Source organism: Rhodococcus sp. 11-3, assembly GCF_023704055.1.
Taxonomy (GTDB): domain Bacteria; phylum Actinomycetota; class Actinomycetes; order Mycobacteriales; family Mycobacteriaceae; genus Rhodococcus; species Rhodococcus aetherivorans.
The window spans coordinates 1,427,236-1,647,006 of record NZ_CP080406.1; the positions used below are offsets into that span (position 1 = coordinate 1,427,236).

At 71.5% G+C, this 219,771-nt stretch carries 224 protein-coding genes, 2 tRNA genes, 1 pseudogene and 1 riboswitch (2 of these 228 cut by a window edge); of the genes and pseudogenes, 126 read left to right on the plus strand and 101 right to left on the minus strand.

Annotated elements, in window-relative coordinates:
• Window positions 1-95 carry the 5' end (the start) of a helicase-associated domain-containing protein gene (locus tag KZJ41_RS06660; protein WP_251550387.1) on the minus strand. 2,194 nt of this gene lie to the left of the window's left edge, so the window shows 95 of its 2,289 coding nt (coding positions 1-95); its start codon is at window positions 93-95; its stop codon lies beyond the left edge, outside the window.
• Window positions 96-154: 59 nt separating this feature from the next.
• On the opposite strand from KZJ41_RS06660, the gene KZJ41_RS06665 reads away from it, so the two are divergent.
• Window positions 155-343 (plus strand): hypothetical protein, encoded by a 189-nt coding sequence (locus KZJ41_RS06665; RefSeq protein ID WP_006936172.1) that lies wholly within the window; start codon window positions 155-157, stop codon window positions 341-343.
• A gap of 64 nt (window positions 344-407) precedes the next feature.
• Here the strand turns inward: KZJ41_RS06665 and KZJ41_RS06670 are convergent, their stop codons facing one another.
• From KZJ41_RS06670 to KZJ41_RS06680, 3 genes are all read right to left on the minus strand, one after another.
• Window positions 408-992, minus strand: a complete 585-nt coding sequence (locus tag KZJ41_RS06670; protein WP_006936171.1) for a resuscitation-promoting factor Rpf1 domain-containing protein — start codon at window positions 990-992, stop codon at window positions 408-410.
• A 9-nt stretch (window positions 993-1,001) separates the two neighbouring features.
• Window positions 1,002-1,227: riboswitch (cyclic di-AMP (ydaO/yuaA leader) on the minus strand.
• Window positions 1,228-1,438: 211 nt separating this feature from the next.
• Window positions 1,439-1,831, minus strand: coding sequence for a YccF domain-containing protein (locus KZJ41_RS06675; protein ID WP_006936165.1), 393 nt, complete (start codon window positions 1,829-1,831; stop codon window positions 1,439-1,441).
• Window positions 1,828-2,070 carry a hypothetical protein gene (locus KZJ41_RS06680; protein ID WP_065922942.1) on the minus strand — a complete coding sequence of 81 codons (243 nt, stop codon included), beginning with the start codon at window positions 2,068-2,070 and terminating at the stop codon, window positions 1,828-1,830. The genes KZJ41_RS06675 and KZJ41_RS06680 overlap by 4 nt, the downstream gene beginning before the upstream one ends.
• Before the next feature lie 167 nt (window positions 2,071-2,237).
• On the opposite strand from KZJ41_RS06680, the gene KZJ41_RS06685 reads away from it, so the two are divergent.
• Window positions 2,238-2,648 carry a cold-shock protein gene (locus KZJ41_RS06685; protein WP_029541805.1) on the plus strand — a complete coding sequence of 137 codons (411 nt, stop codon included), beginning with the start codon at window positions 2,238-2,240 and terminating at the stop codon, window positions 2,646-2,648.
• 82 nt (window positions 2,649-2,730) lie between these two features.
• Here the strand turns inward: KZJ41_RS06685 and KZJ41_RS06690 are convergent, their stop codons facing one another.
• The 3 genes from KZJ41_RS06690 to KZJ41_RS06700 all read right to left on the minus strand — a co-directional run bounded on the left by KZJ41_RS06690 (window position 2,731) and on the right by KZJ41_RS06700 (window position 5,751).
• The gene (locus KZJ41_RS06690; protein ID WP_006936161.1) at window positions 2,731-3,198 is read right to left on the minus strand and encodes a DUF2771 family protein; all 468 of its coding nucleotides are present in this window, start codon (window positions 3,196-3,198) and stop codon (window positions 2,731-2,733) included.
• Window positions 3,198-4,895: an MFS transporter gene (locus KZJ41_RS06695; protein ID WP_029541807.1), complete on the minus strand. Its 1,698-nt coding sequence runs from the start codon at window positions 4,893-4,895 to the stop codon at window positions 3,198-3,200. The genes KZJ41_RS06690 and KZJ41_RS06695 overlap by 1 nt, the downstream gene beginning before the upstream one ends.
• A 61-nt stretch (window positions 4,896-4,956) precedes the next feature.
• Window positions 4,957-5,751, minus strand: a complete 795-nt coding sequence (locus KZJ41_RS06700) for a glutaminyl-peptide cyclotransferase (protein WP_065923527.1) — start codon at window positions 5,749-5,751, stop codon at window positions 4,957-4,959.
• 49 nt (window positions 5,752-5,800) lie between these two features.
• On the opposite strand from KZJ41_RS06700, the gene KZJ41_RS06705 reads away from it, so the two are divergent.
• The 3 genes from KZJ41_RS06705 to KZJ41_RS06715 are packed head-to-tail and all read left to right on the plus strand — an operon-like array spanning window position 5,801 to window position 10,082.
• Window positions 5,801-6,775 (plus strand): DUF3027 domain-containing protein, encoded by a 975-nt coding sequence (locus tag KZJ41_RS06705; protein ID WP_251550389.1) that lies wholly within the window; start codon window positions 5,801-5,803, stop codon window positions 6,773-6,775.
• A 2-nt stretch (window positions 6,776-6,777) separates the two neighbouring features.
• On the plus strand, window positions 6,778-9,546 hold the full coding sequence (locus tag KZJ41_RS06710) for a sacsin N-terminal ATP-binding-like domain-containing protein (protein WP_065922940.1): 2,769 nt from the start codon (window positions 6,778-6,780) through the stop codon (window positions 9,544-9,546).
• Window positions 9,543-10,082 carry a phosphatase PAP2 family protein gene (locus KZJ41_RS06715; RefSeq protein WP_006936149.1) on the plus strand — a complete coding sequence of 180 codons (540 nt, stop codon included), beginning with the start codon at window positions 9,543-9,545 and terminating at the stop codon, window positions 10,080-10,082. Before KZJ41_RS06710 ends, KZJ41_RS06715 begins: the two co-directional genes overlap by 4 nt.
• A gap of 37 nt (window positions 10,083-10,119) precedes the next feature.
• Here KZJ41_RS06715 and KZJ41_RS06720 read toward each other — a convergent pair whose 3' ends face one another.
• Window positions 10,120-10,368 (minus strand): DUF2530 domain-containing protein, encoded by a 249-nt coding sequence (locus KZJ41_RS06720; protein WP_065922939.1) that lies wholly within the window; start codon window positions 10,366-10,368, stop codon window positions 10,120-10,122.
• A 75-nt stretch (window positions 10,369-10,443) separates the two neighbouring features.
• Between KZJ41_RS06720 and KZJ41_RS06725 the strand changes: the two genes are divergently transcribed.
• The 4 genes from KZJ41_RS06725 (at window position 10,444) to KZJ41_RS06740 (ending at window position 13,593) form a co-directional block, all read left to right on the plus strand.
• A complete protein-coding gene (locus KZJ41_RS06725; protein ID WP_006936143.1) occupies window positions 10,444-11,928 on the plus strand; it encodes an NCS2 family permease in 1,485 nt (494 codons plus the stop codon).
• Window positions 11,929-11,971: 43 nt separating this feature from the next.
• Complete coding sequence (locus tag KZJ41_RS06730) at window positions 11,972-12,403, plus strand: MarR family winged helix-turn-helix transcriptional regulator (RefSeq protein WP_029541818.1); 432 nt, start codon at window positions 11,972-11,974, stop codon at window positions 12,401-12,403.
• Window positions 12,404-12,508: 105 nt separating this feature from the next.
• Entirely contained in the window at window positions 12,509-13,315 is an 807-nt protein-coding gene (locus KZJ41_RS06735) for an RNA methyltransferase (protein ID WP_065922938.1), read from the plus strand.
• Window positions 13,312-13,593, plus strand: coding sequence for a DUF2537 domain-containing protein (locus KZJ41_RS06740; protein ID WP_065922937.1), 282 nt, complete (start codon window positions 13,312-13,314; stop codon window positions 13,591-13,593). Before KZJ41_RS06735 ends, KZJ41_RS06740 begins: the two co-directional genes overlap by 4 nt.
• Window positions 13,594-13,634: 41 nt before the next feature.
• On the opposite strand, the gene KZJ41_RS06745 is transcribed toward KZJ41_RS06740, so the two are convergent.
• From KZJ41_RS06745 to KZJ41_RS06760, 4 genes are all read right to left on the minus strand, one after another.
• Window positions 13,635-14,384, minus strand: a complete 750-nt coding sequence (locus KZJ41_RS06745; RefSeq protein ID WP_006936130.1) for a hypothetical protein — start codon at window positions 14,382-14,384, stop codon at window positions 13,635-13,637.
• A 15-nt stretch (window positions 14,385-14,399) separates the two neighbouring features.
• Complete coding sequence (gene sepH, locus KZJ41_RS06750) at window positions 14,400-15,287, minus strand: septation protein SepH (RefSeq protein WP_006936128.1); 888 nt, start codon at window positions 15,285-15,287, stop codon at window positions 14,400-14,402.
• A 245-nt stretch (window positions 15,288-15,532) separates the two neighbouring features.
• The gene (gene serC / locus KZJ41_RS06755; RefSeq protein ID WP_006936126.1) at window positions 15,533-16,654 is read right to left on the minus strand and encodes a phosphoserine transaminase; all 1,122 of its coding nucleotides are present in this window, start codon (window positions 16,652-16,654) and stop codon (window positions 15,533-15,535) included.
• 114 nt (window positions 16,655-16,768) lie between these two features.
• Window positions 16,769-17,896, minus strand: a complete 1,128-nt coding sequence (locus KZJ41_RS06760) for a citrate synthase 2 (RefSeq protein WP_006936122.1) — start codon at window positions 17,894-17,896, stop codon at window positions 16,769-16,771.
• Between the two features lie 245 nt (window positions 17,897-18,141).
• On the opposite strand from KZJ41_RS06760, the gene pdxH reads away from it, so the two are divergent.
• Entirely contained in the window at window positions 18,142-18,795 is a 654-nt protein-coding gene (pdxH, locus tag KZJ41_RS06765; RefSeq protein WP_029541828.1) for a pyridoxamine 5'-phosphate oxidase, read from the plus strand.
• Window positions 18,792-20,060 (plus strand): MFS transporter, encoded by a 1,269-nt coding sequence (locus KZJ41_RS06770; RefSeq protein ID WP_006936119.1) that lies wholly within the window; start codon window positions 18,792-18,794, stop codon window positions 20,058-20,060. The genes pdxH and KZJ41_RS06770 overlap by 4 nt, the downstream gene beginning before the upstream one ends.
• Before the next feature lie 4 nt (window positions 20,061-20,064).
• Here the strand turns inward: KZJ41_RS06770 and KZJ41_RS06775 are convergent, their stop codons facing one another.
• Together KZJ41_RS06775 and KZJ41_RS06780 are read right to left on the minus strand one after the other, a co-directional pair.
• A complete protein-coding gene (locus KZJ41_RS06775; protein WP_006936116.1) occupies window positions 20,065-20,982 on the minus strand; it encodes an MBL fold metallo-hydrolase in 918 nt (305 codons plus the stop codon).
• Between the two features lie 22 nt (window positions 20,983-21,004).
• Window positions 21,005-21,205 (minus strand): serine hydrolase, encoded by a 201-nt coding sequence (locus KZJ41_RS06780; RefSeq protein ID WP_373566463.1) that lies wholly within the window; start codon window positions 21,203-21,205, stop codon window positions 21,005-21,007.
• On the opposite strand from KZJ41_RS06780, the gene bla reads away from it, so the two are divergent.
• The 5 genes and pseudogenes from bla to KZJ41_RS06805 all read left to right on the plus strand — a co-directional run bounded on the left by bla (window position 21,186) and on the right by KZJ41_RS06805 (window position 25,363).
• A complete protein-coding gene (gene bla / locus KZJ41_RS06785) occupies window positions 21,186-22,076 on the plus strand; it encodes a class A beta-lactamase (RefSeq protein WP_373566464.1) in 891 nt (296 codons plus the stop codon). The genes KZJ41_RS06780 and bla overlap by 20 nt on opposite strands.
• A gap of 24 nt (window positions 22,077-22,100) precedes the next feature.
• Complete coding sequence (locus KZJ41_RS06790) at window positions 22,101-23,039, plus strand: aldose 1-epimerase family protein (RefSeq protein WP_065922934.1); 939 nt, start codon at window positions 22,101-22,103, stop codon at window positions 23,037-23,039.
• Between the two features lie 273 nt (window positions 23,040-23,312).
• Window positions 23,313-24,611, plus strand: coding sequence for a citrate synthase (locus KZJ41_RS06795; RefSeq protein ID WP_084648665.1), 1,299 nt, complete (start codon window positions 23,313-23,315; stop codon window positions 24,609-24,611).
• A 26-nt stretch (window positions 24,612-24,637) separates the two neighbouring features.
• Window positions 24,638-24,988, plus strand: a pseudogene (locus KZJ41_RS06800) (FKBP-type peptidyl-prolyl cis-trans isomerase); the annotation flags it as partial.
• A 21-nt stretch (window positions 24,989-25,009) separates the two neighbouring features.
• Window positions 25,010-25,363, plus strand: coding sequence for an FKBP-type peptidyl-prolyl cis-trans isomerase (locus KZJ41_RS06805; protein ID WP_373566478.1), 354 nt, complete (start codon window positions 25,010-25,012; stop codon window positions 25,361-25,363).
• Window positions 25,364-25,440: 77 nt separating this feature from the next.
• On the opposite strand, the gene KZJ41_RS06810 is transcribed toward KZJ41_RS06805, so the two are convergent.
• The 4 genes from KZJ41_RS06810 to KZJ41_RS06825 form a co-directional block, all read right to left on the minus strand.
• Window positions 25,441-25,728, minus strand: a complete 288-nt coding sequence (locus KZJ41_RS06810; protein WP_065922932.1) for a hypothetical protein — start codon at window positions 25,726-25,728, stop codon at window positions 25,441-25,443.
• Between the two features lie 88 nt (window positions 25,729-25,816).
• The gene (locus KZJ41_RS06815) at window positions 25,817-27,145 is read right to left on the minus strand and encodes a sensor histidine kinase KdpD (protein ID WP_065922931.1); all 1,329 of its coding nucleotides are present in this window, start codon (window positions 27,143-27,145) and stop codon (window positions 25,817-25,819) included.
• Complete coding sequence (locus KZJ41_RS06820; RefSeq protein WP_006936087.1) at window positions 27,142-27,837, minus strand: response regulator transcription factor; 696 nt, start codon at window positions 27,835-27,837, stop codon at window positions 27,142-27,144. The genes KZJ41_RS06815 and KZJ41_RS06820 overlap by 4 nt, the downstream gene beginning before the upstream one ends.
• Window positions 27,834-28,469: a TetR/AcrR family transcriptional regulator gene (locus tag KZJ41_RS06825; RefSeq protein WP_006936086.1), complete on the minus strand. Its 636-nt coding sequence runs from the start codon at window positions 28,467-28,469 to the stop codon at window positions 27,834-27,836. The genes KZJ41_RS06820 and KZJ41_RS06825 overlap by 4 nt, the downstream gene beginning before the upstream one ends.
• 123 nt (window positions 28,470-28,592) lie before the next feature.
• On the opposite strand from KZJ41_RS06825, the gene KZJ41_RS06830 reads away from it, so the two are divergent.
• Window positions 28,593-30,392: an acyl-CoA dehydrogenase gene (locus KZJ41_RS06830; RefSeq protein WP_065922930.1), complete on the plus strand. Its 1,800-nt coding sequence runs from the start codon at window positions 28,593-28,595 to the stop codon at window positions 30,390-30,392.
• A gap of 32 nt (window positions 30,393-30,424) precedes the next feature.
• Here the strand turns inward: KZJ41_RS06830 and KZJ41_RS06835 are convergent, their stop codons facing one another.
• A complete protein-coding gene (locus KZJ41_RS06835) occupies window positions 30,425-31,012 on the minus strand; it encodes a dihydrofolate reductase family protein (protein ID WP_065922929.1) in 588 nt (195 codons plus the stop codon).
• Between the two features lie 82 nt (window positions 31,013-31,094).
• Between KZJ41_RS06835 and KZJ41_RS06840 the strand changes: the two genes are divergently transcribed.
• Complete coding sequence (locus KZJ41_RS06840) at window positions 31,095-31,709, plus strand: TetR/AcrR family transcriptional regulator (protein WP_029541848.1); 615 nt, start codon at window positions 31,095-31,097, stop codon at window positions 31,707-31,709.
• Here the strand turns inward: KZJ41_RS06840 and KZJ41_RS06845 are convergent.
• Window positions 31,678-32,166 (minus strand): CinA family protein, encoded by a 489-nt coding sequence (locus tag KZJ41_RS06845; protein WP_006936080.1) that lies wholly within the window; start codon window positions 32,164-32,166, stop codon window positions 31,678-31,680. The two genes, KZJ41_RS06840 and KZJ41_RS06845, sit on opposite strands and share 32 nt — an antisense overlap.
• Before the next feature lie 80 nt (window positions 32,167-32,246).
• Here KZJ41_RS06845 and KZJ41_RS06850 point away from each other — a divergent pair, with 80 nt between their 5' ends.
• Window positions 32,247-33,302 carry a YbdK family carboxylate-amine ligase gene (locus KZJ41_RS06850; RefSeq protein WP_065922928.1) on the plus strand — a complete coding sequence of 352 codons (1,056 nt, stop codon included), beginning with the start codon at window positions 32,247-32,249 and terminating at the stop codon, window positions 33,300-33,302.
• On the opposite strand, the gene KZJ41_RS06855 is transcribed toward KZJ41_RS06850, so the two are convergent.
• Complete coding sequence (locus KZJ41_RS06855) at window positions 33,274-34,029, minus strand: pyrimidine reductase family protein (RefSeq protein WP_006936076.1); 756 nt, start codon at window positions 34,027-34,029, stop codon at window positions 33,274-33,276. The two genes, KZJ41_RS06850 and KZJ41_RS06855, sit on opposite strands and share 29 nt — an antisense overlap.
• A gap of 37 nt (window positions 34,030-34,066) precedes the next feature.
• Window positions 34,067-34,561: a flavin reductase family protein gene (locus KZJ41_RS06860; RefSeq protein ID WP_006936074.1), complete on the minus strand. Its 495-nt coding sequence runs from the start codon at window positions 34,559-34,561 to the stop codon at window positions 34,067-34,069.
• A gap of 83 nt (window positions 34,562-34,644) precedes the next feature.
• Here KZJ41_RS06860 and KZJ41_RS06865 point away from each other — a divergent pair, with 83 nt between their 5' ends.
• Together KZJ41_RS06865 and KZJ41_RS06870 are read left to right on the plus strand one after the other, a co-directional pair.
• Entirely contained in the window at window positions 34,645-36,198 is a 1,554-nt protein-coding gene (locus tag KZJ41_RS06865; protein WP_006936072.1) for a YhjD/YihY/BrkB family envelope integrity protein, read from the plus strand.
• A complete protein-coding gene (locus KZJ41_RS06870; protein ID WP_006936071.1) occupies window positions 36,195-36,500 on the plus strand; it encodes a DUF3618 domain-containing protein in 306 nt (101 codons plus the stop codon). Before KZJ41_RS06865 ends, KZJ41_RS06870 begins: the two co-directional genes overlap by 4 nt.
• Window positions 36,501-36,591: 91 nt before the next feature.
• Here KZJ41_RS06870 and KZJ41_RS06875 read toward each other — a convergent pair whose 3' ends face one another.
• The 8 genes from KZJ41_RS06875 to KZJ41_RS06910 form a co-directional block, all read right to left on the minus strand.
• Window positions 36,592-38,484, minus strand: coding sequence for a propionyl-CoA synthetase (locus tag KZJ41_RS06875; RefSeq protein ID WP_006936070.1), 1,893 nt, complete (start codon window positions 38,482-38,484; stop codon window positions 36,592-36,594).
• Between the two features lie 127 nt (window positions 38,485-38,611).
• Window positions 38,612-40,114, minus strand: coding sequence for a carboxyl transferase domain-containing protein (locus KZJ41_RS06880; protein WP_029541857.1), 1,503 nt, complete (start codon window positions 40,112-40,114; stop codon window positions 38,612-38,614).
• Window positions 40,115-40,175: 61 nt separating this feature from the next.
• Window positions 40,176-41,366 carry an ABC transporter permease gene (locus tag KZJ41_RS06885; RefSeq protein WP_029541861.1) on the minus strand — a complete coding sequence of 397 codons (1,191 nt, stop codon included), beginning with the start codon at window positions 41,364-41,366 and terminating at the stop codon, window positions 40,176-40,178.
• Window positions 41,363-42,253: an ABC transporter ATP-binding protein gene (locus KZJ41_RS06890; RefSeq protein WP_029541864.1), complete on the minus strand. Its 891-nt coding sequence runs from the start codon at window positions 42,251-42,253 to the stop codon at window positions 41,363-41,365. Before KZJ41_RS06890 ends, KZJ41_RS06885 begins: the two co-directional genes overlap by 4 nt.
• Window positions 42,254-42,285: 32 nt before the next feature.
• Complete coding sequence (locus KZJ41_RS06895; RefSeq protein ID WP_084648664.1) at window positions 42,286-42,831, minus strand: hypothetical protein; 546 nt, start codon at window positions 42,829-42,831, stop codon at window positions 42,286-42,288.
• On the minus strand, window positions 42,828-43,118 hold the full coding sequence (locus KZJ41_RS06900) for a helix-turn-helix transcriptional regulator (RefSeq protein ID WP_029541869.1): 291 nt from the start codon (window positions 43,116-43,118) through the stop codon (window positions 42,828-42,830). Before KZJ41_RS06900 ends, KZJ41_RS06895 begins: the two co-directional genes overlap by 4 nt.
• A 101-nt stretch (window positions 43,119-43,219) precedes the next feature.
• Window positions 43,220-43,594 carry an RNA-binding S4 domain-containing protein gene (locus tag KZJ41_RS06905; RefSeq protein ID WP_006936062.1) on the minus strand — a complete coding sequence of 125 codons (375 nt, stop codon included), beginning with the start codon at window positions 43,592-43,594 and terminating at the stop codon, window positions 43,220-43,222.
• Entirely contained in the window at window positions 43,591-45,228 is a 1,638-nt protein-coding gene (locus KZJ41_RS06910; protein WP_065922927.1) for an ABC-F family ATP-binding cassette domain-containing protein, read from the minus strand. The genes KZJ41_RS06905 and KZJ41_RS06910 overlap by 4 nt, the downstream gene beginning before the upstream one ends.
• 86 nt (window positions 45,229-45,314) lie before the next feature.
• Here KZJ41_RS06910 and KZJ41_RS06915 point away from each other — a divergent pair, with 86 nt between their 5' ends.
• On the plus strand, window positions 45,315-46,139 hold the full coding sequence (locus KZJ41_RS06915; protein ID WP_006936057.1) for an aldo/keto reductase: 825 nt from the start codon (window positions 45,315-45,317) through the stop codon (window positions 46,137-46,139).
• Between the two features lie 148 nt (window positions 46,140-46,287).
• Window positions 46,288-46,794, plus strand: coding sequence for a pyridoxamine 5'-phosphate oxidase family protein (locus KZJ41_RS06920; protein WP_006936055.1), 507 nt, complete (start codon window positions 46,288-46,290; stop codon window positions 46,792-46,794).
• Between the two features lie 109 nt (window positions 46,795-46,903).
• Here KZJ41_RS06920 and KZJ41_RS06925 read toward each other — a convergent pair whose 3' ends face one another.
• A complete protein-coding gene (locus tag KZJ41_RS06925) occupies window positions 46,904-47,965 on the minus strand; it encodes a S1C family serine protease (RefSeq protein WP_029541879.1) in 1,062 nt (353 codons plus the stop codon).
• Window positions 47,962-49,062, minus strand: coding sequence for an NAD(P)-binding domain-containing protein (locus KZJ41_RS06930; RefSeq protein ID WP_065922926.1), 1,101 nt, complete (start codon window positions 49,060-49,062; stop codon window positions 47,962-47,964). Before KZJ41_RS06930 ends, KZJ41_RS06925 begins: the two co-directional genes overlap by 4 nt.
• 229 nt (window positions 49,063-49,291) lie before the next feature.
• On the opposite strand from KZJ41_RS06930, the gene KZJ41_RS06935 reads away from it, so the two are divergent.
• The 5 genes from KZJ41_RS06935 (at window position 49,292) to KZJ41_RS06955 (ending at window position 53,218) form a co-directional block, all read left to right on the plus strand.
• A complete protein-coding gene (locus KZJ41_RS06935; RefSeq protein ID WP_029541883.1) occupies window positions 49,292-50,179 on the plus strand; it encodes an SPFH domain-containing protein in 888 nt (295 codons plus the stop codon).
• Between the two features lie 15 nt (window positions 50,180-50,194).
• Window positions 50,195-50,395 carry a hypothetical protein gene (locus tag KZJ41_RS06940; protein WP_050034723.1) on the plus strand — a complete coding sequence of 67 codons (201 nt, stop codon included), beginning with the start codon at window positions 50,195-50,197 and terminating at the stop codon, window positions 50,393-50,395.
• Between the two features lie 70 nt (window positions 50,396-50,465).
• Entirely contained in the window at window positions 50,466-51,197 is a 732-nt protein-coding gene (locus tag KZJ41_RS06945; RefSeq protein WP_029541887.1) for an enoyl-CoA hydratase, read from the plus strand.
• A 29-nt stretch (window positions 51,198-51,226) separates the two neighbouring features.
• On the plus strand, window positions 51,227-52,342 hold the full coding sequence (locus KZJ41_RS06950; RefSeq protein WP_006941094.1) for an MBL fold metallo-hydrolase: 1,116 nt from the start codon (window positions 51,227-51,229) through the stop codon (window positions 52,340-52,342).
• A 111-nt stretch (window positions 52,343-52,453) separates the two neighbouring features.
• On the plus strand, window positions 52,454-53,218 hold the full coding sequence (locus KZJ41_RS06955; RefSeq protein ID WP_006941093.1) for a ZIP family metal transporter: 765 nt from the start codon (window positions 52,454-52,456) through the stop codon (window positions 53,216-53,218).
• Between the two features lie 6 nt (window positions 53,219-53,224).
• On the opposite strand, the gene KZJ41_RS06960 is transcribed toward KZJ41_RS06955, so the two are convergent.
• Complete coding sequence (locus KZJ41_RS06960; RefSeq protein ID WP_006941091.1) at window positions 53,225-53,569, minus strand: hypothetical protein; 345 nt, start codon at window positions 53,567-53,569, stop codon at window positions 53,225-53,227.
• 88 nt (window positions 53,570-53,657) lie between these two features.
• Complete coding sequence (locus KZJ41_RS06965; protein ID WP_043797769.1) at window positions 53,658-54,545, minus strand: LysR family transcriptional regulator; 888 nt, start codon at window positions 54,543-54,545, stop codon at window positions 53,658-53,660.
• A 100-nt stretch (window positions 54,546-54,645) separates the two neighbouring features.
• Here KZJ41_RS06965 and KZJ41_RS06970 point away from each other — a divergent pair, with 100 nt between their 5' ends.
• The 6 genes from KZJ41_RS06970 to KZJ41_RS06995 all read left to right on the plus strand — a co-directional run bounded on the left by KZJ41_RS06970 (window position 54,646) and on the right by KZJ41_RS06995 (window position 59,506).
• Window positions 54,646-55,011 (plus strand): nuclear transport factor 2 family protein, encoded by a 366-nt coding sequence (locus KZJ41_RS06970; protein ID WP_006941088.1) that lies wholly within the window; start codon window positions 54,646-54,648, stop codon window positions 55,009-55,011.
• Between the two features lie 61 nt (window positions 55,012-55,072).
• Window positions 55,073-57,550: an HAD-IC family P-type ATPase gene (locus KZJ41_RS06975; RefSeq protein ID WP_231771914.1), complete on the plus strand. Its 2,478-nt coding sequence runs from the start codon at window positions 55,073-55,075 to the stop codon at window positions 57,548-57,550.
• Between the two features lie 123 nt (window positions 57,551-57,673).
• Window positions 57,674-57,958 (plus strand): antitoxin, encoded by a 285-nt coding sequence (locus tag KZJ41_RS06980; RefSeq protein ID WP_029541908.1) that lies wholly within the window; start codon window positions 57,674-57,676, stop codon window positions 57,956-57,958.
• 106 nt (window positions 57,959-58,064) lie between these two features.
• Entirely contained in the window at window positions 58,065-58,310 is a 246-nt protein-coding gene (locus tag KZJ41_RS06985) for an antitoxin (protein WP_006941082.1), read from the plus strand.
• A gap of 86 nt (window positions 58,311-58,396) precedes the next feature.
• On the plus strand, window positions 58,397-58,585 hold the full coding sequence (locus tag KZJ41_RS06990; protein WP_006941081.1) for an antitoxin: 189 nt from the start codon (window positions 58,397-58,399) through the stop codon (window positions 58,583-58,585).
• Between the two features lie 252 nt (window positions 58,586-58,837).
• Window positions 58,838-59,506, plus strand: a complete 669-nt coding sequence (locus KZJ41_RS06995; RefSeq protein ID WP_006941080.1) for a ScbR family autoregulator-binding transcription factor — start codon at window positions 58,838-58,840, stop codon at window positions 59,504-59,506.
• Here KZJ41_RS06995 and KZJ41_RS07000 read toward each other — a convergent pair.
• The 8 genes from KZJ41_RS07000 to KZJ41_RS07035 all read right to left on the minus strand — a co-directional run bounded on the left by KZJ41_RS07000 (window position 59,499) and on the right by KZJ41_RS07035 (window position 67,332).
• Window positions 59,499-60,161 carry a TetR/AcrR family transcriptional regulator gene (locus KZJ41_RS07000; protein ID WP_029541912.1) on the minus strand — a complete coding sequence of 221 codons (663 nt, stop codon included), beginning with the start codon at window positions 60,159-60,161 and terminating at the stop codon, window positions 59,499-59,501. The two genes, KZJ41_RS06995 and KZJ41_RS07000, sit on opposite strands and share 8 nt — an antisense overlap.
• A 110-nt stretch (window positions 60,162-60,271) precedes the next feature.
• Complete coding sequence (locus tag KZJ41_RS07005) at window positions 60,272-61,024, minus strand: enoyl-CoA hydratase/isomerase family protein (RefSeq protein ID WP_251550391.1); 753 nt, start codon at window positions 61,022-61,024, stop codon at window positions 60,272-60,274.
• A gap of 2 nt (window positions 61,025-61,026) precedes the next feature.
• The gene (locus tag KZJ41_RS07010; RefSeq protein WP_050034726.1) at window positions 61,027-61,689 is read right to left on the minus strand and encodes a TetR/AcrR family transcriptional regulator; all 663 of its coding nucleotides are present in this window, start codon (window positions 61,687-61,689) and stop codon (window positions 61,027-61,029) included.
• Window positions 61,690-61,720: 31 nt separating this feature from the next.
• A complete protein-coding gene (locus tag KZJ41_RS07015; protein WP_006941064.1) occupies window positions 61,721-62,869 on the minus strand; it encodes an acyl-CoA dehydrogenase family protein in 1,149 nt (382 codons plus the stop codon).
• A gap of 13 nt (window positions 62,870-62,882) precedes the next feature.
• Entirely contained in the window at window positions 62,883-64,073 is a 1,191-nt protein-coding gene (locus KZJ41_RS07020) for an acyl-CoA dehydrogenase family protein (protein WP_043797761.1), read from the minus strand.
• Window positions 64,070-65,740: a class I adenylate-forming enzyme family protein gene (locus KZJ41_RS07025; RefSeq protein ID WP_043797759.1), complete on the minus strand. Its 1,671-nt coding sequence runs from the start codon at window positions 65,738-65,740 to the stop codon at window positions 64,070-64,072. The genes KZJ41_RS07020 and KZJ41_RS07025 overlap by 4 nt, the downstream gene beginning before the upstream one ends.
• Before the next feature lie 29 nt (window positions 65,741-65,769).
• Entirely contained in the window at window positions 65,770-66,501 is a 732-nt protein-coding gene (locus tag KZJ41_RS07030; RefSeq protein ID WP_006941061.1) for an SDR family NAD(P)-dependent oxidoreductase, read from the minus strand.
• Between the two features lie 36 nt (window positions 66,502-66,537).
• Window positions 66,538-67,332 (minus strand): enoyl-CoA hydratase-related protein, encoded by a 795-nt coding sequence (locus KZJ41_RS07035; protein ID WP_006941059.1) that lies wholly within the window; start codon window positions 67,330-67,332, stop codon window positions 66,538-66,540.
• Window positions 67,333-67,479: 147 nt separating this feature from the next.
• Between KZJ41_RS07035 and KZJ41_RS07040 the strand changes: the two genes are divergently transcribed.
• Window positions 67,480-68,658: a thiolase family protein gene (locus KZJ41_RS07040; RefSeq protein WP_043797757.1), complete on the plus strand. Its 1,179-nt coding sequence runs from the start codon at window positions 67,480-67,482 to the stop codon at window positions 68,656-68,658.
• Window positions 68,659-68,757: 99 nt separating this feature from the next.
• Window positions 68,758-69,606: a 3-hydroxyacyl-CoA dehydrogenase family protein gene (locus tag KZJ41_RS07045; protein WP_029541920.1), complete on the plus strand. Its 849-nt coding sequence runs from the start codon at window positions 68,758-68,760 to the stop codon at window positions 69,604-69,606.
• Between the two features lie 76 nt (window positions 69,607-69,682).
• Here the strand turns inward: KZJ41_RS07045 and KZJ41_RS07050 are convergent, their stop codons facing one another.
• Together KZJ41_RS07050 and KZJ41_RS07055 are read right to left on the minus strand one after the other, a co-directional pair.
• The gene (locus tag KZJ41_RS07050) at window positions 69,683-71,047 is read right to left on the minus strand and encodes an aromatic acid/H+ symport family MFS transporter (protein WP_029541921.1); all 1,365 of its coding nucleotides are present in this window, start codon (window positions 71,045-71,047) and stop codon (window positions 69,683-69,685) included.
• 339 nt (window positions 71,048-71,386) lie between these two features.
• The gene (locus KZJ41_RS07055) at window positions 71,387-72,538 is read right to left on the minus strand and encodes an acyl-CoA dehydrogenase family protein (protein ID WP_006946371.1); all 1,152 of its coding nucleotides are present in this window, start codon (window positions 72,536-72,538) and stop codon (window positions 71,387-71,389) included.
• 232 nt (window positions 72,539-72,770) lie between these two features.
• On the opposite strand from KZJ41_RS07055, the gene KZJ41_RS07060 reads away from it, so the two are divergent.
• From KZJ41_RS07060 to KZJ41_RS07125, 14 genes are all read left to right on the plus strand, one after another.
• Window positions 72,771-74,408 (plus strand): Na+/H+ antiporter, encoded by a 1,638-nt coding sequence (locus KZJ41_RS07060; protein ID WP_029541922.1) that lies wholly within the window; start codon window positions 72,771-72,773, stop codon window positions 74,406-74,408.
• A gap of 68 nt (window positions 74,409-74,476) precedes the next feature.
• On the plus strand, window positions 74,477-76,804 hold the full coding sequence (locus KZJ41_RS07065) for a carbon starvation CstA family protein (protein ID WP_006946367.1): 2,328 nt from the start codon (window positions 74,477-74,479) through the stop codon (window positions 76,802-76,804).
• Window positions 76,797-77,000 carry a YbdD/YjiX family protein gene (locus KZJ41_RS07070; protein WP_044476511.1) on the plus strand — a complete coding sequence of 68 codons (204 nt, stop codon included), beginning with the start codon at window positions 76,797-76,799 and terminating at the stop codon, window positions 76,998-77,000. The genes KZJ41_RS07065 and KZJ41_RS07070 overlap by 8 nt, the downstream gene beginning before the upstream one ends.
• A gap of 97 nt (window positions 77,001-77,097) precedes the next feature.
• Entirely contained in the window at window positions 77,098-77,490 is a 393-nt protein-coding gene (locus KZJ41_RS07075; protein WP_006946363.1) for an MmcQ/YjbR family DNA-binding protein, read from the plus strand.
• Window positions 77,487-78,704, plus strand: coding sequence for a sensor histidine kinase (locus KZJ41_RS07080; protein ID WP_065922924.1), 1,218 nt, complete (start codon window positions 77,487-77,489; stop codon window positions 78,702-78,704). Before KZJ41_RS07075 ends, KZJ41_RS07080 begins: the two co-directional genes overlap by 4 nt.
• Window positions 78,705-78,792: 88 nt before the next feature.
• The gene (locus KZJ41_RS07085; RefSeq protein ID WP_006946359.1) at window positions 78,793-79,581 is read left to right on the plus strand and encodes a LytTR family DNA-binding domain-containing protein; all 789 of its coding nucleotides are present in this window, start codon (window positions 78,793-78,795) and stop codon (window positions 79,579-79,581) included.
• A 110-nt stretch (window positions 79,582-79,691) separates the two neighbouring features.
• Window positions 79,692-79,997 (plus strand): hypothetical protein, encoded by a 306-nt coding sequence (locus tag KZJ41_RS07090; protein ID WP_202917667.1) that lies wholly within the window; start codon window positions 79,692-79,694, stop codon window positions 79,995-79,997.
• Window positions 79,998-80,004: 7 nt separating this feature from the next.
• The gene (locus KZJ41_RS07095; RefSeq protein ID WP_006930241.1) at window positions 80,005-81,816 is read left to right on the plus strand and encodes a cation acetate symporter; all 1,812 of its coding nucleotides are present in this window, start codon (window positions 80,005-80,007) and stop codon (window positions 81,814-81,816) included.
• Between the two features lie 160 nt (window positions 81,817-81,976).
• A complete protein-coding gene (locus tag KZJ41_RS07100) occupies window positions 81,977-82,339 on the plus strand; it encodes a DUF485 domain-containing protein (RefSeq protein ID WP_006930250.1) in 363 nt (120 codons plus the stop codon).
• Complete coding sequence (locus KZJ41_RS07105; RefSeq protein ID WP_006930252.1) at window positions 82,336-83,970, plus strand: cation acetate symporter; 1,635 nt, start codon at window positions 82,336-82,338, stop codon at window positions 83,968-83,970. Before KZJ41_RS07100 ends, KZJ41_RS07105 begins: the two co-directional genes overlap by 4 nt.
• A gap of 70 nt (window positions 83,971-84,040) precedes the next feature.
• Window positions 84,041-84,472 carry an SRPBCC family protein gene (locus tag KZJ41_RS07110; RefSeq protein WP_006930253.1) on the plus strand — a complete coding sequence of 144 codons (432 nt, stop codon included), beginning with the start codon at window positions 84,041-84,043 and terminating at the stop codon, window positions 84,470-84,472.
• 217 nt (window positions 84,473-84,689) lie between these two features.
• A complete protein-coding gene (locus KZJ41_RS07115) occupies window positions 84,690-86,951 on the plus strand; it encodes an ATP-dependent DNA ligase (protein ID WP_065922923.1) in 2,262 nt (753 codons plus the stop codon).
• A 134-nt stretch (window positions 86,952-87,085) separates the two neighbouring features.
• Window positions 87,086-87,853: a methanethiol S-methyltransferase gene (mddA, locus tag KZJ41_RS07120; protein ID WP_006930258.1), complete on the plus strand. Its 768-nt coding sequence runs from the start codon at window positions 87,086-87,088 to the stop codon at window positions 87,851-87,853.
• Between the two features lie 67 nt (window positions 87,854-87,920).
• Complete coding sequence (locus KZJ41_RS07125; protein ID WP_029541928.1) at window positions 87,921-88,250, plus strand: YnfA family protein; 330 nt, start codon at window positions 87,921-87,923, stop codon at window positions 88,248-88,250.
• Window positions 88,251-88,262: 12 nt separating this feature from the next.
• On the opposite strand, the gene KZJ41_RS07130 is transcribed toward KZJ41_RS07125, so the two are convergent.
• The 3 genes from KZJ41_RS07130 to KZJ41_RS07140 all read right to left on the minus strand — a co-directional run bounded on the left by KZJ41_RS07130 (window position 88,263) and on the right by KZJ41_RS07140 (window position 90,930).
• Complete coding sequence (locus tag KZJ41_RS07130) at window positions 88,263-88,721, minus strand: hypothetical protein (protein WP_043797747.1); 459 nt, start codon at window positions 88,719-88,721, stop codon at window positions 88,263-88,265.
• Between the two features lie 149 nt (window positions 88,722-88,870).
• Window positions 88,871-89,617 carry an amidohydrolase family protein gene (locus KZJ41_RS07135; RefSeq protein WP_065923524.1) on the minus strand — a complete coding sequence of 249 codons (747 nt, stop codon included), beginning with the start codon at window positions 89,615-89,617 and terminating at the stop codon, window positions 88,871-88,873.
• A gap of 17 nt (window positions 89,618-89,634) precedes the next feature.
• On the minus strand, window positions 89,635-90,930 hold the full coding sequence (locus tag KZJ41_RS07140) for a lactate 2-monooxygenase (protein WP_006930265.1): 1,296 nt from the start codon (window positions 90,928-90,930) through the stop codon (window positions 89,635-89,637).
• A gap of 199 nt (window positions 90,931-91,129) precedes the next feature.
• On the opposite strand from KZJ41_RS07140, the gene KZJ41_RS07145 reads away from it, so the two are divergent.
• The 4 genes from KZJ41_RS07145 to KZJ41_RS07160 all read left to right on the plus strand — a co-directional run bounded on the left by KZJ41_RS07145 (window position 91,130) and on the right by KZJ41_RS07160 (window position 92,624).
• Window positions 91,130-91,444, plus strand: a complete 315-nt coding sequence (locus tag KZJ41_RS07145) for a rhodanese-like domain-containing protein (RefSeq protein WP_006930266.1) — start codon at window positions 91,130-91,132, stop codon at window positions 91,442-91,444.
• Entirely contained in the window at window positions 91,441-91,800 is a 360-nt protein-coding gene (locus tag KZJ41_RS07150; protein ID WP_006930269.1) for a rhodanese-like domain-containing protein, read from the plus strand. The genes KZJ41_RS07145 and KZJ41_RS07150 overlap by 4 nt, the downstream gene beginning before the upstream one ends.
• 115 nt (window positions 91,801-91,915) lie before the next feature.
• Window positions 91,916-92,200, plus strand: a complete 285-nt coding sequence (locus KZJ41_RS07155) for a metal-sensitive transcriptional regulator (RefSeq protein WP_037201469.1) — start codon at window positions 91,916-91,918, stop codon at window positions 92,198-92,200.
• Between the two features lie 25 nt (window positions 92,201-92,225).
• Window positions 92,226-92,624, plus strand: a complete 399-nt coding sequence (locus KZJ41_RS07160) for a DUF302 domain-containing protein (protein ID WP_050034734.1) — start codon at window positions 92,226-92,228, stop codon at window positions 92,622-92,624.
• A gap of 105 nt (window positions 92,625-92,729) precedes the next feature.
• Here KZJ41_RS07160 and rpe read toward each other — a convergent pair whose 3' ends face one another.
• On the minus strand, window positions 92,730-93,461 hold the full coding sequence (rpe, locus tag KZJ41_RS07165; RefSeq protein ID WP_198163313.1) for a ribulose-phosphate 3-epimerase: 732 nt from the start codon (window positions 93,459-93,461) through the stop codon (window positions 92,730-92,732).
• A gap of 98 nt (window positions 93,462-93,559) precedes the next feature.
• Between rpe and KZJ41_RS07170 the strand changes: the two genes are divergently transcribed.
• The 3 genes from KZJ41_RS07170 to KZJ41_RS07180 all read left to right on the plus strand — a co-directional run bounded on the left by KZJ41_RS07170 (window position 93,560) and on the right by KZJ41_RS07180 (window position 95,704).
• Window positions 93,560-94,303: a Clp protease N-terminal domain-containing protein gene (locus KZJ41_RS07170; protein ID WP_082120198.1), complete on the plus strand. Its 744-nt coding sequence runs from the start codon at window positions 93,560-93,562 to the stop codon at window positions 94,301-94,303.
• Between the two features lie 422 nt (window positions 94,304-94,725).
• Entirely contained in the window at window positions 94,726-95,181 is a 456-nt protein-coding gene (locus KZJ41_RS07175; RefSeq protein ID WP_231385869.1) for a hypothetical protein, read from the plus strand.
• 16 nt (window positions 95,182-95,197) lie between these two features.
• A complete protein-coding gene (locus KZJ41_RS07180) occupies window positions 95,198-95,704 on the plus strand; it encodes a hypothetical protein (protein WP_037200600.1) in 507 nt (168 codons plus the stop codon).
• 100 nt (window positions 95,705-95,804) lie between these two features.
• Here the strand turns inward: KZJ41_RS07180 and KZJ41_RS07185 are convergent.
• Together KZJ41_RS07185 and KZJ41_RS07190 are read right to left on the minus strand one after the other, a co-directional pair.
• Window positions 95,805-95,877: transfer RNA gene (locus KZJ41_RS07185), tRNA-Arg, on the minus strand.
• Window positions 95,868-96,161, minus strand: a complete 294-nt coding sequence (locus tag KZJ41_RS07190; protein WP_144415002.1) for a hypothetical protein — start codon at window positions 96,159-96,161, stop codon at window positions 95,868-95,870. Before KZJ41_RS07190 ends, KZJ41_RS07185 begins: the two co-directional genes overlap by 10 nt.
• A gap of 204 nt (window positions 96,162-96,365) precedes the next feature.
• Here KZJ41_RS07190 and KZJ41_RS07195 point away from each other — a divergent pair, with 204 nt between their 5' ends.
• From KZJ41_RS07195 to KZJ41_RS07205, 3 genes are all read left to right on the plus strand, one after another.
• Window positions 96,366-97,139, plus strand: coding sequence for a neutral zinc metallopeptidase (locus KZJ41_RS07195; protein ID WP_065922921.1), 774 nt, complete (start codon window positions 96,366-96,368; stop codon window positions 97,137-97,139).
• A 326-nt stretch (window positions 97,140-97,465) separates the two neighbouring features.
• Entirely contained in the window at window positions 97,466-98,290 is an 825-nt protein-coding gene (locus KZJ41_RS07200) for a M23 family metallopeptidase (RefSeq protein WP_029541940.1), read from the plus strand.
• Window positions 98,291-98,366: 76 nt separating this feature from the next.
• Complete coding sequence (locus KZJ41_RS07205) at window positions 98,367-99,887, plus strand: glutamate-cysteine ligase family protein (protein ID WP_065922920.1); 1,521 nt, start codon at window positions 98,367-98,369, stop codon at window positions 99,885-99,887.
• Here KZJ41_RS07205 and KZJ41_RS07210 read toward each other — a convergent pair whose 3' ends face one another.
• The 4 genes from KZJ41_RS07210 to KZJ41_RS07225 all read right to left on the minus strand — a co-directional run bounded on the left by KZJ41_RS07210 (window position 99,888) and on the right by KZJ41_RS07225 (window position 104,480).
• Complete coding sequence (locus tag KZJ41_RS07210; protein ID WP_251550394.1) at window positions 99,888-102,173, minus strand: M28 family peptidase; 2,286 nt, start codon at window positions 102,171-102,173, stop codon at window positions 99,888-99,890. It lies immediately after the preceding gene.
• 75 nt (window positions 102,174-102,248) lie between these two features.
• Complete coding sequence (locus tag KZJ41_RS07215; protein WP_065922918.1) at window positions 102,249-103,472, minus strand: globin domain-containing protein; 1,224 nt, start codon at window positions 103,470-103,472, stop codon at window positions 102,249-102,251.
• A gap of 55 nt (window positions 103,473-103,527) precedes the next feature.
• Entirely contained in the window at window positions 103,528-103,968 is a 441-nt protein-coding gene (locus KZJ41_RS07220; RefSeq protein ID WP_006933279.1) for an Rrf2 family transcriptional regulator, read from the minus strand.
• 65 nt (window positions 103,969-104,033) lie between these two features.
• A complete protein-coding gene (locus KZJ41_RS07225; protein ID WP_006933276.1) occupies window positions 104,034-104,480 on the minus strand; it encodes an HPP family protein in 447 nt (148 codons plus the stop codon).
• Between the two features lie 147 nt (window positions 104,481-104,627).
• On the opposite strand from KZJ41_RS07225, the gene KZJ41_RS07230 reads away from it, so the two are divergent.
• The 3 genes from KZJ41_RS07230 (at window position 104,628) to KZJ41_RS07240 (ending at window position 107,669) form a co-directional block, all read left to right on the plus strand.
• Window positions 104,628-105,578: a universal stress protein gene (locus tag KZJ41_RS07230; protein ID WP_084648662.1), complete on the plus strand. Its 951-nt coding sequence runs from the start codon at window positions 104,628-104,630 to the stop codon at window positions 105,576-105,578.
• A gap of 92 nt (window positions 105,579-105,670) precedes the next feature.
• Window positions 105,671-106,711, plus strand: a complete 1,041-nt coding sequence (locus tag KZJ41_RS07235; RefSeq protein ID WP_029541944.1) for an LLM class F420-dependent oxidoreductase — start codon at window positions 105,671-105,673, stop codon at window positions 106,709-106,711.
• Between the two features lie 55 nt (window positions 106,712-106,766).
• Window positions 106,767-107,669, plus strand: coding sequence for a universal stress protein (locus tag KZJ41_RS07240; protein ID WP_006933272.1), 903 nt, complete (start codon window positions 106,767-106,769; stop codon window positions 107,667-107,669).
• A 180-nt stretch (window positions 107,670-107,849) separates the two neighbouring features.
• On the opposite strand, the gene KZJ41_RS07245 is transcribed toward KZJ41_RS07240, so the two are convergent.
• The 3 genes from KZJ41_RS07245 to KZJ41_RS07255 form a co-directional block, all read right to left on the minus strand.
• Window positions 107,850-108,125: a hypothetical protein gene (locus KZJ41_RS07245; protein ID WP_006933270.1), complete on the minus strand. Its 276-nt coding sequence runs from the start codon at window positions 108,123-108,125 to the stop codon at window positions 107,850-107,852.
• Window positions 108,122-109,075 carry an acyl-ACP desaturase gene (locus KZJ41_RS07250; RefSeq protein ID WP_065922917.1) on the minus strand — a complete coding sequence of 318 codons (954 nt, stop codon included), beginning with the start codon at window positions 109,073-109,075 and terminating at the stop codon, window positions 108,122-108,124. The genes KZJ41_RS07245 and KZJ41_RS07250 overlap by 4 nt, the downstream gene beginning before the upstream one ends.
• A gap of 70 nt (window positions 109,076-109,145) precedes the next feature.
• Complete coding sequence (locus tag KZJ41_RS07255; protein WP_029541945.1) at window positions 109,146-110,066, minus strand: nitroreductase family protein; 921 nt, start codon at window positions 110,064-110,066, stop codon at window positions 109,146-109,148.
• Window positions 110,067-110,259: 193 nt separating this feature from the next.
• Between KZJ41_RS07255 and KZJ41_RS07260 the strand changes: the two genes are divergently transcribed.
• Window positions 110,260-110,898, plus strand: a complete 639-nt coding sequence (locus tag KZJ41_RS07260) for a response regulator transcription factor (protein WP_029541947.1) — start codon at window positions 110,260-110,262, stop codon at window positions 110,896-110,898.
• Window positions 110,899-110,911: 13 nt separating this feature from the next.
• Here the strand turns inward: KZJ41_RS07260 and KZJ41_RS07265 are convergent, their stop codons facing one another.
• Window positions 110,912-112,594, minus strand: coding sequence for a GAF domain-containing sensor histidine kinase (locus KZJ41_RS07265; RefSeq protein ID WP_065922916.1), 1,683 nt, complete (start codon window positions 112,592-112,594; stop codon window positions 110,912-110,914).
• Between the two features lie 151 nt (window positions 112,595-112,745).
• Between KZJ41_RS07265 and KZJ41_RS07270 the strand changes: the two genes are divergently transcribed.
• Together KZJ41_RS07270 and KZJ41_RS07275 are read left to right on the plus strand one after the other, a co-directional pair.
• Window positions 112,746-114,092, plus strand: coding sequence for a nicotinate phosphoribosyltransferase (locus KZJ41_RS07270; protein ID WP_065922915.1), 1,347 nt, complete (start codon window positions 112,746-112,748; stop codon window positions 114,090-114,092).
• 181 nt (window positions 114,093-114,273) lie between these two features.
• Window positions 114,274-115,020 (plus strand): 2OG-Fe dioxygenase family protein, encoded by a 747-nt coding sequence (locus KZJ41_RS07275; protein ID WP_251550950.1) that lies wholly within the window; start codon window positions 114,274-114,276, stop codon window positions 115,018-115,020.
• Here the strand turns inward: KZJ41_RS07275 and KZJ41_RS07280 are convergent.
• From KZJ41_RS07280 to KZJ41_RS07295, 4 genes are all read right to left on the minus strand, one after another.
• The gene (locus KZJ41_RS07280; RefSeq protein WP_065923522.1) at window positions 115,001-116,533 is read right to left on the minus strand and encodes an MFS transporter; all 1,533 of its coding nucleotides are present in this window, start codon (window positions 116,531-116,533) and stop codon (window positions 115,001-115,003) included. The two genes, KZJ41_RS07275 and KZJ41_RS07280, sit on opposite strands and share 20 nt — an antisense overlap.
• Window positions 116,534-116,802: 269 nt before the next feature.
• A complete protein-coding gene (locus KZJ41_RS07285; RefSeq protein ID WP_373566465.1) occupies window positions 116,803-117,498 on the minus strand; it encodes an alpha/beta family hydrolase in 696 nt (231 codons plus the stop codon).
• Window positions 117,453-118,508 carry a tellurite resistance/C4-dicarboxylate transporter family protein gene (locus KZJ41_RS07290; RefSeq protein WP_251550398.1) on the minus strand — a complete coding sequence of 352 codons (1,056 nt, stop codon included), beginning with the start codon at window positions 118,506-118,508 and terminating at the stop codon, window positions 117,453-117,455. Before KZJ41_RS07290 ends, KZJ41_RS07285 begins: the two co-directional genes overlap by 46 nt.
• Before the next feature lie 59 nt (window positions 118,509-118,567).
• Window positions 118,568-119,434, minus strand: coding sequence for an Fpg/Nei family DNA glycosylase (locus KZJ41_RS07295; protein WP_251550400.1), 867 nt, complete (start codon window positions 119,432-119,434; stop codon window positions 118,568-118,570).
• Window positions 119,435-119,519: 85 nt separating this feature from the next.
• Here KZJ41_RS07295 and KZJ41_RS07300 point away from each other — a divergent pair, with 85 nt between their 5' ends.
• From KZJ41_RS07300 to KZJ41_RS07310, 3 genes are read left to right on the plus strand one after another with little or no spacing between them, the layout of a single operon-like run.
• Window positions 119,520-120,314, plus strand: a complete 795-nt coding sequence (locus KZJ41_RS07300; protein WP_006933254.1) for a thymidylate synthase — start codon at window positions 119,520-119,522, stop codon at window positions 120,312-120,314.
• Window positions 120,311-120,808: a dihydrofolate reductase gene (locus KZJ41_RS07305; protein WP_050034744.1), complete on the plus strand. Its 498-nt coding sequence runs from the start codon at window positions 120,311-120,313 to the stop codon at window positions 120,806-120,808. The genes KZJ41_RS07300 and KZJ41_RS07305 overlap by 4 nt, the downstream gene beginning before the upstream one ends.
• A gap of 59 nt (window positions 120,809-120,867) precedes the next feature.
• Window positions 120,868-121,194: a cupin domain-containing protein gene (locus tag KZJ41_RS07310; RefSeq protein WP_006933250.1), complete on the plus strand. Its 327-nt coding sequence runs from the start codon at window positions 120,868-120,870 to the stop codon at window positions 121,192-121,194.
• Here KZJ41_RS07310 and KZJ41_RS07315 read toward each other — a convergent pair.
• Window positions 121,187-122,725, minus strand: a complete 1,539-nt coding sequence (locus tag KZJ41_RS07315) for a carboxylesterase/lipase family protein (protein ID WP_065922910.1) — start codon at window positions 122,723-122,725, stop codon at window positions 121,187-121,189. The genes KZJ41_RS07310 and KZJ41_RS07315 overlap by 8 nt on opposite strands.
• 39 nt (window positions 122,726-122,764) lie before the next feature.
• Window positions 122,765-124,006: a hypothetical protein gene (locus KZJ41_RS07320; RefSeq protein ID WP_050034745.1), complete on the minus strand. Its 1,242-nt coding sequence runs from the start codon at window positions 124,004-124,006 to the stop codon at window positions 122,765-122,767.
• Window positions 124,007-124,064: 58 nt separating this feature from the next.
• On the opposite strand from KZJ41_RS07320, the gene KZJ41_RS07325 reads away from it, so the two are divergent.
• The 3 genes from KZJ41_RS07325 (at window position 124,065) to KZJ41_RS07335 (ending at window position 127,232) form a co-directional block, all read left to right on the plus strand.
• Window positions 124,065-124,670: a TetR/AcrR family transcriptional regulator gene (locus KZJ41_RS07325; RefSeq protein WP_029541968.1), complete on the plus strand. Its 606-nt coding sequence runs from the start codon at window positions 124,065-124,067 to the stop codon at window positions 124,668-124,670.
• Window positions 124,671-124,690: 20 nt separating this feature from the next.
• On the plus strand, window positions 124,691-126,313 hold the full coding sequence (locus tag KZJ41_RS07330) for an acyl-CoA dehydrogenase family protein (RefSeq protein ID WP_044475732.1): 1,623 nt from the start codon (window positions 124,691-124,693) through the stop codon (window positions 126,311-126,313).
• A gap of 94 nt (window positions 126,314-126,407) precedes the next feature.
• Window positions 126,408-127,232, plus strand: coding sequence for an FAD:protein FMN transferase (locus KZJ41_RS07335; RefSeq protein WP_065922909.1), 825 nt, complete (start codon window positions 126,408-126,410; stop codon window positions 127,230-127,232).
• Window positions 127,233-127,319: 87 nt separating this feature from the next.
• Here KZJ41_RS07335 and pgi read toward each other — a convergent pair whose 3' ends face one another.
• Window positions 127,320-128,954, minus strand: a complete 1,635-nt coding sequence (pgi, locus tag KZJ41_RS07340; RefSeq protein WP_251550402.1) for a glucose-6-phosphate isomerase — start codon at window positions 128,952-128,954, stop codon at window positions 127,320-127,322.
• Window positions 128,955-129,033: 79 nt separating this feature from the next.
• On the opposite strand from pgi, the gene KZJ41_RS07345 reads away from it, so the two are divergent.
• Window positions 129,034-130,485 (plus strand): NAD-dependent succinate-semialdehyde dehydrogenase, encoded by a 1,452-nt coding sequence (locus tag KZJ41_RS07345; protein WP_029541981.1) that lies wholly within the window; start codon window positions 129,034-129,036, stop codon window positions 130,483-130,485.
• A 135-nt stretch (window positions 130,486-130,620) separates the two neighbouring features.
• Here the strand turns inward: KZJ41_RS07345 and KZJ41_RS07350 are convergent, their stop codons facing one another.
• Window positions 130,621-130,929 (minus strand): chorismate mutase, encoded by a 309-nt coding sequence (locus tag KZJ41_RS07350; protein WP_029541984.1) that lies wholly within the window; start codon window positions 130,927-130,929, stop codon window positions 130,621-130,623.
• A 289-nt stretch (window positions 130,930-131,218) separates the two neighbouring features.
• Here KZJ41_RS07350 and pcrA point away from each other — a divergent pair, with 289 nt between their 5' ends.
• Window positions 131,219-133,663 (plus strand): DNA helicase PcrA, encoded by a 2,445-nt coding sequence (gene pcrA, locus KZJ41_RS07355; RefSeq protein ID WP_373566466.1) that lies wholly within the window; start codon window positions 131,219-131,221, stop codon window positions 133,661-133,663.
• A 77-nt stretch (window positions 133,664-133,740) separates the two neighbouring features.
• Here the strand turns inward: pcrA and KZJ41_RS07360 are convergent, their stop codons facing one another.
• On the minus strand, window positions 133,741-134,784 hold the full coding sequence (locus KZJ41_RS07360; protein WP_065922906.1) for a M23 family metallopeptidase: 1,044 nt from the start codon (window positions 134,782-134,784) through the stop codon (window positions 133,741-133,743).
• 226 nt (window positions 134,785-135,010) lie between these two features.
• Here KZJ41_RS07360 and KZJ41_RS07365 point away from each other — a divergent pair, with 226 nt between their 5' ends.
• The 3 genes from KZJ41_RS07365 (at window position 135,011) to sucD (ending at window position 138,958) form a co-directional block, all read left to right on the plus strand.
• Entirely contained in the window at window positions 135,011-136,726 is a 1,716-nt protein-coding gene (locus KZJ41_RS07365) for a hypothetical protein (RefSeq protein WP_065922905.1), read from the plus strand.
• 144 nt (window positions 136,727-136,870) lie between these two features.
• Complete coding sequence (gene sucC, locus KZJ41_RS07370; protein WP_006945023.1) at window positions 136,871-138,040, plus strand: ADP-forming succinate--CoA ligase subunit beta; 1,170 nt, start codon at window positions 136,871-136,873, stop codon at window positions 138,038-138,040.
• Window positions 138,041-138,055: 15 nt separating this feature from the next.
• Window positions 138,056-138,958, plus strand: a complete 903-nt coding sequence (gene sucD / locus KZJ41_RS07375; RefSeq protein WP_003937757.1) for a succinate--CoA ligase subunit alpha — start codon at window positions 138,056-138,058, stop codon at window positions 138,956-138,958.
• Between the two features lie 70 nt (window positions 138,959-139,028).
• Here sucD and KZJ41_RS07380 read toward each other — a convergent pair whose 3' ends face one another.
• Entirely contained in the window at window positions 139,029-139,652 is a 624-nt protein-coding gene (locus KZJ41_RS07380; RefSeq protein WP_029541994.1) for a YigZ family protein, read from the minus strand.
• Window positions 139,653-139,759: 107 nt separating this feature from the next.
• Here KZJ41_RS07380 and KZJ41_RS07385 point away from each other — a divergent pair, with 107 nt between their 5' ends.
• The 4 genes from KZJ41_RS07385 (at window position 139,760) to purH (ending at window position 144,968) form a co-directional block, all read left to right on the plus strand.
• Window positions 139,760-140,989 (plus strand): DUF5336 domain-containing protein, encoded by a 1,230-nt coding sequence (locus KZJ41_RS07385; RefSeq protein ID WP_168579298.1) that lies wholly within the window; start codon window positions 139,760-139,762, stop codon window positions 140,987-140,989.
• A 66-nt stretch (window positions 140,990-141,055) separates the two neighbouring features.
• Complete coding sequence (locus KZJ41_RS07390; RefSeq protein WP_065922903.1) at window positions 141,056-142,714, plus strand: DUF6350 family protein; 1,659 nt, start codon at window positions 141,056-141,058, stop codon at window positions 142,712-142,714.
• A gap of 54 nt (window positions 142,715-142,768) precedes the next feature.
• Complete coding sequence (purN, locus tag KZJ41_RS07395; RefSeq protein ID WP_081637056.1) at window positions 142,769-143,416, plus strand: phosphoribosylglycinamide formyltransferase; 648 nt, start codon at window positions 142,769-142,771, stop codon at window positions 143,414-143,416.
• Window positions 143,403-144,968: a bifunctional phosphoribosylaminoimidazolecarboxamide formyltransferase/IMP cyclohydrolase gene (gene purH / locus KZJ41_RS07400; RefSeq protein ID WP_251550404.1), complete on the plus strand. Its 1,566-nt coding sequence runs from the start codon at window positions 143,403-143,405 to the stop codon at window positions 144,966-144,968. The genes purN and purH overlap by 14 nt, the downstream gene beginning before the upstream one ends.
• Before the next feature lie 66 nt (window positions 144,969-145,034).
• Here purH and KZJ41_RS07405 read toward each other — a convergent pair whose 3' ends face one another.
• From KZJ41_RS07405 to KZJ41_RS07415, 3 genes are all read right to left on the minus strand, one after another.
• Entirely contained in the window at window positions 145,035-145,271 is a 237-nt protein-coding gene (locus KZJ41_RS07405) for a hypothetical protein (protein WP_006945013.1), read from the minus strand.
• 312 nt (window positions 145,272-145,583) lie between these two features.
• The gene (locus KZJ41_RS07410) at window positions 145,584-146,543 is read right to left on the minus strand and encodes a S9 family peptidase (RefSeq protein ID WP_006945011.1); all 960 of its coding nucleotides are present in this window, start codon (window positions 146,541-146,543) and stop codon (window positions 145,584-145,586) included.
• Window positions 146,544-146,566: 23 nt separating this feature from the next.
• Window positions 146,567-147,139, minus strand: coding sequence for a DUF4126 domain-containing protein (locus KZJ41_RS07415; protein ID WP_029542006.1), 573 nt, complete (start codon window positions 147,137-147,139; stop codon window positions 146,567-146,569).
• A 136-nt stretch (window positions 147,140-147,275) separates the two neighbouring features.
• Here KZJ41_RS07415 and KZJ41_RS07420 point away from each other — a divergent pair, with 136 nt between their 5' ends.
• Both KZJ41_RS07420 and KZJ41_RS07425 read left to right on the plus strand, forming a co-directional pair.
• The gene (locus tag KZJ41_RS07420; protein ID WP_029542008.1) at window positions 147,276-148,661 is read left to right on the plus strand and encodes a sigma 54-interacting transcriptional regulator; all 1,386 of its coding nucleotides are present in this window, start codon (window positions 147,276-147,278) and stop codon (window positions 148,659-148,661) included.
• Entirely contained in the window at window positions 148,661-150,598 is a 1,938-nt protein-coding gene (locus KZJ41_RS07425) for a VWA domain-containing protein (RefSeq protein WP_251550406.1), read from the plus strand. The genes KZJ41_RS07420 and KZJ41_RS07425 overlap by 1 nt, the downstream gene beginning before the upstream one ends.
• 106 nt (window positions 150,599-150,704) lie before the next feature.
• Here the strand turns inward: KZJ41_RS07425 and KZJ41_RS07430 are convergent, their stop codons facing one another.
• From KZJ41_RS07430 to KZJ41_RS07440, 3 genes are read right to left on the minus strand one after another with little or no spacing between them, the layout of a single operon-like run.
• A complete protein-coding gene (locus KZJ41_RS07430; protein ID WP_029542013.1) occupies window positions 150,705-151,871 on the minus strand; it encodes an MFS transporter in 1,167 nt (388 codons plus the stop codon).
• Between the two features lie 3 nt (window positions 151,872-151,874).
• Entirely contained in the window at window positions 151,875-152,267 is a 393-nt protein-coding gene (locus tag KZJ41_RS07435; protein ID WP_203329504.1) for a hypothetical protein, read from the minus strand.
• 23 nt (window positions 152,268-152,290) lie between these two features.
• Window positions 152,291-153,217: an AEC family transporter gene (locus KZJ41_RS07440; RefSeq protein ID WP_006945002.1), complete on the minus strand. Its 927-nt coding sequence runs from the start codon at window positions 153,215-153,217 to the stop codon at window positions 152,291-152,293.
• Here KZJ41_RS07440 and KZJ41_RS07445 point away from each other — a divergent pair.
• Complete coding sequence (locus KZJ41_RS07445) at window positions 153,186-153,545, plus strand: hypothetical protein (RefSeq protein WP_144415003.1); 360 nt, start codon at window positions 153,186-153,188, stop codon at window positions 153,543-153,545. The two genes, KZJ41_RS07440 and KZJ41_RS07445, sit on opposite strands and share 32 nt — an antisense overlap.
• A 52-nt stretch (window positions 153,546-153,597) precedes the next feature.
• Here KZJ41_RS07445 and KZJ41_RS07450 read toward each other — a convergent pair whose 3' ends face one another.
• Window positions 153,598-154,314 carry a GntR family transcriptional regulator gene (locus tag KZJ41_RS07450; protein ID WP_006945000.1) on the minus strand — a complete coding sequence of 239 codons (717 nt, stop codon included), beginning with the start codon at window positions 154,312-154,314 and terminating at the stop codon, window positions 153,598-153,600.
• 97 nt (window positions 154,315-154,411) lie between these two features.
• Between KZJ41_RS07450 and KZJ41_RS07455 the strand changes: the two genes are divergently transcribed.
• The 6 genes from KZJ41_RS07455 (at window position 154,412) to KZJ41_RS07480 (ending at window position 160,694) form a co-directional block, all read left to right on the plus strand.
• On the plus strand, window positions 154,412-155,542 hold the full coding sequence (locus KZJ41_RS07455) for a TIGR03364 family FAD-dependent oxidoreductase (RefSeq protein WP_006944999.1): 1,131 nt from the start codon (window positions 154,412-154,414) through the stop codon (window positions 155,540-155,542).
• Between the two features lie 32 nt (window positions 155,543-155,574).
• Window positions 155,575-156,252, plus strand: a complete 678-nt coding sequence (locus KZJ41_RS07460; protein WP_231771901.1) for a phosphonatase-like hydrolase — start codon at window positions 155,575-155,577, stop codon at window positions 156,250-156,252.
• A 30-nt stretch (window positions 156,253-156,282) separates the two neighbouring features.
• The gene (locus KZJ41_RS07465) at window positions 156,283-157,245 is read left to right on the plus strand and encodes a phosphate/phosphite/phosphonate ABC transporter substrate-binding protein (RefSeq protein WP_065922896.1); all 963 of its coding nucleotides are present in this window, start codon (window positions 156,283-156,285) and stop codon (window positions 157,243-157,245) included.
• A 67-nt stretch (window positions 157,246-157,312) separates the two neighbouring features.
• Complete coding sequence (gene phnC, locus KZJ41_RS07470; RefSeq protein ID WP_231772931.1) at window positions 157,313-158,107, plus strand: phosphonate ABC transporter ATP-binding protein; 795 nt, start codon at window positions 157,313-157,315, stop codon at window positions 158,105-158,107.
• A complete protein-coding gene (gene phnE, locus KZJ41_RS07475; protein WP_231771900.1) occupies window positions 158,104-159,705 on the plus strand; it encodes a phosphonate ABC transporter, permease protein PhnE in 1,602 nt (533 codons plus the stop codon). Before phnC ends, phnE begins: the two co-directional genes overlap by 4 nt.
• Entirely contained in the window at window positions 159,681-160,694 is a 1,014-nt protein-coding gene (locus tag KZJ41_RS07480; protein WP_006944987.1) for an alcohol dehydrogenase catalytic domain-containing protein, read from the plus strand. Before phnE ends, KZJ41_RS07480 begins: the two co-directional genes overlap by 25 nt.
• A 31-nt stretch (window positions 160,695-160,725) precedes the next feature.
• Here KZJ41_RS07480 and KZJ41_RS07485 read toward each other — a convergent pair whose 3' ends face one another.
• The 5 genes from KZJ41_RS07485 to rpmB form a co-directional block, all read right to left on the minus strand.
• Window positions 160,726-161,619 carry a DUF559 domain-containing protein gene (locus tag KZJ41_RS07485; protein WP_006944986.1) on the minus strand — a complete coding sequence of 298 codons (894 nt, stop codon included), beginning with the start codon at window positions 161,617-161,619 and terminating at the stop codon, window positions 160,726-160,728.
• A 193-nt stretch (window positions 161,620-161,812) separates the two neighbouring features.
• Window positions 161,813-162,073 carry a 30S ribosomal protein S18 gene (gene rpsR, locus KZJ41_RS07490; protein WP_006944985.1) on the minus strand — a complete coding sequence of 87 codons (261 nt, stop codon included), beginning with the start codon at window positions 162,071-162,073 and terminating at the stop codon, window positions 161,813-161,815.
• Window positions 162,074-162,083: 10 nt separating this feature from the next.
• A complete protein-coding gene (gene rpsN / locus KZJ41_RS07495) occupies window positions 162,084-162,389 on the minus strand; it encodes a 30S ribosomal protein S14 (protein WP_006944984.1) in 306 nt (101 codons plus the stop codon).
• Between the two features lie 3 nt (window positions 162,390-162,392).
• The gene (rpmG, locus tag KZJ41_RS07500) at window positions 162,393-162,557 is read right to left on the minus strand and encodes a 50S ribosomal protein L33 (RefSeq protein ID WP_003937781.1); all 165 of its coding nucleotides are present in this window, start codon (window positions 162,555-162,557) and stop codon (window positions 162,393-162,395) included.
• A complete protein-coding gene (gene rpmB, locus KZJ41_RS07505; protein WP_006944981.1) occupies window positions 162,557-162,793 on the minus strand; it encodes a 50S ribosomal protein L28 in 237 nt (78 codons plus the stop codon). Before rpmB ends, rpmG begins: the two co-directional genes overlap by 1 nt.
• 117 nt (window positions 162,794-162,910) lie before the next feature.
• Here rpmB and mrf point away from each other — a divergent pair, with 117 nt between their 5' ends.
• The 9 genes from mrf (at window position 162,911) to KZJ41_RS07555 (ending at window position 170,967) form a co-directional block, all read left to right on the plus strand.
• A complete protein-coding gene (gene mrf / locus KZJ41_RS07510; RefSeq protein ID WP_231771899.1) occupies window positions 162,911-164,125 on the plus strand; it encodes a ribosome hibernation factor-recruiting GTPase MRF in 1,215 nt (404 codons plus the stop codon).
• On the plus strand, window positions 164,122-164,376 hold the full coding sequence (locus tag KZJ41_RS07515; RefSeq protein WP_006944978.1) for a type B 50S ribosomal protein L31: 255 nt from the start codon (window positions 164,122-164,124) through the stop codon (window positions 164,374-164,376). Before mrf ends, KZJ41_RS07515 begins: the two co-directional genes overlap by 4 nt.
• A gap of 30 nt (window positions 164,377-164,406) precedes the next feature.
• Window positions 164,407-164,580: a 50S ribosomal protein L32 gene (rpmF, locus tag KZJ41_RS07520; protein ID WP_006944977.1), complete on the plus strand. Its 174-nt coding sequence runs from the start codon at window positions 164,407-164,409 to the stop codon at window positions 164,578-164,580.
• 101 nt (window positions 164,581-164,681) lie between these two features.
• On the plus strand, window positions 164,682-165,371 hold the full coding sequence (locus KZJ41_RS07525; RefSeq protein WP_006944976.1) for a response regulator transcription factor: 690 nt from the start codon (window positions 164,682-164,684) through the stop codon (window positions 165,369-165,371).
• Window positions 165,372-165,409: 38 nt separating this feature from the next.
• Window positions 165,410-166,798 (plus strand): HAMP domain-containing sensor histidine kinase, encoded by a 1,389-nt coding sequence (locus tag KZJ41_RS07530; RefSeq protein ID WP_202916546.1) that lies wholly within the window; start codon window positions 165,410-165,412, stop codon window positions 166,796-166,798.
• A gap of 107 nt (window positions 166,799-166,905) precedes the next feature.
• Window positions 166,906-168,174, plus strand: a complete 1,269-nt coding sequence (locus tag KZJ41_RS07535) for a S1C family serine protease (RefSeq protein WP_006944973.1) — start codon at window positions 166,906-166,908, stop codon at window positions 168,172-168,174.
• Between the two features lie 71 nt (window positions 168,175-168,245).
• Window positions 168,246-168,743: a molybdenum cofactor biosynthesis protein B gene (locus KZJ41_RS07540; RefSeq protein WP_029542037.1), complete on the plus strand. Its 498-nt coding sequence runs from the start codon at window positions 168,246-168,248 to the stop codon at window positions 168,741-168,743.
• A gap of 784 nt (window positions 168,744-169,527) precedes the next feature.
• On the plus strand, window positions 169,528-170,289 hold the full coding sequence (locus KZJ41_RS07550; protein ID WP_065922894.1) for an MspA family porin: 762 nt from the start codon (window positions 169,528-169,530) through the stop codon (window positions 170,287-170,289).
• A 51-nt stretch (window positions 170,290-170,340) separates the two neighbouring features.
• A complete protein-coding gene (locus tag KZJ41_RS07555) occupies window positions 170,341-170,967 on the plus strand; it encodes an MspA family porin (protein WP_065922893.1) in 627 nt (208 codons plus the stop codon).
• A 90-nt stretch (window positions 170,968-171,057) separates the two neighbouring features.
• Here the strand turns inward: KZJ41_RS07555 and mscL (KZJ41_RS07560) are convergent, their stop codons facing one another.
• The 4 genes from mscL (KZJ41_RS07560) to KZJ41_RS07575 form a co-directional block, all read right to left on the minus strand.
• The gene (gene mscL / locus KZJ41_RS07560) at window positions 171,058-171,489 is read right to left on the minus strand and encodes a large conductance mechanosensitive channel protein MscL (protein ID WP_050034763.1); all 432 of its coding nucleotides are present in this window, start codon (window positions 171,487-171,489) and stop codon (window positions 171,058-171,060) included.
• A gap of 96 nt (window positions 171,490-171,585) precedes the next feature.
• Entirely contained in the window at window positions 171,586-172,284 is a 699-nt protein-coding gene (locus KZJ41_RS07565) for a Flp pilus assembly protein CpaB (protein ID WP_065922892.1), read from the minus strand.
• 98 nt (window positions 172,285-172,382) lie between these two features.
• Window positions 172,383-172,682, minus strand: coding sequence for an FmdB family zinc ribbon protein (locus KZJ41_RS07570; protein ID WP_006944967.1), 300 nt, complete (start codon window positions 172,680-172,682; stop codon window positions 172,383-172,385).
• Window positions 172,683-172,751: 69 nt separating this feature from the next.
• Window positions 172,752-173,357: a 5-formyltetrahydrofolate cyclo-ligase gene (locus KZJ41_RS07575; protein ID WP_065922891.1), complete on the minus strand. Its 606-nt coding sequence runs from the start codon at window positions 173,355-173,357 to the stop codon at window positions 172,752-172,754.
• A 62-nt stretch (window positions 173,358-173,419) separates the two neighbouring features.
• Here KZJ41_RS07575 and KZJ41_RS07580 point away from each other — a divergent pair, with 62 nt between their 5' ends.
• From KZJ41_RS07580 to glpR, 4 genes are all read left to right on the plus strand, one after another.
• Complete coding sequence (locus KZJ41_RS07580) at window positions 173,420-174,331, plus strand: UTP--glucose-1-phosphate uridylyltransferase (protein ID WP_065922890.1); 912 nt, start codon at window positions 173,420-173,422, stop codon at window positions 174,329-174,331.
• A 32-nt stretch (window positions 174,332-174,363) separates the two neighbouring features.
• A complete protein-coding gene (glp, locus tag KZJ41_RS07585) occupies window positions 174,364-175,623 on the plus strand; it encodes a gephyrin-like molybdotransferase Glp (protein WP_006944964.1) in 1,260 nt (419 codons plus the stop codon).
• Entirely contained in the window at window positions 175,623-176,258 is a 636-nt protein-coding gene (locus tag KZJ41_RS07590) for a GNAT family N-acetyltransferase (protein WP_029542046.1), read from the plus strand. Before glp ends, KZJ41_RS07590 begins: the two co-directional genes overlap by 1 nt.
• 225 nt (window positions 176,259-176,483) lie before the next feature.
• Window positions 176,484-177,344, plus strand: coding sequence for a gephyrin-like molybdotransferase receptor GlpR (gene glpR, locus KZJ41_RS07595; protein WP_065922889.1), 861 nt, complete (start codon window positions 176,484-176,486; stop codon window positions 177,342-177,344).
• Window positions 177,345-177,428: 84 nt separating this feature from the next.
• Here the strand turns inward: glpR and KZJ41_RS07600 are convergent, their stop codons facing one another.
• Entirely contained in the window at window positions 177,429-178,220 is a 792-nt protein-coding gene (locus tag KZJ41_RS07600) for a methyltransferase domain-containing protein (RefSeq protein WP_006944958.1), read from the minus strand.
• Entirely contained in the window at window positions 178,217-179,866 is a 1,650-nt protein-coding gene (locus KZJ41_RS28485) for a LuxR family transcriptional regulator (protein WP_276207666.1), read from the minus strand. Before KZJ41_RS28485 ends, KZJ41_RS07600 begins: the two co-directional genes overlap by 4 nt.
• Before the next feature lie 99 nt (window positions 179,867-179,965).
• Between KZJ41_RS28485 and KZJ41_RS07615 the strand changes: the two genes are divergently transcribed.
• The 3 genes from KZJ41_RS07615 (at window position 179,966) to KZJ41_RS07625 (ending at window position 181,332) form a co-directional block, all read left to right on the plus strand.
• Window positions 179,966-180,041, plus strand: a tRNA-Ala gene (locus KZJ41_RS07615).
• 110 nt (window positions 180,042-180,151) lie between these two features.
• On the plus strand, window positions 180,152-180,295 hold the full coding sequence (locus KZJ41_RS07620) for a hypothetical protein (protein ID WP_006944955.1): 144 nt from the start codon (window positions 180,152-180,154) through the stop codon (window positions 180,293-180,295).
• Window positions 180,296-180,471: 176 nt separating this feature from the next.
• Complete coding sequence (locus KZJ41_RS07625) at window positions 180,472-181,332, plus strand: SDR family oxidoreductase (protein ID WP_006944952.1); 861 nt, start codon at window positions 180,472-180,474, stop codon at window positions 181,330-181,332.
• 3 nt (window positions 181,333-181,335) lie between these two features.
• Here the strand turns inward: KZJ41_RS07625 and KZJ41_RS07630 are convergent, their stop codons facing one another.
• Both KZJ41_RS07630 and KZJ41_RS07635 read right to left on the minus strand, forming a co-directional pair.
• Entirely contained in the window at window positions 181,336-181,998 is a 663-nt protein-coding gene (locus tag KZJ41_RS07630; protein WP_006944950.1) for an ABC transporter ATP-binding protein, read from the minus strand.
• A gap of 113 nt (window positions 181,999-182,111) precedes the next feature.
• Window positions 182,112-183,182 (minus strand): FtsX-like permease family protein, encoded by a 1,071-nt coding sequence (locus tag KZJ41_RS07635; RefSeq protein ID WP_006944949.1) that lies wholly within the window; start codon window positions 183,180-183,182, stop codon window positions 182,112-182,114.
• A gap of 112 nt (window positions 183,183-183,294) precedes the next feature.
• On the opposite strand from KZJ41_RS07635, the gene KZJ41_RS07640 reads away from it, so the two are divergent.
• The gene (locus KZJ41_RS07640; protein WP_065922887.1) at window positions 183,295-184,476 is read left to right on the plus strand and encodes a sensor histidine kinase; all 1,182 of its coding nucleotides are present in this window, start codon (window positions 183,295-183,297) and stop codon (window positions 184,474-184,476) included.
• The gene (locus KZJ41_RS07645) at window positions 184,473-185,090 is read left to right on the plus strand and encodes a response regulator transcription factor (protein WP_006944945.1); all 618 of its coding nucleotides are present in this window, start codon (window positions 184,473-184,475) and stop codon (window positions 185,088-185,090) included. Before KZJ41_RS07640 ends, KZJ41_RS07645 begins: the two co-directional genes overlap by 4 nt.
• A gap of 4 nt (window positions 185,091-185,094) precedes the next feature.
• Here KZJ41_RS07645 and KZJ41_RS07650 read toward each other — a convergent pair whose 3' ends face one another.
• Window positions 185,095-185,562: an FABP family protein gene (locus tag KZJ41_RS07650; protein WP_006944943.1), complete on the minus strand. Its 468-nt coding sequence runs from the start codon at window positions 185,560-185,562 to the stop codon at window positions 185,095-185,097.
• A gap of 116 nt (window positions 185,563-185,678) precedes the next feature.
• Here KZJ41_RS07650 and arcA point away from each other — a divergent pair, with 116 nt between their 5' ends.
• Entirely contained in the window at window positions 185,679-186,884 is a 1,206-nt protein-coding gene (arcA, locus tag KZJ41_RS07655; protein WP_006944942.1) for an arginine deiminase, read from the plus strand.
• Between the two features lie 33 nt (window positions 186,885-186,917).
• On the opposite strand, the gene arsC is transcribed toward arcA, so the two are convergent.
• The gene (gene arsC, locus KZJ41_RS07660; RefSeq protein WP_065922886.1) at window positions 186,918-187,265 is read right to left on the minus strand and encodes an arsenate reductase (glutaredoxin); all 348 of its coding nucleotides are present in this window, start codon (window positions 187,263-187,265) and stop codon (window positions 186,918-186,920) included.
• Window positions 187,266-187,359: 94 nt separating this feature from the next.
• Here arsC and mscL (KZJ41_RS07665) point away from each other — a divergent pair, with 94 nt between their 5' ends.
• The 4 genes from mscL (KZJ41_RS07665) (at window position 187,360) to KZJ41_RS07680 (ending at window position 190,501) form a co-directional block, all read left to right on the plus strand.
• Window positions 187,360-187,785, plus strand: coding sequence for a large conductance mechanosensitive channel protein MscL (gene mscL / locus KZJ41_RS07665; protein ID WP_029542060.1), 426 nt, complete (start codon window positions 187,360-187,362; stop codon window positions 187,783-187,785).
• Between the two features lie 82 nt (window positions 187,786-187,867).
• Window positions 187,868-188,230 carry a GntR family transcriptional regulator gene (locus KZJ41_RS07670; RefSeq protein ID WP_006944937.1) on the plus strand — a complete coding sequence of 121 codons (363 nt, stop codon included), beginning with the start codon at window positions 187,868-187,870 and terminating at the stop codon, window positions 188,228-188,230.
• Window positions 188,231-188,295: 65 nt separating this feature from the next.
• Window positions 188,296-189,948 carry a BCCT family transporter gene (locus KZJ41_RS07675; protein ID WP_251550408.1) on the plus strand — a complete coding sequence of 551 codons (1,653 nt, stop codon included), beginning with the start codon at window positions 188,296-188,298 and terminating at the stop codon, window positions 189,946-189,948.
• Window positions 189,941-190,501 (plus strand): cyclopropane-fatty-acyl-phospholipid synthase family protein, encoded by a 561-nt coding sequence (locus KZJ41_RS07680; protein WP_231771894.1) that lies wholly within the window; start codon window positions 189,941-189,943, stop codon window positions 190,499-190,501. The genes KZJ41_RS07675 and KZJ41_RS07680 overlap by 8 nt, the downstream gene beginning before the upstream one ends.
• On the opposite strand, the gene KZJ41_RS07685 is transcribed toward KZJ41_RS07680, so the two are convergent.
• Entirely contained in the window at window positions 190,452-191,960 is a 1,509-nt protein-coding gene (locus KZJ41_RS07685; RefSeq protein ID WP_180987105.1) for a dolichyl-phosphate-mannose--protein mannosyltransferase, read from the minus strand. The genes KZJ41_RS07680 and KZJ41_RS07685 overlap by 50 nt on opposite strands.
• Window positions 191,961-192,031: 71 nt before the next feature.
• On the opposite strand from KZJ41_RS07685, the gene rsmI reads away from it, so the two are divergent.
• From rsmI to KZJ41_RS07700, 3 genes are all read left to right on the plus strand, one after another.
• On the plus strand, window positions 192,032-192,892 hold the full coding sequence (rsmI, locus tag KZJ41_RS07690) for a 16S rRNA (cytidine(1402)-2'-O)-methyltransferase (protein WP_102800654.1): 861 nt from the start codon (window positions 192,032-192,034) through the stop codon (window positions 192,890-192,892).
• 33 nt (window positions 192,893-192,925) lie between these two features.
• Entirely contained in the window at window positions 192,926-194,320 is a 1,395-nt protein-coding gene (locus KZJ41_RS07695) for a sodium:alanine symporter family protein (RefSeq protein ID WP_006944928.1), read from the plus strand.
• Window positions 194,321-194,706: 386 nt separating this feature from the next.
• Window positions 194,707-198,687 (plus strand): AAA family ATPase, encoded by a 3,981-nt coding sequence (locus KZJ41_RS07700; protein ID WP_102800655.1) that lies wholly within the window; start codon window positions 194,707-194,709, stop codon window positions 198,685-198,687.
• On the opposite strand, the gene KZJ41_RS07705 is transcribed toward KZJ41_RS07700, so the two are convergent.
• The 5 genes from KZJ41_RS07705 to metG all read right to left on the minus strand — a co-directional run bounded on the left by KZJ41_RS07705 (window position 198,626) and on the right by metG (window position 204,874).
• Window positions 198,626-199,930 carry an aminodeoxychorismate synthase component I gene (locus KZJ41_RS07705; protein WP_065922885.1) on the minus strand — a complete coding sequence of 435 codons (1,305 nt, stop codon included), beginning with the start codon at window positions 199,928-199,930 and terminating at the stop codon, window positions 198,626-198,628. The genes KZJ41_RS07700 and KZJ41_RS07705 overlap by 62 nt on opposite strands.
• A 50-nt stretch (window positions 199,931-199,980) precedes the next feature.
• Window positions 199,981-200,856 carry an RNA polymerase sigma-70 factor gene (locus tag KZJ41_RS07710; protein WP_006944922.1) on the minus strand — a complete coding sequence of 292 codons (876 nt, stop codon included), beginning with the start codon at window positions 200,854-200,856 and terminating at the stop codon, window positions 199,981-199,983.
• Complete coding sequence (locus KZJ41_RS07715; RefSeq protein ID WP_174824796.1) at window positions 200,853-201,998, minus strand: FAD-dependent oxidoreductase; 1,146 nt, start codon at window positions 201,996-201,998, stop codon at window positions 200,853-200,855. Before KZJ41_RS07715 ends, KZJ41_RS07710 begins: the two co-directional genes overlap by 4 nt.
• A gap of 107 nt (window positions 201,999-202,105) precedes the next feature.
• Entirely contained in the window at window positions 202,106-203,284 is a 1,179-nt protein-coding gene (locus KZJ41_RS07720) for a DUF2786 domain-containing protein (protein ID WP_006944919.1), read from the minus strand.
• Between the two features lie 42 nt (window positions 203,285-203,326).
• Window positions 203,327-204,874 (minus strand): methionine--tRNA ligase, encoded by a 1,548-nt coding sequence (metG, locus tag KZJ41_RS07725; protein WP_050034773.1) that lies wholly within the window; start codon window positions 204,872-204,874, stop codon window positions 203,327-203,329.
• Between the two features lie 36 nt (window positions 204,875-204,910).
• On the opposite strand from metG, the gene KZJ41_RS07730 reads away from it, so the two are divergent.
• A complete protein-coding gene (locus tag KZJ41_RS07730) occupies window positions 204,911-205,741 on the plus strand; it encodes a TatD family hydrolase (RefSeq protein WP_006944914.1) in 831 nt (276 codons plus the stop codon).
• Window positions 205,742-205,784: 43 nt separating this feature from the next.
• Window positions 205,785-206,852, plus strand: coding sequence for a maleylacetate reductase (locus tag KZJ41_RS07735; protein WP_050034774.1), 1,068 nt, complete (start codon window positions 205,785-205,787; stop codon window positions 206,850-206,852).
• 68 nt (window positions 206,853-206,920) lie between these two features.
• On the opposite strand, the gene KZJ41_RS07740 is transcribed toward KZJ41_RS07735, so the two are convergent.
• Both KZJ41_RS07740 and KZJ41_RS07745 read right to left on the minus strand, forming a co-directional pair.
• Window positions 206,921-207,901, minus strand: a complete 981-nt coding sequence (locus tag KZJ41_RS07740) for a pirin family protein (protein WP_065922884.1) — start codon at window positions 207,899-207,901, stop codon at window positions 206,921-206,923.
• On the minus strand, window positions 207,902-208,411 hold the full coding sequence (locus KZJ41_RS07745) for a VOC family protein (RefSeq protein ID WP_006944908.1): 510 nt from the start codon (window positions 208,409-208,411) through the stop codon (window positions 207,902-207,904). It abuts the gene before it with no gap.
• Between the two features lie 208 nt (window positions 208,412-208,619).
• On the opposite strand from KZJ41_RS07745, the gene KZJ41_RS07750 reads away from it, so the two are divergent.
• Window positions 208,620-209,045, plus strand: coding sequence for a DoxX family protein (locus KZJ41_RS07750; protein ID WP_006944906.1), 426 nt, complete (start codon window positions 208,620-208,622; stop codon window positions 209,043-209,045).
• 40 nt (window positions 209,046-209,085) lie between these two features.
• Here the strand turns inward: KZJ41_RS07750 and KZJ41_RS07755 are convergent, their stop codons facing one another.
• Window positions 209,086-209,856: an amino acid ABC transporter ATP-binding protein gene (locus tag KZJ41_RS07755; RefSeq protein ID WP_006944900.1), complete on the minus strand. Its 771-nt coding sequence runs from the start codon at window positions 209,854-209,856 to the stop codon at window positions 209,086-209,088.
• Complete coding sequence (locus KZJ41_RS07760; protein WP_231386008.1) at window positions 209,853-211,253, minus strand: amino acid ABC transporter substrate-binding protein/permease; 1,401 nt, start codon at window positions 211,251-211,253, stop codon at window positions 209,853-209,855. The genes KZJ41_RS07755 and KZJ41_RS07760 overlap by 4 nt, the downstream gene beginning before the upstream one ends.
• Before the next feature lie 286 nt (window positions 211,254-211,539).
• Between KZJ41_RS07760 and KZJ41_RS07765 the strand changes: the two genes are divergently transcribed.
• The 5 genes from KZJ41_RS07765 (at window position 211,540) to KZJ41_RS07785 (ending at window position 215,908) form a co-directional block, all read left to right on the plus strand.
• A complete protein-coding gene (locus tag KZJ41_RS07765; protein WP_029542085.1) occupies window positions 211,540-212,667 on the plus strand; it encodes a resuscitation-promoting factor in 1,128 nt (375 codons plus the stop codon).
• A gap of 12 nt (window positions 212,668-212,679) precedes the next feature.
• Window positions 212,680-213,807 carry a resuscitation-promoting factor gene (locus tag KZJ41_RS07770; protein WP_065922883.1) on the plus strand — a complete coding sequence of 376 codons (1,128 nt, stop codon included), beginning with the start codon at window positions 212,680-212,682 and terminating at the stop codon, window positions 213,805-213,807.
• An 87-nt stretch (window positions 213,808-213,894) separates the two neighbouring features.
• Window positions 213,895-214,785, plus strand: a complete 891-nt coding sequence (gene rsmA, locus KZJ41_RS07775) for a 16S rRNA (adenine(1518)-N(6)/adenine(1519)-N(6))-dimethyltransferase RsmA (protein WP_037201475.1) — start codon at window positions 213,895-213,897, stop codon at window positions 214,783-214,785.
• 267 nt (window positions 214,786-215,052) lie between these two features.
• A complete protein-coding gene (locus KZJ41_RS07780) occupies window positions 215,053-215,259 on the plus strand; it encodes a cold-shock protein (protein ID WP_003937832.1) in 207 nt (68 codons plus the stop codon).
• Between the two features lie 442 nt (window positions 215,260-215,701).
• The gene (locus tag KZJ41_RS07785) at window positions 215,702-215,908 is read left to right on the plus strand and encodes a cold-shock protein (protein WP_003937833.1); all 207 of its coding nucleotides are present in this window, start codon (window positions 215,702-215,704) and stop codon (window positions 215,906-215,908) included.
• 81 nt (window positions 215,909-215,989) lie between these two features.
• Here the strand turns inward: KZJ41_RS07785 and KZJ41_RS07790 are convergent, their stop codons facing one another.
• Window positions 215,990-216,979, minus strand: a complete 990-nt coding sequence (locus KZJ41_RS07790) for a YafY family protein (RefSeq protein WP_251550410.1) — start codon at window positions 216,977-216,979, stop codon at window positions 215,990-215,992.
• A gap of 75 nt (window positions 216,980-217,054) precedes the next feature.
• Between KZJ41_RS07790 and KZJ41_RS07795 the strand changes: the two genes are divergently transcribed.
• On the plus strand, window positions 217,055-217,981 hold the full coding sequence (locus KZJ41_RS07795; RefSeq protein ID WP_006938943.1) for a 4-(cytidine 5'-diphospho)-2-C-methyl-D-erythritol kinase: 927 nt from the start codon (window positions 217,055-217,057) through the stop codon (window positions 217,979-217,981).
• 23 nt (window positions 217,982-218,004) lie between these two features.
• Window positions 218,005-219,771, plus strand: partial view of an ABC-F family ATP-binding cassette domain-containing protein gene (locus KZJ41_RS07800; protein WP_043800361.1) — the 5' portion only. 33 nt of this gene lie beyond the right edge of the window; only the first 1,767 of its 1,800 coding nucleotides appear in the window; it begins with the start codon at window positions 218,005-218,007; its stop codon lies beyond the right edge, outside the window.

A 219,771-nucleotide genomic window follows, 5' to 3' on the forward strand; every position in this document is an offset into this window, starting at 1 on the left:
AGCAGCTCGGCGAGGTCGGCGTCGCGGCGGTCGCTCAGCCAGCGCGCGAGCGACTCCGGCCCGGTCTCCGGCGCGGCGGGGTCGGTGGCGGTCATCGAGACCAGATTAGAGACCTGAAGTAGCTGTCCGTGAACCTGCCTGCCAAAATGAGCGCATGGCTGACAATTCGAAGAAGCAGTATGTCGATCCGGGGTGGCCCAAGGTGGCGGACGGGGACCACGCCGTCACCGAGTTGTCCTCGACTCGTTCCGGCCCGTTGTCCCCGTACGGCGAGGAGATGGAGTTCCCGTTGCCGGTCGACTCCCTGCCGTACACCCACCCCCGCACCGTCATCAACCGCTGATCGAAGCACGAAAGAGCCCCGCACCGGAACGGTGCGGGGCTCTTTCGTGCGTCTGTGCCGGGTATCAGTTCGGCAGGGCGGCGTTGACCGCGTCGACGAGGTTCTGGTCGACGGCGATGCCGGCCTGGCGCAGGGCGTCGAGGCCCTGTTCGAAGCCGGCCCGCAGGCCCTGGGCCTCCGCGGGCAGAGCGGGAAGCTCGGGCACCTCGGGGGCGGCCTCGACGACCGGGGTGTTCTGGACGGTGCCGGCGCTCGTGGACGGGGCGCTGCGCTGCGTCGGAGCGCTGCTCAGGCCGAGGCTCGAGGAGCAGGACGGCCACGCGCCCCAGCCCTGGCCGGCGAGCACGCGCTCGGCGACGGTGATCTGCTGCTCGCGGGTGGCCTGGTTGGCGGTCGCCGCGTACTCGCCGCCGCCGTAGGCGTTCCACGTGCTGGGGGAGAACTGCAGGCCACCCTGGTAGCCGTTGCCGGTGTTGATGCCCCAGTTGCCGCCGGACTCGCACTGCGCGAGGCGGTCCCAGTCGGAGTCGGGAGCGGCGTTGGCGGTGCCGCTGAAGGCGACGCCCGTGACGCCGAGAACCGCGCTGGTCAGCGCGAACTTGGCGACGGTGCGGCCGGTGTTGGTGGGTTTGCGATGGCGTCCGCTCATGTCGGTTCCGGTTCCTCTCCGTACGCGCCTACGAGGTCAGCTGTCGGGTTCGGGCTGAAGAGGTAGCCCGGCCTCCTCGCCGGTGGGCGATTCGGCTTCACCCCAAGGACCGTCGCCGTGGGCGGCGATCCGGGTGCCTCCTGGGAATCGGTGTTCCCTGGGAGACCGTTGGGTCCCCCGCTTCCTGCTCCCGTGGATCGTTCGTCGGGACACCCGGAATCCGCGGAGCAGGATTTGGCGCGACGGACCCGGGGTGGCCGAACCAACCGGCCGGAGACGACGGTAACGGCTCGAGGCGGGGATTGTCACCAATTGATAACGCCGAGCGCAGCGAGGGCGGCGCGTGAGTGGCGCGTGTGGCGGGATGAAGTCGCAGGTAGGGACCAAAGTCCATCGCCGGTGCCGGTTCGCGACCTCGCCGTTATGCCCGTGTTATGTGAGGAACGTCACATGTAACTCGGGCGGTTGTCCACCGGGACGATGTCCTTCCCGAGCGGCAGCAGCGAGATCGGCACCATCTTCAGGTTCGCGAGCGCCAGGGGGATGCCGATGATCGTGATCGCCATCGCGATCGCCGTCACGACGTGACCGAGGGCCAGCCAGATGCCGGCGACGACGACCCAGATCACGTTGCCGATCAGCGACCCGGCCCCCGCCGTGGGCTTGTCCACCACCGTCTTGCCGAACGGCCACAGCGCGTACATGCCGATGCGGAACGAGGCGATGCCGAACGGGATGGTGATGATCAGCACGAAGCAGATCAGGCCTGCCAGGAAGTACCCCAGCGCCAGCCACAGGCCGCCGAAGACCAGCCAGATGATGTTGAGCAGAATCCTCACGTGTGATCCCTTCCGCGGGAGCGCCGGCCGGAGCGCAGCGCGAAGGTCAATGCCAGCACGAAGCCGAGCGGCCAGGCGAGAGTCAGCAGATACAGCACCAGGCCCGGCCGGCCGTCGGTGACGGCGGGGGTCAGGAAGATCGCCACCACGGCGACGATCCCGACCAGGAAACATGCCAGCGCGGCCTTGAGCAGGCCGTTGCCCGGTGCGGAAGAACTGGAGGTGCCCACGGGTTCCACCGTAGTGCTTCCCCACCCGCCCGCGCCGCCGCCGGACTTTCGAAGGTGGACTCCGCCGCGGGTACACTGACGCATGTCTGCGCGTCCCGCACTCGAAGCGGGGCGCGTTGTTTTGCATATCCACTCGTGCCCACCGGGGCACGGCTGTCGAGGAGCGGGTGAACGCAGTGCCTACCGGCAAGGTGAAGTGGTACGACATGGAGAAGGGCTTCGGCTTCCTGTCCCAGGAGGAGGGCGAGGACGTCTATGTGCGTGCCTCCGCGCTCCCGGCCGGGGTCGAGGGCCTCAAGCCGGGTCAGCGGGTGGAGTTCGGCATGGCCGCGGGCCGTCGCGGACCGCAGGCGCTCAGCCTGAAACTGCTCGATCCGCTGCCGTCGGTGCGCCAGGGCGGGCGGCGTGAGGCGGCCCCCCAGAAGCGGCACACGCCCGACGAGCTGCACGGCATGGTCGAGGACATGATCAAGCTGCTCGAGGCCACCGTGCAGCCGGAGCTGCGCAAGGGCCGCCATCCCGAGCGCAAGACCGCCCAGCGGATCTCCGAGGTGATGCGGGCCGTCGCCCGCGAGCTCGACTCCTGACGCCCGGCGTCGGGCCGACCCGACGCGAGAGGGGCCTTCCGGGACAGCACCCGGAGGGCCCCTCTCGCATGCCGGACGGGGGTCAGAACGTCTGGATCGCCCACACCGGCGCCTGCTCCCCGGTGGCGGGAAGCTGCAGCACCACATTCAGCAACTGCGCGCCGGGGTCGGACGGCACCGTCACGGCCCGGGCCTGACCGGGCGTGTAGTCGCGGAACCCCTCGAAGATCTCGCCGGTGCGGGGATCACCGTAGGTGACGTTCAGCCGCCAGTCCGAGTCGGTGATCTCCGACGGCAACGACAGCTGCAGCGGCCGGCCCGCCGGCACCTCGAGCATCACGGCCTCGAGGCCGGCGCACGTGCCGTCGGCGCTGCACAGGCCGGGCTCGACCGTGACCGTACGGCCCTGCGCGTACGCCGTCACCGTGGGCACGCTCGGCGGTGCGGAACGGACGAGGGAGACCACGACCGCGGTGAGCCCGCCGATCGCGACCAGCGCCACGATCACCAGGATCGCGATCGTCTTCTTCGTCCGGGGCTGCAGTCTCATCACGTTCCGTTTCTCGTCGTACGTCCGCCTGGCCGCGGGATGCGACCGGTGGTCTCCTGGGTGGCGTGTTCCGGGCGTTTGCCACCGAAGCCCGGAACGACGGTGCCTCCACGGTAGGTGAGGATCGTCTGCGTCAGACCGAGGGCCAGCACGACGGTGACCACGGTGAACCCGAGCCAGTACTCGGTCGGCAGCAGGACCCCCAGGGCCCCGCCGAACACCCAGCTCAGCTGCAGCACCGTCTCCGAGCGACCGAACCCGGACGCGATGGACTCCTCCGGCAGGTCCTGCTGCAGCGACGCGTCCAGCGACACCTTCGCCAGCGCGCTCGCGCAGGATCCCACCAGCGCCACGAGGGCCGCCGTGATCAGGTTGCCGGTCGCGGCGGCCAGCGCCGCCATCACCGTCACGGCCGCGGTGCACCGCACCACGATCAGCGCGGGACGGCCCAGCGTGAGCCGCGCGCCGGTCGCGTTGCCGGTGAAGTTGCCGATGGCGGCGGCCGCGCCGACCAGACCCAGCATCCCCGCCTGGACCAGGGGCTCGTGCTCGGTCTTCGACTTGGCGACGAACGCGATGAACAAGGTCAGGAAGCCGGTCAGCACCCGGATCGTGCCGTTGCCCCACAAACCGGTGAGCACGGCCCGCCCCAGCGGCTGCCGACGGCTCTTCGCGCCGCCGGCGCGCGCGGGCGTCGCAATCACTTCGGTGCGGGTCCCGGTGACCTCGGTGCGGGCCTCGGCGCCGTGATACGACAGCGTGGCCGGCACCTCGCCCTCGGTGACCTCGACCCACGACGGGATCCGCATGCTCAGGTACGCGCCGAACGCCGTGATGACGGCGCACAGCCACAGTGCGCCGGACGATCCGAACAGCCAGGCCGCGGCGGCGGCGACGGCCCCGGCGCCCATCGTGCCGCCCACCAGGCCGAACACCGTGAGCCGGGAGTTCACCCGGACCAGATCGATCTCGGGCGGCAGCACCCGCGGCGTCACCGCCGATTTGAGCACCGCGAACGATTTGGACAGCACCATCATCGCCAGCGCGGCGGGGTACAGCCCCCAGCTGTCGAAGTTGAACACCAGCACCACGGCGAGCACGGTGCGCGCGGCGAACGACGTGGCCAGCGCCAGCCGGCGACCGTGCTGCAACCGGTCGAGCAACGGACCGATCAGCGGGGCGATCACCGCGAACGGGGCGATCGTGATGAGCAGATACAGGGCGACCTTGGTCTTGTCCTCGCCCGTGGCCGCCGAGAAGAACAGGGTGTTGGCCAGGGCCACGGCGACCGCCGCGTCGCTCGCGAAGTTCGCCATCGTCGCGTAGGTCAGGGCCGTGAGGCCCGAGCGGTCCGCACCGTCCGCGGTGGCGGCCCGGCGGAACGTCGCGATGCCCTTGCTCGTGAGCTCACGGCTGCGCAGCGCCGCGACGCGGGTGACCGTCAGTTTCCGCGGCATCCGTGGGGCCCGCGGGGCGCCGGCGCGCTCCTCGCGGGAGAAGTCGTCGCCCCGGTACCTGCGGGCGTCCTCGACCGGGTGCAGCGGCGGCAGGGGGGTACGTCGCGCAGACGTGCGCCGCGGCGGCGGATAGTTGCCGTTGCCGGGGTGCGGGGCCCGGGCCGACCGGCGGGGACGACCGCCGACGTCGGCGCCACGGCCCGCGTCGTCGTGTGCGCGTTCCTCGTCCGAATCGGTCACGGCACAATTCTGTCGCACCGGGCGGATCGGTGTTCGGTGGCGTGCCCCACCTGCGGCGCGATCACGGCACGAACCGCACCTCGAACACCGACGGCCAGTACTTGCCGGTGACGAGGAAGCGATCGGTACCGGGCAGGTGCGCGATTCCGTTGAGCACGTCGATACGCTCGCGCTGCCCGTCGGTGAGCTGCTCGCGCAGCGCCCCGGCGTCCACCACGGCGGTCACCCGGCCCTCGTCCGGGTCGATGCGCAGGATCTCGTCGGTCTTCCACACGTTGGCGTACACGGCACCGTCGTCGGTGCATTCGAGTTCGTTGAGGCGGGTGACGGCGCGGCCCTCGCGCAGGACCGTCACCCGGCCCGTCTCCGCGAAGGTCCCGGGGTGCCGGAACGTCAGCTCCGCGGTGCCGTCGCTCATCACCAGCCGGTCGTCCTGGGCGCACAACCCCCAGCCCTCCCCGTCGTAGCCGGCGCGGCCGCGTTCGGCCAGGGTGTCCCGGTCGCGGGCGACCGCGACCCCGTCACGCCACGTCAGCTGCCACACCGTGGTGCCGGCGACGGTGATGCCCTCGCCGAACATGCCGTCCGGCACCGGCACCCGGACCCGTTCGGCGCCGGTGGCCAGCGACCGCGCCGCGATCCACGACCGGCCGGACAGGCCGGTGCCCTCGAGCAACTCGTCGCCGGACACCTCGAGGCCCTGCGTGAACGCGGCGGGATCGTGCGGATGCACGGCCACGACCTCGGCCCGCAGGCGCTCGGGCGGCGGACCCGGATCCGCCGGGGCGGAATCGCACGCGGCTGCCGCGACGCAGGCGGCGACCGCGGCCGCGACGGAGAGCGGACGGCGGCGCATGCCCACATGATGGCAGCCGAGGGTCGCGGTGGCGGTTCCGTGCGGCAGAATGGGGTCCGTGAGTGGTGTGCCTTCCTCAGTTGCGTCCGGCTCCGCGTCCGCCTCTACCGAACAGCTCGTGCAGCCTCTGCTGGCCGACGCCGTCGACGTCGCGCGGGCCGCGCTGCTGGACGCGGGCGAGACCGGCGTCGGCGCGTACCTCGGCGTCGCGGCCGAGGACGACTGCGCTGCCACCCACCGGTTCGCCGCGGAACTGCCCGGGTACCGGGGCTGGCAGTGGGCCGTCGTCGTCGCCGCCGCACCCGGCTCGGACCGGGTGACGGTGAGCGAGCTGGCGCTGCTGCCCGGACCGGACGCGCTCGTCGCGCCGCGGTGGGTGCCGTGGAACGAGCGGATCCGGCCCGGCGACCTCGGTCCCGGCGACCTGCTCGCGCCCCCGGCGGGGGATCCGCGCCTCGTGCCCGGCTACGTCGCCACCGGCGACCCCGAGATCGACGAGACGGCCCTCGAGATCGGCCTCGGCCGCACGCAGGTCATGAGCCTCGAGGGCCGCCTCGAGGCAGCCCAGCGCTGGTACGACGGCGACTACGGCCCCGACTCGGAGATGGCCAAGGCCGCGCCCTCGACGTGTCGGCTGTGCGGGTTCTACCTTCCCCTCGCGGGTTCCCTGCGGGCAGCGTTCGGGGTGTGCGGCAACGAGTTCGCCGCCGACGGCCACGTGGTGCACTCGGCGTACGGGTGCGGCGCCCACTCGGACACCACCCTGCCGACCGGCGCGGGCTCCCCGGTCCACGAGGCGTACGACGACTCCGCTGTGGAGGTCGTCGCCCTGCCGCCGGCCGAGGCGGGTGCGGAGGCGCACGCCCCGGCGGACGCGGAAGGCACGGTCCCGGAGGCCTCGGAGGAGACCGGGTCCGGGAGCGCCGGGGACACGGAGAGCACCGAGAGCACCGAGAGCACCGAGAGCACCGAGGACACGACTGCCGAGCCGGCCGCGGTCGCGCCGCCGGAACAGACCGACTGAGGATGCCGCGCCCCGACCCCGCCGACCCCTTCGGGACCGCGGCGCTGCGCGAGGGCACCCTGCTGGCCTGGGCGTCGTCCCCGACGCGGCTGCGGGAGGATGCCGCCACCGAGGCCGATCTCGTCCGGGCCGGCTACCGGGACCGGGTGCTCACCGAACTCGCGCAGAACGCCGCCGACGCGGCCGCGCGCGCGGGCGTGCCGGGCGCGCTGTGCCTGTGGCGCGACGGCGACGACCTGCACGTCGCGAACACCGGCGCGCCGCTCGACGAAGCCGGCGTGCAGGCGCTGACGGCGCTGCGGGCGTCGAGCAAGACCGGCGGGGTCGGCCGGTTCGGGGTCGGCTTCACCGCCGCGGCCGCGGTGAGCGAGGACATCGAGATCCGTTCGCGGTCCGGCTCGATCCGCTTCTCCGCCGCGCACACCCGGGACGCGCTGGCCGACCGCGGCGTGCCCGCCCCGGAGTCCGGCATCCCGGTGCTGCGTCTCGCGTGGCCCGCGTCCATGCCGCCGGCGCCCGGCTGGGACACCGAGGTGGTGCTGCGGCTGCGTCCCGGGATCGACGCGGAGACGCTGCTCGACGGGTTCGCCGCGGAGGCCGTCGACCTGCTCCTCGAGCTGCCCGCACTGGCCGCCGTCACGGTGGGCGGCCGCGAGCTCACCCGCACCTGCACCGAAGCCGAGTCCGGACTGCGCGTCGTCGCCGTCGGCGAGCGGACCTGGTGGGAGTACGCCGGGCCCCACGCCCGCTGGCTCGTTCCCGTCGTGGACGGGGTGGCGGTGCCGGTGCCGCAGGACGTGCTGCGGGCTCCCACCCGCTCCGACGAGGAACTCTCGTTGCCCGCGCTGGTGATCGCCGACGTGCCGATGCAGCCCGACCGGCGCCGCCTGCTCCCCGGCGCCCCGGTGGCCGGCCTCGCGCGCGGCTACGCCGGCTTCGTCGCGGCGCTGCCGCCGCGGCAGCGGCCGGCGATGGTTCCGGTTCCCGGCTTCGCGCGCAGCGAGGTCGACGCGCTGCTGCGTGAGGCCGTGCTGCAGGAGTTGCGCGCGCATCCGTGGCTGCCCCCGGCCGGCGGTGGCGACGATCTGGTCCCGGACCGGGCCACCGCGCTGACCGGTCTCACCGACGAGCTCGCCGCCGTCCTCGCCGACGTCGTGCCCGGCCTGATCCGGCCCGATCTGTGCGGGCCGCGGTACGCTGCGGCGCTCGGCGCCGTCGACGTGCACCGCCTCGGGCCGGCGCGGATCGCCGAGCTGCTCGCCGGGGTCGAGCGCGAGCCTGCGTGGTGGTACCGGCTGTACGAGGCGCTCACCCCGCTGGTCGTCGACTCGGTGGTGGCCGAGGAACTCGCCGCGATCCCGGTGCCGCTGTCGGACGGCCGCACCGTCACCGGGCCGCGGACCGCCGTGCTGGGCACGGACGTCGGGCATCTGCGCATGCCGTGGGTGCGCCTCGTGCACCCCGACGCCGCGCATCCCCTGCTCACCCGGCTCGGCGCCGGCACGGTCACGGCGGTGGATCTGCTCGCGGACCCGGCGCTGCTCGCGGCGGTCGAGGACGTCGACGTCGACGACCACGAGGCGACGGCCGAGCTCGCCGAGGTCGTGCTCCGGCTGGCGGCGCAGGTACCGGCCGAAGCGGTGCCCCGGGAGCTGGGGGCGCTGCTCCTGCCCGATGCCGACGGCGAACTCGTGCCCGCCGACGAGCTGTTGCTGCCGGGGGCGCCCCTCGCGGATGTGCTGGTCGAGGACGCGCCCTTCGCCATCCTCGATCCGCAGGTGGCGGAGCAGTACGACGCCGAGGCGCTGCGGGCCGTCGGCGTCGGATGGGGTTTCACGGTGCTGCGTGCCGAGCTGCCCACCGGTCCCGATCACGACCTGCCCGACGAGGAGCAGTGGTGGGGAACCCTCGACGAGGATCCCGAGTCGCTCGTGGCGGTGCGCGACCTCGACCTCGTCGACGACGCCCGCTGGGATCGGGCCCTGTCGCTCCTCGTCGCCGAACCCGGCACGGCTGCGGCCCTCGGCGACCGGCGCGGCTACACCGCCTGGTGGCTGCGCACCTACGCGTCGCTGGGCGGCCGGACCCTCGGGCACCTGCGCGCCCCCGACGACGAGGCATTCGCCGGTCTGCTCGACCCCTGCCCGCACCCGGACGCGGACCGTCTGCGGCCGTGCCTGGCCGCGACGGGCGTCGAGAGCACGGAGACGGCCGCGCTGCTTCTCGACCGCCTCGCCGACCCCGACCGCACCCCCGCCCCGGCCGTCACCGCCCGCGCCCACGCCGCCCTGGCCGCGGCGAGTGCCGCCGGCATGCTCGACCTCGACGCCCTGCACCTGCCCGACGCCGTCCGCAGCCTCGCCGGGTCGATCGTCGACGCGGCGGACGCGCTGGTGCTGGACCGGCCGTGGCTCGCCGCCGTGGTGCCCGCCGACCGGCTCGTGCTCGGCGCCCTGCCGACCGCAGCGGTCCTCGCCGACCTCCTCGACGTCGCCCTCGCCTCGGCCGAGGTGTCCGGACACGTCACCGGCCCGGGCCGCGCGACCGGGTGGCGGAACGAGCCCGCCGCGGTGCTCGCGGCGGCCGTCGCGCAGCGGCCGTTGCCGCGCGGACCCCTCGTCGTGCACGAGCGACTGACCGTGCGCTGCTCCGGCGCGGTCACCGGCGAGCGCGACGTCTCGTGGTGGGTCGACGAGAGCGGTACGACGCACTGCACCGGCCCGGGACTGGCCGCCGCCGTCGCGGCGCTCTCGCCGCCGGAGCCACGATGAGCATCGACACGACGACCCTCGACGGCGTGGTGGAGCTCCGCGAACCCGCGCTGACCGCCGTCGTCACCGCCGTCACCCACACCGGCGGTACCGTCGCCGTCGCCGTGGTCACGACGGCGCTGACGATGCTCATGCTGCGCGCGGGCCGTCGCGACGATGCGCTGCTCCTGTCCGCGACGATCCTGACGGGCTGGCCGTTGATGAGCCTGCTCAAGCTGCAGTTCGGGCGGGAGCGCCCGCCGCAGCCCGCGCGCCTCGTCGAGCTGACCACCCACTCGTTCCCCTCCGGGCACGCCATGATGACCGCGATGCTGGCGACGGTGCTCGCCGTCGTGATCGCCCGGCAGTCGCCGCCCGGCAGCCGCCGGGCGCTCGTGGCGTACTGCGCCCTGGGCGCCTACACGCTCGCGGTCGGGCTCTCGCGGGTCTATCTCGCGGCCCACTGGCTGACCGACGTCGTCGCCGGGTGGCTGCTGGGGTCGTTGTGGGCGCTGCTGTGGGTGGGGTTGATCACGCGGGTGCGGGCCCGGCTGTGACCGCGGCCGTGGGGCCGGGCGGCGTGGGACCCGCTCGTCAGTCCAGTCCGACCTGCGCGCCGCGCCGACCCAGCCGGGCGGCCCGGCGCTGCACGAGGTAGACGGCGAATCCCAAGAGCCCCACGATGATTCCCGCTACGCACACGGGCAGGGCGGCCGGCCACCGGTCGCCCGTGGCAAGTACGACGATCGTCGCCACCGTCCACAGTGCCGTGCCGATCGCCAGCGCGGGACGGGGATCGGCGAGGCGCCGTATCCGCTCGGCAACCGTTTGCGCGTCGTTCACGATTTCAGGCTAGTCCAGCCCGATTGCAATAATCTCCCGTTGCGACGCAGCCCCCATCCCAGAGCGGAAGTCGATATGGCCCAATCCTCAGAGCGGAAGTCCGGCACGGCGGTCGGCACCTCGTTCCTCGACACCTACTTCAAGATCACCGAACGGGGATCGACGGTCTCGCGGGAGGTGCGCGGCGGCGTCGTCACGTTCGTCGCGATGGCCTACATCGTGGTGCTCAATCCGCTGATCCTGGGCAGCTTCTCCCCGGACGACGCCTCGGCCAAGGTCGACGTGCTCGGCAACATTCTGCCCATCAACCAGGTCGCCGCCGTCACCGCGCTGGTGGCCGGACTGATGAGCATCGTCTTCGGCGTCGTCGCCAACTATCCGTTCGCCATCGCGGCCGGCCTGGGTATCAACACCCTGCTGGCGGTCACCATCGCACCCCAGGTCACCTGGCCCGAAGCGATGGGCCTCGTGGTGATCGACGGCATCATCATCGTGGTCCTCGCCCTCACCGGCTTCCGCACCGCCGTGTTCAACGCGATCCCGCCCGAGCTGAAGGCGGCCATCGCGGCCGGCATCGGTGCGTTCATCGCCCTGATCGGCATGGTCGACGCCGGATTCGTGCGCCGCCTGCCGGACGCGGCCGGCACCACCGTCCCCGTCGGGCTGGGCATCGACGGCTCGATCGCGTCGTGGCCGACCGCCGTGTTCGTGTTCGGTGTGCTGCTCATGGGTGTGCTCATCGTGCGCCGGGTGCCCGGCGGGCTGCTGATCGGCATCGTCGTGACCACGGTGGTCGCCGCGATCGTCGAGGCGGTCGCCGGGGTCGGGCCGTCGCAGGGCACCAACCCGAAGGGCTGGAATCTGAGCACGCCGGAGGTGCCGGACACGGTGGCCGGCGTGCCGGATCTGAGCCTGGTGGGCAACGTCGACCTCTTCGGCGCGTTCACCCGGATCGGCGTGATCGCCGCGACGCTGCTCGTGTTCACCCTCGTCCTCGCCAACTTCTTCGACGCGATGGGCACGATGACCGGCCTCGGTAAGGAGGCCGGTCTCGCCGACAAGGACGGCAACCTGCCCGGTATCGGCCGTGCCCTCGTCGTCGAGGGCACCGGGGCCATCGCCGGCGGCGTGGGATCCGCGTCGTCGAACACGGTGTTCGTCGAGTCCGCCTCCGGCATCGCCGAGGGTGCGCGCACCGGCCTGGCGAACGTGGTGACCGGCGTGCTGTTCCTCGCCGCGATGTTCCTCACCCCGCTCTACGAGATGGTGCCCGTCGAGGCCGCCGCCCCGGCCCTCGTGGTGGTGGGTGCCCTGATGATCGGGCAGGTCCGCGACATCGACTTCACGCAGTTCGCCGTCGCGTTGCCGGCGTTCCTCACGATCGTCGTCATGCCGTTCACGTACTCGATCGCCAACGGGATCGGCGTCGGCTTCATCACGTGGGTGGTCCTGCACGCGGCGGCCGGGAAGGCGCGGGCGGTGCACCCGCTGCTGTGGGTGGTGGCGGGCTTGTTCGTCGCCTACTTCGCGGTGGACCCGATCACCGAACTGCTCACCTGACACACGGCGCGATGTGTCCGGTCGGTCCCGTATTGTGCACGCCATGACATCGGAACATCGCACGCTCGCCGGCGACCTCTCGTTGGCAGTTGTGCGCCTGACGCGCCATTTGCGGGGGCGGCGCTCCGATTCCCGGGTTTCCCTGACTCAGCTGTCGGCAATGACCACGCTGAGGCAGGAGGGAGCGATGACCCCCGGCGCGCTGGCCGCGCGCGAGAAGGTTCAGCCGCCGTCCATGACGCGGGTGATCGCATCGCTCGACGAGCTCGGGCTCGTCGAGCGGACTCCGCATCCCACGGACGGCCGGCAGGTCATCGTCTCGCTCTCGGATGCGGGCCTGGCACTGCTGGTCGACGAGCAGCAGGCCCGCGAGGCGTGGCTGACCGAACGGCTGGCCACGCTGGACGAGGACCACCTCGCCACGTTGCAGGACGCCGTGGGCATCATCAACAAGCTGGTCAGCGAAGCGGAGTGAGCCGGTCCGGGCCCGTAGGGACGAGTCTGCGCCCGGACGGCACGGGGTAGCGCGGAGCGAGAACCCGCCGACGAGACTCCGGTGCGACCTGGGAGAATCGACGGCGTGGTTCACGTCATCGACATCTTGGATCCCGCCGACCCCCGGCTGGACGACTTCCGAGACCTCAACTCGTCGGATCGCCGGCCGGACCTGCCCGCGGGCAAGGGCCTGGTGATCGCGGAGGGCGTGCTCGTCGTGCAGCGGATGCTCGATTCGCGGTTCGCGCCGGGCGGCCTGCTCGGGGTGGATCGCCGTCTCGGTGAACTCGCCGACGACCTGCGCGACGTCGACGTGCCGTTCTACCGCACCTCGGCCGAGGTGATGGCCGAGGTCGTCGGCTTCCATCTCAACCGCGGGGTACTCGCCGCGGCGCACCGGCCGCCGGCGCTCGACCTCGACGACGTCCTCGAGAAGGCCACCACCGTCGCGGTGCTCGAGGGCGTGAACGACCACGAGAACCTCGGCTCGATGTTCCGCAACGCCGCCGGCCTGGGCGTCGATGCCGTCCTGTTCGGCAAGGGCTGCGCCGACCCGCTGTACCGGCGGGCGGTGCGGGTGTCGATGGGGCACGTGCTGCGGGTTCCGTTCGCCCACGTCGAGCGGTGGCCGTACGACCTGGACCGGTTGCGGGCGCGGGACTTCCAGCTCATCTCGCTCACGCCGAATCCCGAGGCCGTGCCGCTGGCCGAGGCCATGACGGGGGAGAAGGTCGCCCTGCTCCTCGGCGCCGAGGGCCCGGGGCTGACCGAGCACGCGATGCGCGCGACGGACGTGCGGGCACGCATTCCGATGGCGCCGGGCACCGACTCGCTCAACGTCGCCACGGCCGCGGCGATGGCGTTCTACGAGCGGGTACGGCTCCCGCGGTGATCGCACCCCTGCGCGCCCCGTCGACGCCGTGGTCGACGGGGCTGACGCTGACGGGCTTCGCCCTCGTCGTCACCGTCGTCACGATCGTCGCGTTCGGGCTCGAGCTCGGGCGCGTGCACCCCCTGCTCGCGGTGATCGTCAACCTCGTCGCCGCGGCCGGGATCGCCCCGACCCTGTGGTGGTGGCGGCGGGTGCCGCTGTGGCGGTGGATCGTCGCAGGTGTCGCGGCCGGAGTTCCGGTCGGCTGGATCGTGCTGCTCGGCGTGACGACGTTCTGAGCGGCTCCGCAGCCGCGCGCGACACCGGACGGACCGGCTGGCTATTCGGCGTGCGGGTGACCGGACAGCGCGCGACCGCGTGCGGAGGTCCGTCGCGGCCACCACCACCGTCGCGCGGGCGGGCGGGCCGGCTCGTCGCGTGCGGTGGGCGGTCGCTCGCCCTCGCGGTACAACTCGAAGCCCCACACCTCGATCTCGTGGGGGTCGAGCTCGCCGCCGGCGCGGCCCGTGTAGCGGAACCCGAGCCACGCGGAGTTGGCGGCCTCGGCGAACCGGCGGGGGTGGAACGGCAGCGCCTGCGGATCGGGCAGCACGTCCAGCGGCCAGCGGATGGGGAACTCCCCACCCCAGAACGGCCGCTCCCACACGAACGGCAGGCCGTCGTCCTCGGCGATGTCGACGGGCGTGGCGTCGAACGCCCGTCGCAGCATGCCGCGCCGCCAGGCCCCGACGGCGCCGCGGGCCCCGGTGGGGTCCGACACGACGAGGTAGGTGTTCTCGGAAGCGACGGTGCGCCTCCAGCTTTCGGGTAGCTGCGACGGACGCGTGGCCGCGAGGTCCGGGCTGCACACCACCGTCACCCCGGGGAAGCTGCCCACGTAGACCCGGCCGGGGTCACCGGCCGCGGCCTGCGCGAGCGGCACCCGGTCCAGCGGCTCGGACGACATCCCGGGGTGCAGCCGCCCGACGAGTGCGTGGGCCGTCTTCCGGTCGGCCCGCGCGGCGCGCAGCACCGCACCGGGGTCGGGGGCGTCGACGTACCAGATGGTCGACACGGCCGCCGCCACCATCGGTGGGCCCGAACCTCAGACGCGCCCGTTGCTGCGCACGCCGAGCAGCACGTCGTCCCACGAGGGGAGGGCGGGCTTGCCCCGCTTGTCCTTGCCCGGGCTCTGCTGCGGCGCCAGCTTCGGCCGGTCCTCCTCCGCGTCGGGCTCGGGCAGGCTCGACGCCATGGGCCGGACCTCCTCGACCTCCGCGTCGATCACCGCGGGCGGCGGATCGAGGGTGATCGCCTCGGCGACGACGTCCTCCCGGTCGGGCCCGTCGTTGTCTCCGCTGTCGTCGACGTCGCGCGCCGTGTACACCGGCGTGAGGCAGCGCAGCGGCCGCCCGCAGTCCGGGTCGATCAGCTCGGTGGCGGTGTCGTCGAGCGGGAGGATCGTGCCGCCGTGCGCATCGGGCTGGTAGCGCCAGTGCGCGGTGTTGGTGGACCGGCCGGCGGCCCACTGCAGCTGAGCCACCCAGTGGCCCTCGTCGTCGCGCCACGCGTCCCACGTGGCGGCGTCGATGCTGTGCCCTCGCGCCCGGAACGCCTGGGCGACGATCTCGGCGAGGGTGTGCACGGCCGGGCCGTCCGGGCGCACCGGATGTCCCTGCTGGGCCATCTCGGCCGCGCGGGAGCGTTCGAGCAGCACCGGGTAGGCGAACCGCTCCACCTTCGCGAGCGGGATCCCGGCCTCCTCGGCGACCTGCTCGACGGACGCGCCGGAGCGGATGCGGGCCTGGATCTCGCGGGGGCGCAGCTGGCTGGTGGTCTCGATCTGGATCTGCCCGAGGCGGGCGAGGTCACCGCGGGAGGCGGCGCGGAGCGTGTCGTCGATCGGGATGCGGAATCTGTCGCCGTTTTCGGGATCGGCAAGCACGACGTGCGTTCCGTCGGGCTCGAGGCCGACCACTCGAAGCTCTCGCACCATGACCTCCTCGCGGGGAATCGCGATTGACCCGCCCGACTGTAACGGACTCGTGACCCCTGCGGAGCAGGACACGCCGACACGCCGGGGGACCCTGTGGCACGAATCCGTCGACGTGGCGCTATTGTCCAAGGTTTCCCCGAAAGTCTCTACTACTCGTCGAGAGTTTGGGAGGTGTGCGAGACGGCGAGCGGGGCCGGACCCGACCCGGATCCGACCCCGCCCCGAACGGTTGCGCTACCGCCCTACATCTGCGAGACCACCCAGTCGACGCACTTGGTCAGCTGGGTGACGTCCTCGGGGTCGATGGCCGGGAACATGCCGATGCGCAGCTGGTTGCGGCCCAGCTTGCGGTACGGCTCGGTGTCGACGATCCCGTTGGCGCGCAGGATCTTTGCGACCTTCGCGGCATCCACCGAGTCGGCGAAGTCGACGGTGCCGACCACCTGCGAGCGCAGCGCCGGATCGGCGACGAACGGGGTGGCGTACTCGGAGGCCTCGGCCCACTCGTACAGCCGCGACGACGAGTCCTTGGTGCGGGCGGTGGTCCACTCCAGGCCGCCGTTGCCGTTCATCCATTCGATCTGGTCGGCCAGCAGCAGCAGCGTGCCCACCGCCGGGGTGTTGTACGTCTGATCCTTGGCGCTGTTGTCGACGGCGATGGGCAGCGACAGGAACTCGGGGGTGAAGCGGCCCGAGGCCTTGATCTCGTCCACCCGCTCGAGCGCGGCCGGGCTCATCAGCGCGATCCACAGGCCGCCGTCGGCGGCGAAGCACTTCTGCGGCGCGAAGTAGTAGACGTCGAAGTCCTCCGCGGCGACGGGCAGACCGCCGGCACCGGACGTCGCGTCGATGGCGATGAGGGCGTTCCCGGAGCCGGCCGGGCGGGTGACGGGCACCGCGACACCGGTCGAGGTCTCGTTGTGGGCCCAGCCGATGAGGTCGGCCGAGCCGTCGGCGACGATCTCCGGTGCGGTGCCCGGCGCGCTGTCCACGACGATCGGGTCACCGATCAACGGGTTCTTCTTGGCGACCGTGGCGAACTTCGACGAGAACTCGCCGTAGGTGAAGTGCTGCGACTTCTCGCGGATCAGGCCGAACGCGGCCGCGTCCCAGAACGCGGTGGTGCCGCCGTTGCCCAGCACCACCTCGTAACCGTCGGGCAGGGAGAACAGCTCGCGCAGACCCGAGCGGATGCGGGCGACGACGTCCTTGACGGGCTTCTGCCGGTGGCTGGTACCGAACACCGAGGCACCGACCTCGACCAGGGACTGCAGCTGCTCGGGGCGAACCTTGGAGGGGCCGCAGCCGAAGCGGCCGTCTGCGGGCTTGAGGTCGGCGGGAATGATCGGTGTAGCGTCAGCCATCGGTATGCGTGTCCTAAACGTCGAGGAACGAGTGCACCGGTAGTCTAGACGGCCCCCGTCGGGCGGCCGGACGGACGGGCGCCCGGCGCAGGGGCCGTCCGCCCGGCTCGCGGGTCAGTTGTGGGTGATGGAGTCCCAGCCCTCGACGCTCTCGGGGCTGCGCGGGTCCGGGCCGGTGTAGATCGCGGCCGGGCGCACCAGCTTGCCCAGGCGCTTCTGCTCGAGGATGTGCGCGCACCAGCCGGCGGTGCGGCCGCAGGTGAACATCGCCGGCATCATTGCGGCCGGGACCTCGGCGAAGTCGAGGATCACCGCGGCCCAGAACTCGACGTTGGTCTCGATGGCGCGATCGGGGCGACGCTCGCGCAGCTCGGCGAGGGCGGCCTGTTCGAGCGCCGCGGCGACCTCGTAGCGCGGGGCGTTCAGCCGCTTGGCGGTGTCGCGCAGCACCCGCGCCCGCGGGTCCTCGGCGCGGTAGACGCGGTGGCCGAAGCCCATCAGCTTGTCCTTGCGGTCGAGGATGCCCTTGACCAGCGCGCGGGCATCGCCGGTGCGCTCGGTCTCCTCGATCATCGGCAGCACGCGGGCGGGGGCGCCGCCGTGCAGCGGGCCGGACATCGCGCCGACCGCACCGGACAGCGCGGCGGCGACGTCGGCGCCGGTGGAGGCGATGACGCGGGCGGTGAAGGTGGAGGCGTTCATGCCGTGCTCGGCCGCCGAGACCCAGTACGCGTCGATCGCGGCGACGTGCGCCGGGTCGGGCTCACCCTTCCACCGCACCATGAACCGCTCGGTGACGGTCGCGGCCTCGTCGATGCGCTTCTGCGGCACGGCGGGCTGGTAGATGCCGCGCGCGGACTGCGCGACGTAGGACAGTGCCATCACGGCGGCGCGGGCGAGATTCTCGCGGGCGGTGGCGTCGTCGATGTCGAGGAGCGGCTCGAAGCCCCAGATCGGGGCGAGCATCGCCAGGCCGGCCTGGACGTCGACGCGGACGTCGCCGGTGTGGATCGGCAGCGGGAACGGCTCGGCCGGGGGCAGGCCCTGGCCGAACTTCCCGTCGACCAGCAGCGCCCACACGTCCCCGAACGTCACCCCGCGCGTGACGAGGTCCTCGATGTCGACGCCGCGGTAGCGCAGCGAACCGCCGTCCTTGTCGGGTTCGGCGATATCACTGGTGAAGGCGACCACGCCTTCGAGGCCGGCGACGAAATCCTCGGGTACAGACGCGCGCGATGCCATGACGGTTGGGCTCTCCTCGTTCGGTGCAACCCGGTCCGGGCAGCACTGCCGGTGAAGCGGGACTCGGCGGATGTGATCGGCGCCCCACTCCGTTCGTCGGTGCGACTGTAGTCCCCCGGACTGGACGCTCAGCGATGGGATACCCAGGAGTAGCGTCGAGCATCGTGTCCACCGATCCACAGCCCGGCGCCGAGAGCGCCGAGGGACTGCCTCCGGGTGCGGCCGAGCACGCCGACCTGGCCTCGATGCGTGTCGACTACACCCCCGCCGGCCCGCAGGGCGCCTCTGCCGCCGACGAGGATCTCGAGCCCGAGTGGCTCGCCGACGGGTGGCTGCCGCTGCTGCGCCGCTGGCTCGTCGACGCCGCCGCGGCCGGGCTGCCCGAGCCGAACGCGATGGTGCTCGGCACCGTCGACGAGCACGGGCGGCCCGTCACCCGCACCGTGCTGTGCAAGGGCGTCGACGCGGACGGGGTCACCTTCTTCACCAACTACGACTCCGACAAGGGCCGGCAGCTCGCCGCGACGCCCTACGCGTCGGCCACGTTCACCTGGATCCCGATCTTCCGCCAGGTCACCGTGCGCGGACCCGTCGAGCGGGTCGGCGAGCACGAGACCACCGAGTACTGGCACTCCCGGCCCCGCGGCTCCCGACTCGGCGCGTGGGCGTCGCAGCAGTCCCGGCCGATCGAGTCGCGGGCCGCGCTCGAGCACGCCCTCATCGAGGTCGCGGAGCGCTACGGCATGGACGCCGAGATCCCGGTGCCGCCGCACTGGGGTGGGCTGCGGATCCGTCCCGAGTCGGCCGAGTTCTGGCAGGGCCGCCCCAACCGCCTGCACAACCGGGTCCGGACCCGGCTGGTCGACGGGCGGTGGATCACCGAGCGTCTGCAGCCGTGAGGCGACTGCTCGCCGACACCACACCGCTCGAGAATCGCGACTACCGCCGGTTGTGGACCGCCGGCATCGTCACGGTCATCGGTGCCCAGCTCAGCGTGGTCGCCGTGCCGCAACAGATCTACGAGATCACCCGCAACTCCGCGTACGTGGGCCTGACCGGCGTGTTCGCCCTCGTGCCGCTCGTGGTGTTCGGGCTGTGGGGCGGGGCCCTGGCCGACGTGATGGACCGGCGCCGGTTGCTCACGCTCACCACCGTGGGCATGGGGGTGACGTCGCTGCTGCTGTGGGCGCAGGCCGCCGCGGGCCTCGGGAACGTGTGGCTGGTGCTGGTGCTGCTGTCGCTGCAGCAGGCCTGCTTCGCGGTCAACCAGCCGACGCGCGGCGCCGTGATCCCGCGACTCATCCCGAAGGGCCAACTGGCGGCGGCCAATTCGTTGAACATGACGGTGATGCAGTTCGGCGCCATCGCCGGGCCGCTGCTCGCGGGCGCCCTGATCCCCGTGCTCGGCCTGCCCACCCTGTACCTGATCGACACCGTCGCGCTGCTCGCGACGCTGTGGGCGGTGCTCGCGCTGCCGCCGATCCCGCCGACCGGGCAGGCCCGGCGGGCGGGCCTGCGCGAGGTGCTCGACGGGTTCCGCTACCTGTCCACACAGAAGATCCTGCTCGCCTCGTTCGTCGTCGACATCGTCGCGATGGTGTTCGGCATGCCGCGGGCACTGTTCCCGCAGATCGCCCACGATTCGTTCGGGGATCCCGCGCAGGGCGGGCTCGCGCTCGGCCTGCTGTTCGCGGCGATGTCGGTCGGCGCGGTGCTCGGCGGCGTGTTCTCGGGGTGGTTGCCGCGGGTGCGCCGGCAGGGCCTGGCAGTGATCGTGTGCATCGTCGCCTGGGGCCTGGCGATGATCGGCTTCGGCGTCGCGGTGGGCGCGGCCGAACCGGGCGGCACCGCGGTGTGGCTGTGGATCGCGCTGGCGTTCCTGGCGTTCGGCGGCGCGGTCGACATGGTCTCGGCGGCGTTCCGCTCGACGATGCTGCAGTCCGTCGCCACCGACGAGATGCGCGGCCGGCTACAGGGCGTGTTCATCGTCGTTGTCGCCGGCGGACCCCGCATCGGCGACGTCCTGCACGGCGGCGCGGCCGCGCTGGTGGGCACCGCGATCGCCGCGGCGGGCGGGGGAGTGCTCGTCGTGGTCGGTGTGCTGGTGTGCGTGCTCGCCTTCCCCGCGTTCGTGCGGTACCGGGTCGACCGCACGATCCGCTGATCGGTTACCTCCAGGGATCCTCGCGCCGCCACACCTGCGGCAGGTGCAGGCGTACGCCGTCGCGTTCGGCGAGCCCGCCGAGGACCCGCATGGTGACGTCGAGATCGTCGCCGGCGTAGGGCAGCGCGCGCAGCGGCCGGTCGAGCGGGCGGAAGAAGTCGTCCCAGTGCACGAGCACCGCCCGCCGCGCGCCGACCGTGCCGACGGTCTCCGCCCAGTAGGTGCGGATGTACTCCTCGCTCTGCACGCCGAGTTGGCCGACGCCGAGATAGACGACGTCGGCGCGCCGGCCGGCCAGCGCCCGGGGCCGGAATCCGGCGCTGCCCTGGATCAGCAGGGTACGGCCGTCGGCGTGCGCGACGAACGTCGACCACGCCTCGCCGCACCGATACGCCGCAGCCCGTGCGGGCGGGACCACGGGCGCGTCGATCGTGCCCGGGTATCGGTCGGGCGGACAGTGCTCCGACGCGACGAGCGTGACGGTGAACCCGCCGAACCGCAGCGGCTCACCGGGGGTGGCGACGACGATCCGCTCCGGTGGAAGGCCGTGCCCGCGCCCGACGTTCGCGGTGGACTCGCCGCCGACGAGTACCGCACCCGTCCGCTCGGCGACGACCGCGGAATCGAGCACGTGATCGAAGTGGCTGTGGACGGGCAGCACGGCCGCGAGCCGGGACGCGCCGGCGCGGGCCAGGCACGCGTCGATCCGGGCCGGGTCGGGTGCGAGCCGGCCCAGCGCGACGGCGCCGAGGCCCGGCCGGGTGAAGAAGCCGTCGGTGAGCAGCGCGTCGGTGCCGTCGTCGACGAGCAGGGTGGAAACGCCGAGGAACGTCACGGCCGGGCGGGACGCCGCCGTCGCTGCGGGGACGTCGAACCGGTCGGCGTAGGCGGCGAGGTCCGGGCGGCCGAGGCGCAGTCGCATCCGGTCATCGTAGGCGCGGGAATCACTCGTGCGGCGCCGGACGACGCAGCTCGGTGACCGCGATGCGGGCGGCCTCGGCGATCGCGGCGTCGACGACCGGCAGTACCGGGTCCACGCGCGCGGCCCGGGTGAAGACCGCCACCGCGACGGGCTGTTCGTGCGGGAACTCGACGACGGCGACCTCGTTGCGGATCACGCCGACGGTGCCGGTCTTGCCCGCCACCGACACGCCGCGGTGCGGCGCGCGCACCGAGGCGACGGTGCCGCCGCCGGGGCCGGAGGCCGGCGCTCGGTTCGCCCGGCTCGACGCGGTGCTCGCCGACCTCGAGGAGCGTCGCCGGGTCCGGCTCGGCGTGCTCGCCCACGATCCGGGGCGCGGGCTGACGTACGCCCGCCGGGCCGACGACCGGTTCGCAATGTGCTCGACGTTCAAGGTGTACGCGGCCGCCGCGATCCTGCGGCTCGAATCGCAGGGCAGTCTGCGGCTCGACGACACGGTTCCGGTCGATCCTGCGGACATCGTCGAGAATTCGCCCGTCACCTCCGAGGCGCAGGGCCGGACCCTGACGCTGGCGCAACTGTGCGACGCCGCCCTGACCCGCAGCGACAACACCGCCGGCAACCTCCTGCTGCGGCGGCCGGGCGGGCCCACCGCCGTGACCGCCTTCGCCCGGTCGCTCGGCGACACCGCCACGACCCTCGACCGCTGGGAGCCCGAGCTCAACAGCGCCGAGCCCGGCGACGTGCGCGACACCTCCACCGCGTCCGGTCTCGCGCGCGGCTACCGGGAGCTGCTGCTCGGGTCCGGCCTGCCCGCGGCGGGACAGCAGACCCTGACGGACTGGATGCGGGCGAGTGTCACCTCCGGGCAGCGCATCCGGGCGGGGCTGCCGGCCGGCTGGACCGCGGCCGACAAATCCGGGGCCGGCCGGTACGGCACCGTGAACGACGCCGGGGTGCTGTGGTCCCCGGACGGTTCGCCGCTCGTGCTCGTGCTCCTCAGCGACTCGGTCACCGGGTTGCCGGACGCCACGCACGACAACGCCGCGATCGCCGAGGCCACAGCCGTGATCGTCGAATCCCTGACCCGCTGAGTCCGTCCGCGGGACACTGGGCCCATGTCCGATCCGAAGAACTACCGGATCCGAGGGGGCGGGTACCGCGCGGAGGTCTCCAGCTCGGGGGCGGCCCTGCGGGTGCTCGAGCACGAATCGGCGACCGGGCCGTACCGGCTGACGGAGAGCTGGCCGGAGAACGAGCGGCCCCCGCTGCGCTCCGGCACGGTGCTCGCCCCGTGGCCGAACCGCATCCGGGACGGGCACTTCTACTTCGACGGCATCGAGCATCAGCTCGCGCTCACCGAACCCGAACGCGGCAACGCGGTGCACGGGTTCGCCTGGCATCGAGACTGGGTTCTGGTTTCCCACAACGATTCTCGCATCGAGCAGGCGCTGGATGTGGGGCTGCACAAGGGGTGGCCGTACCAGCTGCGGCTCACCGCGACCCACGAGGTGGGCGACGACGGGCTCACCGTCACGCACACCGCCACCAACGTGGGCGGCTACCACTCGCCGTTCGGGCTCGGGGTGCATCCCTACGTGCGTGCGGGCGACGCCCCGCTCGACGAGTGCACGCTGCGCCTGGCCGCCGGCACCCGGCTGCCGCTCGACCCCGGGCGCGGACTGCCGAACGCGTACTCCCAGCCGGTCGAGGGCACCGAGTTCGACTTCACCGCGCCGCGGCCGCTGCGCGGGATCGAGCTCGAGGCCCCCTACAGCGCGCTGGACGTGGACGTGGACGGCCGGGCCCGGCACGACCTGCGGGGCCCGGACGGCAGGGGCGTGCAACTGTGGGCCGGGCGCGAGTTCGCCTGGCTGCAGGTGTTCACCGCCGGTGCCGTCCCCGAGCTCGAATATCCGGGGCGGGGGCGGGCCCTGGCGCTCGAGCCGATGACGTGTCCGCCGGACGCCTTCAATCTCGGCATCGATCTCGTCGTGCTGCAGCCCGGGGAGACGTGGACGGGCCGGTGGGGCCTGACCGCCCTGCCGGCCGCCTGACCGGTTCCCGCACCGCCGGTGCACCGGCGGTGCGGACACGCCGACGGGCGCTCACCGCGACGGCGCAGGGAACGTGATATGCAATATCGACGCAGGTGAGCGCCGTTGCGGGGGGCACGACCGACGGTTTCGGTGCCCTCGTGGCACACCGCCGATCCGGCGCGATCCGGGACCTTCGACGGACCCTCCCTGGGCACATGGCCTGCGCAAGGGCTAGGTTCTACGTGAATGTTCGGAAGAATCGCGTTGATCTGAGCTTGAGAGGGATCCTTCGTGCCCGCTGAGAATGACACCCGACCCACCCTCAGCTACCCCGGTGGCGAGCACACAATGTCTATCGCCAAGGCGACGGAAGGCAACGACGGCATCGAGCTGGGCAAGCTCCTTGCGGAGACCGGGTACACCACCCTTGACCCCGGTTTCGTCAACACCGCCTCCACCACGTCGGCCATCACCTTCATCGACGGGGAGAAGGGCATCCTGCGGTACCGCGGATACCCCATCGAGCAGCTGGCGGAAAAGTCCACGTTCATCGAGGTCAGCTACCTGCTGATCTACGGTGAGCTGCCCACCGCGGAGCAGCTCGAGGTCTTCACCGACAAGATCCGCCGGCACACGCTGCTGCACGAGGATCTCAAGCGCTTCTTCGACGGCTTCCCGCGCAACGCGCACCCGATGCCCGTCGTCTCCAGCGCCGTCAACGCCCTGTCGGCGTACTACCAGGACGCGCTCGATCCCGACGACCCGGAGCAGGTGGAGCTGTCCACCATCCGGCTGATGGCCAAGCTGCCGACCATCGCGGCCTACGCCTACAAGAAGTCCGTCGGTCAGCCGTTCCTGTACCCGGACAACTCGCTGAACCTGGTCGAGAACTTCCTGCGCATGACCTTCGGCTTCCCGGCGGAGCCGTACCAGGTCGATCCCGAGATCGCCCAGGCCCTCGACATGCTGCTGATCCTGCATGCCGACCACGAGCAGAACTGCTCGACCTCCACGGTGCGGCTCGTCGGTTCCTCCGACGCCAACCTGTTCACCTCGATCTCCGGCGGCATCAACGCGCTGTGGGGCCCGCTGCACGGTGGCGCCAACCAGGCCGTGCTCGAGATGCTCAACGAGATCAAGACCAGCGGGGGCGACGTCAAGGAGTTCGTCCGCAAGGTCAAGAACAAGGAAGACGGCGTCAAGCTCATGGGCTTCGGACACCGCGTCTACCGCAACTACGATCCGCGTGCGGCGATCGTGAAGAAGACCGCCGACAGCCTGCTCGCCAAGCTGGGCGGCGACGACGACCTGCTGCACATCGCGCAGGCCCTCGAGGAGGCTGCGCTCACCGACGACTACTTCATCGAGCGCAAGCTGTACCCGAACGTCGACTTCTACACCGGTCTGATCTACCGGGCGATGGGCTTCCCGACCCGCATGTTCACGGTGCTGTTCGCACTCGGCCGCCTGCCGGGCTGGATCGCGCACTGGCGCGAGATGCACTCCGACCCGACGCTGAAGATCGGCCGCCCGCGGCAGATCTACACCGGTTACACCGAGCGCGACTACAACAGCATCGACGCACGCTGACCCGTCCCCTACCGGAAGACCGATACATGAGCAGCAAGCCCGAGATCGAGTTCCAGGAGGGTCCCGCCCCGACCGGCCTGGTCGTCAAGGACCTCACCGTCGGCGAGGGCGCCGAGGCGACGCCCGGAGCCAAGGTCGAGGTCCACTACGTCGGCGTCGAGTTCGACTCCGGCGAGGAGTTCGATTCGTCGTGGAGCCGCGGCGAATCCATCACCTTCCCGCTCAGCGGCCTGATCGCCGGCTGGCAGGAGGGCATCCCCGGCATGCGCGTCGGTGGCCGCCGGCAGCTGACGATCCCGCCGGAGATGGCGTACGGCCCGGCCGGCTCGGGTCACCGTCTCGCCGGCAAGACCCTGGTCTTCGTCATCGATCTGCTCGGGGTGGAGGCCAAGCCCGAGGTGCCGGAGATCGAGCCGGCGACCGGCCCGGCTCCCGCCGAGCTCGTGATCGAGGACATCACCGTCGGGGACGGGCCCGAGGCGCAGCCCGGGTCGGTCGTCGACGTGCACTACCACGGCGTCGAGTACGACACGAACGAGGTGTTCGACTCCTCGTTCGCCCGCGGCGAGTCCGTCAAGTTCCCGCTCGGCCGGCTCATCCCCGGCTGGCAGGAGGGCATCCCCGGCATGAAGATCGGCGGTCGCCGCAAGCTGACGGTGCCCCCGCAGCTCGCCTACGGCCCGGCCGGGTCCGGGCACCCGCTCGGCGGCAAGACCCTGGTCTTCGTCATCGACCTCCTCGGCACCGAGTAGGTCCCGCCCACGGCCGGAGCCCCGCATCGCCTGTCGCGATGCGGGGCTCCGTCGCATGCGGGGGATTCCCGCGGGAGTCAGTGCCGGACGAAGGGGGTGGGGGCGATGTCGCCGCTGTCGAGGAAGTGCCACTGGTCGTCGCTGCGGCAGATCCGCCCGTCGAACCGGGAGCCGTGGTTGCGGAACTCGGTGCGCTGGAAGTTGCCGTTCCTGTCGAAATGCGTGATGGCGCAACCGCGGTCGTGACGGTCGCGGCGGTCGTGGTCGTCGCGGTGGTCCGAGGACGCGGCTGCGGTCCCGGCACCGCCGAGGACCGGCAGGACGATCAGGGCGGCGGTGACGATCAGCTTGCGGCTCTTCGACATTCGGATCTCCTGGGATCGGTGGAGGGGCTGCCTACGATCCTGCGCCCGCCCCGTCCCGCGTCGTAGTGACCCGAGGGGTGGAAAACGTTCACCCCGCCGATCCGGCGAGCCGCACCGTCAGCCGTGCCCCGCCGAGCGGGCTCGCCTCCAGCCGCGCCGCGCCGCCGTGCAGCGCCGCCTGCTGCGCCACCAGCGCCAGCCCCAGCCCGGAGCCGCCCCTGGCGGCGCCGCTGCCCCGGCGGAACCGCTCGAACACCACGCCGCGCTCGTCGGCGGGCACCCCGCGGCCGTCGTCGTCGACGGTGAGCACGGTGTCGGTGCCGTCGGCGGTGACCGCCAGCCGGATCCGGCGGGCGTGGCCGTGCCGCACCGAGTTGGCCACGGCGTTGTCGACGACGAGCCGCAGTCCGCTCGGCAGCGCCCGGATCTCGCGTCCCGTCTCGCCGACCACCTCGATCTGCACGCCGGGATGCCGGCTCATCGCATCGGCGGCCGCGGCGTCACAGATCTCCACCGGGTCGGTGGGCACGAAGTCCCGGGAGGTGGACAGGTCGCCGCGGGCGAGCCGCTCGAGGTCGTCGAGAGTGGACTCGACGCGGCTCTGCGTCCGGGTGAGGTCGGCGAGGATCTGGGTGCGCTCCTCGACGCTCAGGACGTCGCCGGTCGCGTCCAGGGTGGAGAGCACCTCGAGGTCGGTGCGCATGGCGGTCAGCGGGGTCCGCAGCTCGTGGGCGGCGGCAGCCGCGAAGTCCCGCGCCGTGGCGAGGGCGGCGTCGGTGGCGGCCTGGGCGCGGGCGACGTCGCTGAGCATGTCGCCGGCCGCGGCGGCGAGCTCGTCGGCCTCGCGGATGCCGGAGCGCCGCGGCGCGAGCGTCGGTTCGCGGGCCGCGATCCGGCGCGTGAGATCCACCAGGGGACGCACGGCCCGCCCGCCGAACACCCAGCCGAGGGCCGTGGCGACCGCGACGGCGATCGCACCGGCGACGGCGAGCTGACGGTGCTGCTCGGTCGTGATGTCCTGCGCCTCGGCGTAGGGCACGGCGACGGACAGGAGCGAGGGCACCCGGTCGGTCGGCGCGGTGTACGTCCGGTAGGCGGTGCCGCCGAGGTCGACGGTGTGGGCGCCGGGGGAGAGGACCGGCAGTTCGGTCGGGGTGCTGCTGAGCAACCGCCCGGACTCGGTGCGGATGGTGACGGCGAAGGCGCCGGCGTCGCCCAGGGCGGGCAGGAACAGACCGGCGGTGCCGGCGTTGGCGACCAGCACCTGTGTCGCCGTCTCGAGGCGGCGGTCGAGCTGCGCGAGGTTGTTCCGGGTGATCGCCAGCGCGACGAGCACGCCCAGGACCGCGACGACGAGCGTGGTGCCGAGCGCCGTGGCCGCGGCGACCCGTGCACGCAGCGAGAAACGGTGTGTCACGCCTGATCCCGCAACACGAAGCCCACCCCGCGCACGGTGTGCACCAGCCGTGGCCGCCCGCCGGCCTCGAGCTTGCGGCGCAGGTAGCCGACGAACACGTCGACGACGTTGGTGTCTGCGTCGAAGTCGTAGCCCCACACCAGGGTCAGCAGGCGGTCGCGGCTCAGGACGATGCCCGCGTTGCGGGCGAGCACCTCGAGCAGTTCGAACTCGCGCTTGGTCAGCTCCACGTCGCTGCCGTCGATGCGCACCCGGCGGCCCGCGGTGTCGAGTTCGAGCCCGCCGACCCGGACGACGGAGCCGGCGCCGGGAGCGCCCGGCACGCTGCGCCGCAGCATCGCCCGGATCCGCGCGACGAGCTCGGCGAGCACGAACGGCTTCGTCAGGTAGTCGTCGGCGCCGCACTCGAGCCCGGCGATGCGGTCGTCGACGGTGCTGCGCGCGCTGAGCACGCAGATCGGGATGTCGTGACCGCCGGCGCGCAGGGCGGTGACCACGCCGGTGCCGTCGAGGACCGGCATGTTCATGTCGAGCACCATCGCATCGGGGCGGTGCCGGGCGACGACGTCGAGCGCCTGGGTGCCGCTCGCGGCGGTGAGCACGTCGAACCCCGACAGGCGCAGCCCGCGCTGCAGGGAGGCGAGGACGTCCTCGTCGTCGTCGACGACGAGGACGGTGGCTGGCTCGGTCACCCCTGCATTGTGCCCGCGCCGAGCATGCCGAGGACGAGCTCGACGTAGTTGCCCGCGAGCGTGTCGACGTCGATACGGCCCGGCTGGTACCAGCGAGCGACGTCGATGCCGAGGGACAGGATCGCGAGGGCGGTGGTCGGCACGTCGCGGACGGTGAACACCCCGGCCGCGATGCCGTTCTCGATCTCGGCACGGATCACGGCGTCGGTGTCGCGGCGGATCGCGGCGATCGTCCGGTAGTGCTCCGGGGTGAGGGCGTGCAGTTCGTACTGCGCCACCCGGCAGACGGTGTGGTGCACGGCGTGGGTGCGCACGAAGCCGTCCACGATCGCGCGCATCCGGTCGGCCGGCTCGGTGGCGGAGGCGGCCGCGGCGACGACGGCGTCGAGGACGTGCTGGTGCCCGATGCGGCTGGCCTCGAACAGCACCTCCTCCTTGGACTTGAAGTGCACGTACAGTGCGGCCGGGCTCAGGCCTGCGCCGACGGAGATGTCACGGGTGGTGGTGGCGTGGTAGCCGCGACGGGCGAAGGACTCCACGGCCGAGCCGATGAGACGACGCGCGACGTCGGATTCGACCTCGGTGAAGATGCCGGTGAGGTCGTCCCGGTCGGTGATGGGCGTGTCGATCATGCTGGGGTCTCTCCGTCGCCGTGCTGGTCCGTTGACATCATGCACCGTCGTTGCTGTACTAAGTGAGCGCTTAGTGAATCTGTGGCCGCTGAGTGAATCCGTGGCACTGTGAAAGGAACCTCCATGCCCGCTCCCGTCCTGTCCCGGCGTGACCTCGACTTCCTGCTCTACGAGTGGCTGAACGTCGAGTCCCTCACCGCGCGGACGCGGTTCGCCGAGCACTCACGGGAGACGTTCGACGCCGTCCTCGACCTCAGTGCGGACATGGCCACCAAGCACTTCGCGCCGCACAACAAGAAGGCGGATGCCCAGGAGCCGCGGATCGGCGACGACGGCAAGGTCGAGATCATCCCCGAGGTCAAGGCGGCGCTGGAGCTGTTCGCCAAGGCCGGGCTCATCGGGTCCTCGTTCGACGAGGAACTCGGCGGCATGCAGCTGCCGGTCACCGTGCTGCGTGCGGCGATGGCCTGGTTCCAGGCCGCGAACGCCGGCACCTCGTCCTACCCGTTCCTCACCGTCGGCAACGCCAACCTCATCGCCACCCACGGCAGCGAGGAGCAGATCGCCACGTACGTGCCGTCCCTGCTCGAGGGCCGGTTCTTCGGCACCATGTGCCTGTCCGAGCCGCAGGCCGGATCGTCGCTGGCGGACATCACCACCAAGGCCGTGCCGCAGGACGACGGCAGCTACCGGCTCACCGGCACCAAGATGTGGATCTCCGGCGGCGACCACGAGCTGTCCGAGAACATCGTCCATCTCGTGCTGGCGAAGATTCCCGGTGGTCCGGCGGGGGTCAAGGGCATCTCGCTGTTCATCGTCCCGAAGATCCTCGTCGGCGGGGACGGGCAGCTCGGCGAGCGCAACGACGTCGCCCTCGTCGGTCTCAACCACAAGATGGGCAACCGCGGCACCACCAACACGCTGCTGAACTTCGGCGACGGCACCTTCACCCCCGGCGGTCGCGCCGGCGCCGTCGGCTACCTGCTCGGCGAGCCGCACAAGGGCCTGGCGTACATGTTCCACATGATGAACGAGGCCCGCATCGGCGTCGGGTTCCTCGCCACGTCGCTCGGCTACGCCGGCTACCTGCAGTCCCTCGAGTACGCCCGCACCCGCACCCAGGGCCGCCCCCTCGGGGACAAGGACCCGTCGTCGCCGCCCGTGCCGCTGATCGAGCATGCCGACGTGCGCCGGATGCTGCTCGCGCAGAAGGCCTACGTCGAGGGCGCGCTGGCGCTGGGGCTGTACTGCTCGACGCTCGTCGACGAGCAGCAGACCGCCGAGGACGAGGAGGCCCGCACCCGCGCCGGGCTGCTGCTCGACATGCTCACCCCCGTCGCGAAGTCCTGGCCGTCGCAGTGGTGCCTCGAGGCGAACAGCCTGGCGATCCAGGTGCACGGGGGCTACGGCTACACCCGCGAATTCGACGTCGAGCAGTTCTACCGGGACAACCGCCTCAACCCCATTCACGAGGGTACGCACGGCATCCAGGGGCTGGACCTGCTCGGGCGCAAGGTGGTCATGCAGGGCGGGGCGGGGCTGGCGCTGCTCGGCGAGACGATCGGGCGGACCGTCGCGCGGGCCGTCGACGCCGGGGGCGACGCGGCCCGCTACGCCGGGCAGCTGCAGGCGGCGGTGACGCGTGTCGCGGCGACCACCGCACGGCTGTGGTCGACCGGCGATCCCGAGGTGGCGCTGGCGAATTCGTCGGTGTATCTCGAGGCCGTCGGGCATGTGATCGTCTCGTGGATGTGGCTCGAACAGCTCCTCGCGGCCGGGACCCGGGAGGGCGGCTTCTACGACGGCAAGCGTGCCGCCGCCCGATACTTCTTCGCGTTCGAACTGCCGAAGACGGGTCCGCAGTTCGACCTGCTCGACAGCCTGGACCGGACCACGCTCGACACCGATCCCGCCTGGCTCTAGGCGGCTGCGCCGCCGGTGTGTCCTTTGGGCGGTCAGGGCCGCCCAAAGGACACACCGGACGCGAAGCGGCACACCGTGACGCCGCTGTCGAAGGTCTTCGTCTCGAGCCGGGTGAAGCGGTGCGGCTCGAACCCGCGGCGGAACAACGGGATTCCGTCGCCGACGACGATCGGGTTCACCTTCAGCACCAGTTCGTCGATCTCGGGCAACAGCGCCCCGGCGAGCGAGCCCCCGCCGCACAGCCAGATTCCCAGTCCCTCCTGGCGTTTGAGGTCGCGCACGTACTCGAGCGGATCGGTGGCCACGAGCGTGACCGTCTCGTCCGGCGCCTGGGTCATCGTCGTGGTGAACACGTACTGTCGCAGGTGCGGGTACGCGCTCGTCAGCCCGGCGGCGCGGGCGGGCTCCCACGTGCGCCGGCCCATCACGACGGCGTCGAAGTGCTTCGGTGGTCCCTCGATTCCGAGGGGTCCGCGGGCGTGGACCGGAAACGTCTCCGGAAACTCCCGCAGGAGGTATCCCATGTGGTCGCCCTCGACCGGGAAGAAGTCGAATCCGCCGGCCGGGTCGGCGACGAAGCCGTCGAGCGTGGTCGCGACGTAGTAGGTCAGTTTTCGCACGAAGGGCTCCTCGGATCGTCGACTACAACACCTGTGGTGGTCAAACTACAACAGGTGTTGTAGTCGATGCTAGAGTTTTTTCATGGCAGCGAATCCGGAGCGCCGAGCACAGCTCGCGGATGCCGGCCTGCGCGTGCTCGGCGCGGACGGCGCCCGCAAGCTGACCCACCGCGCCGTCGACCGGGAGGCAGGAGTGCCCCTGGGCACCTGCGCGAACTACTTTCCGACGCGGGACGAACTGCTCGGCGCCCTCGGTGCGCGCATCTTCGAGCGGCTCGCCCCCGACCCGGACCGGCTCGAGGCGCTCGCCGGCCGGACCCCGAGCGTCGACCTCTACATCGACTACATGCGATACCTCGTCGAGCGCACCACCGCCCAGCCGGACCTGACCGTCGCCCTGATGGAACTGCGCCTCGAGTCCCGCAGAAGCCCGGGACTCGCCGAGGTGCTCGGCGCGACGCTCTCCCGCAACTATCGGCTCGACGTCGAATTCAACGACGCCGCACAGTTACCCGCCACCGCGCTCGAGGTCGCCCTGCTGCACTACGCGGTCGACGGGCTGCTGCTGGACCTGCTCACCACCTCGATCGGTGCCGACGCCACACCCGACGAACTCGTCACCGAACTCGTCACCCGCCTGCTCGGCCGGGCGGGCACCGGCCCGCTCAGCTCGCCGCGCGGTCCGCGAGCAGAGTGAGCGCGTGAAAGACCGTTTCGGCCAGCACGTCCTCGGGCTCCCCCGGGAAGAACTTCTCCTCGGCGTGCGTCGGCCCGCGCCCGGCCACGGCGAACCACACCGTGCCCGGCTCCTGCCCGTCCTGGCTGTCCGGGCCGCCCGCCCCGGTCACCGCCACCGCGAGGTCGGCGCCGAGCAGTTCGACCGTCGACTCGGCCATGGCGCGCGCCGCCGCCTCGCAGACCACCGGGCCCTCCGGCACCCGCAGCAGCGAGTGCTTCACGGCCCGGGAATAGGCGACGATGCCGCCCCGGAACCACCCTGCGCTGCCCGGCGCGGCGCCCAGCCGGGCGGCCAGGGCGCCGGAGGTGAGCGACTCCGCGCACGCGACGGTCAGATCGCGGTCGGCGGCGAGCTCGCCGATCCGCTCGGCCGTCGCGCTGGACCGTGCGGATCCTTCGGGAACGTCGTCGGGCATGGGGAACTCCTTCCGCCGGATGCTGTCCGGACTCTACCGGCCGGCGTGTCGCCGCCGGCGGCAACGGGTAGCCCGCAACCATGAACCCCGAAACCTCCGGCGCGGCGCCGGGCGACGGCGTCACCATGGGCGTGGAGGAGGAATTCCTCCTCGTCGACCCGGCGACGGGTCACCCCGCGCCGGGGTTCGACGCGGTGTGCGGCCGGCTTCCGGGGGTACCCGGGGTGACGTTCGTCGGCGAACTGCACCCGACCCAGATCGAGGCCGTGGGCGGGGTGTGCCGGACCCTCGCGGAGCTGCGGACCCGGCTGACCTCGTCCCGCTCCGCGCTCGACGCCGCAGCCCGCCGATGCGGGCTGCGGTTCGCCGCCGTCGGGGTCCCCGAGTCCGACGCCGGACCCGGCACCCTCGTCGCGGCGGGTCGGCGGGCCGCCATCGCCGAGCGGTACCGCGCGCTGGTCGACGACTACCACGCCTGCGGCTGCCACGTGCACGTCGGCGTCGCCGACCGCGACACCGCGGCAGCCGTGGTGAACCATCTGACCCCGTGGCTGCCCACGCTCGTCGCGCTCGGCGCCAACTCCCCGCGGCACGGCGGCCGCGACACGGGCTACGCGAGCTGGCGCATCGTGCAGCAGAGCCGGTTTCCCGGCTTCGGTCTGCCCCCGTACCTGCGTTCGGCGCAGCACGCCGCCGCTCTCGTCGCCCGCCTGGTCGACGCCGGGGTGCTGCTCGACTCCCGGATGACGTTCTGGCTCGCCCGGCCGTCGGTCCACGTGCCGACGGTGGAGATCCGCGCGGCCGACACCGCCCCAACGGTCGACGGCACGGTCCTGCAGGCGGCCCTGGGCCGGGGCCTGGTCGGCGCCGCTCTCGGCGATCTGCGCCGTGGCGTCGAGGTGCGGCCGGTCGAGCCGGACCTCGGTGCGGCGGCGGTGTGGAGCGCCGCCCGGTACGGTCTCGACGGCCCGGCGGTGGACGTGCACACCGGCACCCGGATCCCGGCCCGGGACATGCTCGCCCGCCTGCTGGACCGCGTCGCGCCGACGCTGCGGGCGCACGGCGATCTCGACGTGGTGCAGAAGCTCCTGGCGGGGCCCCACCCCGTCACCGCTCCCCGCGTATCCACCGGGTGAGGACCGTGCCGTCGTCGTCGGCGAGGACGTGGGCGGGCCGCATCGACGTCACCGCCGTCTGCGGGGCGGTGGCGATGCGTCCCTCCGGACCTGCGGCGAGCAGCGGCGCCAGCGTGAGGCACAGGTCGTCGACCACGCCGTCGGCGATCAGCTGACCGAACAGCCGCGGCCCGCCCTCGCACAGCGCGCGGGTCCAGCCCGCCGCGGCCAGCGCGTCGCGCACCGCGTGCCCGTCGATCGAATGCTCGGCGATCACCCGCACGTCCGCGCCGGCGGCGGCGAGAGAGCGACGACGGGTCCCGGGCGCGGTCTCGCACGTGAGGACGACCGGCGCGACGGTGGTGTCGGTGAACAACCGGCACCCGGGGTCCAGGTGGCATGTGGCGGTGACGACCGCGACGGGCGGCACCTCGCTCAGGCCCGCCTCGAGGCGCCGCTCCCGCAGCGCCGCGCTGGTGCGGGCACCGCCGTAGTTCTCGCCGCGTGCCGTGCCCGCGCCCACGACGATCACGTCGGCCAGGCCCCGCAGCAGCCCGAACACCTTCTTGTCCGACGGTGTGCCGAGCCCACCCGAGCGGCCCTCCACGGCGACGGCCCCGTCGAGGGAGGAGACGAAGTTGACCCGGATCCACGGCGACCGCAGATCGGCCGGATACGCGTAGAGGGCCCGCAGTTCGTCGTCGTCGAGCGGACGGGCCGGGCAGGTCGGATCGTCGAGGCGCCGCATCGCTCGATCACACCACGCGTCGCGGCGCCGTGGGGAATCAGGGCGCGTGCCCGGCGTCGAGGTCACGGACGTCGCCGTGCCGGATCACGTCGTTCAGTTCGCCGTGGCACTCCCCGCCGTCCGGGTCGAGCAGGAATCCGACGTGGTCGCCCAGCGCGGCCCGGCCGACGACGCGTCCGATGAACCACGCCGGGACGCCGTCGAGGACGGGCAGGCCGTGCGGGCCGTCGTGCCACGCGCATCGCGAGAACTTGTCCACCTCGTCGCCCGTCTCGCCGCCGAACAGGCGCGCCAGGGGGAGCTGGTCCCGTCCCAGTACGTGGACGACGAGATGCTCGGCGGCGGTGGCCACCCGGAAGGTGCGGTTCGAGGTGGACAACCCCACCAGGAACCGGGGCGGGTCGATGCTGGCCTGGGTGGCGAACCCCACCAGGCACCCGGTGCGCTCCTCGAGGACCCGGGTGGTGACGACGAACACCGGTTGATCCAGGCGGCCGACGATCGAATGGAACACCTTGTGTGCACTCGTCATGCCTTCATTCCTACGCCGCCCGGCCTCCTGTTCCGGCCGGTTGCGGCGTTTGGTCCCCACCGTGTACGGGTAATCGCGGCAACATGACGGCCAAACACGGCGACCCCGACGTGGCGGAGGACTTCCCGCGACCGGACGATTCTCGCAAACCCGACTCGCCGACCGACCTGACGAAACCGTCGTGGAAGTTCGTGCTGCGCAAGACCGCTCGCGAGTTCAGCCATGATCAGTGCACCGACCTCGCCGCCGCGCTGACGTACTACGCCGTGCTGTCCCTGTTTCCGGCGCTGCTCGTCGTCGTGTCCCTGCTCGGCGTGTTCGGCCAGGGCCAGAGCACCGTGGACGCGGTGATGCAGATCGTCGAGGATCTCGGCCCGGCCACCGCCGTGGACACGCTCCGCGGCCCGGTCGAACAACTCGTGCAGGCGCCGGCGGCCGGGTTCGCGCTCGTCGTCGGTATCGCCGGTGCGCTGTGGTCGGCGTCGGGTTACGTCGGCGCGTTCGGCCGCGCCATGAACCGCATCTACGAGGTCGACGAGGGACGCCCCATCTGGAAGCTGCGGCCGTGGATGCTGCTCATCACCGCCCTCGCGCTGATCGCGATGGGCGCGACGGCCCTCATGCTCGTCGTGAGCGGTCCCGTGGCCCGGGCGATGGGGGACGTGATCGGGCTCGGCGAGACTGCGGTGACGGTCTGGAACATCGCGAAGTGGCCCGTGATCCTGATCCTGGTGATCATGATCGTCGCCGTGCTGTACTACGCGACGCCGAACGTGACGCAGCCGAAGTTCCGCTGGATCAGTGCGGGTGCCGCCATCGCGATCCTCGCGTGGATCGTGGCGTCGGTCGCGTTCGCGTTCTACGTCTCCAACTTCGGCAGTTACAACGAGACCTACGGCTCCCTCGCCGGCGCGATCGTGTTTCTCCTGTGGTTGTGGATCACCAACCTCGCGCTGCTGTTCGGCGCGGAGTTCGACGCCGAGCTCGAGCGTGGACGTCAGCTGCAGGCCGGCATCGAGGCGGAGGAGACGCTGCAGCTGCCGCCGCGGGACACCCGCAACATCGAGAAGAACGAGGAGAAGCGGCAAGAGGACATCGACCGCGGCCGTGAACTCCGCCTTGCGCACACCGCGTCGGCCCGCGAGGGCGCCGACGACGATGCGGAGGGCGACAGATCGGACCGAGACGTCGCACCACACCGAAAGGACTCGACGATGACCGCGTCCCCCGGCGGCACGCACAGTGCCACGGACCCCAGCGAACTGTCCACCGCGCAACTGATCGAGCGGCTCACCACCCAGGTGCCGACCCTGGTGCGCACCGAGGTCACCCACGCCCTCGACGAGGTGAAGGCCAAGGGCACCCGGATGGGCGTCGGCGTCGGCATCGCCGGTGCCGGGCTGATGCTGATCTACCTCGGCGTCGGCGCCCTCATCGCGACCGCGATCCTGGGGCTCGCCACCGTGCTCTCCCCGTGGCTGGCCGCGCTGATCGTCTCGTTGATCGTCCTGGCTGTCGGCGGCACCCTGGCCGCCGTCGGCAGGTCGCGGGCCAAGAACTCGGCCCCACCGGTACCCAGCGAGACGGCGGAGAGTATCCGCAAGGACGTGAACACCGTGAAGGAGCATGTGCGATGACCGGTCCCGACCCCGCACGCAACACCGAGGCCGCCGACGCGGTGCCCAGCGTCGAGCAGCAACGCGCCGAGCTCGCCGAGACGGTGGAGGCCCTCGCCCACAAGGTCGACGTCCCGGCCCGCGCGAAGTCGGCCGCCCAGGAGAAGGTGCACGAAGTCCAGGTGAAAGCGCAGGAACGTCCCCAGATCGTCGCGGCCGTCGTCGGCGGCATCGTCGCGGCCCTCGTCGTGGGCCGGGTGGCGCGCCGCCGCGGCAAGCGCAACGGCAAGCGCAAGGTGGTGCGCCGCCGCCGCAAGCACTGAGCGGGAGGTCTCCTTATCGAGAGGGAGGTTGTTGCGGCATCGCCCGAAAGGGCTCCGCAACAACCTCCCTCTCGACGTTGCGAGCGGCGAGCTATCCGCGCAGTTGCTGCTCGAGCGCCTCGAGCACCGACGGGTCCTCGATCGTCGACGGCACGGTGTACTGCTCGTGGTCGGCGATCTGCCGCATCGTCTTGCGGAGGATCTTGCCGGAGCGGGTCTTCGGCAGCGCCTGCACCACGGTCACGTCACGGAATGTGGCGACCGCGCCGATCTGCTCGCGCACCATCGCCACGAGTTCCTGCCGCAGCGTCTCCGGGTCGATCTCGACGCCGGACTTGAGCACCACGTAACCGGACGGCCGCTGGCCCTTGAGCTCGTCGCGGATGCCGACGACCGCGCACTCGGCGACGGCCGGGTGCGACGCCACCACGGCCTCCATGCTTCCGGTCGAAAGCCGATGGCCGGCAACGTTGATGACGTCGTCGGACCGGCCGAGGACGAACACGTAGCCGTCCTCGTCGACGTAGCCGGAATCGCCGGTGAGGTAGTAGCCCGGGAAGGTCTCCAGGTACGACCGCCGGTAGCGGTCCTCGTCCTGCCACAGCCCGGTCAGGGTGCCCGGGGGCAGCGGCAGAGCGATCACGATGTTGCCCTCGGTGCCGGCTTCGACGGGCTTGCCCTCGGCATCGACGATGTCGACGCGGTAGCCCGGTACCGGCACGGTGGGCGAGCCCGCCTTGATCGGCATGGGGTCCAGGCCGCGCAGGTTCGCGGCGATCGCCCAGCCGGTCTCGGTCTGCCACCAGTGGTCGACGACGGGCCGGTCGAGTACCTTCGTCGCCCACTCGTAGGTGTCCGGGTCGAGCCGCTCGCCCGCGGCGAAGAGCGTACGGAGGGAGGAGATGTCGTAGTTCTCCAGCTCCTTCGCCTCGGGGTCGGCCTTGCGGACGGCGCGGATCGCGGTGGGCGCGGTGAACAACGCGACGACGCTGTTCTCGTTGATGATCCGCCAGAACGCGCCGGCATCCGGTGTGCCCACCGGCTTGCCCTCGTACATGACGGTGGTCGCGCCGATCAGCAGCGGGCCGTAGACGATGTAGGAGTGGCCGACGACCCAGCCCACGTCGGACGCGGTCCACCACACGTCGCCGGGGGAGATGTCGTAGATGTTGCGCATCGACCAGGTCAGCGCCACCGCGTGCCCGCCGTTGTCGCGCACCACGCCCTTCGGCTTCCCCGTGGTGCCGGAGGTGTAGAGGATGTACAGCGGGTCGGTGGCCGCGACGGTGACCGGCCCGGCCGGGTCCGCGTCGGCGGTGAGCTCGTCCCAGTCGAACCACGTGGCGACGGAGGCCTTGTAGTCGGCGGCCGAGCCCGGGATCATCTCCCGGTTCTTGACGATCACGGTGTGCGGCGGGGTCTGCGACAGTGACAGTGCCTGCTCGACCATGGGCAGGTACTCGACGGTGCGGCCCGGCTCGAGGCCGCCGGAGGCGGTGACGAGCAGCACCGGCCGGGCGTCGTCGATGCGGGTGGCGAGTTCCTTGGCGGCGAAACCGCCGAACACCACCGAGTGCACGGCGCCGATGCGGGCGCACGCGAGCATCGCGATCGCGGCCTCCGGGATCATCGGCATGTAGATCACGACGCGGTCGCCGGCGACGACGCCCTGATCGCGCAGCACCCCGGCGAAGGCCGCGACCTCGTCCAGCAGCTCGGCGTAGGTGTAGGTGCGCTTGGCGGGGACCATCGCCGAATCCCAGATCAGGGCGGGCCGGTCGCCGTGTCCGGCCTGCACGTGCCGGTCGAGGGCGTTGAAGCTGGTGTTGAGCGTGCCGTCGGGGAACCAGCGGAACGACGGGGCCTGCGAGCCGTCGAGGGCGCGCGTCGGCGTGTTCACCCAGTCCACGGCGCGGGCCGCCTCGAGCCAGAACCCCTCGGGGTCCTCCACGCTCTGCCGGAAGGCCTCCGCGTACGAGCTCATCGATTCGCATCCTCTCTGACCACAGCCTGTGACGCTGACCACCCTATTCGAGAGCCCCCGGGGTGAGGCACTGCCCGTTCGGCCGGTGCGCCGGGCGGCGCCTCGGCGTCGGTGAGCGGGCACGCGGCTACCGGGGCAGCCCCAGCTTCCGGTAGCGCTCGAGCCGCCGCCGGTATCGCAGCGTCGGGTCCTGGCCGACGAGCACGCCGAGTTCGCGGGCGACGGCGGCACCGACACGCTTGGCGAACTCGGTGGGCTCCTCCGCGGCATCGGGGAACTCGGGGATCACACCGTCGACGACACCGTCGCGCAGCAGGTCGCGGGAGCGGATGCCCTGAGCCGCCGCCATCTGCGGGGCGTGGGTGGTGTCGCGGTGCACGATCGCGCTGGCGCCCTCGGGCGGCAGCGGGGCGAGCCAGCCGTTCTGCGCGCACAGCACCCGGTCGGCGGGCAGCAGCGCCAGCGCGCCACCGCCGGTGCCCTGCCCGAGGAGCACCGACACCGTGGGCGTCGGCAGGGTCACCAGGTCGGCCAGGCAGCGGGCGATCTCCGGTGCGAGTCCGCGTTCCTCGGCCTCCTTGGACAGCGAGGCGCCGAGCGTGTCGATCACCAGCACGAGGGGAAGGCGGAGTTCGTCGGCCAGCCGCATCGCGCGCCGCGCCTCGCGCAGCGCGCCCGGACCCATCGTCCGCGCTGCGGACTGCCCGCTGCGGTCCTGGCCGAACAGCACGCACGACGCGCCGCGGAACCGGGCGAGCGAGACCAGCACGGTGCGGTCGGACTCGCCCTGCCCGGTGCCGGACAGCGGGACCTGCGCGGCCGCGGCATGCCGCAGCAACTGCCGGATGCCGGGACGCTCCGTCCGGCGGGAGAGCATTACCGACTGCCACGCCGGCACGTCGGGCACGTCGTCGGCGGAGGTGACCGCGGGACCTGCGGACGCATCGATGACCGTCGGCTCGGTGAGCACGCGGAGCATCCGGTGCACGAGCTGGCGGACCCCGGCGAGCGGCACCACCCCGTCGATCACGCCCTTCTGGGACAGGTTCTCGGCGGTCTGCACGCCCTCCGGGAAGGCCTCGTGGTAGAGCGCCTGGTAGACGCGGGGGCCGAGAAAGCCGACGAGCGCGCCGGGTTCGGCGGCGGTGACGTGCCCGAGCGAACCCCACGACGCGAACACCCCGCCGGTGGTGGGGTTGCGCAGGTACACCAGATAGCCGAGGTGCGCGGCCTTGTGAGCGGTGACGGCCGCCGCGATCTTGACCATCTGCACGAACGCGAGGGTGCCCTCCTGCATCCGGGTGCCGCCGGACGTGGGGGAGGCCAGCAGCGGCAGCTTCTCGCGGGTGGCGCGTTCCACGGCGAGGACGATGCGCTCGGCCGCGGCCACCCCGATCGACCCGGCGAGAAAAGCGAACTCGCAGGCGATCACCGCGACGTGCCGGCCGTGCACGGTTCCGACGCCGGTGATCACGGACTCGTCGACGCCGGACTTCGCCGCCGCGGCCTCGAGCTCGGCGCGGTACTGCTCGTCGGGGTGCACGTCGACGGGGGCGGTGTCCCAGGAGTGGAAGCTGCCCGCGTCGAGCACGCTGTCGATGAACTCCTGCGCCGAGATCCTGAGGGCCATGGCACGACCCTAGCCGTGCGTCCTTCGGGCGCCTCCAGGCTCCCGAAGGACGCACCGGCGCCTACCGGCCGATCGCCTCCTTCCAGGTGACCACGCGGCCGATGCGCAGGATGGACCGGCGGTAGATCCGCGCCCCGACCACGCTCAGGGCGCCGGTCACGAGCAGCATCAGCACGATCGTGCCGACGATCTGCAGCGGGGTCGCCACGCCGGAGGCGATGCGCAGCGGCATCAGGATCGCCGAGAACGGCGGGATCCAGCTCAGCACGGTGCTCCACGTCGACTCGGGGTCGTCCACGGACGAGAAGGCCGCGAAGAACATCGCGACGATGAGCACCATCAGCGGGGACGCGGTGGCGTTCACGTCCTCCTGGCGCGACACCATCGAGCCGGCCGCGGCGTAGAGGACCGCGAAGAACGCGAACCCGAGGACGAACCAGCCCAGTGTGCCGGCGAGCGTGCCCAGGGCCGCGCCGGTGACGGTGAGTGTGCCGGTGGCGAGACCGGCCCCCACCCCGGCCACCCCGTATGCGGTGAGCTGCAGCAGACCCACCGCACCGATGCCGAGGATCTTGCCCCACAGCAACTGCAGCGGGCGCAGCGTCGACAGCAGCAGCTCCACCACGCGCGACGACTTCTCCTCGACCACGCCCATCGCCACGTACATCCCGAACATCATGATCTGCATGTAGAGCAACACGACCGCCGCGATCGCCAGGGTGGTGCGCTGCGCCTGCTCCGGGTCCGGCGGGTCGAGGGCCTCGACGGTCACGGTGGCGCGGGCGGTGTCCGCCGCCAGCGCGGACGGGTCGACGCCGCGCGCGGTGAGGGCGTCGACCTGCGCCTGCTGCGCGACGGCCGTGTCGATCGTCGCGCGCACGGCCGGGTCGATCTCCGATTCGGCGACGGCGGTGACGGAACCCGCCGGGCCCGGGACCAGCGCGACGTCGAGCTCGCCGTCGCGTACCCGGTCGCGGCCGGTGCCGGCGTCCGGGATCTCCGTGACGTCGACCGGGCTGCCCGTGGCTTCTCCGACGGCGGTGACGGCGGCGCCGAGGGCCGGGTCGCCGACGACGCCGACGGTGGCGGGTTCGTCGTCGCCGGAGAACAGCGACACGGCGACGATGCCGCCGACGATCGCGAGCAGGATGATCGCGTTGCTGATCAGGAAGCTCTTCTTGCGGATCTGGGTGAGGAACTCACGGCGGGCCACCAGCGCGACGGCGCGGGCGGGACTCAACGGGGCGCTCACGCTGCGACCACCTCTCGGAACAGGTCGGTCAATGTCGGCCGACGAACGGAGAACTCGTGCACCGGGCCGGTGGCGAGCGCGGCCCGGAGGATCTGCTGGTCGTCGGCGCCGTTGCCGAGGACGAGGACGGTGCGCCCGCCGCCGTGCGCGACGGTGGTGACGCCGGGCAGCCCGGCGGCCCAGCCCTCGGGGGCCTGTGGGGCGTGCACCTCGAGCCGAGCCTCACCGTGGCCGCGCAGTTCGTCGACGGTGCCGACGGCGCGCATCGTTCCCTTGGAAATGATCCCGACACGGTGGCAGAGCCGTTGCACGAGATCGAGCTGGTGGCTCGAGAAGATCACCGGGACACCGGTTTCGGCCTTCTCCATCAGCACGTCGCTCATGACGTCGACGGCGACGGGGTCCAGGCCCGAGAACGGCTCGTCGAGGACCAGCACCCTCGGGTCGTGCACCAGGGCGGCCGCGAGCTGGACCCGCTGCTGGTTACCGAGGGAGAGCGCGTCGACGGCGTCGTCCACCCGCTCGGCGATGCCCAGCCGGCTCGTCCAGCGCGTCACGGCGGCATCGGCCTCGGAACGGGAGAGTCCGTGCAGCCGAGCGAGGTACGACAGTTGCGCGCCGACCTGCATCTTGGGGTACAGCCCCCGTTCCTCCGGCATGTACCCGATGGTGCGGCGCACCTGGAGGTCGACGGGCCGGCCGTCGAGCCGGACCTCACCGGAGTCGGCGGCGAGCACCCCGAGGACGATCCGCATGGTGGTGGTCTTCCCGGCGCCGTTGCTGCCGACGAAGCCGAACAGCTCACCGGGCCGCACGTCGAAGGTGACGTCGTCGAGCGCGACGACGTCACCGTATCGTTTCGAGACACCGTTGATCGTGAGCGTCACGTTTCCTCCGTCTTCTCGGGTTGTTCTCTGCGTCAGTCGGTTTCGTCGTGATCGGGGTTGTTCCAGGCGAGGATCATCGCGGGCAGGCAACCGCCGATCAGCGTCGCGGTCAGCGTCATGAGCCCGCCCGCATAGGCCATCCTGGGATGCATGCCGTCGGTCAGCACGCTGCCGACGACGAGGTAGAGCACCGGAATCATCACCAGGGACTGGGTCACGGTCAGGGCGATCGAGCGAGCGCTGTTGCGTTCCTGGATCTCCCGCTCGTCGAGGGCCGCGCGCGGTGCGTCGCCCTGCCGGCCCGAGACGATCTGCAGCGAGATCCAGAGGGGGAAGAACGCCAGGCACGCCGGCAGCCACAGCAGTGGTCCCCGTTCGAAGAAGTGGCACAGCACGCCCACGGTGAACATGAGAACGAACGTCGCGGCGAGAGCTACGACCAGGATTCGGCGGCGTCGACGAGTGCGCCAGCGCGGCAACATGTTCCGGAACTTTTCTTCGTTCCTCAGGAAGCGCCGGGTGCGGAAGGCCTCGTACCGTTCGAGGAGGGTGGCGTCGTGCACGGGCATCTCGGTCACTGTGCGTCACGTCCTTCGGTTGCGGTGCGGATCCGGTACACCTCGGTGGACAGCGGCCCGAACTCGGTGCGGGAGAACACGGCCTCGACCGGGAGGCCGAAGACGTCGCAGATGCGGAAGGCGAGGTCGAGGCTCGGGTAGTGGTCGCCACGCTCGAGGGCGCCGACGGTCTGGGGATTGACCTCGACGAGCTGCGCGAGCTGCGCGCGGCTCATCCCGCGTTCCGCGCGCAGGACGCGGATGCGGTTGTGGATCGGCAGGGTTTCCCCCCGACGTACCGGACTCATACAACGAAGTATTGTAAAAACCCAACGAACGGTCAAGCGGTGTCGACGCGTCCGCGCGGCAGGCAGCACCCCGGCGCGCCGCCGAAAGACCCGCGGGAGTCCTACTCGAGCAGCCCGCGGAGCCGGTCGAGCTCGCGCCGGTCCCGCTTGGTGGGCCGGCCCGTGCCGCGGTCGCGGCGGGGAATCGAGGCGAGGATCTCCTTCGGTGGGGGAGGGGGACTGTGGTCCTCGTACGCCTGGGCGGCGACCGGCGCCCCCACCCGCTTGGCCAGCAGCTGCGTCACCCGCACGATCCGTTCCGCCCCGGCCACGCGCACCCGCACCTCGTCGCCGACCTTCACGGGCTGCGACGGCTTCGCGGGGGCGTCGTTGACCCGCACGTGCCCGCCGCGGCACGCGGCCGCGGCGGCGGACCGCGTCTTGAACAGGCGCACCGCCCAGGTCCAGCTGTCCACCCGGACGCTGCCCGCCGTCATGCCGGCTCCTCCGTCAGCCGCCCCCCGTCGAGGTGCCACCGGCGGGTCGAACGGGTGTTGGCGAGCATCCGGCGATCGTGGGTGACCAGCAGCAGCGTGCCCTCGAAGCTGTCGACGGCCTGCTCGAGCTGCTCGATCGCGGGCAGGTCCAGGTGGTTCGTCGGTTCGTCGAGCACCAGCAGGTTCACCCCGCGGGCCTGCAGCAGGGCCAGTCCGGCCCGGGTGCGTTCGCCCGGTGACAGCGACGACGCGGACCGCAGCACGTGGTGGCCCCTGAGCCCGAACTTGGCGAGCAGCGTCCGCACCTCCGCGTCCGGCCAATCCGGCACCTGCGCGGCGAAGGCGTCCACGAGCGGCTCGTCGCCCTCGAACAGCGCACGTGCCTGGTCGATCTCGCCGATCCTCACGCCCGACCCGAGGGCCGCGGTGCCGGTGTCGGGCCGGATCCGGCCCAGCAGCAGGCGCAGCAGCGTCGTCTTCCCGGCGCCGTTCGGGCCGGTGACGACGATCCGGTCGCCCCACTGCACCTGCGTCGTGACGGGGCCGAGCACGAAGTCGCCGCGGTCGACGCGTGCGCCGTTCAGGGTGGCCACCACCGCACCGCTGCGCGGCGCCGCCGCGATCGACATGCGCAGCTCCCACTCCTTGCGCGGCTCCTCGACGACGTCGAGCCGCTCGATGCGGCGCTGCGTCTGCCGCGCCTTCGCCGCCTGCTTCTCGGTGGCCTCGGCGCGGAACTTCTTGCCGAGCTTGTCGTTGTCCTTGGACTTGCGGCGGGCGTTGCGGACCCCGTGCTCGAGCCAGTTGCGCTGCATCCGGGCGCGATCCTCGAGCTCCTGCTTGGTGTCCGCGTACTCCTCGTAGGTCTCGCGGGCGTGCCGCCGAGCCACCTCGCGTTCGACGAGGTAGGCCTCGTAACCGCCGTCGTACACCGCGATCTGTTGCTGCGTCAGATCCAGTTCGACGATCCCGGTGACCGTGCGGGCCAGGAACTCGCGGTCGTGGCTGATCACCATCAGCGCGGTGCGGGTCTCGGCGACGAATCGCTCGAGCTGATCGAGGCCGGCCAGATCGAGGTCGTTCGTGGGTTCGTCGAGCAGCAGCACGTCGTACCGGGACAGCAGCAGGGCCGCCAGCCCGGCCCGCGCCGCCTGTCCCCCGGAGAGCCCCGTCATGGGCGCGTCCAGCCCGACCTCGAGGCCCAGGTCGGCGACGACCTTCTCGGCGCGTTCGGCGAGATCCGCGCCGCCGAGCGCGAGCCACCGTTCCAGGGCGGGGGTGTAGTCGTCGACATCGGTGGTCCCCAGCGCCTCGGCCGCGGCGTTCATCGCGTGCTCGGCGTCGGTGACACCGGTCCGTCGGCCGAGGAAGCCGAGGATCGTCTCGCCCGGGACGCGCTCGGGTTCCTGGGCGAGATACCCGACGGTGGCGTCGGGCGGGCTGAGGACGACCGTGCCGGTGACGTCGGCGGTGCCGACCCCGGCGAGCGTCGTGAGCAGGGTGGACTTGCCTGCGCCGTTGGCGCCGACCAGGCCGATCACGTCGCCGGGCGCGACGGTCAGGCTCAGGTCGGTGAACAGGGTGCGTTCGCCCCGGGAGGCGGACAGGCCGCTGATGCGCAGTGTTGCAGTCACCTCTCGATTATCCCCACGCGCGTCGCGGGGTTTCCGGATGGTGGGATGCGGGGAACACCGGGCGGCCGGAACGGGTTGGGCCGATCATGACCGTTCCCACGATCACCCTCAACGACGGCAACACCATTCCGCAGCTCGGCTTCGGCCTGTGGCAGGTCGAGGACGAGCAGAGCTACGACGCGGTGACCGAGGCGCTGCGGGTGGGCTACCGCAGCATCGACACCGCGGCCCTCTACGGCAACGAGGCCGGCACCGGCCGCGCGCTGCGCGACTCGGGCGTCCCCCGCGACGAGCTGTTCGTCACCACCAAGCTGTGGAACAGCGACCAGGGCTACGACTCGGCGCTGCGCGCCTTCGACACGAGCCTGGGCAGGCTCGGCCTCGACTACGTCGACCTGTACCTGATCCACTGGCCGGCGCCGGCCCAGGACCGCTACATCGACACCTTCCGCGCCTTCCAGAAGATCAAGGCGGAGGGCCGCGCCCGCTCGATCGGCGTCTCCAACTTCCGGGTCGAGGATCTCGACCGGCTGATCGACGCCGTCGGCGAGGTCCCGGCCGTCAACCAGATCGAGCTGCATCCGCGGTTCAACCAGGCCGAGCTGCGGGCGTATCACACCGGCAAGGGCATCGCCACCGAGGCCTGGAGCCCCCTCGGCCAGGGCACCGTGCTCGAGGACCCGACGCTGAGGTCGATCGCGCAGGCGCACGGCCGCACCGTCGCGCAGGTGATCCTGCGCTGGCACATCCAGCTCGGCACCATCGTCATCCCGAAGTCCGTCACGCCCGAGCGCATCGCGAGCAACTTCGACGTCTTCGGTTTCGAGCTGACCGCGGACGACCTCGACCGCATCCGCGGGCTGCACGACGACGGCGGCCGCATCGGCGGCGATCCCGCCACGTTCTCCTGATCCGCGGGGCCGGGGCGGTGGCCGAATGTGACACGCGTTCGATCTGATCGACGCAGTGTGACATTCGGCCCGGGCGGGCGATGAGTTCTCCCGGTCCGACCGGTCCGTATCGATACGGGCTCCGGCCGGAGCCGGGAGAGGAGTCGTCGTGAGCACACCTGTCACCACCACCGTCGATGCCCGCTTCGGGGACGAAGGGGAGCCGCCCCTGCCGTGGACCGACACGGAGGAGCTTCTCGAGTCCGCGCAGCTGTACTGGCTCAGCACGGTCCGGCGCGACGGCGTACCGCATGTGACACCGCTGATCGGACTGTGGCACGCGGGCGGATTCGTCTTCTGCACGGGCCCGGGCGAGCAGAAGACGCACAACCTCCGGCACAACGATGCGGTGGCTGTCACCACGGGCGTCGCGACGTGGGCGGCCGGCACGGACGTCGTGGTCGAGGGGCGGGCCCGGCGCGTCACCGACGGCGACGCGCTGCGCGACGTCGCCGAGGCGTACTACGTCAAGTACGGCCAGCAGTGGCGGTTCGAGGTCCACGGCGACGCCGTCGGGCCGGTGGACGACCCGGGCTGGGTCTTCCGCGTCGAGCCGAGCAAGGTGCTCGTCTTCGCCAAGGGGCCGTTCGGGCAGACCACGCACCGGTTCGCCTGACCGCCCGTGCCGACGGCCCGTTCCCGGCCGGATGTCACATTGCTTCGATCCGATCGAATGCATGTCACATTCGGCCACACAACCGCGCGAGCACCGCGCCGGTCGCCTGTCAGCGGGGCGGGCCGGCGTCCAGCGTGAGCGTGGCGGTGCGTCGCTGCCCGGCGGCGTCGAGCCAGCCGATCTCCACGCTGTCGCCCGGCCGTCGCGCCATCAGCATTTCCTCGAGGTCCGCCGTGGACGAGACCGGGCGCCGGTCGAACGCGACGATGACGTCGCCGATCTCGAGGTCGGTGCCGGCGGCCGGGGTGCCGTAGCCGACCCACAGCACTTCGGCGCCGGTCTCCTGGCCGCCGGTCCGGCCGGTGGTGACGCTCACGCCGAGCAGCGGGGTCGGGCCGACGTGCACCGTCCCGGCGCTCGTGCCGGTACGGACCTGGTCCACCACGTCGAGGGCGATCCCGATGGGCACCGCGTACGCCTCGGGTGGGTCGGGGACGACGGCCGGATCCGGTTCCAAGGCCCCGGCGGTGTTCACCCCCACGACGGTGCCGAACGCGTCGACGAGCGGACCCCCGGAGTCCCCGGGCCGGATCGCCGCGTCGACCTGCAGCATTCCGCTGAGCCGGCGCAGGGATCCGTCCATCGAATCGCGCACCGACACCGTCTTGTCGACGGCGACGACCGTGCCGGGCGCAGGCACGACGACCCCGCCGCCGTCCGCGTTGCCGAAGGCGGTCACCGGCGCTCCCGGTTGCGGAAGGGGGCTCTCGGTGACGGCCGCGACCGGCAGGCCGGCGGCGGAGCCGAGTTGCAGTACGGCGATGTCGAGGGTGGTGTCGTAGCCGAGCACCGCGACGTCGTAACTCGCACCCGTGTGGGGGCTGACCGCGCTGATGTCGGTGGCGCCGGTGACGACGTGGTGGTTCGTGAGCACCGTGCCGTCGGCGGTGAGGACGATGCCGGTGCCCGAGATGCCGCGCCAGCCGCGGTTGGCGGAGAGGGTGACGACGGCCGGCGTGATCCGTGCCGCCACCTCCTCGGTGGTAGGCACGACGGGCGGGGCGGGTGCCGGGGGTGGCGGCGGCAGCACGACGATCTCGACCGTCGCCGGCGCGGTGAGCACCAGTCCGGCGGACACCATCGCCAGGACGGCGCCGATGCGGCGGATCACGGCCCCGGCGCGGTGGCCGCGAGATGGTCGACGAGTTCGCGGGCGGCGGCGCGACCGGCGCGGTTCGCGCCGATGGTCGACGCCGACGGCCCGTACCCGACGAGGTGGACCCGCGGGTCCGCGGCGACCTGCGTCGCCAGCTTCCCCGTCATGGTGATGCCGCCGCCGGGATTGCGCAGGCCGAGGGGCGCGAGATGGTCGAGGGAACTGCGGAAACCGGTGCACCACAGGATGACATCGACATCGAGCGTGGTGCCGTCGGGCCACCGGACGCCGGTCTCGGTGATCTCGTCGAACATCGGGAGGCGGTCGAGTGCGCCGCGTTCGCGGGCCGCACGGATAGCGGGCGTGACCGGCAGTCCGGTCACCGACACCACCGACCCGGGCGGCAGGCCCCGCCGTACCCGGTCCTCGACCAGCGCGACGGCGGCCCGGCCGAGTTCCGGGGTGAAATCCTCGTCGCGCCAGGCGGGTTCGCGGCGGGTCACCCAGGTGGTTTCGGTGACGCGGGAGATCTCGTCGAGCAGCTGCACCGCCGAGATGCCGCCGCCGACGACGAGGACGTGGCGGCCGGTGAACTCGTCGGCGCTGCGGTAGTCCCGGGTGTGCAGCTGGCGTCCGCGGAAGCGGGTGGCGCCCGGGTACCAGGGCACGAAGGGGTGTTCCCACGTGCCGGTGGCGTTGACCAGTCCGCGGGCGGAATACACGCCGCGGTCGGTCTCCACGCGCAGTCGCTCGCCGCGGGCGCACACCACGCCGACCTGGACGGGGCGGTGCACCGGCAGGTGGAAGCGGGCCTCGTAGGCGCGGTAGTACTCGGGAACCGCGGCGGCCGCCGGCACCTGCCCGGCGGTGGTGTCGACCGCTTCGGAGAACGGCCACCCCGGCAGGTCGTGTACTCCGTTGACGGTGCTCAGCGTCAACGACGGCCACCGCTCCTGCCAGGCGCCGCCGGGGCCGAACGACCGGTCCAGCACGACGAACCCGGACTCCGGTTCGACGCCGAACCGCTGCAGGAAGTAGGCGGTGGACAGCCCGGCCTGTCCCGCGCCGATCACCACGACGTCGACGGGGGTCGCCGGTGCGTCCGTCGTCATCACCGCCCTCCCTTCCGTGGGTCCGCACCCATGATGCACCGGCGTCCCCGTCGCCGCCGTGCCGTCGGCACGATCGGGGCCGTGCCGTCGGCACGATCGGGTCCGTGCCGTCGGCACGATCGGGGCCGGCGCGACCACCGTCGGAGGGACTCACGGGCTTGTCCGCACGGCCAAAAATGTGATATCACTTTAATATCGCATTGCAATGACCGGGAAGGGAGTCACCGCCATGTCCGCCACCCCCTCCGTAACCATCGAGCGGCCCGGACGATCCGCGAGCGGCTGGTCCGTCCTCGCGATCGCGCTCGCCGTGGACGTCGTGGCAGCGGCGCTCGCCGTGTTCGGCGCGGTGAACCACAACGTCGCGCTCGTCGTGGCCGGCGCGGTGCTGTTCGTCCCCGCCACCGTGGCGCTCGCCGGCCTGGTCCTCGTCGAACCCAACGAGGCCCGCGTGCTGCAGTTGCTCGGCAGCTCGTACTCGGGCACCCTCCGGCAGGACGGGCTGCGCTGGATGAACCCGCTCAACACCCGGCGCAAGATCTCCACCCGCATCCGCAACCACGAGACCGGGATCGCCAAGGTCAACGACGCCGACGGCAACCCCATCGAGATCTCCGCCGTCATCGTGTGGCAGGTCGAGGACACCGCCCGGGCCGTGTTCGACGTCGACGACTTCGAGGAGTTCGTCGCCGTGCAGACCGAGGCGGCCGTCCGCCACATCGCCGGCAGCTACCCGTACGACGCGGGCCCGGAGACGTTGTCGCTGCGGCAGAACGCCGACGAGATCACCTCGAGGCTCTCCGCGGAAGTCGACGAGCGGGTCGGATCCGCCGGCGTGCGGGTCGTCGAATCCCGGATCAACCGGCTCGCGTACGCGCCCGAGATCGCGCAGGCCATGCTGCGCCGCCAGCAGGCGGGTGCCGTCATCGCCGCGCGCGAGCAGATCGTCAGGGGCGCGGTCGGCATGGTCGGAACCGCCCTCGAACAGCTCGAGAAGGAGCACACCATCGAGCTCGACGAGGAGCGCAGGGCCGCGATGGTGAGCAATCTGCTCGTGGTCCTGTGTGGTGACCAGAGCGCGCAACCGGTGCTCAACACCGGATCGCTCTACGCCTGAGGGCTCGTCGACGCCATGGCGGAACGCAAGAAGCTCCTGCTCCGGCTCGACCCGGCGGTCCACGACGCGCTCGCGCGGTGGGCCGCCGACGAGTTGCGCAGCACCAACGCGCAGATCGAGTTCCTGCTCCGGCGCGCGCTGAGCGAGGCGGGACGCATGCCGCGCGACGCCGGGCGCATCCGCAAGCCCGGCCGGCCGCGCGCGGACGAGGGCTGACGCGGAGCGACGTCGCGCCCGTGCGCGGCGGGTGCGATGATGCGTGCCGGCGACGAAAGGTGAAGCACACATGATGGGGATCAGCCGCGACGGCGACGTGGTCACGCTCGAACTGCGGCGCGAGGAGCGCCGCAACGCGCTCAACACCGAGCTGTGCGTCCAGGTCCGGGAGGGACTCGAGGAGGCGCTCGACGGGGGTGCGCGTGCGGTCGTGATCACCGGCCGGGGCTCGAGCTTCTGCGCCGGCGCCGACCTGTCGGGGGACGTCTACGCGGAGGGATTCCTCGACAGCCTGGGCGAGATGCTGCGTGCCATCCAGGAGGCGCCCGTGCCGGTGATCGCCGCGATCAACGGCCCCGCCATCGGCGCGGGCACCCAGCTCGCTCTCGCCGCGGACCTGCGGGTCGTCGCGCCGGGTGCTCGCTTTGCGATTCCCGCGGCGCGCCTTGGTATCTCGGTGGACCGGTGGACGGTACGACGGCTGGCCTCCCTGCTCGGCGGCGGCCCCTCGCGGGCCGTGCTGCTCGCCGCCGAGCCGGTCGACGCCCACGAGGCCGTGGACCGCGGCCTGGCCAACCGGATCGGCGACCTCGTCGCCGCGCAGTCCTGGGCACACGAGATCGCCAAGCTCGCACCGCTGTCGCTGCACGCGATGAAGCTGTTCCTCAACGACGACGGCACCCGCGACGAGCCGTCGCCCGAGCAGACGGCCGCGCTGGCCGCGGCGTGGCTCAGCGAGGACGTCCAGGAGGCCCGGCTCGCCCGCGCGGAACGCCGGGAGCCGGTCTTCCGCGGCCGCTGAGCGCGCCCGCGCCCCTCTACAGTGGTGGGGTGAGCGTCAAGCAGACCGCCTCGTCCGCCCTCGCCGGCGCCGGCTTGCTGTGGGTGGCGCGCGCCGCCCGCGGCGTCCCCGGCTCGATCGGCGCGACTCCGGCGGACATCCGCCCGTACGCCGCCGGCTCACCCCGGTATCGGAACGGCCGGTTCCACAACTCGGAGCCGAGCAGCACGGTGCTGCCCGAGGCCGGCGGCAGCCTCGTCAAGGACATGCTCACCCGACGGTCTTCCGGCACGCCGCGCGACGCGGTGCCGCTCGCGCCGCAGCTCGCGCCGGTGCAGGCCGCGGAACTGGCGGTCACCTGGTACGGGCACTCGAGCGTCCTCCTCGAGATCGACGGCCACCGGATCCTCGCCGACCCGGTGTGGAGCGAGCGGGTCTCGCCGTCGCCGGCCGTGGGCCCGGCCCGGTTGCACCCGTCGCCGGTCGAACTGGCGGAACTGCCGCCGATCGACGCCGTCGTGATTTCCCACGACCACTACGACCACCTGGACCGCGAGACCGTGGAGGCGCTCGCGGCCACGCAGCGCGAGGCCCGGTTCCTGGTGCCGCTCGGCGTGGGCGCGCACCTGCGCCGGTGGCGGATCCCGGCCGACCGGATCGTCGAGCTGGACTGGGACCAGCACACCGAGGTGGGCGCGCTCACCGTCACGTGCACCGAGGCGCGGCACTTCTCCGGACGCGGCCTGATCCGCAACATCACGCTGTGGTCGTCGTGGGTGATCGCGGGGCCGACGCGAACCGCGTTCTTCGGCGGCGACAGCGGCTACACGCCCCGGTTCGCCGGCATCGGGGACCGCTACGGCCCGTTCGATCTGACGTTGCTGCCGGTGGGGGCGTACGACCCGCGGTGGCCCGACGTGCACATGAACCCGGAGGAGGCGGTGCGCACCCACCTCGATCTCGGGGGCGGCGACCACCCCGGCCTGCTCGTCCCCGTGCACTGGGGCACCTTCAACCTGGCGTTCCACGCGTGGTCGGAGCCGATCGCGCGGCTCCTGCCGGCCGCTCGGGAGGAGGGGGTGCCCACGGCCGTGCCGATGCCGGGGCAGCGGGTCGACGCACTGCGGCCGGGCTCGCAGGATCCGTGGTGGGTTCCGCTCGGCTGACCCCGGGCCGGTAGGGGTTTCCAGGCCGGTAGGGGTTTCCGGGCCGCCGCAGCGGGTATCCCGCCGTCCGTCGGGGAGCGTCGGAGGGAGGGCGGGGCCATCGTCGAATCGTTGCTCTTCGGGATCATCGCCTCGAGTGCGCTGGTGCTCGGTGCCCTGGTGGGCGGATGGGTGGAGATCCCCAAACGCGTTCTCGCGGCGATGCTGGCGTTCGCCGCCGGCGCGCTCATCACCGCCCTGTCGTTCGAGTTGTTCGAGGATTCGTACGAGAAGGGCGGCATCTGGCGCGCGGCGATCGGACTCGTCGTCGGCGCGCTCGTGTTCACCGTGCTCAGCGCGTGGCTGGACCGGGTGGCCGAGGGCCGGCGGGAGAAGGACCACGGCAGCGAGAAACTCGACGTCGACGCGGCCGCCGAGGAAACCGCGCCGTCGTCGTCCTCGGTGAGCGGGGCGGCCGGGCTGGCGCTGCTGGCGGCGGTCACGCTCGATGGGGTGCCCGAGAACGTGGCGCTCGGTGTGTCCCTGGGGGAGGGCACCGGCGGCCTCGCCCTGCTGGTCGCGATCTTCGTGTCCAACTTCCCGGAGTCGCTCGTCGGCAGCGCCTCCATGCGCGCTCAGGGCCGGTCCCGGGGGTACATCCTCGGGATGTGGGTCGCGTGCGCCACGCTGCTGACCGTCGCCGTCGTCGTCGGGGCCGGGCCGCTCGCGGTGACCCCGCCGGAGACGATCTCCCTGCCGTTGGCGTTCGCGGCGGGCGCGGTGCTGGCGTCGCTGGCCGACACGCTCATGCCGGAGGCCTACGAGAAGGGCGGTCCCACGGTCGCGCTGAGCACCGCCGCGGGATTCGTGCTGTCGTTCGTCCTCGCGACGCTGTGAGCGGTGTCAGCGCGTCGTAGCGGCACGCTTGCGTTCGACGAGCGCCCGCGTGACGAGGAAGGCGATCGCCACACTCGCGACGGTACGCACCAGGCGGTTGACGTCCACCGCCGGCTGCCACGACAGCTTGCCGCCGCTGATGACGTACGCGCCCACCGGGCGAGCCCCGACGCCGAAGCCGCCGCCCTCGCCGTTCTCCCCGTCGGGCGAGTACCCCCCGCCTCCGCCGGCACCGCCGGAGACCACGGCCGCGGTGATGACCGTCAGGCCGTCCTTCTCGACCGGCTCCGAGTACACGCGCTTGACCGTGACCGTGTCGCGTGCCTTGGCCATCAGGTCCTCGAGATTCATGTCCGCCCCCTGTCGTCGTGGATTCGACTCCGGCCGGTTCGCCGGCCCGTGCCCATTCTCGGCCGCGGGCCGCCGCCGGGGAAGTGTCCTAGGTCCCTGCGACGGCGAAGGCGCGACGGCTGTGCCGGACGAGTTCGCGCAGGGCCGGAGCGTCCGTATCGGACCAGATCAGCGACAGCACCGCGGGCCCGGTGGCGTCGTCCAGGGTGAGCCCGCACAACCGGCCCTCGAAGTGCGCGGTCATCGAGCGGCTGAGGATCGCCACGCCCAGCCCGCGGAGGGCGAGGTCGGCGACGGTGTCCGGGGAACTGGCCTGCAGGGCGATGTCGGGGCGCAGGCCGGCGGCGGCACACGCCCGGTCGAACACGGTCCGGATCCCGGTGCCCTCGGGCATGGACACGACGGGGTGCGCGCACACGTCCGCGAGCGTGAGGCGGGCGCGGCCGGTCAGCGGGTGACCGGGCGGCACGGCCGCGACGATCGGTTCGCTGACGAGGGTGAGCGCCTCGAGGCCCGGGGGCGGGCTGCCGGCGGAGCCGACGAGGGCGAGGTCCACGGTGGCGCAGCGGACCCGCTCGACGAGCCGGTCGGAGGCGTCCTCGACGAGGGTGATCTCGACCCCCGGGTGCGCGCGGTGGAACGCGGCGAGCGCGTCGAACAGCCCGGTGACGGTGCAGGCGGTGACCATGCCGACCACCAGCCGTCCGCGGATCAGTGCCGTCACCTCCTCGACCGCCTGCCGGGCGGCCGCGGCGGACGCCAGCGCGGCCCGGGCGTGCGGCAGGGCCGCCTCCCCGGCCGTGGTCAGGGTGGCGGTGCGGGTGGAGCGGTCGAACAGGGCGGCGCCGAGGTCGTGCTCGAGCCGGCGGACCTGGGCGCTGATCCCGGACTGGCTGATGTGGACGCGGTGGGCCGCCCGGGTGAAGTTCGCCTCCTCGGCCACCGCGACGAAGTACTCGAGCTGCCGCAGTTCCATAACCCCGGATTCTAGTTCCGATCAGAACAATCTGTTGGACTTCTGACTCTGCGGGTCGGAGGCTGGAGGTGTCCCGCTTCCGTTCCTGGAGAGGATGACCGTGTCCGACGCAGAGAAGGCTTGGCAGCCAGAGGATCTCACCCGCCTGTTCGTCGAGCGCTCCAACGCCGGCGACGCGGCGGGTGTCGCCGCACTGTACGAGGAGGACGCCGTGATGGCCTACCCGCCGGGCGGTCGCACGGTGGGCCGCGAGGCCATCCGCCGCTTGTGGGAGCAGGTGCTGGAACACGCGCCCCACTTCGAACCCGAGCCGCCGCTGCCGACACTGATCAGCGGCGACCTCGCGCTGACCGCCACCCCGCCGAAGGACGGCGCCGGCGCCCGGGCCCAGGTGGCCCGCCGCCAGCCCGACGGCAGCTGGCTGCGCGTGCTCGACCAGCCCGAGTTCGTCCGCCCGGACAGCTGAGCCCGGCGCGAGGCGTCACGGCACGGCGGCGGAGCGCAGCGGGTGGCTTAGCCTGATTCCCATGGCAGCAGAGGAGCCCACCGCCGTCGCCGACCAGGCGGCCGCGCCCCCGACCGACGCGCGGCACATCGAGCTGGGCCTGACCACCGAGCAGGTCGCCGAACGCGTGGCCCGGGGCGCCACCAACGACGTGCCGGACCGGGCGTCGCGGTCGGTCGGCGAGATCGTCCGCGCCAACGTCTTCACCCGCATCAACGCGATCCTGGCCGTCCTGCTGGCCATCGTCCTGGCCACCGGCTCGATCATCGACGGCATGTTCGGCCTGCTGATCATCCTCAACAGCGCCGTCGGAATCGTGCAGGAGATCCGCGCGAAGTGGACCCTCGACAGGCTCGCGATCGTCAGCCAGGCCAAGCCTCTCGTGCGCCGGGACGGAGTGGTGGCCGAGCTCCCGCCGCGCGAGGTGGTGCTCGACGACATCATCGAACTCGGCCCCGGCGACCAGGCGGTGGTGGACGGGTTCGTCGTCGAGGCCGAGGGGCTCGAACTCGACGAGTCGCTGCTCACCGGTGAGGCCGATCCTGTGCACAAGGAGCTCGGCGCACACGTCCTCTCGGGCAGCTTCGTCGCGGCGGGCAGCGGCGCCTACCGGGCCACGAAGGTCGGCCGTGACGCGTACGCAGCCCGGCTCGCCGAGGAAGCCAGCAAGTTCACGCTCGTGCACTCGGAACTGCGCGCCGGCATCGACAAGATCCTGAAATTCATCACCTACCTGATGATCCCGGCGGGCCTGCTCATCATCTACAACCAGCTGTTCTCGAGCGGCGAGGCGCTCGGCCCGGCACTCAGCGGCATGGTCGCCGCGCTCGTTCCGATGGTCCCCGAGGGCCTGGTGCTGATGACGTCGATCGCGTTCGCGGTGGGCGTGATCCGTCTCGGTCGCCGGCAGTGCCTCGTGCAGGAACTGCCGGCCATCGAGGGCCTCGCCCGCGTCGACGTGGTCTGCGCCGACAAGACCGGCACGCTCACCGAGAACGGCATGCGCCTGGCGAACGTCGTGTGCGTCGACGGCAGCGACGAGACGGCCGCCCGTGCCGCGCTCGCGGCGATGGCCGCCGACGACCCGCGTCCCAACGCCAGCGTCCTCGCCGTCCGCGAGGCGATGCCGGACGACCCCGGCTGGGGAGAGGCCACCGCCGTCGCCCCGTTCTCGTCGGCGAAGAAGTGGAGCGGCCAGTCGTACGGCGACCACGGCGACTGGGTGCTCGGCGCACCGGACGTGCTGCTCGATCCCGGCTCGGAGGCGGCCCGGCGCGCCGAGGCGCTCGGGGCGCAGGGGCTGCGGGTGCTGCTGCTCGGCCGGTGCGACCGTCCCGTCGACGACCCGCACGCCCCCGGCACGGTCACCGCGCAGGCCCTCGTCGTGCTCGAGCAGCGGGTCCGGCCCGACGCCAAGCCGACCCTCGAGTACTTCGCGAGCCAGCAGGTCGAGGTCAAGGTCATCTCCGGCGACAACGCCGTGTCGGTCGGCGCGGTCGCGACGTCGCTCGGCCTGCCGCACGCCGATCACCCCGTCGATGCCCGCACCCTGCCGGAGGACCGCGACCGGCTCGCCGACACCCTCGACTCGGCCACCACCTTCGGTCGCGTGCGGCCCGACCAGAAACGGGCGATGGTCGGAGCCCTCCAGTCGCGCGGGCACACCGTCGCCATGACCGGCGACGGGGTCAACGACGTGCTGGCGCTCAAGGACGCCGACATCGGGGTCGCGATGGGCTCCGGCAGCCCGGCTACCCGTGCGGTCGCGCAGATCGTGTTGCTGGACAACAAGTTCGCCACCCTGCCCTACGTCGTCGCCGAGGGCCGGCGGGTGATCGGCAACATCGAGCGGGTCTCGAACCTGTTCCTCACCAAGACCGTGTACTCCGTACTGCTGGCGTTCCTCGTGGGGCTCTCGGGCGCGTTGTCCCAGGTGTTCGGCTACGAGCCGATGCCGTATCCGTTCCTGCCGCGGCACGTGACGATCGCGGCGTGGTTCACCATCGGAGTCCCCGCGTTCATCCTGTCGCTCGCCCCCAACAACGAGCGGGCCCGCTCCGGCTTCGTGTCGCGGGTGATGCGCCTGGCGATCCCGTCGGGTGTGATCATCGGGATCAGCACGTACGTCTGCTACATCCTGGTGTACGCCGGGCCCGAGCAGACCGAGGCGCAGAAGATGCAGGCCGGCACCGCGGCGCTGATCACCTTGATCATGATCGCGCTGTGGGTGCTCGCCGTGGTGGCGCGGCCGTACGTGATGTGGAAACTGGTGCTGCTGGCCGGTTCGGTGCTCGGGTACCTGGTCCTGTTCGCCTTCCCCTTCGCCCGCGAGTTCTTCGCCCTCGACATCTCCAACGTCGGCGCAATGGTCACGGCGTTCACGTGCGGGGCGATCGGCGTGGTCCTCGTGGAGGTCTCGTGGTGGGTGACCGGGCGGGTCCACGGTGAGCACCGCCGGCTGTTCGCCGCCAGTGAGGACCTGTTGCCGGGCGTGCACTGACGGGGACGAGGGCACTGCCCCGGCCCGGCCGGGGACGGGGACACTGCGCCGCCGCGGCAGGTTTGGGAACCGGCCCGCGGTGGCACGCTGAGGCATCGATCCCTCGAACGGAAGGAGCGGCAGATGGGTTTGAAGGATTCGATCAAGGGCCTGGTCGACAAGGGCAGGGCGTACGCGGAGAAGAACCCCGACAAGGCCGGCGGGTTCGTCGACAAGGCAGGCGACGCCGCCGATGCCCGGACGGGCGGCAAGTACGCCCAGCACGTGGACAAGGTGCAGGACGCCGCGAAGAAGCACCTCGGTACCGCGGACCATCCCGTTCCCGGTGCGACTCCGGGTCCCGCGGGACGGCCCGGCCCGGAGTCCGATCCCGGCCCGCAGGCGCAGCCGGGCCCGCGCAGCCCGTAGCAGTGCAGGTCTTCGGCGGGTGGTCCCGACAGGGATCTCCCGCTCTGCGTCCACCGGTGGCACGCTGGTGACGATCCGACCATTGCACAGAGAAGGGATGGACCCGATGCGATTCATGGATTCGCTCAAGGGCCTGGTCGACAAGGGCAAGGACTATGCCCGGAAGAACCCGGACACGGTGAACAACGCCATCGACAAGGCCGGCGATCTCGCCCGGACGAAGGGGCCCCGAAAGTACTCCCGGCACGTCGGCAAGGCGCAGGAAGCGGTGAAGAAGACCCTCGGCACCGAAGGTCGCGGACCGGGTCCGGCTGCCGGACCCGGCCCGGCTCCCGGACCCGACCCCCGATAGCGCGGCGTCGGACCCGGCCCCACGTCCGGTCGCGACCTGCTGTGGCAGGCTTGGCCCGCTCGATCATTCGGACGAAAGGACGCGACGTGGGTTTCATGGATTCGGTCAAGGGGCTGGTCGACAAGGGCAAGGAGTTCGCGGCGCAGAACCCCGACAAGGTCGACGAGGCGATCGAGAAGGCCGGTGATCTCGCGGACCGCAAGACCGGCGGAAAGTACGCCGAGCAGGTCGACAAGGCGCAGGACGCGGCGAAGAAGGCCCTCGGCGCCGGATAGGCCGGGGCCGCCGATCGGCCCGTGCTGCCGAGGGGGAGCGGGGCGGGCACGCCGGTGCCGTCCACCCTCCGTTGAACGGTCGATCGGTCTTGTTAAGGTGGCTGGTGCCTTCCGCCGGGATCGACGCAGATCCCGGCGGGCCGCCCAGGGGGAGTCGGCGGTGTGTCGGTCGGGGGTTGTCGAGGGGATGTACGTCGGATGCCTCGGGCCGAGGTGTCTCGTCGGAATCCGCCTCGCGAGAAAGGTGAGTGAGTGGCCAAGCAAGCCCGCGCCGCAGTGACCCGGCAGCAGATCGTGCGCGCCGCCGCCGCGATGTTCGACGAACGAGGGTTCCACGGCGCCAGCTTCGCCGACATTCTCCGCGACACGGGACTGTCCAAGGGGGCGGTGTACTTCCATTTCGCGTCGAAGATCGACCTCGCCGGCGCCATCGTCGCCGAGCAGCACCGCCGCTCGATCGCGCTCGTCGATGCGATCGCCGGCACCGAGGCGTCGACCCTCGAACAGATCGTGATGCTGTGCCACGGCATCGGCCGGCAGATGATCGAGGACCCCGTCGTGCGCGCCGGGATCCGGCTCACCCTCGAACTCGGCAGTCTCGACAAGCCCGCCGGGCCGTACCTGGACTGGATCACGGCCTGCGAGGCGTTCGGCCGTCGTGCCGTCGAGGAAGGCGACCTGGATGCCCACCTCGATCCGTCGATGCTGGCGCACTTCGTGATCTCCGCGTTCACGGGCGTGCAGCTCCTGTCCGACGTCCTCGCCGGGCGCGTCGACCTCGAGGAGCGGATCGACCAGATGTGGACGCTGCTGCTGCCCGGCATCATGCCGACCTCCCGCCACGACGCGATCGAGACGGTGCGCGGGGCGCGCTGGTCGCTACCTCTCGGCGGCGACCTGCTTCCCGTGTCGGCTACGTGAGCAACTGCGCGTAGTCGTCGCGGCGCTCGGCCGGGAGGAGCGTGTTCAGCACGAAGCGGGTCTGGAGCCGGATGTACTCGTCGAGCGTGTAGATCGCCCCGAAGTGCCAGTGCTTGAGCGCCCAGCCGTGCGCCAGCAGCATGATGTCGAAGACCATCAGGTCGACATCGACCGGGTTCATCACGCCCGCATCGATCCCCGCGTCGAGCGCGGCGCGCAGCGGCGCCGAGGACTCCACCTCGAGTTCCTTGATCCGGGCGCGTCCGGCGTCGTCGAGGGTGCGGCTCTCCCGGTAGGTGAGCACCGTGGCGTGGAGGTTCTCGTCCACGATCTCGATGTAGCGGCGCATCCCGGCGGCGAGCCGCTCGACGGGGTCGTCGCCGACGGCGTCCATGGCCGGTTCGAGCTGGTCGCGGAAGGCGTCGAGGATCGCGAGGATGGTCGCGAGGAGGACGTCCTCCTTGCCACCGAAGTACTTGTAGATCAGCCCCACGCTCACCCCGGCCTCGTCGGCCAGCGCCTGCATGGACATCTGGTGGAACCCGGTCCGCTGCATGACCGTCACCGCGGCGTCGAGCACCTGTTTGCGGCGGGAGCTGGTGCGCACGGCTCGCACGGCCTCGTCCACGGGTAGCGCGTCGTGGTCGGTGGTCATGGTGGTGCTCCTCGTCGCCGCTGGGTCGGATCCACAGTACCGAGTGATCCGGGCGGGTCGTCCGGCGCAGCCCCGGGCGGCGGACATCCCGCGACGGCCCGCACGCCGGGCTACCGGGCGCGCGCGACGAATCCTTCCAGCAAGCGGACGGTGTCCGGCGTCTCGATCAACCGGCTGATCTCGTCGAGCTCTCGGGCGAACCCCTCATCGCCCCGAGCTGCGACGATGCAGCGTTTGGCGGACGCGTAGGCGGCCGGCGGCAGCTGCGCGAGTCGATCGGCCAAGGCTCGGGCCTCGGTCTCGACGTCGGCGTCGGTGGCCCACTGCACGATTCCGAGCCGTTCGGCCGCACGGCCGGTGACCAGTTCGGCGCCGAGAACGAGCCGGTGCGCCACCGACGGACCGGCCAGCCGGGTGAGCCGTTGCGTGCCCCCCGCACCGGGGAGGAGCCCGATTCCCACCTCGGGAAGCCCGAGCTTCACCGAGGCGCCCGCGACGCGGAAGTCGCACGCGAGGGCCAACTCGAGGCCGCCTCCCGTGGCGGCACCGGCGAGGGCGGCCACCGAGGGCTTCGGCAGCGCCTCGATGCGGGCGAACACGTCCTGGAGCCGTGCGGTGAAGCGGCGCAGGCGTGCACCCCGATCGGGCTGCGTGCTCCAGGACTCCATCATCGCGATGTCCGCGCCTCCGCAGAAGATCCGCCGGGCACTGCGGATCAGGACGGCCCGTACGGCGGGGTCCTCGCCCAGCGTCGTGACCGCCTCGGCCAGGGCCTCCGCCTGCGCCTCGTCGAAGGCGTTGGCGGGGGGACGGTCGAGGGTGATGATCCCGACGCGGTCTTCGCGTGTGGTGACGACGCTCACGGTTACTCCAGCAGGTGTCGGTAGCGGGTTCGGTGTTCTTGTGGCAGAACGGTGTTGAGCACGAACCGGGTCTGCAGCCGGATGTAGTCGTCGAGGCTGTAGAGCCGGCCGAAATGCCAGTGCTTGAGCGCCCAGCCGTGGGCGAGCAGCACCAGGTCGAAGACCATCAGGTCGACGTCGACCGGGTTCATGATGCCGGCGTCGATGCCGTCGGTCAGCACCGCACGCAGCGGGGCGGAGGTGGCGATCTCGAGCCGCTTGAGCATCTCCCGCCCGGCCGGGTCGAGCGTGCGGCTCTCGCGGTAGGTCAGGGCCACGGCGTCGAGGTTCTCGTCGACGATCTCCACGAACCGGCCGATCCCCGCGGCCAGGCGCTCCACGGGGTCCGTGCCGGCCGCCGCCATCGCGGGCTCGAGCTGATCCCGGAACGCGTCCAGGATGGCGGTGATGGTGGCGAGGAGGATCTCCTCCTTGTTGCCGAAGTACTTGTAGAGCAGGCCCACGCTGACGTTCGCCTCGTCGGCCAGCGCCTGCATGGACATCTGATGGAACCCTGTGCGCTGCATCACCTTCGCGGCAGCGATCAGGATCTGCCTGCGCCGGGAGTTCGCACGGACCGCGCGCACGGCCTCGTCGATCGGCAGCTCGCTCGGATCGGCCGACATGGGCGTCCTCCTCGTCGCTCGGGACGGCCGCTCAGATCCCGAGATCCTTGGCGACGATCGTCTTCATGATCTCGGTGGTGCCACCGTAGATGGTCTGGATGCGGGCGTCGACGAACGCGCGTGCCACCGCGTACTCGCGCATGTACCCGTAGCCGCCGTGCAACTGCAGGCACCGGTCCGCGACCCGCACCTGCAGTTCGGTGGCCCACCACTTCAGCCGCGCCGCGCGGGCGGCGGTGAGCTCGCCGGCAACGTGCTCGGCGATGCAGTCGTCGAGGAACGTGCGGGCCAGATCCAGCTCGGTGGCCAGTTCGGCCAGCACGAACTGGGTGTTCTGGAAGCTCGAGACCGGCTTGCCGAAGGCCTTGCGCTCCCTGACGTAGGTGAGGGTCTCGGCGAACACGCCCTCCGCCGCGGCGACCGCGCCGATCGCGAGCGACAACCGTTCCTGCGGCAGGTTGTGCACGAGCTGGTAGAAGCCCTGTCCCTCCTCGCCGAGCCGGTTCGCGACCGGGACCCGCATGTCCGTGAAGGCCAGCTCGCTGGTGTCCTGCGCGTGCAGGCCGATCTTCTCCAGATTGCGCCCGCGGGAGAAGCCGGCGGTGTCGGCCTCGACGACGAGCAGGGTCAGGCCCTTGTGCGGGTCGTCGGAGGTGCGGGTGGCGACGACGAACAGGTCGCCGTTCTGCCCGTTGGAGATGAACGTCTTGGCGCCGTTGACCACGTAGTGGTCGCCGTCGCGCACCGCCGAGGTGCGGATGCCGGTCAGGTCGCTGCCGGTGCCGGGTTCGGTCATCGCGATGCCGAGGACGGTCTCGCCGGTGACGGCGCCGGGCAGCCAGCGCGCCTTCTGCTCGTCGGTGGTCATGTCGGTCAGGTACGGCAGCACGACGTCGTTCTGCAGCGAGAACGCGATCCCGGCGGCCGCGTTGCCCGCCCGGTTGACCTCCTCGATCAGGATGGCGTTGTAGCGGAAGTCGTCGACGCCGGGACCGCCGTACTCCTCCGGGACCGGGAAGCCGAGCAGGCCCAGCTTGCCGGCCTCGGTGAACAGGGACCGGTCGAGGCAGCTCGCCCGTTCCCAGTCCTCGTGCACCGGGGTGATCTTGTCCCGGACGAAGTCACGGACGACCTCGCGGAACTGCAGGTGCTCGGAGTCGTGGATCAATCGTGCGTTCATGGTGGGATTCCTGTCAGCGGAAGGCGTTTTCGCCGGTGAAGGCCTGGCCGAGCACCAGCTGGTGCATCTCGGGGGTGCCCTCGTAGGTGAGCACGGACTCGAGGTTGACCATGTGCCGGATGACGGGGTACTCGAGGGAGATGCCGTTGCCGCCGAGAATGGTTCGCGCGGTGCGGCAGATCTCGATGGCCTCGCGGGTGTTGTTGAGCTTGCCGAAGCTCACCTGCTCGGGCCGCAGCCCGACGCTGTCCTTGAGCCGGCCGAGGTGCAGCGACAGCAACTGGCCCTTGTGCAGTTCGACGGCCATGTCGGCGAGCTTGGCCTGGGTGAGCTGGAATCCGCCGATGGGGCGGCCGAACTGGGTGCGCTGCATCGAGTAGTCGCGGGCGGCCTCCCACGCCGAGCGCGCGGCGCCCATCGCGCCCCAGATGATGCCGTACCGCGCCTCGGACAGGCTCTGCAGCGGCGCCTTGACGCCCTTGGCCTCGGGCAGCAGCGCGTCGGCGGGCAGGCGCACGTTGTCCAGGACGAGTTCGCCGGTGACCGAGGCGCGCAGCGACAGCTTGTGCTTGATGGTGTGGGCGCTGAAACCGGGTGTGTCGGTGGGCACGACGAAGCCACGGACGCCCTCGTCGGTGTTCGCCCAGACCACGGCGACGTCGGCGATGGAGCCGTTGGTGATCCACATCTTGCGACCGTCGAGAACCCAGTCGGATCCGTCCCGGCGGGCGCGGGTCTTCATCGCCCCCGGGTCGGAGCCGACGTCGGGTTCGGTCAGGCCGAAGCAGCCGATGATCTCGCCCGCCGCCATGCCCGGCAGCCAGCGCTGCTTCTGCTCCTCGGAACCGTTGTTCCAGATCGAGAACATCGCGAGCGAGCCCTGCACCGAGACCAGGGAGCGGATGCCGGAGTCGGCGGCTTCCAACTCGAGGCAGGCGAGGCCGTAGTGCACGGCGGACGAGCCACCGCACCCGTAGCCCTCGAGGTGCATACCGAGGAGGCCGAGCTTGCCGAATTCGCGGGCGAGGTCGCGCACGCCGGGCAGGTCGCCGGCCTCGAACCACTCCGCGATGTGCGGAGTGACGTGCTCGGCGCAGAACTTGCGAACGGTGTCGCGGACGGCGAGCTCGTCGTCGGAGTAGAGCGAGTCGATGGCGAGCGGGTCGAGGGCGTCGAACTTGGGGAGGGTGGTGGCGGTGCTCATCGGGTCATCCTCGAGTCGGAGGGAGCGGAGAAGAGGCCGGCGGCGAACTCGGCCGCGGCGGCTTCGGTGGCCTTGTAATGCAGCTTCTTGCCGGTGGGGGAGACGGGCAGGGTCTCGACGAACCGGTAGGCGCGCGGCCGCTTGAACGACGAGAGCATCGGGTGGGAGCGGCAGTGGGCGTCGAGGTGATCGACCGTCAGCGAGGGATCCTCGGCGACGATGTAGGCGACGACGATGCGTCCCCACTTCTCGTCCGGGACGCCGACGACGAGCGAGTCCTGCACCTGCGCATGGGCGTTGAGTGCCTCTTCCACCTGCACCGGGTGGACGTTCTCGCCGCCGGAGATGAGCATGTCGTCCTTGCGTCCGACGATGGTGACGAACTCGTCGGCGTCCCAGGTGGCGAGGTCGCCGATGTGCAGCCAACCCTGGTGGAACTTGGCCCTCTCCTGGTCGGGGGTGTCGAAGTAGGCGTTGGCGCACTTGGGGGAGCGGACGATGACCTCACCGACGTCGTGGCCGTCGTGGGCGACGACGTCGTCGGGGTCGGCGAGCCGGTCGGGGTAGACGTGGACGACGCGGACCTCGTCGTCGGTGCAGGCGCGGCCGGCGCTGCCGGCGCGGTCGGGCAGGTCGGCCGGCCGCAGGAAGGTGTTCCAGAAGGCCTCGGTGGTGCCGTAGCCGTTGAAGATCCGGGGGTTGAGCACCTTCTGGTAGCGCAGCGCCGCCTCCTTCTCGAGCGGCGCGCCCATCGTGACGATGCCGCGCAGGCTGGACAGGTCGCGCGGGCGCGCCTCCTGGGCGGCGGCGAGCATGGCGAGATTGGTCGGTGCGCCGATGAGGAAGGTCAGTCCGTACGCGGCGACGAGGTCGAGGACCCGGTCGGCGTCGAACGACCGCAGCGGCACCACTTCACCGCCGACGTAGAACGTCGGGTTGGGCCCGCCCGCGTGCAGGCCGCCGCGGTGGAACCACGGGGTCATGTTGAGCGTCTTGTCGTCGGGGCCGAGCGGGAAGTGCATGATCACGTCGTGGGCGCTGAAGATCTCGATCATGCTGTTGAGCGGCACGCCCTTCGGCATGCCCGTCGTGCCGGAGGTGTAGAGACGGGTGGTCTCGTCCCACACCGTGCGATGCAGCGGCGGTAGCGCGATGCGGTCGGCGGCCAGGTACCGGTACCGCATCACCGTGACGCCGTCGACTTCGACGGTGTCGCCGTCGCCGACGGCCACGATCACCCTCGGGGTGTGCGCTGCGAGCCGCAACGCCTCCTGCACCATATCGGTGAGTTCGGTGTCGTAGACGAATACCGCAGGGGTGCACTTGTCGAGGACGAACGCCGTCTCGCCGGCCGCCAGGCGGAAGTTCACCGGCGAGCCGACCGCCCCGACGGCCTGCGTGGCGAGGTAGAGCTCGGCGAATTCGACGCCGTTGAACAGCTGGTAGGCGACGACGTCCCCGGTCTGCACCCCCGCGTCCGCCAGGCCCGTCGCGATCCGGTCGACGCGCTCCCCGAGCTGCGCGTAGGTCCACTGCCGCCCGGTGCCGGGGTCGCTCAGGGCGACCTGGTGTGCGTAACGCTTGGTGTTGCGCCGGAATCCGTTGAGGTACGTGAAGTCGTTCTCGAAGTACTCCCGGTAGGCCCGGGCGTTGTACGACGCGGTCATGGTGTCCGTCCTCCCTCGCGTGTCCGCGGTCAGCCGGCCATCGTGAGGCCGCCGCTGACGCTGATCACCTGACCGGTGACGAACGACGCGGCCTCCGACGCGAAGAACAGCACGGGGGCGGCGACTTCGTCGGGCCGGGCGAGCCGGCGGAACGGGATGGCCTTGATCAGTGCGGCCTTGAGCTTCTCGTCCTGCGCCTGGAACAGCGGGGTGTCGGTGGGGCCGGGGCACACGCAGTTGACGTTGATGCCGTGCCGCGCCATCTCGCGGGCGAGGGACTTGGTCAGCGCGATGACGCCGCCCTTCGCCCCGGCGTAGATCGACTCGCCGGAGCTGCCGACGCGGCCGGCGTCGGAGGCGAGGTTGATCACGCGGCCGCCGTTGCCGGCTTCGATGATGCCGGGCAGGAAGGCGCTGCACACGTGCACCGGGCCGAGGTAATTGATCGCCACGACCTTCTGCGCGAATTCGGGTGTGGCGTTGAGGAACTGATCGGTGCGGTCCCAGCCGGCGGCGTTGACGAGCACGTTCGGCACGCCGACCTCGGCGTGGGTGCGCTCGCGCAGCTCGTCGACCTGGGCCCGGTCGGCGATGTCCACCGGCAGGGCGGTGATCAGCTCGGGGTACTCCTTGGCGGTGGCCTCGGCGGCGGCGAGGTCGAGGTCGGCGGCGACCACGCGGTCGCCCTGTGCGGCGAAGGCCAGTGCGATGGCCTTGCCGATGCCGGAGCCGGCGCCGGTGACCAGTGCGATGTTGCTCATGAGGGGTCCTCTCGGGGAATCCGAAATGGGGAGGGATCAGGCCTTGACGAACTTGGCGAAGTCGGCGGGCCGCTTCTCGGCGAACGCGTTGGCGCCCTCGAGGCCCTCGTCGGACTTGCCGAACAGGTCGAGCGCCGACATCGCGAGGTTGCTCAGGCCGGCCTGGTGGTCGGTGTCCGCGTTGAACGACTGCTTGAGGAACTTGATGGCGGTGGGGCTCTTCTCGGCGATCTCGGCGGCGATCGCCTTGGCCTCGTCGAGCAGCTTGTCCTGCGGCACGACCCAGTTGACCAGGCCCCAGCGCTCGGCGGTGGCGGCGTCGTACTGGCGGCACAGGTACCAGATCTCGCGGGCGCGCTTCTCGCCGACCACGCGGGCGAGGAAGGCCGAGCCGAAACCGGCGTCGAACGATCCGACCTTCGGGCCGGCCTGGCCGAACTTGGCGTTCTCCGAGGCGATCGTGAGGTCGCACAGCACGTGCAGCACGTGTCCGCCGCCGACGGCGACTCCGTTGACCGCGGCGATGACCGGCTTCGGGATGTCGCGAATCAGCTTGTGCAGGTAGCCGATCTCGAACATGCCGCTCTCGGTGGGGCCGTAGTCGCCGGTCTCGGCGCGCTGCTTGACGTCGCCGCCGGTGCAGAACGCCTTCTCGCCGGCGCCGGTGAGGATGATCGCCGAGACCCGGCTGTCGGCCCACGCGGCGCGGAACGCCTTGATGAGCTCCTCGACGGTCTTGCCGCGGAACGCGTTGTAGCGGTGCGGGCGGTCGATCGTGATGATCGCCGCGGGGCCGTCGATCTCGTAGGTGATGTCCTCGAACACGGTCATGATGACTCCTCGTCAGCGCAGGTCGGGTCAGGAATTGAAGTTCTGTTCATGAGTGATGAATTGTGCTTCACTAACTATGAACGTACATTCACTACCGGAGGGTGTCAAGGGTCACACGGCCCCCGGTTTCGGAAGGGAGATCTACGGATGATCGACGTCTACGTCGTCGACGGAGTCCGCACACCGCAGGGCCGCTACGGCGGCGCGCTCGCCCCGGTGCGGCCCGACGACCTGGCCGCACTCGTCGTCGGCGAGGCCGTCGCGCGCAGCGGCGTCCCGGCCGACGCGATCGACGAGGTGATCCTCGGCGCCACCAACCAGGCCGGCGAGGACAACCGCAACGTCGCCCGCATGGCGGTGCTGCTCGCCGGCCTGCCGCAGACCGTCCCCGGGTACACCGTCAACCGCCTGTGCGCGAGCGGGCTCACCGCTGTCGCCTCCGGGGCCCAGGCCATCCGGTCCGGGGAGGCCGACATCGTCGTCGCCGGCGGGGTCGAGTCGATGACCCGGGCGCCGTGGGTGATGAGCAAGCCCGGCACACCCTGGGCCAAGCCCGGCGCCGTCTTCGACACCGCCATCGGCTGGCGGTTCACCAACCCGCGCTTCGACGACACGACCACCCTGTCGATGGGCGAGACGGCCGAGGAGGTCGCGGCCCTGCACGGCATCACCCGAGAGGCGAGCGACGCGTTCGCGGTCCGCAGCCACCGGCGCGCTCTCGCCGCCATCGACGCCGGCCGGTTCGAGAAGGAGATCGTCCCGGTGCCGGTGCGCGACGGCGTCGTCGACGTGGACGAGGGCCCGCGGCGCGGGACCGACGAGGAGAAACTCGCCCGCCTGAAGCCGGTGTTCCGGGCCGGCGGCATCGTCACCGCCGGCTCGTCGTCGTCGCTGTCCGACGGCGCGTCCGCGCTGGTGCTCGCCGGCGCCGACGCGGTGCGCCGGCACGGGCTGACGCCGCGCGCCCGGATCGTCGGCAGCGCCTCGGCGGCGCTCGCCCCGCACATCATGGGCCTCGGCCCGGTCCCCGCCACCCGCAAGCTGCTCGACCGCACCGGCTGGACCCTCGACGGCATCGGCGCGATCGAGCTCAACGAGGCCTTCGCCGCCCAGTCGCTCGGCGTCATCCGCGAACTCGGCCTGGACGAGGACCTCGTCAACGCGGACGGCGGCGCCATCGCGCTCGGTCACCCGCTCGGCTCGTCCGGGGCGCGCATCCTCGTCACCCTGCTCGGCCGCATGGAACGCGAGGGCGCGGCGCGGGGCCTGGCCACCCTGTGCGTCGGTGTCGGCCAGGGCGTGTCGCTGGCGGTGGAGGCGCTGTGAGCGACCACATCATCTCGACGATCCCGCCCGGGCGGTGCGGTACGGGGCCGTGGACAGGTAGAAACGCATGACCCGATTCCTGGAGAAGAGGACCAGCAGATGACAGGACTTCCCGACCGTGTTGCCGTGATCGGCGGAGGCCGCATGGGCGTCGGCATCGCCCATGCCTTCGCCGCGCTCGGCGCGACCGTGACCGTGTCCGAGACCGGCGACCTGGATGCCGCGCGAAAGCGGCTGACGGACAGCCTCTCCCGCGCGGCCGAGCGCGGCAAGCTCGTCGATCCGCTCGACGTGGTGGCCGGCCGGGTCGCGTTCGTCGCGTCGGTGGCCGAGCTGCCCGGCGACACCCGGCTGCTCGTCGAGGCGGTGCCCGAGGAGCCCGGCCTGAAGAGGCGCGTGCTCGCCGACGCCGAGCGCGTCGTGCCCGACGACGCGGTGATCGCCACCAACACCAGCTCGCTGTCGCCGACGGAGCTGGGCGCCGCCCTGAGGAACCCGTCCCGGTTCCTGGGCATGCACTTCTTCAACCCGGTGCCCGCGTCGGAGCTGGTGGAGATCGTGCGCGCCGAGACGACCTCCGACGCGCTGGTGCGCGACGTCGCGGGCTGGGTGGAGCTGCTCGGCAAGACGCCCGTGGTGGTGCGCGATTCGCCGGGCTTCGCCACCAGCCGCCTCGGCGTGCTGCTCGGCCTGGAGGCGATCCGGATGCTCGAGGAGGGCGTGGCCGACGCCGAGTCGATCGACCGGGCAATGGAATTGGGGTACAAGCATCCGATGGGCCCGCTGCGCTCGACGGATCTCGTGGGCCTGGACATCCGGCTGGCCGTCGCGGAGTACCTGCACGGCACCCTGGGGGAGCGGTTCGCGCCGCCGCAGTTGCTGCGCGACAAGGTGGCCCGCGGCGAGCTCGGCCGCAAGTCCGGCCGCGGCTTCTACGACTGGAGCTGAGCGGGCAAGGATCCGACGTCCACGCACGAACGGGGGCGGGTCCGTAACCACGGACCCGCCCCCGTTCCGGGTGCGGTCAGTCGACGGTCACCATGGCGGGCTCGGCCGCCCGGTGCGTCCCGCTCGGGCTTGTCGCGACGCTCTCGTGGCGGGTGGGCACCAGCACGGTGAGGCCCGCGCCGAGCAGCGCAATGCCCGCGAAGATGTAGAAGGCGATGTTGCTGCTCAGTCCGGCGCCGAGGATCAGCCCACCGACGAGCGGCCCGAAGATCCCGCCGAGACGGCCGAATCCGGCGCACCACGCGACGCCGGCGGCGCGTGCCGTGGTCGAGTAGTAGTTGGCGACGAAGCCGTAGATGAGGATCTGGGTGCCGATCCCGCCGATACCGGCCGCCGCGACCGCGCCGAGCAGCACCGCCAGCGGCAGGTCGAGGGTGAGCACGATGAGCGACAGCACCGCGAGCAGGAACGTGCCGACGATGACCCGCTGCGGGCCGGTGCGATCCGCCGTCCGGGAGGCGAGCACAACGCCGGCGATCGCGCCGCCGTTGAGCACCAACAGGAATGCCAGCGAGTTCTTCGCGTCGAATCCGGCGTTCTCCATGATCTTCGGCAACCAGGTGTTGAGCCCGTACGTGAGCATGATGCCGCCGAAGCTCATCAGGCCGAGCAGTGCGGTGCCGAGCGCGTACCGGCGGGTGGCCAGCGCGGCGAATCCGACCTTCTGGGCACCCGCCCGCTCGACGACGAGTTCTTCGGCTGTCGGAGAAGGGATGCCGGTACGTGCGGTGATCGCGTGGGCCTCGTCGATCCGGCCACGGGCGACGAGCCAGCGGGGCGACTCGGGAAGCCTCAGCAGCACGAGCGGCAGCAGGACCACGAGGGGCAGCGCTCCGATCCAGAACAGGCCGCGCCAGCCGATGGCGTCACGCAGCAGCAGGGCGAGCAGCGACGCCATGACACCGCCGAGGGGGACACCGCAGTAGACGATCGCGTTGTACATGTTCTTCTTGCTGGGCGGCGCGAACTCGGCGACCACCGCGCCGGTGGTGGCGATGAGTCCACCCACGCCGATGCCGGTGAGCAGTCGCATGGCGCCGAACATCGTCACGGAGTGGGTCATCGCCGCGGCAGCCATGCCCACCGAGAACCACGTGATGCTGATCAGTGTCAGCTTTCGGCGGCCGACCCGGTCGCCGAAGGCGCCGGCGAGCAGGGCGCCGATCAGGACCCCGACCAGGGCGTACGAGCCGAGCACCCCGGCCTGTTCGGCAGAGACGGCACCGAGCTGGGTCGGATCCTTCATGAGGATCGGGAGGATGGTTCCGTACACGACCAGGTCGTATCCGTCGAAGACGAGCGCTGCCGTCGCGAGGGCGACGATCCACGTCACCGAGCGTCGATGCTGCGTACTGGTCCAGTCGGCCGAGACAGGGGGCATGAGAACTCCGTGTGTGTCAGGGGGCGAGTTTTCGCCGGGGCGGGTCGGCCCCGTCGGAGCGACAACGATGAGTGAACAAAAATTCGTAGTGGATGAATGCTCATTCATTGTGTTCGACCAGAACGGTAGTGTGGCGCGCGTCACTCTGTCAAGGGTGCGCGTCGAGGCCCTGCCCGGGGTTCCCGGCCGGGGCCTCTACGGCCGATCACGCACAACGCTCGACTGGGAGACCCCAGCCGAGCGTTGTGCGTGATCTACTACCGCCTGACTACCCGCCGGTGTGGCGACGACCCCCCCTCCGGCTCCGCCGGCGATCCCGGGCCCGCCGTCCTGGACGGTCTACAGGAAGGCGCTGATGCCGGTCTCGGCGCGGCCGATGAGCAGCTTCTGGATCTGGCTGGTGCCCTCGTACAGGGTCATCACGCGGGCGTCGCGCATGTACTTGGCGACGGGGTACTCGTCGACGTAGCCGTACCCGCCGAAGAGCTGGATCGCGTTGTTGGCGGCTCGCACCGCAGCCTCGCTGCAGAAGTACTTCGCCTTGGATGCGGCGGTGCCGAACGGTTCTCCGCGCTCGATGAGGTCGGCTGCCCGCCAGGTCAGCAGGCGGCCGGCGTCGGCGTCGACGGACATGTCCGCGATCAGGTCCTGGATCAGCTGGTACGAGGCGATGGGCCGGTCGAACTGCTTGCGGTTCGTCGCGTAGTCGACGGCGGCCTCGAGGCAGCCCTGGATGATGCCGACGCAGCCGGCGCCGACCGAGACCCGGCCCTTGTCCAGCGAGTGCATGGCGATCGAGAAGCCTTGGCCCTCCTCGCCGAGCAGCGCGCTCGCGGGCACCTTCATGTCGGTGAAGTACAGCTCGGCGGTGGCCTGGCCGCGCAGGCCGAGCTTGCCGTGGATCTCCCGGGCTTCGAAGCCCGGGGTGTCGGTGGGAACGAGGAAGGCGGACACGCCCTTCGGGCCGGGACCGCCGGTGCGGGCGAAGACCAGGCACAGGTTCGCCCAGGTTCCGTTGGTGATGAAGATCTTCGACCCGTTGATGATGTAGTGGTCGCCGTCGCGCACCGCGCGGGTCTTCAGGTGTCCGGGGTCGGAGCCGTTGTCGGGTTCGGTGAGACCGAAGCATGCGAGCGCCTCACCCGAAGCGATGCGTGGCAGCCACTCGTGCTTCTGCTCCTCGGTGCCGTGGGACAGAATCACCTTGCCCACCAAGCCCATCGAGACGGACACGATGCCGCGCACAGCGGAGTCGGCGCGGCCGAGTTCCTCCATGCCGAGGCAGTAGGTGATGTAGTCGCCGCCGAGGCCGCCGTACTCCTCGGGGATGGTCAGCCCGAAGAACCCGATCTCGGCGAGCTTGGGCACGATCGAGATGTCCACCGATTCGGCGCGGTCCCATGCGGCCCGGTGCGGGACCACCTCCTTGTCGAGGAACTCGCGTGCGAGTTGCCGGAAACTCTGCTGCTCCTCCGTCAACGCCAGATCCATGTCGACTCCTTGCTGGGGCACCACCGGGGCCTTCGGGGCGGGGTGCGTCGGATTTCGAAAAGCACACGAGCAAAATGAATGCTCATTCACTTGAGGTGAATATACGTTCGTTTCTCGGGGGGTGTCAAGGGTGCGGTGCAGGGCACGCGAGTATCGGTGCCCGGTGGGCTCGGACACCGGGCACTCGGATCGTGCGGCGGCGCCCACCGCCCGTCCGGGTCACAATCGACGGGTGAACGGGACCTGGATCCTCCTCGTCGTCATCGCGGCCGTCGCCGTCACCGGACTCGCGAACCGCGGAAACCTCCAGGCCCCGCTGGTCCTCGTCACCATCGGCTCGATCGCCTCGTTCCTGCCCGGCATGCCGCGGCTCGAGCTGCATCCGGACATCATCCTCGGGGTGGTGCTGCCGCCGCTGCTGTACTCGGCGGCGCTGCGCTTCTCCGTGGCGACCTTCCGCCGGCACCTCGCGCCGATCCTGCGGCTGGGCATCTTCACCGTCCTGGTCACGGCCTTCGCCGTCGCGTTCTCCGCCTCGGCGCTGGTGCCGGATCTGACCCTCGGCGCCGCACTCGTGCTCGGGGCCGTGGTCGCGCCGACCGACGCGGTCAGCGCCGTCGCCGTCGGACAGCGACTCGGACTGCCCAAACGCGTCATCGCGGTCCTCACCGGTGAGGGTCTGGTCAACGACGCGACCGCGCTGACCCTGTTCACCGTCGCGGTCTCCGCCGTCGCCGGCACCCGGGTGCTGGTGGACTCGCCCGTGGTGTTCTTCGGGTACGAGGTGGCCGGCGGCGTGGCGATCGGATTGCTGCTCGCCGTCGTGGTGCACCGGGTGCGCGGCCGCATGTACGACTCGCCGCTGGAAACGGTGCTGGGACTGGTGCTCCCGTTCACCGCCTACCTGGCCGCCGAGGAGATCGAGGCGTCCGGTGTGCTGGCCGTGGTCGCAGCCGGCCTGTACATGGGGCACCGGGCCACCGACGCGTCCGTGGCGACGCGCATCCAGGAACGGGCGGTGTGGGAGAGCCTCGACGTGCTGCTCGAGATGTTCGTCTTCGCCTACATGGGACTGCAGCTGAAGTTCGTGATCGACGAGGTCCGCGAGAGCGGTCTCGACGTGCACCGCGCGTTCCTCTACGCGTTCGCGGTGCTCGGTGTGGTGATCGCGGTGCGGCCGCTGTGGGTGCTGCTGCACTGGGCGCGTCGCCGCCTCACGCGGGAGGTCGGGCTCGACCGGCTGGGGCGCGACCAGTTCACCGGCCGTGAGTACCTGGTGATCTCGTGGGCCGGGATGCGCGGTGTGGTGACCCTCGCGGCCGCCGGGGGCGTGCCGCTCGTCCTGGCCTCCGGCGAGCCGTTCCCCGGTCGCGAGACGATCCAGGTGATCGCCTTCGTGGTCGCGGTCGGCACCCTGCTGATCCAGGGGGCGACGATGCCGGCCCTCATCCGGGTGCTGAACGTCGCCGATCCCTACGAACGGCTGTATGCCCAGGAGCAGATGGAACGTGCGCGGACCATCTCCGGCACTGCCGCCGAACAGCACCTCGCGCTGCTCGCGAAGAATCCGCCCGACGGCGTCGACGCCGAGGCGCTGCAACGCATCCTCGCCCGGGTGAACCGGTCCATGAAGGCCCGCCTCGAAGCGCAGCAGGCCGAGGAGGCCGGTGAGCACGAACCGGCCGTGCCCGACTCGGGCACCCTGTTCGAGAAGCTCCGGCGCTCCGTGCTGCGCGCCCAGCGGCAGGCCCTGATCGCGGCACGCGACAACGGCGACCTCGACGACGAGACGCTCCGCACGGTGCTCGAGGGACTCGACGTCGAGGAGGCGGCCGCGGAGGAACGGCTCAACCGGCGCACCCGGTACTGACCGGGCCCCGGACTGCCGACATCCGCGTTTTCCCGCCGGGGCGGGAGCAGACGATTCTAGGATTCCTTATGGCCGTCGAATCGGTTCCCGAGTCCCCGCCCCGGATCGAATACCTGCGCACGGATCCCGACCTCCCGCCGGTCGGCATCGTCGACCGTTCCCCGATGCCTTCGTCGGCCCGCGTCGTGTTCGTCGTGCTGGCGCTGCTCGGTGGTGTCGCCTGGACGATGATCGCGGTGGTCCGCGGGGAGAACGTCAACGCGGTCTGGTTCGTGATCGCCGCGGTGTGCACGTATCTGATCGCCTACCGCTTCTACGCCAGGCTGGTCGAGAGCAAGATCGTCCAACCGCGCGACGACCGGGCCACCACGGCGGAGATCCTCGAGAACGGAAAGGACTACATCCCGACGGACCGGCGGGTGCTGTTCGGACACCACTTCGCCGCGATCGCCGGCGCCGGTCCTCTCGTCGGTCCGGTGCTCGCCGCGCAGATGGGGTACCTGCCGGGCACCCTGTGGATCATCCTCGGCGTCGTGTTCGCCGGTGCGGTGCAGGATTTCCTGGTGCTGTCGATCTCGTCGCGGCGCCGCGGGCGCAGCCTCGGTCAGATGGCGCGGGAGGAACTGGGCGTCGTCGGCGGAATCGCCGCCATGGTCGCGGTCTTCGTCATCATGATCATCCTCATCGCGGTTCTCGCTCTGGTCGTGGTCAATGCGCTCGCCGAGAGCCCGTGGGGTCTGTTCTCCATCGCGATGACCATCCCCATCGCCCTCTTCATGGGGGTGTACCTGCGTTACCTGCGGCCGGGCCGGGTCTCGGAGGTCTCGCTCATCGGCGTCGCACTGCTCCTGCTGGCCATCGTCGCCGGCGGCTGGGTGGCCGAAACGGACTGGGGAGCCGAGTGGTTCACCCTGTCCAAGGTCACCATCACGTGGCTGATGATCGCGTACGGATTCGCCGCCTCGGTGCTACCGGTGTGGCTGCTGCTGGCGCCGCGAGACTACCTGTCCACGTTCATGAAGGTCGGGACGATCGCGCTGCTCGCCGTGGGTATTCTCATCGTCCGCCCGACCCTGCAGATGCCGGACGTCACCTCCTTCGCTCTCGAGGGCAACGGCCCGGCCTTCGCCGGATCGCTGTTCCCGTTCCTGTTCATCACCATCGCCTGCGGCGCACTGTCCGGCTTCCACGCGCTCATCTCCTCAGGCACGACCCCGAAGCTGCTCGAGAAGGAGAAGCAGACCCGGCTGATCGGGTACGGGGGCATGCTCACCGAATCCTTCGTGGCGATCATGGCGCTGATCACCGCCTGCGTGATCGATCAGCATCTGTACTTCGTGCTCAACGCCCCGGCCGGCGTGACCGGAGGCACTCCCGCCACTGCGGCGGACTACGTCAACGGCCTCGGACTGGGTGCCCCGGATATCACCCCGGAGGCCATCTCCCAGGCCGCCGCCGACGTCGGGGAGGACTCGATCATCTCGCGCACCGGCGGCGCCCCGACCCTCGCGTTCGGGATGTCCAGCGTGCTGAGCGACCTGTTCGGTGGCGACGCGCTGAAGTCGTTCTGGTACCACTTCGCGATCATGTTCGAGGCCCTGTTCATCCTCACGACCGTCGACGCCGGCACCCGCGTCGCCCGCTTCATGCTCTCGGATTCGCTCGGCAACTTCGGGGGACCGGCCCGCCGGTTCAAGGACCCGTCGTGGCGTCCGGGCGCGTGGCTGTGCTCGCTGCTGGTCGTGGCCGCGTGGGGTGCGATCCTGCTGATGGGCGTCACCGATCCACTCGGGGGTATCAACACCCTCTTCCCGCTGTTCGGCATCGCCAACCAGCTGCTCGCCGCGATCGCCCTGACGGTCGTGCTCACCGTGGTGATGAAGAAGGGCCTGTTCAAATGGGCATGGATCCCGGGCGTTCCGCTCGTGTGGGACCTGATCGTGACGATGACCGCCTCGTGGCAGAAGATCTTCTCGGGGGATCCCGCGATCGGGTACTGGACCCAGCACTTCGACTTCCAGGCCGCCAAGGACGCCGGGGAGACCAGTTTCCGGTCCGCGACGAGCCCCGCCGCGATCGACGCGGTGATCCGCAACACCTTCATCCAGGGCACACTGTCGATCGTGTTCGCGAGTCTCGTGCTGATCGTCGCCGTCGCGGGAGCCATCGTGTGCGTCAAGGCGTTCCGGGCCGGAGGGCTGCCCACCACCGAGGCTCCCGACGTTCCGTCGAAGATCTTCGCCCCGGCCGGGTTCGTACCCACGGCCGCCGAGAAACGAATACAGCACCAGTGGGACGTGCTCATCGCGTCCGGACGCGTGCGCGCCCCGGGCGCCGCGCACATCCGTCCCGCTCGCGGCCCCCGCTCGGAGCCGACCGGAGCGCACCATGAGTAGGGTGCTCGCCGCGCTCGCCGCGCGGGGACGAACGGTGCGCTGGTGGATCGGAGCGCTGATGGGCGACCACGACTACGCGCGTTACGTCGCCCACCTGGAACGGCTGCACCCCGGAGCCGAGATCCCCACCGAACGCGAGTACTGGCGCACCCGTTACGCCGCCGCGGACGCGAACCCGGGGGCACGTTGCTGCTGAGGCCTGTGCGGGCACCGGCCGGCGCCGCGCCGATCCGCGTGCACCCGGCCACCGTGTACCCCGCAACGGCGTCGCTGCGGTGGCCTAGCGTGAACTCATGATGAGTCCGCTCGACCGCCTGCGTGCCCTGTGCACCGCGCTTCCGGACGTCACCGAGCGCGTCAGCCACGGCGAACCGGCCTGGTTCGTCCGCCGCTCCCCGCAGTTCGCCACCTTCGCCGACCACCACCACGACGACCGTGTCGCGTTCTGGGCGGCCGCACCCGCGGGCGCACAACAGGATTGGATCGAGCGGGACCCGGATCGCTTCTTCCGGCCGCCGTACGTCGGCACCCGTGGCTGGATCGGGGTCCGCCTCGACGGCCCCGGCGCCACCGGCGACGCCTTCTGGGACGACGTCGCGGACATCGTCGAGGACGCGTACCGCACCGTCGCGCCGAAGACCCTCGTGGCGCGGCTCGACGCCGAGCCGGGACCGGACCCGCGGTGAGCGCAACCCTCGCCGCGCTCCTGGCCGTCGCGTTGCTCGTCGTCGCCGGCGTCACCGTGCTGTGGCTGCGCACCCGGCGCGGCCTGACCACACCGGCCGAACGTGCCGTGCACGCCACCCTGCACACCGCGTCGCTGGCCGCGCGGCCGCTGCGCCGGGGCCTCGACGCGACGTCCGCGCAGGAGGCCGCCCCGCACCTGCGCTCGCTCACCGGCACGTCGTCCGTTGCGCTCGTCGACGCGGACGGCACCCGCTTGGCGTGGAGCGGCCCCTTCGAAGGGCTGTCCGCCCAGTTGCTCGCCGCCGCGAAGCGCGCGATCGCCGACGACCGGCGCGTCCTCGTCGGGCACGGTGACCTCCAGCGCGGTCCGGACGAGCAGGCCGCGCGCGCCGTGATCGTGCAGCCGCTCGTCATCGACAACGTCGGGGTCGTCGGTGCGCTCGGCGTCGTGACCACCACCGAACCCGGCCCGGCTCTGCTCGGCGTGCTCACCGAGGTCGCCCGCTACGCCTGCAGCCAGATCGAACTCGCCGAACTCGACGCCTCCCGCGCCCGCCTCGACCGCGCCGAGGTGCTGGCGCTGCGCGCTCAGATCAGCCCGCACTTCATCTACAACGCCCTGGGCACCGTCGCGTCGTTCGTGCGCACCGACCCCGAACGCGCCCGCGAACTGCTCCTCGAATTCGCCGACTTCACCCGGTACTCGTTCCGCGCGGCCGGGGAGTACACGCTGCTCGCCGACGAACTGCGCAACATCGACCGGTATCTCACGCTCGAGCGGGCCCGGTTCGGCAACGCCCTCGAGGTGCGGCTGCAGGTCGCGCCGGAGGTGCTCAACGTGGTGCTGCCGTTCCTCGCCCTGCAGCCCCTCGTCGAGAACGCCGTGCGGCACGGCATCGCGGGCAAGAGCACCCGCACCGGCACCATCAGCATCGTCGCCGCGGACGAGGGCACCGACTGCGTCATCAGCGTCGAGGACGACGGCGTCGGCATGGACCCCGAACTCCTGCGCTCCGGCGATCTCGACGCCGTCGCCGAGGGACAGGGGCGCACCAGCGCCAAGGAGGCGGCGCACGTGGGACTGGCCAACGTCGACGATCGCCTGCGCGCAGCGTTCGGCAACGACTACGGCCTCGTCGTCGAGACGGCGCCGGGGGCCGGAACGAAGGTCAGCATGCGGGTGCCGAAGTTCCGGCCCGGGATACGGGCATGACGCGACCCTTCCGCCACCCGGCCCCGCTCCGCGCGAGTGGACCGGTCCGCTCCGCGCGGACGGTCCGGCATGGCACGATGGACCGGCTGTGAACGACACCACCGACACCCTCACCGTGCTGGCCGTCGACGACGAACCGCCGGCCCTCGACGAGCTCGCGTACCTGCTGCGGCGACGCGAGGAAATCGGCCATGTCCACACCGCGGGCGAGGCGACCACCGCCCTGCGGCTGCTGCGCGACGGCGGGATCGATGCGGTGTTCCTCGACATCAACATGCCCGGCCTCGACGGCCTGGAGCTCGCCGGCATCCTGCGCAACTTCGCGAACCCGCCCGCCGTTGTGTTCGTGACCGCGCACGACGACCGTGCGGTGGCGGCCTTCGACCTCGGCGCGGTCGACTACCTGCTCAAACCCCTGCGCGAGGAACGTCTCGCCGAGGCGGTGCGCCGCATCGCCGAGCGCCGCCGCACCCGCGAAACCGAATCCGCCGCCGCGGGCGCGGCCGCGGCGGACGAGGTGATCCCCGTCGAACTCGGCGGCGTGACCACACTGGTGCCGCGGTCGTCGGTGCAGTGGGTCGAGGCCGACGGCGACTACGCACGCCTGCACACCGGCACCGGCTCCCACCTGGTGCGCATCCCCATCTCCACCCTCGAGAGCCGCTGGGCAGACGCCGGGTTCCTGCGGGTGCACCGCTCCTACCTCGTGTCGCTGCCCCTGGTGACCGGCATTCGCAGCGTCGGCTCCGGCCTCGTCGTGTGCCTGCGGGCCGAGGAGGGCAAGCCGCCCGTCGAACTGCCGGTGAGCCGTCGCCACACCCGCGAGCTCAAGGACCGCCTGATCCGCGGACCGATGCAGACCTGGACGACCAGATGAGTCCGTCCGGCAACCCGCCGCCGCATGGTTCGGGCGGCCCGCCGCCGCGTGGTTCGGGCGGCCCGCCGCCGCGCGAACGGGTGGTGCTCGCCCAGCGCCGCGGCGCCCGCATGGTGCGCACCCGCGTGGAGGTCCAGGAACAGACCGAGGTCGGGGAGGCCATGGTGCGCGGCCTGGTCCGAGCCCAGCTCGGCCTCGCCGCGCGGCTCTCGCTCGTGGCGGTGTGCCTGCTGTGTGCCCTGCCGCTGCTGTTCCACTTCGTGCCGCGCCTGACGGACCTGACGGTGCTCGGCATCCGGTTGCCGTGGCTGCTGCTCGGATTCGTCGGATACCCGCTGCTGCTCGGCATCGGCGGGCTCTACGTCCGCCTGGCCGAACGCAACGAGCAGGACTTCACCGACCTGGTCGACGACTGAGCGGCTCATGGATACCGGTTCGATCCCCGTCGTCACCGTCATCGGGCTCGTCGCCGCAGCCGCCGCCACCGTCGCGATCGGCATCTACGGAGTCCGGCTGGCCCGCACCACCTCCGACTTCCTCATCGCCTCCCGCAGCGTCGGCCCCCGCTGGAACGCCGCCGCCATATCCGGTGAATACCTCTCCGCCGCCTCGTTTCTCGGAGTGGCCGGGCTGATCGCCAAGTACGGTGCCGACGCCCTGTGGTATCCGGTGGGCTTCACGGCGGGCTACCTGGGCCTGCTGCTGTTCGTCGCCGCGCCGCTGCGCCGGTCCGGCGCCTATACGGTGCCCGACTTCGCGGAGTTCCGGCTCGGCGCGCGATGGCTGCGCACCCTGGCGATGGTGATCGTCGCCGTCGTCTGCGTGCTCTACCTCGTCCCCCAGTTCCAGGGCGCGGGACTGACCCTGAACATCCTGCTCGGCGTCCCCGACTGGGTCGGCGTCGTCGCGGTCGGCTTGATCGTCGTCGGCAACGTCGTCGGTGGCGGCATGCGCTCGATCACCTTCGTCCAGGCGTTCCAGTACTGGCTCAAGCTCACCGCCGTCGCGGTGCCGGCCCTCGTGCTCGCCGTCCACTTCCTCGACGACGACCGCGCCGTCGGGCAGCCGGCGCCGCCGACGGTCACCGAGCGCACCACCGTCGACGTCACCACCGACGTCGTCGTCCAGGTCGGCGAGCCTCTCGAGGTCGCCGCCACCGGACGGGTCGACGGACGGACCGTGGACGGCACCGTGCTGCTCGCGCCCGGCGAGCACGAGGTGGCCGCCGGCACAGCGCTGGTGCTCGAGCCCGGCGCAGCCGTGCCGGTGGTGGCCGGGGCACCCGCCACCAACGACGACTGGGCCGCGCCCGGCGGCGGGATCGGCGGCGCGCACCCGATGTTCCAGGTGTATTCGCTGATCCTCGCCACCTTCCTCGGCACCATGGGGCTGCCGCACGTGCTGGTGCGCTTCTACACCAACCCCGACGGGCGTGCGGCCCGCATGACGTCGCTCGCGGTGATCGCCCTGCTCGGCGTGTTCTATCTGTTCCCGACGCTGCTCGGGGTGTTCGCGCGCCTGTACGTGCCGCAACTGCTCATCACCGGCCGCTCGGACGCGGCCGTGCTGCTGCTGCCGGGGTCGGTCCTGTCCGGCTGGGGCGGCCAGCTGCTCGCCGCGCTCGTCGCCGCCGGCGCGATCGCGGCGTTCCTGTCCACGTCCTCGGGGTTGCTGGTCAGCGTCGCCGGCGTGCTGTCCACCGACGTGCTGCGGGGGCGGGTGCGGGACTTCCGGATCGCGGCCGTCCTCGCCGGCCTGGTGCCGCTCGGCCTGTCGCTGGCGGTGACGTCGCTGGACCTGTCGCGGGCGGTGGGTCTGGTGTTCGCGGTGGCCGCCTCCACGCTGTGTCCGCTGCTGATGCTCGGCATCTGGTGGCGCGGGCTCACCGCGGCCGGGGCGGCCGCGGGCATGGTGGTCGGCGCGGTGGTGGCCGGCGGCGCGGCCCTGGTGGTCGTGCTGGTGCGCATCGACCCCGGGACGGGCGGAGGCTGGCTCGCCGCCGTCATCGGCTACCCGGCCGCCGTGAGCGTGCCACTCGCGTTCGTCACCATGGTCGTCGTCAGCCTCGCCACCCGATCCCGCGTCCCGGCGGACATCGGTCGCGTCTTCTCCCGCATGCACGTGCCCGAGCGGCTGGGGATGGGCCGGGACCGGGAGCTCGGGGCGTTCGAGGACACCGGCGACCCCGCGGACCGGCGCGGACCCGGAAAGTCGCCCCGGCCGCGAGGCCACTGAGCCGCCACTCGTCGCGCCCGGGGGACCGTTCGCCGCACCGGTCGACAGCTCGGCGTGTGACCGGTGCCACCATCTTCTCGTGTGACTCTCGTCTCATTACGGTCTACTGGTAGTACGTCTCACAGGGGCGATCCCTGAAGCCACGACCAAGGAGTCGGCAGTGACCACAGCTCACCTCGGCAAGGGCGGGGCGCTCGAGCGCCGCACGCCCGATGCGCAGGACTTCGTCGACATGCAGGCGAGTCCGGAGTTCCAGGACTTGCGCCGCCGGCTCCGGCGGTTCGTCTTCCCGATGACGGGACTCTTCCTCACCTGGTACTTCGTGTACGTCCTGCTGGCCACCTACGCCGCCGACTTCATGGCGACCAAGGTGCTCGGCAACATCAACCTCGGCCTGATCCTCGGACTCGCGCAGTTCGTATCGACCTTCGTCATCACCGCGCTCTACGTGCGGTTCGCCAACCGTGACCTGGATCCGCGGTCCGCCGCGATCCGTGAAGAGCTGGAAGGACCGGCCCAGTGACAGTTCTGGCCCAGGGTGCCACCGACGTCGGCAACCCCCTGTTCAACATCGCGATTTTCGTCGCATTCGTCGTCGTGACGATGAGCCTGGTCATCCGGGCCAGCCGCTCCACCAAGAAGGCCTCGGACTTCTACACCGGCGGCGGGCAGTTCTCCGGCCCGCAGAACGGCTTCGCGATCGCCGGCGACTACCTGTCGGCCGCGTCGTTCCTCGGCATCGCCGGCGCCATCGCCGTCTACGGCTACGACGGATTCCTGTACTCCATCGGCTTCCTCGTCGCCTGGCTCGTCGCCCTGCTGCTCGTCGCCGAACTGCTGCGCAACACCGGCCGGTTCACCATGGCCGATGTCCTGAGCTTCCGGCTCAAGCAGCGTCCGGTGCGCATGGCCGCCGCGCTGTCCACCCTCGCGGTGTCGCTGTTCTACCTGCTCGCCCAGATGGCCGGTGCGGGCGGCCTCGTCGCGCTGCTGCTCAACATCGACGGCAAGCTCGGCCAGGGCATCGTCGTCGCCGTGGTCGGCGTCCTGATGATCGTGTACGTGCTCATCGGCGGCATGAAGGGCACCACCTACGTGCAGATGGTCAAGGCCGTGCTGCTCGTCGCCGGTGCCGGCATCATGTTCGTGCTCGTGCTGCTCGCGGTCCGCGGCAACTTCTCGCAGCTGCTGGCCGACGCGCAGGCCATGGTGAACAGCTCCACCAACGAGGCCGTCGCCGGCCGCGACGTGCTCGCCCCCGGCGCCAAGTACGGCATCAGCGACATGACCCGGCTCGACTTCGTCTCGCTCGGCATCGCCCTGGTGCTCGGCACCGCCGGCCTGCCGCACGTGCTGATGCGCTTCTACACCGTGCCCACCGCCAAGGAGGCCCGGCGCTCGGTGACCTGGGCCATCGCCCTGATCGGCGGGTTCTACCTGTTCACCCTGGTGCTCGGCTACGGTGCCGCCAAGATGGTCGGACCGGACGTCATCCTTGGCGCCCCCGGCAAGGAGAACTCGGCCGCGCCGCTGCTCGCCTTCGAACTCGGCGGCACCATCTTCCTCGGCATCATCTCCGCCGTCGCGTTCGCCACGATCCTCGCGGTCGTCGCCGGCCTCGCGATCACCGCGTCCGCGTCCTTCGCCCACGACATCTACGCCAGCGTGATCAAGCGCGGCAACGCCTCCGAGGAGGATCAGGTGCGGGTCTCCCGCATCACCGTCGTGGTGATCGGCGTGGTCTCGATCGTGCTGGGCATCCTCGCGATGGGCCAGAACATCGCCTTCCTGGTGGCCCTGGCCTTCGCAGTCGCCGCGTCCGCCAACCTGCCGACGCTGCTGTACTCGCTGTTCTGGAAGAAGTTCAACACCACCGGCGCCCTGTTCAGCATCTACGGCGGCCTGGTCAGCTGCCTGCTGCTCATCGCCTTCTCCCCGGCGGTGTCCGGCAAGCCGTCCTCGATGTTCCCGAACGCGGACTTCGCCCTCTTCCCGCTCGCCAACCCCGGCATCGTGTCGATCCCGCTGGCCTTCGTCCTCGGCATCGTCGGTACCTACATCGGCCGGCGCAAGCTGGAGGACCCGGCCAAGCAGGCCGAGATGGAGGTCCGCTCCCTCACCGGTGTCGGTGTCGAAAAGGCTGTCGCCCACTAGGCAACACCCACGAAGCGGGACGCAGGGTCGATCACCCTGCGTCCGCGCTTCGGCGTCTACGCTGCGGGGCATGGCCAAACTCGAGGTATCGACCGACCTTCCGCTCGAACCGCACGTGACCTGGGTGCGGGCGTCGGACCTGCACGGATTCGACGAATGGCTGACCATCCACGACGGGTGGCGCAGCGACCTGCCGAGCGAACTCGTCGTCGGCACCACCGCCGAGTCCGTCGTCTCGGTCAAGGGCATGCGCAACCGGGTCGCGTGGACCGTCCGGGAGATCGACTCGCCGCACCACCTCGTGCTCCACGGTTCCGGCAAGGGCGGCACCCGGTTCAAGCTGCGGATGACCGTCCGGGCCGCCGGGATCGGCTCCGTGCTCAGCCTGAACATCGACCTCGGCGGGGCGCCGCTGTTCGGGCCGATCGGCTCCGGCGTCGCGCGGGCCCTGCACGGCGACATCGAGGCCTCGCTGCGCCGGTTCGCCGAACTCTACAGCTGAGCCGCAGCGCCGAAGGCGCTCATGGGTCCCAGCACCGAAGGTGCCCATGAGCGCAGCGCCGAAGGCGCTCATGGGTCCCAGCACCGAAGGCGCTCATGGGTCCCAGCGCCGAAGGTGCTCGTGAGCGCAGCACCGAAAGCGCCCTCCGCGCGGGCGACACGCCGGGGACCGGCGCGAGAAGTGCGCGCCCGCGGGCCGCGCTCGGCAGAATGAGGCGATGACGACCCGCACGTTCGAAGGCCGTCGTCTGAACCTGACGAACCTCGACAAGGTGCTGTACCCGAGCACGGGCACGACGAAGGCCGACGTGGTCGACTACTACGTCGCCGTCGCCCCGGTGCTGCTACCTCACGTCGCGGGCCGGCCCGGCACCCGCAAACGCTGGCCCGAGGGTGTCGGCGGCGAGTCGTTCTTCGAGAAGAACCTCGCCTCCCACGCGCCGAAGTGGCTCACCCGCAAGACTGTTCACCACAAGCAGCGGTCGGTGACGTATCCGGTCTTCGACTCCGTGGCGTCGCTGGCCTGGCTGGGGCAGCAGGCGGCACTCGAGCTGCACGTGCCGCAGTGGCGGTTCTCGGGTTCCGTTCCGGGTCCCGCGACGCGGATCGTGTTCGACCTCGACCCGGGGGAGGGGGTCACGCTGGCGCAGTGCGCCGAGGTTGCCCGCCTGGTGCGCGACATGGTCGGCGGGCTGGGCTGGCCGGCCTACCCGGTCACCAGCGGCAGCAAGGGGATACACCTGTATGTGCCGCTCGACCGCGAGCTTGCACCGGGCGGGGCGTCGACCGTGGCGAAGCAGGTGGCGATCAACCTCGAGACGCTGCATCCCGACCTGGTCACCGCCACCATGGCGAAGGCCGTGCGCGGTGGCCGGGTGTTCCTCGACTGGAGCCAGAACAACCAGGCCAAGACGACCATCGCGCCGTATTCCCTGCGCGGTCGGGAGCAGCCGTGGGTCGCCGCGCCCCGCACCTGGGACGAACTCGACGACCCCGGGTTGCACCAATTGCGGTTCGACGAGGTGCTCGCGCGCCTCGAGGCCGGACCCGACCCGCTCGCCGCGCTCGACCCGCCGCTGCCCGAGTCCGACGCCCTGACCGAGTACCGGCACAAGCGCGACCCGTCCCGCACCCCCGAACCCGTCCCCGCCACCGTGGGATCCGGACCGGGCAATTCCTTCGTCATCCAGGAGCACCACGCCCGCCGCCTGCACTACGACCTGAGGCTCGAGCGCGACGGGGTGCTCGCGTCGTGGGCGGTGCCGAAGAATCTGCCGGACGATCCCGGCCGCAACAACCTCGCGGTGCGCACCGAGGACCATCCGCTCGAGTACCTCACCTTCCACGGCGTGATTCCCAAGGGGGAGTACGGCGCCGGCGGCATGACGATCTGGGACACCGGCACCTACGACACCGAGAAATGGCGCGACGACGAGGTGATCGTGCGCCTGCACGGCGCGCGGGTGCAGGGCCGGTACGCGCTGATCCGCACGGCCGGCAACCAGTGGCTCGCGCACCGCATGAAGGACCAGAGCGCGCCGCCGGGCCCGCCGACGAGCTTCCCGCGCGACCTCGAGCCCATGCTCGCGACACCGGGTGAGGTGACCGGTCTCGACGCCGGCGAATGGGCGTTCGAGGGCAAGTGGGACGGCTACCGCGCCGTCGCCGAGATCGAGAACGGGCAGCTGCGGCTGCATTCGCGTTCCGGCCGCGACATCACCGGCGACTACCCCGCTCTCGCCGATCTCACCCGCATCCTCGACGGGCACGAGGTGGTCCTCGACGGCGAGGTGGTCGCGTGCGACACCCTCGGCGTCACAAGCTTCCGGCGGCTGCGGACCGGGGGCACCCCGCAGTACTTCGTGTTCGACGTCCTCTTCCTCGACGGGGTGACCCTGTACCGGAAGCCGTATTCCGACCGGCGGCGCGTGCTCGACGCGCTCGCCGCCGCGGCCGACGGGCTGGTCGTTCCGGACCTGTTGCACGGCAACGGATCCGAAGCGCTGGAGGAGAGCACCCGGCGGGGCTGGGAGGGGGTGGTGGCCAAGCGGCGGAACTCGGTGTACGTGCCGGGTCGGCGCAGCCCCGACTGGGTGAAGTCGAAGAACTGGCTCACCCAGGACGTCGTCATCGGGGGCTGGCGCCTCGGCAAGGGGGCCCGCGCCGGCACCTTCGGCTCGCTGCTGGTCGGCGTGCAGGGCGAGGCCGGGCTGGAGTACGTCGGCCGCGTCGGCACCGGCTTCGACGAACCCCAGCTCGCCGAACTGTCGGCCGCCATGGCGGGTCTGCGGCGCCGCACCACCCCCTTCGCCGGCGACGTCCCGCGCGAGGACGCGCGGGACGCGGTGTGGGTGAGCCCGAAGCTGGTGGGGGAGGTGCGGTTCCGGGAGTGGACCGACGCCGGCAAGCTCTGGCATCCGAGCTGGCGCGGGTTGCGCGACGACATCGACCCGCAGGACGTGGCCCGCGGCAGCGGATGACCGCCCGCCCCGGGTGCCGAAAACCTCACCCCGGGGTGCCTGTCGTCCTCCGGCGCGTTGGCGCACCGTGGTCACACGGCACATCCGCCGACTGTGGCACGGGCCGGCGCGCCCGGAGGAGGGAAGGTTCGACGATGTTGCAGACGACCGACAGGGGCCGCCTCGGCCGCACCCTGATGACCGCGTACGGCGCGGCCGCCTACGCCGTGTTCTTCGCGGTGTTCCTGTACTCGATCGGGTGGGTCGAAGGTCTCGTGGTGCCCCGCACCATCGACGAGGGGCCGCAGACGCCGATCGTCGTCGCCGTGATGGTGAACCTGGCCCTGTTGTCCGTGTTCGCCGTTCAGCATTCGGTCATGGCCCGGCCCTGGTTCAAGGACCGATGGACCCGCATCGTCCCACAGCCGATCGAACGCTCCACGTTCGTCCTGTTCGCCACCGCCGCCCTGGCGCTGGTGATGTGGCAGTGGCATCCACTGCCACAGGAGATCTGGGACGTGGACGCGACACCGGTGCGCGTGGTGCTCTATGCGGTGTCCTTCGCAGGATGGGGCCTCGTGCTCGCATCGACGTTCGCGATCGACCACTTCGACCTGTTCGGCCTGCGGCAGGTGCTGCGGAACTTCGCCGGAAAACCCCCGGCCGAAGTCGTATTCCGCACCCCGATGCTGTACCGCGTGGTGCGTCACCCGTTGTATCTCGGCTTCCTGATCGCGTTCTGGGTGGCGCCGACGATGAGCGTGGGCCACCTGCTGTTCGCCGCGGTCACCACCGGATACATCCTCGTCGCGCTGCGGTTCGAGGAACACGATCTGACCGACACGTTCGGCGACCGGTACCGCGACTACAGTGCCCGCGTGCCCCGGCTGGTGCCCCGCCCGCGCGCGGCGAGCCGAACCTGACCATGTTCCGGCCGGCTCCGGTGCGGGCACCCGCACCGGAGCCGTGCAGCGCCGTAGGGTACTTCGCGTGAGCATCGCGAAGTCCCTCGTCCTGTTCGTCGTCGCGGCCCTGTTCGAGATCGGCGGTGCCTGGCTCGTGTGGCAGGGAATCCGGGAACAGCGCGGCTGGATCTGGGTGGGCGCCGGTGTGATTGCGCTCGGCGGGTACGGAATGGTGGCAACGCTGCAGCCGGATGCGAATTTCGGTCGCATCCTCGCCGCCTACGGCGGAGTGTTCGTCGCCGGATCGCTCGTGTGGGCGATGATCGTCGACGGCTTCCGCCCCGACCGGTGGGATGTGGCCGGCGCCCTGGTGTGCCTGCTCGGCGTGGCGCTGATCATGTACAGCCCGCGCTGAACTCCGGCACCGTCAGCCGACGGTCACCGTCCCCGCGGCCGGTGTCGAATTGCAGATCGGGCCGCTGCTCAGGTTCACCGAACCGAATACGGTGGTGAGCACGGTGCCCGGGCCGGTGTTCACCACCTTCGCCAGGTTCGGGTACGTCCCCTCGAGGTCGACGATCCCCGCCTGGCCGGTGCTCTGATTGAGCCATGCGACCGACACCTGCCCCGCAGCGGGCATGGGGCCCATTCCCGGTGCGGTGGAGAACAGTACGTGACCGGGGGCGATCGCGGGGTTCGCCTCCGGGCCGGCCTGCGCGGTGACCGCCGTGATCGAGGCCAGGCTGCCCTGGTTGAGGCACCCGAAGGTCAGTGCCGTGCCGAGGGATTGGGGCGGTGCGGCGCCGGCGCTGCCGGCGAACAGGACGGCGGCCGCGATCGGTGCGGCGGTGGCGAGGATTGCTCGGGTGGTTCGGGCGGCGCTCATGCTGATGCTCCTGTGATCGGAATGTCACGTCCGGGTGCCGACCGCCGCGCCCCGCCGGCGGCGCGCCCCGCGCACCGAATGACGCCCCCGAGTCTAGATCGCGAACGGCGGAGCATACGACGTTTCGGAGATCTTGCTTGCCGGGGATGTCAACGCACGCGGTAGAACTGCGCGGCATTGTCGTGCAGCGCCCGCGCGGCGAGGTCCGGGCCCAGTGCATCGGTGACCACTGCGACGTCCGTGTCGGTGAACGGCCGCGGCGCCCGGGTGGACGGCAGGTCGGTGCCGAACATCAGGGCGTGCGGGTTCCGGTCGGCGACGGCGCGCAGAACGGCGGCGACGTCGAAGTCGGCGCGGCCGAACCCGGTCGCCTTGACCCGGACCCCGCGGTCGACCAGGTCCAGCAGGTGCGGCAGTCCGGCCGCGGACAGGCCCAGATGGTCGATGCTCACCGCGGGCAGGGCGGCGACGGTCTCGGTGAGCGCGGGCAGTTCGCGGGCGTCGACGTACAACTCGGTGTGCCAGCCGGCGACGTCGTGGACCCGCCGCGCGAGCGAGTCGAGGTGGGCGGCGGATTCCGAACCGCCGCGGCGCAGGTTGAACCGGATCCCGCGCACGCCGGCCTCGTCGAGCCGGGCGATCTCGGTGTCGGTCACGGTCGCCGGCAGTTGGGTGACGCCCACGAAGCGGGGGCCGAGGAGGGCCAGCGCGTCCAGCAGGTAGCCCTGATCGAAGCCGTGGAAGGAGCCGGACACGACGGCGCCACCCGTGACGCCGAGCCCGCGGACCCGCTCGAGATAGTCGGCGACCGTGAAGGCCGGCGGCACGTATCCCTCGTTCGGGGTCACGGGGAAGCGGGGGTCGACGATATGGAAGTGGGCGTCGAAGATCGGCATCACGCGTCGCCCGTCGGTCACGTGCGCGTAAGCGCGTCCGCGGTGATCTCCTTCACCGACGTCAGCCCGCTGAGCCCGAGCGTCAGATCGAACTCGGCGATGATGTTCGCGACGGCGTCGCGGGCCCCCTCGCGGCCGCCCACCGCCAGCCCGTACAGGTGCGGGCGGCCGACGGTGACCGCGTCGGCGCCGAGGGCGAGCGCCTTGAACACGTCCGATCCGGTGCGGATTCCGCTGTCGAGCAGCACCGGTACCCGGCCGTCGACGGCGGGTGCGATGCCGACCAGGGCGTCGAGCGAGGCGATCGCGCCGTCCACCTGGCGGCCACCGTGGTTGGAGACGATGATGCCGTCGGCCCCGGCGTCGAGGGCGCGCCGGGCGTCGTCCGGATGGAGGATGCCCTTGAGCAGCACGGGAAGATCGGTGCGCTCGCGCAGCGACTCGATCTCCGTCCACGTCAGGGAGGGCCGGGAGTAGATGTCGAGGAAGGTCTCGACGGCGGCCCGGGGCTCGGGGGAGCGGAGGTTGTCGAGGAGGCGGCCGGGGTAGCGCCGGCTCATCGAGAGCAGTGTCCTGATCGCGCCTAGGGTCACCTCCACCTCGGGTCGTGCGCCGGCGGCGGCCGCGATGCGCTCGCGGACGATGCGCACGAACGTCGGGTCCGAGGTGTACTGGGCGATGCCCTCGCCGCGAGCGAACGGCAAGGATCCGAGGTTGAGGTCCTGGGGCCGCCAGCCCAGCAGGGTGGTGTCCAGGGTGACGACCACGGCGTCCGCGCCGATCGTCTTCGCGCGGGCGAGCAGGCTGTCGACGAGGTCGTCGTCGCTGCTCCAGTACAACTGGAACCAGCGCGGGGAGTCTCCCATCGCCGCGGCGCTCTCCTCCATCGGGGCGCAGCCCTGGTTGGAGAAGATGTAGGGCACGCCGAGTTCGGCCGCCGCGCCGGCGATCGCGACGTCGGCGTCGGGGTGCGCGAGCTCGGCGGCGCCGACCGGCGCCAGCAGGACCGGGGCGGGCAGGGTGCGGCCGAACAGCTCGACGCTCAGGTCCCGGCGGGAGACGTCGCGCAGCACGCGGGGGACGATCTTCCAGCGGTCGAAGGCCTCGCGGTTGGCGCGCATCGTCGCGCCCTCGCCGGCGCCCCCGGCGATGTAGGCCCAGCCGCGCCGGCTCGTCTTCCGTCGCGCCAGGCGTTCCAGGCCGGCGAAGTCGGTCGGCACCGCGGGGGTGCGCCCGAGCACTCCTGCCCGGTAGATGACGTTCTGGCGGGCACGGCCCGCGCCGGGCTGCGGCGCCACGGGTCCGTCGCTCATCGGCGATTCCTCACTGGTGCGTCGGGCGGGATCGTCTCGGACGCTACACGGAAGCGCCCACGCGCCGGGCCGAAGCGCCGGTCGTCCGGCGGAGACGGTGGACAGATTCCGATATACCCCCTAGGGTATGCAGTACCCCATGGGGTATGAACCTCGAACGACGGCACGATGCCCACCGGTGTGGGCCGAGGAGTGGACAATGAGGGAAATCGACATCGCTGCATTCGCCGACGAGTGGAAGTCCGGCGCGACCGTCGTGGACGTGCGCGAGGACTACGAATACGAGCAGGCGCACGTGCCCGGTGCCCAGTGGATCCCGCTCGGCGAACTCGCTTCCCGTCTCGCCGAGATCCCGGGGACCGACCTCGTCTACGTCATCTGCGCCTCCGGCAATCGCAGCCTGCGCGGCGCGGACATCGTGTCCGCGTCGGGGCGGTCCGCGGTCTCGGTCGCCGGCGGCACCAAGGGCTGGCTGCGCGCCGGTCACCCGGCCGAACAGGGCGGAACCCGATGAGCCTGCTCGAGAAGATCAAGGCGCGCTTCGCCAAGCCCTACGAGTCCGTCGGCGTCGGCCGGGCGCGCGAGTTGCTGGACGGCGGGGCGGTCCTCGTCGACGTACGTTCCGCCGCCGAGTACCGGTCCGGGCACGCGCCCGTCGCGCAGCACTGCGAACTCTCCCAGGTTCCGACGAAGGCGGCGCGGATCGTGCGCAACCGGCCGGTGGTGTTCGTGTGCCACTCGGGCATGCGCTCCGCGAGCGCCGCGCGGATGTTCGCCCCGGCGGCGCAGGCGCCCGTCGCCTCGCTGCGCGGCGGCATGATCGCCTGGGAGCGGGCCGGCGAGCGGGTGGTCAAGGGCGGTCGCCGCTGAAGGAATCGCCGGGTCGACCGGCCCGAGGTCCGGGAATCGGCGCCGAGCCGGAATGTGGGCACGGGAATACCCCACCGGGTATGATGGGTTCATCTTCAGTATGAAGGGGCCGACCATGACAGTTAACACCGTGAATGCCGCAGAATCCACCACCCAGGTGCTCAACCGGCTGCGCCGCGCACAGGGCCAGCTCGCCGGCGTGATCTCCATGATCGAGAACGGGCGCGAATGCCGCGAGGTGGTCACCCAGCTCGCCGCGGTCTCGCGCGCCCTCGACCGGGCCGGATTCAAGATCGTCGCCACCCGGTTGCGGCAGTGTGTCCTCGACGAGCAGGACGACACCTGCGTCGACAAGCTGACCGAGGAGGAACTCGAGAAGCTCTTCCTCGCGCTCGCCTGACAACAGCGAACCACGAAGGAGCAGCATGACACTCGCTCTCGCCACCACGCTGCGCGCCCCGCTCGGCGACACCGTCGAGCGCACCCGCGAGGCGCTGAAGGAACAGGGCTTCGGGGTGCTCACCGAGATCGACATGCAGGCCACCCTGAAGACCAAGATCGACGTCGACATGGAGCCGTACGTCATCCTCGGGGCGTGCAACCCGCCGCTCGCACACCAGGCCGTCTCGGTCAATCGGCAGATCGGGCTGCTGCTGCCGTGCAACGTCGTCGTCCGGCGCGATCCGGAGGACGCCGGCCTGGTGCACGTCGAGGCGATGAACCCGCAACTGATGGTGCAGGTGGCCGAGGATCCCGGGCTGCAGCCCGTCGCCGACGAGGCCGCCCGGCGGTTGCAGGCAGCGATCGACGCGCTGGGGAGCTGAGCCGTCACCCGAAAACGGGCGCCGAGATGTCTCTCGGCGCCCGTTCTCGTGTTCGTCCTGTCGCCCGTTCGTCCCTGTCTCCGATTCGTCCCTGTCTCCCGCTTGTCACGGTCTCCCGTACGCCGCCCGGGCCTTCTCGCGCAGCAGGCGCACGGCGCGGGCCGGGTCGTCCGTGCCGTAGACGGCCGTGCCGGCCACGAAGCAGTCGGCGCCGGCCGCCGCGGCAGCCCCGATGGTGTCGAGGTTCACCCCGCCGTCGACCTCGATGAGCACGTCGAGTTCCCCCGCGTCGACCAGGCGTCGCGCCGCGCGCACCTTGTCGAGCATCTCGGGGATGAACCGTTGGCCGTTGAATCCCGGAGGCACGCTCATCACCAGGAGCGTGTCGAAGTGCGCGAGCGTGCCGATGTGCGGCTCGAGCGGGATCTGCGGCGCGAGCGCGAGACCGGCGTGGGCGCCGGCGTCGCGCAGGCGGCCGGCGAGAGCGACCGGGTCGCGGACGGCCTCGACGTGCACTGAGACGTTGTGCGCGCCCGCCTCCGCGTAGTCGAGCGCCCACCGGTCGGGATCCTCGATCATCAGGTGGCAGTCGAGCGGCAGCGGGGTGTGCCGGGCGAGGGACCGCACGACCGGCACCCCGAAGGTGATGTTGGGGACGAAGTGTCCGTCCATCACGTCGACGTGCAGCCAGTCCGCGCCCCGATCGGATCCACCGGCCACGGCCCGCGCCTCGTCGGCCAGGCGCGCCAGGTCGCCCGAGGCCAGGCTGGGCGCGATCATCGGCTCGCGCCGCGAGTGGCGATCGGCCCGGTGACCAGCGCGGACGTCGGGGTCCATGCGACGACAGTACCCGCCTCGCGGTGCCGGCGAGGCGCACCGGATTGATCGTCAACCGGGCATTGACGACCATGAGCGCGTCAACCTATGGTTGACGAATGACGAACCCGGTACCCATGAGCAATCCCGTCCGGCTCGACGACCTCATCGATGCCATCAAGAAGGTGCATACCGACGCCCTGGAACAACTGACCGACGCGGTCCTCGCCGCCGAGCATCTCGGGGAGGTCGCCGACCATCTGATCGGCCACTTCGTCGACCAGGCCCGCCGCTCCGGCGCGTCCTGGACGGACATCGGGCGCAGCATGGGCGTCTCCAAGCAGGCGGCACAGAAGCGCTTCGTGCCCAAGGGTTCTGCCGATCTCGATCCCGAACAAGGATTCAGCCGATTCACCGAACGCGCCCGTAACGTCGTCATGGCATCACAGAACGAGGCCCGGGCGGCCGGCAACGCCGAGATCACCTGCGAACATCTCGTCCTCGGTCTGCTGAGCGAGCCCGACGCCCTCGCGGTCCGCGCGCTCGTCGCGCAGGACGTCTCGCCGGACGCGGTCCGTCGCGCCGTGGTGGAGAAGCTCCCGCCGGCGTCCGGGGACGTGCCCGACCTGATCCCCTACGACGCGCGTGCGCGCAAGGCCCTGGAGCTGACGTTCCGGCAGGCACTTCGTCTCGGGCACAACTACATCGGCACCGAGCACATCCTCCTCGCCCTCCTCGAATACGAGGACGGAAACGGCGTCCTCACCGGTCTCGGCGTGGACAAGACGGCCGCCGAAGCGCACGTCGCCGCGGCCGTGGCGGCGGAGCAGGCCGCACACGCGGAGCGCGGAGACGCGGAATGAGCAGGCAGCGATCCGCTGTCCAGCCGACCCGTCGCTGAGAGGGCCTCATCCGCAGGGCGAAACCGCCTCCCCGGTCCGCTCCTCGATCTACCGTTGAGTCGAGGCAGCCGAGAGGGGGAACGATGACCTACCCGCTCGTCGAGAAGTCCCGGGAACGTTCGGAAGCCGGGCGGCATTTCGTGATCGAGGACTACACGAAGACGCCGTCGCTCTGTCGTCGCGGTGTCTGGGTGGGGCGTCGGGTCGATTTTTCCGAAACCGTGCTGATGTCCTTCGAGCACGGCCAGGACGACCTGTCCGTCGGCTGGATCGTGAACGGCGCGGCGATATCGCCGGCAGGCTACTATGCGCCGTGCCAAGGAGTGCCGACGATCCGATACCGGTGTCCCGGAGACGGTAGGAACCTGCACACCATTTCGCTGATGAGCACGCCCGGCAGCGATCAGGACTGTGTGGACCTGCAGGTCGTGTTCACGCGTCCGCCGCAGTGGAATCCGCTCGAGTACGGTCCCTCGAAGAAGGTGTGCCTCCAGGGCCGGATCGTCGAATGGCCGTGGTTCCTTCTGCAGCAGGAACAGCAATGCTGGGAGCGGTTCCGGAACGTATTCGAGAAGTACGTGGTGGTACCCCGTCCGGTTCCCGCACCGCCCGGCCCGGTGGAACGGTGGATCGCGAGCCTTCGGGGCGACGAGGCCGCGACGGTACGGGCTGAACTGGACACTGTCGAGCAGTTGGATCACGCCCGGGACGGCGATTTTCTCGCAGAGATCCGTGCCGACCTCGCGGCGAGGTTCCTCCGGTGGGCGAACTCCGAGGACGGGCCGGGTGCCGTGGACCGCTCGCCGCCACGCAGCGATCCGGGTCGAGATTCCTCCTGAGCGAGAGGGCGGACCCGTGACCGAAAAGGCAACGCTCCGGCGACTGGCGGAGTGGGTGTTCGGCGGCGTCGTGCTCGTCGTCGACACGGTCTTCACGGTGATCCGTGTCGTCGTGTGGCGCTCGCGCTGGAAGCCGGCATTGACTGCCCTGCGCCGGTACAACAAGGTCGTCCTCAACCCGGTGATCTTGAAGAGGGGAGGGAAGACGGTCACAGCGGTGCATCACGTGGGTCGCACATCCGGATGGCCATACGTGACCCCGGTGTGGGCGGAACGATCCGGACAGTCGTTTTTCATCCATCTGCCCTACGGCACCGACGTCGACTGGTGCCGCAACGTTCTGGCGGGCGGGGGCTGCGTCCTCGAGCGCGAGGGCGTGCGCTACGACGCCGTCGCTCCCGTGATCGTGCCGGCGGCGGAGGCGGAACCGCATCTGTCGTCGGCATCGAGGAGGATGCACCGACTGTTCGGCGTCGAGTCGTATCTACGGCTGGACATCGCCCCTGGCGTGCAGGCGGACTGATCGAGCGGCTGGAGCAGGGGCATCGCGCTGGTTCGCCCGCTCCCCGCGAGCGGCGGTCCGTAGAGAGCGGCTGCGGGTGAGCTCGACCAGCGGTCTCTTGTGCCCCCGGCAGGATTCGAACCTGCGACACCGGCTTTAGGAGAGCCGTGCTCTATCCCCTGAGCTACGAGGGCGGCGCGCGGTGGACCGGCGGTGCCGATTCGATGCGCGGTGTGAGTGTAGCCGGGATCGCGGCGCCGGTGTGAAACGGTCGCGGAACCAGCGGCACGGCGAGCGCCGCCGCCGCGCCGACGGCGATCCACGTGACGGTCCAGGCCTGGTCGGAGGCGTGTGAGGCGGACAGCAGGGCCGGGGTACGGAAGCTCGACCCGTAGATCGCGGCGCCCGTGAGGGCGATCGCCGTTCCCGCCCGGTCGTGCACCCGAATGTCACACGCCGTCAATCCAACCGAACGCATGTGACATTCGGCCGGAGGTGCGGCAGGTGACCTGCGGCAGGTGACCTGCGGCCGGTGACCTTCGGTCGGAGGTGCGGCCAGTGACCCCGGGGGTGGGAACCGTCCCCCTCGGGGTGCGGTGTGCAGCCCGAAGAGCCCTGGAGTGCGGCCGTGGCGTGCCGGAGGGTGGATCCGCACGCCGAATCCTCGTCCCCGGGAGTACTCATGCCTCGCTCGATCTCGCGCACGATCCGCTTCGCCGCCGTGGCCGTCGCCGCCGTGGTGCCCGCCCTGGGTGCCGTCGCTCCGGCCGCCGCGGAGGACGAGTCTGCCCTGCAACAGCTTTCGCCCACAGCGGAGTGTCCGTTCGCCGCCGGGAGCACCGGGCAGTACGCGACGGACGCGATGGGACCGTATGTGCAGTGCTTCCTTCCGTCGATCGAGTCGTGGATCGATGCCACGTACCAGGACATGCCGCATCCCACCGCCTACTACTCGGTGGCGGCGGGGAAGTCGGGGGAGGCGGCGCCCGGCTGCGCCTACGACGAGAACTCGCTGATGTACTGCGCGGCCGACCGCAGCCTCTACATCGGCGAGAAGGCGGCGATGGACCTCGTGAACGGCTACGGGGAGATCGCCATTGCCGCGGTGCTGAGCCACGAGGTGACGCATCACTTCCAGACGATGCTGGCACTGCCGGAGCCCGACCCGGCCGAACCCAACAGTGCCATCCCCTACGAGAACCAGGCCGATTGTGGATCGGGCGCCTTCGTCGCGTACTCCGAACGCGACCTCGGCGTCACGGTCGAGCAGACCGACCTGGCGTCGCTGGGCCGGGCGTTCGCCGCGGTGGGGGAGGACAAGGGGCCGGAGCGCACCCACGGCACCGCCGAGCAGCGCATCCAGGCATTCGACACCGGCTACCTCAGCCCGTCGCCCACCCCGTTGCTCTCGTGCGTCGACTACATCCCCGAGGCGCCCATCGCGTACATCGGCTGACGCGCCGGGCGCTCCGCTGTGATCACAATCACATAACTGCCGTCGTCTCCTCGCGGTTCTGTATGCGCGCGAGGCGGCGCCGGGAGCCGCCGGCCCCGGCGGACGTCCCAACCCCGCCCGCGCGCACCAGGAGGGTGTTTCCGCAGTTCACGCAGGTGGGGCAGGGCTGCATCCGGCCGGGCTGCCGCCGGGTCGCCGTCGGTACCCACCGCAGAAGTGTCCGAAACGTAACGCTGGCGCTGCCCTATATCGTTTTGTTACTTTGAGTCGCCAGAAACGGCCGGGGCACACCCGGCGCGCAACGGACGACGGATGAGGTAGCAACTGTGGGACGGCACCAGCGGGCAGGCGACGAGGCGACCACCTTCGAGATGGATCTGTCCGGTGCGTCCTCCGGCCGCGGCCGGCACCGCGTCGAGCCCACCGGTCCGTCGGCACCCGTGAAGGCCGCCACCGTGGCCGCCGCCACCGGCGCCTTCTTCGCCGTGGGTGCCCAGCTCGCCGCCGGCACGGCCAGTGCCGCGCCCGCCCCCGCCCAGACCGGCACCCTGCCGTTCGAGGTGCCGCAGGGCCTGCTGCCCGAGGGCTTCGAGCTCCCGCAGCTGCCCGGTGCGCCCGCCCCGGCCGACGAGCACGGCCACGAGCACGCCGCCGCTCCCGCCCTGCCGCCGGAGCTCGACACCCTGGTCGACCAGTTCGCCGCGGGCCAGGGCTGGCTGAACAACCTCAACCCCGCCAAGCCTGCCACCGTGCAGCCCGTCTCGGGCACGCTCACCTCGGACTTCGGCCCCCGCTGGGGCAGCCACCACGGCGGCATCGACATCGCCGCCCCGATCGGCACGCCGATCAAGTCCGCCGCCGACGGCACCGTCCTCGACGCGGGCGCCGCCTCCGGCTACGGCCAGTGGGTGCGCGTCCTCAACGACGACGGCACCACCGCCGTCTACGGCCACGTCGACACCTACCAGGTCAGTGCCGGTCAGCGGGTGACCGCCGGTCAGCAGATCGCCACCGTCGGCAACCGCGGCTGGTCCACCGGCCCGCACCTGCACTTCGAGGTGTGGGACCAGGCCGGCGGCAAGACCGACCCCAACGCCTGGCTCAGCACCCGCGGCGTCGTCGCCGACTGGGGCAGCTACCGCGCCGTCTGACGCTCGCCCCCAACTGCGGTCGCTCGGCCGCTAGGCTGACGAATCATCACCTAGCGGGGGAGAGGGACACGGCTCCATGGGCACGCAGATCAAGGCTCGCTCCTTCACCCGCGCCGACCGGCGCGAGTTCCGCACCAAGGTGCAGGCCTGCCTCGCCGCCCTGGACCGGATGCTGCGCGACGGCGCCTTCACCGACGCGCGCGAACGGCCGGAGCCGCTGCTCGGCATGGAGATCGAGTTCAACCTCGTCCAGGACGACATGGAACCGGCCATGTGCAACCTCGAGGTCCTGCAGGCGATCGACGATCACGCCGTGTTCCAGACCGAGCTGGGCCAGTTCAACGTCGAGATGAACGTCGACCCCGGGCCGTTCGCCGGTGACGCCACCCTCGACATCGAGAACACCCTGCGCGAGTCGCTGCGCCGCGCCGACACGCGGATGCACCGGCAGGACGCCCAGCTCGTCATGATCGGCATGCTGCCCACGCTCGAGCTCGCCCACCTCGACCGGGAGCGCATCACCGCCAACCCGCGCTACGAGGCCCTCAACGAGCAGATCTTCGCCGCACGCGGGGAGGACATCGAGCTCGATCTCGACGGCGTGCCCCTCCCCGGCCGCGACGACGCCGAACAGCTGCGGGCCGACGCCAACTCGGTCGTGCCGGAGGCGGCCTGCACGTCGCTGCAACTGCACCTGCGGGTGGCCCCGGAGGACTTCGCCGACCACTGGAACGCCGCTCAATGCCTGGCCGGAGTGCAGGTGGCGCTCGCCGCGAACTCCCCGTTCCTCGCCGGCAAGGCGCTGTGGCACGAGAGCCGGATCCCGCTGTTCGCGCAGGCCACCGACACCCGCACCCAGGAGCTGAAGAATCAGGGGGTGCGGCCGCGGGTGTGGTTCGGCGAGCGCTGGATCGACTCGGTGACGGACCTGTTCGAGGAGAACTCGCGGTACTTCCCGGCGCTGCTGCCCGAGGTGTCCGACGTCGATCCGATCGCCGAGTTCGATGCCGGCCGGACTCCGCGGCTGCGCGAGCTGCAGATGCACAACGGCACCATCTACCGCTGGAACCGGCCCGTCTACGACGTCGCCGACGAGCACCCGCACCTGCGGCTCGAGAACCGGGTGCTGCCGGCGGGCCCGACGGTGCTCGACATCATGGCCAACGCCGCGTTCTACTACGGGGCGCTGCGCGCCCTCGTCGACGCCGACGTGCCGCTGTGCCGGTTCATGAGCTTCGACGCGGCCCGCGAGAACCTCGGGATCGGGGCCAAGTACGGCCTCGACGCGCGGCTGTACTGGCCCGGCCTGGGCTGGGTGGGCGCCGACGAACTCGTGCTGCGCCGGCTGCTGCCCATGGCGGACGCGGGCCTGACCGCCTTCGGGCTGTCGCAGCAGGCGCGGGACCGGTACCTGGGCATCATCGAAGGCCGGTGCCTGAACCGGCAGACCGGGGCGGCGTGGCAGCGGGCGCAGGTCGTCGAACGGGAGGACGCCGGCGCCGACCGGCGCACCGCCCTGCACGGAATGATGCGTGACTACATCCGGAACATGCTGGGCGGCAAGCCCGTTCACGAGTGGCCGCTCGGCACGGCATGATCACAACCGGACGGTGCGGGTCACCGCGACCGCGGGGGTGACCACGGCCCGGTCGTCCGGAGCGGTGTATCCCGGGACGACGGTGAGGTCGTCGGTGACGTCGGCGACGTGCAGTACCACCGCGCCGTCGCGCGGGGCGACGGTCAGCCGCACCTCGATGCCCTCGGCCGGGGTCCCGGAGAACAGGAACCCGAACGGCGCGGCCGGCGCGGCGCTCCGCCCGGCCACCACCGCCTCCCGCACCGCCGCGGACGTCCCGTCCACCCACAGCCCGATCGTCGGCGCCCCGCGCGGCGACGTCAGCCGCAGGGTCAGCGTCCGTTCGTCGCCGTCGGTGACGTCCGCGACGACGGCGAGCCCGGGCGCGGGCAGCGGCGCGACCGGCGCGGGCCCGTGGGCGAACCTGGTCTCGCTGCGCCACGGGAACGCGTCCGGCAGCGTGGCCGGCTCCTCGGGCAGCAGGGCGCGGCTCCAGGCCGAGGCGGGGGCGCGCGGCGACGCCCACACGGCGGCACCGGTGTCCGCGTTCAGCGCGTAGAGCAGTTGTTCCTGCCGCGGCGGGGTGGCGCCGTCGCGGTTGACCCAGCCGCCGACCGGCGCGGCCACGAGCACGACCCCCGCGGCGGCGATCGCGGCGAGCCGCAGCTGCGACGGCGCGCCGGCGGCGTCGAGGAGCGGCAGCGCCAGCGCGAACAGCACCGCGACGAACACCCCCGCGAGCGGCGCTCCGGTGAGCAGACCGGCGTCGAACGACGCCACCGCGGCGGGCACGAGCACCACGACCGCCGGAACTGTCCCGGCCAGCGTCACCGGCGTCCGCCACCCGCGCCGATCGGTGGGCAGCAGGTCCACGACGAGCGCGGCGATCGCCGCGGGCAGCGCCGGCAGCACCAGGACGGTCGCGACGCCGAGGAAGGGCAGCGCGGCCAGGGCGGTGACCGTCACGGCGAGCAGCGCGCCCGTCGCGAACGCGGCAGGGCCGACACGGCGGCGCACCGGCGGATACGCCGCGAGCAGGACGGCGACGGCCGCGGCCGCCGCGGCGACCTGATAGGGCACCGGCAGGTACGGCTCGCGCAGGACCGCCGAGGCCTGACCGGGAGCGATCCGCAGCGCGAGCCACCACGGCACGAACGCCGCACCCGCCGCCGCGGCCGCCACGGCGATCGAGATCCCGCCCGACGCCGCGAGACGGCCCGCCGAGGCGGCACCGTCCCGGATCCGCCGGGCCGCGAGGGCGCCGGTGACGGCGGCGAGCAGCGCGGTCAGGGCGATCTCGAGCGGGCGCGGGTAGTGCACCGGCCCCCAGGGCAGCGTGACGACGACGTCGTCGCCCCCCGAGCCGAGCTCTGCCAGGTCGGCGGACGAGAACCGCTGTGCCGCAGCAAGGGTGGTTTCTCCCATGCGCTGCAGCGACGCGGTGTCGAGCCGGTCCGGGGTGTCGAGGGGACTGTGATAGTAGGCGCCGCCGCCGGCGATCGCGGTGTCCGCGGCGTGCATGCCGGCCTCGGTGAGGCGGCGGAAGTCGGTGTCGTTGGGCAGCAACTCGAACGCCGTCTGGGTGAACGAGTCCGCGGTCGTGCCGGGCACGCCGGACAGCACACCCACGAGACCCGCGTTGGGGGAGGAGATCCGGAAGGTGACGGGGATCCCGCCGTTGCCGCGGGCCTCGTGGTTGAGCACCACCGTCGGCCTCGCGTCGGCCGGTTGCCGCCGCGTGTACTCCTCGGCGCCGAGCAGGCCGCGTTCCTCGCCGTCGGTCACGAGCACCGTGACGTCGTTCCGGGGGCGGGGGCCGGCGGTCAGGGCGCGGGCCGCCTCGAGCACCGTGGCGATCCCGATCCCGTCGTCGCCCGCGCCGGGGGAGCCGGCGACGGTGTCGTAGTGCGCGGCGAGCACGACGGTGCCGGTGGGGTCGGTGCCGGGCAGGGTGGCGACGACGTTCGCGACCCGGCCGCCCCGCTGGGTGCCCTGCACGGCGGTGGCCGACCAGCCGACGCCGTCGTCGACGCGGACGGACCAGCCGAGGTCGTCGAGGATACGGACCAGGTACTCCCGGGCCGCGGCATGGCCGGCCGAACCCGGGGTGCGCGGCCGCGCGGCCACCGCCTCGACGTGGGTCGTCGCGCGGACGGCGCTGAACGCGGTGGGGGGAGCGTCGGCCGGTGCGGGTGCCGCCGGGGTCCGCAGCGTGGCCGCGAGCCCGACGAGGAGCAGCACGAGCAGTCCGATCCGGCCGGCCCGGCGGGTGCGGCCCGCGCCGGCGGGGGCCGGAGCATCGTCCATGCGAGCGAGCCTAGCGCCGGATCGTGGAGACGACCGTGCCCCGGCCGCGGGGGCCGGGGCACGGTCGGAGGCGACTCAGGCGTTCGGGGCCCAGCTGTCGGGACCGAACACCTCGTAGTGGATGTTCTCGGCGGGCACGTTGCGCTCGATGAGGGCCTCGCGCAGCGAGAGCATGAACGGCAGCGGACCGCACAGGTACGCCTTGGTGTTCGGGTCGAGCGGCAGGTCCGACACGTCGGCCCGGCCCACGCGCACGGTCTCGAGCGGCTCGCGGGCGCCGAGGTCCTCGTACCACCGGTGCACCTCGGCGGACGGGATGCGCTCGACGAGGGTGGCCAGCTCGTGCCGGTGCGCGTGGTTGGCGACGGAGCGGTCGGCGTGCAGCACCGAAACCTTGCGCTCGTCACCGGTTTCCGCGAGGTGCGCGAGCATGCCGATCATCGGGGTGCAGCCGATGCCGGCGGAGGCCAGCAGCAGCGGGGCGCCGTCGTCGGGCAGCACCAGGTCGCCGAACGGGGTGGTGACCTGCAGCTCGTCACCCTCGAAGACGTTGTCGTACAGGAAGTTCGACACTTCACCGGCCGGCGCGACGGTGCCGTCGGGGGTGGTGGTCGCCACGATCCGCTTGACGGTGATGCGCCAGTCGCCCTGGGCCGGCGCGTTGGTCAGGCTGTACTGGCGGATCTGGCGGGCCCCGTCGGGCAGCCTCACGCCCACCGAAAGGTACTGTCCCGGACGGAAAGCGGGCAGCGGAGCGCCGTCGAGCGAGGTCAGGACGAACGAGACGGTGTCGGCGGACTGGTGCCGGCGCTCGGCGACCCGGACGGTGCGCCACACGTCGCCCGGCGCGACGCCCGCGGCCTTGTACAGGTCGTCCTCGAGCTTGATGAGCGTGTTGGCCATCAGCCAGTACAGCTCGTCCCAGGCCGCGGCGACCTCGGGGGTGACGGCCTCGCCGAGGACCTCCACGATCGCCTCGAACAGGTGCTTGTGGACGATCCAGTACTCGTCGGGCTTGATGCCGAGGGAGGCGTGCTTGTGCGCGATGCGGGACAGGATCGCCTCGACCCGGGCCGGGTCGGGATCGAGCTGCAGGGTCGCGAAGGCGGCGATGGAGCCGGCCAGGGCCTTCTGCTGTTCGCCCTGCTTCTGGTTGCCGCGGTTGAACAGGTCGCGCTCGAGTTCGGGGTGCGCGGCGAACATCTTCTTGTAGAACAGCGGGGTGATGTCGCCGATGGCGGCACCCACGGCGGGGAGGGTGGCGCGGACAACTTCCTTGGACTCGGCTGAGAGCGGCATCGTGAACTCCGTTTCGGGTAGGGCTGGGCCGGTTCCGGGCTGTGGAACCGTGCGGTCAGACGGCGGGGCGGGTGAGATCGAGCAGGACGGTGCGGGTGGGGGCCCGGGTGAGATCGGCGACGGTGACGGAGTCGAGCGCCGCGTAGAAGGACTCCTGGGCTCGGCGCAGTGCGCCGCGGAGGCTGCATCCTTCCCGCAGCGGGCACGGTTTGTCGCCCTCGCAGGCGACGACCTCGCCGTCGCCTTCGAGTTGCCGGGTGAGCCATCCGACGGACGCGCCCCGGCCGAGCTCGGTGATGGTCAGTCCGCCGCCGCGGCCGCGGCGGGTCGTGACGACGCCGAGTTCGCTCAATCGTGCGACCACCTTGGTGGTGTGTGCGTACGACAGCTGCAGCTGCTCGGCGACGCGCTTGGTGCTGGGGGAGCTGTCGGGCGCGGCGGCCGCCAGGTACATGACAACTCTCAGTCCGAGATCGGTGAACTGGGTGAGTTGCATGACCTGAGACTAGATAATTGGTATCTGAAATGACAATTTAATGTGACGTAGATCGCTTCGGTGCGTCAGCGTTCGAGCACGGGAAGGATATTGCGCCAGCTGACGATTCCGATCGGCCTGCCGTCGCGCACCACCGGCACGGACCGCAGCCGCATCTGCAGCATCGCCCGCGCGATGTCGAACAGCTCGGCGTCCGCATCGAGGGCCACCGGCGGCAACGCCACCGCCCGCACCGTCAGCGGCCGGCGGATCGCGGTGACGAGCGGCAGGTCGGCGTACATCGACAGGCGCGCCAGATGCGCCCCCGCCAGCGCCTCCTCGGTGATCAGGCCGCAGAGCCGGCCGTGCTCGTCGACCACCGGGAGGGTGGTGAAGCCGTTGCGGGCCAGCACCTCCCCGGCCCGCTCCAGGGTGGCGTCGACCGTCACGGCCAGCACCGGCGTGCTCATCACGTCCGCCGCGCGGACCTTGTGGGCCGCGGGCCCCGCCATGCGGATCGGTCCACCGGACATGATGCGCCTCCTCTGCCTACGATTGTGGCCGCATCCCCGCTACCGGGCCAGTGGCTCCGGACTTCCCGGAGAGGGACCAAAGACCATTCCTGCCCCCAGGGGAGCGGATTAACCTCGACCCCGAGGACGATCCCTGCGACGAGAGCGGTGACCGACGTGAAGTTCCCAGGCAGCAAGGCGCACCACGAGCCCACGCACGACGAGGCGGTGCGCTCGAACACCGTGGTGGTCGGGATCGACGGATCCCCGGCCTCCGACGACGCCGTCCGGTGGGCCGCCGCGACGGCCGCCGACCGCGGGCTGCCGCTGCACATCGTGCACGCTCTCGACTTCGCCCCCAGCGGCTACAGCGGGGCGCCGTTCATCCAGACCGCACAGGTCTTCGAATGGGTCGAGGACGAGGGCAAGACGCTGCTGCAGCGCGCCGAGGAGGTCGCCCGCACCGTCGCGCCGGCACTCGAGATCACCACCCGGCTCGCCGCCACCGGCAGCGCCCGCTGGCTCATCGACCTGTCCGCCCGCGCGCGGATGCTCGTGCTCGGCTCCTCCGGCACCGGCCGGGTGGGCGAGGCACTGCTCGGCTCCACCCCGGTGTCCGTCGCCAGCCACGGTCGCTGCCCGGTCGTCGTCGTCCGCGGCAAGGCTCCGGAGTCCCTGCCCGACACCCGGCCCGTCGTCGTCGGGGTCGACGGCAGCCCCCTCAGCGAGAAGGCCGTCCGCGCGGCGTTCGAGGAGGCCGGCCTGCGCGGCGTCGACCTCGTCGCGGTGCACGTGTGGAGCGACATGCGGCGGGGCACCTTCGACGAGGCCGTGGAGGTTTCGATCGACCCGAACGCGTTCGCGGAATCCGAGCAGGCCCTGCTCGCCGAGCGCCTCGCCGGGTTCCACGACCGCTACCCCGACGTGAACGTGCGTCGCGAGGTGTACGTCGACGGGCCGCGCGCCCACCTGCTGGCCTGGTCGGAGAAGGCGCAGCTGCTGGTGCTCGGCAGCCGCGGCCGCGGCGGCTTCACCGGCATGCTGCTCGGCTCCACCAGCAACTCGCTGATCCGCGACGCGCAGTGCCCCGTCATGGTGGTGCGCCCCGACGAGTCCTGAAGGTCGCGCCACACCCCGGCGGTAGGGTACCTGGCACACGGGTACGAGCGTGCCCGGCAGGACCACGCACCAACGAATCACGGGGTATGCGGATGCGCATCGGGATGGGATTGAACTACAGCGGCGGATTCGCCGAGACGGCGGCGGAGGTGGCCGATCTCGAACGGGCCGGCCTCGACATCGTCTTCGTACCGGAGGCGTACTCGTTCGACGCGGTCAGCCAGCTCGGCTACCTCGCGGCCAAGACCGAACGACTCGAGCTGGCCTCGGGCATCTTCCAGATCTACACCCGCACGCCGAGCCTGACGGCGATGACCGCCGCAGGTCTCGACTACGTCTCCGACGGCCGCTTCGTCCTGGGCATCGGTGCGTCCGGCCCGCAGGTCATCGAGGGATTCCACGGCGTCAAATACGACGCGCCGCTCGGCCGGACCCGTGAACTCGTCGACATCTGCCGCCAGGTGTGGCGCCGGGAGAAGGTCGAGTACCAGGGCAAGTACTACCAGATCCCGCTGCCGCCGGAGAAGGGCACCGGACTCGGCAAGCCGCTCAAGCTGATCAATCACCCGGTGCGCGAACGCATCCCCGTCCTGATCGCCGCGATCGGCCCCAAGAACGTCGAGATGACCGCCGAGATCGCCGAGGGCTGGGAACCGATCTTCTTCTATCCCGAGAAGGCCGCCGACGTGTGGGGCGAGTCCCTCGCGCGCGGCAAGGCCAAGCGCGATCCCGCGCTCGGGGACCTGCAGGTCTACGTCGGCGCGGCGCTCGCGATCGGCGACGACGTCGACTTCCTGCTCGACTTCGTACGCCCGCACCTCGCGCTGTACATCGGCGGCATGGGGGCGAAGGGCAAGAACTTCTACAACGACCTCGCCGTCCGCTACGGGTACGCGAAGGAGGCGGAGACCATCCAGGACCTGTACCTCGCAGGCCGGAAGGAGGAGGCCGCCGCCGCGGTGCCCGACGACCTGGTGCGGGCGGTCTCGCTCATCGGGCCCGAGAGTTACGTCCGGGAACGCGTCGCCGCGTTCGCCGAAGCCGGCGTCACCACCCTCAACGTCAACCCGATCGCGGAGAACACCGCCGGCCGGGTCCGACTGATCGAACAGCTGCGGGAGATCTGCAACTGACACCCGCGCCGATGTGAGAACCCGGGCCCACCGGCCCGCCGACAGAGGGGAATTCATGACCGAAACCCAACCGATCGTCGTCGCGGTCGACGGATCCGACGCGGCGGCGACCGCGGTGATCTGGGCGGCCCGCGCTGCCGCGGCCCGCGCGCTGCCGCTGCACATCGTCACCGTCGTGCACATCCCCGCGTTCTACTACTCCGAGCCCTACCTCGCGGAGAGCTTCCACGAGGAGATGAAGGAGACGGCGCGGGCGCGGCTCGACAGTGCCAAGGTGCTCGCCAAGCGCATCGCCGACGAGCAGGGCCCGGTCGAGATCACCACGGAGCAGATCGAGGGCAAGGTCGTCCCCACCCTCGTCGACCTCTCGAACCGGGCCGACACCATCGTGCTCGGCTCGCGCGGGCTCGGGGAGGTGAAGGGGCTGCTCGTCGGCTCCGTCACCCTCGGTCTCGCCTCGCACGCCCACTGCCCGGTCGCGATCGTGCGCGGCCGCACCCTCGACGGGGCACCGCCCTCCGACGGCCCGGTCGTGGTCGGCGTCGACGGTTCCGAGGCCTCTGTGCGCGCCGTCGAGGTGGCGTTCGCCGAGGCGGCCGCCCGCAAGGCGACGCTCGTCGCGGTGAACGTGTGGAGCGACGTGAGCGTGCAGCCGTCCCTGGGCGCGGTGCCCGAGGATCCGCAGTGGAGCAGGATCCAGACGGGGGAGGAGGTCGTGCTCGCCGAGAACCTCGCCGGGTTCCAGGAGCGTTACCCGGACGTCGTCGTCGAGCGCGTCGTCGCGCGGGACCGGCCGGTGCGGGTGCTGAGCGAGTACGCCGAACGCGCCCAGCTGATCGTCGTGGGCTCCCGCGGCCGCGGCGGCTTCAAGGGCCTGCTGCTCGGATCGACCAGCAACGCGCTGATGCAGACGGCCGACTGCCCCGTGCTGATCGTCCGGCCGGACGGCGAGAAGTAGCCGTCCCGTCGCGGCCTGCGCCGCATGTGGTGGCGCGGCAGGGTGCTTCCCGCGCGCGTCCCTACGCGCGCGGGAAGCGCCGCAGCGCGCGACCGCCGGGAACGTACCCGGACGCTCGATGCCCGGCACCCTGAGCGGGTGCCGGGCATCGTCGCCGGGTGGTTCCGGGTCGCCGCGTGGTCAGCCGAAGTCGTCGAGGCCGCGCCGGCGCAGCTCGCTCCACACGTCGGCGGGATGCACCCCGCGACGGACGGCGTCGTTCTCGATCAGCACGCCGAGCATCTGCGAACTGAGGAAGGCGACGTCCTCCGGGCGGTGCGTGCCGCTCTTGACGGTGAGCCATCCGGACACGTCGCCGCGTTTCGCGGCGCGGGCCATGTCGAGCACCGAGCCGAACAGCTCTGCCGACCCGGTGTCGCGGTCCTCCCGGGATCCGGGCTCGCGCACGCTGGTCATGCGCTCGCCCCTGCGTGTTCGTCGCGCCGGGACTGACGGGCCAGCGCCCGGTCCCGGGCCTCCTCGAACCGCTCGGCCTTCGTCTGCAGGTCGGTGAGGAAGGCGTCGAGGTCCTCGCGCAGCTGTTCGCCGCGGCTGCCGAAGTCGGTGCGGTCGAACACGCGCCACTTGCGGAGCACCGGCAGCACCACGTCGTCGAGATGCTGCCGCAGGTCGTAGATGCCGCCCTTGGCGATCAGCACGGCGTTGCGCCGGAAGTTCGCCATCGACGCGCCCGGCATCCGAAAGCGGGTCAGCACGCTCATGATCGCGGCGAGCGCCTGGTCGGGGGCGATGTCGAGGGCGCCCTCGACGATGTTGCGATAGAACATCATGTGCAGGTTCTCGTCCGCGGCGACGCGGGCGAGCATGCGGTCCGCGATCGGATCCCCGCAGGCCTTACCGGTGTTGCGGTGCGAGACCCGGGTCGCCAGTTCCTGGAAGGTCACGTACGACACGGACTCGAGCATCGACGTCGAGCCCGGGTCGAATCCGGTGGTCATGTGCGCCATGCGTGCGTTCTCGAGCGCGACGGGGTCCACACCGCGGGTGACCACCAGGTAGTCCCGCATGACGACGGAGTGCTTGTTCTCCTCGGCCGTCCAGCGGCCCACCCACGTGCCCCAGGCGCCGTCGAGGCTGAAGTGTTCGGCGATCTCGCGGTGGTAGGAGGGCAGGTTGTCCTCGGTGAGCAGATTGGTGATCATCGCTGCCTGCGCGGTTTCGGACAGCGCGGACTGGTCGGGGTCCCAGTCGATGCCGCCGAGGGCGGCGAAGTTGCGGCCCGCGTCCCACGGAACGTAGTCGTGCGGATGCCAGTCCTTCGCCATCGCCAGGTGGCGGTGGACGTTGTCCTCGGCGATCGGCTCGAGCTCTCGGAGCAGTTCGAGATCCGTGAGTTCCCTGGTCACAGTGATGTATTCCCTCTCTGGTGGGACCCCGGGCGCCCCCCTGCGGCGCCCGGCGGTCGGTTCGGTCGGGTCAGAACCCGATGCGCATGATCAGTTGCGGCAGGCCGTCGATGTCCATCCGCTCGGCGAGCCGGTCAGCCGAATCCTCCACGCGCAGTGGATAGGTGAGTACGGACGCCGACAACCGGGCGTCGACCGCCGCCAGCCACGCCCGCTCGGACGCGATGCCCACCCGGACCAGGTCGATCGGATCGCCGGAGTGCACCGAGAACACCAGCACGGTCTCCCGGTCGATGGCCGCCGCGAGTTCGGCGGTGTCCGGCACACCGGTGGTGATCAGCGCGCGCCCGGCGGGTCCGCCGGCGTCGAGATCGGCGCCCCAGTCGGTCACCACCTCGGCGTTGCCCTCGGGGTGCCAGTGCGACGTCCACCGGAACATCTCGCGCTGGTAGTACGGATTGCGGCGCATCGCGTCGGCCGAGTAGGTGAGCATGTCGGCGAGCGCCGGGGCCTCGTCCGACGCCAGCAGGCGAACCTCGACCCCGGGGAGGTCGGCGGCGGCCATCACGTCGGCGATGGTGGTCGCCGGCACCGGGATCCGGGCGAACGACTCGCGGTGGCTGCGCCGGTGCGAGATGGCGGCGAAGAACCCCAGGTCGGTGCTCGAAGGAGTGGCCGGCGCCGCTGCCTCGATCCGTGCGATCAGCTCGGGCCGCTCCGGCTCGGGCAGCAGCAGGGTCCGGGTGCTCCAGCCGAGCACCCGGATGCCGAGTTCGAGGTTGGCGACGGCGGCTCCGCACGAGATCAGCCGATCCGGGCGCAGGGGGTCCTGGCCGGGGGCGGCGAACTCGACCCGCTCCTCGAGTTCGGCCGTGCGGGCCGGGAGGCGCAGGTTCCACGGCTGAGTGTCGTGGATCGAGGGGGCCTCGATCACGGCACGCGCGATCACCTCGGTGTCGCTCGTGGACCAGGTGTCGGGCACCGTGGACATCGCAGCCTCCTCGTCCTGGTCGGTCACCTCGCACGGCTCATCGAGGATGACTGTCCGAGCATCGCCCGCGGGCTGCACCGGGCGCATGTGCCGAAGGTCCCGAAACTGCCGTCGAACGGCCCGGGGTCGGCGGCGCGCGAGCGAGCTGAGACGATGGTCACCGCAATGCCGGTGTCAGGAAAGGTGAGGGACGATGCCTCGGGTATTTCTCGTCGACGACCATGAGATCGTGCGGCGCGGGTTGGTCGACCTGCTCGACAGCGTGCCCGACTTCACGGTTGTCGGGGAGGCCGCGTCGGTCGGTGAGGCGCTGGCCCGCATCCCGGGCAGCGGAGCCGAAGTGGCGGTGCTCGACGTGCGCCTGCCCGACGGCAACGGCGTCGAACTGTGCCGCGAGCTGCGGGCCCGCATGCCGGAGCTGCGGGCGCTCATGCTCACCTCCTATGCCGACGACGAGGCCCTGTTCGACGCGATCATGGCGGGCGCGTCCGGATTCGTCCTCAAGCAGATCCTCGGCACCGACCTGGTCTCGGCGATCCGGACCGTCGCGGCCGGCGGCTCGCTGCTCGACAGCCGGGCGACGGCCGCGCTCATGGAACGCATCCGCGCGTCCCGCACGGCGGACCCGCTCGCCGAGCTGTCGGAGCAGGAGCGGGCCGTGTTCGAGCTGATCGGGGAGGGCCTGACCAACCGCGAGATCGCCGAGCGGCTGTTCCTGGCGGAGAAGACGATCAAGAACTACGTCTCGCGGCTGCTGGCCAAGCTCGGGATGCAGCGCCGCACGCAGGCCGCGGTGCTCGCCACCGAGCTGCGCAAGCAGCGCGAGGTCTGACGGGGACCCCGGGTCACAGGGGGACCTGCCACAGCACGCGCGTCCCGCCCCTCTCGCCGGGTCCGGTGCTGCAGCGTCCGCCGCACTGCTGGGCGCGCCGCTCGAGGTTCGCGAGGCCGCTGCGGCGCGGGGTGTCCGGCAGTCCGATGCCGTCGTCGACGATCTCGATCGTGAACTCGTCGCCCGCGGTGACGGATACGGAGATCTTCTCCGACTGCGAGTGGCGCAGCGCGTTGCTCAGTCCCTCCCGCAGCACCGCCTCGGCATGCGGATGGATGCGTGCGGGTACGAGAGTGTCGATGGCGCCGGCGAATTGGACGTTCGGCGCCACGGGGGACTGAGTGGTCAGGTCGCCGACCACATCCAGCAGCCGCCGCCGCAGGCTGGTCGACGCCGCGGCGCCGGTGGTGTGCAGATCGAAGATGGTGGTGCGGATCTCGCGGACCGTACGGTCGAGCTGCTCGACGGCGTGCTGGACGATGTCCGCGACCCGGTCCGGATCGGTGCCGGGCACCAGGGTGCTCTGCAGGCTCATCCCGGTGGCGAAGAGGCGCTGGATCACGTTGTCGTGCAGATCCTGTGCGATCCGGTCCCGGTCGGCGAGCACGTCGAGCAGCCGCTTCTTGCGTTGTTGCGCCGCGAATTCGAGTGCCACCGTGACCAGGTCGGCCATGGACTTAAGGCGCGTCACCTCCGCGTCGTCCCACGCATCGGAACGGGCCGACCGGGTGGCGATCAGTACGCCGGTGACCCCCGACGTGGCGGACAGCGGCAGGATCGCGGCGCGGCCCGCGCCGGCTGCCGGAAGCCCCTCGAGGTTGTCGGTGATCAGTGTGCGCCTGGTGCGGATCGCCTGCAGCACAGGAGAATCGGTGAGGTCGAGACGCGAGCCCGTCGCCGGCGGGCCGGGCGCGGCGGCGGCCCGGACGGTCCCCTCGGTGCCGTCGACCAGCAGGACGTAGGTGCCCACGGTGTGGGCGAGGTCCCGGACCCGGTCGACCAGGAGCGCCAGGGTCTCGTCGACGGAACCGCCCACCAGCAACCGTGAGTTGATCGCGGCCACCGCCTCGAGCCAGCGTTCGCGGGTGAGGGACCCCTCGAACAGGCGGGCGTTGTCGATCGCGACGCCCGCGGAGGTGGCGAGGACCTTCAGGATCACCTCGTCCTCTTCGGTGAAGGCGGGACCGTCGATCTTCTCGGTGAGATAGATGCTCCCGAAAACCCTGCCGCGCACCATGATCGGCGTGCCGAGGAAGCTCTTCATCGGTGGGTGGCCGGGTGGGAAGCCGATCGAGGCGGGATGCTCCGACAGGTCCGCGATCCGCACCGGCCGCGGGTCGTTGATGAGCAGGCCGAGCAGGCCCCGGCCCTCGGGCAGGTGCCCCATGCGGCTGCGCTCGGCCGGGTCGATGCCGACGTACACGAACTCCGACAGCCCGCCGTCGGGCGCCCGCACGCCGAGCGCACCGTAGCGGGCGCCGAGCAGCGCGACGGCCGCGGAGACGATGCGCTGCAGCATGGAGTCGAGTTCGAGGCCCGACCCGACGACGAGCACCGCCTCGAGCAGGCTCTGCATGCTCGCCGGGGTGGTAACGGTGTCGGTGAGCCGTTCACGGATCTCGGCGAGCAGTCCGTCGATGTCGGCGGTGTCGTCGATCGTGCCGTTGTCACCGGGAGCGCTCACACCCGTCAGCATAGGTGCACTCCTCGCGCGGCCCTGCGTGCCGGTCCGTGCACCGCGGCAAAAGGGGGCAACACGGCCGCAGCCCGTCGCCGGCGTGTGAGAATCCGCATATGGAGAACGGGCCCGGACGGGCCGGGTTCGACGGAGACGGGTGACGGCTGCCATGGGAGTTCCGCCGCGCGGTGCCGCGCTGTTCACCGACCTGTACGAGGTCACGATGGCGCAGGCCTATCTGGCTCTGGGAATGTCGGACACGGCCGTGTTCGAGACGTTCTTCCGCAAGCTTCCGCCGGGGCGGTCCTATGTGCTGGCCGCCGGCCTGCCCGACGTGCTCGATTTCCTCGAGGCGTTCCGGTTCGAGGAGGACGACCTGCAGTACCTGCGCGGCCTCGGCCTGTTCTCCGACGAGTTCCTCGAGCGGCTCGCCGGGGTGCGTTTCACCGGCGACGTGTGGGCCGTGCCGGAGGGCACCGTCGTCTTTCCGAACGAGCCGATCGTCCAGGTCGTCGCGCCGATCCTGGAGGCGCAGCTCGTCGAGACCTTCGTTCTGAACCGGATCCACCTGCAGTGTGTCCTCGCGAGCAAGGCCGCGCGGGTGGTCGAGGCCGCCCGCGGGCGGCTGGTGGTGGATTTCGGGGCGCGCCGGGCCCACGGCACCGACGCCGCCCTCGAGGTCGCCCGGACCAGCTACCTCGCGGGTGCGGCGGGAACCTCCAACCTGCGCGCGGCCAAGGAATACGGAATACCCGCGTTCGGCACGATGGCCCACAGCTTCGTCCAGGCGTTCGACGACGAGTTCGACGCCTTCGAGGCGTTCGCCCGGCTCAACCCCGGCACGACGTTGCTCGTCGACACCTACGACACACTCCGCGGCGTCGACCTGGTCGTCGAACTGGCGGAGCGACTGGGCGACCGGTTCGACGTGCGGGCGGTCCGGCTGGATTCCGGGGATCTCGGGGCGCTGTCGAAGGCGGCGCGCGCCCGGCTCGACGCGGCGGGTCTGCACGACGTCCGGATCTTCGCCTCGTCGGGCCTCGACGAGTACAGCGTGGCGGCACTGCTGGCCGACGGCTGTCCCATCGACGGCTTCGGGGTGGGCACCCAGCTCTCCGTCGCCCAGGACGCGCCCACGCTCGACATGGCGTACAAGCTCGTCGAGTACGCCGGCGTCGGGCGGACGAAGCTGTCGAGCGGCAAGGTCCTCCCTCCCGGGCGCAAGCAGGTGTACCGCCGGGTCGACGACGGCGTCTTCGCAGGCGACATCATCGGCCGGCCCGACGAGAACCTCCCGGGTGAGCCGCTGCTGGTGCCCGTGATGCGGGGCGGGCGGCGGCTGTCGCAGTACGACGCCGGACTCGACGCGGCGCGACGGCGTGCACGGCAGCAGATCGACGCTCTTCCGCAGGCGCTTCGTTCCCTCGACGAGGCGGGAGCGCCGTATCCGGTGGCCGTGAGCGCACGGGTGCAGGACGATCTCGACCGGTTACGCCGGGCGCGGCAGACTCCCTGACCGGGGCCTGCCGCGTCGGGCGGGCGGAGGCCGCTTCGGGGCAACTCGCCGTGCCGACGGTGGCGTTCGCGCTCTTCGACCCAATGGATTTCGTTCGGCGCCTTTTCGGTGGGCAGCTGCGTTCATCCGTCTGCACCGGCGATGGTTGCGCGTCGGGACCGTCCTTGCTACCTCTGAGCAGATGAGGGAAGAAGCCGCGGGAGGTACGGAGGCCGGCACGGATCCGGTCGAAGCCGCCCGGCGAGCACTCGCCTCCGTGGGCACGTTCTTGATGTCGGCGGCAGACCTGTGGCGATCCATCGGTGCCGACGCCGATGCGTGGGTTCGGTTCTCCGCGCATTGGGAGGAGCTTGCGCCCGACCCGTACGCGGCAGAACAGGGCGTTCACCGGCTGCGGCGCTACGGCCGGTTCCGGTACCGGGCGGCCGACGGCGCGCTGGCGCCGACGGCGCACCGTGAATTCGTACAGCCTGACGACTCCAACGCCCTCTACCTCGCACGAGACCGCCATTTCGAACCGCTGACAGCCGCGTTCCTCGAAGATCCGCTGTTCGAGCGCACGGTGAAGCTGGTGGGCCGGATCGCGCCGGTCCTCGACGAAGCTCCCGAATGGACGGTCTGGGTGCATCCGTTCCGCGTGGTCGCAACGGCGGATGACGAGGGCCGGCCCACGCCCGAGGGCGTGCACCGCGACGGTGTCACGCTGGTCAGTTCCCTGTTGATCGGCGTCGACAATGCCCTCGGCGGCGAAAGTTCGGTGTTCGGCCCGGAGGGCGATCGCCTTCTGACGACGACCCTGCGCGAACCCGGCACCTTCCTTCTGGGCGACGACCGTTGCACCCGGCACGGTGTTTCGCCGATCCGAGCGATCGACCGCGGCAAGCCGGCACGTAGGGACGTGCTGGTGGTCACCTGCGTACCGTCCTGATCGGCCTCTTGCGGCGGGACATGAGCACAAAGGCCGCCACCGCCACAGCGATCGGCAGGGCGCTGACAGTCAGCATGGTGAGTCGCACCGCGTCGGCCAAGTCCGCTCCGAGATCGAGACCGCCCACCTGCCGAAGCAAGTTCGGGTCGTACCCGGCGCCGCCGGGGCTCTGCGCCACCGCGCTACGCGCGGCATCCACGGCCTGCTCGCCCTGAGTCGCCGTCAGCCCGCGTGCCTCGGTGTCGGCCAGCCATTCTCGCTGGAAGAATACGTTGAGAAGCAGCAGGTACACGGTGGGCCCGAACGCATAGCCGGTCATCCCGAAGGCCAACTGCACGGAAGCCACCGTTCCGGACTGCCCGCTCGGCGCCTGGGAGAGCACCGTCTCGGATACCGATGTGGAGGTCACCATCGAGCCCAGGTTGTACAGCCATACGGCCGCCACGAGCAACCACAGCGCCATTGCCGGGTTGACCGTGCCCGCCATCAGCAGTCCGCCGGCTGCCATGAGCAGGAGGCCGACGACCATCACCGGTCTCGGCGAGAACTTCCCCACCAGGCTCCCGGACAAGACCACGAAACCGGCGATCAGCAGTGTGCCGGGGAGGAACAACAGGCCGATGGTCTCCGGTGACAGCGCGAGCACCACACTGCCGAACTGCCCCAGGACGATGCCGAGCCCTGCCATGAGAAAATTCAGCGTAAAGGCCGCCGCCAGAGCCACGCTGAAGGGCCGGTTTCCGAACAGAGCCAGGTCCAGTGCCGGTTGGGGAGTGCGGTGTTCGTGGCGAACGAAAAGCACGGCGGCGACCACGCTCACGGCCAGCGGCAGCCATGTCTCGGGCCGGAAGACGCCGTTCTGCGCGGCTGCCAGTCCGATGACGAGTGCCAGGAGGGCCATACCGACCAGGATGACGCCGGCCACGTCCAGCCGAGCGCGATGCTGAACGGGCGTCTCCGGGACGTACCTCGCCGTCAGCAGAAGCGAGATCATGGCAAGCAGCGGTGCGACCAGGAACACAACTCGCCAGCCGACGGCCGCCACCGCCCAGCCCGTCAACGCCGGGAGTACCCCGCAGAGAACCATCTCGATGGCCACGAAAACGCCGATGGCCGTCGGCCGCTGCTTGTCCGTCACGGACGTCTTGAGCAGGGCCAGCGGCACTCCGAGCAGCGCCGTCATTCCCAATCCGTCCAAGACGCGCATCGCAAGCAGAAAAGCGTAGTTGGGCGAGAGCATGGAGAGCAGATTGGCGACCGTGACGACGACCAGTCCCGACCTCAGCAAGCGTCGAAGCCCGAACGCGTCGCCAAGGTTGCCCGCGGCGAGGACGGCTGCGGCCATCACCAGCGTCGCCATACCGCCCAGCAATCCGACGACCTGCGGTGGCACGTCGAGGGCCCGGCTCACCTGCGGCAGATTCAGGCTCAGCACCAGCGGGTCGACGACCGTGATCGTGAAGGCGAGGGACAGGGCCAGGATGATCGGCAGGGTCCTCGCGTTGGTCCGCAACCGAGACGTAGGCACCGCCCACCTCCCCTGCTCCCACGTCCGACTTGATCGACTCTAGCCCCGGCTTCCGCGTCCCGTCGGAGGTTGGAGGGGCGAACTGGCGGCCTGACACCGGCCACAACGGCGGGTCGGCTCGTGGAGGATGCGACAGACCGCCCCGGCCGCCGCCGTCGAGGATCTACACGAGGCCAGGCCCGGCCCGAGGGCAGCGGTCACCGCCCTCCGGCCGGGCCCACGCCACCGACGCGTGACACCCGCGGCCCCGGGTGTCACGGCCGGGACGCCGTGTCCGAGAGCAGTCCGGACACGGCGTGCACGATCGGCAGTGCCGGATCGGTCTTCGCCTTGCCGAGGTCGTGCGCCGCGCCGGTCACCGGGACCAGCACGACGGGCGCCGGAATCAAGGTCAGCGCGGCGCGCAGTTCGTCCAGGGTGCCGAACGGGTCCCGGTCGCCGTGCGCGAAGACCGTCGGCACCGTCAGGGACGGCAGGTGCTCGGTGCGGGCCTTCCCGGGCTTGCCCGGCGGGTGCAGCGGGTAGGACAGCAGTACGAGCGCGTCCGCGACGTCGGGCTGCTCGGCGGCAAGTATCGACGTCTGCCGGCCGCCGTACGAGACGCCGCCGAGCACGAGTGGGCCGACTGTGCGGACCCGCATCGCCTCGGCCGCCGCCGCGATCCCGGCCCGGTCCTCCGCCGCTCGCGACGGCTGCGGCGGCCCCTTCGGCCGCCGGCGCCGGAACGGCAGGTCGAACCGCAACGCGAGGAACCCGGCGTCGGCGAACGCGCTGCACACCTGCCGCAGGATCGCCGCGTCGCAGTTGCCGCCGGCCCCGTGGGTCAGCGCCACCGCGCCGCGCGGGACACCGGCCGGGTGGTGCAGCACGCCGTGCACGGAATCGTCGTCGAGGTCCTCGGTCGTCACCGGCCCACGGTAGCCGGACGCGGACGCAGCACCGTGCGCCACAGGTGCACGAGCATCGCCGCGAACACCGCCGCCCACACCGTCACGGCCGCCCACAGTTCCGTCCTGCCGACCACCCCGACCCACGGCAACTCGTCGGCCTCGGCGAGGTAGACCCCGGCGACGCCGTACATCCCGAGCGGGAAGACCACCGACCACAGGCCCGGCTCGTAGCGCAGCCGGATGCGGTGGGTGCGGTGCCGCCACCACCCGGCGGCGACGAGGGCGGGCAGCAGCCACGTCGCGAACGCCCAGAACACCACCACCAGCCCGGCGACGAGTCCACGGGTGGCGTCGACCATCGGGGCCGACTCCATCGCCACGATGCGTGAGCCGGCCACCACGGTGATCGCCGCGGCGCCCATCGACACCCAGTACGACGGCGTGAGGTCCACCGGCCGGAGCGGATACTGCATCATCCGGGCCGCGACGAACACGCCCGCCGCGGCGTAGAGGAACAGGCCGACCGACCACGCGAACACGGCCACCAGCGACAGCGGCCGCCGCAGGTCGTCGTAGATCGGCTCGAGGGTGGCTGCGGCGAGCGCGACCGACTGGGCCGCGACCACCCACACGAACCAGCTGCCGTTGGCCTTGGCGATCACCGGGCGTCTGCGAGTGCCGAGCACCGCCGTCCAGGGAATCACATAGCCGAGCACGAGCCACGTCGCGGCCGCGCCGACGAGCAGGACCGCCGCCGTCGAGTGCCACCCGTGCATGGTCAGGCGGATCCCCAGCACGTTGCTGCCCGCGACGAACGTGAAGAACCCGAACGCGCGGCTCGCGTCGGTGAGGTCGGTGCGGACCTCGCCGCGGAACCGCACGAGCCGCCACCCGGTCAACACCAGCAGGACGGCGTAGGCGGCGACGGACACCAGCAGTAACGCGGCCGACACCGTGACCAGGCCCTGCAGGTGCATGCCGATCGACACGATGCCGGTCGCCATCACGAGCGCGAAGTAGCCGGGGTCGAGCGTGCGGGCACCCCCGCGGAGACCGTCGAGAACCGTCACAGCCGCACGCTACCGCCGTGGTGTCCTTCCGGATCTGCGCGGGTCCCGAACGACACCACTCACTTGACCAGCCGCGACAGCCGCCGGTCCGCGAGGATCTTCCCGCCGGTCTGGCACGTGGGGCAGTACTGGAAGGAACGTTCGGCGTAGGCGACCCCGCGGACGGTGTCGCCGCACTCCGGGCACGGCAGGCCCGTGCGGGCGTGTACCCGCATCCCGGACCGCTTCTCACCCTTGAGCCGCGCGGCATCCTGGCCCACGGAACGGCTCACGGCGTCGAGGAGCACCGTGCGCAGCGCGTCGTACAGCGCCTGCCGCTGCTCGTCGGTGAGCCGGCCCGCCGGCGCGAACGGCGACAGCCGGGCGACGTGCAGGATCTCGTCGGAGTAGGCGTTGCCGATCCCGGCGAGCACCTGCTGGTCGGTGAGGGCGGTCTTCAGGCGTGCGGTGCTGCCCGCCAGCCGCGCGGCCAGCTCGTCGGCGGTGACGGCTAGGGCGTCGGGACCGAGCCGGGCGATGCCGGGCACCTGCTGCGGACGGTCGGCGATCCACACGGCGAGGCGCTTGCGGGTGCTGGCCTCGGTGAGGTCGAAGGCGGGGGTGGCGGCGTCGGGGGTGAACAGGTGTACCCGCAGCGCGAGCGGCCCCCGGCCCAGCTTCGGCGGTGCCGGCGACGGGTTGTCCTGCCAGCGCAGCCACCCCGCCCGCGACAGGTGCGTGACGAGCCACAGACCGGCGCAGTCGACGGCCAGGAACTTCCCGAAGCGGGACACGCCGGTGACGTCGCGGCCCTGCAGCACGGTGATCGGCGGGTCGGCGGTCTGCAGGACACTGAGCGCCGCCACGTCGATCCGGCCGACGACGGCACCGACGGCGTGCTCGCGCAGGAACACCGCCAGGGCCTCCACCTCGGGCAGCTCGGGCATGGAGTCAGGCTATCGCCCGTGCGTGCTTCGGGCTGCCCCAACGACCACAACCACGCACGGGCGATAGCCTGTCGTGGTGACTGCCGTGCCGACCCCGTACGAAGACCTCCTCCGCCTGGTGCTCGACACCGGCACGCCCAAGGCCGACCGCACGGGCACCGGGACGCGCAGCCTGTTCGGGCACCAGATGCGCTTCGACCTCTCGCAGGGCTTTCCGCTGATCACCACCAAGAAGGTGCACCTGAAGTCCATCGTGTACGAGCTGCTGTGGTTCCTGCGCGGCGACTCGAACGTCAAGTGGCTGCAGGAGCACGGCGTCACGATCTGGGACGAGTGGGCCGACGCCGACGGCGAGCTCGGTCCCGTCTACGGGGTGCAGTGGCGCTCCTGGCCCGCCCCCGACGGCGGGCACATCGATCAGATCACCAAGGCGATCGACACGATCCGAACCGACCCCGACTCGCGGCGCATCGTGGTCTCCGCGTGGAACGTCGGCGAGATCGACCGGATGGCGCTCGCGCCGTGCCACGCGTTCTTCCAGTTCCACGTCGCCGACGGCAAGCTCAGCTGCCAGCTGTACCAGCGCAGCGCCGACCTGTTCCTCGGCGTGCCGTTCAACATCGCCAGCTATGCGCTGCTGACCCACATGGTGGCCCAGCAGACCGACCTCGAGCCGGGCGAGTTCGTGTGGACGGGCGGGGACTGCCACATCTACGACAACCACGTCGAGCAGGTCACCGAGCAGCTCTCCCGCGCGCCCTACCCGTATCCCACCCTGGAGCTGAACCGGCGCGGGTCGATCTTCGACTACGAGTACGAGGACGTGCAGATCACCGGGTACCGGCACCACCCGCCGATCAAGGCGCCGGTCGCGGTATGACGGAGACGGGCGACATCGTCCTGATCTGGGCGCAGGACCGCGACGGCGGCATCGGCCGTAACGGCGCGATCCCGTGGCGCATCCCCGAGGACATGGCGCACTTCCGGGCCGCGACGACGGGTAAACCGGTGATCATGGGCCGGTTGACGTGGGAGTCGCTGCCGCCGCGGTTCCGGCCGCTGCCCGGCCGGCGCAACATCGTCGTCACCCGCGACCCGGCCTGGTCGGACGCGGGCGCCGAGGTGGCCCACGGCGTGCCGGAGGCCCTGGCGCTCGCCGGCGGCGGTGACGTCTGCGTCATCGGCGGCGGCCAGATCTACGCGCAGGCCATGCCGCACGCGACGCGGCTGCTCGTCACGGAGGTGGACCTCGAGGTCGGCGCGGACGCCTTCGCCCCGCGGATCGGTCCCGGGTGGACGGCCGTGGACGTCGGCGCGCGGCAGGAATCCGGCGACGGAATCGGGTTCCGCTTCGTCCGGTACGCGCGAACCTGACCGGTGGCGCGCCCGGTGGGCCATACTGCGAGGGCGTACCCCGACCAGGAAGGGCTGCCATGGACAAGCTTTCCCTCACGGCTCTGGCGCGACAGCAACTGAAGCTGGCGGCGGCATCGAGCAGCGGCCGCAGCTCGCAGACGATCTTGGGCGGGCACGCCAAGCATCTGCGGCAGACGATGGTGGCACTGCTGGCCGGCCACGAACTCGCCGAGCACGACGGCCCCGGCGAGGGGTCGCTGCAGGTGCTCGGCGGGCGGCTGTCCCTGATCGCCGGCGACGACTCCTGGAAGGGCTCAACCGGCGACTACCTGGTGCTGCCCACCGTCCGGCACAGCGTCACCGCGCTCGAGGACGTCGTGTTCCTGCTGACCGTGGTCAAGTGACCGCTCCCGCCTGCGGCAGCGCGAGACCGCGGTAGCCGCGGTACCCGGCCCAGGCCAGCCGCCGCTCCCGCCACGGGTCGTACTCCACGCGCGTCGGGTCGTCGAAGATGACGGTGGCGCGGTCACGCTCGTCGTAGCGCGGCCACGACGGCAGCGGCTCGCCCTCCTGCGCGAAGTGCAGCCACTGACGCTGCACCGTGTCGCTCACCGTGCGCAGCGCGCGCCGGCCCCCGGCGACCGTGACCACCCGGCCGAGCGCGGTGTCGGCCTGGCCGAACACGGCGAGCAGCTCGAACGCGTGGGTGGCGTGGAAGCCGGTCCAGCGCAGCAGCGGCGGCGCGTAGTCGAACCGGTAGCTGTAGGTGGGGGCGTGGCGGGCGTGGGCCTGGGCGATCTCGATCGAGGGATGCCAGAACGTGAGATCGCCGCCGAGATCGACGGCCGCGCGGGCCTCCGGGTAGCCGGGATAGGCCGCGACGACACGCTCCTGGGCCGTGGGATCGGTGAGCCCGAACATCTGCTCGATGCGGAGCTGATTGGTGGGCAGCGCGTCGAGGACCCGCGGGAACAGCGTGCCCTCCCGCGCGTTGGTGCCGATGATCAGCGGAACCCGATGTGCGGCACCGGTTTCGTAGGCTTCGATCGGGGCGGTGGGTAGGTAGTCGCCGTCGATGACGGGACCGAACGCGTGCAGGCCGGGCGTCTGGTGCAGGATGCGCCCGCTGAGCCGCTGGGCGGCGCGGCCGAGCTCCGCCGGGGTCGCGGACTCGAGCGCCGCGACCGCGGAATCTCGTTCTGCGCCGAGCAGTTCGACGAAACGTCGCGCCCACTCGGCCGCGTGGTCGGCGTCGACGACGAGGTTCGGTGCCGAGCTCTGGGCGACGGCGCGGGCGAACAGTCCCGCGGCGGCGGGTGTGGCGAGCAGGGTGGTGACGGCGTTGCCGCCGGCGGATTCGCCGAAGATCGTGATGTTGTCGGGGTCCCCGCCGAAGGCGGCGATGTTGCGGCGCACCCATGCCAGCGCGGCGACCTGGTCGCGCAGCCCCAGGTTCGAGTCGAAAGGCCTTTCCGCCGTGGAGAACTGGGTGAAGTCGAGATAGCCGAGGCTGCCGAGCCGGTAGTTGATCGACACGTAGATGACGTCACCGCGGCGCACCAGCGATTCCCCGCCGTAGAGCGGCATCGCCGTGGTGCCCAGCGTGTAGGCGCCGCCGTGGATGAACACCAGCACCGGCCGCGGCGTCGCGGCGGGCGCCGCGGGCGCCAGCACATTGAGCGTCAGGCAGTCCTCGCTCGCGGGCTGCTGCTTCCGGAAACCGATCGTCAGGCCGCGCGGATGCTGGCTCGCCGCGGCGCCGAAGCGGGTGGCATCGCGTTCACCGGTCCACGGTTGCACCGGCTGCGGGGCGCGCAGCCGCAGCGGTCCCACCGGGGGTGCCGCGTAGGGGACGCCGCGCCAGGCGAGGAGGTCGCCGATGCGGGTGCCGCGCAGGGCGCCGTCGGGAACAGTGACAAGGGTCTCAGCCGCCATGCTCGAACTGTACGTGACGCCGAGTCATAGGTGCCGCGGTTACCAGTGCCGGCCGTGCAGCCCGTGGGCGGCGAGCTCGGCGTCGGTGTCCGCGCGCAGGGCGGCCCGGGTGGGGAAGTGCTCGTCGTCGAGCGCGACGAGGGCGAGGGTGTAGCGGTCGCCCTGCCGGCACAGGTACGCGGCGAGCCGGGTGGACGTCGAGGCCCGGGCGGTCGCGAGGCCCGGGTGGACGGCGCGGGTGGCGACGCCGGTGGTGCGGTGCGGGCCGAATCCGTCGAGCACCGGGGGCAGCGGCCCGATGTTGGAGCACAGCAGGTCCCGCTCGCCGGCCCCCGCGGCGAGGCGCGCGGCGAGCCGGTCGGGCAGCAGTTGCAGCACCTCGTCCGGCAGGCCGTGCGGCGCCCCCTCCCGGCGGCGGGTGTACGCCGCACGGGCGCGGTGGCGGATCGAGGCCGGGGTGTCGGACGCGTCGACCACCACCTCGGTCATCGTCACTCCGTTGCCGGCGCCGTCGTCGGGGAGGCCGGGGGCGGCGGTGCGGCCGTCGACGGGCACCGCGATCCGCAGCGGCCAGTCGAGCCCGGCGCGGTGGGCGATGCCCGCGGCGAGCGCGAGGAAGAGGGAGTTGGGGGTGCCGCCGGCCGCGTTCGCCGCGGTGTCCCACGCGGTCGCATCGACGTCGAGCAGTGCCGTGCGCGCCGGGGAGCGGATCGGGCGGGGCCGCGGAGGCTTCTCGGTGGCGGGGGACCAGCGGGCCCGGCGCATGCCCCGGGCGACGCGCCGGACCAGGCGCGCGGCGTCGCGCACGTCGGAGACGCGCGCCGGGTCGGACGGGCGGATCCGCTCGGCCAGCGCGTCGGCGACGGCGTCGATCAGGCCGCGCGCGTCGGCGAGCACGTGCGAGCACACCAGCGAGACGACGGTCCCGCCGCCCTCGACCCGGGTGGCGGTCAGCGCCCATCCCGGTCCGAGTTCGGGGTTGACGTCCACCTCCGCCTGCTGGTCCGCCCAGGCGAGGACGTCGGCGGCGGGGATCGGCTCGGGCGGGTAGCGCAGCGGGTAGCTGTGGTGACCCGGTTCGAGCCGGGGGCGCGCGCCGGGGACGTGCGGGCGCACGACGCGCCGGCCGAGGGGGCTGCGGCCGAGCGCGTCGTGCAGCGAGATCAGCAGGGGGGCGCCGACGGTGTCGCCGGTGCGCCACAGTCCCTGCAGGGCGACGGGCATGCCGAGGCCACGGTGTCTGTGCAGGAAGATCTCGTCCACCACGCTGAGCCGGTTCACCTCCCCGACGGTAGCCGCGATCCTTGACCCAAGCTATGAATCGAGGTTCAATTCTTTCGTGGCCTACCGCCGGACCCCCGCCGTGCAGCAACGGCTCGACGCGCAACGCGACGCGATCGCCGACGCCGCGGTGAGCCTGCTGTCCGAACGGGGCTACCAGGGCCTGTCCATCGCGGCCGTCGCCGAGCGGGCCGGCGTCGCCACCGGCAGCGTCTACCGGCACTACGTGGACAAGTCCGAGCTGATGGTGCGCATCTTCCGCAGCCTGTGCGGGCGGGAGGTCGACGCCGTGGTCGCCGCCGCCGAGACGGCACGGCCGGACGGCGCCGCCGCGCAGGTCGCCGCCGTCGTCGAGACCTTCGCCCGTCGCGCCATGCGCAACCCCACCCTGGCCTACGCCCTGCTCGCCGAACCCGTCGACGCGGCCGTCGACGCCGAGCGCCTGGTGCTGCGCCGCGCCTTCGCGGCCGCGTTCGAAGGGGCCGTCCGCCGGGGCATCGACTCGGGCGATCTCGCCCCCCGGAACGCGGCCCTCGCCGCCGCCGCCCTCGTCGGCGCCGTCGGCGAGGTCCTCACCGGTCCGCTGCAGTCCGGTGCGGCCGCCGCCGACACCGTTCCCGAACTCGTCGCATTCGCCCTACGCGCAATAGGAGCCCGACAGTGAATTCGCCCGCCCCCCACCCGGTGAACTTTCCCGCCACTCACGAGGTGTTCAACCAGGTCCCGGATCTGGTGCCCTACCAGGCGGCGGCGGACCCGGCGCTGCTCGAGGGCCTGCGCCGCGAGGGCGCGGCCTGGGCCGAGGACGAGGTCCGGGAGATCGGCGCGCTCGCCGGCGGTGTGCGCGCGCAGGACTGGGGCAGGCTCGTCAACGAGTACCCGCCCGTGCTGCGCACCCACGACCGCTACGGGCACCGCATCGACGAGGTCGAGTTCCATCCGCACTGGCACGACCTCATGACGGTGGCCGTCGAGCACGGCATGCACGCGGCGCCGTGGCGCGACCCCCGGGCCGGTGCGCACGTCGCCCGGGCCGCCAAGTTCTACGTGTGGGGCCAGGCGGAGGCGGGACACATGTGCCCGATCTCCATGACGTACGCCGTGATCCCGGCGCTGCGGCACAACCCGGAACTCGCCGCGACGTACGAGCCGCTGCTCGCCGCCCCGCACTACGACTTCGGGCTACGCGAACCGTCCACCAAGCGCGGCCTGATCGCCGGCATGTCCATGACCGAGAAGCAGGGCGGATCGGACGTGCGGGCCAACACGACGACGGCGACCCCCCAGGCGGACGGCAGCTATCGCATCGTCGGGCACAAGTGGTTCACCTCCGCCCCGATGTCGGACCTGTTCCTCACCCTGGCGCAGACCGGGAGCGGCGTCTCGTGCTTCCTGCTGCCGCGGGTGCTTCCCGACGGCAGCCGCAACCGCATCCACATCCAGCGGCTCAAGGACAAGCTCGGGAACAAGTCCAACGCCTCCTCCGAGATCGAATACGAGGGCGCAACCGGCTGGCTCGTCGGTGCGGAGGGCCGCGGCGTCAACACCATCATCGAGATGGTGAACATGACGCGCCTCGACTGCGTCATCGGCTCGGCGACCGGGATGCGCGCGGCGACATTGCGCGCGGTGCATCATGCCCGGCACCGGAAGGCGTTCGGCGCCCTGCTCGTCGACCAGCCGCTCATGCGGAACGTGCTCGCCGACCTGATCGTCGAGTCGGAGGCCGCGACGACCATGATGATGCGGCTCGCCGGCGCGACGGACCGCGCGTCGACCGATCCGCAGGAGGCGGCGCTGCGCCGCATCGCCCTCGCGGTCACCAAGTACTGGGTGTGCAAGCGCGCCCCCGCGCATGCCGCGGAGGCTCTCGAATGCCTCGGCGGCAACGGCTACGCCGAGGAATCCGGGATGCCGCGGCTGTACCGCGAGGCACCGCTCATGTCGATCTGGGAGGGCTCCGGCAACGTCGCCGCCCTCGACGCGTTGCGGGCGATGGTCAAGCAGCCCGAGACCGTGGACGCGTTCTTCGCCGAGCTGCGCCTCGCCGAGGGCGCCGACCCCCGGCTCGACGACGCCGTGGCCCGGGTCGGCAAGGAACTCGCCGACCTCGAGAACGTCGAATACCGGGCCCGCCGGATCGTGGAGCTGATGGCGCTGGTGCTGCAGGGGGCACAGCTTGTGCGCCACGGGCATCCCGCAGTCGCGGACGCCTTCTGCGCCACGCGGCTGGGCGACGACTGGGGCATCGCCCTGGGGACCATGCCGACCGGCGTGGACACCGCGGCGATTCTCGCGCGCATCTGAACAGTGGCGATTCTCGCGCGCATCCGACCGGCGACGATCCGCAGGGGCATACTGGGGTAACGACAACGATCGTCGAGCGAGGCCGGAGCCCCTCATGATCAGCAGCAGCGAATGGCGGGAGTGGGGGGTCCCGGTCGAGGTGGCCGTCACCGAGTGCGCCGCACTGGTGGAGGCCGAAACGCTGGTGCGCGCCGCGATCGCAGAATCCGAGGCGGCCTGCAACCCCCTGCGCGGTGACGCGGAGATCCACGAGGTCAATCTCGCCCAGGGCATTCCCGTGCAGGTCAGTCCGCGGCTGTCGGCGCTGCTGCGCTCGGCGCTCTGGGTCGCCCGGATGACCGACGGGGCGGTGAGCCCCCTGTCGGCCGACGACGCGGGAATCGACGAGGAGGCCACCCCGCCCATCCATCCGCTTCCGGACTACAGCGACATCCACCTCGACGGCGAGACCGTGCTGGCCCCGTTCGGCGTCAACCTCGACATCACCGAAACGGCCAGGGCCGACACGGCCGATCGGGCCGCCGCGACCGTCGCACGCAGTCTCGAATGCGGTGTCCTGGTGCGCATGGGCGACGTGACGGCCACCGCCGGTCACAGCCCCGCCGGGGGCTGGCAGGTGGCCATCCCCGGAGCCGGCACGGTCGAACTTCCGGCGGGCAGCGCGATGGCGACGCGCGTGCGCGCCGCCGAACCCGACGAGGTGGAAGAGAACGGCGGAAACGACGTCGCCGGGCGGTGGGCGCAGGTGACCGTCATCGCCGGGGACGCGCTGTGGGCCGACGCCGCGGCCGCGGCGGCGCTGCGCCGCGGGGCGCCGGCGGTGCGGTGGCTCGAGCAGTACGATCTCGCCGCCCGGCTCGTGGACAGCGGCGGCCGGGTGCACACGACGCGCCGCTGGTCCCGCCCGCACGCCGCCTGAGCGGCGGAGCTTGCGCCCGAATCGGTGAGCTTGCCCCCGTTTCCGCAGTCGGAAACCGGTGCAAGCCCGCCGTGACGGGTGCCTGCTCTACTTCTGACGCCACCGCCGGATGGTGCGGACGAGGGTGTCGGTGGAGGTGTCGCCGGTGTCGGGGTCCGCCGCGCCGGTCAGGGCCGGTGCCAGGGCCAGGGCCTGGGTCTTGCCGAGTTCGACGCCCCACTGGTCGAACGAGTCGATGCCCCAGATCACGCCCTGGACGAAGGTCTGATGCTCGTACAACGCGATCAACTGGCCCAGCGTCGCCGGGGTCAACGCCGGGGCGAGCAGGGTGGTCGAGGGCCGGTTGCCGGGCATCACCTTGTGCGCCACCAACCCCGGGTCGGTGCCGTCGGCGGCGACCTCGGCCGCGGTGCGCCCGAACGCGAGCACCTTGGCCTGGGCGAGCATGTTCGCCAGCAGGATCTGGTGCATGCTGCCGGTCCCGTCCCGGGTGGGCAGGTCCTCGCACGCGGCGGCGAACCCGACGAAATCGGCCGGGATAAGCCGGGTGCCCTGGTGCAGCAACTGGTAGAACGCGTGCTGCCCGTTGGTGCCCGGCTCGCCCCAGAAGATCTCCCCGGTGTCGTGGTCCACCGCCGTCCCGTCCCGCCGCACGCTCTTGCCGTTCGACTCCATGGTCAGCTGCTGCAGATACGCCGGCAGCCGGGCCAGGTCCTGACTGTAGGGCAGCACCGCCCGCGACTGCGCCCCCAGCACCGACGCGTACCACACCCCCAGCAGCCCGAGCAGCACCGGCGCGTTCGCCTCCAGCGGGGCGGTGGCGAAGTGCTCGTCCACGGTGTGCATCCCGGCGAGGAACTCGGCGAAGCGCACCGGCCCGATCGCGCACATCACCGCCAGCCCGATCGCCGAGCCCACCGAGTACCGCCCGCCCACCCAGTCCCAGAACCCGAACATGTTCGCCGGGTCGATGCCGAACTCGGCGACCTTGCTCGCGTTGGTGGACACCGCCACGAAATGCGCCGCGACGGCGTCCTCGCCGAGCGCGGCGACCAGCCAGCGCCGCGCGGCGGTGGCGTTGGTGAGGGTTTCGACGGTGGTGAACGTCTTCGACGCCACCACGAACAGCGTGGTGGCCGGGTCCAGGCCGGTCAGCTGCGCGGTCAGATCCGCCGGGTCGATGTTGGCGACGAACCGCACCGCCGGGCCGTCGGCGCAGTGCCGCAACGCCCGCGCCACCATCGCCGGGCCCAGATCCGAGCCGCCGATCCCGATGTTCACCACCGTGGCGATCGGCTCGCCGGTGGCGCCGCGCCAGGTGCCCGAGCGGACCTTCTCGGCGAAGCCGGCCATCGCGTCGAGCACCGTGTGCACCTCGGCGACCACGTCGGTGCCGTCCACGGTCAGCGTCGCCGACCGCGGCAGCCGCAGCGCGGTGTGCAGCACCGCCCGGTCCTCGGTGGTGTTGATCCGGTCCCCGGCGAACATCGCATCGCGGCGGGCCTCGAGCCCACACGCCCGGGCCAGCTCGAGCAGCAACCCCACCGTGGTGTCGGTGATCCGATGCTTGCTGTAGTCGATGTACCACTCCCCGACGGTCAGCGAGAACCGCTGCGCCCGCCCCGGATCCGCCGCGAACAACCCCCGTAGATCCACCGCCTCGAGCTCCGAACGGTGCTGGGACAGCTGCTGCCACGGTGCGGTTCGAGTCACGTCGCTCATGAATTCAGAGCCTAGTGCGGGGCCGCAGTTACCGGCGGGTTCGGAATCCGCTCGGGTCGTGGAGCGCATGATGTGGGTCATGGACACCGAAGAACTGATCCGGACCGTACCGACAGAACTGTTCCTCGGCGGGGAGTGGGTGGCCGCAGAGAACGGCGCCACCTTCCCCGTCCACGATCCCGCCACCGGCGACACGCTCACCGACGTCGCCGACGCGAGTCCGGCGGACGCCGTCCGCGCCCTCGACGCCGCGGTGGCCGTCCAGCACGAGTGGGCCGCGACCCCGCCGCGCGAACGTGGCGAACTGTTGCGTTCGGTGTTCGCGCGGATCACCGAACGTGCCGAGGACTTCGCGCTCCTGATGACCCTGGAGATGGGCAAGGCCCTGCCGGAGAGCCGGGCCGAGGCCAAGTACGGTGCCGAGTTCTTCCGCTGGTTCGCCGAGGAGGCGGTGCGGATCGCGGGCCGCTACACCCACGCGCCCGCGGGCAACGGACGGATCCTGGTGACGAAGCAGCCGGTGGGACCGTGCCTGGCGATCACGCCGTGGAACTTCCCGCTCGCGATGGGCACCCGCAAGATCGGTCCCGCCCTCGCTGCGGGCTGCACGATCCTGATGAAGCCCGCGTCGGAGACCCCGCTGACGATGCTGCTGCTCGCCCAGCTGTTCGCCGAGGCCGGCCTGCCGAAGGGGGTGCTGTCCGTGCTGCCGACGTCGCGCGCCGGGGCGGTCACCGGTCCGCTGATCGACGATCCCCGCCTGCGCAAGCTGACCTTCACCGGTTCCACCGGGGTCGGCCGGGCCCTGTCCGAGCGGGCCGGGAAGGCGATGCTGCGCACGTCGATGGAGCTGGGCGGCAACGCGCCGTTCCTGGTGTTCGACGACGCCGACCTCGACGCCGCGGTCGAGGGCGCGCTGGCCGCGAAGCTACGCAACGGCGGCGAGGCGTGCACGGCCGCGAACCGCTTCCACGTCGCCAACTCGGTGCGAGAGGAGTTCGTGAAGAAGCTGACCGAGCGGATGGCGCAGTACCGGCTCGGGCGCGGCACCGACCCCGGCACCACACTCGGGCCGTTGATCAACGCCGGCCAGCGGGAGACCGTCGGCGCGCTGGTGCAGGACGCGGTGGGGGCCGGGGCGAGCCTCCGGCTCGGCGGATCCGTCCCCGACGGCCCGGGGTGGTACTACCCGGCGACCGTGCTCGACGGGGTGACGGCCGAGGCCCGGATCCTGCGGGAGGAGGTGTTCGGCCCCGTCGCCGCCGTGGCCGGGTTCGACACCGAGCAGGAGGCGATCGATGCGGCCAACGCCACCGAATACGGACTGGCCGCGTACATCTACACGCAGAGCCTGGACCGGGCGCTGCGGGTGGCCGAGGCCGTCGAGTCCGGCATGGTGGGCGTCAACCGGGGCGTGATCTCCGACGTGGCGGCGCCGTTCGGCGGTGTCAAGGCCTCCGGGCTGGGCCGCGAGGGCGGCAGTGAAGGCATCGAGGAGTACCTCGAGACGAAGTACATCGCGCTGCAGTGACCTGCGCGACGGTGACGCCCCCGAGCGTCGGGACCGACGGGCTCGGGGGCGTACCGGCGGGACTCGGTGACCGAATCGGCCGTGGCCTCGGTGACCCGGACGGCCGTGGCCTCGGTGACCGAGACGGCCGTGGCCTCAGTGACCGAGACGGCCGCGGCCGAGCCGCAGCAGCAACATGGCCAGGGTGTGACCCTCCTGGCCCAGCTCGCTGAAGCGCTCGAGAACCTTCATCTCGCGGCTGTGCACCAGGCGGGTACCGCCGGAGGCCATGCGGGTCTGGCCGATGATGCGCGAGACCTCGGTGCGGCGTTTGACCGCCGCCAGGATCTCGGAGTCGAGCCGGTCGATCTCTTTGCGGAGCTCGTCGATCTCCGCCTCGGTGGTGGGCAGGGCAGCGTCGGATGCGCTGGCTCCGGAACCGGCGGCCTCGGTGTTGGTGCTCATGTCGTCTCCTCGCGTCAGCTCTGGGATCGCTTCGGATACTGCGGGCGTTACCGGTCCGGCCGTCGGCTCGGGACTTCGGTGGCGCAGCAGCCGAAGCCTCGGGTGTGGTCAGGCCTCGGTCATCGGCTCTCACACCGATGGAAGTGTCGCCGATAGTGGCGACGTGGAGCGCATGACATGACGTTCAGTTTGCCACCCGTCCCCGAACCGGCCAAGTAAGGCATACCTGCCGAATCGCCCCGGCCCGGCCGGCACGGCTGTCGGCGATCGCCGGTAGTTTGGTACCACGATGAACACACCCGTTGCCTCCGGCCGTCCCGTCCCCGCGTCGAATTCGGGGGTGCGGGCGATGACCCCCGACGCGCTGCTCGAGGGACTCAATCCCCAGCAACGGGAGGCCGTGACCCACACGGGGTCTCCGCTGCTCATCGTCGCGGGGGCCGGTTCCGGCAAGACGGCGGTGCTGACCCGGCGCATCGCGTACCTGCTGGGTGAGCGTGGGGTGGCGCCGGGCCAGATCCTGGCGATCACGTTCACCAACAAGGCCGCCGCCGAGATGCGCGAGCGCGTCGCCCACCTCGTCGGTCCGCGCGCGAACAGCATGTGGGTGTCGACGTTCCATTCGAGCTGCGTGCGGATCCTGCGGGCGCAGTCGGCGCTGCTGTCGGGGATGAACTCGAACTTCACCATCTACGACGCGGACGACTCCCGGCGGCTGCTCACCATGATCGCCAAGGATCTCGACCTCGACGTCAAGCGGTATTCCGCGCGGCTGCTGGCGACGCACATCTCCAATCTCAAGAACGAGCTGATCGGCCCCGAGGAGGCCGCGGCCGACGCGGACCGCGAGGCGGCGGAACTGCCGCGGATCGTCGCGCGGGTCTACGCGCACTACCAGCAGCGGCTGCGCGCGGCCAACGCCTTCGACTTCGACGACCTGATCGGCGAGACGGTGGCACTGTTGCAGGCGCATCCGCAGGTGGCGGAGTACTACCGCCGACGGTTCCGCCACGTTCTCGTCGACGAATACCAGGACACCAACCACGCGCAGTACGTGCTCGTGCGCACGCTCGTGGGCGGTGCGGACGACACCGTGACGGACGATGCGGTCGCGCCGGGGGAGCTGTGTGTCGTCGGCGATGCCGACCAGTCCATCTACGCGTTCCGCGGCGCGACGATCCGCAACATCGAGGAGTTCGAACGCGACTATCCCGACGCTCGCACGATCCTGCTCGAGCAGAACTACCGTTCCACCCAGAACATCCTCTCGGCGGCCAACGCGGTGATCGCGCGCAACACCGGACGACGGGAGAAGCGGTTGTGGACGGACTCCGGCGCGGGGGAACCGATCACCGGGTACGTCGCCGACAACGAGCACGACGAGGCGCAGTTCGTGGCCGCGGAGATCGACCGGCTCGTCGACGCCGGTGAGGCCAGGTTCGCCGACGTCGCGGTGTTCTACCGCACCAACAACTCCTCCCGTGCCCTCGAGGACGTGTTCATCCGGCACGGCGTGCCCTACCGGGTGGTGGGCGGCGTGCGCTTCTACGAGCGCAAGGAGGTTCGCGACCTCGTCGCGTACCTGCGGGTGCTCGCCAACCCGGACGACACGGTCAGCCTGCGCCGTATCCTCAACACCCCCCGTCGCGGCATCGGCGACCGCGCGGAGGCCTGCGTGGCGGTGCACGCCGAACGCACGGCGGTCGGGTTCGGCCGGGCCCTGCGCGACGCGGCCGAGGGCACCGTGCCCCTGCTGAACACCCGCTCGCAGAAGGCCATCGCCGCGTTCGTCGACCTCATGGACGAGCTGCGGGGGATGCTCACCGAGACCGACGCCGACGGCAACGACCTCGTCGACATCGGCGACGTCGTCGAGGCGGTCCTCGACCGCACCGGTTACCGCGCCGAGCTCGAGGCCAGCGACGACCCGCAGGACGGCACGCGGCTCGACAATCTCAACGAGTTGGTCAGCGTGGCAAGGGAATTCAGTTCGGATGCCCGCAATGCCGCGGGCCTCGAGGAGGAACGGGAGGGCGCGGAGGGGGAGCCCGAGCCCGGCTCGCTCGCCGCGTTCCTCGAACGGGTGTCGCTGGTGGCCGACGCCGACCAGATCCCCGAGGAGGGCGACGGGGTCGTCACCCTGATGACGCTGCACACCGCCAAGGGTCTCGAGTTCCCGGTGGTGTTCGTGACCGGGTGGGAGGACGGGCAGTTCCCGCACATGCGAGCGCTCGGCGACCCGGCCGAGCTGTCGGAGGAACGGCGCCTGGCCTACGTCGGGCTCACCCGCGCGCGGCAGCGCCTCTACCTGAGCCGGGCGGTGCTGCGCTCGGCCTGGGGGCAGCCGGTGACCAATCCGGAATCGCGCTTCCTGCAAGAGATTCCGCAGGAACTCGTGGAGTGGCGCCGGGAGGATCCGGGGGTGGCCGGTGGTCACGCCATCGGAGCCGGCCGGGGCCGGGGCGGCTACGGCGGAGTCGGCTCCGGCTTCGGGGGCGGAGCGTCCCGGTTCGGCGACGACCGGCAGTCGACACCGAGTTTCGTGGCCGCGCGCTCGCGTAACAACCATCTCGTGCTCGCCGTCGGCGACCGGGTCAGCCACGACAAGTACGGCCTCGGCACGGTCCTCGAGACCCGCGGCTCCGGGCCGACGGCGACGGTGGTCATCGACTTCGGCAGCGCCGGGAAGGTGCGGCTGATGCTCGTCGGCGGCGTGCCGATGGTCAAGCTCTGACCCCGGGTTCCCGGCCGGACGCGAAACGGGCCCCGCACCAGCCGGTGCGGGGCCCGTTTCGCGAGAAGCGCCGGAGGTCAGTCGTTCCGGATGCCGAGGGAGATGCCGCGGGTCGCGAGCCAGGGCAGCGGGTCGATCTTGTCGATGCCGTTGAGGTGCACCTCGAAGTGCAGGTGCGGGCCGGTCGACTGGCCGCGGTTGCCCATGGTGGCGATCTGGTCGCCGGCCATGACCTGCTGACCGACCGTCACCATGGACTGGTCGATGTGGCCGTAGACGGTGACGGTGCCGTCCGCGTGGCGCAGGCGCACCCACATGCCGAAGCCGGACGCCGGACCGGAGTCGATGACGGTGCCGTCGGCGACCGCGAGGATCGGGGTCCCGATCGGACCGGCGATGTCCACCCCGGCGTGGAGGGTGCCCCAGCGGGCACCGTAGCTGGAGGTGAAGACGCCGGCGGCCGGAAGGACGAACAGCGGGCGGCGGGCGGCGGCCTCGCGGGCGGCGCGCTCCTCGCTGAACCGTTGGCCCTTGGCGAGCAAGTTCGAGAACTGGGAGAGGTCGTTCGGGTCCGCGATGTTGAGGACCTGCGGGGCCTGGGACGGGGCGGCGCCCTCGGACTCGGTCTCCGGGGCGAACTGCGCGGCCTGCGGCACCGCGGTGGCGGTGATGACGTGCGAGTCGGTGGCGTCCGCGGCGAGGGCGACCTCGGAGTGCTCGGACTCCTGGGCGGGGCCGCTGGCGGCGGCCTGGCCCGCGGCGACGACGGCGCCGGCGGCGACCGCGAGGACCGCGGCGCGGCCCTTGAGGGCGGCGGGGGGAGTGGGAACCCGGTGGGCGCCGCCGCGACGAGTGGGGGCGGCCAGATCGCCGTCGGGTGATCCGGGGGCGGTGAGCGGCTCGGCCGGCTCGGTGCCATAGAATTCGTACTGCTCGGTGGTGCTGGTGTTGCGGAAGTTCACAATGCTCGAGACGTCTAGATCGTCCGCCGGGCCCTCGTCGAGGTAACGCTCGTGCGGCTGCCAGTGGCCCGGATAGAGATGGTCGGTGGCCTCCGTGGACTCGAAGTCACCGAACCCGCTGCCGGGACGGCTGTCGGCGCGTGGAGTGCAAGTGTGCATCGACTGCCGTCCTCCGTTCGTGACCTGACCGTTATTCGGACCGAAGCGACGGTAACGAAACGATCGCAAGCGTGGCAACCCAAACGGGCTGGAAATCGGGCCTTGTGACTGGCATCACAGTTTGAGCTGGGCGTATATGGAAACGTTCCTTCGGTTACGGCGCGATACCGAATATTCACGGTGTGTCACGCCGCGATGAATCGGAACGTCGCCGTAGCGTCGGGGCGTGCCGAGCCGCCCGCCCGTCCTCGTCGCCGCGTTCGTCCTGTCCGTGCTCGGCGCCATCGCCGTGGCGGTCGCGCCGTTCCTGCCGGCGGTCCGCGCCGACGCCGGTCCCGTCGGCGCCGCCCTCGGCGCCGCGACGCTCGTCGCCGTCGCCGCCGCGCTCGCGGTGCCCGTCGGCGCGGTGAGTCTCGCCCGTCGGCCCGGGCCCCTCGCCGGAATCCGGGCCGGCGCGCTGCTTGCGGGGGCCGGGTTCGTCGCACTCGGCGCGGCCCTGCTCGACGTCGCGCTGTTCACCGACGCCCTCGACGCCGACCGGCTCGAGCTCTTCCGGCCCCTCACCGCCGCCGGCCTCACGGCGGGCCCGGGCGCGGGCGTCGTCCTCGCCGGCCATCTCGCCGCGGTCGGCGCCGGAGTCCTCGGGGCCGTCGCGGTCCGGCGGCTCGTGGCCGACCCCGCACACGTGCCCGGCGAGGACGGCCCGGTGGGTGTGCGCGTCGGGGCCCCGGCGGCGACCGCGGTGGCGGTGGCGGCCCTGGTCGCGGCCGGTGCGCTCCTCGCCCCGCCCTTCGTCTCGGACGACCCGGTGCTGCTCGGCCCCGGCGTCCTCGACGCCACCACGGCCACCGCGATCGGTTCCCTGGCCGCCGCGGTCGCGGTGGTGCTGACGGCGACGTGGGCGCTGGTGACCGGTTCGCCGGCTGCCGCGACGGGCCTGGTGGCGGGTGCGGGGCTCGGTGCGCTCGGCATCCTGGGCCCGCGCCTGGCGGCGGGCCTCACCGGTGAGCGGCTCGCGCCGTCGCCCGGTGCCGCCGTCGGGGTGGTCGCCGCCGTCGCCCTCGTCGCGGCCGCGGTCGCACTGCCCCGGCTCGTCGCCCGGTCCGCCCGCGCCGCAGGGCCGGTGCCCAGGGCGGTCATGTCCGTCCCGGCGATGCTGCGCCGGCACGTCACCGCGGGCGTCGCGGGGATTGCCACCGGCGTCGTCGCGACGGCGGGTGCGCTGCTGCCCACCCTGTCGGTTCCGGCCGGGGCGCCGGCGCCCGACCTGCCGGCCACTCGTCTGCTGCTCGCCGCGGGCCTGCTCGTACTGGCGCTGAGCGTATGGCTGCTGCTCTCCGAATTCGCCGCCCCGCTGCGGCCCGCCGTCGCGGTGCCGGTCGTCGCGGTGGTCACCGCCGCCGGGGCGGTGCTGCAGTCCTGGGTGCTCGCCGCGGACCTGCCGGGCGTCGGCGCCGGGCCGGGCGCGTGGCTGGCCGGCGCCGCGATCCTGGGGGCGGCGGTGACGGGGGTGCTCGTCGTGCTGGCCGGGGGTGCGGAACGCGACGGCATCGACACCTCCGTCGAACGGATCGCCGGGCCGGTCGTGCGCGCGGTGGGCGCGGCTGCGGCTCTCGTCGCCGGTGCCGGTGTGCTGTTGCCGGTGCAGCCCGGGGCCGGTTCGGTCCTGGGCTATCCGTGGGGCTACGACGTGTGGGGGCGGGTGCTGCTCGCCGTCGCGGTGGTCGCAGCGGTGCTGGTCGCAGCGCGGTCGCGGCCGGCCCGGGGCGGTGTGCTGCTGCTCGGCACGGCGGCGTCGGTGGCCCTGTATGCGGCGTCGTGGTTGCTCGTGCGGAGCCCGGAGCAGGAGCCGGTGAACGGCGTCCTCACTCTGCCTGCAATCCTTGGGGTGGTGTTCCTCCTGGCTGCGGCGTGGCTCACAATCCGGGAGGAAAATCCGTGAGGTACCCCTCGGGCCCTTCGCTCCGGTGACATGCGACACATACCAGGAGTGCGGGCGTTTGGTGGGACTTCCGACTAGTTACAGTCCGAACGGACCCGCTCATACCCCTCGAGCGGGCGTCAACGCAGACGAGACGGTGAGCAGATGGATCTCTTCGAATACCAGGCGAAGGAACTCTTCGCCAAGCATGGTGTGCCGACGTCGCTGGGTCGTGTGACCGACACGGCCGACGATGCCAAGGCGATCGCCGAGGAAATCGGTAAGCCTGTGATGGTCAAGGCCCAGGTCAAGACCGGTGGTCGTGGCAAGGCCGGTGGCGTGAAGTACGCCGCCACCCCCGAGGATGCGAAGACCCACGCCGAGAACATCCTCGGCCTCGACATCAAGGGTCACATCGTCAAGAAGCTGCTGGTCGCCGAGGCCAGCGACATCGCCGAGGAGTACTACATCTCCTTCCTGCTCGACCGGGCCAACCGCACCTACCTGGCCATGTGCTCGGTCGAGGGCGGCATGGAGATCGAGGAGGTCGCGGCCACCAAGCCCGAGCGTCTCGCCAAGGTTCCCGTGGACGCCGTCAAGGGCGTCGACCTCGCGTTCGCGCGCAGCATCGCCGAGCAGGGCCACCTGCCCGCCGACGTGCTCGACGCCGCGGCCGTGACCATCCAGAAGCTGTGGGAGGTCTTCGTCGCCGAGGACGCCACCCTGGTCGAGGTCAACCCGCTCGTGCGCACCCCCGACGATCAGATCCTCGCCCTCGACGGCAAGGTCACCATCGACGAGAACGCGGGCTTCCGCCACCCCGAGCACGCCGAGCTCGAGGACAAGGACTCCACCGATCCGCTCGAGGCCAAGGCCAAGGAGCACGACCTGAACTACGTCAAGCTCGACGGCCAGGTCGGCATCATCGGCAACGGCGCGGGCCTGGTCATGTCGACCCTCGACGTCGTCGCGTACGCCGGTGAGAAGCACGGCGGCGTCAAGCCCGCCAACTTCCTCGACATCGGTGGCGGCGCGTCCGCCGAGGTCATGGCCGCCGGCCTGGACGTCATCCTGAACGACGGCCAGGTCGAGAGCGTGTTCGTCAACGTCTTCGGTGGCATCACCGCGTGCGACGCGGTCGCCAACGGCATCGTCAAGGCGCTGGAGATCCTCGGTGACGAGGCCAACAAGCCGCTGGTCGTCCGCCTGGACGGCAACAACGTCGAGGCGGGCCGCAAGATCCTGGCCGACGCCAACCACCCGCTGGTCACGCTGGTCGGAACCATGGACGAGGCCGCTGACAAGGCCGCCGAGCTGGCGCACGCCGCGAAGTAAGGACACACGGAGAACATGTCTATCTTCCTCAACAAGGACTCGAAGGTCATCGTCCAGGGCATCACCGGCGGCGAGGGCACCAAGCACACCGCCCTGATGCTCAAGGCCGGTACCCAGGTCGTCGGCGGCGTCAACGCCCGCAAGGCCGGCACCACTGTGTCCCACACCGCCGCCGACGGCTCTGCCGTCGAGCTGCCCGTCTTCGGTACCGTCGCCGAGGCGATGAAGGAGACCGGCGCGGACGTCTCGATCGCGTTCGTCCCCCCGAAGTTCGCCAAGGACGCCATCATCGAGGCCATCGACGCGGAGATCCCGCTGCTCGTGGTCATCACCGAGGGCATCCCGGTGCAGGACACCGCGTACGCGTGGGCCTACAACGTCGAGAAGGGCAACAAGACCCGGATCATCGGCCCCAACTGCCCCGGCATCATCACCCCGGGCGAGTCGCTGGTCGGCATCACCCCGGCCAACATCTCCGGCAAGGGCCCGGTGGGCCTGGTGTCCAAGTCCGGCACCCTGACCTACCAGATGATGTTCGAGCTGCGTGACTTCGGCTTCTCGACCGCCATCGGCATCGGCGGCGACCCGGTCATCGGCACCACCCACATCGACGCCATCGAGGCGTTCGAGAAGGACCCCGAGACCAAGCTCATCGTCATGATCGGCGAGATCGGCGGCGACGCCGAGGAGCGCGCCGCCGACTACATCAAGGCCAACGTGACCAAGCCGGTCGTCGGCTACGTCGCCGGGTTCACCGCTCCGGAGGGCAAGACCATGGGCCACGCCGGCGCCATCGTCTCCGGCTCCTCGGGCACCGCGCAGGCCAAGAAGGACGCCCTCGAGGCGGCCGGCGTGAAGGTCGGCAAGACGCCGTCCGAGACCGCCGCTCTCGCGCGCGAGATCCTGCAGTCGCTGTAGGCGGCTCCGCCGCCGGTGCGTCCTTTGGGCGGTCCTGACCGCCCGAAGGACGCACCGGCAGCTCCGCTGCCTACCCGTCCACCCATTCGGTGCCGACGGGCTCGAGCTCGCCGGCGCCGGCCGTCGCCGACGCCACCACGCTCCGCAACCCGGCCGCATCCCGGGCCGCGACCGTGAAGACGACACGCTCCGTGTAGGACACGTCGAGCACGCTCACCCCGCGGCCCCGTAGTTCCGACTCCAGCCGGCCGGCGTCACCGTGCCCCACCGCCAGGGTGAACACCGCCCGTCGCTCCCGCGGCACCAGCGTCGCCGCGTCGACCGCGACGGCCACCGCACCCGAATACGCCCGGACCAGTCCCCCCGCGCCGAGCTTGATGCCGCCGAACCAGCGGGTGACCACCACCGCGACGTTCACCAGATCGCGATGGTGCAGCACCTGCAGCATCGGCACCCCGGCCGTGCCACCCGGTTCCCCGTCGTCGCTCGACCGTTCCGCCCGGTGCGCCGGCTCGTCGCCCACCACGAAGGCCCAGCAATGGTGCCGCGCATCGGGATACAGCCTCCGCTGTTCCTCGACGAAGGCGAGCGCGGCGGTATCCGAGTCGACGCGACGCAGCGCGGCGAGAAAGCGGGAATGCTTGATCTCCGTCTCGGCGACGACGTCCGCTCCGGGCTCGAGGGTGCTGGGCATGCGTACATTCTCGCCGGTGGGGATTCGCCGGATTCGCGGGACTCCTGCCGCCCACGGTGATCGTGCCTAGGCTGGTCACAGAGCAGCCGACGACATCAGGAGGAGCGATGACCTACCCAGCAGGCTCGGGAACGGGCCGGTCCGACACCCCGTCAGGTCCCACGGGGTCGTCGACCGGGGGCGGATCCAGCCTCGCCTCCCGTGGCTCCGACAAGGTGGTGCCGCTGCTCCTGCCGATCGCCGTCGCGGTGCTGGCGGTGCTGAACTTCCTGCTCGGCCTGGCCCCGTACGTGCGGATCTCCTTCGGCACCCAGGTTGCGCTGTCGTCGTTCGACTTCGGGTTCGCGGTCGTGCCGCTGGCCTTCCTGCTCTTCGGTGGCGCGGCTGCGGCACTGTCGCTGCTACCGGGTCAGGACCTGCGCTCCGTTGCGGTGGCGGCCTCCGCGGTCGGCTTCGTGGTGTCGCTGTTCCAGCTCTTCCACCTGCCCGACGACACCGGCATCTCGTGGGGTGGGGTGTCGATCCTCGTCCTCGGCTTCCTGCAGACTGCGCTCGCGCTGATGGCGCTGCTCTTCGGGATCGGCATCCTGGTGCCCGGCCAGCGCCGCGCGCCCGCGCAGTCGTTCGGCGGCCAGGGAGGCGGCGGGCAGGGCGTGGGCCAGGGGTACAGCGGCGGCCAGGGCTACAGCGGTCAGGGGTACGGCGGCCAGGGCTACGGAGCGCAGGGTGCCGGCGCGGGGCAGGGCTATCCGTCCGGTCAGGGCTACGCTCCCGGCGCGGCGTCGAGCGGATACGGAACGCAGGGCTCCGGCTACCCCTCGGGGTCCTCGGCCTACCCCTCGGGGTCCTCGGCGCAGTACCCCGGCTACCAGCAGCCGCAGTACTCCACCGGGCAGTACCCGTCGGGGCAGTACTCCACCGGCCAGTATCCGTCCGGGCAGCACCCGTCCGGACAGTACCCGGGATCCCAGTACCCGGGCACCCAGTACTCGGGCGCGCAGCCGCGCGAGCACTACCCCAGCCCGGACTACGGCGCCCAGACCGAGCACCTGAGCCAGCCGCTGCGCGTCGACCGGCCGCAATCCGAGGGGCAGCACCCCGGCCAGCAGGCCTACACCCCGACGGGAGCCCAGGCCCCGTACGGCGCCGGGTCGCCCGGTCCTTCGGGCCGGCCGGGGGAGCCCGCCGGTGGCGGCGCGGACGAGCCGACCGTGCTCGCCCCCCGGCACGCCGATTCCGAGCAGGATGCCGCGGGGCGTCCGTCGGAGGACGACGCCGAGCGGACGTCGGACCCGGCGCCGACGCAGGCGTTCCGCCCCGGTGACGAGCCGCGGTGACGGCTCCCGCACGTGCTGCGGCGCGCCTGACCGTCACGACCGTCGCCGGGTGACACTCTCGACACGATGACCTCGACGCTAGGCCGGTCCGACCGGCGCACCACCCCGGAAGGCAACCCGGTCGAACCGGAGCAGCTGCGGATCCTGCTCGGCACGGCGGCCAGGGTGCCGGCAGTGACCCTCGCGTTGATCGCCACGCTGGTGGTGACCACGATGGTGGCCGCGAGCAGCGACCTGACCGGCATCTACGCGGCGATCGCGGGAAGCTGGCTGGCCCTGCATCAGGTGACGCTGACGATCGACGGGGTAGCGCTCGGCGTGCTGCCGTTGCTGCCGACTGCGGTGCTGGTGTGGCTGACCGCCCGGGCCGCGCGTTCGGCCACCGACGCCTTCGTCGCGCTCGGCGGCCGTCCGCTCGATCGTCGGAACGCCTCACGCATCGCCGTGGCCACCCTCGCCGGTCCGACGGTGATCACGATCGTGGCACTGATCGTGATCCAGGATGCGGCGAGTGTCCTGCCCGTCGTCACCCCCAATCCGGCGGCCGCGCTGGCCTGGGTGACGGCCCTCTACCTGCTCGGGGCCGGGCTCGGCATCGGTGCCCGGACGTGGCGGCCGCTGTCCGTCCGCTACGGCGTGCCGAACTGGCTGGTCGCCGCCGTGCGCCCCGCGGCCCGCGCGGTGCTGGGGATGTTCGCCGCGGCCGGGGTGGTGACCGTACTCGGGCTGCTGTGGTCGTGGACCGTGGTCGGTGACCTGATCGGCCGCGGCGGGGGAGTAACCGGGGCGCTCGGGTTGACGGTGCTGTCGGTGCTGTACCTGCCCAACGTGCTGATCGGGGCCGCCGCCGTGGTGGCCGGGAGCACGGTGCAGTTCGGCGACGTGACCCTGAGCCTGTTCGAGGCGACCGGCGGTGACCTGCCCGCGCTGCCGGTGCTCGCCGTGATCCCACCGGGACCGGCCGCGCCGTTCTGGCCGGTGCTGCTGGCCGTTCCCGCGACGGTGGGTGCGCTGCTCGGACGGTACGTCGCCCAGCGCCACCTCGAGGCGCGGGCCCGGGGGGAGTACGTGTCGTCCACCGACGCCGCGCTCACGGTGGTCGCTGCGGCGGCGCTCGCGGGCGCGACGAGCGCGCTGGCCACGTGGGTCGCCGGTGGCCCCCTGGGGATCTTCGGCGTGGTCGGCGGAAACTGGTGGCTTGCCGGGGTTCTGGTATTCGCGTGGTCGGGGCTGCTGGGCCTCGTCACGTCGCAGCTGCTGCTGTGGCGCGAGCACCGCCTGGCCGCGGCGGAGGCCGCCCGAGCGTCGGCCGCCGCGGAGGAGTCCGCCACGGAGACCGCCGCCGCCGAGAATCCCGACGGCGACGAGCCGGTCGAGGAGGCCGACGCCACCCCGCTCGACGAGGCGAAGGCGCTCGAGGCGGGCCCGGCGACGCCGGCCGCCGACGTGCTCGAGGCCGAGATCGTCGAGGACGGCCCCGAGGGGCAGCAGGACGCCGCCGACGCCGGGGGCGACGCAGACGCCGCAGGCGACGCCGGGGCGCCCGCCGTCGCCGGCACCGAGCGCGAGGACCCCGCCGACGACGAGCGTGTGCACGTCGCCGACGCGGAACTCGAGGACGCCGCCGACGAGCCGGGCGGGTCCGGCGTAACCGAGCAGGATGCCGGCGCGCCGCCGGAGCGCAACGGTGACCTGCCGGAGGGGGCCGCACCCCCCAAGGGCTAGGCTCTACCCGGCCGAGCATCCGGCCGACCCCTCTCGAGTTCCAGGAGTAGAGCGCTGACTGCCTCGCGTGACCAGCTGCCGCCGACTGCGCCGGCACGGGTCGTCGTCCTCGCCTCGGGCACCGGAAGCCTGCTGCGGTCGCTGATCGACGCGACGCACACGGACGGGTACCCCGCCCGGATCGTCGCCGTCGGAGTGGACCGCGAGTGCGCCGCCGAGGGGCATGCCGAGGCCGCCGGCATCCCGCATCTCCGCGTCGTGCTGCGTGAGCACCCGGACCGCGCCGCGTGGGACCGCGCCCTCACCGACGCCGTCGCCGCGCACGAGCCGGACCTGGTGGTCTCCGCCGGTTTCATGAAGATCCTGGGGCCGACCTTCCTGCACCGGTTCGGCGGCCGCATCGTCAACACCCACCCTGCGCTGCTGCCGGCGTTCCCCGGCGCGCACGCAGTCCCCGACGCCCTCGCCTACGGGGTGAAGGTCACCGGGTCGACCGTGCACCTGGTCGATGCCGGTGTCGACACCGGCCCCATCCTGGCGCAGGAACCCGTGCCGGTCCTCGACGACGACGACGAGGCCACCCTGCACGAACGCATCAAGGTTGTGGAGCGACGGTTGCTGGCCGACGTGGTCGCCGCCGTCGCCACCCGTGGAGTTGTATCCGATGGACGAAAGGCCGTGATCCCCAGTGACCGAACGTAAGGCTGTGCGACGTGCACTCGTCAGCGTCTACGACAAGACCGGTTTGGTCGAACTGGCGACGGGTCTGCACGAGGCGGGTGTCGCGCTGGTCTCCACCGGCTCCACGGCCGCGACCATCGCCGGCGCCGGCATCCCCGTCACCAAGGTGGAGGACCTGACCGGCTTCCCCGAGTGCCTCGAGGGCCGGGTCAAGACGCTGCACCCGCGAGTGCACGCCGGCATCCTCGCCGACACGCGCAAGCAGGACCACCTCGACCAGCTCGCCGAGCTCGGTGTCGAGGCGTTCGAGTTGGTCGTGGTGAACCTGTACCCGTTCACGCAGACCGTCGCCTCGGGGGCCACCCCCGACGAGTGCGTCGAGCAGATCGACATCGGCGGCCCGTCCATGGTGCGTGCCGCCGCGAAGAACCATCCGTCGGTCGCCGTCGTCGTCGACCCGGCCCGGTACGACGACGTGCTCGACGCCGTCAAGGCGGGCGGCTTCACCCTGCTGCAGCGCAAAGCCCTTGCCGCCCAGGCGTTCCAGCACACCGCCGCCTACGACGTGGCGGTGGCGAGCTGGATGAACGCCGGTTATGCCGTCCCGGAGGCGGACGCCGCCGAGCAGTTCCCGGCCTGGGCCGGTGCGACGTGGCAGCGTGCGGCCGTGCTGCGGTACGGCGAGAACCCGCACCAGGCGGCGGCGCTGTACGTGAACGAGGCCGGCGAGCCGGGCCTGGCCCGCGCCGAGCAGTTCCACGGCAAGGAGATGTCCTACAACAACTACCAGGACGCCGACGCGGCCTGGCGCGCCGCGCACGACCACGACCGGCCGTGCGTCGCGATCATCAAGCACGCCAACCCGTGCGGCATCGCGGTGGCCGACACCGTCGCCGAGGCGCACCGTAAGGCGCACGAGTGCGATCCGGTGAGCGCGTTCGGCGGCGTGATCGCCGTCAACCGCGAGGTGAGCGTGGCGATGGCCGAACAGGTCGCCGAGATCTTCACCGAGGTGATCATCGCCCCGGCGTACGCGGCCGGCGCGGTCGAGGTGCTCAGCCGCAAGAAGAACATCCGCATCCTGCGGGCCGACTCGCCGCAGGCGGCGCAGATCGAGCTGCGTCAGATCTCCGGCGGCATGCTGCTGCAGGAGCGCGACACCCTCACGGCGCCGGGTGATTCGGCCGGGAACTGGGAGCTGGCCTGCGGCGAGGCCGCCGACGCCGAGACCCTCGCGGATCTCGAGTTCGCCTGGCGCGCCTGCCGGGCCGTGAAGTCCAACGCGATCCTGCTCGCTGCGGGCGGCGCCACCGTCGGCGTCGGCATGGGCCAGGTCAACCGCGTGGACTCCGCCCGGCTCGCGGTCTCACGCGCCGGGGACCGTGTCACCGGATCCGTCGCCGCATCGGACGCGTTCTTCCCGTTCGCGGACGGCCTGCAGGTGCTCACCGAGGCCGGCGTCAAGGCCATCGTGCAGCCGGGTGGTTCGGTGCGCGACAACGAGGTGATCGAGGCCGCTCGCGAGGCCGGCGTGACCCTGTACCTCACCGGCGCACGGCACTTCGCGCACTGAGCGCCGCCCGGCCGCCCGCGCCGCCCGGCCGCCCGCGCCGCCCGGCCGCCCGCGCCGCCCGCGCCGTCAGGCCGCGTGCGGGTGGCCGGTCGCCGGGCGGGTCACGGTCCGCGGCGCGGCGTCGCGGGCGTCGGAGATGACCAGCCGGGCGGCACCGCGGTCGAGCAGTTCGCGGATGAGGTCCGCAGCGGCCGCGGCCTGTTCGGTGCCGACGTGGCTCAGGTCGATCGTGATCGCGTGACCGGTGAGATCGTCGGGCAGGTCCTTGGGGACGGCGCCGGTGGCGCCGAGTCGCAGTTTCATCGTGTTCTCCTCTTACTGGACAAGATCGGTACGGGATAAAGAAAGGCACCCGAGGCGATGTGCCCGGGTGCCCGAGAAGGAGTCTTTCGAGTCGTCGACTCATTCCCGGGGTTGCCACTTGGCGAAGTGGAAGTACGCGTAGGTGTGTCGGCACCAGGTGGGTACGGCAATGCGCATCGACTTCGCCGCGATGACCTTGTCGTCTCGCATCGGACCGTACCTTTCTCGTGTGTTCCTACGGGTTAACCGGACACCATACCCGAGTAACGCGAATCTGACATCTCTTGTTTTCCGCCCATCTCGGGCGGCGGGTCAGAGCTTGGCGAGCCACGCCTCGAAACCGCGGGTGAACTCGTCCGAGAAGGGCAGATCGGCGATGTAGTCGGCGCCGGTGGACTGCTGGTCGCCGATGTCCTTGAGCACGTGGTTGGCCCGGTGCAGGCGCAGCGAGGTCAGGCTCGTGTGCACGAGTGCCGAGTCGAGGGCGTCGACGTCCTCGACCCGCACCTGGATGTCCTTCGCGGAGACGCTGGTGAGTACCGGCAGCGCCCCGTCGAGCTGGGCCGCGAGCATCCGCGGATCGAGGGCGTCCTCCTCGGCGAGGGCCTTTGCGTTGGCCGAGACCAGTCCGGCGTTGCGGAGCGGCTCGGGCAGGGTGTCGCTGAGGGTGCCGTCGGCCCGCAGCGATTCGACGGCGTCCGCGAGGGCGAGACGCAGTTCGTCGGCCACCTGGATCGGGAGCTGACCGGCGTCGACGACGGCGTCGAGCTGGGCGTCGATCTGGGCGGTGAGCAGGTCCAGCAGCCGCACCGCCAGCGGCTCGAGCAGGGCGATGCCCGCGACGGGCGCGCCGGCGTGGGCGAGGGAGAGGGCGATGAGCGCGCCCTCGCTGTGCCCGACGACGTAGAGTCGCTCGGCGTCGACGCCCGGCTGTCCGGCGAGGAACCGCAGGCCGTCGGTGGCGGCGTCGATGAAGGTGGAGAATCCGAGGTCGGCGACGTCGGAGACGTCGTACGGACCGAGGCCGGTGACGCCACTGCCGAGCTTGTCGTAGCGCAGGCTGGCGAAGCCGTTGCGTTCGAGCACGTCGGCGAGGTGACGCAGGGTGCCGATCGGGCCGGGCAGCAGCGCGCTGTCGCCGTTGCGGTCGGTGGGACCGCTGCCGGCGAGCAGCAGCACGGCGGGGACGTCCCCGTCGCCCGCGGCGGGCACGCGCAGGCTGCCGTGCAGGGTCACGTCGCCGCTGGAGAAGGAGATGTCGGTGTCCGCCATGGCGTCGTGTCTATCAGAACCGGTCAGCCTGTCCGCAGGCGGCTCAGCCCTCGGTACCCGCGGTGGACGGCCCACGCGAAGCCGGCGAGCAGGGGCACCACGAGCAGCGGGACGACGAGCGCGATCAACGACGTGACGAAGGAGAGCAGGTCGTCGAGCAGTGACAGCGCCGGGTTGCCGAGTCCCGCGGTCGTGACCGTGCTCGCCGCGCGGGTGCCGGTCTGCACCGTGCTCACCGCCATCGCGGTCGGGGCGCCGACGACGATGCCGGCGAGGGCCGCCATCGCCGGGTCGAGATCGGCGAACGCGGCCCAGGCGGCGAGCGCGCCGGCGACGGGCCGCACGACGGTGGCGACGGCCGAGAGGACGTTGTCGACGAGGGGGACCAGGTCGGCGCCGATCTCGACGACGGTGGCGATCGCCAGGGCGGCGAGCGCGCCCGTCGACCCGACCCACTGCATCGACTCGTTGAGCGCGATCCCGAACAGGCCGAAGTGCACCGCGGTGCCGAGCATCAGCAGCGGGAGAAAGGTGCGCAGGCCGGTGGCGGCGGCCAGTCCGAGGCCCAGCAGTGCCGCGAGGAGCCAGGTGTCCATGGCGGGAGTGTAGGGATCGCCGCCGACATCGGGTACCGAACCGGGCCGGGCAGGCGCTCCCGCGCGGCGTTCCCGCCGCGGCGACGCGCCGCGGCTGCAGGTGCCGAAATCACCGAACGCTCGTACCTTGGGAGGGGTGACGTCACCCACAGTCAGGCCGTCCACCCTCGGCGAGCTGCGCGCCTCGGGCCATGTGCACCGCTCCGTCAAGGACGAGATCCGGCAGAACCTGCTCGCCGCCCTGCGCGACGGCATCGACCCGTGGCCGGGCATCGTCGGATTCGACGACACCGTCGTTCCGCAACTCGAACGCGCCCTCCTCGCGGGCCACGACGTGGTGCTGCTGGGCGAACGCGGTCAGGGCAAGACCCGGTTGCTGCGCACCCTGCCCCTGCTGCTCGACGAGTGGACACCGGTGATCGCCGGCTCCGAGCTCGGGGAGCATCCCTACGACCCGATCACCCCCGCCTCGATCCGCCGCGCCGCGGAGCTCGGCGACGACCTGCCCGTCGCCTGGCGGCACCGCAGCGAGCGCTACGCCGAGAAGCTCGCCACCCCCGACACCTCCGTCGCCGACCTGGTCGGCGACGTCGACCCCGTCAAGGTCGCCGAGGGCCGCAGCCTCGGCGACCCCGAGACCATCCACTTCGGTCTCGTACCCCGCGCCCACCGCGGCATCGTCGCCGTCAACGAGCTGCCCGACCTCGCCGAGCGCATCCAGGTCTCGCTGCTCAACGTGATGGAGGAGCGCGACATCCAGGTGCGGGGGTACACGCTGCGGCTCCCGCTCGACGTCCTGCTCGTCGCCAGCGCCAACCCGGAGGACTACACCAACCGGGGCCGGATCATCACCCCGCTCAAGGACCGGTTCGGCGCCGAGATCCGTACCCACTACCCGACGCAGCTCGACGACGAGATCGCCGTCATCGAGCAGGAGGCGCAGCTGCAGTCGCGGGTCCCGGACTTCCTGCTCGAGATCCTGGCCCGCTTCACCCGCCTGCTGCGCGAATCCACGTCGGTGGACCAGCGTTCCGGCGTGTCCGCGCGCTTCGCCGTCGCCGGTGCCGAGACCGTCGCGGCCGCCGCGATGCGTCGCGGGGCCGTGCTCGGCGAGGCCGACCCCGTCGCACGGCCCGTCGACCTCGGCACCGTCGTGGAGGTGCTGCGCGGCAAGGTCGAGTTCGAATCCGGCGAGGAGGGACGGGAATTCGAGGTGCTCGACCATCTGCTCCGGCGGGCCACGGCGGACGCCGCCCGAACCCGGCTGGCCGGGGTGGACCTCGGTCCGCTCGTCGCGGCCGTCGAGCAGGGCCGGCCGGTGGTGACCGGCGACCGGATCACCGCCAAGGCGCTGCTCGACGAGCTGCCCGACCTGCCCGTCCTCGACGTCGTCGCCGAACGGCTCGGCGCGGACGGCATCGGAACCCGGGCTGCCGCCGTCGAACTCGCCCTCGAGGGCCTCTATCTGGCGCGGCGCATCGCCAAGCACGCCGACGACGACGGTGCCGCGGTGTACTCCTGATGAGCCGGGGCGCGAGGTACGGACCTTACGACGGCGGCGACCCGCTCGCCCCGCCGGTGGATCTGCGTGAGGCCCTCGCCGCCATCGGCGAGGACGTGCTGTCCGGCAGTTCGCCGCGACGGGCGCTGCGGGAGCTGCTGCGCCGCGGGCACGGGTCCATGCGCGGCCTGGACCGGCTTGCCGCGCAGGCGAATCGGCGTCGCAGGGACCTGCTGGACCGCACGAATCTCGACGGCACGCTGCGTGAGGTGCGCGAGCTGCTCGACCGGGCCGTGCTCGAGGAGCGCAAGGCGCTCGCGCGCGCTCTCGACGACGAGGCCCGGTTCGCGGAGATGCGGATCGAGGAACTGCCCGCCTCCGCCGCCCAGGCCGTGCAGGAACTCGCCGACTACGACTGGCGCAGTTCGCAAGCCCGGGAGGACTACGAGAAGATCCGCGATCTGCTGGGGCGGGAGATGCTCGACCAGCGGTTCGCCGGGATGAAGCAGGCCCTCGAAGGCGCGACCGACGAGGACCGCGAACGTGTGAACCGGATGCTCGAGGATCTGAACGATCTGCTGGACAAGCATTCCCGCGGGGAGGACACCCAGGAGGACTTCGAGCAGTTCATGGCCGAGCACGGCGACTTCTTCCCGGAGAACCCCCGCAACGTGGAGGAACTGCTCGACTCGCTCGCCCAGCGCGCGGCGGCGGCGCAGCGACTGCGCAACTCGCTCAGCCAGGAACAGCGGGACGAGCTCGACGCCCTCGCCCAGCAGGCGTTCGGCTCGCCGAGCCTGATGTCGCAGCTCGACCGCCTCGACTCGCACCTGCGCGCCGCCCGTCCCGGCGAGGACTGGACCGGGTCGGAGCGGTTCCGCGGCGACCAGGGCATGGGCCTCGGCGAAGCGACCGGGGCGCTGCAGGAGGTTGCCGAACTCGACGCGCTCGCCGACCAGCTCTCCCAGCAGTACGCCGGGGCCTCCCTCGACGACATCGACCTCGACGCGCTGGCTCGCCAGCTCGGCGACGAGGCCGCGGCCGACGCGCGCATGCTCGCCCAGCTCGAGAGGGAACTGCAACGGCAGGGGTTCTTCGACCGCGGCGCCGACGGGCAGTGGCGACTGTCGCCCAAGGCGATGCGTGAACTCGGCCGGACCGCGCTGCGCGACGTCATGGACCAGCTGTCCACCCGCGGCGGGCAGCGCGAGACCCGCCGTGCGGGGGCCACGGGCGAGCCCACCGGGGCGTCGCGTCCGTGGGAGTTCGGAGACACCGAGCCGTGGGACGTCGTGCGCACCCTCACCAACGCCACCCTGCGCGCCCCCGCGCGAATCCCGGTGCGGATGGACGTCACCGACGTCGAGGTCGTCGAGACCGAGCAGCGCACCCAGGCCGCCGTGGCACTGCTGGTGGACACCTCGTTCTCGATGGTGATGGACGGTCGATGGGTGCCGATGAAGCGCACGGCACTGGCCCTCAACCACCTGGTCTCGACCCGGTTCCGCGGTGACGCCCTGCAGCTGATCGCGTTCGGCCGGCACGCTCGGGTCGTCACCGCCACCGAACTCGCCGGGCTGGACGGGGTCTACGAGCAGGGCACCAACCTGCATCATGCGCTGATGCTGGCCGGCCGGCACCTGCGCCGGCATTCCAACGCCCAGCCGGTGGTGCTGGTGGTCACCGACGGCGAACCCACCGCGCACCTCGAGGCGGACGGCTACGCGGCGTTCGACTATCCACCCAGCGCCCGCACCCTGGGGATGACGGTCCGCGAATTCGATCATCTCGCCCGCGCCGGTGCGCACGTGACGATCTTCCGGCTCGGCGACGATCCCGGGCTGGCACGGATCGTCGACCGTATGGCCCGCCGGGTCGGAGGGCGGGTCGTCGCGCCCGACGTCGACGGACTCGGCGCCGCCGTCGTCGGTGACTACGTGCGGCTGCGCCGCCGGTGACTATGCGCGGCTGCGCCGCCGGTGACTATGCGCGGCTGCGCCGCCGCTGACGCGGCCGTGCGCGGTTCCGGTAGTGGGAGCTACCGAAAGCGCGCACGGGTGGCGTCTACCTGCGCAGCGCCCGCCACGTGCTCACCGCGGCAGCCGACAGCAGTCCCGCGGTTACCAGGAACACCGAGGCGGTGCCGGCGACCCCGGCGATCGCGCCGGCTGCCAACGGCACCGACACCTGGCCGAGACGGTTGCCGGTGAGGCGTACCGCCAGCGCCGACGCCCGGTCCGCCGGTGCCACCAGTTCGACCACCCACGTCATGGTCAGCGGCTGCCCGAAACCCCAGAAGGCGCCGCAGAGCGCCAGGAGCGCGCCCAGCGCCCACGGGTTGGGCAGAAACGGCAGGGCTGCGACGGGCAGCGCAGTGCACGCCGTCGCCGACAGCAGCAGACGTCGCCGCGGGATCGTCCGCAGCGCCCACGGCAGCACCGCGCGCGAGACGATCGACGCGACGGTGCGGGCGGTGAGCAGAGCCGACACGAGCAGCACCCCGAATCCGAACTCCTCACCGAGCAGCGGCAGGTACGCGACGACGATGTCCACGGACGCCAGCACCACGAGGCTCGAGAACATCGCGGGCTTCATCCCGCGCGTGCGCAGCATCGACAGCACCGACTGCGGGGGCGCGTCGTCCGGGGTGCGTCCGGAACCGGGTGGTTCGCGCAAGCCGACGACGAACGGCAGGGCCATCGCGGCCAGAACCGTCATCACGAGCAGCGCCGGCGTGGTCTCGACGGTCTCGCCGTTGCTCGCCGCAGCGATCACGCCGGCGAGCGGCACCCCGATCGCCTGACCGACCGACACCCCGAGGGTGATGCCCGCGAAGCCGCGATCGAGCTCGCCCGGCGGCGACAGGATCGACACGAACGCCTGCCCCGACACCGTCACCAGGAGCTGACCGAGACCCAGGACGGCGTTGCCGAGACCGAGCACCAGCAGGTCCGGGCTGAGGGCGATGATCAGCGCACCGGCCACCGACACGACCACCCCGGCCCGGAGGATTCCGGCCGCGTGCCGGCGGTCGACGGCCCGGCCGAGTGGCACCGCGAGCACCAGCGGAACGAGGGCGAACAGGGCCGTCACCACGCCGATCACGGCCGCGTCGCCGCCGAGGGCGAGAACGCGGTAGGAGACGAGGACGCGCACCGACTGGAACGTCGCGTGCAGCAGCGCCGTCGCCGTGCACAGGAGCAGCAGCCAGTGCCGGGGGGTGCGGGCCATCGATCAGCCGGCCGTCACGATCCGGTCGGCGAGCGGCGCCCGCAGCGTCAGTTCGAGCACACCGGTGACGGCGATCATGATGCACGCCCGGTCCACCGCCTCGGGCAGCGTGCCGCCGCGCAGCGCCACCGTCACGGTGGTGCCGGACTCGGTGACGGTGGCGTCGACCCCGAAACACTCGGGTGTGCCGGTCTCGAAGTGGACGGCGATGCGGTCGCCGTCGACGCGGGTCCACGACTGTATCGGGATCGGGTGCGGGTCGACGAGATCGTCGTGGGCCGTGAAGACCGTTGCCCCCTCCGGCGTCGGCGCCTCGGGCAGGGCGGGGACGCCGGCGCCGCCCGGACCGCACGCGACGGCCAGGACGCAGCAGGCGGCGAGCAGCAGCAATCGCATGGGTCTCAACCTAGCCGTGCCCGTCATGCCAGCAGCGCGGCGACGACGCCGATCGCGGGTATCGAGGCGAGCGTGGTGACCAGCGCGGCGTCGCGGGCGAGCACCATGCCGCGGCCGTAGCGGCTGGCGTAGACGAACACGTTCTGTGCTGTCGGCAGCGTCGCCACCACGACGATCGCGAAGAGCTCGTGCCCGTCGAGGCCCATCAGGTGGCGGGCCATGACGTAGGCGAGGACGGGCTGCACCACGATCTTGAGTACCGAGGCGAGCGCGACGTCGCGGCGTGGGCTCGTGCCCTTTTCGAGCACCCGCACGCCCTGGAGCGACAGGCCGAACGCGAGCAGGGCACCCGGCACCGAGGCGCCCCCGAGGAGGTGGAACGGCTGCATCAGCGCGGTGGGCAGCGTCCAGCCGGCGACGGCGACGGTGAGCCCGGCCGCACCGGCCAGCACGATGGGGTTCTTGAACGGGGCGGTGATCGTCTCCATCCGGGACGCCCCGGCGCGCATCGTGGACAGGTCCAGCATCGTCAACGCGATGGGGGAGAACAGCACGATCTGGAACAGCAGCAGCGGCGCGACGAAGGAGGCGTCGCCGAGGACGAACACCGCGATCGGGATGCCGAGGTTGGCGGAGTTGACGTAGGAGGCGGCGAGCGCGCCGATCGTCAGTTCCGGCAGGGGCCGGCGCAGCCACAGCTTCGCGACGACGAGGTAGAGCGCGGCGACGGCGAACGCCGTGGCCGCGGCGACGTACAGGGTGGGGGAGAAGATCACCGACAGGTCGGAGGTGGCCAGCGAGTCGAACAGCAGCGCGGGGGTGGCGACGAAGAACACCATCCGGCTGAGCACGAACTGGCCCTCGGGTCCGAGCGTGCCGGTGCGGCCGAGCGCGAATCCGATCGCGATGATCACGAAGATGACGCTGAATCCCGCGATCACGCCCGACACCGACCGTCACAACCCTTCGTCACCACCCGACACTCAGGCGCTGCACGCCAGGCCGAGAACCTTACCGGCGGTAACGGCACCGCGGCTCACCGGGCGTGCCGGGCAGCAGGAACGATGCGGTTGGGAGCCCGGCGGGGCATCGCGGGCGAAAGTCTGCGATGCTGAAAAAATGCCGACCGACCCGATTGTTTACCCTCCGGCCAACGTCATCGCGCTGGCTCAGCATCCGCGCTACCAGCACGCCGACTGGACGATCTCTGAGCGGCTGGTGCGACGGCAGGAACTGGTCCTGCAGCATCTCGGCGTGTGCGGCGACGACGGTTCCTGAGGGGCTCCGGGCCCGGGACCGGCGCACCTCGCCGCCGTGCTCCGGGGCGGACTCAGGGCGTCACCGTGGCGACGAACGTCATCCGGTCCCCGCGGTAGAGCGACCGCCGCTGCTCGATCGGCGCGTCGTGCTGATCGTAGGAAACGCGGTTGAGCAGGAGCATGGGCGTGCGGATGTCGGCGTCGAGGAGTGCCGCCTCGCGGGCGTCGGGCAGGGTGGTCTCGATGTACTCGACCGCGCGCGCGAAGGTGATCCCGCGCGCGCGGATCGCCGCGTACAGCGACGACGTGGAGTCGAAGCTGTCGACGAGTCCCGGATAGCGATCGGCGGGCAGGCGCGTCCGTTCGAGTCCGACGCGGACGCCGTCGGTGAGCAGGACGCGTTCGAGTTCGAGGACGGGGTCGCCGACGGCGATCGCGAGTACCTCGGCGAGGTCGGGGTCGGCGGCGAGGTCGGTCCAGCCGACGAGAATGCGTCCCGCGCTGCGGCCCTCCGCGAGGGCGGCTTCGGTGTAGGAGCCGATGATCAGCGGTTGCAGGATCTTGGGCTTCGCGACGACGGTGCCCCGGCCGCGGCGTTCGATGCGGCCGTCGACGAGGAGTTCGCGCAGCGCCTGGCGCACGGTCTCCCGGGCCACGTCGAACCGGGTGGCGAGGTCGCGCTCGGAAGGCACCGGGTCGCCGACGGAGAGCTCGTCGAGCAGGGCGTCGACCTGATGCCGCACGATCTGGTGCTTGGGGACCCGGGCCTCGCGAGCGGTTGCTGTCACGCTCGAAGCGTACCGGATTTTGGTCTATACCAATTGTTCACCGCGCGTTCGCCTGCCGTCCCCTCATTGGTCTAGACCATCGCTCAGGCTCGGGGCCATGCGAATCCTGATCATCGGCGGCGGCATTCTGGGCACCGCCCACGCCGACGCCGCCGTCCGCCGCGGACACGACGTCGTTCACCTCGAACGCGAACCGGAGGCCCGGGGCGCCACCGTCCGCAACTTCGGCCTCGTGTGGGTCTCCGGGCGTACCGAGGGCGAACTGGCTGCCACCCTGCGCTCCCGCGAGTTGTGGGCCGACCTCGGCGCCCGCGTCCCCGGCATCGGTTTCCGGGCGAACGGATCGATCACCCTTCTTCGCACCGACGCCGAGGTGGCCGTCGCCCGGGAGGCCGCGGACCGCGCCGACGCGCGTGACCGGGGCTTCACCCTGCTCGAGCCCGAGGCGGTCCGGCGGCTCAATCCCGCCCTGCGCGGCAAGTTCGTCGCCGGTCTGCACTGCAGCACCGACGCCGCCGTCGAATCCCGCGTCGCCCTGCCCGCGATCCGGTGGCACCTCGCCACCTCCGGGCGGTATCGATTCCGGCCGGAGACCGAGGCGCGCACCGTGACCCGCACCGCCCACGGCACCGTGCAGGTGCGCGACGACCACGGCACCGTCCACGAGGCCGACCTCGTGCTCGTGTGCCCCGGAGCGACCCTGTCCGGTCTCGCCCGCGAACTCGGCGGCGACCTGCCCCTGCGCCGCGTGCGATTGCAGATGATGCAGACCGCGCCGCTGGGGGAGAAGCTCACCACGTCCGTCGCCGACGGCGACAGCCTGCGCTACTACCCGGGATTCGCCGGGGCCGCGCTGGAGGAGCTGAAGGCGCGCGAACCGCAGGCGCTCACCGCCGAGCGGCACCGCATGCAGCTGCTGTGCGTGCAGCGCCTGGACGGCGGGCTCACTCTCGGCGACACCCACGAGTACGACGAACCGTTCGCCTTCGACGTCGACGAGGCCCCGTACGAGCACCTCGTCACCGTCGCGGAGGACCTGCTCGGACGCCGGCTCCCGCCGGTGATGCGGCGCTGGGCCGGGGTCTACAGCCAGTGCCTCGATCCCACCGAACTCGTCCACCGTGCCCGCGTCGACGACGACATCTGGATCATCGCCGGGCCGGGCGGCCGCGGCATGACCCTCGGCCCCTACCTCGGCGAGCGGACCGCCGATCTCCTCGAGCTCTGAACATCCTCTCCCGCAACGATTCCGGAGTAGCAATGACTGTCATCCGACTGGCCGTGCTCGACATGGCCGGCACCACCGTCGCCGACGGCGGCCTCGTCCTCCGCGCCTTCGACGCGGCCGCCACCAGCGTCGGACTGCCCGCCGACGGGCCCGAACGCGACGCCGCCCGGAGCTACGTCCTCGACACGATGGGCCGGTCCAAGATCGTCGTCTTCCGGTCCCTGTTCGGCTCCGAGGAACGGGCCCGCGCCGCGAACGCCGCCTTCGAGCGGGCCTACGACGAATTCGTCGACGCCGGCGAGGTCGAGCCGATCCCCGGGGCCGCCGAGGCGATCACCCGGTTGCGCGACGCCGGCCTCGCCGTGGCCCTCACCACCGGCTTCAGCCGCACCACCCAGGACCGGCTGCTCGCCGCCCTCGGCTGGGAGGACCTCGCCGATCTCACCCTCGCGCCGTCCGACGCCGTTCGCGGCCGGCCGTACCCCGACCTGGTGCTCACCGCGCTGCTGCGCGCCGAGATCGACGACGTTCGCGAGGTCGCCGTGGTCGGCGACACCGTGGGCGACATGCTCTCCGGCCGCCGCGCCGGTGCCTCCGTCGTCGCCGGCACCCGCACCGGCGCCCACGACGAACAGGCGCTGCGCGACGCCGGGGCCACCCACATCGTCGATTCCGTCGCCGACCTGCCCGATCTGCTCCTGCAGTCCTGACAGACACCCCGACCCCGAGGACTTCCCGACATGCACTGCTCCAGCCGAACGGTCGCCGCGACCGCGCTCGCGACCGGCCTCGCTCTCGCCCTCACCGCCTGCGGCGGCTCCGATCCCGACGCCGTCAACGCCCAGGGCTTCCCCGAGAAGCTCACCCTGGCCGCGATTCCCGCCGAGAACTCGGCGGACCTGCAGGCCGGTTACGACCCGCTCATCGCGCTCCTCGAGCGCGAGACCGACGCCGAGGTCGAGTTCGTGCAGGCCTCCGACTACGCCGGCGTGGTCGAGGGCATCATCGCCGACAACGTCGACCTCGCCTTCTTCGGCCCGTTCGCCTACGTCGTGGCCGGCGTCAACGGCGCCGATGTCAGCCCGCTCGGCGCCGTCGTCCAGGCCGCCGGCGGCGAGCCGGGTTACCGGTCCTACGGCCTCACCCGCTCCGACAACACCGAGATCGACGGCATCGACGACTTCGCCGGCAAGGACGTGTGCTTCGTGGACCCGGGATCCACGTCCGGATTCCTCTACCCCTCCGCGGGACTCATCGAGGCCGGCGTCGTCGAATCCGGCACCGAGCAGGCCGTCGCCGCCGGTGTGAACCCGATCTACGCGGGCGGCCACGACGCCTCGGCCCTCGCGATCGCTGCCGGCGACTGCGATGCCGGATTCGCCTTCGACACCATGGTCGACGAGACCATGATCGCCAGCGGCGACCTGAAGGAAGGCGAACTGAAGAAGGTCTGGGAGTCCGAGACGATCGCCGGCTCGCTGTTCGTGGCGAGCAACTCGCTCGGTGCCGACACCGTCGACCGGCTCCGCACGATCTTCGTCGACAAGGCCAATGCCGATCACATGCGCGCCGCGGGACTGTGCGACGGCGAGTGCCGCATCACCGACGAACGGGCGTGGGGCGTCGTCGCCGCGACCGACGCCGACTACGAGGGCGTGCGCGAGGTGTGTGCCCTGACCGAGTCCGACAAGTGCAAGGGCTGAGTTGAACAGCGATCACACCGTCGCGGGCGACGAAGACCTCACCGTCGCGGGTGACGAAGACCTCACCGTGGCGGGCGATGATGTCGTCGTCTCCGCCCGTCGCGTCACGAAGAAGTTCGGCCACACCGTGGCTCTCGACGGTGTCGACCTCGAGGTGCATCGCAGCGAACTCGTCGTGCTGCTGGGCCTGTCCGGCTCCGGCAAGTCGACGCTGCTGCGCTGCCTCAACGGTCTGCACAGCGTCACCGAAGGGGCCGTGGAGGTGGCCGGCACCCGCGTCGATCTGGCGTCCCGCGCCGAGCTGCGCATGCTGCGGCGGGAGGTCGGGTTCGTCTTCCAGCACTTCAACCTCGTCGGCCGGCTCAGCTGCCTCGAGAACGTCCTCGTCGGCGGGCTCGGGCGCCTGCGCCTGCCCCGCTACGGCGCCGCGACGTACCCGAAGCGGATGCGCACCGAGGCCCTCGACCACCTCGACCGCGTGGGGCTGGCCGACCTCGCGGATCGTCGCGCCGACACCCTCTCCGGTGGGCAGCAGCAACGGGTCGCGATCGCGCGGACGCTGATGCAGCGTCCCACCGTCCTGCTCGCCGACGAACCGGTCGCGTCCCTCGACCCCGAGAACGCCGGGGTGGTGATGGACCTGCTCTTCCGTGTGTGCATGGAGGACAAGCTCACCGTCGTGTGCACCCTGCACCAGGTGGACCTCGCGCTGGGCTGGGCCCACCGGATCGTCGGCCTGCGCGGCGGACGGAAGGTGCTCGACCGGCCGGCCGTGGAGCTGAGCAGGGGTGAGGCCATGGACATCTACCGGCGGGTCGACCCGGCCGCCCGGCCGGCCTCGGCGCCGACGGGACCGTCGTGAGCACCGCCCTCGCGCCGTCGCCGCCCGACCGTGTCGGGCGGCGCCTGCCGCGGTCGGCCGTCCGCCGCCGGCGTCTGCTGGGAACGTGCGCGGCTGTCGCGCTCCTCGTCGTCCTGGTCTCCGCCCGCTACATCGACTTCGCCCCCGCGGCACTGCTCGACGGGCTCGACGACGTCGCCGGCCTGCTCGGCCGCATGTTTCCACCCACCCTCGACGATCCGGGCCGGATCTGGAAACTCGCCCTCGACACGCTGCTGATGGCGGTGCTCGGGACGGTGCTCGCGACCGTCGCGTCGGTGCCGCTGGCCTTCCTGGCCGCCCGCAACACCACCCCGCACCCCGCCGTGTACACGGTGGCGCGCGCGGTGATCACCTTCTGCCGGGCGGTGCCGGACCTGCTGTTCGCGGTGCTGTTCGTCCGCGCCCTCGGCATCGGTGTCCTGCCCGGCGTGCTCGCGCTCGCGCTGCATTCCATCGGCATGCTCGGCAAGCTGTTCGCCGACGCCGTCGAGCAGACCGATCCCGGACCACGGGAGGCGGTACGCAGCACGGGTGCCGGCTATGTCCGCGAGATGCTCAATGCCGTGGTGCCCCAGGTGGTTCCGTCCTGGATGGGTACCTTCGTCTACCGCATCGACATCAACCTGCGCACCTCCGTCGTGCTCGGTTTCGTCGGTGCCGGCGGCATCGGGTTCGCGCTCCAGGACGCCCTGCGCGGACTGGTGTATCCGCGGGCGTTGGGCATCGTGTGCGTGATCCTCGCGATCATCGCCGCGATGGAGGTGCTCGCGGTCGTCGTCCGGCGGGTTCTGCTGGCACCCTCCGTTCCGGATCCGCGCCGGGAAAGAGCCGCGCGACTCATCTTCTCCCGCACGGTCGCCGCCGCCACGATCGGTGCACTGATCAGCCTGCGTATCGACCCGCGTGCGCTGGTCACGTGGATCGGTCCGTCACTCGAGGTGTTCACCCGGCTGCTCCCGCCGGACTTCACCGCCGTCGGCGGCAGGCTGCTCGACGCCGTCCTGCAAACCCTCGCGATCGGTGCGGTCGCCACGGCCGCCGGGATCGTGCTCTCCCTGCCGTTCGGGATACTCGCCGCCCGCAACGTGTCCCCGAACTCGGCTGTGTACTGGTCGGCTCGCTCGGTGATCCTGTTCGTCCGCGCGGTGCCCGAGCTGATCCTCGCGGTGATCTTCGTCGCCGCGATCGGCCTCGGTCCCGTCGCGGGGGCGTGCGCACTCGCTCTCGGATCCGTGGGATTCCTCGGCAAACTCGTGGCGGACGCCGTCGAGGAGATCGATCCCGGGCCGGTCGAGGCGGTGTGGGCCGTCGGCGGGGGCTGGTGGAAGACGTTGTTCGCGGCGGTGATTCCGCAGGCGGTGCCGTCCGTCATCGGCTCGAGCCTCTACCTGCTCGACGTCAACATTCGCACCTCGACGGTGCTCGGCATCGTCGGCGCCGGCGGCGTCGGCTTCCTGCTGTTCGAGGCGATCCGCACCCTGAACTTCGAGTTCGCCGGAGCGATCGTGATCATCGTGTTCGCCGTCGTCTACCTGATCGAAAGGATGTCGGGATGGATCCGGTCGCTGGTGGTCTGACGCGCGCGGCCGTGTGGACCGGCGACGGCGTCGACGTGCTCGACGTCCCCGTCCCGCGGCTCGGTGACGGGGAACTGCTGGTGCGTGTCCGGCTCGCAACCGTGTGCGGCAGCGACCTGCACACCGTCGCCGGACGGCGGCCCGGGCCGCGGCCGTCGGTGCTGGGGCACGAAGCCGTCGGTGACGTCGTCGCGGCCGGTCCCGGTGCCGGGACCGTCGTCGGCACGCGCGTCGTGTGGACTGTCACGGCCTCGTGCGGCGCGTGCGACAGGTGCGTGTCCGGGCGGACCGCCAAGTGCCGGGCCGTGCGCAAGGTGGGGCACGAACCGTTCGACGGCGACTGGGCGTTGTCGGGCGGCTACGCCCACCACATCGTGCTGCCGGCCGGGGTGGGCGTGGTCCGGGTGCCGGACTCGGTGCCGGACGTCGTCGCGGCCCCGGCGGCATGTGCGACGGCGACGGCGGTCGCCGCTGTCGAGGCGGCCGGTGACGTCGCCGGACGGCGGGTGCTGGTGTGCGGCGCCGGCCTGCTCGGGGTCACCGCGATCGCGCTGTGCGCGGCGGCCGGTGCCGATGTGCGCGGCGCCGACCCGGATGCGGAACGGATCGCGGTGGCCGAGCGGTTCGGGGCCCTCGGCGACGAGGGCGGCCCCGTCGACGTCGCGCTCGACTTCTCGGGATCCGTCGCGGCGGTGGGGGAGTGCCTGCGCCGGCTCGACGTCGGGGGCCGCCTCGTGCTGGCCGGGTCCGTGACGCCGGGCCCTTCGGTGCCCCTCGACCCCGAGGCCGTCGTGCGGGGGTGGCTCACCGTCACCGGAGTCCACAACTACGAGCCCGCCCACCTCCGTCGTGCCGTGGCGTTCCTGACCCGCACGGCCGGTACCTACCCGTGGGACGAACTCGTCGCCGAACCGGTCCGGCTGGACGATCTCGCGGACGCCCTGCGTCGGCCCGCCGCGCCCGCCCTGCGCGCGTCCGTCGCCCCGTGAGCGCGCACTTCTCGTGACGACACGCCGTGACTCAGCGCGAATTGTGCGCACTCGGCGGTCGGACGGAAGCGCCTGCCGCTCGAAGCCGCATCCGCACGCGCTCCACGACCGATCCAGGGCGCAGGCGCAGTTGTTCGGAGTTGACGCGGACCACGGACCAGCCCAGCGCCGCAAATGCCTCGTATCGTTCGATGTCCTTGGTGCGCTGTCGCTCGTCCGTCCAGTGATGGATGCCGTCGTACTCGACGAGGGTGCGCCATTGCTTCCAGCCCAGGTCGGCCCACCCGAGGACGCGTCCGTCCACGCCGGCGACCGGGACCTGGGTGCTGGGGCGGGGTAGGCCGCCACGCACGAGAAGCAGCCGTACCCGCGTCTCCGGGAGCGACTCGGCTCCGGGGTCGACCAGTGGGAGCGCCTGCCTCAGCCGCCGCACGCCGCGGGCGCCGCTGTGCCGATCGGCCAGTTCGGCGACATGCGCAGGGTCCAAGCGGGTGGCACGGCACAGCGCGTCGAGCTGTTCGACCGCGGTATCCAGGACGAGACGACGGCCGAGATCGAACGCGGTCCGGGCCGGAGACGTCACCCGCATGTCTGCCAGCGTGCACACTTCGTCGTCGAGGATCGTCTCGGCGTGCACGACGACCCCGTCCGTACCCCGGCGGCTACCGCGTCGGATCAGTTCGGCGGGCGCGGTCGCGTCGATCCATCGGCTGCCGAACAGGGCAGCGGCCGAGTAGCCGGCCAGCACGCCGTCGCCTCCCGCCCAGAGCCATGCGGCCCGTGCGCGGCCGTACGGTGTGACGGCCGCGTCCCGGTGGATGTACACGTCCCGGTGTACGCGCCGGAATCGCCGAAGTTGGTGCGGCGTGAGAAGGCCCGCCCGTACGGCCTGCGTCCCCAGGAACGGTTCGTCGAATTCCCCCATGATCGCCGAGGATGCCCGGTGACCGTGCGGGAGGGAACCGCGGTCGCGACGGCCTGTGGACAACTCGCGCGAGTGTGCACATCTCGGGACGACACACCGTGAGCCAGCGCGAATTGTGCACACTCGACGGTCCACAGATACGACGAGGGCCGCGCGGGCACGTGCCCGCGCGACCCTCGTCGCGAGTGGAGCTCTACTTGCTGGTGGTGGTGAAGGGCAGCAGCGCCATCTCGCGGGCGTTCTTGACCGCGACGGCGACCTGCCGCTGCTGCTGCGGGGTCAGGCCGGTCACGCGACGGCTGCGGATCTTGCCGCGATCGGAGATGAACGTGCGGAGCAGGTTCACGTCCTTGTAGTCGACGTACTCGATCTTCGCCGCGAACAGCGGGTTCTTCTTGGGCTTGCGGCCTTCCACGGCACGCGACTTCTTCGACGGGCCCCTCTTGACTGCCATGACTCGCTCCTCACCAGCTCGACTTGTGGACGCCGGGCAGCTCGCCGCGGTGCGCGAGTTCCCTCACGCGCACGCGTGAGAGCCCGAACTTCCGCAGGTGGCCGCGCGGACGTCCATCCGCAGCGTCTCGATTGCGCAATCGTACCGGACTGGCGTCGCGCGGCAGACGCTGCAGGGCGGTCCGGGCGGCGAGGCGTTCCGCGTCGGTGCTCGACGGGCGCCGCACGATCTCCTTCAGTTCCGCGCGACGTGCGGCGTAGCGGGCGACGACGAGCTTGCGCTGCTCGTTGCGGGCGATCTTCGATTTCTTGGCCATGGCCTACTTTTCCTCGCGGAAGTCGATGTGGCGGCGCAGCACGGGATCGTATTTGCGCAGGACCAGCCGGTCGGGATCGTTGCGCCGGTTCTTGCGGGTGACGTAGGTGTACCCGGTGCCGCCGGTGGAGCGGAGCTTGACGATGGGTCGGATCTCGTTGCGGGCCACTAGAGCTTTTCTCCTCGGGCGCGGAGGCGGGCGACGACGGCTTCGATGCCGTCGCGGTCGATGGTCTTGATGCCCTTGGCGGAGAGCGTCAGGGTGACCCGGCGTCCCTCGGAGGGCAGGTAGTAGGTCTTGCGCTGGATGTTCGGGTCCCAGCGGCGATTGCTGCGGACGTGCGAATGGGAGACGGATTTCCCGAAGCCGGGCTTGCGTCCGGTCACCTGGCAGTGCGCCGACACGGCGGGCTCCCTTCTGTCGGCGCCCCGAGGGCGTAACGACAATCGTTTTCGACAAATGGCCCGAGCAACTGTACGCTCCCTTCGAGCTAATGACAATCGTTACCGAAAGGGGTTCCGGTGGACACCAGAACGCCGCTGATCGTCGTCTCGGGCCGGCGCGGACCCACCGAACGCACCGCGCGGGCCCTGCTGCGTCCGGGAACCGTCGTCGTGCACCACGACCTCGACCACGTCGGTGAGGGGGTCGTGCGCCGCACCCTCACCACCGTGCACGACGACCGCCTCGACGTGCTCGAACTGGCCCACGGCTGCGTCTCCTGCACCCTCCGCGAGGATCTGCTCCCGCTGCTGCGGCGCCTGCACGCCCGCAGCAACGTCGACCGCATCGTCCTGCTCCTCGACCCGCGGCTCGAACCCGAGGCGCTGTGCTGGGCCGTCGAGCACGTCGTCGTCTCCGGCGTGGTCGGGCAGATCGACGGACCCGCCGCCCACGACGTGCGGATCGAGGCCACCGTCACCTGCATCGACGCCGCCACCTGGCTCACCGACGCCACCGGCGACGAGGAACTCGACGACGACCGCACCGTCGCCCAGGTCGTCGTCGGCCAGGTCGAGTTCGCCGACGCCCTCGTCGTCCGGCCCGGAGCCGACGGCTGGCAGCAGGCGAAGCTGCACGCGGTGCTCTCGCGGCTCGCGCCCGACGCACCCCTGGCGTGGGGCGAGGACGTCGACGTCGAACACCTGCTCCGGCAGATCCCGCCCGGCGCGCGGCGCGGGACGGTGTCCGACGCGCACTCTCCGCTGCTGCGCGGTCAACCACCGCTCGGCGAGGACTGCGGCGTGCGGCTGCTCGAGTTCGGTGCCCGCCGGCCCTTCCACCCGCAGCGCCTGCACGAGGCGATCGATGTCCTCCTCGACGGCGTGGTCCGCGCCCGCGGCCGGGCCTGGGTCGCGACGCAACCGGACAACGCGCTGCTGATCGAGTCCGCCGGTGAGGGCCTGCGCGTCGCCCACGCCGGGCCGTGGCTCGCCGCGATGACTCCCGAGCAACAGCAACGCGTCTCCGGCGAACGGCGGGCCATGGCGGCACTGCGCTGGGACGACACCCACGGGGACCGCGACACCTCGATGGTGATCCTCACCCACGACGCGGACCCCGACGAGATCCACCGCGCCCTGGAGTGGGCACTGCTCACCGACGAGGAGTTCGCCGACCCGGCGGCCTGGCCGACGTGGGACGACCCGTTCGGCGAGTACCACGAAGAACCGTGCGACGACCTGCCGGCACCCACCGCCGGCACCGCACCGACAGAAGGAGAAGGACGAGCATGAAGCCCGGCATCCACCCCGACTACCACCCCGTGGTGTTCCAGGACGCCAACACCGGATCGGCGTTCCTGACCCGCTCCACCGTCACCGCCGACCGCACGGTCGAATGGTCCGACGGCAACACCTACCCGCTGATCGTCGTGGACGTCACCAGCGAATCCCACCCCTTCTGGACGGGAACTGCCCGCGTGCTCGACGCCGCCGGCCGGGTCGAGAAGTTCGAACGCAAGTACGGCAAGCGCCGCCGGCCCTGACCCCCACCCGGACACCCGAGGAGAACCACCATGGCAGTACCCAAGCGCCGGATGTCCCGGTCCAACACTCGCAGCCGCCGCTCGCAGTGGCACGCGCAGGTCCCGGCCCTGGTGCCGGTCACCGTCGCCGGTGTCACGCACCACGTCCCGCGACGGCTCGTGAAGGCCGTGCGGCTCGGGGTGATCGACCCGAACGAGGTGTGACGACCCGCGAGGGGGAACCGCGGCGCCGGGCGGGTCCCCCTCGCCGGACACGCCGCCGCCCTCTCAGACACCTCTCAGCGGTCGGGTCCACACTGGAGGCCATGCGCATTCTGGTGGTCGACGACGACCGGGCGGTGCGGGAGTCCCTGCGCCGATCACTGAGCTTCAACGGATACACCGTCGAACTCGCCACGGACGGGCAGGACGCCCTCGAACAGGTCGCGGCCGAGCGGCCCGACGCGATGGTCCTCGACGTGATGATGCCGCGGGTCGACGGCCTCGAGGTGTGCCGCCGACTCCGCAGTACCGGCGACGACCTGCCCATCCTCGTCCTGACCGCCCGTGACTCCGTCTCCGAGCGCGTCGCCGGCCTGGACGCCGGCGCCGACGACTACCTCCCCAAGCCGTTCGCGCTCGAGGAACTGCTCGCCCGGCTGCGCGCGCTGCTCCGCCGCGCCTCGCCCGACCCGGCCACCGAGTCGGAGGAGACGCTGCGTTTCGCGGACCTGACGCTGAACCCGTCCACCCGCGAGGTGACCCGCGGCACCCGGTCGATCAGCCTCACCCGCACCGAGTTCGCGCTCATGGAAATGCTCATGGCGAACCCCCGCCGGGTCCTCAGCCGCAGCCGCATCCTCGAGGAGGTGTGGGGCTACGACTTCCCCACCTCCGGCAACGCCCTCGAGGTGTACGTGGGCTACCTGCGCCGCAAGACCGAGGCCGACGGGGAGCCGCGCCTGATCCACACGGTGCGCGGCGTCGGCTACGTCCTGCGGGAAACCCCGCCGTGACCCGGCTCGACGGCGCCGACCCGGATTCGAAGCGCCCCATGCGCCCCCCGCTGCTGCTGACCCGGTCGGTGCCGCTGCGCCGGCGTGTCACGTTGCTGGCCGCCGGCGCGGTGGCGATCGCCGTCGCGGTGACCTCCATCGCGGCGTACGCGGTGGTGGCCCGCGCCCTCTACGCCGACGTCGACAAGCAGTTGCGGGCGCGGGCTGCCGCGCTCGTCGAGAGCAGCACCCTGATCACCTACGACCCCCGCTACATCGGTGGCGCCCAGCTCTACAGCTCCGACATCAGCGTGGCGCTCATCTACTCCAACCTGGGGCAGTACGTGCCGCCCGGGTCGTCCGTCCCGATCGGCGGCGCCGAACTCGCCGTCGCGAAGGGCGAACGGGAGTCGTCGCTGCGCACCGTCGGCCATCAGCGGGTGCTCGCGCAGCGCATCCCCGACGGCAGCACCATCGTCATCGCCCAGCGCCTGCAGCCGACGGCGGACATCCTCAAACGGCTCGCGAGCGTGCTGTTCGTCGTCGGGGGGTGCGGCGTGGTGCTCGCCGCCGCTGCCGGCGCGACGGTGGGACGCACCGGTCTGCGCCCCGTCGCGCGCCTCACCGCGGCGGCCGAGCGGGTCGCCCGCACCGACGACCTGCGGCCGATCCGCGTGACCGGGCACGACGAGCTGGCCCGGCTCACCGAGAGCTTCAACACGATGCTGCGCGCCCTCGCCGAGTCGCGGGAGCGGCAGAGCCGGCTCGTCGCCGACGCCGGCCACGAGCTGCGCACCCCGCTGACGTCGCTGCGCACGAACATGGAGCTGCTCATCGCGGCGAGCCGGCCCGACGCGCCGAACCTGCCCGAGGAGGACATGGCGGAGCTGCGCGCCGACGTGGTGGCGCAGATCGAGGAGCTGTCCACCCTGGTGGGCGACCTCGTCGACCTCGCCCGCGAGGACGCCCCCGAGACGGTGTTCGAACCCGTCGACATCTCGGAGGTCGTCGAGCGCAGCCTCGAACGCGCCCGGCGCCGCCGCTCCGACATCGACTTCACGGCGCACACGGAACCGTGGTTCGTCTACGGCGACCACGCCGCGCTCTCCCGGGCGGTGCTCAACGTCCTCGACAACGCTGCCAAGTGGAGTCCCGCCGACGCCGAGGTGCTGGTGTCGATGCGCCAGCTCGGCACCGGCCTGATGGAGCTGACCGTCGACGACGCCGGGCCCGGCATCCCCGAGGAGGACCGCGAGCTGGTGTTCGAGCGGTTCTACCGCTCCACCGCGTCGAGGTCGATGCCCGGATCCGGCCTCGGCCTCGCGATCGTGCGGCAGGTGGTGATGAAGCACGGCGGCACCATCGCGGTCGACATCTCGTCGCGTGGGGGTGCCCTCGTCCGGATCGTGCTGCCCGGCACCCCGCAGCTCGAACACCCGGCGGATTGACAGGAAAATCGCCGTCGGATCTAAGCGGACTCTCAGCCGCCGCGGGCATGCTGGAAGCCGAACGACGAGCCGCCGACCCGGCGGCCGTGTAGACCGAAAGCGATGAGATGAGCGAGGACCCCACACCGGGTGGCGGCCGCCCCGAGCCGCACCAGCCGACACCGCAGCAGCCGACACCGCACCAGCCGAATCCCTACCAGGCTCCCTCCGGTCCCTATGCCGGGTACGGGCACACCGCGCCGTTCGGCGCCCCGCCCCAGCCCGCGCCGGGGCCCCAGGGTTCACCCCGATCGGCGCGGGGCCTGCTCGCCCTCGGCGCCGTCGCGCTGGCACTGGTCAGCGGCGGGATCGGCGGCGCCGTCGGCGCGTGGACCACGCAGCAGTCGACCGGCGGCACGGCCGTCACCAACGCCCTCGACGCGCCGCGGCCGTCCACGACGACCGTCGCCGCCGCCCCCGCCGGTTCGGTGCAGGCCGTCGCGCAGAAGGTCGTACCGAGCGTCGTGCGCATCGAGGTGGTCGGCCGCACCGCGCAGGGCGAGGGCTCGGGCGTGATCCTGTCCTCCGACGGCCTGATCCTCACCAACAACCACGTCGTCGCCGGGGGCGGCGCCGGCGCGCAGCTCACGGTGTACTTCTCCGACGGCAGCTCGGTCCCCGCGACCATCGTGGGCGCCGACCCGATCTCCGACATCGCCGTGATCCGCGCGGAGGGCCGCACCGACCTCACCCCGATCGAGCTCGGCGACTCGAACGCCGTGCAGGTGGGCCAGCAGGTGGTGGCGGTCGGCTCGCCGCTCGGTCTCGAGAGCACGGTGACCACCGGTATCGTCTCGGCCCTGGACCGGCCCGTGTCGACCAGCGGGGAGACCGGCAACCAGAACACCGTCATCGATGCGCTGCAGACCGACGCCGCGATCAACCCCGGCAACTCCGGCGGCGCGCTGGTGAACATGGACGGCCAGCTGATCGGCGTCAACACGGCGATCGCCACGGCCGGCGGACAGTCCGGATCCATCGGCCTCGGCTTCGCGATCCCGGTCGATCAGGCACGCCGCATCGCCGACGAACTCGTCGACACCGGCAAGGCGACCCACGCCGTCATCGGCGTCCAGGTGCCGTCGCAGAGCGACGTGCGCGGCGCTCGGGTCATGGAGGTCACCGGCGGCGGGCCCGCGGAACGGGCCGGTATTCCGAGCGGCGTGATCATCACCAAGGTCGACGACCGGCTCGTCACCGACGGGGACTCCCTGATCGCGGCGGTCCGCTCGTACGCGCCCGGCGACACCGTGCGCATCACCTACACCGACGCACAGGGTGGCAGCGAGAAGACCGTCGACGTGCAGCTCGCGGCGGCCGAGGCGGGTGGCCGATGAGAAGAGACGCCGCCGGATTCATTCTCGGACATACAGCTCGTTCGACGGACAGGGCAACTACGGTGGGCATCATGGAATTCGAAACCCCCAGGACTGGGCGAGCCCTCGTGGTGATCGTGGACGACCGGGTAGCGCACGGCGACAACCCGGACTCCGCCGGGCCCCTGGTCACCGAGCTCCTCGCAGAGGAGGGATTCGCCGTGGACGGTGTCGTCACGGTGTCGGCCGACGAGGTGGAGATCCGCAACGCCCTCAACACCGCCGTCATCGGCGGCGTGGACCTGGTCATCTCCGTCGGCGGCACCGGGGTGTCGCCGCGCGACGTGACGCCCGACGCCACCTCCGATGTGCTCGACCGGGAACTCCCGGGGATCGGCGAGGCCCTGCGCTCGTCCGGCTTCTCCGCCGGCGCGATGGACGCCGGTCTGTCCCGCGGTCTGGTCGGCCTGTCCGGCTCCACGTTGGTCGCGAACCTCGCCTCCTCGCGCGCGGCGATCCGCGACGGCATGGCCACGCTCCTGCCGCTCGCCTCGCACGTGATCGAGGAACTGTCACGGGTGGAGGGATAGCCATCACCGGCACGGACGAGAGCGCGTCCGGCGCGTCGTCGGACGACGCACCACGGCGCGACGACGCGAGCCGGGCCCGGATCGACCGGGCCCGGCTCCGCCGCATCTTCGGCGACGTCCTCCCCGAGACGACCCGCGACGAGCGCTCGCCGGCAGACGATTCGTCCGACTCGGAAGAATGGCTGCGCCGGCAGGTACCGCCGCACCACGGCCACATGTGATCTACCCCACTTGTAGAAGTCGGCCGATGCCGAATCGTTAATTCCAGCGGTGGGATTCCGCAACCTTCTCGTAACCCTGCAACTCGGCGAGTCGCGGTCGACGCGCGCCCGGCTTTCGGTGGCGCGCATCACGGAAGTACCGGCAGTATGTATTCGGCCACAGCGGCGCATGAACCTGCCACCAGGGGGTATGCGGCTCTATTCATGGGTGAGAGACGGTTTTCGGCGCCTCCGCAACCCCTTCGGGGCGTCCGTTGAAATGGCACCGATTGTTTCATCGGGCCGAAACAATTTCGGGTTCGACGAGGCCTCGCCCCGGGACGTAGCCGTTGCTGGCTTCAGAGGTCACGGTCTAGTCTCTGTCCTGGTTCGCTCAGGTCAAGATCGGTAGCTAATGCGACGGTCTTCATCACGAATCGGAAACGCAACCGTGCGGATGACGCACACGTCGGCACCGGTGAGCACGCTCGCCGGTGTCTCAGGTGTGGCATGCCTCGCGGGCGACAGGGCAGTTGTCGGACGCGTGTGCGTGACCCGGCACGCAGAGAATGGATGAGGCATTCATGAAGATGCAGACGCGACGCGGTGTGAAGGCCGCCCGCAACGTCACGGTGGCCGCCGCCGCCGTGTTCGGCCTGGTTCTGGGATCGACCGGGACCGCCGGCGCTGTGGTCGACGACCAGAACCGGATCGTGTCGGACGGCCACGAGGTCATCGTGACCCAGGAGGACACCTTCATCCAGGGTGTTCCACCGATCGGCGGCAGCCCGCTCAGCCGCGAGTGGTTCCACAACGGCCGTGGCATCGCCAACATCGTCGGCCCCGACGCCGCGGACTTCGAGGGCTCGACCTTCCAGTTCGGCTACCAGTTCGCGTGGTCCGCCGCTGTCGACGGCTCGATCGGCATCGCGTGGGCGAGCCCCGAGCTCGAAGCGGAGTTCGCGACCACTCAGGTCGAGGAGCCGATCCTCGACGACGAGGGCAAGCCGGTGTTTCAGTATGACAAGGACGGTAACGCGATCCTTGACAAGGATGGTAAGCCCGTCCCTGCCTACAAGGTTGTCGACGCAATCGACAACACCAATACCGTCTCGAGCATCCTTCCGCAGTTCACCGCGGGCATCGAGCTGACCCCGGCCCCGGGTATCGAGGAGCTCGTCGTCGCCGACGGCGAGTTCGACGGGGACTTCAAGTCCGTCCAGTTCGCCAACGTCCACGGTGCCGCCACCGGCGTCATCGGCGCGGTCTCGGTCCGCCCGTTCGTCCGCGTGATCACCGCGAACGGCGACAACGTCACCACTTACGGCAAGGTCTGGACGATCTAGTCCTGCTCGCCCCACCCCGCAGTAATCCCCACCAAGAAATACGGAGAAATCATGGGAATCAAGTCGCGTGGCTTCAAGGCCGCACGTAACGCCGCGGTGTCCGGTGCCGCTGTCCTGGGCCTGGTCCTCGGTGCGACCGGCTCCGCGCAGGCTGCGGTCGACGATCAGAACCGGATCGTCTCCACGGACGGCTACGAGGTCGTGGTGACCCAGGAGGACACCTTCATCCAGGGTGTGCCGGCCCTGGGTGGCAGCCCGTTCAACCGCGAGTTCTTCCACAACGGCCGCGGCACCGCGAACCTCGTCGGTGAGTCCGCTGCCGACGCCGAGGGCACCACGTTCCAGTTCGGCTATCAGTTCGCGTGGGCCGGCAGCATCGACGGCGCCATCGGCGTCACCTACTCCACCCCGCAGCTGGAACTCGATGCGGGTGACATCATCGTGACCGACATCCTCCCGCAGGCCTACGCCGAGCTCGAGCTGACCCCGGCTCCGGGCATCGAGGAGCTCGTCGTCGCCGAGGGCGAGTTCGACGGTGACTTCAAGTCCGTGCAGTTCTCGAACGTTCACGGCACCGCCTCCGGCGTCATCGGCGCCGTTCAGGTCCGTCCGTTCGTTCGCGCCATCACCGCGAACGGCGACAACGTGACCACCTACGGCAAGCCCTGGACCGTCTGACACGACGTCCTGCCGACAGGCTGAACACGGGTTGGGCCCGCTCGGAATTCCGAGCGGGCCCAACCTTTTTCGTCGGTGGCACGGTTGCGCCTACTGTTCCCTCTCCTCGAGGCTCAGCTTGGCGTGTGCGCCGGTCTGGCCGGACTGCACCTGGAGGAGGTCGCGGATCTGGATGAGCAGATCCTCGGCGCTCGCCTTGGTGTCGTCCCTCTCGGTGGCGAACCGCTTCTTGGCCGCGTTCGCCGGGAGGATCAGTACGAAGTAGACGACGGCGGCGATGATGACGAAATTGATGATCGCCGAGACCACCGCGCCGATGTTGACGAAGGTGGCGGGATTGTCCGCGAGGATCTGGAAGCCCCAGCCCATCTCGTTGTCGCCGCCGAGCGCGGCAATCAGGGGTTCGATGACGTTGCTGGTGAAGGCCGTGACGATGGCCGTGAACGCGGTGCCGATGACGACCGCGACAGCGAGGTCGAGTACGTTTCCGCGGAGCAGGAAGTCCTTGAAGCCTTTCAACATGGCGCTTCTCCTAGACGTGTCTTGTCGTCATGCTCGCAGTCGCACCATAGACCAGTAGGTATGTCGCAAAGTCCGGAATGCGGATCCCGACCCGGATCAGTGCAGGGTCACCGTCAACGCGCTCACGAGCGATGCAGCAGCCACAGTCGTCGCCGGCTCGGGTGGCAGGGCGAGCAGGACCACCTTCTCGCCGCGGTCGCTCGTCCGGTCCGTTCCCTGGGCCAGCACGACGGTCGCCCCCGTGGCCAGTACCCGCACCTCCGGTGCCGCACCCGACGAGGGGGGGTCGTCCTCGGCGACGGTGAGGACGTCGACGAGGTCGCCTTCGCGCAGCAGATCCCCGACGCCGGGATCGGCCAGGCGCACCGGGACCACCCGGGCCGCCGCGTCGCCGGTAGCGGACGCCGCCAGCCGCGGCCCGAGCATCCGCACCCCGACGAGGGCTTCGCCGGCGGGCACCGGTCCGGCCAGGGTGTGGCCGATCGCCTCGGCGGGGTCGGTGAGTGCCCCGGACGGGAGTTGGGACGAGTCGCGCTCGACGACGGTGACGTCGTCGGCGGTGAGGGTCTGCCCGGGCCGCAGGTCGCGGGCGGCGACGACCGTGGGGGTCCGGTCGCCCGACGGGCCGCCGGTGAGGGCGGAGACCGCCGCGACTCCGACGAGACCGGCCGCGATCGCGCGGCGGACGGCGACGGTGCGCGCCCAGCCCGGCCGTATCAGGGCCGTGAGGCGGTCTGGCAGGGTGGGATCGAGCGGATTCCGCAGGGGCGGGAACGAGAACGGACCGGCGGGCATGGTCCGAACCCTACGAGTTCGGCCGTGCCCGCCGGCCCGGTGAAGTGCCGGTCACGGGCGGACTGTGGATGAACCGTCCGCCTGTGGATGAAACCGTGTCAGCTTGCGGCTGCGGCCGGTGCCGACGAGGTGCTCGACGACGAAGAGTCCGACGACGAGGTGCTCGACGAACTGCCGGACGACGAGTCGGACTTGGCCGGCTCGCTGGCGGTGCTGCCTCCGCCGCGGGAGTCGGTGCGGTAGAAGCCGCTGCCCTTGAAGACGATGCCGACCGAATTGAACAGCTTGCGCAGCTTGCCCGAGCACTCGTTGCATTCCGTCAGGGCGTCGTCGGTGAACGACTGCACGATGTCGAATCGGTTGTCGCAGGACGTACAGGCATAGGAGTAAGTGGGCACCGGTGGATCCTCCGCGAATTGGTTGGCGACCGCAGCATTAGCACTCTACAGCCGACAGTGCCAACGTGGCTACCTGGGTGCTCTATTCCCGGTGTTGCGCGACCCGTTCAGCGGCACCAGGCCGCGGCCGGGGGTCAGGGCCCAGCCCATCCGGATGTCGTGGGGATCCTCCGGCAGCTCCGGCACGAGTTCGTCGTCCCGGACCACCGCGACCAGGACGGCGTCGGCGGCGGCGAGGTGCAGGGTCCGGTCGTAGAAGCCGGCCCCGCGACCGAGCCGCACGCCGCGCTCGTCCACTGCGAGCGCCGGCACCACCACGGTGTGCGCCCGCCGCACCTCCTCCGGGCCCAGCGCCGGCCCGGTGGGTTCGAGCAGGCCGTACCCGGCGGGGGCGAGGGCGCCGGGGCCGGTGTACTGCGCCCAGTCCAGGGTGCTGTCCGGGCGGGTGAGCGGGAGCAGCACCCGGTTTCCGGCCTCGCGCAGGGCGTCGAGCAGGGACAACGCCCCGGGTTCCGAACCGACCGGCACGTACGCGCAGACCGTCGCCCGGGCGGGGGCCAGCGACCGTGCCGCCGCGGCGAGGGCGTCGTCCTCGCCGCGGCGCTCCCCGTCGCTGCGGGCCCGTCGCGCAGCAACGATTCGGGCCCGCCATTCCGACTTGGAGAGTGCGCTCATATCCGCCACCTTAGGATCTGACGTATCTACCGGGTGGTAGCCGAAAGTTAGGGTGGGTGTTTATGACGAACAGAGCGACCGGTGAAGCCGGCCACTTCCGGACGGCGGTGGTTCCCGCGGCCGGTCTCGGTACGCGCTTTCTGCCCGCGACCAAGACCGTGCCGAAGGAACTTCTTCCGGTGGTGGACACGCCCGGAATCGAGCTCGTGGCGGGGGAGGCCGCGGACTCGGGTGCCGAGCGCCTGGTGATCGTGACGGCTCCGGGTAAGGACGGCGTCGTCGCGCATTTCGTCGAGGACCTGGTCCTCGAGTCGAAGCTGAAGGAGAGCGGCAAGTACCACCTGCTCGAGAAGGTCCGCAAGGCGCCGGGCCTGCTCGAGGTGGAGTCGGTGGTGCAGGAGAAGCCGCTCGGGCTCGGGCACGCCGTCGCGTGCGCCGAGGTCGCCCTCGATCCGGACGAGGACTCCATCGCGGTGCTGCTCCCGGACGACCTCGTGCTGCCGCGCGGCGTCCTCGAGACCATGCAGCGGGTGCGTGCCAAGCGCGGCGGCACGGTGCTGTGCGCGATCGACGTGCCCAAGGACCAGGTGAGCGCCTACGGCGTCTTCGACGTCGAGGAGGTGCCCGACGCCGTCAACCCGGACGTGCTGAAGGTCGTCGGCATGGTCGAGAAGCCGGCGCCCGAGGATGCGCCGTCCACCTTCGCCGCTGCCGGCCGCTATCTGCTCGATCGAGCGATCTTCGACGCGCTGCGCCGGATCACCCCCGGTACGGGCGGCGAACTGCAGCTCACCGATGCGATCGCCCTGCTCATCGAGGAGGGTCACCCCGTGCACGTGGTGGTGCATCGCGGCACTCGACACGACCTCGGAAATCCCGGCGGCTATCTGCGCGCTGCGGTTGACTCTGCGTTGAACAGCGAGGAGTACGGCCCCTCCCTGCGGGAGTGGCTGGTCGAGCGCCTGAAGCACTGACGGCGCGACAGGTCGGGAGGACGAGAAGCGGTATGCGGTCGGTCGAGGATCAACAGGCCAGGGTCACGGCGGCGGCGGTGGCGCCACGGCCGGTCCGGGTCGCCATCTCCGAGGCCCAGGGGCTGCTCTGCGCGGAGGAAGTGGTCACCGAACGGCCACTGCCCGGCTTCGACCAGGCCGCGATCGACGGTTACGCGGTCCGCAGCGTCGACGTCCAGGGGGCGGGCACCGACCGGACCGGCGAGGACGGCGAGCCGATCGAGCTGACCCTGCCCGTGGTGGGGGAGGTCTCGGCCGGCTCGCGTCAACCGATCCGGCTGCAGCCACGGCAGGCCGTGCGGGTGGACACCGGGGCGCCGCTGCCGACCCTCGCCGACGCCGTCCTCCCGCTCGACCGCACCGACGGTGGCCGCGCGCGCATCAAGGTCCTGCGTCCCGTCCGGACCGGCGACTACGTGCGTCGCGCCGGCGACGACGTCCAGCCCGGTGACGTGGCGGTCCGGGCCGGCACCATCATCGGGGCCGCCCAGGTCGGGCTGCTCGCGGCGGTCGGCCGCGACAAAGTGCTGGTCCATCCGCGTCCCCGGCTCTCGGTGATCTCCATCGGCGGCGAACTCGTGGACGTGGACCGCACCCCGGGCCCCGGCCAGGTGTACGACGTCAACTCGTACGCGCTCGCGGCGGCCGCCCGCGACGCCGGCGCGGACGTCAACCGCGTGGGGATCGCCAGCACCGACCCGAAGCGCCTGCGGGAGGTCGTCGAGGGCCAGCTGATCCGCTCCGAGATCGTCGTCGTCGCGGGAGCCGTCGGTGGCGGCGCGCTCGAGGACGTGCGCGAGGCGTTGTCGGACCTCGGCAAGCTCGAAGTGGAGCGGGTGGCGATGCACCCCGGTTCGGTGCAGGGGTTCGGCCAGCTCGGCCGCGACGAGGTGCCCACCTTCCTGCTGCCGGGCAACCCGGTCAGCGCGCTGGTCGTGTTCGAGGTGATGGTGCGGCCGCTGATCCGTATCGCGCTCGGCCGCCGGCAGCCGATGCGCCGCGTCGTCACCGCCCGCACCGTCACGCCGATCACCTCGATCCCGGACCGCAAGGGATTCCTGCGGGGGCAGCTGATGCGCGACGAGGCGACCGGCGAGTACATGGTCCAGGCGCTCGGTGGGGCGGCGGGCGCGTCGTCGCACCTGCTGGCGACCCTGGCCGAGGCGAACTGCCTGGTGCTGATCGAGCCGGAGGTGACCGAGGTGCGCACCGGGGATCCGGTGGACGTCGCCTTCCTCGGACAGCGCGGCTGATGACCCGTCATCCGGGATGGCCGGCGGAGCTGGGCCCGCTGCGGGTGGCCGGCGGCCTGGTCACGGTGCGGCCGATCCGGCTGCGGGACGCGGCGGCGTGGAGCCGGTTGCGGATCCGGGACCGGGCGCATCTCGAGCCGTGGGAACCCACCGGCGACGTGCCGTGGGAGATGCGCCATCACATCACCGTGTGGCCGGGGCTGTACCGCAGCCTGCGGGCGGAGGCCCGCCGGGGCCACATGCTGCCGATGGCGATCGAGCTCGACGGCGAGTTCTGCGGGCAGATCACCGTGGGCAACGTGGTGCGCGGCGCGCTGCGGTCGGCGTGGATCGGGTATTGGGTGGCCAAGCACGTCAACGGCCTGGGCGTGGCGACAGCGGCGGTGGCGCTGGGGCTCGACCACTGCTTCGGGCCGGCCGGACTGCACCGGGTGGAGGCCACGGTGCGGCCGGAGAACGTTGCGAGCCGCGCGGTCCTGCGCAACGTCGGCTTCCGGGAGGAGGGCCTGCTGCGGCGCTACCTCGACGTCGACGGGCGGTTCCGCGACCATCTGCTGGTCGCGATGACGGTCGAGGAGGTCCCCGGAAGCGTGTCCGATGTGCTGATCCGGGGCGGCCGGGCCACCTGGGCCTGATCTTGTAACGCAGATTACGTGCATCGCTGCGTAGTAATACCCACACGGTCCTATATCTCTGTGACTAGAGTGAAGAGAGTGTCACATGATTCGCGTGACTCGTGTGACAGCTGTAGTCATCTGAGTCGGCGTTTCTGTCCGGGTGACGGCTTCGGGGCCGCTAACCTGACGGGGTCAGTGGCGTCGACGGACTGGTAGGCGACAACTGGGAGGAGGGCCGCCGAAATGCCGAACTCGCTCCTGTGGATCGGGCTGGTTGCCGTGTGGTTGTTCGTTCTGGTGCCCATGCTGGTCACGAAGCGCCCCCGTATTCGCCAGACGACCGACGCCGCACTCGCAACCCGGGTCCTGCACCGAGGTGACGACGAGCCACTCGCCCCGCGCGGGCCGGCCGCCGGTCATCGCACCGACCCCCACTGGCGTCCGAGTCGGGATTCCGCCCGTCCCACAGCCGGCGACGACTCCGGTCGCGCCCGCACGGTGGACGACCGCAGACACCGCCACCCAGCGGAGGACCGCATGGACACACAGCTCGACACCGACCACGACACCGACATCGACTTCGACTTCGAGGAGCGTCCCGACCGGGCTCCCGCCCGGGAGTTCGTGCCCCAGCGCCGCGGACGCGGCGGATTCGACCCGCAGGCCGACGCCATGGCCCGGGCCGCGCGCTACGAGTTCCGGCAGCGCACCGTGCTCGGCCTGCTGTTCGCCGCGATCATCACCGCCGCCCTCGCCCTCATCGTCTCGTCGGCCCTGTGGTGGCTGTGCACGGTGGCGACGGCTGCCCTCGCCGGCTACCTGATCTACCTCCGTCGCCAGGTGCGTGTCGAGCAGGAGATCCGCCGCCGTCGCATGGCGCGCCTGAACCGTTCGCGGCTCGGCGTCGAGTCACACAGTGACGACGAGCTGCGGCTGGTCCCGGCCCGGCTGCGACGCCCCGGCGCGGTGGTGCTCGAGGTGGACGACGAGGACCCGGTGTTCGAGCACCTGGACCACTACACGGACGACGAGCCCGCCCACGAGACGTACGAACCCCGTTACGACGCCGACGACTACCCGGTGCGTCGGGCCTCCGGGGAGTAGTCACCGATCCGTTCGGGCCGAGCGAATGTATCGTTCATCTCCTCAGCGGTAGCGGGCGATACATTCGCTCGGAGCGGGGCGTATTCAGCGCGCGGTGACGATGTGTGCCACGAGAGGCGCCGACACCGAGCCGTCCGGGTCGGTGAACCGGGCCAGCACCGTTCGGGCCTCCGAGGTGATCGCCTCGTACGTTCCGGCGTCGAGCCGTTCGATCAACGGGCTGCCCTCGACCTCGGTCGCCACCATCGCATCCACGGACGGGAACCGCGCGCTTCCGGTGTGCGTGGTGAACCGATCGACGGTGAGTCCGGCGTCGCGGAACCATCCCCGTAGTTCGTCGCGGTCCCCGCAACTCCAGTAGGTGCCCAGGAGGGATGCCGCGGGCGGGCCGGCGTGCCGCACCGCGACGTCGACGAAGTCTCGGTATGCCGGCTGCTCGTCCAACGCGGCCGGCACACACACGGCGACCATCTCCGTCGCCACGCGGCGCATCTCGCGCAGTGCCCGTGCACGATCGGGAAAGAACATCAGCGCCATCTGGCACAGCGCCGCATCGAACGAACCGTCCGCGAACGGCAGCGCGCCGGCGTCACCCCGGTGCCATTCGAGGTCGGGACGCAACCGACGTGCCACCGCCAGCATGGCCTCACTGGCATCGACACCGACCACCCGTCCCGACGGGCCTACCCGGTCGGCGGCTACGCGCGCGACGATCCCGGTTCCGCATGCCACGTCCAGCACCCGCGTGCCCGTCGTGATCGCAGCCTGGTCCAGCAGCCGTGGCGCCCACTGCGCGAAGATCGCGGGTACGAAGCGTGACTCGTACACCTCCGCGGCCGCCGGTGAAATCCCGAAGTTCTCGCTTGTGTTCGTCATACACCGAGGATGGCGCCGCGCCCGGGTGCCGCGCATCGGGCAGGTGACCCATCTTCCGGGTGGGCGGCGGCATACGCGGCGGCCTCCGAGCGGTTCCGCACGCCGAGCTTGCGGAGGATGTGGCTCACGTGGTGCGCCACCGTCTTGCGGGAGACGAACAGCCGGCCGGCGATCTCCGGATTCGTCAAACCCCTCGCGAGCAGGTCCAGTACTTCGCGTTCGCGGGCGGTGAGGTCGCTGTCGAGATCCGGGCCGGCGCGAGTGGTGGCGCCGATGCCGGGGCCGCGCACCCCGAGACGCCGCAACACGGCCGCGGAACGGTCCGCGGCGGCGACGGCTCCGAGTTCCCGGAAGATCGTCACCGCCGTTCGCCCGCGTGCGGTCGCGAGGACAGGATCGTCGTTCATCGCCGACTCGGCCAATTCGAGCAGGCATCGGGCCTCCTCGAACGGCGCCGAGCGGTCCGCCCAGCGAGCGGCGGCCGTCTCGAAGGCATCGACGGCGGCCGCCACGCAGCCCTGCGCCGCGGCAGTCAGCGCCGACGCCTCCACCGCCTCGGGACCGTCGGGATCGAGCGCCGCCGCGGTGGTCGTCGCCGCGTTCAGGTCGCCCGTGGCCGCCTGGGCCCGGGCACACAGCAGGGATGTGGTGCCGTGACGTTCGAGCAGCCGCCGGGCGGTTGCGGGATCGCCGTCGGCGAGGGCGACCTCGGCGCGGGCGGTGTCCAATTCCGTGGTCGGGCGGCGGGATCGGTCCAGCATCGCCCGGGCCTCGTCGAGCCGCCCCTGCCGGACCCGGAGCGTGGCGAGGGCCGCGACGGCGCGCGCGTGGACGGCGGGGCAGACCTTCTCGTCGAGCGTGAGAACCGCCGTCAGGAGCCGGTCCGCCTCCGCCCAACGGCCCGCGGTGAGCAGCAATGCCCCGTAGAGGGTGCGGCACTCGACGTACAGGAAGGGACACCCCCAGCGGGAGGTGAAGTCCTCGGCGACGCGGCACCACTCGTCGGCGCGACGGGTGTCGCCGGCGAGCGCACACGCGCCCAGCATGTCGCAGCAGACGAACACGACGGTGTCGAATCGGCGGTCCGCATCGCCCAGAGCGGCCGCCGCGGCCTCGTCCAGCAGCGCGAATCCGGGTTCCAGGTCGCCCCGGGCGACAGCCACGTGACCGGACTGGGCGAGTGCCACCAGTTCGAGATCCCGGTCGCCGCATCGGTGTGCGGCGTCCAGGGCGCGCGCCGCCCACGGTCCGGCCGCTGCGGCGTCCGGGAGCAGGCGGTGGGCGTGTGCCACCCACACCAGGGCGTGCAACGCGCCCGGTGCGCCCTCGGGCAGCAGTCGCTGCGCCCGGCGGACCCAACCGTGGGCCACCGACCGATTGCCGAAATCGGACGTGTAGCTGATGCTCAGCCACGCCGCGCAGCGAACCGCACTCTCTCGGTCGCCGCTCCGGAGAGCCGTCGTGTAGGCCCTGCGATAGGCGGCGACGCTGTCGTCGAGGCGCCCGAGCCACCACGACGCCTCGCCGACGCCGAGCCACGCCGCCGGATCGTCGGTCGCGGCCGCCACCGACGTCAGGTCGGCCAGCGCGGCGGCCCACCGACCCTCCCGCAGGGCCTGGTCCCCGCGGAGGCGCACTGCATCCACATGTCGATTGTCCGCCGCCGTGACCTGTGCCGATACCGCAATTTCGTCTCCGGCTCGCACGTTTGCTACAGTTTGCGAGCGGTTCCGAACGGAACCTGCGGGGCTGTGGCGCAGTTGGTAGCGCGCTTCGTTCGCATCGAAGAGGTCAGGGGTTCGATTCCCCTCAGCTCCACCACCGAAGGGCGTCTCCCGGACAGGGAGGCGCCCTTCGTCGTCGATGCCGTGCCGCCGATTGCCGGCCGAACCGGCCCGCGGTCGGGGAGACTGTGTGACATGGAACACAGAATGAGTGACGACGAACTGCGGCGCGCTATTCGAGTGCTCCGCGAACGTGCCGACAGCGCCCGCAGCGAAGGGCGCGAGGCCGACGCCGACGGCATCGAGGAGACGATCCGCAAGTACCAGGAGGAGATGGCCCAGCGTCTCTGAGCCGTCCGCGCGCATCGGTGCCGCCCGCGCGCATTCGTCGCGCACACGCACTGTCGAGCGCGCGGCCGGCGGTCCCATACGCCCTCAGCCCCTCTCTCTCACCGCGGCGCCCGCGCGGCGCCGCGGCGGATCGCGCCGCGCTAAGGTGACCCGCACACGACGAATCGGGGGCGGAGATGGCGATCAAGGACCTGCGGGGCCGGAAGTTCCTCGTGACCGGGGCGGCCAGCGGCATCGGCCGGGCGCTGGCCCTGGCCGCCGCCGCGGAGGGTGCCGAACTGGTGCTCACCGACCTCGCCGCCGACGGTCTCGACGACACGGTGCGGACGGTGCGCGAAGGGGGTGGGTCGGTGCTGCACGCCGCCGCCCTCGACATCTCCGACTACGACGCGGTCACCGCCTTCGCCGCCGACGTCCACGACCGCGCCGGCGCCCTCGACGTGGTCGCCAACGTCGCCGGAACGTCGGTGTGGGGCACGGTCGACGCCCTCGAGCACCGCCACTGGAAGCAGATGGTCGATGTCAACCTGATGGGCCCGATCCACGTCATCGAGAACTTCGTGCCCCCCATGATCGAGGCCGGCCGCGGCGGGCACCTCGTCAACGTCTCCTCCGCGGCGGGCCTGCTGGCCCTGCCGTGGCACGCGGCGTACAGCGCGAGCAAGTTCGGCCTGCGCGGAGTCTCCGAGGTGCTGCGCTTCGACCTGCACCGGCACCGCATCGGGGTCTCGCTCGTCGTGCCCGGCGCTGTGCGTACCCCGCTGGTGAACTCGGTGCAGATCGTCGGCGTGGACCGCGACCATCCGGCTGCCCGAAAGCTCACCTCGCGGTTCGAGCGGCACGCCGCGTCGCCGGAGAAGGTCGCCGGGTGCATCCTCGCCGGGATCCGGAAGAACCGTTTCCTGGTGTACACGTCGTTCGACGTGCGCTTCGGTTACTGGTGGGCCCGCAAGTTCGCGCCTCCGTACAACGTGGTGATGCAGCTCGCCAACAACTACTTCTCCCGCACGCTCGAGGCGGTGCGTACCCGCCGGTGACGCTCAGGCGGGCGTCTTGTCGAGGGCGAACTCGCGCAGCCGTGTTCCCGCCCGCAGCGCCTCCCGATCGTGCGTGACCATCACGACGGCGACGTCGCGTTCGCGTGCCATCCGTTCGAGCAGCTCGACGATCTCCCGGCTGCGCTCGGCGTCCAGCGCCGAAGTCGGCTCGTCGACCAGCAGCACCGCCGGATCGTTGACCAGGCTCCGGGCGATCGCGACCCGCTGCCGCTGCCCGCCGGAGAGCTGGTGCGGGCGGCGGTCGGCCTGCTGCGTCAGGCCCACCGCGGCGAGCAGGTCGCGGGCGCGGGCCCGGTCGAGCCGGCGCCCGCTCAGGTGCGCGATCAGCGAGAGCTGTTCGGTGGCGGTCAGCGAGGGAAGCAGATTCGCCTGCTGGAACACGAAGCCGATCCGTTCGCGCCGCAGCCGCGTGCGGGCCGCCGCGTCGAGGCCCGTGGTGTCCACGCCGTCGAGGACGACCCGCCCGGAGTCGGGCACGGTGAGCAGCCCCGCGACGGCCAGCAGGCTCGACTTGCCGGATCCGGACGGACCGGTGACGGCGACCGTCTCGCCGGGCTCGGCGTGGAAGTCCAGGCCGTCGAGGACGCGCAGCGTGGCGTCGCCGTCGGGATAGGTGAGGACGATGTCGGTGAGCCGCACGCTCATGGTGGTGCCTTTCTCGAACGGGTCGGTGTCTTTCGAACAGCGTCGGTGTCTCGAACAGCGTCGGTGTCTCGAACAGCGTCGGTGTCTCGAACAGCGTTGGTGTCTCGAACAGCTCAGTGGGCCGCGGCGAGCGCGGTGAGCGGGTCGACGGAGCCGATGCGTGCGACGGCCGCCGCGGCCCCGAGGAGGCCGACCCCGACCAGCGCGACGAACGGCAGCACGGTCGTGGCCGCGCTCAGCGTGAACGGCACGACGGTGGCTGCGGCCGCTCCCGCGGCTGTCGCGGCGACGGTGCCCAGGCCGGTGCCGAGCACGAGCACCACCGCGGCCTGTCCGAGGGCGTCGCGCAGCAGGTAGGAGGTGGAGGCGCCGACCGCGCGCAGCACCGCGATGTCCCGGCTGCGCTGGACCGTCCACACCGTGAAGAACGCACCCACGACGAGGGCGCCGACGACGAGCAGCATGCCCTGCATCAGCAGCAGCGACCCGCGTTCGGAGGTGTACGAGCCGACGGTGTTCAGGGTCGCGGACGTGTCGAGGACGCTCGTGCCGGTCGCGGCCGCGGCCGCCGCCCTGTCGAACCCGGGACCGGTCCGCAGCGCGATCACCGTCCCGTCGGCGCCGGCCGTCGCGGGGAGTTCGCGCCAGGTCCCGAGGTCGAGCCACACCACGGGCTGATGGCTGTAGTAGGAGTCCTCGACGAGAGCGGTGAGGGTGACCTCCCGCCCGCCGACGGTCAGGACGGTGCCCGGCGTCCAGCCGTTGTCGGTGGCGAGTTGCGCGTCGACCGCCGCCGTCGCCGGGCGCAGGGCCGCCGGTGCCGCGAAGGAACCGGGAGCGACCCCGAACAGTGCCGCCATCACCTCGCGCCCGCCCGCACCGACGCGTCCGGGGGCAACGCCGAGCACGGCGGTGTCGGTCACGCCGGGTTGCGCGGCGAGGGCGGTGCGCTGCGCGTCCGTGACGGTGGACTCCCCGAACGACAGGTCGGACGGATCGGTGTCACCGCCGTCGAGGGCGAAGTGATCGGCACCGATGCCGCGGATCGCGGCGATCGACTGGTTGCCCAGGCCCGCGGTGAGGCCGGAGAGCATGACGACGAGAAACGAGACCAGGACGAGCACCGCCGACATGACGGCGAAGCGCCCCGTGGCGAAGCGCAGATCGCGCAGTGCGAGGAACATGAGTTCCACGGTGCCCGGTGCGGCGATGCCGACGCATCGCTCGGTGGATGGGTTCCCGGATCAATCGAAAGTGGGAGGCGGCGGCGTGCGCGGCGGTGTTAGCGTCGGTGAAATGCAGACCGCCCGACAGCACCGCCCCGAGGGGACGGTCCCGGTGCTGCGTGCGATGCAGCTGGGCCAGCACGCGCTGTTCGTACTGCTGCTGCTCGTCGGGGTGCTGCGCGGCGGCGGCACCCCGGGGGTGCTGGTCCTCGCGGGCGCCGAATTCGCCTGGTACATCTCGGGGCTGTGGTTCGCCCGGCGCGGGTCCCGCGGCGGGATCTGGCTGGCGGTGCTGCTGGCCGGCTGGCTGGCGCTGGTGGTGCTCGCACCGGATTTCGTGTGGCTCGCCTTCGCGCTGTTCTTCCTGTGCTTCCACCTGCTGCCCACGATCGCCGCGTTCGCCGCGACGGCGGCTCTGACGGCGGTCGCGATCGCCGCGAGCCTGGGCCACGGCACGGCCAACGCCACGGCCGCCGTCGTCGGCCCGTTGTTCGGGGCGCTCGTCGCGTCCGGCACGGCCCTGATCTACCGGCAGCTCGTGCGCGACGCCGAGCAGCGCGACGCGCTGCTCGCCGAGCTCACCGAGGCACACCGCGAACTGCTCGACGCCCAGGACGAGCTGGTGCGGTTGCAGCGGGAGACCGGTGCCACCGCCGAGCGGGCCCGGCTGGCCCGCGACATCCACGACACCCTCGCCCAGGGCTTCTCGTCGATCCTGCTGCTCGCCCGCGCCGGGCTGCGGGCCGGCGACGACACCGTGGCGCTGCTCGGCCGGATCGAGGAGACGGCACGGCGCAATCTCGTCGAGGCCCGCCGGGTCGTCGACAAGCTGCGACCGTCCGATCTCGACGATGCGCCGCTCGCGGCGGCCCTCGGCCGCATCCTGGACCGGTTGCGTGCCGACACCGGCATCGACGCGGCACTGCGCGTGGACGGCGAACCGTTGCCGCTGCCCACGGGATTCGACGTCGCGCTGCTGCGGGTGGCGCAGAGCGCGCTGGCGAACGTCCGGCTGCACGCCCACGCGCGCCGCGTGCGGGTCACCCTCGCCTACACCCCGGACGAGGTCCGGCTCGACGTGGTCGACGACGGCGTCGGCTTCGACGTCCGCGACGCGGGCTCGGGCGGTGGGTTCGGGCTCACCGCCATGCGGGAGCGGCTCGCCGAGCTGGGCGGCACGGTGTTCCTCGAGTCGGCGCCGGGCGACGGAACCGCCGTGGCGGCAACGCTTCCCGTGCGGGTGCTGCCGTGATCCGGATACTGCTCGTCGACGACCATCCCGTCGTGCGGGCGGGGCTGCGCGCCCTCCTCGCGTCGGAGCCCGGGCTCGAGGTGGTGGCCGAGGCTGCGTCCGGTCGGGAGGCCGTCGCGCAGAACGCGGCGCACCGCCCGGACGTGGTGCTGATGGACCTGCGGCTCGGGCCCGGGATGGACGGGGCGCAGGCGACGGCCGAACTGGCTTCCGCGCCGGATCCGCCGAAGGTGCTGGTGCTGACCACCTACGACACCGACTCCGACATCCTGCGCGCGGTCGAGGCGGGGGCGGCCGGGTATCTGCTCAAGGACGCCGACCCGGCCGTGCTCGTCGACGCGGTGGCCCGGGCCGCCCGGGGCGAAACCGTGCTGGATCCCGGTGTGGCGCAACGGCTCTACCGCAGCATGCAGACGCCGCGGGTGGAGCTGAGCGCCCGCGAGATCGAGGTGCTCGGCGCGGTGGCGCGGGGGCTCTCCAACCGGGCCGTCGCCAAGGAACTGTTCGTGAGCGAGGCCACCGTCAAGTCCCATCTGGTGCATGCCTTCTCGAAGCTGGGCGTGGATTCGCGCACCGCGGCGGTCGCGGCGGCGCGCGAGCGCGGCCTGCTGTGAACGGTTATCCGGCGCGTCGCAGCCGGGCGTGCAGGTGGTGGGTGAGCGGGGTCTGGGCGTGCGCCATCCACAGGTCGTAGGACAGTTCGTCGCCGTCGAGGACGAACCGCCGCCGCAGCTCGTGCACCGGCTTCGCGTGGGGAGAGCGCTCGAGGTGCACGGTGGTGAAGTCGAGGACGCCGTGGGTGAGCCGCGACCGCTGGATCTCCACGAACCCGGTCGGCTGGGAGACGAGCAGCTCCACCTCGTGATCGGCGAGACGGAGGTATCCGTTCTCGGTGTGCATCGGCTGACCGGTGCCCGGGTTCTTCGTGCGGCTGACGTACATCAGGAACGGCTTGCCCGGGGTGGGGGTGAACTCGATGGTCTCGTTGTAGGTGAAGTCCTCGATGGTGGGGTAGTGGCCTTCGCCGCCGCCCACCCAGCGGCCGGCGAAGGCGGCGAGATCACCGAGCGGGCCGGTGTCGGTCATGTGGGTCTCCTCGGTCGTCGGGCACCGTCGATCCTGCCATCGCCGGGCGGGCGCCCGGCCGGCTTCGCGGAGTTTCGGCGCGCCGCGCGGTGGCCCACGGCATTACGGTCTTATTCATGAACGCTCAGCTGGGTGTGGATTCCGAGGTGGGGTCGCTGCGGGCGGTGCTGATGCACCGGCCGGGCGCGGAGCTCGAACGCCTGACTCCCCGCAACAACGACCAGCTGCTGTTCGACGCGCTGCCGTGGGTGGCGCGGGCGCAGGAGGAACACGACGCGTTCGTCGACCTGCTGCGCGGGCGGGGGGTGGAGGTGCTGCTCCTGTCCGACCTGCTCACCGAGACCCTCGAGGTCAGCGGGGCCGCCCGCGTCCAGGGGGTGTCGTCCGCGGTGGATCCGCGCCGGCTCGGGCACGGGCTGGCGCAGGAACTCGCCGCGCACCTGCGCGCGATGTCCGCCGCGGATCTCACCCGCGTCCTCGTCGCGGGCATGACGTTCGACGAACTGCCCGTCGCGGGCCTCGGAGCCGCGCCGTCGCTGGTGCGGTTGATGCATCACGGAGCCGACTTCGTGATCGAGCCGCTGCCGAACCTGCTGTTCACCCGCGACTCGTCGTTCTGGATCGGCCCGCGGGTCGCGATCCCCACCCTGGCACTGCCGGCCCGGCGCCGGGAGGCCTCGATCACCGACCTGATCTACGCGTTCCACCCGCGGTTCCTGGGGGTGCGCCGCGCCTACGAATCGCACACGGCGCCGGTCGAGGGCGGCGACGTGCTGCTGCTCGGCCCGGGAGTCGTGGCCGTGGGCGTGGGGGAGCGCACGACACCGGCGGGTGCGGAAGCGTTGGCGCGCAGCGTCTTCGAGGACGGTCTCGCGCACACCGTGCTGGCGGTGCCGATCGCGCAGCAGCGGGCCTCGATGCATCTGGACACCGTGTGCACCATGGTGGACGTCGACGCCGTGGTGATGTACCCCGCGGTGCGGGAAACGTTGCAGGCCTTCACTCTGCGCCGGGAGAACGGCGACGTCCGGATCGGCGGGCCGCGCGGGTTCCTCGAGGCGGCCGCCGACGCGATGGGCATCGAGAAGCTCCGCGTCATCGACACCGGCCTCGATCCGGTCGTCGCCGAGCGTGAACAGTGGGACGACGGCAACAACACCCTCGCCCTCGCGCCCGGCGTGGTGGTCGCCTACGAACGCAACATCGAGACCAACACCCGCCTCGAGGACGCGGGCATCGAGGTGCTGCGGATCGCCGGGTCCGAACTGGGCTCCGGACGCGGCGGGCCGCGCTGCATGTCCTGCCCGCTCGCCCGCGGCTGACCGGCGCGTCCGGCGCGGGCGAGCGGCCGGACCCTAGAGGATCTCGCGCACCTTCTCCACCGGGCGGGCGAGCACGGTGCCCTTGTCGGTGACCACGATCGGCCGCTCGATGAGGATCGGGTGCTTCACCATCGCGTCGAGCAGCTCGTCCTCGGAGGCGTCCGCCAGGTTCAGCTCCGCGAACAGTGACTCCTTCCGCCGGATCGCCTGGCTCGGCACGAGTCCGGCGTCGTCGAGCAGCTTGCGCAGCCCGTCGCGCGACGGCGGGGTCTCGAGGTACTTGACGACGGTCGGCTCGAGGCCCGCCTCCTGCAGCACCTTCAGGGTGTTGCGGGACGTGCTGCACCGGGGGTTGTGGTAGATCGTCGCGGTCGTTGCCATGGCCACATTCTGCCGTGCCGCACCCGCTCCGGTTGAGTGCGGCGCGGCCGGTCTCTACCATCGTCCGGCGTCGGTGAAGGACAGGAGAGGTGTCGTGCTGAAGGGATTCCGGGATTTTCTGCTGCGCGGGAACGTGGTCGAGCTCGCCGTCGCGGTGGTCGTCGGGGCCGCGTTCACGGCCATCGTCACCGCCTTCACCAACCACATCGTCAACCCGCTCGTGGCCTCGGTGGGCGGCGCGAACGAGTACGGCTGGGGATTCCAGATCACCTCGAGCCCGGAGACGTTCGTCAACATCGGTGCCGTGGTGTCGGCGGTGATCAACTTCCTGTTGATCGCCGCGGTCGTCTACTTCGTGCTGATCCTGCCGGTGAACACCGCCAAGGCCCGGTTCGCCCCCAAGGAGGAGGGCGACAAGCCGCTGAGCGAGACCGACCTGCTGATCCAGATCCGCGACCTGCTTGAGACCGGCAGCTACACCCGGGCCGCGGACGCCGACGAGGACAGGGCGCGGGTCTGAGGCGGCCCCCGCGGCGCAGTCGGGGACGGTCGGCCCGCACTGTTAGCCTCGACGCACCACCTGCCCACCTGAGGACGCCCCGATGCTCGACATCGTCATCGACCCCGACTCGCCGGTCCCGCCGTACGAGCAGCTGCGCCAGCGGATCGTCACGATGGTGCGGCGCGACGAGCTGATCGCCGGCACCAAGCTTCCCACCGTCCGCGGGCTGGCCGAACACCTCGGCATCGCCCCGAACACCGTGGCCAAGACCTACCGGGAGCTCGAGCATCTCGGCATCATCGAGACTCGGGGCCGGGCGGGCACGTTCGTCGCCGAGTCCGGTGACCCCACCCGCACGCTCGCCCAGCGCGCCGCCACCGGCTACGTCCGCGAACTGCGCACCCTCGGCATGTCCGACGACGAGGTGCTCGAATTCGTCGTCGCGGCGCTGCGGGGCGCGTGACTCGTCCGACTTCCCCCGGAGCGGTGACGGTTGCGCTCCGCAGGGAAGTGGACGAGGTTTACATCATGGGCCTTTCGGACAAACCGACGGATCCGCACGACGCTCAGCGTGGCCGGCTCGTTTCGGTTCGCCCGGGAGGGCTGCGCCGACGGACCGCACCGGTGATCGATCCGGCCGTGTTCGTCCCGACGGCCCTGATCGTGGTGTCGATCGTCGTCTGGGGGCTGCTCGCACCGGACAATTTCGCCGCCGTGACGGGGGCGGTACTGGACTGGCTGGTGGTCAACCTGGGGTGGCTGTTCGTGCTCACCGCGTCGGGTTTCGTGGTCTTCTCGATCTGGCTGGCCCTGAGCCGGTTCGGACGGATCCCGCTCGGCAAGGACGACGAGGTGCCGGAGTTCCGCACCGTCAGCTGGATTGCGATGATGTTCAGCGCCGGTATGGGCATCGGCCTGATGTTCTTCGGTGTCGCCGAGCCCCTGGCCCATTTCGTGACCCCGCCGCCGGGCACAGCCGGGGGCGTGGGACCGGCGATGGCGACGACGATGTTCCACTGGAGCCTGCACCCGTGGTCGATCTATGCCGTGGTGGGTCTGGCCATCGCCTACGGCACCTACCGCAAGGGGCGTAAGCAGCTGATCAGTTCCGCCTTCCTGCCGCTGCTCGGCCGCCGCGCCGAGGGACCCGCCGGGAAGGTCATCGACATCCTCGCCCTGTTCGCCACGCTGTTCGGCACTGCTGCCTCGCTCGGCCTCGGGGCCCTGCAGATCGGGTCCGGCTTCGCGGTGACCGGTTGGCTCGAGGAGACGGGGGTGCTGCTGCTCGTGGCGATCATCGCGCTGCTCACAGCAGCCTTCGTCGCCTCCGCGGTGTCCGGTGTGGCTCGTGGCATCCAGTGGCTGTCCAACATCAACATGGTGCTCGCGCTCGCGCTCGCCGCGTTCGTCTTCGTGGTCGGTCCCACCGTGCTGATCCTGAATCTCGTACCCACCACTCTCGGCGCCTATGCCGCCGATCTGGCCCGCATGTCCGCTCGTACCGCGGCGTCGAGCCCCGAGGTCGCCGAGTGGCTCTCCGCATGGACCGTCTTCTACTGGGCATGGTGGATCTCGTGGACGCCGTTCGTCGGGATGTTCCTGGCCCGCATCAGCCGTGGCCGCACGGTCCGCCAGTTCGTCGTAGGGGTCATCGTCGTTCCCAGCACGGTGAGCCTGGTGTGGTTCGCGGTGTTCGGTGGTGCGGCCATCGGCGAGCAGCGCGACGGCCTCGGCCTGGCCGACGTCGGCACGACCGAGGCGCAGTTGTTCGGCATGCTCGAGAATCTGCCGCTGTTCACGATCTCGGCCGCTGTCGTGATGGTGCTCGTGGCCATCTTCTTCGTCTCGGGGGCCGACGCCGCATCGATCGTGATGGGCACCCTGTCCCAGCGCGGCACACTCTCCCCGCACCGTCGGGTCGTGGTGTTCTGGGGCGTGCTCACCGGCGGCGTCGCCGCCCTGCTCCTGTGGACGGGCGGTGCCGATGCCCTCACCGCCTTGCAGACCATGACGATCATCGCGGCGGCGCCGTTCGTGCTCGTCATGGTGGGTCTGTGCGTGTCCTTGTACCGGGACCTGTCGCGGGATCCACTGGTGTCCCCACGCGGTCGGCGGTTGCTGCGCCGCGCCGAGTACCGGTCCCCGGCGCGGCGCGGAGAAGAACGGACGTCGAATGAGTAGTGCCGTGCCGGCGCGGATCGCGTTCGCGGTCGAGGCCATGGACCCGCAGCCGGGCAGCGACGTGCTCGAGATCGGCTGCGGTGGGGGTGTCGCCGTCGCGCTCGTGTGCGAGCGGCTGCGCCGCCGCGGCCGGGTCGTCGGGGTGGACCGCTCGGCCACGCAGATCGATCGGGCTCGTCGCCGCAACCGGGACGGAGTCGACGCCGGGCTCGCCGAACTGCGCGTCGGCGAATTCCCCGGCGTCGACCTGCCGGGATCGTTCGACCTGGTCTTCGCCGTCAACGTCCCCGGTTTCCGCAGCGAGGACCCGGCCGCGCCGACGGCCGTCGCATCGCTGCTGCGACCCGCCGGCGAGTTGTGGGTGTTCGACGAACCGCCGCCCGGCCTCGCCCTCGGACCGGTGTCCATGCGGATCAGCGCGCTGCTCTCGCGCTGCGGCTACGCGATCGTCGACATCGTCGAGCGCGAGCGGACCGTCGGCGTGCGGGCCGCGCCGCCGGACGTCACCGCCAGCTCGGCAGCCACAACTGCTGCTGCCACGTCTCCACGGTGATCGGCGCTGCGGTGAGGATCGGCCACAGCCACACGAAGTTCGCCACCACCAGGCCGACGTAGAGGCACACGACCAGCAGGCCGGTCGAGCGTCGCTCGGCCGAGGCCCGCGGCGAGCCGAGGACGTCGCCGAGCACCAGCGCCAGCCCCATGACCAGGAAGGGCGCGAGCGGGACCGCGTAGAAGTAGTACATCTGCCGGTCGAGCGTCGCGAACCACGGCAGCAACGTCGCCGTGTAACCGGTGAGCACCGCGGCCCACCGCCAGTCCCGCCGCACCAGCAGCTGCCACCCACCCCACGCGAGCATCGGCAGCGCCAGCCACCACATCGCCGGGGTGCCCACCAGCATGACCGCCTTGACGCACTGCTCGCCGCCGCACCCACGGATCTGCTCGCCGTCGGCGAAGTAGTACAGCATCGGGCGCAGCCCCATCGGCCACGTCCACGGCTTGGACTCCCAGGGATGCAGGTTGCCGGCCGAGTTCGTCAGCCCCGAGTGGAACTCGAGCACGGAGGCGCTGTAATACCACAGCGACCGCAGGGCGTCCGGCACGAATGCGAACGCCCCGTCCGTGCCGATCTGACGACCCACCGCGTGCCGGTACACCCCGGTCTCGCCGGCGAACCACGCCCAGAACGTCGCCAGGTACACCCCGAGCGGCACCACCACCAGCGCGTACAGCGCCGGACCGACGTCGCGCAGCCCGGTGCCGAGCCACGGCCGTTGCACGTCGTAGGCCCGGCGGGCGGCGACGTCGAACGCCACCGACATCAGCCCGAAGAAGGCGATCAGATACAGCCCCGACCACTTGGTGCCCACCGCCAGACCCAGCAGCACACCGGCCCCGAACCGCCACCACCGCACGCCCAGCCGGGGACCCCACACCGTGTCGGCGATGCGTCCCTCGGCGTGCACGCGCGCCATGCGTTCCCGCATCTCGTCCCGGTCGACGATCAGGCACCCGAACGCGGCGACCGCGAACAGCGCCAGGAAGATGTCCAGCATCCCGAGGCGCGACGAGACGAACGTGACGCCGTCGGCGATCAGCAGGATCCCCGCCAGGCCGCCGAGCAGGGTCGAGCGGGTCAGCCGCCGCACAATCCGCACCACCAGCAGGACCAGCAGCGTCCCGGCGACGGCGGCGGAGAACCGCCACCCCCACCCGTTGTAACCGAACAGCGCCTCGCCGAGCGCGATGAGCTGCTTGCCCACGGGCGGGTGCACGACGAGGCCGTATCCGGGGTTGTCCTCGATCCCGCCGCCGGTGAGTACCTGCCAGCCCTGCGGGGCGTAGTGCTTCTCGTCGAACACCGGCGTCTTCGCGTCGGTGGGGTAGTGCAGCATCGTGAACCGGGTGATCGCCGCGATCGCGGTGACGAACAGCGTCACCACCCAGCCCCGGCCGCGGTCGACCGGACCGAAATCCGGTGCGGGCACCGTCGGGCCCGGGCTGTTCATCCGGCGGCGGTCCGATGCCACGGCAGGGCGCTCGTCCGTCACGGTCACGCCCCGATCGTAGGCTGAGACGCATGCAGGCAGACAATCCGGGACAGGGCCGGCTCGTGCTCGCCGCCACCCCCATGGGCGACATCGGCGACGCCTCGAAACGGCTCTGCGACGCGCTCGGCAGCGCCGACGTCGTCGCGGCCGAGGACACCCGTCGTACCAGGGCGCTCGCCGCCGCGCTGGGGGTCACCGTCACCGGACGGGTGGTCAGCTTCTACGACCAGGTGGAGGCCGCCCGGACGCCGGCGTTGGTCGCCGACGTCGAGGCCGGCAAGACGGTGCTGCTGGTCACCGACGCCGGCATGCCGTCCGTCAGCGACCCCGGCTACCGCCTGGTGTCGGCGTGCGTCGCGGCCGGGCTGCCCGTCACGTGCCTGCCCGGCCCGTCCGCGGTGACCACCGCACTCGCGCTGTCCGCGCTGCCGGTCGAGCGGTTCTGCTTCGAAGGCTTCCCACCGCGCAAGGTCGGCGCCCGTCGCGCCTGGCTGCAGACCCTCGCCGCCGAGCCGCGCGCGGTGGTGTTCTTCGAGGCCCCGCATCGCCTCGCCGCGTGCCTCGCCGACGCCGTCGACGTGCTCGGCGGGCAGCGGCGCGCCGCGGTGTGCCGGGAGCTGACCAAGACCTACGAGGAGGTGCGTCGCGGCACGCTCGCCGAGCTGGCGCAGTGGGCGGCCGACGGTGCGCGCGGCGAGATCACCGTCGTGCTCGAGGGCGCGTCGGCGCAGATCGCGGAGCCGGCCGAGCTGGTCGACGAGGTGGAACGGCTGGTGTCGGACGGAGTGCGGCTGAAGGACGCGTGCGCGCAGGTGGCGACGTCCGGGGTGTCCAAACGCGAGCTGTACGACGCGGTACTGGCCGCGCGGCAGGACGAGCCGTCGTCGTAGACTCTGCCCCTTACCGCGCAGCAGGAGGTACGGATGGAGTCGGTGAACGAATTCCTCGTCGAGGTCGCGTCGGTGGTGTGGGGGCCGTACTTGCTCATACCGCTGCTGCTGGGCACCGGCGTGATCCTGACGGTGCGGCTGCGGGGCGTGCAGTTCCGCAAGCTGTGGCCGGCCCTGCGGCTCGGGCTGATCATCCGCAAGGACCCGGACGCCACCGAGGGTGACATCTCCCAGTACCAGGCGCTGACGACCGCGCTGGCCGCCACCGTGGGCGTCGGCAACATCGCCGGTGTCGCCACTGCCATCTACTTCGGCGGCCCGGGCGCCCTGTTCTGGATGTGGGTCACCGGTCTCGTCGGCATGGCCAGCAAGTACTCGGAGGCGTTCCTCGGCGTCAAGTACCGCGTCACCGACGCCAAGGGCGAGCAGTCCGGCGGCCCGCAGTACTACCTGGCCCGCGCCATCCCCAACAAGTTCGGCCTGGCGCTGAGCCTGATGTTCGCGGTGTTCGCCGTACTCGCCAGCTTCGGCATCGGCAACATGACGCAGGCCAACACCGTCGCCACCCAGATGGACTCCACCTTCGGGGTGCCCACCTGGTTGTCCGGCATCGTCATGACGGTGCTCGCCGCCGCGGTGCTGCTCGGCGGCATCAAGTCCATCGGCAAGGTCACCGCCGGGTTCGTGCCCGCGATGATCCTGCTGTACGTCGGCGCCGGGATCATCGTCCTCGCGGTCAACATCACCGACATCCCGCAGGCGTTCGCCCTGGTGTTCTCCGACGCATTCACCGGAACCGCCGCGACCGGCGGCTTCATCGGCTCGGTGTTCATGATCGCCCTGCGCTACGGCGTGGCCCGCGGCATCTTCTCCAACGAGTCCGGCATGGGCAGCGCCGCAATCGCCGCCGCCGCGGCGCAGACCACCCATCCGGTGCGGCAGGGCCTCGTGTCGATGACCCAGACGTTCATCGACACGATCATCGTCGTGACCTTCACGGGCATGGTCATCATCACCACCGGCGCCTGGAAGTCCGGCGAGCAGGGCGCGGCGATGACCTCGCTCGCCTTCTCGGACGGCCTCGGCGGCGACTGGGGCAGCTGGATCGTCACGATCTCCGTGGTGTTCTTCGCCTTCTCGACGATCCTCGGGTGGTCGTACTACGGCGACCGCTGCGTCGAACGCCTCGTCGGCCGGGGCGGCGTCCTCCCGTACCGGGCGATCTTCGTGCTCGTCGTCTACGTCGGCGCCACCACCGAGCTCGAGGTGGTGTGGAACTTCTCCGATGTGATGAACGGGCTGATGGCACTGCCCAACCTGGTGGGCCTGCTCGTCCTCTCGGGTCTCATCGCCCGCGAGACGAAGGAGTACCTCGCCCGCGATCCGTACCTGCTCGGCGAGAAGGGCAGCAGCACGCCGGCCCGGTAGGCGCGGCCGGCCGTCGCTACGGCGCGGCCGAGGAGAGCGCGACGATCAGCAACACGGCGACGGCCACGATCAGGGCCGCGACCAACGTGGGCGGAACGCCGTTGACGATCCGGTCGACGAGCTTGTACACGATCCCTCGGTTCGGGTCGCGCGCTGCCTTCCCTCCGCCTCGGGCGGAACCACCCCTCGTCGGGTTCCGGCCGGTGCGGAGGTGCAGCGCGTCGCGGGGTCTTCCCGCTCGGGAACAACTCTGTCGGGTATATCCGGGGCGACCAACCGGTTCGCGTGCCGCTCGCGATATCATCCCAGGTCAGGGCTGGTGAGGAGTTTTTCCGCAGCGGACGATCCGGGCTCTCGAGGGGTGCGGAGCAGGGAGGATGCGGGAGATGGAACCGGCGGACGAGCGAACCGAGGCTGAGCCGCGGCAGGTGTTCGCCGACCAGCTCCGGATTCTGTTCGCGGCGGCGGGGCGTCCCGCACTCAAGAAGGTCTCCTCCGAGGCGGCGGCCGTCGCCCGCGCCGTGGGCAGCGATCGGACCGTGTCGGTGCAGCGGCTCAGCGACTGGCGATCCGGCGCCCGGGTGCCCGCCACCTTCGAGGCGATCCGTCCGGTCCTGGTCGTCCTGATCCGCGCCGCCCGGGCCCTGCACGCCCAGCCGCCGGCACCCGGCCTCTACTCGATAAAGCGGTGGGAACGGTGGTGGGAACTCGCCCGGGGACCAGCCGGGCGGGCCCGGGCGGAGACGTCCGAGGCGCCCGCCGCGACGCCGCCCACCGGTGTGCGGCCCTACCGGGGACTCGAGGCGTACCGCGAGCGCGACGCGCAGCTGTTCTTCGGCCGGAGCCGGAGTGTGCGCGAGCTCGTCGAGACCGTCGTCGCCGCCCACGGGCACGGCATCGTCGTGGTGACCGGCGCCTCCGGCGTCGGCAAGTCCTCGCTCGTGCAGGCCGGCCTCATCCCGGAACTGTGCCGCGACGGCCGCTGGCGGCCGGTGGTCCTGACTCCGGGGCGGCACCCCGTGGCGCAGCTCGTCGAGTGCATACCCGAACTCGCCGACATCTCGGACGCGGACGAGCCCTCCGCCGTCGCGCGGCTGCGCGCCGCCGCCGGCCGTCAGGGCAGCTCGGGCCTGCTGATCGTCGTCGACCAGATCGAGGAGCTGTTCACCCACTGCGAGGACCCGGCCGAACGCTCGGCGTTCCTGGCGCTCCTCGAGCGGGCCGCGACCGTGGGCGACGGCGACACCCCGATCGCGGTGGTGGCCACGCTGCGGTCGGACTTCTACGACCGGGCCGTGACGTATCCCGTGCTGGCGCGGGCGCTGGAGCGGCACAGCAAGACGGTCCAGCCCCTGACCCGCGACGATCTGGTGGAGGTGATCTCCGCACCGGCGCGGCTGCTCGGCCTGCGGTTCGAGCCGGGGCTGGTGGAGCTGATCCTGCACGACCTCGGCGTGCTGACCGCCGACGACGTCGGCGGGGCGGAGCTGCCGCTGCTGTCCCACCTGCTCGACGCCCTGTGGGAACGCCGGCGTGGCGGCCACCTGACCGTGGCCGGCTACGGTGCCACCGGCGGGGTGCGCGGATCGATCGCCGCCAGCGCGGAACGCGCGTGGGAGGAGCTCGACGCCCGTGGCCGCCGCCTCGCTCGCGCGATGCTCGTGCACCTGGTCTACGTGACCGACACCGGCACCGACGTGAAGATCCGGCGTCCGCTGGACCGGCTGCTCGCCGTCGCCGGAGACGACGTCGACGCGGGGCGCCGGGTGGTCGACCACTTCGTCACCGCTCGCGTCCTCGTCGTCGACGCCGGCAGCGTCGAGCTGCTGCACGACGCCGTGATCGACGCCTGGCCGCGCTTGAAGTCCTGGATCCAGGCGGACCGCTCGTACGCGGCGCTGTGCCAGCAGATCGAGGCGGACGCCGCCGGGTGGGTCGAGGGACGCCGGCACGCGGACCTGCTCTACCAGCGCGGCCGGATGGACCTCGTCGCCGAGCACGAGGCCGGGGACCTCGCGGGGCGGACGCGGCCCGTCGGCGTCGAGGCCGCGCTGAGCCCGACCGCGGTGGACTTCCTCCGGGAATCGCGGCGGCAGATCCGCCGGCGGACCCGCATCCGCAACGGCGCGATCGCCGCCCTCGTGCTGTCCACGATCGTCGCGGTGGTGATGGGGACGCTGGCCTGGGCCGGCAAGAACCGCGCGGAGGCCGAGCGCAGTGCCGCCCAGTTCCAGCAGGTCGTCGCGCTCGCCGACTCCATGCGCGAGAAGGACCCGTCGACCGCGGCCCAGCTGGCGCTCGCGGCGTGGCAGCTGAAGCCGGACAGCGAGGTCGCGTACTCGCGGCTCGTCGCGACCGAGCAGATGCCGCTGGCGCTGCCTCTCGAGGGCCACAGCGGTCCCGTCTACGGGGTGGCGATCGCGCCGGACGGCACGACCCTCGCCTCGGCCAGCGACGACGGCAGCGTTCGCTTGTGGGACCTGTCGGACCGGACCGCCCCGCGGCCGCTCGGAGCGCTGGTGTCGGGCGAGCCCGAGTATCTGGCATCGGTTTCGTTCAGCCCGGACGGCACCCTGCTCGCGGCGGGCGGGGCGACGGGCGCGGTGTGGATCTGGGACGTCACGGATCGCGACCGGCCCGTCGCCCTGCTCACCGCCGAGGTGCTCGTGCCGGAGGTCATCCACAACGTGCGGTTCAGCCCGGACGGCCGGTTGCTCGCCGTGCCGTACGACAACGGGTCGGTGGTGCTCGTCGACACGAGCGAACCCCGGACGCGGGGATTTCCCCGCACCGTCCTGCCCGCGCACGGGGCGGCCGTGCGGACCGTGGCGTTCCACCCCGGCGGCACCGTGCTGGCCACGTCGAGCGACGATCGCTCGGTGCGGTTGTGGGACCTGACCGACCAGGCCGCCGCGCCGCTCGGCGAGCCGCTGACCGGTTTCCGCGACGTGGCGCATTCCGTCGCGTTCGCTCCCGACGGCCGGACCCTCGCGGTCAGCAGCGACGACGGCGTCCTCACGCTGTTCGACACCGCCGAGCCCGGGGCGGTACGGCCGGCCGGCCCGCCCGTGCAGGCGCACACCGGTGGGGTGTGGACCGTGGCGTTCGCGCCCGACGGCCGCACCCTGGCGAGCGCATCGTGGGACGGGACCGCGAAGCTGTGGTCGATCGACCCGGCGACGCGAGCGGTCGACGAGATGCGGCCGGCCCTCGCCGGCAACGGCGGCGGCGTCCCGGCGCTCGCGTTCACCCCCGACGGTGCCGCGCTGGTCACCGGCGGTCACGACGGCACCATCCGGGTCTGGACGCTGCCGCGCGGACGCGTCCCGGTCGCGGATTCCGCCCTGACCCTCCCGGCGATCGACCGCACCGGCTCGCTTGTCGCGACCGGGGGCTACAACGCCACCGTGCCGCTGTGGCGGATCGGCCCCGACGGGCGCTGGTCGCCGCTCGGTGCCGTGAACCGCCCGCGACCGCTGGGGGGTGCGGTGACGACCGCCCTGTCTCCCTCCGCCAGCACACTGGCCACGGCCTCGACGACGGACGGCGAGATCCACCTGTGGGACGTCCGGGACCCCACCGTTCCGCGGCTCTGGGCGAACCCGATCGTCACCGAGACCCGGTTCACGTCCGAACTCGCATTCGGTCCCGACGGCACCACCCTCGTCACGGGAGACGACGACCACTCCCTCGTGCTGTGGGACGTGTCGGATCCGGCGCGTCCGGCGCCGTGGGGCGCCCCGCTCGGGGGCCCCACCAACCTGATCCGGGCGGCGGCGTTCGCGCCGGACGGCCGGCACCTGGTGGTGGCGAGCGCGGACGGCTCGCTCTACGCCTGGAACGTCGCCGATCCCGCGGCCCCGGTCCCGGTGCCGGTGTCGGACGGCCATGCCACCGGCGTCAACGCCCTCGCGTTCAGCGCCGACGGCAACGTCCTCGCCACCGGCGGCGACGACCACACGGTCCGCGTGTGGGACCGCGGACCCGACGGGTCGTTCACCGTCCGCCCCGAGGCGCTGCGCGGGCACACCGGCACCGTCTATTCGGTGTCGGTGACGCCGAACGGCCACGAGGTGGTCAGCGGCGGCGACGACGGCACGGTGCGCCTGTGGCACGTCGGCGACCCGGAGGACATGCACCCGGTGGGCGGCCCGATCACCGACGTCGGCGTCGGCCGGTGGCAGGTGGGCTTCCTGCCGGGCAGCAACGCCGTGATCGCGGCGGGTGGCGACGGGATGGTGCGCACGTGGGGCCTGGACGTCGAGTCGATCATCGCGCGGATCTGCGCGGCGACGACGGGCCGGATCACCGCATCGCTGCCGCAGTCCGATCTGCCGGTGGCCGGCCGGACGGTGTGCGGGGGCTGAGCGCCAGGATGCTGGCGGCCTTGTCGAGGCACTCCTGCCATTCGGCGTCCGGATCGGAATCGATGGTGATGCCACCGCCGACGCCGAGACCACACGACCCCGGCGTGCCCGCGTCCCCGCCGCCGAACTCGACGGTGCGGATCGCCACGTTGAGCTCCAGCCCGGCGAGCGGGCTGGCCATGCCCACGGTGCCGCAGTACACGCCCCGCGGCTGCGGCTCCCAGACCCGCAGGAACTCCCGCGCCCGGAGCTTGGGACAGCCGGTCACCGAGGCCGGCGGGAACGCGGCCCCGAGCAACCGCGCGGTGTCCACACCGGCCCGCAGCGTGGCCGCGACGGTGGACACCAGGTGCCAGACTCCGGGGGCCCGATGCACCCCGAGCAGATCCGGCACGGTGACGGTTCCGGTCTCGGCCACGCGTCCGAGGTCGTTGCGCACGAGGTCCACGATCATCACGTTCTCCGCGACGTCCTTGACGGACGCGCGCAGCCGGGCCGGATCCGCGCCGATCGGGAGCGTGCCCTTGATCGGGCTCGACGTCACCCGGTCGTCGTGGCGGGCGAGGAACAACTCCGGCGACAGCGACGCGACCGCCCCCCACCCGCCTGCGACGTAGGCGGCCCGGGCCGGCGCGGTGCGCTCGATCCCGTCGGCGAAGAAGTGCAGCGGGCTGCCCGACCAGGCGCCGGTGAAGCGAGTGCACACGCACGCCTGATAGACCTCGCCGGCCCGGATCGCGTCGAGGCACTGCCGCACGCCGCGGCGATGGGCGCCGCGGTCCGGCGCGGTCCAGTCGATATGCCACGGCGCCCGCCCGGAAGCCTCGGGCGCCTCGCGGACGGCGGCGGCGAGCCCGGCCGGGCACGGCGCGTCGGTGAGGCTCTCATACCACCAGCAGCCGTCGTGGTCGAGTCGCAGCACGGTGTCCGCCCACCCCCCGGCCGCGCGAGGCAACGCCGGGTGGGCGGGGGCTCGGTCCGGGTACGCCAGGTAGCCGATCCACCCCCCGCCGACGACCGGCCCGTCGTCGCGGGTGCGCAGGGACGGGCCCTCGCGCAGGACGAACGCGTCGGAAGGCGGGGTGGCGACGGCCTCGACGTGGGGCGCGAGGACCGCCGCCGCGCCGAACCACGTGCCGGTCAGTGCGGCCGGCGGGGGCGCTCCCGCCGCCTCGGCGCGGGCGCCCAGCACCCGCAGCACCTGCGCCGGGCCACCCCCGGCGCCGAGCCGTTCCATCCGCATGAGCACAGCCTCCCACGGGATGCCGGAACGGGCCGAATCACACCGGGCGTTCAGTGGACCGGCGGCATCACCCTGTCCGCCGCGCCGAGCTTGTCCGGGTTCCGCACCACATACAGGCCCGTGACCAGGCCCGCGTCCGTCTCGATCATCATCACGAGGTCGAGCCGCTCGGCCGAGTACACCGCCAGCGCGGGCAGACCGTTGAACGACGCGAACTCGAAGCGCATGTCGGGCAGGGGCCTGCGCCCCAGGTTCCGCAACAGCCGCGCGACCTTCTTCGCCCCGGACACCGGAACCCGTGCGGCCGTCGCCTTGCCCCCGCCGTCGGCGACGTAGACCACCTCCGGGGACAGCACCTTCATCAGCGCCTCCACGTCGCCGGTGCCGGCGGCGGCGAGCAGTTCCTCGACCACCCGGCGGGTCTCCGCGCCGGACGCCGTGTACCGCTTGCGCCGCGCGTGCACGTGGCTTCGGGCGCGGTGGGCGATCTGCCGCACCGTCGCCTCCGGCCTGCCGACCGCCGCCGCGATCTGGGCGTGGTCGAATCCGAACACCTCGCGCAGCACGAACACCGCCCGTTCGAGCGGGCCGAGTGTCTCGAGCACCAGCATCATCGCCATCGACACCGACTCCGCGAGCAGGACGTCCTCGGCGGCATCCGGCGCCGTGCGTACCGGCTCGGGCAGCCACGGCCCGACGTAGTCCTCCCGGCGACGCTGCGCGGTGCGCAGCGCGTTCAGCGCCTGCCGGGTGACCACGCGGCTCAGATACGCCCGGGGGTTGGCGACCTCGTCGAGGTCCACCTCGGCCCACCGCAGGTAGCTGTCCTGCAGGATGTCCTCGCTGTCGGCGACGCTGCCGGTGATCTCGTACGCGATGCCGAACAGCAGGCCGCGGTGCCGGGTGAACAGCTCGTCGTGCGTCATCGCGGCGCCGCGATCGGATCGTGCGCAGCGGCCGGTCCCTTCGGGAAGGGATAGCCGTGCCCCCGTGCCTGCCGGCGCAGTGTCCACACCGTTCCGCGCACCACCATCTCCTTGCCGAATGCGCCCAACGTACCGCGCAGGGCGCCGCCGCGGGCCGTGTCGTCCGGGCGGGTGCGCTGCACGACGCCGGAGGCCCGGCCCAGCGAGATGCACTGCGCCACGAAACCGAGCGACAGCGGCTGCGGCTCCAGGCCCGCCAGCAGCGCCCATGCCGTGTCGGCGCCGTGCGCGCCGAGCGGCAGCGCCGCCTGGCAGCTCATCCGGATGTGATCCTGGCCGTCGACGGTCACGGCGTCGCCCACCCCCACGACGTTGGCTGCGCCCGTGCTCCGCAGGGTGGCGTCGACGCGGAGCCGACCGGTCCCGTCGACCGGCAACCCGCTCCGCCGGGCCAGGTCGGGCACCGTGAAGCCGCCCGCCCAGATCGTGAGTTCCGCGGGCACCGCTTCGCCGTCGGCGAGCAGCACCTCCCGCCCGGTGACCGCGACGACCCGGCCCGGCCGCACCCGGACACCGAGCCGTCGCAGCCGTGCGGCGACGAACCGCCGGGTGGCGCCGGGCAGGTGTGCGACGGGGTCCCCGACGAGGGTGCAGGTCAGGTGGGGATGCGCCTCGGCGATCTCGGCGGCCGATTCGACGCCGGTGAGCCCGCCGCCGACGACCACCACGCCGGCACCGTCGCCGAGCCTGTCGAGCGCGGCGGCCGTGTCCATGGCGCGTTCGAACTCGGCCGGCGAGTGCAGCCGGTCGGCGCCCGGGATCGCGGGCACGCCGGCGCCGCTGCCGACGGCGTAGATCGCCACGTCGAACGGCAGCGCCGTCCCGTCGGCGAGCAGCACACGATCCGCACCGATCTGCACCGCGGTGCCGAGGTGCACGACCGCCGCCGGGTGCAGCACCTCGGCGAGGTCGTGCGCGGCCGCACCGGATCCGGCCGCGAGCTGGTGCAGCCGCACCCTCTCGACGAACACCGGTCGCGGGTTGACGACCGTCACCGATACCTCCGGATGCGCGGCGAGCATGCGGTTCGCTGCCATCACGCCCGCGTACCCGGCCCCGAGCACCACCACGTCGGTTGCCATCCTGACCACCCCTTCTGCTGTCGACGATTTCGCGGTCGTGCATGGGACACCGGCCGGCCCGCGAATGTGACAGGGTGCGGCGTGGCAGTGCTCACACGGCCGGCCCGCTACGGGGAACCGGGGGTGAGGAAGGCCGACTCGGCCGCGTCCCGGCCCGCGAACCACCCCTCGGCGTCGACGCTGCGTGTGCGCGTCGACCGGGTCGTCGGGAACAACCGGCGGAACTCCGAGTCCACGGCCTCGGAGCGACGGGCCAGCAACGGGGCGAGCTGCGTGACGGCCATGCTCGCGTCGGCCGCGGCGGCCGCGGTGGCGCGCACGTCGGCCTGCCGCAGCCGTTCGCCGATCCGGTATGCGAACCCCGCCAGGAAGGCGCGACGGAACGCCGTCGCCGCGCCGCCGGTGCGGCCCCCGGTCCCGGCCGCGCGCACGGCCCGGCTCGCCTGCACCGACAGCGACGTGAACAGCACCTCGACCTGCTGCAGGTCGACGTCGGCGCCGACGATCGTGGCGATCCCGACCTTGGTGAACCACACCGTGCGGGTGCGGTTCGCGTTCCCGATCGCGGTGAGCAGCAGCACCTTCTCCTTCGCGTACGGGTTGTCGACGTGCAGGCGGCGCCCCCGCGCGGCGCCCGTCTCGGCGCCGGTGAGCAGGGCCGCGCCGATCGCGTACCGGGTCATCAGCTCCTGCGCCTTGGCGGTGAGGGTCTCGGCCTCCTCCGGATAGTCCGTGGACTCGGCCTTCGCCAGGAGGCCGCGGATCCGTGCGAGCACCCTCGGGTCCGGGCACAGGGATTCGCCGGCCGCGGGGACCGGGCGCAACGGCGGCCACTGCGACGGCGGCGGCAGGAGAGGGGCGAACCGCGGCAGGTACTTCCAGGCGAACGCCAGCCCCATCACCTGGAAGCGGGACAGGCCGGGCAGCTCGCGCAGCAGTTCGACGCCGAGGTGGCGCACCGGTGCGTCGGGCGGAACCCGTTCGGCGATCCGCGCGGCACCGGGACAGCGCTCCGCGATCACACCGAGCTGCTGCACCCAGTCCATGGGCGCCCGGTCGGCCGCGTGGCTGCGCCGGGCGTCGTACAGCACCGCGGCGGCCGCCAGTGGGACGTCCGTGGCGTCGCCGGACCGGGCCGTCACGTGCAGCACGTCGGCGGGCTGCCAGCCGCGCTCGTAGGCGGCGCACAGTTCGTCGAGAAGTGGCCGGGTGCCGAGGTGGAAGACCTCGTCGGATGCCCCGGACCCCGCCGGCGCCTGTCGAAAGTATGTTCTATCTCGCCCCATGCGCGGGAGTGTGCACGAGGCCACCGACAGGCGGCGGGATGCCTATTCGTACCGCGGGAACACCGGGGCCGGGGCCGGCAGCGGGGTGCCCGGGGCGAGGCGTGTGGCGATGTCCGCGAACTGCCGCGCCTGCGGGTCCTGGCCCACCAGGTCGAGGATCTTCGCGGCCGAATCGGGCATCACCGGCTGCACGAGCAGGCCGACGATCCGCACGACCTCGAGCGTCACGTACAGCACCGTCGCCATCCGGGCCGGGTCCGTCTTGCGCAGCACCCACGGTGCCTGCGCGGAGAAGTACCGGTTCGTCTCGCCGAGCACGTGCCAGATCGTCTCCAGTGCGAGGTGCAGTGCCTGCACGTCGAACTCGGCCCGGACCTTCTCGAGCAGGGCGTCGGCCTGCGCGAGCAGCGCGCGGTCGTCCTCGGTGAAGTCGCCGGGGGTCGGCACCACGCCGTCGAGATTCTTGGCGACCATCGTCAGCGAGCGCTGCGCCAGGTTGCCGAGTTCGTTCGCCAGGTCCGCGTTGACGCGGGTCACGATCGCCTCGTGGCTGTAGCTGCCGTCCTGGCCGTAGGAGATCTCCCGCAGCAGGAAGAAGCGCAGCGGATCGAGACCGTACTGTTCGACCATCTCGAGCGGGTCGACGACGTTGCCGACCGACTTGGACATCTTCTCGCCCTTGTTGAACAGGAAGCCGTGCACGAACACCCGCTCGGGCAGCTCGATTCCGGCCGACATCAGGAACGCCGGCCAGTACACGGTGTGGAACCGGGTGATGTCCTTGCCGATGATGTGCAGGTTCGCGGGCCAGTAGCGGCGGAACGACTCCGCCTCGGTGTCGGGGAAGCCCGCGCCCGTCAGGTAGTTGGTGAGCGCGTCCACCCACACGTACATCACGTGCTCGGGGTGGTCCGGCACCGGCACGCCCCAGTCGAAGGTGGTGCGGGAGATCGACAGATCCTTCAGCCCGCCGGAGACGAAGCTGACGATCTCGTTGCGCCGGGTGGCGGGGGCGATGAAGTCCGGTCGCTCCTCGTACAGCTTCAGCAGCTTGTCCTGATACGCCGAGAGCCGGAAGAAGTACGTCGACTCCTCCGTCCACTCCACCGGGGTGCCCGACTCGGTGGCGATGCGCGTACCGTCCTCGAGCACCGTCGTCTCGGCTTCGGCGTAGAACGCCTCGTCGCGCACCGAGTACCAGCCCGAGTAGGTGTCGAGGTAGATGTCGCCGTTGTCGGCCATGCGCTGCCAGATGGCCTTGCTCGCCTCGCGGTGATCGGCGTCCGTGGTACGGATGAACCGGTCGAAGGAGATGTTCAGCGACTTGTCCATGGCCTCGAACACCCCGGAGTTGCGGGCCGCGAGGTCCCGCACGTCCAGGCCTTCCTTCGCCGCCGTCTGCTGCATCTTCAGGCCGTGCTCGTCGGTGCCGGTCAGGAAGAACACGTCGAAGCCGTCGAGGCGCTTGAACCGGGCGATCGCGTCCGAGGAGATGTACTCGTAGGCGTGGCCGATGTGCGGGGCGCCGTTCGGGTAAGCGATCGCGGTCGTCAGGTAGAACGGCGGGCGGGAGGCGGCAGGAACAGTCATGGTGCGTCCACTTTATAGGTAGATAGTGTATGGGCCGTGAGCCGAACCCGCCCCGCGCCCGAGCCTCCGCAGCCGCTCTCGCCTCTCGTCGATGCCCACACGCACCTCGACGCGTGCGGCGCGCACGACGCCGAGTCGGTGGCGGCGATCCTCGACCGGGCGGCCGCGGTCGGGGTCGGACGGGTCGTCACCGTCGCCGACGACATCGTCGCCGCCCGCTTCGCCGTGGACGCCGCGCACTGGGACGAGCGGGTCTACGCCGCCGTGGCGATCCACCCCACCCGGGCGAACGCGCTCGACGACGCCACCCGGGCCGAGATCGAGAAGCTCGCCGCCGACCCGCGCGTGGTCGCGGTGGGGGAGACCGGCCTGGACCTGTACTGGCCCGGCAAGCTCGACGGCTGCGCCGACCCGATCGAGCAGGAGGACGCCTTCCGCTGGCACATCGACCTGGCCAAACGGCTCGGCAAGACCCTCATGGTCCACAACCGCGACGCCGACGCCGAGTTGCTGCGCGTGCTGCACGACGAGGGTGCGCCGGAGACGGTGATCTTCCACTGCTTCTCGTCGGACGCGGACATGGCGCGGGCCTGCGTCGACGCCGGTTACCTGCTCAGCTTCTCCGGGACGGTGAGTTTCAAGAACGCCGCGGCGCTGCGTGCCGCGGCCCCGCTGGTGCCGCTCGAGCAGGTGCTGGTGGAGACGGACGCTCCGTTCCTGACGCCCCATCCGTTCCGCGGCGCGCCCAACGAGTCGTACTGCCTGCCGTACACGGTGCGGGCGCTGGCGGAGGTGCGCGGCGCGGACCCGGCCGAGCTGGCCGCCGCGACCACCGCGAACGCCGAACGGGTGTACGGACTTTCGTAACGGTGTCGCCGTTCCGAGGCGGCCGGCCCGTGCGGCCGGGACAATGGACGGCATGCACAGCTTCGTCTACAACGCTCAGCCGTCACGGGTGGTGTTCGGGCCGGGAACCGCGGCGCGGGTCGCCGACGAGGTGCGCCGCCTCGACCGCTCCCGGGTTCTCCTGCTGGGTGGTGAGCACGTCCGTCCGCAGGTGGAACTCGTCGAGAAGGCCCTCGGTGGGCTGCAGGTCGCCCGGTTCGACGGCGCCGTCATGCACACGCCGGTGGCGGTCACCGAGAAGGTGCTGGGCCTGGTCTCCGAACACGACATCGATGCCGTCGTCGCCGTGGGCGGGGGGTCGACGACGGGACTGTCGAAGGCGATCGCGGTGCGCACCGGCGTGGACCAGGTGATCCTGCCGACCACCTACGCCGGATCCGAGGTGACTCCCGTCCTCGGGGAAACCGCGGACGGTGTGAAGACCACGCACTCGTCGCCGGCCATCCTGCCCGAGACCGTCATCTACGACGTCGAGTTCACCCTGTCGATGCCGATCCCGATGGCGGTGACCAGTGCGATCAACGCGATGGCGCATGCCGTGGAGGCGTTGTACGCCGAGCATGCCAACCCGATCGTCGACACGCTGGCGCTCGAGGCCATCCGCGCGATCGCCCGGGGCGTGCCGGTCCTCGGCGCCGACGCCGCGGACCGGGAGGGCCGCTCGGATCTGCTGCTCGCGGCGTGGCTGGCCGGCACGTGCCTGAGCGCGGTGGGAATGGGCTTGCACCACAAGCTGTGTCATGTCCTGGGCGGCAGTTTCGACCTGCCGCACGCGCCGACGCACACCGTGGTGCTACCGCATGTGATGGCGTTCAACGCGCCGTCGGTGCCGACCGTGATGAGCCGCATTGCCGACGCCCTCGGCACCCCCACGGCCCCGGCCGGGGTCTTCGACCTGGTGGCGGCGGCGGGCGGCCCGACGACGCTCGCCGAACTGGGGATGTCCGAGGGCGACCTCGACGAGGCGGCGCACCTGGCCACCGAGCGGCAGTACCCCAACCCGCGGGAGGTGACCCGGGTCGGGGTGCGGCGCCTGCTCGGGGACGCCTATGCCGGAGTCCGCCCCGAGTGACGGTGCGCGCTCGGTGTGTGCCCTCGGTGTGTGCTCACTCGGTGTGTGCTCACTCGGTGTGTGCTCACTCAGGGGGCGGTCGGGGGGTTGCGGCGCGGCCGGATCTGCGCGTTCGGCAGCGCCGGCGCGGGTAGCCGTGTCACCTTCCCGGTGTAGCCCTCGACCCGCCCGAAGCGTTCCCCCTCGCGCTGCCACTCGTCCCGGAACGCGACGATCTCGTCGTGGCTACGGCCCACGAAGTTCCACCACATGACGATCTCCTCGCCGAACGGCGTACCGCCGAGCAGGACGGCCCGCGCGGGTTCGACGGTGAGATTGGTCAGGGGGAGCGTGGGGACTCCGGTGCCGACGTAGCCGAGCGCGGAGCGGGCGAGGACGGTGCCGGCGAGGCGGACGCTGCCGGTGTCGACGAGCAGACCGTGCTCGAACTCGGGATCGACGGCCAGTTCGACGGTCGCGCCCGGGTCGAGGGTGATCTCGGCGCCGAGCAGCGGGGTGAAGGTGTGCACGGGCGACGCGGACCCGGCGAGGGAGCCGAGGAACACGCTCACGGTCGCGCCCTCGATCCGGACGGGTTCGGGGGCATAGTGCTGGAAGTCGCGGGGTGCGCCGCGGTGCGCGTCGGGCAGGGCCACCCACAATTGGACGCCGTGCAGGACCGTCGTGGCCGGCGTGGAGACCTCCGAGTGGGCGATGCCGTGGCCGCCGGTCATGAGGTTCAGTTCGCCGGGGCGGACGAACGCGTGCTTGCCGAGGCTGTCGCGGTGCTCGATCTCGCCGGCGAACAGCCAGCTCACCGTCTGCAGGCCGGTGTGCGGGTGCGGCGCGACGTCCATTCCGCCGGTGGCGGCGACGTCGTCGGGCCCGTAGTGGTCGGCGAAGCACCAGGCCCCGATGAGGGACCGGGCGCGCTGCGGCAGGGTGCGGCGGACCGGCATCGCGCGCGGGCCGCCGAGCGGCACCTCGCGGGAGGTGATGATCTGCACACGGGTGGGGGCGGGCTCGGTTTCGCAGCGGATCTCGGTGGGCTCGGCGTCGACGTTGCTCATCTAGAGGACCTTGTTTCCGTACATCTCGCCGAGGGGGTCGGCGATGAGTTCGATGCGGGCGCCGTCGGGGTCGCGGAAGTACAGCGAGACCTCGCTGTGCTCGACGAGCTCGACGCCGGCGTCGGTCAGCTTGGTGCGCAGGCGTTCCCACCTGCCGGGCTCGACGCTGATCGCGATGTGGTGCAGGCCGCCGAGGACCTCCCGGTAGGGCCCGACGTCGAGTCCGGGGAAGTCGAAGAACGCCAGCAGGTTTCCGTTGCCGATGTCGAAGAAGAAGTGCGAGGAACCGGGGTAGTCACGGTTCTCGATCAGTTCGGTGAGAGGGAATTCGAGCACGTCCTGGTAGAAGCGCACGGTGCGTTCGACGTCGCTGCTGACGAGCGCGGTGTGGTGCAGCCCGCGGGCCGACGACGCGGGTCGCTCGTCGACCGGCCGGAGGTAACGGCTGCGCAGTTCCTCCCGCAGCGTCGCGGATCGGCGGCTGCGCTCCTCTTCCACGCTGATTGCCACGATAGTGCTCCTTCGGCCGGTGATTGCCCCTTCGACGAGGAGCATACTCCACATTGTTGATTAATCAACTACTTTTCGGCCCCCGACCTTCCGGCAGCCGGGGCGCTCGGGCACCCCAAGGTTGAACCTTCAACCTTGCGCAGCTACCGTGGACGCGGCTTCGATCGAAGGACGAGCCCCCCACCGCCCGCACCGAAAGGTCATCTCCATGAACAACCCCGTCCTGCGCAACGTCGGGCTGCTCGTCGCCCGAGTGGTCATCGGCATCGTCTTCCTGGCCCACGGCCTGCAGAAGATCAACCAGGGATACTCCGCCACCAAGGCCGGATTCGAGGGCATGGACGTGCCCGTGCCCGCGCTGTCCGCCTTCTACGCCACCTGGGTGGAAACGCTCGGTGGCATCGCTCTCATCATCGGCCTGCTCGTGCCGATCTTCGGCGTCCTGCTGCTGATCAACATGCTCGGCGCGTTCTTCGTCGTCCACATCGGCAACGGCATCTACGTCACCGACGGCGGATGGGAACTCGTCGGGGCCCTCGGCGCGGGTGCGCTGGTGCTCGCCGTCGTCGGCGCCGGCGCCTACAGCGTCGACGCCCTGCTCGCCCGCCGGGTGCGGTTCCTGCAGACCGCGTAGCCGTGGGTGAGGACCGGCGCCCGGGAACCGGGCGCCGGCCTCAGAGCACCTTCGCGAGGAAGTCGCGGGTCCGTTCCTGGCGGGGGCTCCCGAACAGTTCCTTCGGCGTGCCCTCCTCGAGGACGTACCCGTCGGCCATGAACAGCACCCGGTCGGCGACCTCCCGGGCGAAGCCCATCTCGTGCGTGACCACGACCATGGTCATGCCCTCGGCCGCCAGGTCGCGCAGCACCTGCAGCACCTCGCCCACCATCTCCGGGTCGAGGGCGCTGGTCGCCTCGTCGAACAGCATGATGTCCGGATTCATGGCCAGCGCCCGTGCGATCGCGACGCGCTGCTTCTGCCCGCCGGACAGGTTGGCCGGCTTCGCGTCGGCCTTCTCGCTCAGCCCCACCCGGTCGAGCAGGGCGAGCCCCCGCGTCCGTGCCTCCTCCTTGGTCGCCCGCTTCGTCAGCACCGGCGCGAGCACGATGTTCTCGAGGGCCGTCATGTGCGGGAAGAGATTGAAGTGCTGGAACACCATCCCGATGTGGCGGCGCACCCGGTCGATGTCGATCTTCCGGTCGGCGAGGTCGAACCCGTGCACCACCACCGAACCGGCGCTGATGTCCTCGAGCCGGTTCAAGCATCGCAGGAACGTCGACTTGCCCGAACCGGAGGGGCCGATCACGCACACCACCTCGCCGGCGAGGATGTCCACATCGATGCCCTTGAGCACCTCGTTCTCGCCGAACGACTTCTTCAGGCCGCGCACGCGGATCTTCACCTCGCGACCGTCCTCGAGCGGCTGGGCCGCGGCTGCCTCGGTCAACGGTTGATCCTCTTCTCGAGTCGGTCCGACAATTTGGTCAGCGCCATGATGACGACGAAGTAGATCACCCCGATGATCAGCCACATCTGGAACGACTGGAAGTTGCGGGCGATGATGATCCGCCCGGTCTGGGTGAGCTCGGCGATGCCGATCACCGACAGGATCGAGGTGTCCTTCAGCGTGATCACGAACTGATTGATGTACGACGGGATCATGGTGCGCACCGCCTGGGGCATGACCACCTTGCGCATCGCGGGCAGGTAGCCGATGCCGAGGCTGCGGGCGGCCTCCATCTGCCCCTTGTCGACGGACAGGATGCCGCCACGCACGATCTCGGCCATGTACGCGCCCGCGTTGAGCGAGAGCGTGATGATGCCCGCGGTGAACGCCGACATCTGGAATCCGGCCGCGGCCGGGATGCCGAAGTAGATGAAGAAGGCCTGCACCAGCAGCGGGGTGCCGCGGAAGACGTCGACGTAGGCGGTGCCGATCCCGCGCAGGACGATGTTGCGTGAGACCCGCATGAGGCCGAACAGCGCACCGAGCACCAGCGCGATCGCGATCGAGACGACCGACAGCACGAGGGTCAGCCACAGCCCCTCGAGCAGCAGTTGCCAGGTGCTGCGGAGCAGGCCGGGGATGGAGTTGTCGGCCTGCACGGCGCCCTCGCCGAGGTAACTCTCCACGATCTCGTCGTAGCGGCCGTTGTCCCGCAAATTCTGCAGGCCCGCGTTGAACGCGGTGAGCAGCTCGGGATTGCGGCCCTTGTTCACCGCGAACCCGTAGTTCGCACCGGCCTCCTTCTCCGTGACCGTCTTCAGCCCGTTGCCCTGGGCGATGCCGTACGCCAGCACCGGGTAGTCGTCGAAGACCGCGACCGAGTTCCCGGTGCGGACCTCGTCGTACATGCTCGCCGAGTCGGCGAAGTAGACCGTGGTGAACCCGTACTCGCCCTTGATGGACTCGGCGAACGCGGCGCCCTCGGTGCCGTTCTTGACCGCGACGCGCTTGCCTGCCAGATCGGCGTACGACGCGACCTCGTCGTTGCCGGCGAGTACCGCCATCTGCACGCCGGACTCGAAATAGGGATCCGAGAAGTCGAAGACCTGCTTGCGCTCCTCCGTGATCGACATGCCCGCGATCACGCCGTCGGCCTGGTCCGCCTGCACCGCCTGCAGGGCGGCATCGAAGCCCAGCGGACGAACCTCCACGGTGAAGCCCTGATCCTCCGCGATCTCCCGGATCAGGTCCATGTCGATGCCGACGAAGTCGCCCTGCTCGTTCTGGAATTCGAAGGGTGCAAAGGTCACGTCGGTGGCGATGACGTAGGTGCGGCCGGCGGCGGGGGACTGCGCCAGGGCCGCCGGGGTGGCAGCGAGCAGCAGCGCGCCGAGCATGCCGAGCAGGGTCAGCAGCGCCGCACTCCGCCGCGCCGGAGGACGGTGAATTCGGTCACCCAAAGTAATCCCACCTCTGTAATTCGCGCGTCGTGCGGCACGTTTTCCCGAGCGTCGAATCGACGCTAGCCCGCACCTTCGGTCGCGGCCCGGCTATTGATCGAAAATTACGAATCGTCACCTGTCTCGTTACCGAGAAACTGCAGGTAGAAATGGTGCAGTTGCCGTATCAATGCCGATTCGTTACCGTGCCGTGATCGAAGTTGTCGACAGTGCAGGAATAGCCGTGTCACCTTTCACCAAGATCAACCGAGCGAAATCGCCCACGCTGTACGTGGTCGTCGCCGCACTCTTCCTCACCCTTGCGGCCGGCGGCGTCGCCGCCCTGATTCAGCACAAGGAACTCACCCTCGACGTGGACGGTGAGCGGATCGCGCTCAGCACCATGAGCTCCGAGGTCGGCGACGTTCTCGCCGGCGCCGGCTACCCCGTCGGCGAGCACGACGTGGTGGCCCCGGCCGTCGATGCCGAGGTGTCGGACGGGGACACGGTGGTGCTGCGGCGGGCGCGTGAGGTGCAGCTGAGCGTCGACGGTGCCGAGCGCACGGTGTGGACGACGGCGACGACGGTGGACGAGGCGCTGGCGCAGTTCGAGCTGGCGGCGGATGTGTACACCTCGGCGTCGCGGTCGCACCGGTTGCCGCTCGAGGGTGCCGAGCTCGACGTGGTGAGCCCGAAGACGGTGCGGTTGCTCGACGGCGGTGCGCCGGCGGTTCAGGTGCGGATGGCGGCGCCGACGGTCGGGGAGTTCCTGGCCGCGCACGGGGTGGCGCTCGAGCAGGCTGATTCGGTGGTGCCGGCGGTCGATGCGGCGCTGACCGACGGCCTCGAGATCCGCATCACCCGCGACCGCATCGAAACCCGCATCGAGAACCAGCCGGTCCCCGCGCCCGAGCAGCGCGTCGACGACCCGAACATGACCGAGGGTGAGACCGCGCTCGACAACCCGGGCGCTCCCGGTGAGCGCACCGTGACCCTCGACGTGCACACGATCGACGGCGTCGAGGTCGGCCGCACCGAGAAGGCCTCGACCACCGTCCGGGAGCCGGCTCCTGCGATCGTCCGCGTCGGCACCAAGCCGAAGCCGGCCGTGCCCGCCTCCGGACGCTCCTCCACCTGGGACGCCCTCGCGCAGTGCGAGGCCACCGGCAACTGGGCCATCAACACCGGCAACGGCTTCTACGGCGGTCTGCAGTTCACCCAGCAGACCTGGGCCGCGTTCGGCGGCACCCAGTACGCGCCGCGCGCCGACCTGGCCAGCCGCGAGCAGCAGATCGCCGTCGCCGAGAAGGTCCAGGCCGCGCAGGGCTGGGGAGCCTGGCCGGCGTGCACCAGCAAGATGGGACTGCGGTAAGAAGTACGGCTTGTGTCCCCACTGACGAAGATCAACAACTCGCGCTCCGTGCTGTTGTACGCCGTCGTCGCGGCGCTCCTGGCCACCCTGGTGGCCGGCGCCGCGACGGCGCTCGCCCGGCACAAGACCGTGACGATCGACGTCGACGGGGACCGGCTCACCCTGGGCACCATGGGCACCGACGTCCGAGCCGTCCTCGCCCACGCCGGCTACCCCGTCGGCGAGCGCGACGTGGTGGCCCCGGCCGTCGATGCCGAGGTGTCGGACGGGGACACGGTGGTGCTGCGGCGGGCGCGTGAGGTGCAGCTGAGCGTCGACGGTGCCGAGCGCACGGTGTGGACGACGGCGACGACGGTGGACGAGGCGCTGGCGCAGTTCGAGCTGGCGGCGGATGTGTACACCTCGGCGTCGCGGTCGCACCGGTTGCCGCTCGAGGGTGCCGAGCTCGACGTGGTGAGCCCGAAGACGGTGCGGTTGCTCGACGGCGGTGCGCCGGCGGTTCAGGTGCGGATGGCGGCGCCGACGGTCGGGGAGTTCCTGGCCGCGCACGGGGTGGCGCTCGAGCAGGCCGATTCGGTGGTGCCGGCGGTCGATGCGGCGCTGACCGACGGCCTCGAGATCCGCGTCACCCGCCAGCGCACGGTCCGGGTCACCGAGACTCAGCCGCTCGCGCCTCCGGAGCAGCGCATCGAGGATCCCACCATGAACATGAGCCGGACGGTCGTCGAGAACCCCGGCGTGCCCGGCGTGCACGACGTCACCTTCGCCGTCACCACCGTCGACGGCGTCGAGACCACCCGCGAACAGATCGACGCCGTCGTCACCACCCCGGCGCAGCCGCGCATCGTGCGCGTGGGCGCCAAGCCGGGAACCGAGGTGCCGCCCGTCGAGAACGGCGACGCCTGGGACGCCCTCGCGCAGTGCGAAGCCACCGGCGACTGGGCCGTCAACACCGGCAACGGCTACTACGGCGGCCTGCAGTTCGACCAGAGCACCTGGGAGCGCCAGGGCGGCCTGAAGTATGCGCCCCGTGCCGACCTCGCCACCCGGGAAGAACAGATCGCCGTCGCGAGCCGGATGCAGCGTGCCCAGGGCTGGGGAGCGTGGCCGTCCTGCTCGTCCCGCATCGGCGTGCGTTAGGTTCGGCACGTGCCAGACCACTCACCCGGCGACCCCGGCTCGACCCCCCGCGACGGTTCCGACGTGACCGCTCGCGACGGTTCCGACGTGACCGCCCGCGACGGTTCCGACGTGACCGCTCGCGGTCGTGCCGCCCTGCTCGGTCCCGCCGAGGTGCGCGCCCTCGCGGAGGAGTTCGGGGTCCGGCCGACCAAACAACTCGGCCAGAACTTCGTGCACGACGCCAACACGGTGCGCCGCATCGTCTCGGTCGCCGGCGTGGGCCGCGACGACGTGGTGCTCGAGGTCGGCCCGGGCCTCGGCTCGCTGACGCTCGCCCTGCTCGACGTCGTCGACCGCGTCGTCGCCGTGGAGATCGATCCCAGGCTCGCCGAGCGCCTGCCCGCGACGGTCGCCGACCGCGCGCCCGACCTCGCCGGGCGGCTCGACGTCGTCCTGAAGGACGCCATGCGGGTGTATCCGGCCGACCTGCCGGCCACCCCGACGGCGCTCGTCGCGAACCTGCCCTACAACGTCGCGGTGCCCGTGCTGCTGCACTTGTTCGCCGAATTCGACTCGCTGCGCACGGCTCTGGTGATGGTGCAGGCCGAGGTGGCCGATCGGCTCGCCGCCGAACCCGGGAGCCGCGTGTACGGCGTGCCCAGTGTCAAGGCCGGCTTCTTCGGCCACGTCCGTCGCGCCGGGTCGGTGGGCCGGGCCGTCTTCTGGCCGGTGCCCCAGGTGGAATCCGGGCTGGTGCGCATCGACCGCTACGCCGAGCCGCCGTGGCCCACGGACGAGGGGCACCGCCGCAGGGTATTCGCCGTCGTCGATGCCGCATTCGCGCAGCGCCGCAAGACGCTGCGGGCAGCGCTGAGCGGCTGGGCCGGTTCGGCCGCGGAGGCCGAGCGACGCCTGCTCGCCGCCGGGATCGATCCGTCGACGCGGGGGGAGAAGCTGGACGCCGCTGCCTTCGTGCGGATCGCCGCCGCGCAGTGACGGCGCCGGGCAGGGCCGGTACGCAGTGACGGCGCCGGGCGGGTCGGTTCCGTCGCAGCGCTTGGCAGGCGGGCGGATCTGTGCTCTACTGGTACACGGTCGTTAGGTAGTGTGTTCGTGGTTTACCCCTCGCACATTTCTAGTTGCGAGCGGATGCGAAATTCCCACGGAATCCTTCTCAGCCGTCGAGTGACAGGCCCGGACGACGTCGTGTCGTTCGACGAAAGATGAAGGCCGCACGGCTTTCCGAGATGTATGAGGTTGAAAATGGTTGAAGGTACCGTGAAGTGGTTCAACGGCGAAAAGGGCTTCGGCTTCATTGCCCCCGCCGACGGCTCCGCGGACGTCTTCGTGCACTTCTCCGAGATCCAGGGTCGCGGCTTCCGCACCCTCGAGGAGAACCAGCGCGTGAGCTTCGAGGTCGGCCAGGGTCAGAAGGGCCCGCAGGCCACCGGCGTCACCGTCATCGGCTGACGTAGGTCGAACGCTCGGCGCGCGTTCCCCGGGCAGGTGCCTTCTCCGACGGCCTCGTGAGGTCGTCGTGGAAGTGTCGCCGTGAGAGGTGCATCCGAGCAGTGAAGAGGGGCCGGTCCGCAGGGACCGGCCCCTCTTCGTGTCGGTGGGCCGGCGTCGTCGTATCCGGGCGTCGGCGTCGTGTCCTGCGAAAACGTTTCGGCACAACGCTGTTTCGTGGCAGTTCCGGCGATATCGCTGGCGGTGCGGGCGCCGATGTGATCTACTTGCACTCGGTCGTTAGGTAGTGTTCGTGGTTCACCCCTCGCGCATTTCTGGTCGCGAGCGGATGCGATAGCCCACACGGAATCGTTTTCTACCGTCGAGTGACAGACCCGAGCGGCGATGTGTCGCTCGACGAGTGGGGAAGCCTGGTGCTTCCCGAATCTTCTTAGGAATGAACATGGTTGAAGGTACCGTGAAGTGGTTCAACGGCGAAAAGGGCTTCGGCTTCATTGCCCCCGCCGACGGCTCCGCGGACGTCTTCGTGCACTTCTCCGAGATCCAGGGCGGCGGCTTCCGCACCCTCGAGGAGAACCAGCGCGTGAGCTTCGAGGTCGGCCAGGGTCAGAAGGGCCCGCAGGCCACCGGCGTCACCGTCATCGGCTGACACACCCGCCTCACCGGCCGGATGTCACACGAGTTCGGTTCGATCGAATACGTGTGACATCCGGTCATCGCACGCGCCGGCTCAGTCGCTCACAGCGACGGAGCCGGCGCGTTCGTATCGCCGGGCCAGCAGCTCGTGGCGCCGTCCCGCGTGCAGGCACGCGTCCCGCAGTTCCGGCGGATCCAGCACGGTGAAGTCGACGTCGAACGCCGCGAGCCAGCCCGCGATCGACCCGAGCGACGTGCCGCCGAGCGCCACCGCGCAATGGTCGTCGTCGACCGGTTCGAGGGTGCCCCACTGCTCGTCGACCATGGGCGCGATCGACTCGAACGGCGCGTGCAGCAGCACCCGGGCCCGGACCCGGACCGACCCGCGCGCGATGCCCCGGGCCACGAACTCCGCGGCCCCGCCGGGCGGCAGCCCGCGTGTGGTGAACCGCGGACCGGTGGGGATCTTCGGTTCCATCCGGTCGACGCGGAACGACCGCCAGTCCTGCCGGTGCAGATCCCACGCCACCAGATACCACCGTGCCCCGGAGCGCACCAGCCGGTACGGCTCCACCTCCCGCCGCGAGAATCCGCCGTCGTGCGTGCGGTAGTCGAAGCGCAGCCGCTCGTGTGCGTGGCACACCGAGGCGACGGCGGACAGCAGGCCCGCGTCGACCGCGGACGCGGCCGGAGCCTGCTCGACCACGTCCACCCGCAGCGCCTCGAGCCGGTGCCGCAACCGCGACGGCATCACCTGCCGCAGCTTGGCCAGGGCGCGACCCGAGGCCTCCCTGATGCCCGTCACCGAGCCGGTCGCGCCGGACTGCAGCGCGACCGCCACCGCGACGACCTCCTCGTCGTCGAGCAGCAGCGGCGGCATCTCCGCACCCGCGCCGAGGCGGTACCCGCCGCCGACCCCGACGGTCGCGTCCACCGGGTAGCCGAGGTCGCGAAGCCTGTCGACGTCGCGGCGCACCGTGCGGGTGGTGATCTGCAGGCGTTCGGCGAGCTCGGTGCCGGACCAGTCCCGCCGGGTCTGGAGCAGCGACAGCAGGCGCAGCAGGCGAGCGGACGTTTCGCGCATGGCCCGAGCATGCCAGCGAACGAGGACAGCCGTCGTCCGCAATCGGTTCCGCGCGGGTGCGTAAGCTGTATATCCGTGCTGTCCGTCGTTCCGAGCCCCGTCACCGTGCGGGCGCCGTCCAAGGTGAATCTGCACCTCGCCGTCGGTGACCTGCGCGACGACGGATACCACGAGCTGCGCACGGTCTTCCACGCACTGTCGCTGAGCGACGAGGTGTCCGTCGCCCGCGCCGACACGCTGAGCCTGCGGGTACGCGGTGCCGACGCCGCGGCCGTCCCCACCGACGCCGGCAACCTTGCGTGGCGGGCGGCGGCCCTGCTCGCCGAGCGCGCCGGACGCGCACCCGAGGTCGCCATCACGATCGACAAGGGCATTCCCGTCGCGGGTGGCATGGCCGGCGGCAGCACCGATGCCGCCGCCACGCTCGTCGCCCTCGACGCCCTGTGGGGGCTCGGTCTCACCCGCGACGACCTCGACGAGTTCGCCGCCGAACTGGGCAGCGACGTCCCGTTCTGCCTGCACGGCGGCACCGCCATCGGCACCGGGCGCGGCGAGCGCCTGGTGCCCGTGCTCTCCCGCGGCACGTTCCACTGGGTGCTGGCCCTCGCCAAGGGCGGCCTGTCCACCCCGGTGGTGTTCCGCGAGCTGGACCGGCTCCGGGCCGAGGGCTCCCCGCCCCGGGTCGGCGGACTCGACAGTCTGCTGCAGGCGCTTGCCGCCGGCGATCCCCACGCGCTGGCGCCGCTGCTGGGCAACGACCTGCAGGCCGCTGCCCTGTCGCTCGAGCCCGCGCTGCGGCGCACCCTGCGCGCGGGCGTGGAGGCCGGGGCCCTGGCGGGCATCGTCTCCGGGTCCGGACCCACATGCGCGTTCCTGTGCGCCGACGCCGCCGCGGCGGTGACGGTGAGCGCCGAGCTGGCCGGAGCCGGCGTGTGCCGGACGGTGCGCGTGGCCTCCGGGCCGGTCCCGGGCGCGCGCGTCGTCGACAACTCCCACCACTGATCTCTCGGAAGGCATTGCTCCGCGTGGCGAATCTGATCAACCTCGAACAGGTCTCGAAGTCCTTCGGCATCAAGCCGCTGCTGGACTCGGTGTCCCTCGGCGTGCAGGAAGGTGAACGCATCGGCGTCGTCGGCCTCAACGGCGGCGGCAAGACCACCCTGCTCGAGGTCCTCACCGGCCTCGAGGAGCCCGACTCGGGCCGGGTCAGCCGGGTGGGCGGGCTGCGCATGGCGGTCGTCACCCAGCGCGGGGTTCTGCCGCCCGGGTCCACGGTCGGGCAGGTCGTGCTCGGGCCGTTGGGTGTCGCCGAGCACGAGTGGGCCGGCGACGCCCGGATCCGTTCCGTCCTCGCGGGCATCGGCGTCGACCGGCTCGGTCTCGACGCGCTCGTCGACGGTCTCTCCGGCGGCGAGCGACGGCGCGTCGCGCTCGCGGCCGCGCTCGTGCAGGACCTCGACCTGCTCGTGCTGGACGAACCCACCAACCACCTCGACGTCGAGGGCGTGCAGTGGCTCGCCGAGCACCTGCTCGCCCGGCGCAGCGCCCTCGTCGTCGTCACCCACGACCGGTGGTTCCTCGACACCGTCGCGACCCGCACGTGGGAGGTCGTGAACGGGCAGGTGGAGAGCTACGAGGGCGGCTACAACGACTGGATCTTCGCCCGCGCCGAGCGGGCCCGGCAGGCCGATGCGATGGAGGAACGGCGCCGCAACCTCGCGCGCAAGGAACTGGCGTGGCTGCGGCGCGGGGCTCCGGCGCGCACCTCGAAGCCGCGCTACCGCATCGAGGCGGCGGAGTCGCTGATCGCGAACGTGCCGCCGCCGCGGGACACGGTGGCGCTGGCGTCGTTCGCCAAACGGCGCCTCGGCCGGGTGGTCATCGAACTCGAGGACGCGACGCTGACCACCCCCGACGGCCGGGAATTGGTGCACGACCTCACGTGGCGGCTCGGCCCGGGCGAGCGGATCGGCCTGGTCGGGGTCAACGGATCGGGGAAGACGACGCTGCTGCGCACCCTCGCCGGGGAACTCGAACCGGCGTCGGGTCGTCGCATCCAGGGCAAGACCGTCGAGATCGGTTGGCTGCGACAGGAACTCGACGACCTGCCCACCGACCTGCGGGTGCTCGACGCGGTCAAGGACGTGGCTGAGCGGATCACCCTGGGGGACAAGGAGATCTCGGCCGGCCAGCTCGCCGAACGGCTCGGCTTCACCCCGGCGCGGCAGCGCACCCCCGTCGGCGACCTCTCCGGCGGCGAGCGCCGACGGCTGCAGCTGACCCGGGTGCTCATGGCCGAGCCGAACGTGCTGCTGCTCGACGAGCCCACCAACGACCTGGACATCGACACCCTGCAGCAGCTCGAGGACCTGCTGGACGGCTGGGCGGGCACCATGGTGGTCATCTCCCACGACCGCTACCTGATCGAGCGGATCTGCGACTCGACGTGGGCGCTGTTCGGCGACGGCAGGCTCACCAACCTCCCGGGCGGGATCGACGAGTACCTGCGCCGGCGCGCGGCGCTGGGCGACGGGGACATCCCGTCGTCGGCCTCCACCGTGGCAAAGGCGTCGACTCCGGATCAGATTGCGGCGCAACCGAAGCGCGACGGTGCGGCCGAGCGCGCCGCCCGCAAGGAACTGGCACGGCTCGAGCGGAGCGTGGCGAAGCTGACCGAGCGCGAGGAGAAGCTGCACCACGACCTCGCCGACGCGGCCACCGACCCCGATCGCCTGCAGAAGCTCGACGCCGAGCTGCGCAGCGTGGTCGCGGAGAAGGAGGCCGCCGAGGAG

What these genes read in the sequence shown, in the direction of transcription:
- KZJ41_RS06665 (WP_006936172.1), top strand. Translation starts at nt 155, where the DNA reads ATGGCTGACAATTCGAAGAAGCAGTATGTCGATCCGGGGTGGCCCAAG.
- KZJ41_RS06670 (WP_006936171.1), bottom strand. Translation starts at nt 992, where the DNA reads ATGAGCGGACGCCATCGCAAACCCACCAACACCGGCCGCACCGTCGCC.
- KZJ41_RS06690 (WP_006936161.1), bottom strand. Translation starts at nt 3,198, where the DNA reads ATGAGACTGCAGCCCCGGACGAAGAAGACGATCGCGATCCTGGTGATC.
- KZJ41_RS06700 (WP_065923527.1), bottom strand. Translation starts at nt 5,751, where the DNA reads ATGCGCCGCCGTCCGCTCTCCGTCGCGGCCGCGGTCGCCGCCTGCGTC.
- KZJ41_RS06705 (WP_251550389.1), top strand. Translation starts at nt 5,801, where the DNA reads ATGGGGTCCGTGAGTGGTGTGCCTTCCTCAGTTGCGTCCGGCTCCGCG.
- KZJ41_RS06710 (WP_065922940.1), top strand. Translation starts at nt 6,778, where the DNA reads ATGCCGCGCCCCGACCCCGCCGACCCCTTCGGGACCGCGGCGCTGCGC.
- KZJ41_RS06715 (WP_006936149.1), top strand. Translation starts at nt 9,543, where the DNA reads ATGAGCATCGACACGACGACCCTCGACGGCGTGGTGGAGCTCCGCGAA.
- KZJ41_RS06725 (WP_006936143.1), top strand. Translation starts at nt 10,444, where the DNA reads ATGGCCCAATCCTCAGAGCGGAAGTCCGGCACGGCGGTCGGCACCTCG.
- KZJ41_RS06730 (WP_029541818.1), top strand. Translation starts at nt 11,972, where the DNA reads ATGACATCGGAACATCGCACGCTCGCCGGCGACCTCTCGTTGGCAGTT.
- KZJ41_RS06745 (WP_006936130.1), bottom strand. Translation starts at nt 14,384, where the DNA reads ATGGTGGCGGCGGCCGTGTCGACCATCTGGTACGTCGACGCCCCCGAC.
- serC (WP_006936126.1), bottom strand. Translation starts at nt 16,654, where the DNA reads ATGGCTGACGCTACACCGATCATTCCCGCCGACCTCAAGCCCGCAGAC.
- KZJ41_RS06760 (WP_006936122.1), bottom strand. Translation starts at nt 17,896, where the DNA reads ATGGCATCGCGCGCGTCTGTACCCGAGGATTTCGTCGCCGGCCTCGAA.
- pdxH (WP_029541828.1), top strand. Translation starts at nt 18,142, where the DNA reads ATGCGTGTCGACTACACCCCCGCCGGCCCGCAGGGCGCCTCTGCCGCC.
- KZJ41_RS06775 (WP_006936116.1), bottom strand. Translation starts at nt 20,982, where the DNA reads ATGCGACTGCGCCTCGGCCGCCCGGACCTCGCCGCCTACGCCGACCGG.
- KZJ41_RS06790 (WP_065922934.1), top strand. Translation starts at nt 22,101, where the DNA reads ATGTCCGATCCGAAGAACTACCGGATCCGAGGGGGCGGGTACCGCGCG.
- KZJ41_RS06810 (WP_065922932.1), bottom strand. Translation starts at nt 25,728, where the DNA reads ATGTCGAAGAGCCGCAAGCTGATCGTCACCGCCGCCCTGATCGTCCTG.
- KZJ41_RS06825 (WP_006936086.1), bottom strand. Translation starts at nt 28,469, where the DNA reads ATGATCGACACGCCCATCACCGACCGGGACGACCTCACCGGCATCTTC.
- KZJ41_RS06830 (WP_065922930.1), top strand. Translation starts at nt 28,593, where the DNA reads ATGCCCGCTCCCGTCCTGTCCCGGCGTGACCTCGACTTCCTGCTCTAC.
- KZJ41_RS06840 (WP_029541848.1), top strand. Translation starts at nt 31,095, where the DNA reads ATGGCAGCGAATCCGGAGCGCCGAGCACAGCTCGCGGATGCCGGCCTG.
- KZJ41_RS06845 (WP_006936080.1), bottom strand. Translation starts at nt 32,166, where the DNA reads ATGCCCGACGACGTTCCCGAAGGATCCGCACGGTCCAGCGCGACGGCC.
- KZJ41_RS06850 (WP_065922928.1), top strand. Translation starts at nt 32,247, where the DNA reads ATGAACCCCGAAACCTCCGGCGCGGCGCCGGGCGACGGCGTCACCATG.
- KZJ41_RS06855 (WP_006936076.1), bottom strand. Translation starts at nt 34,029, where the DNA reads ATGCGGCGCCTCGACGATCCGACCTGCCCGGCCCGTCCGCTCGACGAC.
- KZJ41_RS06860 (WP_006936074.1), bottom strand. Translation starts at nt 34,561, where the DNA reads ATGACGAGTGCACACAAGGTGTTCCATTCGATCGTCGGCCGCCTGGAT.
- KZJ41_RS06865 (WP_006936072.1), top strand. Translation starts at nt 34,645, where the DNA reads ATGACGGCCAAACACGGCGACCCCGACGTGGCGGAGGACTTCCCGCGA.
- KZJ41_RS06870 (WP_006936071.1), top strand. Translation starts at nt 36,195, where the DNA reads ATGACCGGTCCCGACCCCGCACGCAACACCGAGGCCGCCGACGCGGTG.
- KZJ41_RS06875 (WP_006936070.1), bottom strand. Translation starts at nt 38,484, where the DNA reads ATGAGCTCGTACGCGGAGGCCTTCCGGCAGAGCGTGGAGGACCCCGAG.
- KZJ41_RS06880 (WP_029541857.1), bottom strand. Translation starts at nt 40,114, where the DNA reads ATGGCCCTCAGGATCTCGGCGCAGGAGTTCATCGACAGCGTGCTCGAC.
- KZJ41_RS06900 (WP_029541869.1), bottom strand. Translation starts at nt 43,118, where the DNA reads ATGAGTCCGGTACGTCGGGGGGAAACCCTGCCGATCCACAACCGCATC.
- KZJ41_RS06905 (WP_006936062.1), bottom strand. Translation starts at nt 43,594, where the DNA reads ATGACGGCGGGCAGCGTCCGGGTGGACAGCTGGACCTGGGCGGTGCGC.
- KZJ41_RS06915 (WP_006936057.1), top strand. Translation starts at nt 45,315, where the DNA reads ATGACCGTTCCCACGATCACCCTCAACGACGGCAACACCATTCCGCAG.
- KZJ41_RS06930 (WP_065922926.1), bottom strand. Translation starts at nt 49,062, where the DNA reads ATGACGACGGACGCACCGGCGACCCCCGTCGACGTCGTGGTGATCGGC.
- KZJ41_RS06935 (WP_029541883.1), top strand. Translation starts at nt 49,292, where the DNA reads ATGTCCGCCACCCCCTCCGTAACCATCGAGCGGCCCGGACGATCCGCG.
- KZJ41_RS06940 (WP_050034723.1), top strand. Translation starts at nt 50,195, where the DNA reads ATGGCGGAACGCAAGAAGCTCCTGCTCCGGCTCGACCCGGCGGTCCAC.
- KZJ41_RS06945 (WP_029541887.1), top strand. Translation starts at nt 50,466, where the DNA reads ATGATGGGGATCAGCCGCGACGGCGACGTGGTCACGCTCGAACTGCGG.
- KZJ41_RS06960 (WP_006941091.1), bottom strand. Translation starts at nt 53,569, where the DNA reads ATGAATCTCGAGGACCTGATGGCCAAGGCACGCGACACGGTCACGGTC.
- KZJ41_RS06965 (WP_043797769.1), bottom strand. Translation starts at nt 54,545, where the DNA reads ATGGAACTGCGGCAGCTCGAGTACTTCGTCGCGGTGGCCGAGGAGGCG.
- KZJ41_RS06975 (WP_231771914.1), top strand. Translation starts at nt 55,073, where the DNA reads ATGGCAGCAGAGGAGCCCACCGCCGTCGCCGACCAGGCGGCCGCGCCC.
- KZJ41_RS06980 (WP_029541908.1), top strand. Translation starts at nt 57,674, where the DNA reads ATGGGTTTGAAGGATTCGATCAAGGGCCTGGTCGACAAGGGCAGGGCG.
- KZJ41_RS06985 (WP_006941082.1), top strand. Translation starts at nt 58,065, where the DNA reads ATGCGATTCATGGATTCGCTCAAGGGCCTGGTCGACAAGGGCAAGGAC.
- KZJ41_RS07000 (WP_029541912.1), bottom strand. Translation starts at nt 60,161, where the DNA reads ATGACCACCGACCACGACGCGCTACCCGTGGACGAGGCCGTGCGAGCC.
- KZJ41_RS07010 (WP_050034726.1), bottom strand. Translation starts at nt 61,689, where the DNA reads ATGTCGGCCGATCCGAGCGAGCTGCCGATCGACGAGGCCGTGCGCGCG.
- KZJ41_RS07015 (WP_006941064.1), bottom strand. Translation starts at nt 62,869, where the DNA reads ATGAACGCACGATTGATCCACGACTCCGAGCACCTGCAGTTCCGCGAG.
- KZJ41_RS07020 (WP_043797761.1), bottom strand. Translation starts at nt 64,073, where the DNA reads ATGAGCACCGCCACCACCCTCCCCAAGTTCGACGCCCTCGACCCGCTC.
- KZJ41_RS07025 (WP_043797759.1), bottom strand. Translation starts at nt 65,740, where the DNA reads ATGACCGCGTCGTACAACGCCCGGGCCTACCGGGAGTACTTCGAGAAC.
- KZJ41_RS07030 (WP_006941061.1), bottom strand. Translation starts at nt 66,501, where the DNA reads ATGAGCAACATCGCACTGGTCACCGGCGCCGGCTCCGGCATCGGCAAG.
- KZJ41_RS07035 (WP_006941059.1), bottom strand. Translation starts at nt 67,332, where the DNA reads ATGACCGTGTTCGAGGACATCACCTACGAGATCGACGGCCCCGCGGCG.
- KZJ41_RS07040 (WP_043797757.1), top strand. Translation starts at nt 67,480, where the DNA reads ATGATCGACGTCTACGTCGTCGACGGAGTCCGCACACCGCAGGGCCGC.
- KZJ41_RS07045 (WP_029541920.1), top strand. Translation starts at nt 68,758, where the DNA reads ATGACAGGACTTCCCGACCGTGTTGCCGTGATCGGCGGAGGCCGCATG.
- KZJ41_RS07050 (WP_029541921.1), bottom strand. Translation starts at nt 71,047, where the DNA reads ATGCCCCCTGTCTCGGCCGACTGGACCAGTACGCAGCATCGACGCTCG.
- KZJ41_RS07055 (WP_006946371.1), bottom strand. Translation starts at nt 72,538, where the DNA reads ATGGATCTGGCGTTGACGGAGGAGCAGCAGAGTTTCCGGCAACTCGCA.
- KZJ41_RS07065 (WP_006946367.1), top strand. Translation starts at nt 74,477, where the DNA reads ATGGCCGTCGAATCGGTTCCCGAGTCCCCGCCCCGGATCGAATACCTG.
- KZJ41_RS07070 (WP_044476511.1), top strand. Translation starts at nt 76,797, where the DNA reads ATGAGTAGGGTGCTCGCCGCGCTCGCCGCGCGGGGACGAACGGTGCGC.
- KZJ41_RS07075 (WP_006946363.1), top strand. Translation starts at nt 77,098, where the DNA reads ATGATGAGTCCGCTCGACCGCCTGCGTGCCCTGTGCACCGCGCTTCCG.
- KZJ41_RS07090 (WP_202917667.1), top strand. Translation starts at nt 79,692, where the DNA reads ATGGTGCGCACCCGCGTGGAGGTCCAGGAACAGACCGAGGTCGGGGAG.
- KZJ41_RS07095 (WP_006930241.1), top strand. Translation starts at nt 80,005, where the DNA reads ATGGATACCGGTTCGATCCCCGTCGTCACCGTCATCGGGCTCGTCGCC.
- KZJ41_RS07110 (WP_006930253.1), top strand. Translation starts at nt 84,041, where the DNA reads ATGGCCAAACTCGAGGTATCGACCGACCTTCCGCTCGAACCGCACGTG.
- KZJ41_RS07115 (WP_065922923.1), top strand. Translation starts at nt 84,690, where the DNA reads ATGACGACCCGCACGTTCGAAGGCCGTCGTCTGAACCTGACGAACCTC.
- mddA (WP_006930258.1), top strand. Translation starts at nt 87,086, where the DNA reads ATGTTGCAGACGACCGACAGGGGCCGCCTCGGCCGCACCCTGATGACC.
- KZJ41_RS07130 (WP_043797747.1), bottom strand. Translation starts at nt 88,721, where the DNA reads ATGAGCGCCGCCCGAACCACCCGAGCAATCCTCGCCACCGCCGCACCG.
- KZJ41_RS07135 (WP_065923524.1), bottom strand. Translation starts at nt 89,617, where the DNA reads ATGCCGATCTTCGACGCCCACTTCCATATCGTCGACCCCCGCTTCCCC.
- KZJ41_RS07140 (WP_006930265.1), bottom strand. Translation starts at nt 90,930, where the DNA reads ATGAGCGACGGACCCGTGGCGCCGCAGCCCGGCGCGGGCCGTGCCCGC.
- KZJ41_RS07145 (WP_006930266.1), top strand. Translation starts at nt 91,130, where the DNA reads ATGAGGGAAATCGACATCGCTGCATTCGCCGACGAGTGGAAGTCCGGC.
- KZJ41_RS07150 (WP_006930269.1), top strand. Translation starts at nt 91,441, where the DNA reads ATGAGCCTGCTCGAGAAGATCAAGGCGCGCTTCGCCAAGCCCTACGAG.
- KZJ41_RS07155 (WP_037201469.1), top strand. Translation starts at nt 91,916, where the DNA reads ATGACAGTTAACACCGTGAATGCCGCAGAATCCACCACCCAGGTGCTC.
- KZJ41_RS07160 (WP_050034734.1), top strand. Translation starts at nt 92,226, where the DNA reads ATGACACTCGCTCTCGCCACCACGCTGCGCGCCCCGCTCGGCGACACC.
- rpe (WP_198163313.1), bottom strand. Translation starts at nt 93,461, where the DNA reads ATGGACCCCGACGTCCGCGCTGGTCACCGGGCCGATCGCCACTCGCGG.
- KZJ41_RS07170 (WP_082120198.1), top strand. Translation starts at nt 93,560, where the DNA reads ATGACGAACCCGGTACCCATGAGCAATCCCGTCCGGCTCGACGACCTC.
- KZJ41_RS07175 (WP_231385869.1), top strand. Translation starts at nt 94,726, where the DNA reads ATGAGCACGCCCGGCAGCGATCAGGACTGTGTGGACCTGCAGGTCGTG.
- KZJ41_RS07190 (WP_144415002.1), bottom strand. Translation starts at nt 96,161, where the DNA reads ATGCGTTCGGTTGGATTGACGGCGTGTGACATTCGGGTGCACGACCGG.
- KZJ41_RS07195 (WP_065922921.1), top strand. Translation starts at nt 96,366, where the DNA reads ATGCCTCGCTCGATCTCGCGCACGATCCGCTTCGCCGCCGTGGCCGTC.
- KZJ41_RS07205 (WP_065922920.1), top strand. Translation starts at nt 98,367, where the DNA reads ATGGGCACGCAGATCAAGGCTCGCTCCTTCACCCGCGCCGACCGGCGC.
- KZJ41_RS07210 (WP_251550394.1), bottom strand. Translation starts at nt 102,173, where the DNA reads ATGGACGATGCTCCGGCCCCCGCCGGCGCGGGCCGCACCCGCCGGGCC.
- KZJ41_RS07215 (WP_065922918.1), bottom strand. Translation starts at nt 103,472, where the DNA reads ATGCCGCTCTCAGCCGAGTCCAAGGAAGTTGTCCGCGCCACCCTCCCC.
- KZJ41_RS07220 (WP_006933279.1), bottom strand. Translation starts at nt 103,968, where the DNA reads ATGCAACTCACCCAGTTCACCGATCTCGGACTGAGAGTTGTCATGTAC.
- KZJ41_RS07225 (WP_006933276.1), bottom strand. Translation starts at nt 104,480, where the DNA reads ATGTCCGGTGGACCGATCCGCATGGCGGGGCCCGCGGCCCACAAGGTC.
- KZJ41_RS07235 (WP_029541944.1), top strand. Translation starts at nt 105,671, where the DNA reads ATGCGCATCGGGATGGGATTGAACTACAGCGGCGGATTCGCCGAGACG.
- KZJ41_RS07240 (WP_006933272.1), top strand. Translation starts at nt 106,767, where the DNA reads ATGACCGAAACCCAACCGATCGTCGTCGCGGTCGACGGATCCGACGCG.
- KZJ41_RS07245 (WP_006933270.1), bottom strand. Translation starts at nt 108,125, where the DNA reads ATGACCAGCGTGCGCGAGCCCGGATCCCGGGAGGACCGCGACACCGGG.
- KZJ41_RS07255 (WP_029541945.1), bottom strand. Translation starts at nt 110,066, where the DNA reads ATGTCCACGGTGCCCGACACCTGGTCCACGAGCGACACCGAGGTGATC.
- KZJ41_RS07260 (WP_029541947.1), top strand. Translation starts at nt 110,260, where the DNA reads ATGCCTCGGGTATTTCTCGTCGACGACCATGAGATCGTGCGGCGCGGG.
- KZJ41_RS07265 (WP_065922916.1), bottom strand. Translation starts at nt 112,594, where the DNA reads ATGCTGACGGGTGTGAGCGCTCCCGGTGACAACGGCACGATCGACGAC.
- KZJ41_RS07270 (WP_065922915.1), top strand. Translation starts at nt 112,746, where the DNA reads ATGGGAGTTCCGCCGCGCGGTGCCGCGCTGTTCACCGACCTGTACGAG.
- KZJ41_RS07275 (WP_251550950.1), top strand. Translation starts at nt 114,274, where the DNA reads ATGAGGGAAGAAGCCGCGGGAGGTACGGAGGCCGGCACGGATCCGGTC.
- KZJ41_RS07295 (WP_251550400.1), bottom strand. Translation starts at nt 119,434, where the DNA reads ATGCCCGAGCTGCCCGAGGTGGAGGCCCTGGCGGTGTTCCTGCGCGAG.
- KZJ41_RS07305 (WP_050034744.1), top strand. Translation starts at nt 120,311, where the DNA reads ATGACGGAGACGGGCGACATCGTCCTGATCTGGGCGCAGGACCGCGAC.
- KZJ41_RS07310 (WP_006933250.1), top strand. Translation starts at nt 120,868, where the DNA reads ATGGACAAGCTTTCCCTCACGGCTCTGGCGCGACAGCAACTGAAGCTG.
- KZJ41_RS07315 (WP_065922910.1), bottom strand. Translation starts at nt 122,725, where the DNA reads ATGGCGGCTGAGACCCTTGTCACTGTTCCCGACGGCGCCCTGCGCGGC.
- KZJ41_RS07335 (WP_065922909.1), top strand. Translation starts at nt 126,408, where the DNA reads ATGATCAGCAGCAGCGAATGGCGGGAGTGGGGGGTCCCGGTCGAGGTG.
- pgi (WP_251550402.1), bottom strand. Translation starts at nt 128,954, where the DNA reads ATGAGCGACGTGACTCGAACCGCACCGTGGCAGCAGCTGTCCCAGCAC.
- KZJ41_RS07345 (WP_029541981.1), top strand. Translation starts at nt 129,034, where the DNA reads ATGGACACCGAAGAACTGATCCGGACCGTACCGACAGAACTGTTCCTC.
- KZJ41_RS07350 (WP_029541984.1), bottom strand. Translation starts at nt 130,929, where the DNA reads ATGAGCACCAACACCGAGGCCGCCGGTTCCGGAGCCAGCGCATCCGAC.
- pcrA (WP_373566466.1), top strand. Translation starts at nt 131,219, where the DNA reads ATGAACACACCCGTTGCCTCCGGCCGTCCCGTCCCCGCGTCGAATTCG.
- KZJ41_RS07360 (WP_065922906.1), bottom strand. Translation starts at nt 134,784, where the DNA reads ATGCACACTTGCACTCCACGCGCCGACAGCCGTCCCGGCAGCGGGTTC.
- sucC (WP_006945023.1), top strand. Translation starts at nt 136,871, where the DNA reads ATGGATCTCTTCGAATACCAGGCGAAGGAACTCTTCGCCAAGCATGGT.
- sucD (WP_003937757.1), top strand. Translation starts at nt 138,056, where the DNA reads ATGTCTATCTTCCTCAACAAGGACTCGAAGGTCATCGTCCAGGGCATC.
- KZJ41_RS07380 (WP_029541994.1), bottom strand. Translation starts at nt 139,652, where the DNA reads ATGCCCAGCACCCTCGAGCCCGGAGCGGACGTCGTCGCCGAGACGGAG.
- KZJ41_RS07385 (WP_168579298.1), top strand. Translation starts at nt 139,760, where the DNA reads ATGACCTACCCAGCAGGCTCGGGAACGGGCCGGTCCGACACCCCGTCA.
- KZJ41_RS07390 (WP_065922903.1), top strand. Translation starts at nt 141,056, where the DNA reads ATGACCTCGACGCTAGGCCGGTCCGACCGGCGCACCACCCCGGAAGGC.
- KZJ41_RS07405 (WP_006945013.1), bottom strand. Translation starts at nt 145,271, where the DNA reads ATGAAACTGCGACTCGGCGCCACCGGCGCCGTCCCCAAGGACCTGCCC.
- KZJ41_RS07410 (WP_006945011.1), bottom strand. Translation starts at nt 146,543, where the DNA reads ATGGCGGACACCGACATCTCCTTCTCCAGCGGCGACGTGACCCTGCAC.
- KZJ41_RS07415 (WP_029542006.1), bottom strand. Translation starts at nt 147,139, where the DNA reads ATGGACACCTGGCTCCTCGCGGCACTGCTGGGCCTCGGACTGGCCGCC.
- KZJ41_RS07425 (WP_251550406.1), top strand. Translation starts at nt 148,661, where the DNA reads ATGAGCCGGGGCGCGAGGTACGGACCTTACGACGGCGGCGACCCGCTC.
- KZJ41_RS07430 (WP_029542013.1), bottom strand. Translation starts at nt 151,871, where the DNA reads ATGGCCCGCACCCCCCGGCACTGGCTGCTGCTCCTGTGCACGGCGACG.
- KZJ41_RS07435 (WP_203329504.1), bottom strand. Translation starts at nt 152,267, where the DNA reads ATGCGATTGCTGCTGCTCGCCGCCTGCTGCGTCCTGGCCGTCGCGTGC.
- KZJ41_RS07445 (WP_144415003.1), top strand. Translation starts at nt 153,186, where the DNA reads ATGACGCTGAATCCCGCGATCACGCCCGACACCGACCGTCACAACCCT.
- KZJ41_RS07455 (WP_006944999.1), top strand. Translation starts at nt 154,412, where the DNA reads ATGCGAATCCTGATCATCGGCGGCGGCATTCTGGGCACCGCCCACGCC.
- KZJ41_RS07460 (WP_231771901.1), top strand. Translation starts at nt 155,575, where the DNA reads ATGACTGTCATCCGACTGGCCGTGCTCGACATGGCCGGCACCACCGTC.
- KZJ41_RS07465 (WP_065922896.1), top strand. Translation starts at nt 156,283, where the DNA reads ATGCACTGCTCCAGCCGAACGGTCGCCGCGACCGCGCTCGCGACCGGC.
- KZJ41_RS07480 (WP_006944987.1), top strand. Translation starts at nt 159,681, where the DNA reads ATGGATCCGGTCGCTGGTGGTCTGACGCGCGCGGCCGTGTGGACCGGC.
- KZJ41_RS07485 (WP_006944986.1), bottom strand. Translation starts at nt 161,619, where the DNA reads ATGGGGGAATTCGACGAACCGTTCCTGGGGACGCAGGCCGTACGGGCG.
- rpsR (WP_006944985.1), bottom strand. Translation starts at nt 162,073, where the DNA reads ATGGCAGTCAAGAGGGGCCCGTCGAAGAAGTCGCGTGCCGTGGAAGGC.
- rpsN (WP_006944984.1), bottom strand. Translation starts at nt 162,389, where the DNA reads ATGGCCAAGAAATCGAAGATCGCCCGCAACGAGCAGCGCAAGCTCGTC.
- KZJ41_RS07515 (WP_006944978.1), top strand. Translation starts at nt 164,122, where the DNA reads ATGAAGCCCGGCATCCACCCCGACTACCACCCCGTGGTGTTCCAGGAC.
- rpmF (WP_006944977.1), top strand. Translation starts at nt 164,407, where the DNA reads ATGGCAGTACCCAAGCGCCGGATGTCCCGGTCCAACACTCGCAGCCGC.
- KZJ41_RS07525 (WP_006944976.1), top strand. Translation starts at nt 164,682, where the DNA reads ATGCGCATTCTGGTGGTCGACGACGACCGGGCGGTGCGGGAGTCCCTG.
- KZJ41_RS07530 (WP_202916546.1), top strand. Translation starts at nt 165,410, where the DNA reads ATGCGCCCCCCGCTGCTGCTGACCCGGTCGGTGCCGCTGCGCCGGCGT.
- KZJ41_RS07535 (WP_006944973.1), top strand. Translation starts at nt 166,906, where the DNA reads ATGAGCGAGGACCCCACACCGGGTGGCGGCCGCCCCGAGCCGCACCAG.
- KZJ41_RS07540 (WP_029542037.1), top strand. Translation starts at nt 168,246, where the DNA reads ATGGAATTCGAAACCCCCAGGACTGGGCGAGCCCTCGTGGTGATCGTG.
- KZJ41_RS07550 (WP_065922894.1), top strand. Translation starts at nt 169,528, where the DNA reads ATGAAGATGCAGACGCGACGCGGTGTGAAGGCCGCCCGCAACGTCACG.
- KZJ41_RS07555 (WP_065922893.1), top strand. Translation starts at nt 170,341, where the DNA reads ATGGGAATCAAGTCGCGTGGCTTCAAGGCCGCACGTAACGCCGCGGTG.
- mscL (WP_050034763.1), bottom strand. Translation starts at nt 171,489, where the DNA reads ATGTTGAAAGGCTTCAAGGACTTCCTGCTCCGCGGAAACGTACTCGAC.
- KZJ41_RS07565 (WP_065922892.1), bottom strand. Translation starts at nt 172,284, where the DNA reads ATGCCCGCCGGTCCGTTCTCGTTCCCGCCCCTGCGGAATCCGCTCGAT.
- KZJ41_RS07575 (WP_065922891.1), bottom strand. Translation starts at nt 173,357, where the DNA reads ATGAGCGCACTCTCCAAGTCGGAATGGCGGGCCCGAATCGTTGCTGCG.
- KZJ41_RS07580 (WP_065922890.1), top strand. Translation starts at nt 173,420, where the DNA reads ATGACGAACAGAGCGACCGGTGAAGCCGGCCACTTCCGGACGGCGGTG.
- glp (WP_006944964.1), top strand. Translation starts at nt 174,364, where the DNA reads ATGCGGTCGGTCGAGGATCAACAGGCCAGGGTCACGGCGGCGGCGGTG.
- KZJ41_RS07590 (WP_029542046.1), top strand. Translation starts at nt 175,623, where the DNA reads ATGACCCGTCATCCGGGATGGCCGGCGGAGCTGGGCCCGCTGCGGGTG.
- glpR (WP_065922889.1), top strand. Translation starts at nt 176,484, where the DNA reads ATGCCGAACTCGCTCCTGTGGATCGGGCTGGTTGCCGTGTGGTTGTTC.
- KZJ41_RS07600 (WP_006944958.1), bottom strand. Translation starts at nt 178,220, where the DNA reads ATGACGAACACAAGCGAGAACTTCGGGATTTCACCGGCGGCCGCGGAG.
- KZJ41_RS07620 (WP_006944955.1), top strand. Translation starts at nt 180,152, where the DNA reads ATGAGTGACGACGAACTGCGGCGCGCTATTCGAGTGCTCCGCGAACGT.
- KZJ41_RS07625 (WP_006944952.1), top strand. Translation starts at nt 180,472, where the DNA reads ATGGCGATCAAGGACCTGCGGGGCCGGAAGTTCCTCGTGACCGGGGCG.
- KZJ41_RS07630 (WP_006944950.1), bottom strand. Translation starts at nt 181,998, where the DNA reads ATGAGCGTGCGGCTCACCGACATCGTCCTCACCTATCCCGACGGCGAC.
- KZJ41_RS07635 (WP_006944949.1), bottom strand. Translation starts at nt 183,182, where the DNA reads ATGTTCCTCGCACTGCGCGATCTGCGCTTCGCCACGGGGCGCTTCGCC.
- KZJ41_RS07640 (WP_065922887.1), top strand. Translation starts at nt 183,295, where the DNA reads ATGCAGACCGCCCGACAGCACCGCCCCGAGGGGACGGTCCCGGTGCTG.
- KZJ41_RS07650 (WP_006944943.1), bottom strand. Translation starts at nt 185,562, where the DNA reads ATGACCGACACCGGCCCGCTCGGTGATCTCGCCGCCTTCGCCGGCCGC.
- arcA (WP_006944942.1), top strand. Translation starts at nt 185,679, where the DNA reads ATGAACGCTCAGCTGGGTGTGGATTCCGAGGTGGGGTCGCTGCGGGCG.
- arsC (WP_065922886.1), bottom strand. Translation starts at nt 187,265, where the DNA reads ATGGCAACGACCGCGACGATCTACCACAACCCCCGGTGCAGCACGTCC.
- KZJ41_RS07670 (WP_006944937.1), top strand. Translation starts at nt 187,868, where the DNA reads ATGCTCGACATCGTCATCGACCCCGACTCGCCGGTCCCGCCGTACGAG.
- KZJ41_RS07675 (WP_251550408.1), top strand. Translation starts at nt 188,296, where the DNA reads ATGGGCCTTTCGGACAAACCGACGGATCCGCACGACGCTCAGCGTGGC.
- KZJ41_RS07680 (WP_231771894.1), top strand. Translation starts at nt 189,941, where the DNA reads ATGAGTAGTGCCGTGCCGGCGCGGATCGCGTTCGCGGTCGAGGCCATG.
- KZJ41_RS07685 (WP_180987105.1), bottom strand. Translation starts at nt 191,960, where the DNA reads ATGAACAGCCCGGGCCCGACGGTGCCCGCACCGGATTTCGGTCCGGTC.
- rsmI (WP_102800654.1), top strand. Translation starts at nt 192,032, where the DNA reads ATGCAGGCAGACAATCCGGGACAGGGCCGGCTCGTGCTCGCCGCCACC.
- KZJ41_RS07695 (WP_006944928.1), top strand. Translation starts at nt 192,926, where the DNA reads ATGGAGTCGGTGAACGAATTCCTCGTCGAGGTCGCGTCGGTGGTGTGG.
- KZJ41_RS07700 (WP_102800655.1), top strand. Translation starts at nt 194,707, where the DNA reads ATGGAACCGGCGGACGAGCGAACCGAGGCTGAGCCGCGGCAGGTGTTC.
- KZJ41_RS07705 (WP_065922885.1), bottom strand. Translation starts at nt 199,930, where the DNA reads ATGCGGATGGAACGGCTCGGCGCCGGGGGTGGCCCGGCGCAGGTGCTG.
- KZJ41_RS07710 (WP_006944922.1), bottom strand. Translation starts at nt 200,856, where the DNA reads ATGACGCACGACGAGCTGTTCACCCGGCACCGCGGCCTGCTGTTCGGC.
- KZJ41_RS07715 (WP_174824796.1), bottom strand. Translation starts at nt 201,998, where the DNA reads ATGGCAACCGACGTGGTGGTGCTCGGGGCCGGGTACGCGGGCGTGATG.
- KZJ41_RS07720 (WP_006944919.1), bottom strand. Translation starts at nt 203,284, where the DNA reads ATGGGGCGAGATAGAACATACTTTCGACAGGCGCCGGCGGGGTCCGGG.
- metG (WP_050034773.1), bottom strand. Translation starts at nt 204,874, where the DNA reads ATGACTGTTCCTGCCGCCTCCCGCCCGCCGTTCTACCTGACGACCGCG.
- KZJ41_RS07735 (WP_050034774.1), top strand. Translation starts at nt 205,785, where the DNA reads ATGGACGGCATGCACAGCTTCGTCTACAACGCTCAGCCGTCACGGGTG.
- KZJ41_RS07740 (WP_065922884.1), bottom strand. Translation starts at nt 207,901, where the DNA reads ATGAGCAACGTCGACGCCGAGCCCACCGAGATCCGCTGCGAAACCGAG.
- KZJ41_RS07750 (WP_006944906.1), top strand. Translation starts at nt 208,620, where the DNA reads ATGAACAACCCCGTCCTGCGCAACGTCGGGCTGCTCGTCGCCCGAGTG.
- KZJ41_RS07760 (WP_231386008.1), bottom strand. Translation starts at nt 211,253, where the DNA reads ATGCTCGGCGCGCTGCTGCTCGCTGCCACCCCGGCGGCCCTGGCGCAG.
- KZJ41_RS07780 (WP_003937832.1), top strand. Translation starts at nt 215,053, where the DNA reads ATGGTTGAAGGTACCGTGAAGTGGTTCAACGGCGAAAAGGGCTTCGGC.
- KZJ41_RS07785 (WP_003937833.1), top strand. Translation starts at nt 215,702, where the DNA reads ATGGTTGAAGGTACCGTGAAGTGGTTCAACGGCGAAAAGGGCTTCGGC.
- KZJ41_RS07790 (WP_251550410.1), bottom strand. Translation starts at nt 216,979, where the DNA reads ATGCGCGAAACGTCCGCTCGCCTGCTGCGCCTGCTGTCGCTGCTCCAG.